This window comes from Paludibaculum fermentans (assembly GCF_015277775.1).
Taxonomy (GTDB): Bacteria; Acidobacteriota; Terriglobia; order Bryobacterales; family Bryobacteraceae; genus Paludibaculum; species Paludibaculum fermentans.
Genome location: NZ_CP063849.1, coordinates 8,781,749 through 9,012,434 on the forward strand (window position 1 = coordinate 8,781,749; position 230,686 = coordinate 9,012,434).

At 63.5% G+C, this 230,686-nt stretch carries 159 protein-coding genes and 1 tRNA gene (2 of these 160 cut by a window edge); 83 read left to right on the top strand and 77 right to left on the bottom strand.

The genetic code is table 11. The features are described 5' to 3' along the window. Together IRI77_RS34945 and IRI77_RS34950 are read left to right on the top strand one after the other, a co-directional pair. Positions 1-813 carry the 3' portion of an ImmA/IrrE family metallo-endopeptidase gene (locus IRI77_RS34945; protein WP_194449545.1) on the top strand. 486 nt of this gene lie to the left of the window's left edge, so the window shows 813 of its 1,299 coding nt (coding positions 487-1,299); its start codon lies off the left edge, out of view; it ends in the stop codon at positions 811-813. Positions 814-1,145: 332 nt separating this feature from the next. Next, positions 1,146-2,570, top strand: a complete 1,425-nt coding sequence (locus IRI77_RS34950; RefSeq protein WP_194449546.1) for a Gfo/Idh/MocA family oxidoreductase — start codon at positions 1,146-1,148, stop codon at positions 2,568-2,570. Between the two features lie 375 nt (positions 2,571-2,945). Here IRI77_RS34950 and IRI77_RS34955 read toward each other — a convergent pair whose 3' ends face one another. Beyond that, complete coding sequence (locus tag IRI77_RS34955) at positions 2,946-4,118, bottom strand: ROK family transcriptional regulator (RefSeq protein WP_194449547.1); 1,173 nt, start codon at positions 4,116-4,118, stop codon at positions 2,946-2,948. A 280-nt stretch (positions 4,119-4,398) separates the two neighbouring features. On the opposite strand from IRI77_RS34955, the gene IRI77_RS34960 reads away from it, so the two are divergent. The 3 genes from IRI77_RS34960 to IRI77_RS34970 all read left to right on the top strand — a co-directional run bounded on the left by IRI77_RS34960 (position 4,399) and on the right by IRI77_RS34970 (position 12,629). Continuing rightward, on the top strand, positions 4,399-7,872 hold the full coding sequence (locus tag IRI77_RS34960; RefSeq protein WP_194449548.1) for a TonB-dependent receptor: 3,474 nt from the start codon (positions 4,399-4,401) through the stop codon (positions 7,870-7,872). Between the two features lie 94 nt (positions 7,873-7,966). Next, positions 7,967-11,155 (top strand): outer membrane protein assembly factor BamB family protein, encoded by a 3,189-nt coding sequence (locus tag IRI77_RS34965; protein WP_194449549.1) that lies wholly within the window; start codon positions 7,967-7,969, stop codon positions 11,153-11,155. 115 nt (positions 11,156-11,270) lie between these two features. After that, entirely contained in the window at positions 11,271-12,629 is a 1,359-nt protein-coding gene (locus IRI77_RS34970) for a Gfo/Idh/MocA family protein (RefSeq protein ID WP_194449550.1), read from the top strand. A 164-nt stretch (positions 12,630-12,793) separates the two neighbouring features. Here the strand turns inward: IRI77_RS34970 and IRI77_RS34975 are convergent, their stop codons facing one another. Beyond that, entirely contained in the window at positions 12,794-16,135 is a 3,342-nt protein-coding gene (locus IRI77_RS34975) for a class I tRNA ligase family protein (RefSeq protein WP_194449551.1), read from the bottom strand. A 116-nt stretch (positions 16,136-16,251) separates the two neighbouring features. Between IRI77_RS34975 and IRI77_RS34980 the strand changes: the two genes are divergently transcribed. Beyond that, complete coding sequence (locus IRI77_RS34980; RefSeq protein WP_194449552.1) at positions 16,252-17,571, top strand: Gfo/Idh/MocA family protein; 1,320 nt, start codon at positions 16,252-16,254, stop codon at positions 17,569-17,571. On the opposite strand, the gene IRI77_RS34985 is transcribed toward IRI77_RS34980, so the two are convergent. Genes IRI77_RS34985 through IRI77_RS35000 form a run of 4 tightly spaced genes read right to left on the bottom strand, consistent with a single transcriptional unit; the run spans position 17,561 to position 21,552 of the window. Then, a complete protein-coding gene (locus IRI77_RS34985) occupies positions 17,561-19,480 on the bottom strand; it encodes a prolyl oligopeptidase family serine peptidase (RefSeq protein ID WP_194449553.1) in 1,920 nt (639 codons plus the stop codon). The genes IRI77_RS34980 and IRI77_RS34985 overlap by 11 nt on opposite strands. Positions 19,481-19,495: 15 nt before the next feature. Next, positions 19,496-20,467 carry a riboflavin biosynthesis protein RibF gene (gene ribF, locus IRI77_RS34990; RefSeq protein ID WP_228486483.1) on the bottom strand — a complete coding sequence of 324 codons (972 nt, stop codon included), beginning with the start codon at positions 20,465-20,467 and terminating at the stop codon, positions 19,496-19,498. A gap of 10 nt (positions 20,468-20,477) precedes the next feature. Next, a complete protein-coding gene (locus IRI77_RS34995; RefSeq protein WP_194449554.1) occupies positions 20,478-21,266 on the bottom strand; it encodes an MBL fold metallo-hydrolase in 789 nt (262 codons plus the stop codon). Then, positions 21,259-21,552, bottom strand: a complete 294-nt coding sequence (locus tag IRI77_RS35000; RefSeq protein WP_194449555.1) for a DUF1844 domain-containing protein — start codon at positions 21,550-21,552, stop codon at positions 21,259-21,261. Before IRI77_RS35000 ends, IRI77_RS34995 begins: the two co-directional genes overlap by 8 nt. Positions 21,553-21,654: 102 nt before the next feature. Here IRI77_RS35000 and IRI77_RS35005 point away from each other — a divergent pair, with 102 nt between their 5' ends. Both IRI77_RS35005 and IRI77_RS35010 read left to right on the top strand, forming a co-directional pair. Then, on the top strand, positions 21,655-22,014 hold the full coding sequence (locus IRI77_RS35005; protein ID WP_194449556.1) for a PadR family transcriptional regulator: 360 nt from the start codon (positions 21,655-21,657) through the stop codon (positions 22,012-22,014). Further along, positions 22,015-24,651, top strand: a complete 2,637-nt coding sequence (locus IRI77_RS35010; protein WP_194449557.1) for an ABC transporter permease — start codon at positions 22,015-22,017, stop codon at positions 24,649-24,651. It begins immediately after the preceding gene. A 4-nt stretch (positions 24,652-24,655) separates the two neighbouring features. Here IRI77_RS35010 and IRI77_RS35015 read toward each other — a convergent pair whose 3' ends face one another. Continuing rightward, the gene (locus IRI77_RS35015; RefSeq protein ID WP_194449558.1) at positions 24,656-25,348 is read right to left on the bottom strand and encodes a PIG-L deacetylase family protein; all 693 of its coding nucleotides are present in this window, start codon (positions 25,346-25,348) and stop codon (positions 24,656-24,658) included. 240 nt (positions 25,349-25,588) lie between these two features. On the opposite strand from IRI77_RS35015, the gene IRI77_RS35020 reads away from it, so the two are divergent. After that, on the top strand, positions 25,589-26,011 hold the full coding sequence (locus tag IRI77_RS35020; protein WP_194449559.1) for a hypothetical protein: 423 nt from the start codon (positions 25,589-25,591) through the stop codon (positions 26,009-26,011). A 74-nt stretch (positions 26,012-26,085) separates the two neighbouring features. On the opposite strand, the gene IRI77_RS35025 is transcribed toward IRI77_RS35020, so the two are convergent. The 10 genes from IRI77_RS35025 to IRI77_RS35070 all read right to left on the bottom strand — a co-directional run bounded on the left by IRI77_RS35025 (position 26,086) and on the right by IRI77_RS35070 (position 42,462). Next, complete coding sequence (locus tag IRI77_RS35025) at positions 26,086-27,486, bottom strand: sulfite oxidase (RefSeq protein ID WP_194449560.1); 1,401 nt, start codon at positions 27,484-27,486, stop codon at positions 26,086-26,088. A gap of 91 nt (positions 27,487-27,577) precedes the next feature. Continuing rightward, a complete protein-coding gene (locus tag IRI77_RS35030) occupies positions 27,578-28,237 on the bottom strand; it encodes a peroxiredoxin (protein ID WP_194449561.1) in 660 nt (219 codons plus the stop codon). 42 nt (positions 28,238-28,279) lie between these two features. Next, a complete protein-coding gene (locus IRI77_RS35035) occupies positions 28,280-29,683 on the bottom strand; it encodes an MBL fold metallo-hydrolase (protein ID WP_194449562.1) in 1,404 nt (467 codons plus the stop codon). 144 nt (positions 29,684-29,827) lie between these two features. Beyond that, positions 29,828-30,895, bottom strand: coding sequence for a hypothetical protein (locus IRI77_RS35040; RefSeq protein ID WP_194449563.1), 1,068 nt, complete (start codon positions 30,893-30,895; stop codon positions 29,828-29,830). 259 nt (positions 30,896-31,154) lie between these two features. Beyond that, complete coding sequence (locus IRI77_RS35045) at positions 31,155-35,426, bottom strand: serine/threonine-protein kinase (protein ID WP_194449564.1); 4,272 nt, start codon at positions 35,424-35,426, stop codon at positions 31,155-31,157. 43 nt (positions 35,427-35,469) lie between these two features. Beyond that, positions 35,470-36,096, bottom strand: a complete 627-nt coding sequence (locus IRI77_RS35050) for an RNA polymerase sigma factor (RefSeq protein ID WP_267239359.1) — start codon at positions 36,094-36,096, stop codon at positions 35,470-35,472. Between the two features lie 214 nt (positions 36,097-36,310). Further along, the gene (locus IRI77_RS35055; protein ID WP_194449566.1) at positions 36,311-37,276 is read right to left on the bottom strand and encodes an AraC family transcriptional regulator; all 966 of its coding nucleotides are present in this window, start codon (positions 37,274-37,276) and stop codon (positions 36,311-36,313) included. Between the two features lie 245 nt (positions 37,277-37,521). Continuing rightward, positions 37,522-40,065 (bottom strand): VWA domain-containing protein, encoded by a 2,544-nt coding sequence (locus tag IRI77_RS35060; protein WP_194449567.1) that lies wholly within the window; start codon positions 40,063-40,065, stop codon positions 37,522-37,524. A gap of 7 nt (positions 40,066-40,072) precedes the next feature. Continuing rightward, the gene (locus IRI77_RS35065) at positions 40,073-41,359 is read right to left on the bottom strand and encodes a hypothetical protein (RefSeq protein ID WP_194449568.1); all 1,287 of its coding nucleotides are present in this window, start codon (positions 41,357-41,359) and stop codon (positions 40,073-40,075) included. 65 nt (positions 41,360-41,424) lie between these two features. Next, positions 41,425-42,462 (bottom strand): YncE family protein, encoded by a 1,038-nt coding sequence (locus IRI77_RS35070; RefSeq protein ID WP_194449569.1) that lies wholly within the window; start codon positions 42,460-42,462, stop codon positions 41,425-41,427. Positions 42,463-42,608: 146 nt separating this feature from the next. On the opposite strand from IRI77_RS35070, the gene IRI77_RS35075 reads away from it, so the two are divergent. The 7 genes from IRI77_RS35075 (at position 42,609) to IRI77_RS35105 (ending at position 56,487) form a co-directional block, all read left to right on the top strand. Continuing rightward, positions 42,609-43,415 (top strand): hypothetical protein, encoded by an 807-nt coding sequence (locus IRI77_RS35075; protein WP_194449570.1) that lies wholly within the window; start codon positions 42,609-42,611, stop codon positions 43,413-43,415. 62 nt (positions 43,416-43,477) lie between these two features. Then, entirely contained in the window at positions 43,478-44,668 is a 1,191-nt protein-coding gene (locus IRI77_RS35080) for an aldo/keto reductase (RefSeq protein WP_194449571.1), read from the top strand. Positions 44,669-45,090: 422 nt separating this feature from the next. Beyond that, positions 45,091-47,883, top strand: a complete 2,793-nt coding sequence (locus IRI77_RS35085; RefSeq protein WP_194449572.1) for a CHAT domain-containing protein — start codon at positions 45,091-45,093, stop codon at positions 47,881-47,883. A 3-nt stretch (positions 47,884-47,886) separates the two neighbouring features. Continuing rightward, complete coding sequence (locus tag IRI77_RS35090) at positions 47,887-48,846, top strand: sigma factor (protein ID WP_194449573.1); 960 nt, start codon at positions 47,887-47,889, stop codon at positions 48,844-48,846. A 74-nt stretch (positions 48,847-48,920) separates the two neighbouring features. Then, the gene (locus tag IRI77_RS35095; RefSeq protein ID WP_194449574.1) at positions 48,921-49,829 is read left to right on the top strand and encodes a hypothetical protein; all 909 of its coding nucleotides are present in this window, start codon (positions 48,921-48,923) and stop codon (positions 49,827-49,829) included. Between the two features lie 63 nt (positions 49,830-49,892). After that, positions 49,893-55,973 (top strand): Kelch repeat-containing protein, encoded by a 6,081-nt coding sequence (locus IRI77_RS35100; protein WP_194449575.1) that lies wholly within the window; start codon positions 49,893-49,895, stop codon positions 55,971-55,973. A gap of 16 nt (positions 55,974-55,989) precedes the next feature. After that, complete coding sequence (locus tag IRI77_RS35105) at positions 55,990-56,487, top strand: PEP-CTERM sorting domain-containing protein (RefSeq protein WP_194449576.1); 498 nt, start codon at positions 55,990-55,992, stop codon at positions 56,485-56,487. A 224-nt stretch (positions 56,488-56,711) separates the two neighbouring features. Here the strand turns inward: IRI77_RS35105 and IRI77_RS35110 are convergent. From IRI77_RS35110 to IRI77_RS35130, 5 genes are all read right to left on the bottom strand, one after another. Further along, a tRNA-Phe gene (locus IRI77_RS35110) sits at positions 56,712-56,787 on the bottom strand. A 56-nt stretch (positions 56,788-56,843) separates the two neighbouring features. Then, on the bottom strand, positions 56,844-59,441 hold the full coding sequence (locus tag IRI77_RS35115; RefSeq protein ID WP_194449577.1) for an ABC transporter permease: 2,598 nt from the start codon (positions 59,439-59,441) through the stop codon (positions 56,844-56,846). 11 nt (positions 59,442-59,452) lie between these two features. Beyond that, on the bottom strand, positions 59,453-59,806 hold the full coding sequence (locus IRI77_RS35120) for a PadR family transcriptional regulator (RefSeq protein WP_194449578.1): 354 nt from the start codon (positions 59,804-59,806) through the stop codon (positions 59,453-59,455). After that, positions 59,769-60,134, bottom strand: coding sequence for a YybH family protein (locus IRI77_RS35125; protein WP_194449579.1), 366 nt, complete (start codon positions 60,132-60,134; stop codon positions 59,769-59,771). Before IRI77_RS35125 ends, IRI77_RS35120 begins: the two co-directional genes overlap by 38 nt. Positions 60,135-60,197: 63 nt before the next feature. Then, entirely contained in the window at positions 60,198-61,712 is a 1,515-nt protein-coding gene (locus tag IRI77_RS35130; protein ID WP_194449580.1) for a FumA C-terminus/TtdB family hydratase beta subunit, read from the bottom strand. Between the two features lie 57 nt (positions 61,713-61,769). Here IRI77_RS35130 and IRI77_RS35135 point away from each other — a divergent pair, with 57 nt between their 5' ends. Beyond that, complete coding sequence (locus tag IRI77_RS35135; RefSeq protein WP_228486484.1) at positions 61,770-63,155, top strand: DUF2252 domain-containing protein; 1,386 nt, start codon at positions 61,770-61,772, stop codon at positions 63,153-63,155. 90 nt (positions 63,156-63,245) lie between these two features. Here IRI77_RS35135 and IRI77_RS35140 read toward each other — a convergent pair whose 3' ends face one another. From IRI77_RS35140 to IRI77_RS35170, 7 genes are all read right to left on the bottom strand, one after another. Then, entirely contained in the window at positions 63,246-65,009 is a 1,764-nt protein-coding gene (locus IRI77_RS35140) for a M56 family metallopeptidase (protein ID WP_194449581.1), read from the bottom strand. Beyond that, positions 65,006-65,401 carry a BlaI/MecI/CopY family transcriptional regulator gene (locus IRI77_RS35145; RefSeq protein WP_194449582.1) on the bottom strand — a complete coding sequence of 132 codons (396 nt, stop codon included), beginning with the start codon at positions 65,399-65,401 and terminating at the stop codon, positions 65,006-65,008. The genes IRI77_RS35140 and IRI77_RS35145 overlap by 4 nt, the downstream gene beginning before the upstream one ends. 179 nt (positions 65,402-65,580) lie before the next feature. Beyond that, positions 65,581-68,484 (bottom strand): hypothetical protein, encoded by a 2,904-nt coding sequence (locus IRI77_RS35150; RefSeq protein ID WP_194449583.1) that lies wholly within the window; start codon positions 68,482-68,484, stop codon positions 65,581-65,583. Positions 68,485-68,938: 454 nt separating this feature from the next. Then, a complete protein-coding gene (locus IRI77_RS35155) occupies positions 68,939-69,499 on the bottom strand; it encodes a hypothetical protein (RefSeq protein WP_194449584.1) in 561 nt (186 codons plus the stop codon). Positions 69,500-69,832: 333 nt separating this feature from the next. Continuing rightward, positions 69,833-71,494 carry a carboxylesterase/lipase family protein gene (locus IRI77_RS35160; protein WP_194449585.1) on the bottom strand — a complete coding sequence of 554 codons (1,662 nt, stop codon included), beginning with the start codon at positions 71,492-71,494 and terminating at the stop codon, positions 69,833-69,835. A gap of 108 nt (positions 71,495-71,602) precedes the next feature. Then, positions 71,603-72,460, bottom strand: coding sequence for a sigma-70 family RNA polymerase sigma factor (locus tag IRI77_RS35165; RefSeq protein ID WP_194449586.1), 858 nt, complete (start codon positions 72,458-72,460; stop codon positions 71,603-71,605). Further along, the gene (locus IRI77_RS35170) at positions 72,460-72,954 is read right to left on the bottom strand and encodes a carboxymuconolactone decarboxylase family protein (protein WP_194449587.1); all 495 of its coding nucleotides are present in this window, start codon (positions 72,952-72,954) and stop codon (positions 72,460-72,462) included. The genes IRI77_RS35165 and IRI77_RS35170 overlap by 1 nt, the downstream gene beginning before the upstream one ends. Positions 72,955-73,672: 718 nt before the next feature. Here IRI77_RS35170 and IRI77_RS35175 point away from each other — a divergent pair. The 3 genes from IRI77_RS35175 (at position 73,673) to IRI77_RS35185 (ending at position 76,595) form a co-directional block, all read left to right on the top strand. Continuing rightward, positions 73,673-74,653 (top strand): hypothetical protein, encoded by a 981-nt coding sequence (locus IRI77_RS35175; RefSeq protein WP_194449588.1) that lies wholly within the window; start codon positions 73,673-73,675, stop codon positions 74,651-74,653. Positions 74,654-74,863: 210 nt separating this feature from the next. Further along, entirely contained in the window at positions 74,864-76,222 is a 1,359-nt protein-coding gene (locus IRI77_RS35180; protein ID WP_194449589.1) for an RHS repeat-associated core domain-containing protein, read from the top strand. Positions 76,223-76,238: 16 nt separating this feature from the next. Beyond that, positions 76,239-76,595, top strand: a complete 357-nt coding sequence (locus tag IRI77_RS35185; protein WP_194449590.1) for a hypothetical protein — start codon at positions 76,239-76,241, stop codon at positions 76,593-76,595. 1,020 nt (positions 76,596-77,615) lie between these two features. Here the strand turns inward: IRI77_RS35185 and IRI77_RS35190 are convergent. After that, entirely contained in the window at positions 77,616-77,978 is a 363-nt protein-coding gene (locus IRI77_RS35190; RefSeq protein WP_407674022.1) for a helix-turn-helix domain-containing protein, read from the bottom strand. 130 nt (positions 77,979-78,108) lie between these two features. On the opposite strand from IRI77_RS35190, the gene IRI77_RS35195 reads away from it, so the two are divergent. The 4 genes from IRI77_RS35195 (at position 78,109) to IRI77_RS35210 (ending at position 83,207) form a co-directional block, all read left to right on the top strand. Continuing rightward, positions 78,109-80,775, top strand: coding sequence for a CHC2 zinc finger domain-containing protein (locus IRI77_RS35195; protein WP_194449592.1), 2,667 nt, complete (start codon positions 78,109-78,111; stop codon positions 80,773-80,775). A 1-nt stretch (position 80,776) separates the two neighbouring features. Beyond that, positions 80,777-81,811, top strand: a complete 1,035-nt coding sequence (gene xerC / locus IRI77_RS35200; RefSeq protein ID WP_194449593.1) for a site-specific tyrosine recombinase XerC — start codon at positions 80,777-80,779, stop codon at positions 81,809-81,811. 225 nt (positions 81,812-82,036) lie between these two features. Beyond that, complete coding sequence (locus IRI77_RS35205; protein ID WP_228486485.1) at positions 82,037-82,834, top strand: RHS repeat-associated core domain-containing protein; 798 nt, start codon at positions 82,037-82,039, stop codon at positions 82,832-82,834. 16 nt (positions 82,835-82,850) lie between these two features. Next, positions 82,851-83,207 carry a hypothetical protein gene (locus tag IRI77_RS35210; protein WP_194449590.1) on the top strand — a complete coding sequence of 119 codons (357 nt, stop codon included), beginning with the start codon at positions 82,851-82,853 and terminating at the stop codon, positions 83,205-83,207. A 1,020-nt stretch (positions 83,208-84,227) separates the two neighbouring features. Here the strand turns inward: IRI77_RS35210 and IRI77_RS35215 are convergent. Then, complete coding sequence (locus IRI77_RS35215) at positions 84,228-84,590, bottom strand: helix-turn-helix domain-containing protein (RefSeq protein WP_407674022.1); 363 nt, start codon at positions 84,588-84,590, stop codon at positions 84,228-84,230. 130 nt (positions 84,591-84,720) lie between these two features. Here IRI77_RS35215 and IRI77_RS35220 point away from each other — a divergent pair, with 130 nt between their 5' ends. The 3 genes from IRI77_RS35220 (at position 84,721) to IRI77_RS35230 (ending at position 89,551) form a co-directional block, all read left to right on the top strand. Next, on the top strand, positions 84,721-87,387 hold the full coding sequence (locus IRI77_RS35220) for a CHC2 zinc finger domain-containing protein (protein WP_194449595.1): 2,667 nt from the start codon (positions 84,721-84,723) through the stop codon (positions 87,385-87,387). A gap of 1 nt (position 87,388) precedes the next feature. Further along, entirely contained in the window at positions 87,389-88,423 is a 1,035-nt protein-coding gene (gene xerC / locus IRI77_RS35225) for a site-specific tyrosine recombinase XerC (RefSeq protein ID WP_194449593.1), read from the top strand. A 237-nt stretch (positions 88,424-88,660) separates the two neighbouring features. Further along, complete coding sequence (locus tag IRI77_RS35230) at positions 88,661-89,551, top strand: RHS repeat-associated core domain-containing protein (RefSeq protein WP_228486486.1); 891 nt, start codon at positions 88,661-88,663, stop codon at positions 89,549-89,551. Between the two features lie 1,610 nt (positions 89,552-91,161). On the opposite strand, the gene IRI77_RS38795 is transcribed toward IRI77_RS35230, so the two are convergent. The 3 genes from IRI77_RS38795 to IRI77_RS35245 form a co-directional block, all read right to left on the bottom strand. After that, entirely contained in the window at positions 91,162-91,320 is a 159-nt protein-coding gene (locus IRI77_RS38795; protein ID WP_407674023.1) for a transposase, read from the bottom strand. 34 nt (positions 91,321-91,354) lie between these two features. Next, positions 91,355-92,800 carry a group II intron reverse transcriptase/maturase gene (gene ltrA, locus IRI77_RS35240; RefSeq protein ID WP_228486824.1) on the bottom strand — a complete coding sequence of 482 codons (1,446 nt, stop codon included), beginning with the start codon at positions 92,798-92,800 and terminating at the stop codon, positions 91,355-91,357. Positions 92,801-94,139: 1,339 nt separating this feature from the next. Beyond that, positions 94,140-94,502 carry a helix-turn-helix domain-containing protein gene (locus IRI77_RS35245; protein WP_407674022.1) on the bottom strand — a complete coding sequence of 121 codons (363 nt, stop codon included), beginning with the start codon at positions 94,500-94,502 and terminating at the stop codon, positions 94,140-94,142. Between the two features lie 130 nt (positions 94,503-94,632). Between IRI77_RS35245 and IRI77_RS35250 the strand changes: the two genes are divergently transcribed. From IRI77_RS35250 to IRI77_RS35270, 5 genes are all read left to right on the top strand, one after another. Continuing rightward, entirely contained in the window at positions 94,633-97,470 is a 2,838-nt protein-coding gene (locus IRI77_RS35250; RefSeq protein ID WP_194449599.1) for a CHC2 zinc finger domain-containing protein, read from the top strand. Between the two features lies 1 nt (position 97,471). Then, a complete protein-coding gene (gene xerC, locus IRI77_RS35255; RefSeq protein ID WP_194449600.1) occupies positions 97,472-98,506 on the top strand; it encodes a site-specific tyrosine recombinase XerC in 1,035 nt (344 codons plus the stop codon). A gap of 237 nt (positions 98,507-98,743) precedes the next feature. Beyond that, entirely contained in the window at positions 98,744-99,574 is an 831-nt protein-coding gene (locus IRI77_RS35260; protein ID WP_228486487.1) for an RHS repeat-associated core domain-containing protein, read from the top strand. Between the two features lie 11 nt (positions 99,575-99,585). Further along, positions 99,586-100,077 (top strand): hypothetical protein, encoded by a 492-nt coding sequence (locus IRI77_RS35265; protein WP_194449602.1) that lies wholly within the window; start codon positions 99,586-99,588, stop codon positions 100,075-100,077. A gap of 1,218 nt (positions 100,078-101,295) precedes the next feature. Further along, positions 101,296-102,003 (top strand): hypothetical protein, encoded by a 708-nt coding sequence (locus IRI77_RS35270; RefSeq protein ID WP_194449603.1) that lies wholly within the window; start codon positions 101,296-101,298, stop codon positions 102,001-102,003. A gap of 1,290 nt (positions 102,004-103,293) precedes the next feature. On the opposite strand, the gene IRI77_RS35275 is transcribed toward IRI77_RS35270, so the two are convergent. Next, positions 103,294-103,869 carry a pyridoxamine 5'-phosphate oxidase family protein gene (locus IRI77_RS35275; protein WP_194449604.1) on the bottom strand — a complete coding sequence of 192 codons (576 nt, stop codon included), beginning with the start codon at positions 103,867-103,869 and terminating at the stop codon, positions 103,294-103,296. 121 nt (positions 103,870-103,990) lie between these two features. Here IRI77_RS35275 and pdxR point away from each other — a divergent pair, with 121 nt between their 5' ends. From pdxR to IRI77_RS35310, 7 genes are all read left to right on the top strand, one after another. Next, positions 103,991-105,481 (top strand): MocR-like pyridoxine biosynthesis transcription factor PdxR, encoded by a 1,491-nt coding sequence (gene pdxR / locus IRI77_RS35280; protein WP_194449605.1) that lies wholly within the window; start codon positions 103,991-103,993, stop codon positions 105,479-105,481. Between the two features lie 75 nt (positions 105,482-105,556). Beyond that, on the top strand, positions 105,557-106,453 hold the full coding sequence (locus IRI77_RS35285) for a ThuA domain-containing protein (protein ID WP_194449606.1): 897 nt from the start codon (positions 105,557-105,559) through the stop codon (positions 106,451-106,453). A gap of 85 nt (positions 106,454-106,538) precedes the next feature. Continuing rightward, positions 106,539-109,004: a PP2C family protein-serine/threonine phosphatase gene (locus tag IRI77_RS35290; RefSeq protein WP_194449607.1), complete on the top strand. Its 2,466-nt coding sequence runs from the start codon at positions 106,539-106,541 to the stop codon at positions 109,002-109,004. Next, positions 109,001-111,436 carry a PP2C family protein-serine/threonine phosphatase gene (locus IRI77_RS35295; protein WP_194449608.1) on the top strand — a complete coding sequence of 812 codons (2,436 nt, stop codon included), beginning with the start codon at positions 109,001-109,003 and terminating at the stop codon, positions 111,434-111,436. The genes IRI77_RS35290 and IRI77_RS35295 overlap by 4 nt, the downstream gene beginning before the upstream one ends. Positions 111,437-111,514: 78 nt before the next feature. Further along, a complete protein-coding gene (locus tag IRI77_RS35300) occupies positions 111,515-114,481 on the top strand; it encodes a PSD1 and planctomycete cytochrome C domain-containing protein (RefSeq protein WP_228486488.1) in 2,967 nt (988 codons plus the stop codon). A 9-nt stretch (positions 114,482-114,490) separates the two neighbouring features. Further along, entirely contained in the window at positions 114,491-115,891 is a 1,401-nt protein-coding gene (locus IRI77_RS35305) for a DUF1501 domain-containing protein (RefSeq protein ID WP_194449610.1), read from the top strand. A gap of 11 nt (positions 115,892-115,902) precedes the next feature. Next, positions 115,903-116,667 carry a class I SAM-dependent methyltransferase gene (locus IRI77_RS35310; protein ID WP_194449611.1) on the top strand — a complete coding sequence of 255 codons (765 nt, stop codon included), beginning with the start codon at positions 115,903-115,905 and terminating at the stop codon, positions 116,665-116,667. 4 nt (positions 116,668-116,671) lie between these two features. Here IRI77_RS35310 and IRI77_RS35315 read toward each other — a convergent pair whose 3' ends face one another. Next, positions 116,672-117,409 carry a hypothetical protein gene (locus IRI77_RS35315; RefSeq protein ID WP_194449612.1) on the bottom strand — a complete coding sequence of 246 codons (738 nt, stop codon included), beginning with the start codon at positions 117,407-117,409 and terminating at the stop codon, positions 116,672-116,674. 159 nt (positions 117,410-117,568) lie between these two features. Here IRI77_RS35315 and IRI77_RS35320 point away from each other — a divergent pair, with 159 nt between their 5' ends. Further along, positions 117,569-118,240, top strand: a complete 672-nt coding sequence (locus IRI77_RS35320) for a GntR family transcriptional regulator (RefSeq protein ID WP_194449613.1) — start codon at positions 117,569-117,571, stop codon at positions 118,238-118,240. Positions 118,241-118,263: 23 nt separating this feature from the next. Here IRI77_RS35320 and xrtE read toward each other — a convergent pair whose 3' ends face one another. Beyond that, on the bottom strand, positions 118,264-119,913 hold the full coding sequence (gene xrtE / locus IRI77_RS35325; protein ID WP_194449614.1) for an exosortase E/protease, VPEID-CTERM system: 1,650 nt from the start codon (positions 119,911-119,913) through the stop codon (positions 118,264-118,266). A 468-nt stretch (positions 119,914-120,381) separates the two neighbouring features. After that, entirely contained in the window at positions 120,382-121,050 is a 669-nt protein-coding gene (locus tag IRI77_RS35330) for a nitroreductase family protein (RefSeq protein ID WP_194449615.1), read from the bottom strand. A 232-nt stretch (positions 121,051-121,282) separates the two neighbouring features. Between IRI77_RS35330 and IRI77_RS35335 the strand changes: the two genes are divergently transcribed. Beyond that, positions 121,283-122,479, top strand: coding sequence for an aminotransferase class I/II-fold pyridoxal phosphate-dependent enzyme (locus IRI77_RS35335; RefSeq protein ID WP_194449616.1), 1,197 nt, complete (start codon positions 121,283-121,285; stop codon positions 122,477-122,479). Positions 122,480-122,524: 45 nt separating this feature from the next. Beyond that, positions 122,525-123,469: a GNAT family N-acetyltransferase gene (locus tag IRI77_RS35340; RefSeq protein WP_194449617.1), complete on the top strand. Its 945-nt coding sequence runs from the start codon at positions 122,525-122,527 to the stop codon at positions 123,467-123,469. 1 nt (position 123,470) lies between these two features. Here the strand turns inward: IRI77_RS35340 and IRI77_RS35345 are convergent, their stop codons facing one another. From IRI77_RS35345 to cpaB, 3 genes are read right to left on the bottom strand one after another with little or no spacing between them, the layout of a single operon-like run. Then, positions 123,471-124,385, bottom strand: a complete 915-nt coding sequence (locus IRI77_RS35345) for a type II secretion system F family protein (protein WP_194449618.1) — start codon at positions 124,383-124,385, stop codon at positions 123,471-123,473. A gap of 7 nt (positions 124,386-124,392) precedes the next feature. Then, positions 124,393-125,358 (bottom strand): type II secretion system F family protein, encoded by a 966-nt coding sequence (locus IRI77_RS35350; protein WP_194449619.1) that lies wholly within the window; start codon positions 125,356-125,358, stop codon positions 124,393-124,395. 3 nt (positions 125,359-125,361) lie between these two features. Next, positions 125,362-126,060, bottom strand: a complete 699-nt coding sequence (gene cpaB / locus IRI77_RS35355; protein WP_194449620.1) for a Flp pilus assembly protein CpaB — start codon at positions 126,058-126,060, stop codon at positions 125,362-125,364. A gap of 172 nt (positions 126,061-126,232) precedes the next feature. Between cpaB and IRI77_RS35360 the strand changes: the two genes are divergently transcribed. Together IRI77_RS35360 and IRI77_RS35365 are read left to right on the top strand one after the other, a co-directional pair. Beyond that, positions 126,233-127,033 carry a rhomboid family intramembrane serine protease gene (locus tag IRI77_RS35360; RefSeq protein ID WP_194449621.1) on the top strand — a complete coding sequence of 267 codons (801 nt, stop codon included), beginning with the start codon at positions 126,233-126,235 and terminating at the stop codon, positions 127,031-127,033. Between the two features lie 22 nt (positions 127,034-127,055). After that, complete coding sequence (locus tag IRI77_RS35365; RefSeq protein WP_194449622.1) at positions 127,056-128,042, top strand: quinone oxidoreductase family protein; 987 nt, start codon at positions 127,056-127,058, stop codon at positions 128,040-128,042. A 9-nt stretch (positions 128,043-128,051) separates the two neighbouring features. Here IRI77_RS35365 and IRI77_RS35370 read toward each other — a convergent pair whose 3' ends face one another. After that, on the bottom strand, positions 128,052-129,038 hold the full coding sequence (locus tag IRI77_RS35370; protein WP_194449623.1) for a radical SAM protein: 987 nt from the start codon (positions 129,036-129,038) through the stop codon (positions 128,052-128,054). 122 nt (positions 129,039-129,160) lie between these two features. Between IRI77_RS35370 and IRI77_RS35375 the strand changes: the two genes are divergently transcribed. Next, complete coding sequence (locus tag IRI77_RS35375; RefSeq protein WP_194449624.1) at positions 129,161-130,225, top strand: acetate/propionate family kinase; 1,065 nt, start codon at positions 129,161-129,163, stop codon at positions 130,223-130,225. Here the strand turns inward: IRI77_RS35375 and IRI77_RS35380 are convergent. Then, a complete protein-coding gene (locus IRI77_RS35380; protein WP_194449625.1) occupies positions 130,203-130,931 on the bottom strand; it encodes a sulfite exporter TauE/SafE family protein in 729 nt (242 codons plus the stop codon). The two genes, IRI77_RS35375 and IRI77_RS35380, sit on opposite strands and share 23 nt — an antisense overlap. A 42-nt stretch (positions 130,932-130,973) precedes the next feature. After that, on the bottom strand, positions 130,974-132,236 hold the full coding sequence (locus IRI77_RS35385) for a uroporphyrinogen decarboxylase family protein (protein ID WP_194449626.1): 1,263 nt from the start codon (positions 132,234-132,236) through the stop codon (positions 130,974-130,976). A 95-nt stretch (positions 132,237-132,331) separates the two neighbouring features. On the opposite strand from IRI77_RS35385, the gene IRI77_RS35390 reads away from it, so the two are divergent. The 3 genes from IRI77_RS35390 (at position 132,332) to IRI77_RS35400 (ending at position 134,960) form a co-directional block, all read left to right on the top strand. Continuing rightward, positions 132,332-133,753, top strand: a complete 1,422-nt coding sequence (locus IRI77_RS35390; RefSeq protein ID WP_194449627.1) for a sulfatase — start codon at positions 132,332-132,334, stop codon at positions 133,751-133,753. A gap of 77 nt (positions 133,754-133,830) precedes the next feature. Then, on the top strand, positions 133,831-134,184 hold the full coding sequence (gene queD / locus IRI77_RS35395) for a 6-carboxytetrahydropterin synthase QueD (RefSeq protein ID WP_194449628.1): 354 nt from the start codon (positions 133,831-133,833) through the stop codon (positions 134,182-134,184). A 140-nt stretch (positions 134,185-134,324) separates the two neighbouring features. Further along, a complete protein-coding gene (locus tag IRI77_RS35400; RefSeq protein ID WP_194449629.1) occupies positions 134,325-134,960 on the top strand; it encodes a SagB/ThcOx family dehydrogenase in 636 nt (211 codons plus the stop codon). A gap of 10 nt (positions 134,961-134,970) precedes the next feature. Here the strand turns inward: IRI77_RS35400 and IRI77_RS35405 are convergent, their stop codons facing one another. Beyond that, a complete protein-coding gene (locus tag IRI77_RS35405; RefSeq protein ID WP_194449630.1) occupies positions 134,971-136,506 on the bottom strand; it encodes an AAA family ATPase in 1,536 nt (511 codons plus the stop codon). Between the two features lie 122 nt (positions 136,507-136,628). Between IRI77_RS35405 and IRI77_RS35410 the strand changes: the two genes are divergently transcribed. Further along, positions 136,629-137,798 carry a glycoside hydrolase family 99-like domain-containing protein gene (locus tag IRI77_RS35410; RefSeq protein ID WP_194449631.1) on the top strand — a complete coding sequence of 390 codons (1,170 nt, stop codon included), beginning with the start codon at positions 136,629-136,631 and terminating at the stop codon, positions 137,796-137,798. Here the strand turns inward: IRI77_RS35410 and IRI77_RS35415 are convergent. Beyond that, positions 137,762-140,857 (bottom strand): efflux RND transporter permease subunit, encoded by a 3,096-nt coding sequence (locus tag IRI77_RS35415; RefSeq protein ID WP_194449632.1) that lies wholly within the window; start codon positions 140,855-140,857, stop codon positions 137,762-137,764. The two genes, IRI77_RS35410 and IRI77_RS35415, sit on opposite strands and share 37 nt — an antisense overlap. A gap of 2 nt (positions 140,858-140,859) precedes the next feature. Continuing rightward, the gene (locus IRI77_RS35420) at positions 140,860-142,017 is read right to left on the bottom strand and encodes an efflux RND transporter periplasmic adaptor subunit (protein WP_228486490.1); all 1,158 of its coding nucleotides are present in this window, start codon (positions 142,015-142,017) and stop codon (positions 140,860-140,862) included. Between the two features lie 310 nt (positions 142,018-142,327). On the opposite strand from IRI77_RS35420, the gene IRI77_RS35425 reads away from it, so the two are divergent. After that, positions 142,328-142,747, top strand: a complete 420-nt coding sequence (locus IRI77_RS35425) for a hypothetical protein (protein ID WP_194449634.1) — start codon at positions 142,328-142,330, stop codon at positions 142,745-142,747. Positions 142,748-142,822: 75 nt separating this feature from the next. Beyond that, positions 142,823-144,241, top strand: coding sequence for a Gfo/Idh/MocA family protein (locus tag IRI77_RS35430; protein ID WP_194449635.1), 1,419 nt, complete (start codon positions 142,823-142,825; stop codon positions 144,239-144,241). A 3-nt stretch (positions 144,242-144,244) separates the two neighbouring features. Here IRI77_RS35430 and IRI77_RS35435 read toward each other — a convergent pair whose 3' ends face one another. Beyond that, positions 144,245-145,477 carry a hypothetical protein gene (locus tag IRI77_RS35435; protein ID WP_194449636.1) on the bottom strand — a complete coding sequence of 411 codons (1,233 nt, stop codon included), beginning with the start codon at positions 145,475-145,477 and terminating at the stop codon, positions 144,245-144,247. Positions 145,478-145,685: 208 nt separating this feature from the next. Here IRI77_RS35435 and IRI77_RS35440 point away from each other — a divergent pair, with 208 nt between their 5' ends. The 3 genes from IRI77_RS35440 to IRI77_RS35450 are packed head-to-tail and all read left to right on the top strand — an operon-like array spanning position 145,686 to position 149,262. Then, positions 145,686-146,603: an FAD:protein FMN transferase gene (locus IRI77_RS35440; RefSeq protein ID WP_194449637.1), complete on the top strand. Its 918-nt coding sequence runs from the start codon at positions 145,686-145,688 to the stop codon at positions 146,601-146,603. After that, positions 146,600-147,832 (top strand): DoxX family protein, encoded by a 1,233-nt coding sequence (locus IRI77_RS35445; RefSeq protein ID WP_194449638.1) that lies wholly within the window; start codon positions 146,600-146,602, stop codon positions 147,830-147,832. Before IRI77_RS35440 ends, IRI77_RS35445 begins: the two co-directional genes overlap by 4 nt. Continuing rightward, positions 147,829-149,262 (top strand): Gfo/Idh/MocA family protein, encoded by a 1,434-nt coding sequence (locus tag IRI77_RS35450; protein ID WP_194449639.1) that lies wholly within the window; start codon positions 147,829-147,831, stop codon positions 149,260-149,262. The genes IRI77_RS35445 and IRI77_RS35450 overlap by 4 nt, the downstream gene beginning before the upstream one ends. A 5-nt stretch (positions 149,263-149,267) precedes the next feature. Here the strand turns inward: IRI77_RS35450 and IRI77_RS35455 are convergent, their stop codons facing one another. Continuing rightward, positions 149,268-151,001 (bottom strand): ankyrin repeat domain-containing protein, encoded by a 1,734-nt coding sequence (locus tag IRI77_RS35455; RefSeq protein ID WP_194449640.1) that lies wholly within the window; start codon positions 150,999-151,001, stop codon positions 149,268-149,270. 161 nt (positions 151,002-151,162) lie between these two features. Here IRI77_RS35455 and IRI77_RS35460 point away from each other — a divergent pair, with 161 nt between their 5' ends. After that, a complete protein-coding gene (locus tag IRI77_RS35460; protein WP_228486491.1) occupies positions 151,163-151,669 on the top strand; it encodes a CcdC family protein in 507 nt (168 codons plus the stop codon). Positions 151,670-151,671: 2 nt separating this feature from the next. On the opposite strand, the gene IRI77_RS35465 is transcribed toward IRI77_RS35460, so the two are convergent. Further along, positions 151,672-152,562 (bottom strand): ThuA domain-containing protein, encoded by an 891-nt coding sequence (locus IRI77_RS35465; protein ID WP_194449641.1) that lies wholly within the window; start codon positions 152,560-152,562, stop codon positions 151,672-151,674. Between the two features lie 126 nt (positions 152,563-152,688). On the opposite strand from IRI77_RS35465, the gene IRI77_RS35470 reads away from it, so the two are divergent. From IRI77_RS35470 to melA, 3 genes are read left to right on the top strand one after another with little or no spacing between them, the layout of a single operon-like run. Then, positions 152,689-153,768 (top strand): mannonate dehydratase, encoded by a 1,080-nt coding sequence (locus tag IRI77_RS35470; protein WP_194449642.1) that lies wholly within the window; start codon positions 152,689-152,691, stop codon positions 153,766-153,768. A 36-nt stretch (positions 153,769-153,804) separates the two neighbouring features. Then, the gene (locus tag IRI77_RS35475) at positions 153,805-156,198 is read left to right on the top strand and encodes a glycoside hydrolase family 95 protein (protein ID WP_194449643.1); all 2,394 of its coding nucleotides are present in this window, start codon (positions 153,805-153,807) and stop codon (positions 156,196-156,198) included. Between the two features lie 48 nt (positions 156,199-156,246). Further along, complete coding sequence (gene melA / locus IRI77_RS35480; RefSeq protein WP_194449644.1) at positions 156,247-157,674, top strand: alpha-galactosidase; 1,428 nt, start codon at positions 156,247-156,249, stop codon at positions 157,672-157,674. Here melA and IRI77_RS35485 read toward each other — a convergent pair. Then, entirely contained in the window at positions 157,671-159,254 is a 1,584-nt protein-coding gene (locus IRI77_RS35485; protein ID WP_194449645.1) for a mechanosensitive ion channel family protein, read from the bottom strand. The two genes, melA and IRI77_RS35485, sit on opposite strands and share 4 nt — an antisense overlap. Before the next feature lie 48 nt (positions 159,255-159,302). Beyond that, on the bottom strand, positions 159,303-160,700 hold the full coding sequence (locus IRI77_RS35490) for an LssY C-terminal domain-containing protein (RefSeq protein WP_194449646.1): 1,398 nt from the start codon (positions 160,698-160,700) through the stop codon (positions 159,303-159,305). 205 nt (positions 160,701-160,905) lie between these two features. On the opposite strand from IRI77_RS35490, the gene IRI77_RS35495 reads away from it, so the two are divergent. Further along, a complete protein-coding gene (locus IRI77_RS35495) occupies positions 160,906-163,017 on the top strand; it encodes an alpha-amylase family protein (RefSeq protein WP_194449647.1) in 2,112 nt (703 codons plus the stop codon). Here the strand turns inward: IRI77_RS35495 and IRI77_RS35500 are convergent. From IRI77_RS35500 to IRI77_RS35510, 3 genes are all read right to left on the bottom strand, one after another. Further along, positions 163,014-164,099: a DUF481 domain-containing protein gene (locus IRI77_RS35500; RefSeq protein WP_194449648.1), complete on the bottom strand. Its 1,086-nt coding sequence runs from the start codon at positions 164,097-164,099 to the stop codon at positions 163,014-163,016. The two genes, IRI77_RS35495 and IRI77_RS35500, sit on opposite strands and share 4 nt — an antisense overlap. A gap of 140 nt (positions 164,100-164,239) precedes the next feature. Next, positions 164,240-165,112 (bottom strand): DUF6807 family protein, encoded by an 873-nt coding sequence (locus IRI77_RS35505; protein ID WP_194449649.1) that lies wholly within the window; start codon positions 165,110-165,112, stop codon positions 164,240-164,242. Further along, entirely contained in the window at positions 165,105-166,271 is a 1,167-nt protein-coding gene (locus IRI77_RS35510; RefSeq protein ID WP_194449650.1) for a mandelate racemase/muconate lactonizing enzyme family protein, read from the bottom strand. The genes IRI77_RS35505 and IRI77_RS35510 overlap by 8 nt, the downstream gene beginning before the upstream one ends. A 70-nt stretch (positions 166,272-166,341) precedes the next feature. Between IRI77_RS35510 and IRI77_RS35515 the strand changes: the two genes are divergently transcribed. Further along, complete coding sequence (locus tag IRI77_RS35515; protein WP_194449651.1) at positions 166,342-167,529, top strand: alkaline phosphatase family protein; 1,188 nt, start codon at positions 166,342-166,344, stop codon at positions 167,527-167,529. A 15-nt stretch (positions 167,530-167,544) separates the two neighbouring features. Here the strand turns inward: IRI77_RS35515 and IRI77_RS35520 are convergent, their stop codons facing one another. The 6 genes from IRI77_RS35520 to glpK all read right to left on the bottom strand — a co-directional run bounded on the left by IRI77_RS35520 (position 167,545) and on the right by glpK (position 176,395). Next, a complete protein-coding gene (locus IRI77_RS35520; RefSeq protein ID WP_194449652.1) occupies positions 167,545-168,750 on the bottom strand; it encodes a deoxyhypusine synthase family protein in 1,206 nt (401 codons plus the stop codon). Between the two features lie 172 nt (positions 168,751-168,922). Next, a complete protein-coding gene (locus IRI77_RS35525; RefSeq protein ID WP_194449653.1) occupies positions 168,923-169,243 on the bottom strand; it encodes a DMT family transporter in 321 nt (106 codons plus the stop codon). A gap of 202 nt (positions 169,244-169,445) precedes the next feature. Further along, positions 169,446-171,320, bottom strand: coding sequence for an outer membrane beta-barrel protein (locus IRI77_RS35530; RefSeq protein WP_194449654.1), 1,875 nt, complete (start codon positions 171,318-171,320; stop codon positions 169,446-169,448). A 32-nt stretch (positions 171,321-171,352) separates the two neighbouring features. Next, positions 171,353-173,317 carry a WD40/YVTN/BNR-like repeat-containing protein gene (locus IRI77_RS35535; protein WP_194449655.1) on the bottom strand — a complete coding sequence of 655 codons (1,965 nt, stop codon included), beginning with the start codon at positions 173,315-173,317 and terminating at the stop codon, positions 171,353-171,355. A gap of 28 nt (positions 173,318-173,345) precedes the next feature. Next, on the bottom strand, positions 173,346-174,908 hold the full coding sequence (locus IRI77_RS35540; protein ID WP_194449656.1) for a glycerol-3-phosphate dehydrogenase/oxidase: 1,563 nt from the start codon (positions 174,906-174,908) through the stop codon (positions 173,346-173,348). Continuing rightward, a complete protein-coding gene (glpK, locus tag IRI77_RS35545; protein WP_194449657.1) occupies positions 174,905-176,395 on the bottom strand; it encodes a glycerol kinase GlpK in 1,491 nt (496 codons plus the stop codon). The genes IRI77_RS35540 and glpK overlap by 4 nt, the downstream gene beginning before the upstream one ends. 95 nt (positions 176,396-176,490) lie before the next feature. Between glpK and IRI77_RS35550 the strand changes: the two genes are divergently transcribed. After that, a complete protein-coding gene (locus IRI77_RS35550; RefSeq protein WP_194449658.1) occupies positions 176,491-177,075 on the top strand; it encodes a histidine phosphatase family protein in 585 nt (194 codons plus the stop codon). A 113-nt stretch (positions 177,076-177,188) separates the two neighbouring features. On the opposite strand, the gene IRI77_RS35555 is transcribed toward IRI77_RS35550, so the two are convergent. Together IRI77_RS35555 and IRI77_RS35560 are read right to left on the bottom strand one after the other, a co-directional pair. Beyond that, complete coding sequence (locus tag IRI77_RS35555; protein WP_194449659.1) at positions 177,189-178,085, bottom strand: aldo/keto reductase; 897 nt, start codon at positions 178,083-178,085, stop codon at positions 177,189-177,191. Positions 178,086-178,314: 229 nt separating this feature from the next. Beyond that, positions 178,315-179,025: a hypothetical protein gene (locus tag IRI77_RS35560; protein WP_194449660.1), complete on the bottom strand. Its 711-nt coding sequence runs from the start codon at positions 179,023-179,025 to the stop codon at positions 178,315-178,317. An 813-nt stretch (positions 179,026-179,838) separates the two neighbouring features. Between IRI77_RS35560 and IRI77_RS35565 the strand changes: the two genes are divergently transcribed. Together IRI77_RS35565 and IRI77_RS35570 are read left to right on the top strand one after the other, a co-directional pair. Beyond that, the gene (locus tag IRI77_RS35565; RefSeq protein WP_194449661.1) at positions 179,839-181,260 is read left to right on the top strand and encodes a lipase family alpha/beta hydrolase; all 1,422 of its coding nucleotides are present in this window, start codon (positions 179,839-179,841) and stop codon (positions 181,258-181,260) included. 812 nt (positions 181,261-182,072) lie between these two features. After that, positions 182,073-182,855: a hypothetical protein gene (locus IRI77_RS35570; protein ID WP_194449662.1), complete on the top strand. Its 783-nt coding sequence runs from the start codon at positions 182,073-182,075 to the stop codon at positions 182,853-182,855. A gap of 116 nt (positions 182,856-182,971) precedes the next feature. Here IRI77_RS35570 and IRI77_RS35575 read toward each other — a convergent pair whose 3' ends face one another. After that, the gene (locus IRI77_RS35575; RefSeq protein WP_194449663.1) at positions 182,972-183,886 is read right to left on the bottom strand and encodes a hypothetical protein; all 915 of its coding nucleotides are present in this window, start codon (positions 183,884-183,886) and stop codon (positions 182,972-182,974) included. A gap of 241 nt (positions 183,887-184,127) precedes the next feature. Continuing rightward, on the bottom strand, positions 184,128-185,549 hold the full coding sequence (locus IRI77_RS35580; RefSeq protein ID WP_194449664.1) for a Gfo/Idh/MocA family protein: 1,422 nt from the start codon (positions 185,547-185,549) through the stop codon (positions 184,128-184,130). 1,165 nt (positions 185,550-186,714) lie between these two features. On the opposite strand from IRI77_RS35580, the gene IRI77_RS35585 reads away from it, so the two are divergent. Continuing rightward, a complete protein-coding gene (locus tag IRI77_RS35585) occupies positions 186,715-187,764 on the top strand; it encodes a sugar phosphate isomerase/epimerase family protein (protein WP_194449665.1) in 1,050 nt (349 codons plus the stop codon). An 83-nt stretch (positions 187,765-187,847) separates the two neighbouring features. Further along, positions 187,848-188,312: a DinB family protein gene (locus tag IRI77_RS35590; protein ID WP_194449666.1), complete on the top strand. Its 465-nt coding sequence runs from the start codon at positions 187,848-187,850 to the stop codon at positions 188,310-188,312. A 57-nt stretch (positions 188,313-188,369) separates the two neighbouring features. Here the strand turns inward: IRI77_RS35590 and IRI77_RS35595 are convergent, their stop codons facing one another. Continuing rightward, entirely contained in the window at positions 188,370-189,269 is a 900-nt protein-coding gene (locus IRI77_RS35595; RefSeq protein ID WP_194449667.1) for a sugar phosphate isomerase/epimerase family protein, read from the bottom strand. Positions 189,270-189,475: 206 nt separating this feature from the next. Between IRI77_RS35595 and IRI77_RS35600 the strand changes: the two genes are divergently transcribed. Both IRI77_RS35600 and IRI77_RS35605 read left to right on the top strand, forming a co-directional pair. Beyond that, the gene (locus tag IRI77_RS35600) at positions 189,476-189,997 is read left to right on the top strand and encodes an RNA polymerase sigma factor (protein ID WP_194449668.1); all 522 of its coding nucleotides are present in this window, start codon (positions 189,476-189,478) and stop codon (positions 189,995-189,997) included. A gap of 71 nt (positions 189,998-190,068) precedes the next feature. Next, on the top strand, positions 190,069-190,593 hold the full coding sequence (locus IRI77_RS35605; protein WP_194449669.1) for a hypothetical protein: 525 nt from the start codon (positions 190,069-190,071) through the stop codon (positions 190,591-190,593). 126 nt (positions 190,594-190,719) lie between these two features. Here the strand turns inward: IRI77_RS35605 and IRI77_RS35610 are convergent, their stop codons facing one another. After that, positions 190,720-191,151, bottom strand: a complete 432-nt coding sequence (locus IRI77_RS35610) for a hypothetical protein (protein ID WP_194449670.1) — start codon at positions 191,149-191,151, stop codon at positions 190,720-190,722. Positions 191,152-191,331: 180 nt separating this feature from the next. Then, complete coding sequence (locus IRI77_RS35615; RefSeq protein ID WP_194449671.1) at positions 191,332-192,504, bottom strand: L-type lectin-domain containing protein; 1,173 nt, start codon at positions 192,502-192,504, stop codon at positions 191,332-191,334. 224 nt (positions 192,505-192,728) lie between these two features. Between IRI77_RS35615 and IRI77_RS35620 the strand changes: the two genes are divergently transcribed. Together IRI77_RS35620 and IRI77_RS35625 are read left to right on the top strand one after the other, a co-directional pair. Further along, positions 192,729-194,285, top strand: coding sequence for a sodium:solute symporter family transporter (locus IRI77_RS35620; protein WP_194449672.1), 1,557 nt, complete (start codon positions 192,729-192,731; stop codon positions 194,283-194,285). A gap of 119 nt (positions 194,286-194,404) precedes the next feature. Then, positions 194,405-195,094, top strand: coding sequence for a suppressor of fused domain protein (locus IRI77_RS35625; protein WP_194449673.1), 690 nt, complete (start codon positions 194,405-194,407; stop codon positions 195,092-195,094). 144 nt (positions 195,095-195,238) lie between these two features. Here the strand turns inward: IRI77_RS35625 and IRI77_RS35630 are convergent, their stop codons facing one another. After that, positions 195,239-196,768, bottom strand: a complete 1,530-nt coding sequence (locus IRI77_RS35630) for a glycoside hydrolase family 10 protein (RefSeq protein WP_194449674.1) — start codon at positions 196,766-196,768, stop codon at positions 195,239-195,241. Between the two features lie 186 nt (positions 196,769-196,954). Here IRI77_RS35630 and IRI77_RS35635 point away from each other — a divergent pair, with 186 nt between their 5' ends. Further along, complete coding sequence (locus tag IRI77_RS35635; protein WP_194449675.1) at positions 196,955-198,658, top strand: M61 metallopeptidase family protein; 1,704 nt, start codon at positions 196,955-196,957, stop codon at positions 198,656-198,658. A 160-nt stretch (positions 198,659-198,818) separates the two neighbouring features. Next, positions 198,819-200,207, top strand: coding sequence for a glycoside hydrolase family 140 protein (locus IRI77_RS35640; RefSeq protein ID WP_228486492.1), 1,389 nt, complete (start codon positions 198,819-198,821; stop codon positions 200,205-200,207). A gap of 161 nt (positions 200,208-200,368) precedes the next feature. On the opposite strand, the gene IRI77_RS35645 is transcribed toward IRI77_RS35640, so the two are convergent. Then, positions 200,369-201,427, bottom strand: coding sequence for a carbon-nitrogen hydrolase family protein (locus IRI77_RS35645; protein WP_194449677.1), 1,059 nt, complete (start codon positions 201,425-201,427; stop codon positions 200,369-200,371). 216 nt (positions 201,428-201,643) lie between these two features. Between IRI77_RS35645 and IRI77_RS35650 the strand changes: the two genes are divergently transcribed. Continuing rightward, on the top strand, positions 201,644-202,447 hold the full coding sequence (locus IRI77_RS35650; protein WP_194449678.1) for a pyrroline-5-carboxylate reductase: 804 nt from the start codon (positions 201,644-201,646) through the stop codon (positions 202,445-202,447). On the opposite strand, the gene IRI77_RS35655 is transcribed toward IRI77_RS35650, so the two are convergent. Next, positions 202,425-204,647, bottom strand: coding sequence for a GH92 family glycosyl hydrolase (locus IRI77_RS35655; protein ID WP_194449679.1), 2,223 nt, complete (start codon positions 204,645-204,647; stop codon positions 202,425-202,427). The two genes, IRI77_RS35650 and IRI77_RS35655, sit on opposite strands and share 23 nt — an antisense overlap. A gap of 243 nt (positions 204,648-204,890) precedes the next feature. Here IRI77_RS35655 and IRI77_RS35660 point away from each other — a divergent pair, with 243 nt between their 5' ends. Beyond that, positions 204,891-208,562, top strand: a complete 3,672-nt coding sequence (locus IRI77_RS35660; protein WP_228486493.1) for a family 78 glycoside hydrolase catalytic domain — start codon at positions 204,891-204,893, stop codon at positions 208,560-208,562. 15 nt (positions 208,563-208,577) lie between these two features. On the opposite strand, the gene IRI77_RS35665 is transcribed toward IRI77_RS35660, so the two are convergent. The 4 genes from IRI77_RS35665 to IRI77_RS35680 all read right to left on the bottom strand — a co-directional run bounded on the left by IRI77_RS35665 (position 208,578) and on the right by IRI77_RS35680 (position 216,617). Then, positions 208,578-209,987 (bottom strand): efflux transporter outer membrane subunit, encoded by a 1,410-nt coding sequence (locus IRI77_RS35665; RefSeq protein ID WP_194449680.1) that lies wholly within the window; start codon positions 209,985-209,987, stop codon positions 208,578-208,580. Position 209,988: 1 nt separating this feature from the next. Continuing rightward, positions 209,989-213,156 carry an efflux RND transporter permease subunit gene (locus tag IRI77_RS35670; RefSeq protein ID WP_194449681.1) on the bottom strand — a complete coding sequence of 1,056 codons (3,168 nt, stop codon included), beginning with the start codon at positions 213,154-213,156 and terminating at the stop codon, positions 209,989-209,991. Beyond that, entirely contained in the window at positions 213,149-214,468 is a 1,320-nt protein-coding gene (locus IRI77_RS35675) for an efflux RND transporter periplasmic adaptor subunit (protein WP_194449682.1), read from the bottom strand. Before IRI77_RS35675 ends, IRI77_RS35670 begins: the two co-directional genes overlap by 8 nt. 118 nt (positions 214,469-214,586) lie before the next feature. After that, positions 214,587-216,617, bottom strand: coding sequence for a sigma 54-interacting transcriptional regulator (locus tag IRI77_RS35680; RefSeq protein WP_194449683.1), 2,031 nt, complete (start codon positions 216,615-216,617; stop codon positions 214,587-214,589). 181 nt (positions 216,618-216,798) lie between these two features. Here IRI77_RS35680 and IRI77_RS35685 point away from each other — a divergent pair, with 181 nt between their 5' ends. Both IRI77_RS35685 and IRI77_RS35690 read left to right on the top strand, forming a co-directional pair. Further along, positions 216,799-217,071: a hypothetical protein gene (locus IRI77_RS35685; RefSeq protein WP_194449684.1), complete on the top strand. Its 273-nt coding sequence runs from the start codon at positions 216,799-216,801 to the stop codon at positions 217,069-217,071. A gap of 14 nt (positions 217,072-217,085) precedes the next feature. Continuing rightward, the gene (locus tag IRI77_RS35690) at positions 217,086-217,727 is read left to right on the top strand and encodes a TetR/AcrR family transcriptional regulator (RefSeq protein WP_194449685.1); all 642 of its coding nucleotides are present in this window, start codon (positions 217,086-217,088) and stop codon (positions 217,725-217,727) included. Here IRI77_RS35690 and IRI77_RS38450 read toward each other — a convergent pair whose 3' ends face one another. After that, positions 217,728-217,850 carry a hypothetical protein gene (locus tag IRI77_RS38450; RefSeq protein WP_267239360.1) on the bottom strand — a complete coding sequence of 41 codons (123 nt, stop codon included), beginning with the start codon at positions 217,848-217,850 and terminating at the stop codon, positions 217,728-217,730. It lies immediately after the preceding gene. Positions 217,851-218,290: 440 nt separating this feature from the next. Here IRI77_RS38450 and IRI77_RS35695 point away from each other — a divergent pair, with 440 nt between their 5' ends. The 8 genes from IRI77_RS35695 (at position 218,291) to IRI77_RS35730 (ending at position 228,708) form a co-directional block, all read left to right on the top strand. Next, a complete protein-coding gene (locus tag IRI77_RS35695) occupies positions 218,291-219,877 on the top strand; it encodes a DUF5597 domain-containing protein (RefSeq protein ID WP_194449686.1) in 1,587 nt (528 codons plus the stop codon). A gap of 520 nt (positions 219,878-220,397) precedes the next feature. Beyond that, entirely contained in the window at positions 220,398-221,423 is a 1,026-nt protein-coding gene (locus IRI77_RS35700) for a DNA cytosine methyltransferase (protein WP_228486494.1), read from the top strand. A 34-nt stretch (positions 221,424-221,457) separates the two neighbouring features. After that, on the top strand, positions 221,458-223,512 hold the full coding sequence (locus IRI77_RS35705; protein ID WP_194449688.1) for an ATP-binding protein: 2,055 nt from the start codon (positions 221,458-221,460) through the stop codon (positions 223,510-223,512). Positions 223,513-223,523: 11 nt separating this feature from the next. Then, positions 223,524-224,834, top strand: a complete 1,311-nt coding sequence (locus IRI77_RS35710; RefSeq protein ID WP_194449689.1) for a hypothetical protein — start codon at positions 223,524-223,526, stop codon at positions 224,832-224,834. Between the two features lie 19 nt (positions 224,835-224,853). Continuing rightward, the gene (locus tag IRI77_RS38800) at positions 224,854-225,294 is read left to right on the top strand and encodes a very short patch repair endonuclease (protein WP_194449690.1); all 441 of its coding nucleotides are present in this window, start codon (positions 224,854-224,856) and stop codon (positions 225,292-225,294) included. Positions 225,295-225,627: 333 nt separating this feature from the next. Further along, a complete protein-coding gene (locus tag IRI77_RS35720) occupies positions 225,628-226,332 on the top strand; it encodes a hypothetical protein (RefSeq protein WP_194449691.1) in 705 nt (234 codons plus the stop codon). A gap of 460 nt (positions 226,333-226,792) precedes the next feature. Next, positions 226,793-227,179, top strand: a complete 387-nt coding sequence (locus tag IRI77_RS35725) for a BlaI/MecI/CopY family transcriptional regulator (RefSeq protein WP_194449692.1) — start codon at positions 226,793-226,795, stop codon at positions 227,177-227,179. Next, the gene (locus IRI77_RS35730; RefSeq protein ID WP_194449693.1) at positions 227,176-228,708 is read left to right on the top strand and encodes a M56 family metallopeptidase; all 1,533 of its coding nucleotides are present in this window, start codon (positions 227,176-227,178) and stop codon (positions 228,706-228,708) included. The genes IRI77_RS35725 and IRI77_RS35730 overlap by 4 nt, the downstream gene beginning before the upstream one ends. Before the next feature lie 1,468 nt (positions 228,709-230,176). On the opposite strand, the gene IRI77_RS35735 is transcribed toward IRI77_RS35730, so the two are convergent. Continuing rightward, positions 230,177-230,686, bottom strand: partial view of an InlB B-repeat-containing protein gene (locus IRI77_RS35735; RefSeq protein WP_194449694.1) — the end only. The gene runs 3,882 nt beyond the window's last position; only the last 510 of its 4,392 coding nucleotides appear in the window; the start codon falls outside the window, past its right edge; the stop codon is at positions 230,177-230,179.

Here is a 230,686-nt window from a genome sequence, read left to right on the forward strand (position 1 = left end):
ATGGGGACAGAGCTCGAAGCAATCTGGAAGGAAGTCCGCGAGGAGCGGCAGGATCCCGAACTTGCACGGCTACGCCAGTTGGAAGCGTGCCTCGGCTTCGAACCAGACGGAGCCCCGGAGGACGTCCTGTCCAGGCTGACCCTATTGGACAGTGCCGCCGGCCCCGGTGCGATCAACGAGATCGCCCCGATCTGCTCCGGGCCGGATCCTGCCCAGGCCTTGGCCGAAATCGAAGCGTTTGCCTCTTTGCCCGGGGTTCACGCCAAAGTCCAAATCGCCGCCAATCCCAGTTGGGAGGGAGCTGAGGTTGCTCCTTGGGTGATGGGGCGCGAGCTCGCCCGACACGTTCGTAGAGAAAGCGGCTTAGGCACCGGTGCCATGTCGGATGGGGCTCTTGCGGACTTGATTGGCATGAGCAGCGAAGTATTTGGGCAAGTACCCGAATATCGCTCTCCTCTTGGGTTGGCGGTTAGGGCCGATCAGGACACTGGCCTGAAGCTTCTGTTCCGGAAGCGAAACCGTCCCGGACGCCGATTTGAGGCGGCGCGATTTCTTGGGGAACAAATCAGGTCGAATGCTGAAGAGATCTGGCTGCCTTCGACCGACACAAGCACCGTGCGGCAGAAAGTCCAAAGAGCTTTCGCCGCTGAGCTTCTGTGCCCCATTGATGCGCTTTCCGAGTTCCTCCGGGACGACTACTCGCCAGCGGCGTTCGAGGCGGCGTCCGAGACCTTCGGCGTCTCCGAGCGGGCTGTAGAGAGCCATTTGGCGAACAACCACCTGATCCCCTCCGATTGGGTCTCCGCTGGTTAATTGTGCGAGTGGACTAAGAACACCCATGCCTTCTCCTTCCGGCTGTTTCTGACGGATCGCCTATCTGGGGCGAGTAGACCTTGGCTGTCCTACGGCCCCGCGTATCTTTGGATGTGCGGTGCTGGGTGTCATGGAATCGGGAAACAAGCCATGCACCATCCCGCAGTTCGCGCTCCGATGAGTCATTGCCATCTCTCGACACTACACGCTGACCAATGCGTGGCATGTCTGAAGACACGGACTAACTCTGAGTTGTGCTTGCCCCAGCGAGCGCCATCCCGCCAAACTCCGGCCCGTCGGTTGATACAATGAGCGCGCAAAGGAGACTCACGATGTCAGATTCAAAAACTCGCAGGTTCTTCCTCGGTGCGCTGAGTGCTGCGTCGGCTGTTCGCGTCTGGGGCGCCAATGACAAGGTGAACGTCGGCATCGTGGGCCTGGGCGGCCGCGGCAGCAGCCACCTCAACACCTATTCCGGCTTGGCCGAGGCTCAGGTAGTCGCCATCTGCGACGTCAACCAGGCCGCACGCGAGAAAGGCCAGGCCGCCCTGGCGAGAAAGAGCCTGGAAAAGGCCACTGAATTCGAGGACATGCGGCAGATGTTCGCCGACCCGAAGGTCGAGGCGGTCTCCATCGCAACTCCCAACCACTGGCACGCGCTTTCCGCCATCTGGGCCATGAAAGCGGGCAAGGACGTCTACGGGGAAAAGCCGGCCTGCTACAACATCCACGAAGGAATGCGGATGATCCAGGTGCAGCGCGAGACGAAACGCATCATGCAGGTGGGTTCGCAGCATCGGAGCCTGCCGTTCAAGATCAAGGCGATCGAGGCCCTCCAGCAGGGTCTGATCGGAAAGCTCTACATGAGCAAGGCGCTGTGTTACAAGCTGCGCCCCTCCATCGGGCACACGCCGGACACGCCCACGCCCCCCGGCGTGAATTGGGATCTGTTCCTGGGGCCCGCCCCCATGCGGCCCTTCAACCAGAAGCGCTTCGCGTATTTCTGGCACTGGTTCTGGGATACCGGCAACGGCGATATCGGCAATCAGGGCGTGCACGAGACCGGCATCGCCCGTTGGGCACTGGGCGATCCCGTGTGGCCGAAGACGGCCATGGCGTTCGGCGGCAAGTTCGGCCTCGATGACGACACGGAGACCCCGAATACGCTGACGGCCGGCTTCAGCTATGTTAGCGAGCAACTCGTCATCGAGGTGCGCGGCAAAATGACCAACGGCGAAGGCGTGCGGCAGGCCCGCGTAGTCACGGCCGGACCCGCGCCCGGTGCGCGCGGCGGACAGCGGCCCGCGGCCGGTGCGGCGCCCGCCGAGGCTCCTCCCGCCGCTCCAGCGCCTACTCAAGTGGGACCGGCGAGCAATCCGCTCAACGTCGGGGTCGGCAATCTCTTCTACGGCAGCGACGGTTGGGCCGCGATGAGCGATCAGGGGTTCCAGGCGTACAAGGGCGATTCCAGCGAACTCATCATGGAAGAGCGGCCCGAGCGCGGCAGGGGCGGCGATTCCACGGGGCTCCACATGCAGAACTTCCTGGCTTGCGTGAAGTCGCGCCAAGAGAAGGACCTTCATGACCCCATCGCCAACGCGGTGCCCAGCGCCAATCTGTGCCATCTGGCGAACATCAGCTACCGCGTGGGTCGTGGGTTGAAAATAGAGCCGGGTCCGATTCCGAAGTTCACGGGCGACTCCGAAGCAGCCAAAATGATCACGCGCCCGGCGTATCGCAAACCGTACGAAGTGTAATGCCGGCCTGAGTCGGCGTCCGGGTGGAATCTCAATGTCGGGCTGTCGATGCGGCCGGTAGCGGCCGCCAGGCAACTCGGTCGAGTTCCACCCGGTCCTCCTCAGGTCGAGCCGCTGTGCCGTGGTTCTTCAGCAGCCCACTGTGGCTAGTTTCTGTGCCAGGTCACAGGAGCCAACCATCCCAACGCTCGGCTGTCCACCGGACCTGCTACCGTCCAGGGCAGTTCCCGTTCCGGCCAGAACGCTCGCCGCCACGGCCTCAACGCCCGTTCTTTCCCAATCTCGGAAGAGGAACGCACCCAGTTGGACGTTCGGGCTCTTCCGCCGGATCGACATCGCCGGGACGGACGCGGCCCGCCCTCGGGCTCGGCCCGCTCACCCCAACTGCGGAGCGGCGAACAGCCCGCTCAAGGCATGCCGGATCGCGCCATGCAGGAACAACTCCTCCGCCGACATCCTCGCCGGACGGATCTGCGGTTTCCCGGGCAGCGTGCCCACCGCGTTCGCCATGGATGGGTAAATCAGGTCCCAAACCTCCGTCACGCGCCCGGCTAGAACGACTACCTCCGGATTCAGCACCATCACAATGTTGGAAATGCCCAGCGATAACTGCGCGGCAGTTTTCTGGAATGCGCGCACCGCCTTCCTGTCGCCGGCCTTCGCCGCCTGAATCACCTCTGCAAAGCGGCTGGCGGAAAACTCGCGGGTTGCATCGTAGTAACCCCAGGTGGCGCGATCGCAGATGAATAACTCCCAGCAGCCTTTGCGGCCGCAGTTGCACCTGGGCCCCGACGGGTCCACCACCATATGGCCGAACTCCGCCGCGAACGTGGAATTGTGACCCGTGCAGAGCTCGCCATTCACGATCATCCCCGCACCCACACCCACATCGCCGACCTCGAGGAAGACGAAGTTCTTCAGGTCGCCCGCCGTATTGTCCAGCCAACGTTCGCAGGTCGTGGCCAGGTGGCAGTCGTTGGCCACGCTGGTCGCAATCCCGGTCGCCGCCTCCGCCGCATCCCGCAGTTTGTAGCCGGAGTAATTCGGCAGCGCATTCATCCAGAGGATCTCGCCGCTCGCCTGGTTCACCATCCCCGGTACGCTGACACACAGGTGATGAAAGGTGCCCGGCCCTGGCCCCGCCGCGGAGCGCAGCCGCGCCAGGGCAGTGCGGAAATGCTCCAGCCAGGCGGAAGGCGACTTTGGTGTCCGGAAGGACGTCGACTGCCGGATGCGTCCCGTCAGGTCAGCCACCGCAGAGACCGTCTCGCCCGCCCGGATGCTGACGCCCACTACCTGGAACCCGTCCGGGTTCAGCGAAAGAAACATGGGCACGCGCCCGCGGCCCTCCGGCTTGCCGCGCTTCTCGCACACCAACCCTTCCTGAATCAGTTCTTCCACGATGAATGACACATTGCTGCGGTAGATCCCGGTTAGCGCCGAGAGCTGGATCCGCGAAACGGGCTGGTGGGTCCGGATGAGATTCAGCAGGATGGCGCGGTTCACCTGCCGCACTGTGGCTGGTGTCGCAGTGTTTGGGCTGACCATTGGCTGGGCCTCCTTTGATGCTTTAATCTAGTGCCGCCAACGCTGTTCGCCCGGCCTAACCCTTTGGCGGTCCCCGAATCCGAGGCCGCCAAGGTGCCGGACGAGCTGCCATGCGCCCCACCGCACTGGCCGCAATGATAGCGTATCAGCCGTTCTTGCCGGCTGTCACACTTTTGTATTGACTCAAGACAAACTCGCTAATACTATTTAGATGCGAGTCGCACCTTAAATGTCTCGCCACGACTGAAGAAATCCACGACGCGACTTCGGGAGGTAAGTAATGAGTGCTACAGGTCACACACTCCATCAGAGTGGGCGATCGCCGCAAAGGCTGAAGGCCGCCTTGGCCGGCCTGCTGATTCTGTTCGCGGCCGCCCCCGCCTTTGCGCAAGGCTATCGCGCCAGCATCACAGGCAAAGTCACTGACCCCAGCGGAGCGGCCGTGCCCGGCGCTACCGTCCGAGCCACCGACACCGCCACCAATATCGAAACCAAAGCGGCCACCAACCCGGAAGGCCTCTATGTCATCACCTTCCTGCTGCCCGGCAGCTACAGGCTCACCGTCGAAGCTACCGGCTTCAAGTCCTCCGTCCGCCAGGGCATCAGCCTGCAGGTGAACGACCGTATGACCATTGATGTCTCCCTGCAGGTCGGCGAGGTCAAGGACAGTGTGACCGTTACCGGAGAAGGCCCCCTCCTGACGCCCGAGTCAGCCTCCATGGGCCAGGTCATCAGCAACAAGACGATCGTCGAACTACCCCTCAACGGCCGCAATCCGCTGGCCCTTCAGCAACTGGTCAGCGGCGTGATCCCCACCGGCCAGAGCGGCAACGTGAACCTGACCCGCCCCTGGGATACCAACGGCGTCTCCGACGTCTCAGTCAGTGGAGCCCCGAATCGCGGCAACATGGTCACCCTCAACGGCGTCTACGCCAAGGGCGGCAACCAGGTCTCCTTCACGCCTTCGATTGACGCAGTAGAGGAATTTAAGGTCCAGAAAAACTCCTATGACGCCGAGTATGGCCACGCCGCCGGCGGCACCATCAACGTCGCCACCAAGTCCGGCACCAACGAACTGCATGGCGCGCTCTACGAATTCCTGCGCAATGAGAAGTTCGACGCCAACAGCTTCTTCGCCAACCGCACCGGCGCCACCAAAGCCAAGTTCCACATGAACCAGTTCGGCGCCACGGCCGGTGCGCCCGTCTACCTGCCCAAGGTATATGACGGCCGCAACAAGAGCTTCTGGTTCTTCAACTGGGAGTCGGTCCGCCAGAACACGCCGCCCTCCACGACATCCACCACGGTGCCCACCGAGGCCCAGCGCGCGGGCGATTTCTCGTCCGTAAGGACCGGCGCCGGTGCGCCAATCCTGATCTACGATCCGACCACGGTGGCCCCGGTCGAGGGCAAGCCGAACACCTATATCCGCACCCCATTCCCGAATAACAAGATCCCCACTGACCGGCAGAGCAGCATCGCCCGGAACGTACTCGGCTACATCCCCATGCCCAACCGCGGGGGCGACCCGATCAGTGGCGCCATGAACTATGTCTCCACCGGCGGCGGCGTCCTCAACTACGATCAGTACGGCACCCGCATCGATCACAACTTCGGCGAGAAGAGCCGCATTTTCGGCTACGTCGGTATCGCCAACTACGGCGCCGACAACCTGAACCTCTTCAACAACCTCACCACGGCCAGCACATCCTTCCAGAAGACGCGCCTCGCGTCCATCGACTACGTGCGCAACCTCCAGCCGGACTTCATCCTCAATGCCCGTCTTGGCTACTCCCGCAAGTACGAAGGCACCTTCGCCGGCAGCCAGGGCTTCAATGTCGCCTCGCTCGGCTTCCCGCAATCGCTGGTCACCCAGCTACCGTTCCAGGTCTTTCCGCAGTTCAGCATCGGCGACGCCACCGGACTCGGCTCCGGCGGCCCGTCCTACAACGCTTCCGACGGGTGGAACGGCTACATCGGCTTCACCAAGGTGAAGTCCAAGCACACGATGAAGTTCGGCATGTACGCCCTCGTCCTGCGCGAGTACGACGACCGCGGCGCCAGCTCCGGCAGTTCCGGCAGCTACAGCTTCGGCCGCAACTGGACCCAGTCCGACCCGTTCACCGCCAATGCCACCTCCGGCTGGGGCGCGGCGTCTTTCCTGCTGGGCCTGCCCGCTAGCGGCACAGTGGGCGTGGGCGGCTACCAGGCCACCCAGACCACTTACTACGAATGGTATTTCCAGGATGACTACAAGTTGAGCAGCCGCCTCACCCTGAACCTCGGCCTGCGCTGGGAGTTCCAGGGACCCACGACCGATCGCTTCGACCGCGTCATCCGCTCCTACGACTTCGGCTACGTGCCCACCATCGCCTCCGCGGCCCAGGCCGCTTACCTCAAGAGCCCCTACCCCGGCCTCGCCAATATCGACGTCAAGGGCGCTCCCCTCTTCGCCGGCGTCAACGGCCAGAGCCGCAGCTATCTCGATCCCGAGTACGATAGCTGGGGGCCCCGCATCGGCCTCGCCTACAAACTGAACCAGCGCGTGGTGCTGCGTTCCGGCTTCGGGACCTTCTTCAATCCGCGGCTCACCGGCGTCGACCTCGGCGGCTTCAACACCAGCACGCCGATGGTCACCACCATCGACAGCCTGACGCCCGCCAGCACCCTGGCCAATCCGTTCCCGTCGGGCCTCAACCTGGTGCCCTGCGCCACCCGCAACCCCGAGTGCCTGCTCGGCACGGGCATCACCTTCCGCAATCCGAAGGTCAAGACACCTGCGGTACTGAACTACTCCACCGGCCTGCAGTTCGAACTGCCCGGCCGCTGGCTGCTGGACGCCGCCTATGTCGGCTCCACTACACGGCGCTTCAATCCGAACTGGGCGCCGAACGCCCTGCCCGCGTCCTACCTCTCGCTGGGGAACGCCCTGCTGTCCGCCGTGGCCAATCCCTTCTACGGTCTCATTCCAGCCTCGGCCGGCACGCTTGGCTCCAAGACCTTCCCCTTGTACCAACTGCTGGCGAAGAATCCGAACTACCCCGTGACCACGAACATGGCCGTGGCCGGCGTGGGCCACAACACCTACCACAGCGCCCAGTTCTCGCTGGAACGCCGCTTCGCCAACGACTTCAGCATCCTGAGCTCGTACACCTGGTCGAAGCTCATGGCCCACTCCAACTACATGAACCCCGGCTTCTCCGATGCCTTCGAGAACATGGTGGCCGACATCGACCGCACCCAGCGCCTCGTCATCAACGGCATCTACAACCTGCCCGTCGGCAAGGGCAAGCGCTTTGCCATCAACTCCACCATCCTCGATCACGTCATCGGCGGCTGGCAGTTGAGCGGCGTCGGAGCCTTCCAGTCGGGGGCGCCCATCAAGACCAACAGCAATACCGTCGCCACCGGCCAGTCGATCTTCACCTCCGACCGCAATGTCGACAAGTGGTTCAACCCCGGAGCCTTCGCCGTCCAGCAGGGCATCGCCCAGCCCTTCGGGCAGCGCACGCTCACCCAGTACCTGAGCCAGTTCCGCAACCAGGGCATTGCCAACTACGACATCTCGGTCAACAAGTCCTTCCAGCTGGCCGAACGCTTCCGGCTGCAGTTCCGGTCTGAATTCTTCAACGTGTTCAACCGCACGCAGTTCGCCTCACCCAACGTCAACGTCACCAGCGCCACTTACGGCAAGGTGACGTCACAAGCCAACATCCCTCGCCAGATTCAGTTTGGTCTGAAGCTGGTCTACTAACCAACCCACCCAGGGGAACCGGCTCGCGGCAACGCGGTCGGCTCCCCTGGCATTTTTGAATTCACCCTGCTGCCTTCCGTCCGCACTCCACCGCATGACGCTTAGAACGACACTCCTCGTCCTTTCCGGACTCCCGCTCCTGGTGGCCCAGACTCGCCCCGCGGCGCCGCAGGTGCTCTACCTGGAGAAAGTGCGGACCTTCGCCGACACCCTGTTGGCAAACGGCCTGGACCGCTACGGCAGCAAGTCCACGCCGGCCTGGGTTTCGATGCTCGACATCAAAACTCGCCGCATTCCCGAGTCAAAGGACCCCAACTGGCAGCGCTCCTACGACGCCGAAGACTACATGCGCAACGCGCGCGGCAGCAACCTCTATCGCGACATCGCCACCATCCAGACCTTCCTGGAACTCTCGACCCTCACTGGAGATCCGCGCTATCAGCAGGCCGCCGACGCCTACATGTCCTGGTTTATGCAGACCTGCGCGAGCCCCACCACCGGCCTCTTCGCCTGGGGCGAGCACATGTTCTACAACGTCGTCCGGGAAGACATCGAGGCCAACCGCCATGAACTCGAGCGCCAGCTCCCCCCGTGGGAAGAGCTCTGGCGCCTGAATCCCGAGGCTGTCCGCCGCGAGATCGAAGGTCTCTACACCTACCACATCCACGACAAGGAGACCTTCAACTTCGACCGGCACGGCAACTTCTATACCGGCAAGTTCGACGACCCGCAGGTGCGCGGGCCCTACACCAAGCACTCCGGGCTCTACGCCTACTCGTTCCTCTTCCTTTACACAAAGACCGGAGAGCAGAAGCACCTCGACTGGGCGCTCAAGGCCGGGCAGATGTTCTGGAAGGTCCGCAACCCTCAGACGAACCTGATCGGCGGGGCCTGGGCGCCGGTGCAGAGCGGCCCCACCAACCTGCCGGGCCACCTCTCCTGGTATCTCCTTCATGCTTACCGCCTGGACCGCCGGCAGACCGTGCTGCGCGATGTCGCCGCGGGCCTCGCCAAGGCCTATATGCAGGCCTCCTGGGATCCAGTGGCCCGCCGCTACCATCGCGACGTGAATGTCTCTGACGCCAAGCCGCTGCCCGGCTACCTCTCCCCGTGGAGCGACGGACAGGGTGAGTCCGGCATGTTCGGCCAGGCGGCCCTCATGGCTTTCCAGGAGACCGGTGATCCGCAATTCATGGAGTTCGCCCGCCGCTACGCGCAGGCCGCCTTCGAGGATCCCATATCGTCCGGCATCCATCCCGAAACCTACGGCAAGAGCCTCGAGTTCCTCCTCGATATGTTCGAGGCAACCCATGAGACGGCCTACCTCAAGGCGGTCCGCCGCTTCGCCGCCAAAGCCTGCGACACCCTGTTCGAGAACGGTCTCATCAAGGAGACCCCGGACGGCTACATCTACAATGCCTCCTCCGGAGCCGGCGACCTGGCCCACGCGCTGCTGCGCGCCGCGAAAGTCGAATCCGCAGCCGGCGTTCCGGCCTCCGCTGACGACCGTTTCCCCGTCCTCGACTCCTGGTCCTTCCCGAAGCTCGTCAAGGCCGGCCAGCCCGTGTCCATCTCCCTGAAACCGGGCCCGCTGCCGCAAGGCGCGCGGATGGTGCTCATCGCCGATGCCAGCCAGGAGATCCAGCCGTCGATCTCCGCCCCGGGCGTCTACCGGTTCGAACTACCGGCCTCCACAACGGGTGGCGCCCGCCACTTTGCCGCGCGCGTCCGTGTCACGGGCAGCCTCTCCTGGCAGGCCTGGTCCGGTCAGCAGACGGTCTGGACTAGCGAGATCGCCGCCTTTCCCAATATCCTGCTGGGAGGCCAGCCCGCCCCCGGTGTCGAGAGACTCGCCGCGGCGGCAATCAACGGCAGGCCACCAGCCAACGCCCTGCCGTGGTTGTTCCGCCTGCCCGCCGCCGCCACGCGTTCCACCCTCAGCGTGCATCTGACACCGGAGGAGATGGATCCTTACCTGCCCAACTCGCTGAAGCTCTATCGCCAGGTCAACCACACCTGGGTGCCTGTAGCGTCGAAAGTGGACCCCGCGGCCCGCTCGCTCACCACCCAGGCCGCCCCCGGCCTCTACGCCATCGGCGGCGAACCTCGCTTGAACTGGCGCCTGCCCACCGATGGAGCCTTGCTGGTCTCGCCTGTCGTGGCTGACTTCCAGCACGACGGCAAAACCCTCCAGATCGCCCTCGCCACTAACGACATCGACCGGTCGCTCCACTTGCTGCGCCCGGATGGCACCTCCCTTTGGCGCTTCCCGGCCAAGGGCGCCCTCACCACGCCCGTCCTCGTTCAGACCGGCAGCCAGCCGGCCATCGCCTTTGCATCCCTGGACACGCTCTACCTCGTCAACGCCCAGGGCCGGGAACAGTGGAGCCGCAAATTCAATAGCCGCGTCCTGCCGCCTGCCTTCACGCAGGGGCGGCTCTATGCCGCCACCGCCGGCGGTGAACTGCTGGTGCTCGATCCCACCGGCGCCGTCCTATGGAGGTACGCGCTCGGCGCCGCCGCCGTGACTTCGCCCGTGGTCACAGATCTCCTGGGCGACGGCAGCCGAGTCATCCTGCTGGGCGGCGCCGATGCCAAGCTCCACGCCATTGTCGAAAACAAAGGGGAACTCTGGGCGGCGGAGGCCCGCGGACCGCGCTTCCTGCCGCCTGCTGTCGGCGACATCGACGGTGACGGCAAACTGGAAGTCGTCTTCGCCGCCAAGTCCGTCTCCACCGCGCACGAGGTGGTTGCCCTCAACGCGAAGGGCGTCCGCCTCTGGGCCCACGAAGCGCACCGCGAGGGCGAGTGGGCTCCGGTCCTGGCCGACATGCAGGGCCTGGGCTACAAGCAGGTCATCGTCGAGACCGAACTCTCGCCCTGGCCCAAGTGCGAGTTGACGATCCTCGATCGCGACGGCCGCCGTCTGCGCGGCATCCCCATCCAGAGCCGGGTCACACTCATCCCGGTAGCCACTGACCTCGACGCCGATGGCAAGCTCGACCTCGTCTTCCCGTGCAACGAAGACCGCCGCATGCATGCCGTCGCCAACTCCGGAGCCGACCTCTGGAGCTTCGCGCCGAAGAGCCTCAACTACACCGGAGCCAAGATGAAAGGCGGCGGCTCACCGGCCATTGCCGACATCGACGGCGACGGCCGCCTCGAACTCGTGGTCGGCGATGACGAGACCGTGTTGAACTGCATCCGTACCGAAACCCGGCAGCCGCCGCGCACCATTGTCATCGGCGAGTTCCGGCATTCGGGCGCACACACGGGCAATTGATGTTAATCTCGGCGCGCGTGAGGCCCAGGGCCGGGGCCGCCGTGGGGCAGGAGGTGCTGGGACCCTCCTGCCGGCAGTCTCCCACGCGCGAAGGATTCCAGGAAAGGAACAGACTATGAATCAATCAGAAACATGGAGCCGCCGGAAGTTCATCGGCACCTCGTCGGCAGCCTGGATGACAGCCGCCGGCGCGCAGCGCGTCCTCGGCGCCAACGACAAGGTACGCGTCGCCGTGTGCGGCGTGAGGAAGCGCGGCTGGGATCACGTCCGGCAGTTCGCGAAACTGCCTAACGTCGAAGTGGCCGCCATCTGCGAAGTCGACGAGAACGTGCTGAACGGCCGCCTCAAGGATATGGAGAAGCTGGGGCTGCCCAAGCCGAAGACCTACTTTGACGTGCGCCGGCTGCTCGAAGACAAATCGATCGATGCGGTCTCTGTGGCCACGCCTACCAGTTGGCATGCGCTGATCGGCATCTGGGCCTGCCAGGCCGGCAAGGACGCCTATGTCGAGAAGCCCTGTTCCCACAACTGGTGGGAAGGTCGGCAACTGGTCGCCGCGGCGAAGAAGTACAACCGCATCGTGCAGCACGGCACGCAGGGCCGCTCCCGCAAGTCCGGCATGGAGGCCATGACCAAGCTCCACGAAGGACTCATCGGCGACATCTACATGGCGCGCGGCCTCTGCTACAAACGCCGCGACACCATCGGCAAGACTCCGGCCGAGCCCACGCCCGCCGGTGTCCACTACGATCTATGGACCGGACCAGCGCCGCTGCGCCCTTTCACAAAGAATCACTTCCACTACAACTGGCACTGGTTCTGGGACTACGGCAACGGCGACCTTGGCAACCAGGGCATCCACCAGGTCGACATGGCGCGCCACGGCATGCAGCTCAAGTTCCCCAACAAGATCACGGCCATGGGCGGACACTTCGTCTTCGACGACGACCAGGAGACCCCCAACACGTTGTCCTGCGCCTTCCAGTACGACCTGCCCGGAGGCAAACGCAAGATGATCGAGTTTGAGGTCCGCCACTGGATCACCAACCGCGAAGCCGAGATCGGCACGGACTTCATGTACAGCCAGGGCCAGGGTCCCAACACCATCGGCACGATCTTCTATGGCGCGAACGGCTATCTCGCCGTGGGCGACGAGGACACCCTGAACGGCTACCGCTCCTACATCGGCAAGGACATGATCCCGGGGCCGACCCATCATGAGGGCGGCGACCACTTTGCCAACTTCATCGATGTCGTCCGCAGCCGCAAACAGGAGGACCTGCACGCGCCCATCGAGGAAGGTCACATCTCGTGCACCCTGGTCCACCTCGCTAACGCATCTTACCGCCTGGGCCGCACCTTGAACTTCGATCCCGTGGCGGAGAAAGTGATCGGCGACGACGCCGCCAATCGCCTGCTGCGCGACGCCGACCGCGGCTACCGCGCGCCGTTCGTGATTCCGGACAAGGTCTGACCCAGCCAATCGTCTGGAGGGCTGCACTGTACGGACACGCGGGGCTCCGGTGACTTGTGGCTGACTCCCGCAGCCTGCTCCGCGAATCTCAGTGTGTTCCGTGCGGGTGGGCCGGACTGACAGGGCGGCAGTCCGGCCCCTGCGGGGATGAGGAAACAGGATCCTTAGACTTTGCTCAACGCCACCGTCAGCGGTTCCCCGCCCAGCGTCAGCGCAGCGCCGTCCTGAACTTCAGGTTCCAGCACGATGCTCTCCGCCAGCAGTTCCCCTTTCAGGTACTCAGTGTGCGTCTCCACCGCCTCGACGATTCGCGCCGAAGCCTGGTACCGCACCGTGATCCTGTCGGAGATCAGCAGGTTCTGCGCCTTGCGCTGATCCTGCACCAGCCGGTTGAAGTCGCGCGCAATGCCTTCCTGGAGCAGTGCCGGCGTCAGCGTCGTGTCGAGCGCCAGGAACGTGCCGCCCTCCTCCGTGCACTGCAGCGTCGCCGGGCCTTCCCAGAACACGAAGTACTCGTCCTGCGCCACCTCGATCACTTCGTCCCCAACTTTCACTGGGAAGGTCGGGTTCGCACGAACTTCACGCAACGTCGCGGCTTCGAACGCCGCGCTGATCGCCTTCAGGTGCTTGCCGGCGCGCGGCCCCAGCTTCTTGAGATCGGGCTTCAGCCGCGCCTTCACCAGCGCGCCCTCGTCTTCAATCAGCGCCAGTCGCTGGATGTTGCCCTCTTCCAGGATCTGCGCCGCGTACTTCTCGTTCTCCAGGACCTTGCGCTCCTGTTCATCTTTCGGCCGGATGGTGAGAACGCTCAGAGGCTGCCGCACTTTCACCTTGCTCTGCGTCCGCAGGTGCAGCGCCAGGTTCTTGAGGCGGATCACGGCCGCGATCGAGGTTTCCAGCTCCTCGTCCATCAGGCTCTCGTCGGCCACCGGATACGAGGTCAGGTGCACCGACTCTGGAGCGGAGGGATCCACCGCCCGCACCAGGTTCTGGTACACGTGCTCCGTCAGGAACGGCAGCACCGGCGCCATCAGACGGATCACCGTCGTCAGCACCGTGTACAGCGTCTGGTAGGCGTCGTTGTCGCTCTGCCAGAACCGGCGCCGGGAACGCCGCAGGTACCAGTTCGAGAAGTCCTCGTCGAACTCCTGGAAGCGCTCAATCAGCTTGTAATGCTCAAAACTCTGGAACGAACCATGAGCGTCGGCGACCAGGCGTTGCAGGCGGCTCAGCACCCAGCGGTCCAGTTCGTTTGTGCTTGGCTTGGCCTCGGCGGAGGGCTTCCATCCGTCGGCCGAAGCGTACATCACGAAGAAGCTGTAGCAGTTCCAGAAGGTCAGCAGCTTGCGCCGCGCTTCGCCGTCGATCGTCTGGCCCGCCGTCGGCTTCAGGTCAGGGAAGTTCAGGTGCTGCGACGTCTTCTGCTCGGCGTAGATGTAGCGCATCACTTCGGCGCCCAGCACCTCCGCCGCTTCGTCGAACGCAATGGAGTTGCCCTTCGACTTGTGCATCTCCTCGCCGCGCGCGTCGCGCACCAGGCCGTGGCCCAGCAGCGCCTTGAACGGAGCCTTGTTCACCAGCATGGCCGACATGGCCAGCATCGAGTAGAACCAGTTCCGGAACTGGCCGGGGAACGACTCGAGTACGAGATCGGCCGGGAACCACTTCTGCCAGTATTCGTTGTCCGAGGTGAAGCGCATCGTCGAGAACGGCACGATGCCCGCGTCCAGCCAGGGATTGCCCACGTCTTCCACGCGTGTCGCCGTGCCGCCGCAATGCTCGCAGCGCAGCTTCACCTTGTCGATGAACGGCCTGTGCGGCGTGTGGCCTTCGAACTCGTCCCAACCTTCCACCGCCTTCGACTTCAGCTCGTCGTAGCCGCCGATCACCTGGAACGAATGGCACGCGCCGCAGACCCAGATGGGCAGCGCCAGGCCCCAGAAGCGCTTCTTCGAGATCATCCAGTCGCCCATGTTCTTGAGCCAATCCTGCTCACGGGCTTCGCCGTCCGACGGGATCCACTTGATGGTCGGCACGGAGTTCTGGATGCGGTCGCGCCAGTCCATGCGGATGAACCATTCATCCACGGGGCGGAAGATCAGCTCTTCCTTGCAGCGCCAGCAGTGCGGGTAGACGTGCGGGTACTTTTCCTTCGAGACCAGCAGGCCCTTCTCGCGCAGCTCGGTCACGATGTCGTCGGCGATCTCGCTGGCGTGGCGCCCGGTGTAGGCGCCGAAGCCGTCGAGGAAGCGCGCGTTCTCGCCCAGCGGAGCAATCACCGCCAGGTCTTCCTTGCGGCCCAGCGCCTGATCTTCCGCGCCGCAGCCCGGCGCGATGTGGACGATGCCCGTGCCTTCCGCGTCGCTGACGTCCGTCCACGCCACCACGCGATGCGCGTGCCGCGACTGGTTCTGCGCCGGCAGTTCGTCGAACGGGCCGCTGTATTTCAGACCCACCAGGGACGCACCGGAAACCTCACCCAGCACATCCAGCGTGCCGCTGCCCTTCAGGATGGTGCGGATCGAAGGCAGCTTGTGCGTCTCGTGCTTGCCCTCCACCTGGAGATCCTGGATGCGGTCGCGTTCGAAATTGCCCTTGCCGATGTAGTAGGTCCATTCGCCGTGGCGCACCTTCAGGTACGTCATCCCGGGATTCACGGCCGCCGCCACGTTGGAGGTGAGCGTCCACGGAGTGGTCGTCCACACCAGCAGCGCCGTCTTCTCCTCGCCCAGGATGGGGAACCGCACGAACACCGACGTGTGCTGCGTGATCTTGCGCCCTTCGGCCACTTCCATCTGCGAGAGACCGGTGCCGCAGCGTCCGCACCACGGCATGACGTCATGGCCGCGGTAGATGAAGCCCTCGGAATTGCACTTCTTCAGGAACGACCAGATGGTGTAGTTGTTCTCATTGGCGAACGTGAAGTAGCTGCCGCCGTACTCCGCGCTGCCCAGCTTGCCGATGATCTCGCTGGCGCGGGCCGTCACTTCCTTGCCGCTGGGCATGGTGAAGGTCACCACGCGGTCGCCGTCGGCCAGCGCGTCGCGCAGGCCTAACAGCACTTCCGGCTTGTCCCAGTCGCACCAATAGCCCAGGCGGATCGACTGCTCGGTCTGCCGCGTGGCGAAGGTCAGCACGCGCTCCTTGCAGGCGCGCACAAACTTGTCCATGCCATAGTCGGCGATGTCGCGCTTCGTGCCCAGGCCCAGGCTCTTTTCCACTTCCACTTCCACCCACAGGCCCTGGCAGTCGAAGCCGTTCTGGTAGCGCAGTTCCTTGCCGTTCATGGCATGGTAGCGCTGGTACATGTCTTTCAATGTGCGGCCCCAGGCGTGATGTACGCCCATGGGGTTGTTGGCGGTAATCGGCCCGTCCAGAAACGACCACTTCTCCTTGCCGGCATTCTGCGCGCGCAGCTTGGCGAACGTCTGGTTCTGCTCCCAGAAACGGAGCACATCCCGCTCGAGAGCGGGGAAATCGGGCACCTTGGGTACGGGCTGATACATGGTGTTGATGACGGGCCTGAACTTTGGCCCTTCTTCTATTTCAGCACGCCTTGCGGGAATCCGGCCCGGTTGGCTCCAGGCGATACAATATTTGTGGTCGCAAGGAGACCCCCATCATGGACTTCAGTCGTCGTGGATTTCTCGAAATGAACGCTGCTCTGGCCACGTCCATGAGCGCGCAGGTCGCCCCGAACGACCGCATTCAACTGGCCTGCATCGGCTGCGGAGCCCGCGCCCACGAGTTGATGGCCGGCGCCATGGCCCACCCCCAGTTCGAGATCACCCAGGTGGTGGACGCCTACACCGGCCGCACGGAACGCGCGCTCGACCGCATCAAGGAGACCCGCGGCAACACCGCCAAGATCCGCCGCGACTACCGCGAAGTCATCGCCGACAAGTCGGTCGACGCCATCATCTGCGCCACTCCGGACCACTGGCACAAGCAGATCGTCGTCGAGGCCATGAAGGCTGGCAAGGACGTCTATTGCGAGAAGCCTCTCACCTATAAGTCCGCGGAGGGACTGGAGATCATCGCCACGGCCAGGGACACGGGCCGCATGCTGCAGGTGGGCTCCCAGGGCATGAGTACGATGTCGCAGGTCCGGGCTAAGCAGATGATCAAGGAAGGCAAGCTGGGCAAGGTGACGATGATCCGCGCGGCCTACAACCGCAACTCCGCCTCCGGAGCCTGGATCTACCCCATCCCGCCCGACGCCAATCCGCAGACCGTGAACTGGGACATGTTCCTGGGGTCGGCTCCCAAGCACGGCTTCGATCTGGAACGGTTCTTCCGCTGGCGCTGCTATCGCGACTACTCCGGCGGCATTGCCACGGACCTGTTCGTGCATCTCTGCACCACCATCCACTTCCTGATGGACGCCAAAGTGCCGTCCAAGGTGATGGGCATGGGCGGGCTATATCGTTGGAAAGAATCGCGCGACGTGCCCGATACGCTCAATGCCGTACTCGAGTATCCGGAAGGATTCACCGTGAACCTCAGCTCGACGTTCAACAACCAGTCGAGCTCTGAGGCGAGCTTCATGTTCCTGGGTACCGAAGGCACTTTGTCCGTCGGCTGGGGCGAGCTGAAGTACTGGCCGGAGCACATCGGCGAAGACAACCGCTGGATCGTCGAGTCGTGGCCGAAGAAGCTGGAAGAGGCTTATTACAAAGACCCGAAGGTCCAGAAGGAAGAGATGCCGTCGCTCGCCAAGGCCCATCTGGTGGAAGGCGGCACCGAGTGGCGCGAACAGGGGCAGGACGCCACCATCATCCACTTCTGGCACTTTCTGAACTCAATCAAGACCCGCAAATCCTACTGGGAAGACGCGGTGGCGGGCCATCATGCGGCGGCTTGCGCCCACATGGTCAACCAGAGCGCCCGCGAGGGCCGCATGGTGCAATGGGACTTCGCCCGGGACGACGTTAAGGCGTAAGTCCCCAGTTTTCATTGAAGAAGCCGGCCGTGACCACCTTGCCCGGAGTGTGTTCTTCCGGCGGTTGGGTGGTGTCCAGGATCGCCCAGTCGGGCAGCTTGGGCACCTGGCGGGCGTTGTTCAGGTTGTCGAACTCGCGGAACGTCACGCCGCTATTCAGCACCACGTACTTCTTTGGATTCAAAGGATTCGGAAAGATCAGGACGGGTACGTGGGTGGCTGCCGGGTAGCGCCGGCCCTGGAAGACCACGGCCTCGGCGGTCCACTGGACGGGCAGCTTGTCGAGGATGCGGGCCAGGATCCGGTTGCTGTGCGGGTCGCCCCACAACACCAGGTTGCTGGACGCGATCACGTCGTCGGTCACGGCGGAGTCGTCCAGGACCTGGGCGTCGCCCCGGAACTGACGCCGCCACTCGCGGATGGCCCGGCTGAGCTCACTGGCCGTCCACTCGCCCGTCTTTTCCGACAGCGGCGTCCCGCTCGGTTTAACAAATACGAACGAGTCAAGAAAGGCGTCGTCGATAGGACCCTGGAGTCCATGGACTTTGTGGAGTCCGGGCTCCTCACCACCGGCCACCGTCCACCGCCCGGCGGTTTTGCGCAGTTTCACCGTCCAACTGCGGTCGGTTTGCGGTGAATTCACCGTCAGTTTCTGACCGTCCACGGTGACGGTCCGAAAATCGGGCTTCGCGCCGCCCGGCCCGAACTCGAAATTGAGTAAAACAACACCTGTCGTTTTGGCCTCGACGCCGGTTTCCGTTTGCTGGGCGTCGACACGGGCGCGCTGCCAGTGCTTTTCAAGCCCTTCGACCACCACCCACTTCATGCGGTTGTACGAAAGAGTCCAGGTTGTAAAGCGGATCCTGGACGGATAGGGATCGCGGGTCGAGTTGGCGTCCACGATCGCGTTGATTTGTGGTTTCGAATCAGGATGATAGCGGTGGCCAGTGTTGGGACCGTAGACCCGGCTCAACTGCATCCCTTCCAGCTTGAGCTCGCGTTCCATGACGTCCGCCGCCTGTTTCTGCGGATCGATGTCGCCGTTGTAGGCGACCACCGGTAAGTTATAGAAATTAGAGGCGTAATCGGTGGCGTTGTACATGTGCCAGAGCGCCTTCTCCCACTCCGGTGTGGCGGCGATCTGCTCCGGCGTCAGCTTGAGGAATTCCGGTGTTTCGCTAAACCCGGCGCCAGGCGCGGCGGCGGCCCACAATCCGGCATGGTGGGCGGCAATGTGCCAGGCCGCGGCTCCGCCCATGCTAAAGCCGCGAACCACGATCCGGTTGTCGTCGATGGGGTAATGGCGCTTGACGTCCGCCAGCGCCTCGAAGAGATCGACTTCCCCCGCTAACTTATTGGCATTGCAGTATCTTCCATACAGGAACAGGACGATGGAATCGGGCGGTGTGAACTCGCCCACGCTGTGCTCGCGCTCCCACAGGAAGTTCACTTCGCTCAGGACTTCGCTCCGCCCATGGAACCAGGCATCCAGCCGCCAGCGCCGGGGTCCGTTGGGCGGGATGTAGAGCCCATACGGCTGGACACTTTTGTCGATCTTCGAGACGTAGCCGCGCACGACCAGGCCGGTCGCGGTGGTCCAGGGGGCTTCGCCTTTGAGGAGTTGATCAGCCCGGACCTGGCCTTCGCGCAGCAGTTCCTTGGCCTTGAAGATCTCCTCGGATTTGAAGAACTCGTTGTACTGCAAGGCGTAGCGGGCCGCCTCGTGGTAGATCTGCACGTCCGGCAGCAGCGGATTGCCCTTTAGTTTTTCGAGGGACGAGTGCAGGCGTTGGAGGCCGGCCTCGAGGTCCTTGCGGTCGGCGGCGGGAACGTCCACGCCCGGCGGCGGGACGGGGCGGACGGGCTCGGCTTGGAGAGCGGCGGCGAGGATCAGCAGTAGACGGAACATGGGCGTTCCGCCATCTTAACCCGCATGTACGAATTGATGCACACGACGGAAGTACTTCTGGGCGCGGGTGACATCCCTGATGATCTGGGTACGCAAGGCATCGGCGGAGTCGAACTTGCGCTCGGCGCGGAGGCGGAAGAGGAATTCGAGCCTGATGCGGGCGGGGGCAAGGTCGACGAACGGGCCGAACAGAAACGTCTCGATGGTCAGGTGCTGGCCGTCGAAGGTGGGGCGGAAGCCGATGTTGGTGACGGAGTCCCAGCGGCGGCCGGAATCCGGGTCGGTCGTCCGGGTGATGTAGACTCCGTCGGCGGGCAGGGCGGAGGTCGAGTCTTCCAGCGAGCTGGTTTGGAGGTTCAGGGTGGGCACGGTCTGCTTCGAGCCGCGGCCGTCGCCGGGCACCACAGAGCCGGTGATGGAATAGGGGCGTTCCAGCAGGCGATTGGCCTTGTTGATGTTGCCTGCGGCGAGCAGGCCTCGGATTTCGCTGGACGAGACCGGGATGCCGCGCCGGATGAGCAGCGGGACGATTTCGGTCCGGAGGCCAGGGCAGCGGCGCAGGTCCCCGATGGTGCCGGATTGCTTGCGTCCGAAATGGAAGTTGTTGCCGACGATGACGGCGCGGGCGCCCAGGATGTCGAGCAGGACGCGATGCAGGAACTCGTCCGGGGTGAGGTTGGCCAGTTCGCGGTCGAAGGGCAGGATGAGCACCTGCTGGATGCCGTCGGCGGCCATGAGGGCGCACCGTTCATCGGGGGTGGTGAGCAGGCGCGGCGCGCGTTCCGGAGCGACGATCGTGGTGGGGTGTGGATGGAACGTGATGGCCGAGGGCTTCACTCCGAGCTCGGCGGCGGTGGTCAGCGTGCGGCGCATCAGTTCACGATGGCCGGCATGCACGCCGTCGAAGTTGCCGATGGTGACGGCGGAAGGCGCAAAGCCGTGGCGCGCTTCATCGAGGCCGCGAAAGATGCGGATGGGCGTCGTCATGAGTGTGGGTTCAGGCTTCTATCGCGATCTGCAGGCCGTCGTAGGCGAGGTAGACGTGTTCGGGCAGCAGTTCCTGGGCCCGGGCATGGAGCAGGTCGTGCGAGATGTGCGTAAAGTAGGTCGCTTTCGGCTTCAGGCGGGCCACGGTTTTGAGGCTCTGATCCACGGTGGAATGCGTGGGGTGCGGCTTATAGCGGAGGGCATCCAGGAAAAGCACATCAAGGCCTTCCAGCAGGGCCATTGATTCCTCGGGGATCTCGCTGTGATCAGTGAGGTAGGCGGCGCGGCCGAAGCGGTAGCCGTGGCATTCACCGCTGCCGTGCTTCACCGGGATGGGCTTGAACTCGATGCCGTCCACCAGGATGGGCGTGCCGTCGAAGACGTGGGCCTCGATCTTGGGCCGCGACGATTCGGTGGGGCCATCGTGGAAGATGTAGCTGAAGATGCGGCGGATGACCTCCATGGTGAACGCCGAGGCGTAGATGGGGATGGGCTCCTTCTGGCGGTAGTTGAAGGGGCGCAGGTCGTCGAGGCCGAGGATGTGGTCAGCGTGCGGGTGGGTGTAGAGGACGGCGTCGAGCCGGTCCAACTGATGAGTGAGCGCCTGCTGGCGAAAGTCGGGGCCGGTATCGATCATGACGACCCGCTGGTCCCAGCGGACGCACACGGAGGGCCGCAGGCGCGTATCGCGCGGATCATTGGACGTACAGACTTTGCAGTGGCACCCGATGGTGGGCACGCCCACACTGGTGCCGGAGCCGAGGACGGTGAGGGTGAGACTGCGAGGGGCCTCAGCCATTGGCCGGGGCTTCCGCCGTCTTGGAGGCTTCCGCCGCCTTTTTCCCTTCCGCTTCAAATGCCTGCAGATAGCGGAACCTGAGTTCCGTGACCGTATTGTCGAGGTTGCGCTGCTCTTCCAGCAACAGGTTGCCCTTGGTCTTCTCCTGGAGCATGGCGAGCAGGTCGATCATCTTGCGTGCCATGGGGAGTTGGACTTCGGCCGGCTGGTCGCCGCGCGGGTAGAGGCCGAGCTGCATTTCCGCGTCGGCACGGAGAGACAGAACGAGAAAGTCGAAATCGCTCATCGCTCTCCATTGTACGGAGAAGGAGCAAGAAAAATGAAGCACGGTAAGGTTTACATCCGCTTGGGTTGACATCCGACCCAAGTCAGCCAATACTGATGTCGGATGCCTACCCAAAAGCCTGACGATGATCGCATCGCCCTGTTGCAGGGCACGCTCGACCTGCTGATTCTGAGAATGCTCGTTTTGGGCCCGCGGCACGGGCAGGGCATTGCGCGGCATATCCAGCAGACCTCGGAAGACACCTTCCTGGTGGATCATGGGTCGTTGTACCTGGCACTGCAGAGGCTGGAGGATAAAGGCTGGATCAGTGCGGAGTGGGGCGTATCGGACAACAACCGCAAGGCGCGGTTCTATTCGCTTACGGACGAGGGCCGGGCTCAATTGGCTGTGAAGGCCAGCCAGTGGCGGCGGCTGGCCCGGGCGATCGGGCTGATTCTGGGACCGGAAGAGCAGGAGGCATAGATGGCCATGTTCTGGCGGCGCAAACGGAGTGTGAACGACTTTCAGGAAGAGATCCGGGCGCACCTGGAACTCGAGGCGGAGGCCTTGAAGCAGGAGGGGCTGTCCGAAAGGGAGGCGCGGCTGGCGGCCAAGAAGGCGTTCGGCAATGTGCTGGGCGCCGAGGAACGGTTCTATGAGAAGAACCGCCTGCGCTGGCTGGACGAGTTTTCACAGGATTTGCGGCACGGGCTGCGGATGATGCGGAAGGCTCCCGGATTCACGGCCGCTGTCGTGGCGACACTGGCGTTGGGCATGGGTGCGAATACGGCGATCTTCAGCCTGATCGACGCGGTGCTGCTGCGGTCGCTGCCCGTGCAGGCGCCGGAGCAACTGGTGTTCCTGGCGGCTGCGGGCCCAAAGGGCCGGGGGCCGGCTCCGCCCTATCCCTGTTTCGAGCGCTTCCGGACGCAGACGGCGTCGTATTCGGGCATGGCCGCGTTCACGAACACCGATGTGGGGATCCGTTTCGACGGGCCCATTGAGCAGGTGGATGCGGCGCGGGTCTCTGGCGATTACTTCCGGCTGTTGGGCATCAAGCCGGCGGCGGGCCGGCTGTTGACCCCGGAGGACGCAAGACTGGATCCACCTGTGGCGGTGATCAGCTACGACTTCTGGCAGCGCCGATTTGGCGGTAGCCCGAGTGCGATCGGGCACACCTTCAAGTGGGACGGGGTGATGGGTGGCCAGTTGTTCACGATTGTCGGCGTGACCGCCGCGGAGTTCCGTGGCTTGCTGCCGGGCCGTACCGACGATCTCACCATTCCCATGTCATTGACCGACGAGATGCTGAAGGACACAGGTTCCTGGTGGTTCAGTGCGGTGGCTCGGCTGAAACCGGGGGTGAATCCGGAGGTGGCGCGCCAGGAGACAGACCGCATCTTCCAAACCTTCATGGATGAGTTCCCCGTTCCGGCCGAAGTAAGGCGCAACAATTTTCACCACTTGGAACTGGCGCCTGCCTCGCAAGGCCTGGACCAATTGCGGCGGCGATTCTCGAAGCCGCTGTGGGCCCTCATGGTCGTGGTAGGCCTGGTGTTGTTGATTGCGTGCGCCAACATCACGAACCTGCTGCTGGCGCGATCGGCGCAGCGGGCGCGCGAGTTCGCGCTGCGGGTGGCGATTGGGGCCGGACGGGGGCGGCTGTTCCGGCAGTTGTTGACGGAGACCGGGCTGCTGTTCGCGGCGGGTGCGGTGACCGGCCTGCTGGTCGCCTTGTGGGCCGTGCGCGGGCTGACCTCGTTTTTCGCCGGCGGCGCAAGACCGATTCAATTGGAGGTTCATTGGGATTGGCGCGTGCTGGGCTTCACGGTGGGCGCCTCGCTGCTGGCCTCGCTGCTGTTTGGTGCGGCTCCGATGCTGCGTGCGCTGCGATCGGATCCGAACGGCGCGATGAAGGATGGCGGACGATCGACCATGTCGCGCGGCGGCGGGCGCCTGGGGCAGTTGCTGGTGGCCTTCCAGGTGGCGCTTTCGCTGATCCTGCTGGTGGGCGCGACCCTCTTTCTGCGGACCTTGCAGAATCTCCATCGGCAGGACATGGGGTTCAACGTGAGCCGGGTGGCGCTGGTGGGCGTGCATCTGCCGCATGATTCCTATCCGGAGGCGGAGAACCGTACCGCTTTGTGGGACCGGCTGCTGCCGGAGGTGCGGTCGTTGCCAGGCGTGGAAGCGGCGGCCTTGTCGTCCATGACCCCGTTGGATGGGAACGGGCGGGGTGTTGCGTTCGACGCTCCAGGCTTCCAGTCGGAGTCGCGTGAGGCGCACAGCATAGGCCTGATCACCGCCAGTGACGGCTACTTTCGGACCTTGGGAATCCCGCTGTTGCGCGGGCGTGACTTCACGGACCGCGACCGGGCGGGGACGCCGTACGTCGGCCTGATCAACGAGAGTGCGCGCAAGCACTTCTTTGGCGACAAGGATCCGATCGGGACGGATGTTGTCATGAACAAGAGGACGGTGCGGATTATCGGCGTGGTGTCCGACGTGATGCAGGAGGATCTGCGGAAGGCGCCGCGGCGCTTCCTGTACATCTCGATCCGCCAGCCGATGGACATGGGCGCGCGGCAGACCTTAAGCGTGAAGACCGCCGGAGATCCCGAGCTGGTGCTGCCGGCGGTATTGGCCCGTTTGCGAGGCCTGGGTCCGGATGTCCACATCCTGCGCAGTGGGACACTGGCCCGGCAGATGGATGAGTGGCTGATCCAGGAGCGCCTGATCTCCACCCTGGCGACGGCGTTCGGCCTGCTGGCGCTGGTGCTCTCGGCCGTGGGCCTGTATGGAGTGCTGTCGTACTCCGTGGCCCGGAAAACCTCCGAGATCGGGGTGCGGATGGCACTGGGCGCGATGCCGGGCCAGGTGGCGTGGTCGATCCTTCGCAGGACCATGGGCGTGATCGCGCTGGGCCTGGCAGTGGGGATCCCGGTCTCCGTGCTGGTGTCGCATGCCGCGGAATCGATGTTGTTCGGCGTCACGCCGGCGGACGGAGTATCGCAGTTGATTGCGGCGGCGCTGCTGGGCTTGGTGGCCATGGCCGCAGGTTATCTGCCGGCCCGGCGGGCTGGACGGGTGGATCCGCTCACGGCGCTGCGGCACGAGTAGCGTGCTAGCCGAAGAGTTTCACGGGCCGCTGATCGTAGGCCTTGAGCGCTTCGGCGTAGCGGACGCCGCAGGTGGCTCCGCGATAGGCCGCAATGGCGGTCTTCAGGTCGACGGCGGAGTCGCGCTGGGCCGGGTCGTAGGCCTGGTTGCGCATCAGCGCCATGAGCTTGGCCAGCCATTCGCTGGCTGCGGCCCACTCCGCCGTCACGTCGACAAAGGTGTCCGGTTCAAAGCCTCGGGTGTGGCGCGGGCCGTTGTCGTAGTAATAGATCTGGCGGGGCGCGACCGCATCGGTGCGGCCCAGGATCTGGTTCGCGTTCTTCACGGCGATCTCGCAGAGCGGGGAGGCGACACGGTGGTCGTCGTGGGTATCGCTATGCCAGAGGATGATCGCCATGTCAGGCTTCACGTCGGCGACAAGCTCCGCCACCTTCTGCTTCGCGGGGGTGGTGACGTCGAACATGTGCGAGGAGAAATCGAGGAAGCGCATCTCGGCGCCGTAGTGGTGCGCGAGCTCCTTTGAGCCGTCGACGAGGGCCTTTTCACGGCCCTTCACCGGAGCCCAGTTGGTGTAGTCGCCGATGAGGGCCGCGATCACCACACGCCAGCCTTGCTGAATGGCCTGGAGCATGGTGCCGGGCACTCCAAAGACACAGTCGTCGTAGTGGGCCCCCATGGCCAGGAGAGTCTTTGGCATTGGAGACAATGCTAACTCAGAAAGGCGGACTGGCGCGCCGGCCGTGGTGAGGTTTGATTTTCTTCGCTCAAGGCATGCGCCACGAAAGGAGTAGGATGTGGGCAGGCTAAACATGCGATGAATCAGCAAGCGAAAACTTCGGAAATTGTACGCATTCTCGGATTTGCGGGCGGATTGGTGGCCTGCGGGGTGATATCAGGCAATGTGTTATTCAAATCGAAGGAGGTGGGTACATTTCTGGTGCCGATTCCTTTCGCCGTGCTCTGCGGAGTGGTATGCGTGCGGCCTTGGCAGCGGCTGCTGCCGGCCGTGCTGCTGGTCTGCCTGGCTTGGCACCTGGCGTTTTCCGTCGCAATTCGGGGCGATCAAAACAGCCACGCAGCCATCGGAATGTATCTGGCCGGTTTGGTGGGTGGGCTGGTTGTGGGCCTGGGCATGGCTGTGGGGTGGGGCAAGGGCGGCTGGGTGCGCATCAGCGCGATGACCGGCGCCGTGGGCCTGGTGTCGGCCTGGCCGTTTACCCTGCGGTGGCCGGAGTATGGCATGAGCCTCTGCTTCGTGGTGTGGCAGGTGTCGGTGGGCATGTGCGTGTACGCCTTGGCGAGGCTGGCGAGGTGGCGTGGAGAGACTGGTCTCCAAAGCGCGGAGAAACTGTCGCAATAGCCTCTGAATCTCGATCTCCGCGCCCACGCCGCTTCGACGGTGAAGCGGAGTGGATCATCCGTGGCGTCACCCGCTCAGCGCACGACGACGTGGACCGGCCGGAGTGCGTTGTTGCAGTAGCCGAAGTGGTTCCATTCCGGCGATTCCGGCTGGACGCGGCCGTCGAGGTCGGCGGCCCGGGCTCGGATGACGCAATTGCCGGGCACTTCCACGCGGGTCAGTAATTCCCACCACTGCCAGCTATGCCGCTTTCTGTCGCCCAGCAGGCGGGCCTCCAGCCACGGGCCTTCGTTCAGTTTCACTTTGACTCCGGCGATGGGGGCCGCACCGGACCACGCTACCCCGCGCACTACGAGTTCGCCGCGCTCGACGGACGAGTGCGGCGCCGGCTCAGTGATCAGGCTGCGCACTCGTTGCAGCCGGACCGGTTCCCGCTCCACCCGTCCGTCGACTTGGTGGTCGATGTAGTAGCGTTCGGTTTGATAGAAGGCCTCGAAGGGCCGGTCGATGACTTCAATTTCCGTCAGCCATTTGACCGAGGCGACGGCGTACCAACTGGGCACGATCACGCGCAAGGGAAAGCCGTGCTGCAGGGGCAGCGCCTCGCCGTTCATGGCATAGGCGAGCAGGGTTTCCGAGAAGCGAGCCTCGTCGATGCTCAGGCTGCGCTCGAAAAGGACCGGGCTGGAGTGGCCATCGACGAGGCCGCTATCGGCGCCCCGGAAGACGATGTGCTGCGCGCTGGGCTGGACGCCTGCGCGCTGGAGCACCTCCAGCAAAGGCACGCCGGTCCATTCCGCGGTGCTGACGGCGCCGAGGTTCCATTGCTCGCCGCTGGTTTTGGGCTCCATGGTGGAACGGCCGTTGCCGGCGCATTCCAGGGTCACCAGCCTTGACTGCGCGGGCAGGTTCGCGATGTCCCGCCAGGAGAGGCTGAGGGGGTTGTCGACCAGGCCGTGCACGCGGAGCCGCCATGTTTCGCGGTCGAGTTTCGGAATCTGAAAGTGGTTGCGGATATAGAACCGGGCGTTCGGCATGACGATGCCGCCGATGAGATCGGGGATGGAGATCTCGCCGTTCAGCGGGTGAGCACGATGGACCACCAGGCCGTCTTCGATTGCCTGCTGGCAGGCCTCTTCGGGATCGAGCGCCGGCATAGCGTCATCCTCGGGGGCATCCGAGGCCCCGCATCCGCCTCTTGAAACGACACCGGCGCAAGTGGAAGCAGGGTAGACGTCCAGGCTGCCGGCGAGGGCGAAGGGCGCCATGAAGTCGAGAACCTGATCCTGGCCGGCCGCTTCGACGATTAGGTAAACGGTGTGTTCCCCACGCACCACCGCTTCAGCCCGCATGGTGACGCCGTGTTTGCGCACATTGGGGCGGCTGAGGTGGTTGAGGAGATCGGCGCCATGATCCGGGTCCGCCGCAGGGCAGGTTTCGGGAGCGTGCTGATGTCGAACGATGAAGAGAGGCATAGGGATTGGCGGCGGCCAGGCGCCACGGGCCGCTGCGTTGCCTCCACCGGTCTTTCGGGCGGCGGAAGCGGCAGCGGCCCCCGTGTCGAGATTATTCCGGCTGGGGCACGATCCTCAGATACGGTTTGAGCGTCTTCCAGCCGTTGGGGTACTTCTGTTTGGCTTCCTCGTCGGACACCGCGGGGACGATGATGACGTCCTCCCCCTGCTTCCAGTTCACCGGAGTGGCTACTTTGTGAGCGGCGGTGAGCTGCATGGAGTCGAGAACCCGCAGCACCTCGTCGAAGTTCCGGCCGGTGGTCATGGGGTAGATCAGCATCAGCTTGATCTTCTTGTCGGGGCCGACAATGAAGACGGTGCGGACAGTGGCATTGTTGGCGGCGGTACGGCCCTCCGATGTGGTTCCGGCCTCGGCGGGCAGCATGTCGTAAAGCTTCGCGACATTGAGTTCCGGGTCGCCGATCATCGGGTAATTCACGGCGTAGCCCTGGGTCTCCTCAATGTCGGCGGCCCACTTGCCGTGGTTGGTAACGGGATCCACGCTCAACCCGATGACCTTGCAGTTTCTCTTCTCGAATTCAGGCTGCAGGCGAGCCACATAGCCGAGTTCGGTGGTGCAGACGGGGGTGAAGTCCTTGGGATGGGAGAACAGGATCGCCCATCCATCTCCGATCCATTCGTGGAAGTGGATGGGTCCCTGCGTGGTTTCAGCGGAAAAATCGGGGGCTACATCGTTGATGCGCAAGCTCATGGCTAGTCTCCTATTTCGGTTGGATATTCGTGGTGCAAGGCGTCAAAGCACGGCGGGTGCGAGTTTCAGGCTGGCCGCTTCCCAGGCGGCGAGACCGCCGGCCATTTCTATTAAGAGCGTAATTCCATTCTGATGCAGGATGCTGGCGGCGATGGACGACCGGTAACCGCCGGCGCAATGGACCGCGATGCGGCAGTCTCGGGGGATCTCCGAGAGGCGCTCCTGGAGATGGTTGAGAGGCACGTTCAGGCTGCCGGCAATGTGTTTGGCCGCCCACTCGCGCGGGTTCCTGACATCGAGAAGAAGAGGCGGATTGTTGCCGGCCAGTTCTTCGGCGACGACGGGGGCGCTGACGCGTTCCGTGGGCCAGACTAGGTCTGGTCGACCAGCCAGGGCTTCCATTCCACTGCCGAGGTAGCCTTTGACATGATCGAAGCCGATGCGGCCCAGGCGGAGGGCTGCCTCCTGCTCCCGGCCGGGCTCTGAGATGATCACGATTGGTTTGGAGCGGTCGAGCACCGTGCCGGCCCAGGTGGCGTACTGCCCGCCCAATCCGATGTTGATGCTGCCGGCGAGGTGGCCTTTGGCATACTCGGCCGGATCGCGGACATCGAGAATCTGGGCTCCGGCATCGCCCATGGCAAGGACCTCGTTGAGATCGACGGGCTGCAGGACTCGTTGGAGGTTGCGGTCCAAGGTGGCGTGCTCGCGGGTGTTCAGGATGGCGTCGTAAGTGAAGTAGGGAGGGGCGTCGGGCTGGTCTGCCGTGACAAGGCGAATGAACTCTTCCCTGGACATGGGCTGCAGCGCATAGTTCATGCGGCGCTGCGCGCCGAGCGGAGAGACGGTGTCAGCGGAGAGCGATTTGCCGCACAGCGAGCCGGCGCCATGGGCGGGGTAGACTAGCGTTTCGTCGGGCAGCGTGAGGAGTTTGCCGTGCAGGGAGTCGTAGAGGTGGGAACCCAGGTCGTTGGCGGTCCAACCGAGAGAAGCCCGCAGGTCGGGGCGCCCGACGTCTCCAATGAAGAGCGTGTCGCCTGTGAGGACGGCGTGGGGCTGCGTCGCGTCCTTTTGGAGATCAAAGACCAGGATCGAAATCGACTCGATGGTATGGCCGGGTGTTTCCAGCACCTGCAGGCGTAGGCCAGGGAAGTCGAGCGTGTCACCATCGTGCATTGGCTGGAAGGCGTACTCCGCCTGTCCGCGGGCACCGAGATGGATGGTAGCTCCGCATTGGTCGCGCAATTCCAGGTGGCCGGCGAGGAAGTCCGCGTGGAAGTGCGTCAGGAAAACGTGGCGGATCTGCAGTCCGAAGGCCTCAGCGTCGGCCAGATATTTTTGGATGTCGCGCTGCGGGTCGACAATGATAGCGGTGGTGCTGGCCTCGTCTCCCAGCAGGTAGGAGGCGTGCGCGAGGCAGCCCAGGTAGTACTGTTTCAGGATCATAGGGTTCCCAAGAAAGTGTGTGCCGACCGCCTGCCGCGCGATCCCCTCCCCTTTCCCAGAGAGGCAGGGGATCGCAGCGCTCGCCCCAGGCGCTGAGCACCTCCGCGCCCGTCACTCGAAGGCGCGGCAGCTCGCGCCGCGGAGCTAAGTGGTTTGAACCAGTTGGTCATTTACAAGGCGAAATCCCTCCGGTAGCTTGCCTACGATGGAGGAGAGTTGCGCGAGTACCTGGCAGAAGGCCTTGTAGTCCTGCTGCTGAAACATGTTCCGGATGTAGACGGTGCTGTCACCCAATGCGCCGGTGCCGGCGAAGCCATAAACATCCTTCCAGTCCAGCGGCCCCAGGTGTGCGATCTCCGCTTCCTGCTTCGTGATTCCGCCTTTGCCGGACTTGATCAGGAAACCGGATTCGATCCTGAGCGCGTAAACCCAATAGCCCAATGTGACTTCGCGGGCATACTCCATGAAGTCCTGATTTCTTGGCTTAGCGTGAGCGCCTCCGGCGGTCCCGTCGGCAGCTTCCCTCGCCTTTTTGATTTCGCGGGTTGTGGAGATGTAGCCCTTGAGAAACGAGTCGTCTGTCATGCCCTGAAGATGCATTCGCTCATTCGAAAGCACCTGGCGCCAGAAGTGGTATTCGGTGAGGAGCCGGCGGTCGGCTGGGGAAACCTGATTAATCAGGTACCCGGCCATATCATCCTCGGTGGGAATAGTAATGCCCGGAATTGCCCGGCGCTTCAGGTATGCGACAAACTCGGTGGCGATCGCCTTCATGTAGGTGGCATCGGTCCTGGCGGCGGGCGGCTGGAAGCCCCGGGATGCCCGGATCTGTTCCGGTTTCCGGCGGTCCCCGCGGAAGGCGTAGGCACCCACCTGCTCAAAGAGTTGCATGTGATCCCAGGCACTCAACATGCCCGCCGGGCGTTTGAAGCCGGTCCTTAGGGTGCACGGCACTTCCTTGCCGCCGCGGCCCGCCCCGATGGTAACCGCCCTGGGTTGTAAAGACGGAGTGGCCGGACGGGCGGGCGCCGCGGATCTCCAACCATAGTCGATCAGCTTCTGCAGTTCCGCCGAATAGTTGAACTGCTTGACGAACATGCCGGTGATGCCGATGTAACCGTTGTTGCCATCGTGGTGATCCAGCCGCTCGCCCCAGGGTTCCCAAGCGGTGAACTCCCGCAAGTCTTTGTAGAACTTGTTTCTGATCTGCATCGGCTGGGCGGGCGATTGCGTTCGTTGACCGAACCGCGACCTGAGCCCACTGAATGCGGAAGCTACCGTTGCCATGAAATTCCTCCTGCGGTCCGCGCCTGCTCTGAGCGCCCGCCTGGCGCCCCCATCGGCCTGCGCGAACGCTTACTGGTTGGCAATAAGAAGAACGCCGACGAAGGTTACACGCTGCGTGAGAATTGCAGACGGGTTTAGGGGCAACGCAGGTTTGCCGGAGAGCTGATTGATTGGCGTGGCCGGGCTAACGGCTTGAACTCGTCCGCTGTTCGCCCGCGGCGCGGAGCCGTTCGTTGGCGTCGGCCAGATTGTTGACGCAGAGGATCAGGTCGGCTTGGACAGGGCCGGGCAACTGGCCGGACTGCTGGAGTGCGGTCAGAATGGACTGCGCCTCCAGGAAGCAGTTGCGGCTGCGCTGGTAGGCGGAAACGGACTCAGCGCCCCTGGATCCGCGTGCCGCCGCCCGGTAGGCGTCTCCCTGGGATCGCAGGCATTGCGCCAGGCCAAGGCGGTTTGCCGGTGAAGCCTGCGAGGCCGCGACCTGGCGTCCGAACTCCACCGCCTTTGCGGCCGCCTCCAGTCGCCCTGGCACCGGAGCGGCGAAGGCCGCGATGGCCTCCGCCTGGTTTCTCCAACCTCGCGCCAGGGCTGCCGCCATTTGCCCGGCCGCTGGCTTCCCGCCTGGGAAGAACGGGCTGTAGTCGCCTCGATCGCCGGCGAGTTTCCAGAGGACTAGTACGGCATCCGCTGCCGATCCGCTGCCGCGCGCCGCGGTCTCGTGCCGGTAGCAGGATTCCAGGAGGCGAAATGCCTGCCGCGCGTCGCCCAGGCTTTCCCAGAGGAAGGCCGACCCGCGCTCAGCGAGCAGCAGGGTTTCCAGGGCAGTCAGATTTACCTTGTCCTCCGACCATTGCCGCTCACTCTCTCGCGCCGCCTGCTGAAACCCTGCCAGCGCTTCGCGCCAAGCGCTCTGCGCGGCCTGCTGGGATCCCAGGCGGAGGTGCAGGGCGCCGGATTGCGCCAGGTGGAGAGCGCGATGGTAGACTTCCGCCGGGGAGGCCGGAGACTGCTCCCGCCGCAGGCTCTTTCGATTGAAATCAAGGGATTTGGGCATATCGCCCAGACTGAGGAAGACGGCCGCCGCACGGTGGTAGGCGCGTACGAGCGTATCACGATAAAGATTGTTGCCCGGATTGTCGCGTACCATCGCTTCCAGGACGGGCAGAATCCGGTCCAAAATGGCGGCGGCCTCTTCCTCGCGCCGGGCGTTGGTGAAGGCGGCAACTAGGGTGAGAAAACTGGATGCCAGCTCGTTCCGGTAATAGGGCGAGGGCTCCTGCTCAATCGGATAGGAACGCCCGGCGCCCGGAGCGGCCGTGTTCTCATCCAGGATCGGGAGCGCGAGGCGGAAGGCGGCCAGGGCCTCCTCGCGGCGGCCGGACAGCAGCAGAGTGTCCCCCAGGTCCCGGTTCGCCGCCACCCGGCTGATCACACCGGTACGCTGGGTCATTGCGAGTACCTGGCGCGCGGCGGCCAGGGCGCGTTCATGATCGGCCGTTCTCAAATATTCCGTCCGCAGGCACAACAGCGCATTCCGGAGCTCGGTCAGCGCGGACTCATCATCAGGATGGGCGGCTAAGTCGGCTTCGAGAAACGGGCGGGCTTTTTCTGCTGCGGCCACGGCGGCCGGGTAGTTGCCGCTGCCGTCGTAGAGCCGCGCAAGATCCTCCTGGCTGCGGGCGAGCGCACGTTGCAGTCCAGGGCTGCCGGGCTTAGCCGCGACGCGCTGCTCCCAGATGGCCACTGCCGCGCGCTGCTCCTGAATCGCCTCGCTCCACCGTGACATGGCACGGAAGCCGTTAGCCAGCCCCTGGTGCGCCGTCGCCACGGTGACGAGAGACTCTGGCGTATGGCGCGCGGGGCCTCCTGATTGCGCCACCGCGAGTGCCTCACGATAGGTGCGCAAGGCCGCCGGTCCGTCGCCGAGCTCCAGCAAGACGCCGCCAATCGAATCCAGGTCGCCGCGCAACGCCTCCTTGAGTTCAGAACGATCAGGGTACCGTGCCTGCAGTTTGCGGTCGATTGCTTCGGCCTTGCGATACTGCTCCAAAGCGCCAGGGAAGTCCCGCATATAGGTCTTGAACCGGGCAGCGTTGCGATACTGATAGGCGGCCTGGCGCGGGAAGTCGGGGTTATCCGGATGGCGCGCGGCCTGCTCCTCCTGGACCGCTGCGGCGAGCGCGACATTCTCCAGCGCCTGTCCGGCCTGCCCGCTGTCGTAGTAAGCGTTCGAGAGTGCGGCGCGCGCCGCGCTCAGGTCCAGGCGGAAGCTGGCATTGAGGCTGTCCGACGCGGTGAGTTGTTCGAGAATCGAGACGGACTCCCGGGCACAGGCGACCGCTTCCCCCAGCCGGCTCAGGTTCAACAGAACCCGGGTCATCGTGCCCAGAGCGACAGCGCGGTCCCGCCGGTATTTGACGCTGGCGGGTTCCTCCCGGCTCAATGCCTGGCAGGAATCCGCACCTTTCTGGAGCCAGCGCAGGGCCTCACGGCGGTTCTTCAGCACGAGCGAGGAGCCCAGCGCCAGTTCGGCCTGCGCCAATTCCCACCGCAGGACTGGATCGCCCGGGTTGGCGGCCAAAATGCGGCCACGCAGCATGACGGCCTCGGCAAAATCCCCTTTTCCCTGCAGTACTTCACACTCATCGCGCAGCCCTTGCCTGTCATTTGGCCACTGCGCGGTATAGATGCCGGCCGATTTGGCGGCCTGCTCCAGGATCGTTTTCGCCGGTGATTCCGCATCGTCGAGTTGCGCCCAGGAGGAAGCGAATGTGTGCACGACGGAGCCGAAGGTTCGCGCCGCTAACGCCGACTCTTCCAATTGCGCCTGGCGCACGTAAGCGAGCGTCAGTAGATGACGCAGGTGCGCCTGCCGCGGATAGACGGCCACCTCCCTTTCAAGAATCCCGACGCTGCGCCCATAGCTTTGCCGGGCGCCTGAGACATCGCGCAGATTCGATTCGCCCGGCGCACCCTGCAGGTCGCCCACTTTGAGGAATGCCTCGGCCAGCGCCTGCCGCCGGCGCGGGTCGGAGTGTGCCAGTGACGCCTCCTTGTTGAGGTACCGCTGGCCCAGCCGGACCAGCGCTTCACGCGCCTTGGTGCCTCCGGCCAAGTCTTTTACATCGTCATTGATCTCGAACAGCATCGCCTCTGCGAGAGCGTGCACGTCGTTCAGGCGGGTTTCCGCCAGTGTGCGCGCGGCGAAGGCCTCGGTTCGTTCCCGGCGGGCGATGGCCGCTTGCCAGGACGTTGCGACGATGCCGGCCACCAGTGCCACCACGACAGCCGCCGCCGCGATCACCGATCGCTTGTACCGGAGTACGAACTTCCGCGCGTGGTAGATCGCGCCCGGCGGACTGGCCAGCACCGGCTGGTCGTCCAGATGCCGGCGGATGTCGGCGGCCAGTTCGGACGCGGCGGGATAGCGGCGCGCACGGTCCTTCTCCATCGCCTTGGCGACCACCCAGTTCAGATCGCCGCGGACCAGGCGGCGGAGCGTGGCGGGGTCCGTCCGCCGCCGCCGGGCGATCTCAATGACGGTCTCCCTCATCCCCGTAAGCTTCGCGGTCATGGGGATGGCGTCTTCTTCGCGAATGATCCTCAGCAGTTCGGACAGGTTCGCCTTGCGCAGCCGCGCCGCATCGAATGGCACGGCCCCAACCAGGAGCTCATACAGCAGGACCCCGAGCGAGTAAACGTCAGATCGGGTGTCGATGTCGCCAGTGACGAGATCGGCCTGCTCCGGGCTCATGTATTCGGGGGTGCCCATGAACTGGCCCAGTTGTGTGACCCCGTCCGCACCGGCCTGCTGCTGTTCGATGGCCCGGGCGATGCCGAAGTCGATCACCTTGGGTGAGGCTTGCCCGTCGACCTGCGTCACCATCACGTTTGAGGGCTTGATGTCGCGGTGGACGACGCCTTTCTGGTGGGCATGCTGCAGGGCCTGGCAGACGGGGATGAAGAGTTCCAGGCGTTCTCTCGTGTTCAGGCGGTGCTGGTCGCAGTACTGTGTGATGGGCAGGCCGTCGACATACTCCATGACGAAGTACGGCCGCCCCTTCGCGCTGGCGCCGGCTTCGAGGACGTGCGCGATGTTGGGGTGATCCATCAGCGCAAGCGCCTGCCGCTCGTAGTTGAAGCGCGAGAGGATCTGGGCGGAGTTGACACCCGGCTTCACCACTTTCAGAGCAACCAGCCGCTGCAGCGGTTGGATCTGCTCGGCCAGATAGACCCCACCCATTCCGCCTTCGCCGAGGATGCGCAGGATGCGATAGGCCCCAAAGTGATCATCATCCAGCGCGTCCGCCGGATCACTCCCGACGCCGGATCCGGGCTCGTTTCCGCCGCTGTCGGCGCCCAATTCGGGGCCGGTGTCGAAGGCGCCCGCGAGCATGCAGGCCGCACACGTCCCGTCAGGGTCGAGTTCAATGCAGCATTTTCGACAGAGCGCCACTCTCTTCTCCATTACGGCAACGCGGGATGCGCAGTCTTCGAACTCAGGACTTGCCTGCCAGTGCGGCAATCAGGTGGCGCAACTCGGCATCGATGTCGGCGGGATCGGCCACGATGTTGGCGATCTCTGAGCGCAACAGATCGCGGTAGCGTTTTCGAAGCCTGTGAATGCCGACCTTCAAGGCCGCCTCCGTGGTTTCAAGCCGCCGCGCCAGTTCGGCATACGGTACATCGAACTCACCTTGCAGGCAGGGCTTCAAATTGTTGAAATGCTCCAGGCGACCGAGCAGGATGAACTCCTCGCGCAGCCGGTCGACGACCCGGTCCAAGAGAGTCCGCGCCCAGCGGCGTTCATAGATCCGCTCGGGCGTCTCGTTGTGGACCGGCTCGCGCACATACATCTCTTCGCCTTTCGAGAACTCGAAGGGCAGGGTAGCCATCCCGCCGCCGCGCTTCTGGGCGCGGGCCCGTCCGGCTTCGTCGCACAGGTAGTATTTGAAGGAAGAGAGAAGAAACGAGCGAAAGCGGCCGCGGTCCGGATCGGCTCGGTCGAAGTAGTCGCGTTCCAGGAAGCGAGCGAAAAACTCCTGCGTATGGTCCTGCGCCGCCTCCGGCGAATCGCCCCGCCGCCTGGCGTAGGCATAGAGCGGAAACCAGTAAGCCTCGCACAAGGAGGCGAGAGCCTGACGGCTGTCAGGCCCTGCGTGGGCACCCGCAGCCGCAACCAGAGTCCAATGGGTAGTCGGGAAATCAGCTGGACCGGAGCTGAATTGCATCGTTTGGCTTCTAATTGTAGCGTGATCGCCATCCGCCAACCTTCGAGTTCGCCGGGGCAGTTGTGGTTAGCCCACAAGCAGCTGACTCTTTAGTTCCTGCGTGCTGGCGCTACTGTTGGCCGGCCCGCTCCATCGGCGGCGAGTTGGGAGCACGCAGCGTGCGAATGTCCCGCATCGGCGGCTGGCCGAAGAACCGGCTGTACTCGCGGCTGAACTGGCTGGCGCTCTCATAGCCCACCGCAAAGGCCGCGCTGGCGGCGTCCAGACCGTCGGTGAGCATCTGGGTCCGGGCCGCCTGCAGGCGGAGCTGCTTCTGGTATTGCAGCGGGCTCATTGCGGTCAAGGCCCGGAAATGGTGATGCAGGGTTGACACGCCCATGCCCGCCATCTGGGCCAGATCCTCCACACGCAATGGCTTCGCGAAGTTCACGCGCATCCACGCGATCGCCTTCGCCGTGCGATGGCTCTGGTCGCCCAGTGTCGCGATGGCGCGCAGGCGGGCCCCCTCGGGCCCGCGCAGGATCCGGTAAATGATCTCGCGCTGAATCAGCCCGCTGAGAAAGGGGATGTCCGCCGGCGTATTTAACAGTTCCACCAGGCGGCAACACGCACCCAGTAGTTCCGCCGTGGTTGCGCCAGTGGCCATGGCCGGCGTGTCCGGGGGTGTGTCCGGAGGCGGAATCTCATCCCGGCTGAGCATCTCGCGGACCATCGTCATCTCAAATTTCAGGGACAACGCCAGGAAAGGAGCCGCCGCGCTGGCTTCCACCACCTGGCTGGTGATGGGCAGATCGACCGACGTCAGCAGGAATCGCGATTCATCATAAATAAAGGTCGTCAGTCCGAGTTCGACCCGCTTTCGGCCCTGGGCGATTATGGCCACACTCGGCTCGTATGTCATGCAGGCCGGTGCGGTCAACTCCGTCCGCCGGACAAGGGTCAGGCCAGGGATATCGGTCTCCCGTCTCACCTGGGTGCCCACGTAGGCGTCAATCTTCCGGGCCAGTTCGGCCCGCGCCTGGCGCACCGGATCCTCCGGGCCGGATCTACGCACGCTCTGCTTCGACACTGTCATGCGTCGCGCTCCCTCAGCCCCAGAATACATTCCGCAGCCCGGGAAGACGTACTGAATTGCGGCCGGTCGAGAGAAATAGGCAATAAATCGGAAGGATCGGGATACCGCCCGCGCGGCGCCGGCCATAGGCTGGAACCAGGACCTTCGGTTCGTTCTCGGGAGAGCCGGTCTTGGCTGGGGCGGAAGCGAAAGTGGTCCGCCCCGGCGGCCGGCTTCAGGTGTTCCGTCCAGCCTGCCCCGCGCCTCTACTGCTCCATGGCCCAGTAGCCCTTCTTGGCTTGGACCTTCACCCTCTGGCCGCGAACCTGCACCTGGATCGCGCGAAATGTCCCGTCCAGCTTCTCGTTGCTGGAAATGTATCCCAACATGTAATACTCCCGCCCGTCCGCCAAGGCGCGCGTAAGCCCGGCCTGCAGATCGTTGTTGTTGCTGAAGGCGAGGCCGCCCGTTGCCGCCGCGACCTCCAAGAGCGCGGCCCGCAGGTCAGAGGCGCTCTGATTCATGGCACCGAGTACCGCCGGCATCATGGCGGCGCCGCTGCCGCCATTCGAAGCCTGGAAGTAGCCCTGGGTGTACACTCCGCGCGTGTCCACTGTGTCGATCGTGATGTTGCTTCTGGCCGCCAGCCGCACCACCTGATCGAACTCGGCCTGCATTCGATCCACGGTGCCCAGCGCAGCGAACCGGAACTCCGGAAAGTAGGCGTTCAGCAGCGTGCGGGCGGCCTTGCCCGGCACCAGTTCGAATCCATCCGAGATCAGCACCAGAGTCCGCCGGTCGTTGCCGTGAGACAACTGCTCCACAAGGTTGTGCAGTTGCCTGAGAAACAACAGGTTATAGACCCGTTCCTGCGTAGAGATCCGCTCCGCCTCCATCGGCAGGCTTCGTTTGCGCCCCTGGCACGAGGCCGAGCCCGTATCGCAGGCACTGCGGGCCTCGTCGAGCGAGCGGATAAACTGGCTCAACTCGACATCGATGGATCCGCGCCGGCTGTCCATCAAGCGTGCCCGGAACTTGCGCTCGTCCAGTGCCTGCGACACCAGCACCGGATCCCGTGTTGCATTCGCGAGGATCTCCGTGGTGCTCCCCACCGCGGCCAGAATGTACTGCGCATCCCCCGGGCGTTCGGCTCGCAGCACCTTCTCCACCGCGGCCCTGGCATTCGCCAGCCCCTCCATCGATGTATGGAGCGTATCGATGCAAAGGACATAGGTGCGCCGGATTGGGTTGCGCTCCACGGCAGATGCGTTCGAGCTCGGGGCCTCCGTCTTCCCTCCTGACTCCATTTCCGCCCCCACGCTCTCCGAACTGAACGACGTGATCTTCTGTTCCACTCCGTCCTCGAAGACGTGGAAGTCAGCCTGCTTCAACCCGGTCACGTGATGGCCTTCCCGATTAGTGGCGATCACCGGCACCAGCACCTGCCGGACTTCCACCCGCAGCGTATCCTGGCCGCCCGCGCCGGTTCTACGTTCGAGGCGCTCCTGGTGCGTCCTGTACTCGGCGTTGCCCGGTTCCAGCGCCGAAGCGGCCCGGTAGGCAGCCGCTGCCTCCTCGGCCTTGCCCACTTTCTCCAGCACCTGCCCGAGGTTGAACTGCACCACCGCGCTCCGCGGCTGGAGCCGTGCGCTAATCCTCAGTTCTTCGCTGGCGGCCTTCAGGTCACCCTGCTTCATCAGGACCACTGCCAGGAAGTTGTGGGCCGGCCCATCCTCGGGCCGTCTCTTGAGTCCCTCCCGGATCTCCGCCTCCGCTCCGCGCAGATCGCCAGTGGAATTCAACGCCACCGCAAGATGGAACCGTGCCAGGGCTGACTCCGGCTCAAGCCGCACGCTGGCGCGCATCGCCGGCACCGCCTCGGCGGGCTTGTGGGCCTGTTCGAGGCCGATGCCTCGCGCCAGCAGCTCAAAAGCGTCTTCCGTCGCATCCGCAGGCGGCCCAGTTCCCGCCGCTCCATCCTGATCCAGGATCCCGTAATCGCGGAAGCGGTGGATCGAATGCACCTCCCCGCCGGCAAACTGACCGTGCACGGTCGCCCGCGCCGGCAGCCAGGCGGAGCCGCTTGCTCCTGACAGCCCCACTGCCCGGAAGACAACATCAGTGCTCAGCGTTTCAAACGGGAACCCCTCGATCTGATCGGCGAGTTCCGCGTGGATGCGCAGAATCCGGCCGCTCGCCGCATCCAGCCACACCAAGCCGTGAATGCGGGCCGTCTGTCCGGCCGCCCCTGTCACCACATGGCTGCGCAGACTCGATCCCGCATGCTGCGCAAACGCGATCACGGCCACATCCGCTCCCGCCTCCGTCAAGCGCCCGGCATAGCGGAAATCGGACTGGCCGCGGTTTTCCGGCAGCAGGTAGCTGAGCAGAGCCTCGAAGTGTCCCAACAGCAGGAAGCTGCTTTCCGCGGGCGGTGCGGCGCGCGCTCTCGTCGCCGGCACCACTCGGAACTCCTCCAGTACCAGTTCCGCACCACGCGAGGCATCGCGAACAATGTAGCGGTAATCCTCCATCCGTCCCTCCACGCCTCCTGCCCGCTCGAAGCGCAGTTCGTGAATCTCTTCGCCGGCCGAGACCGCCGGCAGGCCCGCCAGCATTCGCTCCAGGCCCTGACCCGCGAGACGAAGCAGGCCCGCCAACTCACCCTCGCCGGACGCAAATTGAATGCCGGCCAGTTCGGGGAACCGGTGTACCAGTTCCGCCCCGTCATATTGCGGGAACGGCTTCACGGGTGTCTGCGCCTGCGCGCCCGCCAGCATCAGCCAGACGGTGAGGATTGCGAGCCGCATGGCCGTCCTAGTGCTCCTTCGCCTTACTCTCCAACTTCAGCGCGAAGCCGCGCGCCAAGACCAGCCTCCGTCCGGAAGCCCGGATCATTGACTCGGGAGTCGCCTCCACGGTCGGAAGGGTTGGCGACCAATTGCCCGGCCCGCTGTTCTGCGAGCCGGAGATGCGCCGCGTTGTCACGATCATCCGGTTCTCCCGGCCGGAGATCTCCAGCCGCTTGCCGTCCCATTCGAAATAGCGGAACCCGAACTCGGCGCAGCGGTGTCCGCCCAGAACACTCAGCAGCTTGATCCGGCCGTGCAGGACGGCGCCCTTCGGAACCACAACACCGGACTTCCCGGTAATGCTCCGCGTCAGCCGCAGCGTCACGGCATCGCCGATCGCCGCCACATCGGAGTCCACTGGTGTCTCCAGTTCGCAACTGGCCTCAAACTGTTCCGGCAAGCCCCCCGCAGCCTCGTTCACGGCCGGTTTCGCCGGCTCCGGTTCCGCTTCTTCAAAGCGCAGGACGCTCTCAGCGGTGTACTCGCGGCACCCCGTGAAGCTGGCCTCGTTGCGAGTCTCCTCGCCGTTGCGGTCGAGGGTCAGGAACTCGGCGCGCGAGGGCAGCATCACCTCGTTCGACCCGATCCGGACCGGTTGGAACTCCAGGTGCCTGGTGACTCTCCGGTAACCGAATTCGCGCGGGATGTAATCGGCCGACATGCCGATGGAGATCAGCCGCAGCGAATCCGGATCCGCCTGCAGCGACCCGGAATAGGCAACCGGCTCTTCCCGCTGCTCCAGCGTGAGCACCCACTCGCTCCCCTCGCGCGGAGAGGAAAAGTCGAGGTTCCACACCGGGCGGCCGCCCAGATCCTTGCGGATGGCTGTCTTGAAGGTGACACTGGGCCCGGCAAACAAGGCCCGCGTCAGCAGCGCAAAATCGCCGTTCGTAATGCTGCCGCCCACGAACCGCCGCAGGTCCTGCTCGCCAATGCGCTCTCCGGCGGGCCAGCCAAACAGTTCGCTCCCTCCGATGTAGGCGATCTCCAAATGGATCCGGTCCACGTTCTCAAAACGGTGCGAGACCGATCGCCGCGCTGACCGTTCAATCACGGAAGTGCAGGTGTAGTTCGGTAGCGTCCGCACATTCTCCAGGGCGCGTTCCCGGATGCTGTCGAGTACCGCGTGGGCGCCGGCGTCTGGCTGCGCAGTCAACCGGGCCTGGGAGCAGAGGAGGAGAATCGCGGCTGTCGCGATTCGGGTACGCCGCGCCGGAACAACGCGTGCGGCGTCACTATCGGAAGGGTCCATACGATCCGTGTACAACTCCGGCTACATTCTATGCCTCCGGATGCTCCGGGAGAACCTGGCTCACCCTACCTGGCAGCAGCGACCGCAATTCCGTTCGCGTCGGGAATGCCGTCAACCGGAGTCGCGGCCATCGTCCGCAGGTCCAGCAGGGCAAGGCCCCCGTTGCGCGGCGCCGCGCCCCGAGGCATCATCTGCGGAGGCACCAGCACATTCGAGATCCACGTGTGGTCACCATCGGGCACGGCCAGCAGCGGGCTGCCCGTCTGGATGCGCTGCGCCACCTCGCCGGTCTTGGCGTCGATCACCAGCAGGAACCCATCCAGCACGGCCGGCGCCAGGATCCAGCGGCCGTCCCCACTCGCCGAGGGATAGAAGATCTGCCCGGTGCCGAGATTGCCGAAGCGCGACTCCACCGAAAGATCGCCCGGATTCAGCAGAACCAGCTCGTTCCTGCCGCCCACGATGAGGCGGCGGCGATCCGCGGTCCAGCCCAATCCTCTTGGCGCTGCGATCTCGGTTTGGGCCAGGATGGCGCCATCTTCCGGGTCCACCTTCAGCACACGGCCAGTCGTTGTGAAGGCAAATAGCGACCGTCCTTCCGCCTGGAAGATGAAGTTGTGGACGCTGGGCGGAAGATCAAACGTGCGCAGCACCATGCCCGACGCCGCATCGAAGACCACCATCGCTTCGCGGCCCACTTCCGTGTTCGTGAACAGTTCCCGGTGCTTCGGCGGACGCAGCTTCAGCCCATGGGGAGCGGTGCAACCCGTGGGCAGCTGAAACCGGGCGTGCTCGAGACCTGCCCGTACGTCCAATACGGAAATGGTGGTGCCCGGAGTCCCAATCTGGTGGTTGACCTCCAGCAGACCGAAATTCGAGACAAAGGCCGTTCTGCCATCCGGAGTCACCTCGATCTCATGCGGCTTCTCGCCGACGCGCACGGCCTTCTTGCGCTCCGGATGGTCCGGCGGAAACAGGATCACTTGCCCCAGGCCCTCCTGCACCACCAGCACTGTCTTCCGCGACGCATTCCCAGACAGCAAAGCGCTAGAAGCGAAAGGCGCCGCCAGCAACCCCAGGCGCAGCATGTCATATCTGGTCATCAATCCGGCTCCAGCCCCCGTGTGTCTAGAATAGCGGCAGGGCGGGCCCCTTTGAATCCACGCCTCTCCTGGATCTCCACCGTCCCACTATAATCATGGTGGCCCACGGAAGGCGGTATTCCTCCGGTGACCGGCAGCAAAGCATCATGCCTCACTCGGCTTTCGGGAATAGAGCGGCGCGCATCTATTACGGTTTCGGTCTGCTCCTGCTCGCGCTTGTTCCGCTTCAATACCTCTACCTCCCCCTGGGGACGAATGTTTCAGACGCCATCGTGACGCTCTGCCTGGCGGCCCTGGCTCTCCCTTTCGCCTCACTCCAAAGCAATCTGGCCGGTCCCATGCAGCTGAGGACGCTCGCGCCGTGGCTCTATGGAGCCGGGACGATTCTGACCATGATTAGCGCGCCCTGGCTGCAGGAGTCCATCACGAAGTTAGGTCGCGATGCCCAGGGGACCTTCCTCATCGGGTTGGTGGATCTTCTCTTTCCCGGCATGATCCTGCTGCCCGTCGCTGCTCTGATCGTGGGGACTCTCCGCCGCAACCGGCAGAGGCCGGGAAGTGGGTACTTGCTGGGAGGGCTCTGCCTGCTGGCGGTGTGCACAGGCAGGATCTGGCTCAACCTATTCAACAATCATTTCGAACTGGCTCCCAGTGCGGACTCGATCATGTCCGGACTGATGTGGACGCCCGCCAGCTTCGTCGTGGCGACTGCGGGCGTGACTCTTGGCAGCCTGCCCCCGGAGTTGCACCTGGCCTCACGCTCTGCTTCCGCCATGCTCCTCTGCTACCTGCTGGCGATTCTTCTGATCCCGCTGGGCGCAAGCACAAGCCTCGCGGATCACGAAACCCAGGCGTACGTAACGCTGCTCCTGATCACGATGCTTGTTTGCGTGCCGGCTTCTCAGCTGACGAGGGTTTGGATCATGTCGAAACCGGTCGGCCGACCTAACTGACGGGTCGATTCACACGCTCCACAACCCCAAAGACGATATACTCCCCCTAAAAGGAATTTCAGATGAAACACTCCGCTTCCCGCCGGGGCTTTCTCGCCACGCCTCTCGCTCTGGCTGCCCCCTTGCCCGCACCTGCTGCCGAGCCCAAACTCACCTACCGCACTCTCGGCAAGACCGGCCTCAAGGTGACAGCCCTCTCCTTTGGCTGCATGACCACCACCGACGCCAGTGTCATCGAACGCGCCGCCGACACAGGCATCGTCCACTTCGACACCGCTCGCAGCTACCAGAACGGCAACAACGAACGCATGGTCGGCGCGGCCCTCAAGAGCCGGCGCGCCAAGGTCGTCATCTCCAGCAAAAGTGGCGGCAAGACGGCCCAGGCCGCGCTAGCAGACCTCGACACCAGCCTCCGCGAGCTGGGCACCGACTACCTCGACATCTGGTACCTCCACATGAAGAACGACCCGGCCGAGGTGACCGGGGAACTACTCGAAGCGCAGCGTGCCGCCAAAAAGGCCGGCAAGATCCGCTTCGCCGGAGTCAGCACGCACTTCAACATGGACCGCATGCTGCCCTACCTGGCCAAACTCGGCCAGACCGATGTAGTCCTCACCACTTACAACTTCGCCATGCGCTCCGTTGCGGCCGGAGCCAACACCGACACCACCGCGGCGAAGACCGACATGACCTCCGCCATTCGCGACGCCCGCCAATCCGGCCTGGGCATCGTCGTGATGAAGACGCTCGCCGGCGGAACCACCCGCGTGCAGCGCGGCGACCGCCTCTACGGAGCCAATCCCCAGGCCCTCTCCCAGCGCCTGGGCCAGCCCGGCGTTCCTCTGGCGGCCATCAAGTGGGCGCTGCGCAACCAGTCGGTCGACACGGCCATCGTCTGCATGACGGACCACGACCAGTTCCAGGAGAACGTCCGCGCCATGGCCGAGCCCTATACGCCCAAGGACGAAGCCCTGCTCGCCGAGCACCTCGCCCGCATCAGCCCCCTCTACTGCCGCATGTGCGGCGCATGCAACGGAGTCTGCGCGAACGGCGTGCCGGTCCCCGACGTCCTCCGGATCCTGACCTACGCCGAAGGCTACGGCCAGTTCGCCATGGCCCGCGAACGCTATCTGGAACTGCCCGCGACAGCCCGGGCCATCCGTTGCTCCGACTGCATCAGTTGTTCGGTGGACTGCCCCAACGGCGTCCGAATCCAGCAGCGTGTCAGCCGAGCTCAGGAACTGCTGGCGTAACTCCACGCCTGGCCCGAACTGTTCACTCAGCTGCTGCGGTCGGCGGGCTGAAAGCGCAACTCGACGCCACTTCCGCGCAAGGCATCCGCTGTTCGCTCGGAAGTAGGCGGCTTTTATCTGCCGGATAGATCAAACGAGAGCCTCTCCTTCGTTGGTACGGCGATCCCGGACTCGGATGCCGTTGGCCGTATGCATTGCGGCGCACCCACTGTCCGGCCCCTGGCCGGTCCCTGTCTTTTGGCCCATTCAGCGAAGATTCGCCCCGGGGACGGCATTGGGTACTCTCCGATTCTGACTTCCGCCGGGTCTCCAGTGATCTCTGCCAGCTCACTCTGACGCGCCCGGTTCACAGGCTGTTTCCAAAGCAGCCCACGTTACAATCGGCTGTGGTCAGATTGTCTCGCCTGCTGCCACGGACAGCATTGCTTCTTAGCCTCACTCTGCCTGCTGCCGCCCAATCAGTTTCAGTCGCCGAGCTTCTCGCCCAGGGCGTGCGCGCGAAGGCCGAGGAGAAGTGGGAACAGGCCCGGGCGATCTACAGCCGCGCCCGCACCGCCGCTCAATCGGCGTCGGACGCAAGCTCTGAGGCAGTGGCTCTCATCGGCATGTCCGAGGCGGAGTTGTCCCTGCTGCACGATCAGGCCGCCGAACAACTGGCCCGGCAGGGCCTGGTCCTCTCCGAACGACTCAACGATCCTGCGCTGATCGTGGCCGCTCTTCGCGCCGTCAGCTCCGTCCTCTATCAGCGCGGCGCGCACCTGGCCAATCAGCCGCTGCTGGAACGCCTGCTTCTCTTGCAGCAACAGCGGGGCGATCGCGAAGGAATTGCCGTGGCGTTCAACAACCTCGGCAACATGTGGCGCATCCTGGGCGACCAATTGAAAGCCATAGACTACCTTTCCCGGGCGGAGAAGACCTTTGCGGAACTGGGAAACCAGGGCTCCCGGGCGGTGGTCCTCAATAACATCGGCTTCGCTTACAGCAGCCTCGGCGATGATGAGCGCAGCCTCGAATTCAGCCGCAAGAGCCTGGCGCTGGCTGAAGGCGTCAAGGACGACATTCGCATCGGGTCGGCCTACAATAGCATCGGCATCACCGAGACTTACCGCGGGAACTACCGGGAATCCTTGCTCGCCTTGCAGAAGTCCCTGGACGCCCAGCGGCGTGCCAAAAACATCTGGAGCCAGGCGGAGGTTGTCAACAATATCGGGCTGCTCTACCATGCGCAGCAGAATCACGAGCAGGCGATCGCCTACTTCAAGGAGGCACTTCGCCTGAATCGCACAGTGGGGGACGGCAGTATTATCGCGGACGCCGAGAAGAACCTGGGCGACGAGATGCTGGGCCTCAATCGCCTCCCGGAAGCCGCCGGCTACTATCGGGCCTGCCTGGCGATCTGCCGCAAGACGGGCCTGGTGTCGTTGGAATCGGAGGTCCTCCGTGGGTTGGCCGTCGTGTTGTCGCGCCAGAACGCCTTCGCTGAAGCCGATCGGGAGCTCCAGCGGGCCGTCGAGATTCAGCGCAGCCTCGTCGACCCGCCGAACCTCTCGGAGACCTATCTCGAACTCGCCCGGTTGCGTCTGCGGCAAACCCGCCCGGAGGAGGCCCTCGCCTTTGCACGGCAGTCCATCGAAATCCTGGCGTCCATTGAAAGGCCTGAAGTCCTCTGGCAGGCACGCCTCGCTGCCGGACTCGCCTTGGAGCGCCTGCACCGTAACGCCGAGGCCGCTCACGAGTTCGAGGCGTCCATTGCCGCCATCGAATCCCTCCGGACCCGGGTGACCGGACCGCCCACCGCCTTGCCCATCTACCTCGCCGACAAGCTGGCGCCTTATCAGGAGCGGGTCGCGCTCGCACTGGCCGGGGGCCGCACCGGTGAGGCGCTCCGGTTCGCTGAACAATCCAAGTCCAGGGCGCTTTCCGACATCCTTCGCTCCGGCCACAAGGTCCTCGATAAATCGCTGACGCCCGGGGAACGCCAATCCGAGCGGGCGATCGAGAAGCGCCTGGCCGCCCTGGACCTGCGCCTCGCTGCCCAGCCTGGCGATAGCAGCCTCAAGTCGGAACGCGACCACGCGCGCCGCGAGCTGGAAGCGCTGCAGACCGGGCTCTATACTGCGCATCCGGAGATGGCCATCCAGCGCGGCCAGTCGCCCGCCTTCGACGATGCGGAACTCGAGCTTTTGGCGCGGGACACAGACGCCGTCCTCCTCGACTACTTCGTAACGCCGCAGAACTCTTACGTCTTTGTCATCAGGCAGGGCGCGCGGCCGCGTGTCGTCGCGCTAGGCGCCGGCCAGGCCGCGCTGCGCCTCAAAGCGGCGGAATTCCACCGCCAGTTGTCCTCCAACGATCTGGCCTACACGGCGTCCGCACAGGATCTCTACCGCCTCCTGATCGCCCCTTTGGAGGCAGACCTAGCCGGAGCGCACTCCTTATTGGTACTGCCCGATGGCCCCCTGTGGGAAGTGGCCTTCCAGGCGTTGCAGCCCACCGGCCGCAAGTTTCTGATCGAACGCATGAACGTCTCTTACGCGCCCTCCCTGGCGGTTCTCCGGGAGACGCTGAGGCTGGCACGCAGCCGCCGCGCCGAGCCGGCAAAGCGCGAGTTGCTCGCCCTCGGCAATCCCGCCGGGCAGCCCCCTCTACCCGATGCGGAGCGGCAGGTTCGAGAAATCGAGAAACTCTACGGAGCCGGCCGGAGCCGCGTTCTCGTCGGCGCTGAGGCCACCCAGGCACGGCTGCGGTCGGACGCCGGAGATTATCGCGTCCTCCACCTCGCCTCTCATGCCGTGCTCGATCCCGTCAATCCCATGTACTCCCGAGCCCTGCTGGCGCGCTCCGGCACGGATCCCGGCATCCTCGAGGCCCGCGAGTTCATGCAGTACAACCTGAAGGCCGAACTGCTCGTCCTTTCCGCCTGCGAAACCGCGCGCGGCCAGGCTCCAGGAGGGGAAGGCATCAATGGCCTGCTTTGGGCCGCCTTCGTGGCCGGCGCGCCCACGACAGTGGCGAGCCTGTGGCGTGTCGAATCCGCCAGCACGTCGGAACTCATGATCTCGTTCCATCGGAATTGGCTGGAAGCGCGCCGGACCGCGCAGCCGTTCGGGAAAGCCGCCTCCCTGCGCAAGGCCGCCCTCCGCCTGATCGCCGGCGGAAAATATGCACACCCCTTCTATTGGGCGGGCATGATCGTGATCGGCAGCCCCCTCTAACGAATGGACGAACTCCTCCATCCTTACCTGAGCGCCAGCGGCCAAGCCTCGGAAGACGAGCATTTGAAGGAGCTGGTCAGCACCTGGGCCGCTCCCATCATTCGCCGCACGGTCTCGTCGAGGCTGTCCGGCCTTTGGGAGGACCTGGAGGACGTCTGCTCGGAAGCCCATCTCGAACTTCTGCTGCATCTGCGGCGCATCAAGGCCAGGCCCGGCGCCCTCGAAATTGACGACTTCAGCGCATACGTGGGCACGCTCGCCCGCAACGCCTGCCACCACTACTTCCGGCGCCGCCGGCCAGGCCGCGCCCGCCTCATTGCCCAGATTCGCTGCCTTCTGCGGGAACCGGAGTTCCGCACCTGGCCGGGGCAGGGAACCACGCTATGTGCTCTCTCCACCTGGTCCCAGGATCTGCCGCCGGCCTCGACCGGCGCCCATTTCCGCGGCGTCGAGGGGCACGCCGATCTGGGCCGCCTGCTCACCGGTATTCTGGAGACCGCCGGCGGTCCCATCCCATTTCAAGTGCTTGTGGATTCCGTGGCCTCCGTCTGGAAGGTCACCGGTGATCAGGAGACCGTCCAGGCCGGAGAAGAACTCGACCTCTATCCTGCGGCTTCGCAGGCGGCTGAGATCACCATCGATCGCCGCCGTTATACCGAAAACCTCTGGCGCGAGATCCGCCAGTTGCCACGCCTGCAGCGCGTGGCCCTCCTCATGAATCTGCGCGACGGCCGGGGTAATTCCGTTCTTTCGATGTTTCCCCTCTCGGGCGTCGCTACTTTCGCCGAAATGGCTTCGGTGCTCGAAATGAGCGAACTCCAACTCGCTGAGCTATGGATCGAACTGCCCTGGAACGACAACACCATCGCGGCGTTCCTCTGCTGCAGCCGGCAGCAGGTAATCAACCTGCGGATGGCCGCGAAGAAGAGACTGTCCAACCGGCTCGGGGCATTGCCGGCATAGGGCCCGCACCTGGAAGGTAATATATTCGTGACAGTCGACTCCAGCTATATAGAAGCCGAACTCCCGAGACCTGCGTGAATCCGAACGACCATCTGAGGCCCGAGTCCATCTTCGGATTTCAGCACCAAATGCTGGAGGCGGAAGAACTGCGTGCCGTCTTCGCCCACATCGCCGCCTGTGATCAGTGCCGCCGCCTCCTCTCGCAGCGCATGGACACGAACGCGATGATCGACGATGCAAAGTCCGCTCTCCTGCCCCCGGCCCGTCCCGGCATGACCTTCCTGCCCAGGTATCTCGCCGCGGCGGCCGCCGTCGTCCTGGTCTCCAGTGGAGCCCTTTGGCTGATCAACCGCGCGCCTGTCGTCTCTCGGGGAACCCCGGATCAGCAGCCGGCCGCCGTGGCCCTGGCGTTGCGCACTGGACGCCTCGATTTCCCTCCCTTTCTCAAGGAGCTTGCCTCCACCCCGCGCACACTCATGGGTGAGGCCGCTTCGTCCGGCTCGCCACTCCTTTCTCCGAAAGCGACGGCCGTTCTAGCCGCACCCGTGGAATTCCACTGGCAGCCCCTGCAGGGATCCTGGAACTACCAGGTCCGCGTCTTTACCCTCTCCGGAGAACAAGCGGCCTACAGTCAGCCCGTCGTCGAAGCCCGCTGGATCTGCGAGACAGGGCTCACTCCCGGCTCCACCTATCAATGGCAGGTTACGGCCAGCCGTGGCGCCGAGCGTGTCACCTTGCCCGGCCCGGCCGAAGCCCCGCCCCGGTTCCGCGTCCTGGAGACCGCCCCCTCAGACCGATTGCGCGATCTCGTCCGCCGTCTGCCGGACGACCACCTGCAACTCGGAGTGGAATACGCGCGCGCCGGCCTTCTCGACGAGGCCCGTCATCACTTGACGGAAGCAGCCCGCCTCGCCCCCCAGCGCCAGGACCTCCGCCTCCTGCTGCAAGCCCTGCCTGAAAAGAATCCCGAACTGGTAAGGTAATAATCCGCTCCACCCGATCCTCCAGTCCCATAGTTTGCGGATTTGACCTGGAGGGACCCCCGGATGCCTGCCCACTCGCCACTCGCGCCATGGATGCGCACCGTGCTGCTGGTCTCGGCGTTGCTTGCCTCAAAGCCGGTGTCGGCCCAGCAGAACTGGTCGCAAAGCGTTACCTCGGCGGCGCCAACCGGCCGCTACGGCTTCGGCATGGCCTACGATCCGGTCCGTCGGCAGACTGTCGTTTTTGGTGGGGAAACCGGCTCTACTGACTTCACGGGGGTCGCCGATACCTGGGTCTTCGATGGCAGCAACTGGGCCCAGAAGTCTCCGGCCACCAGCCCGCCCGCTCGCGGCGAAACCGCAATGGTGTGGGACTCGGCCCGCCAGCAGATCGTCCTCTTCGGCGGCATCGCCCCCAACGGCACGAAACTCAACGACACCTGGGTTTGGGACGGCACGGCCTGGACCCAGAAGGCGCCGGCCACGCTGCCGCCCGTTCGCGGCTATCACGCCCTTGCTTACGACGCCGCACACCAGCAGGTGGTCCTCTACGCGGGTAGCGGCACCAACACCATCCTCAACGACACTTGGGTCTGGGATGGCGTCAACTGGGCCCAGAAGTCGCCGGCCACCTCGCCCACCCAGCGCCTCTATCCCAACATTGTTTACGACGCCGCCCGCCAAAAAGTACTCCTGTTCGGCGGTATGGCTTCCGGCGCCCTGGCCTCCGATACCTGGTTGTGGGATGGCTCCAACTGGACTCAGGCCGCTCCCGCCAATCAGCCCATACCCTCCGATACGACGAGCCTGTCCTACGACCCCATCAGTCAGCGCGTGTTGCTCTTCGGTGGAATCGCCCTGGTCAACGGCACTGTGTCCTTCCTGACAAACACCTGGTCCTGGGACGGAACCAATTGGACTCAACTTGCCCCCGCCGCGCAACCGCCGGGCCGTTCCCAGGCCGGGTTGGTCTACGATACCGCCCGCCAGCAGTTCGTCCTGTTTGGCGGAGCCAATACCGCTTACCTCAACGACACTTGGGCCTTCGGCGGCACCTCGCTCAATTGGGTCCAGCAGGCCCCACCGCTGTCGCCCCCTGCCCGTGGCTTCAGCGCCATGGCCTACGACGCCAAACGCCAGCAGGCCGTGATGTTCGGCGGCGCTTCCAATGTCCAGGCCCACCTCTATCTCGGCGACACCTGGGTCTGGGATGGCGCCGCCTGGACCCAGAAGAGCCCTGCCAATCAGCCCGGAGTCCGCGAACTCCACGCCATGGCGTACGATGCGTCCCGTCAGCAGGTCGTCCTGTTCGGCGGGGTGGATAGCCTCGGCTATCTCTCCGACACTTGGGTCTGGGACGGCATCAACTGGATCCAGAAATTCCCGGCCACCGTGCCCCCTGTGCGCGCCTTTCATTCGCTGGCCTACGACGAAGCCCACCAGCAGGTGGTCCTCTCGGGCGGCAGCGCTTTCGGCTCCTTCCTCAATGACACATGGGTCTGGGATGGCTCCAACTGGACACAGAAGAACCCGGCCACCAGCCCGCCCTACTTCAGCACCTACCTGGCGATGGCCTTCGATTCTGCCCGGCAGAAGACGGTTCGCTACCTCACCACCTACTCCGGATCGCTGGGTTGGAATTCGCAAACGTGGACCTGGAATGGCGTCAACTGGGCCCAATCCGCGCCGCCCAACTCGCCGGAAGCCCGCATCCTGGATGCCTCCATCGTTTATATGAACGGCCTCCAGCAGACGCTCCTCTTCGGCGGGAGCAATGCGACCACCAACACCCTCATCGCCGATACCTGGCTGTGGGGCGGCACGGATTGGACCCAACTCTACCCGCTCGTCAGTCCGTCCCCGCGCCTCGGCTACGCCATGGCGTTCGACACCCTGAACCAGCGCGCCGTCCTGTTCGGCGGGCAAGGGCCCAACAACGTCTACTACTCCGATACCTGGCTCTTTGGCGGCGCCTCCACCTTCCCTGTGAACATCACCGTTCCGGCTGGTGTGCAGTTCACCTTCAACGGTGTCACCTACACCGGTTCGCAGTCGATCAACGCCGCGCCGGGCACCTACACGCTCTCCGCCACCTCACCGCAGCAGTCTGCCGGCTCACAGTTCCTGTTTACCTCCTGGTCCGACGCCGGTGCTATCTCCCACCCCGTCACCGTCTCTTCCGCGCCAGTCAACATCACCGGTGCCTTCAAGACCCAGTTCCTGCTGACAGCGGTCGCCAGTCCCTCCAACGGTGGCACTGTCTCCCAGACCGCGGCCTCCTCCAATGGTCCCTACTACGATCCGGGCACGCTTGTTTCCGTCTTCCAGACCCCGTCCCCCGGCTTCACCTTCACCGGGTGGAGCGGCGCCTGTAGCGGCACCGGAGTCTGCTTTGTCACCATGAACGCCCCTGCCACAGTGACCGCGAACTTCACTCGCCCCACTTACTCCGTCGCCATCCACCTCCCAGCGGGCGTCCAGTACTCCTTCGGCGGCTTGCCCCTCACGGGACCGGCGTCCCTGACCCTGCCCGCCGGCAACTACGACATCGTCATGACGTCGCCCCAGGCTGCCGGCGCCGGAACCCAACTGGCCTTTGTCTCGTGGTCCGACCTCGGCGCAGTCTCCCACACCCTGACCGTCAGTGGCCCCACCACCCTCACCGGCACCTTTAAAACGCAGTACCTGCTCACGACAGCCGCCAGTCCGGCGAACGAAGGCGCTGTGACGCCCGGCGGATACCTCGACGCAGGTTCCTCCATCATCCTCACCGCGACACCCAAAGCGAACTACGCCTTCGCTTACTGGAGCGGCGCCTGCAGCGGGGCCAATCCGCTCTGCTTCCTCGTCATGAGCGCGCCCCTCTCGGCCACCGCCAATTTCACCACTCCTTACCACTGGACCCCCGTCTTCCCGGCCACGCAGCCCGCCGCCGTCGGCTCCGCCCCCGCCGTCTTCGATGCCGCCCGCCAGCAGGTGGTCCTCTTCGGCGGACAGTCCGGCAACGAAACCTGGATCTGGAACGGCGCCCTCTGGACCCGCAAGCTGCCCGCCACCGTGCCCGGCTCCCAGATCAACTCGATGGCCTACGACGCCAAACGCGGCAAGGTCGTGCTGCTCGGCATCTCCGGGACTTATCCCAACGATAAATCCACCATCTGGGAGTGGGATGGCGCGAACTGGACGCTGATCCCGGCCGCTGCGCCGCCTGAGCCGCGCGCCTGGCCCAATCTGTTCTACGACGAGACCCTGCAGAAGGTCGTCCTGTTCGGAGGTGAGGGGCACTTCGGCGCGCCCGTCTATCAGAAGGGTCTCAACGATGCCTGGACCTGGGATGGCGCAGTCTGGACTCCTCTCGCCACGCCCGTCGCTCCCGGACCGCGTGCCGGGGCCTGCGGCGCGTACGACTCGGCCAACCATCAGCTCGTCCTCTTCGGCGGCTTCGATGCGGTAACCGCGGTCAACTACTCGGACACTTGGGTTTGGAATGGAGCCTCGTGGACACAGAAATCGCCGGTCACCAGCCCGCCGAGCTTCTCCTGCGACTCGAATGTGGCCTATCACTCGCAATTGCGCCAAATCATGATCGTGGGTTGGAACAACACCGCCTCCTGGTTCTGGGATGGGACCAACTGGTCTTCGCACCAGTTCCCGGTCCAGCCGCCCGGCGCTCTCTCTGTCTCCTACGATCCGGCCCGGCAGCAGTTGGTCGCTCTCGGCCAGTCCAGCCTGCCGCTCAAACCGGTTTTGTCCGAAACCTGGTTGTTCAACAACACCCTCAATCCGCCTCTCTATCAGTTGACGGCCTCCGTCACTCCCCCAGGTTCCGGCACGCTCGCCGTGAAGGCCTCCGGCCAGCCCGGACCCTCCTACGTGGCGGGCAGCCCTCTCCTCGTTACACCCACCCCTGCCGCCGGCTATGGTTTGAAAAGTTGGAGCGGTGACTGCTCGGGCAGCGGACTCTGCCTGGTCACCCTCGACACCAATCGCAGCGTCACCGCTAACTTCAGCAATGCGCCCGTAAACGTCACTGTCAACGTTCCGCCCGGCATCCAGTTCACTCTCAACGGAGTCACCTACACGGGCACCCAAACCGTCGTCCTGGCGCCCGGCAGCTACTCGCTTTCCACCGCCACAGTGCAGACTCTTTCTCCAGGATCCAGGGCGGTCTTCCTCTCCTGGTCCGACGGCCTGCCCTCGACGCATCCCCTGATAGTCGGCGGAAATCCGGTGTCCATTACCGCCTCCTTCCAGCAGATGTATCAGCTCACCCTGGCCGCCGCGCCGTCCGCCGGAGGCGCCATCACCGCCGCGGGTGGACCCTACTACAACGCGGGCTCGGTCGTCCCCGTCACCGCCACGCCCGCTGCCGGCTACGTCTTCAGCAACTGGAGCGGCGCCTGCAGCGGCCCCGCCGCCTGCAGCGTCACGATGAACGCCCCCGCCACGGTCACCGCCAACTTCGCCGCCGGAGCCCATCCGCTTACCATCAATGTCCCGGCAGGCGTCCCCTACACCCTCTTCGGTTTCCCCTTCGTCGGTCCGCAAACCATCTCCCTGCCGCCCGGCAGCTACCCGCTTTCGGTGAACCCGGCGCAGTCCACCGGGCCCGGCGCCCGGCTCGCCTTCCTCTCGTGGTCCGATGGCGGAGCGGCCTCCCACAACGTTGCGCTCGGCGCCGCCCCGCTCACCGTCACCGGCGTCTTCTCGACGCAGTACCTGCTCAGCTCCAGTGCGGCGCCCGCCAATCAGGGCTCCGTAGGCACGGCCGGCGGACCCTGGTTCGACGCAGGCACTACGGTTACGGCTTCGGCCCTGGCCAGCCCGGGCTATGAGTTTGAATACTGGTCCGGCGCGTGCACCGGGTCGGCCGTCTTCTGCTTCGTGAAAATGAACGCGCCCGCCACGCTCGTCGGGCACTTCAGCGTGCCGGTCGTCGCCAGCCAGCTTCACCCGGCCGCCCACCCCTCGGCGCGCAACGGTTACGGTTTGGCCTACGATGCCGCCAATCAGCAGGTCGTCCTCTTTGGAGGCACGGAGCAGGGCACCAATAAGCTCCTCAACGACACCTGGTTGTGGGATGGCTCCTCCTGGACCCTGCAGTCGCCCGCCCTCAGCCCGCCGCCCCGCTCGCTCATGGGCATGGCCTACCACGCCGGCACCGGCACCGTCGTCATGTTCGGCGGCGAAACCCCCGGTCCCCTGGCCACCCCCAATCACTTCGGCGATACCTGGGTCTGGAACGGCAAGACGAAAACCTGGACTCAGAAGGGCGCCGGTCCCAGCCCGCGCTTCGACTCGGCCATGAGCTCCTTCGGCTCCGATGTGATCCTCTTTGGCGGAGTCTTCGCCCAAACCGCGGCGTTCGTGGTCGTGGACGGCACGGCCTATGGAGACACCTGGCTCTGGGACGGCAATGCGTGGCACCAGAAAGCGCCGGTCCACTCGCCGTCTCCCCGCTTCGCCTCTTCCATCGCCTACGACTCGGTTCGAAACCAGGCTGTTCTCATCGCGGGCATCCTGCCCCTCTCGAAGAGCAATTCGGGCTACACGGACACCTGGGGTTGGAACGGCGCGGACTGGCAGGCCCTGAACACCACCACCCCCTCCGGCTTCGCCGCCGCCTTCGATCCCACCATCCAGCAGGTGATCCTCCTCGGCGTCTCCGGCAACTACCTCTGGGCGTGGGACGGAGCGGCCTGGTATCAGCGCGAAACGCACGACCCCACTCTCAACAACATCGCCTTCGACGCGGCACGCCAGGAACTCGTGGCGTTCGGCAACGCGGGCGCCACCTGGATTCGAGTGGCGCCCAAGGTGAGCCTGGCCGCGGGCGGTCCCCCCTCCGTGGCCATAGCCTCCAACGGCGACTACCTCGTCACGGTCAACATGAAGAACCAGGGCAACATCCCGGAGACCGGCATTCTTGCCACGGCAGCCACAGCGTCGGGGATCTCCGCCAGCGGCTTCACCTCCGCCCAACTCTTCACTCTCGATCCGGGCCAGGGCGCGCCCGTCACCGCACGCTTCCCCAAATCCGCCGGCCCTGGCTTCAAGGTCCTGACCCTGAGCGGCCTCTACAGCGCGCCGCCCGTGGCCAACTCAGCTTCATGGAGCACCTCGCTCCTGGTCAATTTCCCTTAACTCGGAGGAATGAACAATGAGAACAATCAAACTCGCATTTCTGCTGCTGGCCGCCTGCTGGAGTACGCTCTCCGCCAGCAGCATCCAGGTGAACCTGGCGAACCCGTCGCAGACCGGGGCCCCGGGCTCCGTGCTCCAGTTCTTCGGCACCATCACGAACCTGTCCGGAGTGGATCCTGTCTACCTGAACGGCATCAGTGCCAACTCCGTATCACCCGATCTCACCATCGATGTGATCCCCTTCTTCTTCAACCGCCCCGCGTCCCTGGCGCCCGGCGCGACCTCGGCCCTATTCGAGATCTTCGAAGTCACGATTCTGCCCGGCGCTCTGCCCGGCCCGCATGTCGGCAACACCGTGTCTTTCCAGGGCGGCCTCGCCGGGGGGGCGTTCGAAGCTCTGGCGGACGCCAACGTCGATGTGTCGATAGGAGTGTCCTCAATACCGGAGCCATCCACCGCACTGCTGTTGTGCAGTGGGTGCCTCCTGCTGGGGCTCTTGAGAAGGAAGCGCTAATTCAGCAACGGCGACAACCGCCATGCCGCGAACCGCATCGGTCAGGGACTCATTTGGGGGAAAGGGCGCGCCGCACACCGGGCTCGCTCCACCCCGGAATTACCGGCAGAACCCGAAGGTTCTGTCCAGCGATGAGGCGGTAACATACAGCCAATCGCACGGGATTTTGGGATGGAAGCGGTGGACGGGCAGGCCGAAGGCGGGATCGTAACAAACAGAAAAAATGGTGGCCAGGGACGGACTTGAACCGCCGACGCCGGCCTTTTCAGGGCCGCGCTCTACCAACTGAGCTACCTGGCCATCGGCTAAACAGTAGTCTAGCAAACCACGGCCCCCATCCGCATCTTTCGCGCCTGTTATTCGTTCCTCAACGATGTCGCCGGATCGATCCGCACCGCCCGCCGCGCCGGCACCCAGCACGCCAGCAGGCTCACCACCAGCAGCGTCGCTCCGATCGTCGAGAAAGTCACCGGATCGTTAGGCTGTACCTGGTACAGCAGGCTAGACAGGAACCGCCCCAGTCCGAGCGCCGCAGCCAGCCCCACCGCCAGGCCCAGCATGGCCAGCAAAGCCCCGCTGCTCATGACGTTACCCTGCACTTGGCCCGGAGTCGCACCCAACGCCATCCGCAGGGCCAACTCCCGCGTCCGCCGCGCCACGCCATACGCCACTACGCCCGAGACCCCCAGCGCGCCCAGGATCAGCGCCAGCACCGCGAACGCCGCCATCAAGCCTGTCCGCAGCCTCGGCTGCGCGGCATCGGCGGCCACGAGGTCCGACATCGTCCGGATCGCGAACAGCGGCTGATCCGGGTCGATCTTGCGCACGGCCGCTCGCAGCGGGCCTGCCATGGCCAGCGGATCGCCAGAAGTGCGCACCATCAGCACCATCGTCGGCCACAGGCTCCACGCCGAGTGCATATACATGGTTGGCGGCGGATCCTCGCCCCGCCCCTTGTGCCGCACATCCGCCACGACTCCGACAATATTGAACATCTGCCCGTTCCCGAGGTGAACCTGTTGCTGCAATGGATCTGTGCCCTCTGGCCACAGGCGCCGGGCCAACCCTTCGCTAATCACCATGGGCCTCTGCTCGAAGCGATCCGATTCCGAGAAGAACCGGCCGCGCAGCAGTTTCACGCCCATCGTCTCCATGGTGCCGGGCGAAATGATCCGCCACGACGCCTGCCTTCCTTTTTCCTGGGGCTGGGCTGGGCCAGGGCCCTCCGCCACCGACATACTCGTGTCGTCGCCGCTCATTGGGGTCATGCTGGTCATCCCCGTGGATGTGACTCCCGGCAGCGCCTGCACCTCAGGCAGCAGCCGCCGGTAAAACGCCGCGGCGTGGTCCAGCGTCGGATACTTCGACTCCGGCAGGCTGACGGAGGCCACCAGCACGTGATCCGGCCGGAAACCAAGCTCTGAATCCTGCAATCGCGCCAGGCTCTGCAGCAGCAACGCGGTGCCAATCACCAGCACCGTCGCCATCGCCATCTGGACCACCACCAGCGACTGCCGCAGCGGATTGCGCCCCGAGTGCGTCCGCCCCGTCTGCCGGAGCGTCGAATTCAAGGCAGAACGGCTCACCAGCCATGCCGGAGCGAACCCAAACAGCACCGAGGTGGCCAGCGTTACCGCCGACACGAATAACAGCACCGGCGATTCCAGGGTCAGAGTCTCCACACGTGGAGTACCCGCCGGCAACAGCTTCTGCAACCCGGCCAATCCCACCGCCGCCAGCACTAACCCTGCGCCTCCTCCGCACACGGCCAGCACGATATTCTCCGTCAATAGTTGCCTCAGCAACCTGACCCGGCTCGCGCCCAGTGCCAGGCGCACGCTCATCTCTTCCTGCCGGGCGCTGGCCCGGGTGAGCAGCAGATTCGCAATGTTCGCGCAGGCCACCAGCAGCAGCAGCCCTACGGCCGAAATCAGTACCCACAGGCTGGTCTTCAGCTTCGACCCGACAATCCAATCCAGCACGGGCACCATGCGCGCGGCCCAACCGTCGTTCGATCCCGGAAACTCCCGCCCTAACTCCGCACAGACCCGGTTCAGGTCCGCCTGCGCCTCACTCAGGCCGACGCCTGGCTTCAATCTCGCCAGCACCGTCAAATAGTGGTTGGACCGATTCTCCTTCGCCAGATCCGGAGCCAGCGGCAGCCACAACTCCGGCTTGGACGAGAACCCCATCTGTTGGGGCAGGACGCCCACCACGGTGCGCGCCTGTCCATCCACTCGAATGGTCCGGCCCACAATCGAAGCATCCCCACCGTAGCGCCGGTCCAGCAACCCTTTGCTGATCATCGCCACCTGGGTATGGCGCGGTTTGTCTTCTTCCGGCAGGAACGCGCGTCCCAGCAGCGGCTGGATCCCCAACATGGGCACCAGGTTGGCCGAGATCGCCGCCGCTTCCGCATGTTCCGGCTGGCCGTCGCCCGTCAATATCACGGCCCGCGACGTAAATCCACCCACTTGCGTGAAGCCGCGGGTTCGCTGCTGCCACGAAACGAAGTCCGGAACCGAGGCGGTGAAACTGGTAATCCCCAACTTCTCGTACGTACTTAAGATCCGCACAATCTGTTCCGGATTCTGGAACGGCAGCGGTCTCAACAACATCGCGTGCAGCAGCGAGAAGATCACCGTGGTCGCGCCAATCGCCAGGGCCAGCGTCAAAACGGCCGTCAGGCTGAAACTGGGTGTCTTGCGCAAGGTACGCAGCGCATACCGTACATCCTGGTTCAGCGCGGCGAGTTGCTCCCGCGGAGCCTCCATCAACACGCCCGTCAGCGCCTCAAACCAGACCCGCAGCCGCTCGCCCGCCGTCGAGGCTGAGCAGTACCGGTCAGAAAACACCATCGACATCTCCCGGCCATATTCGTCCCGAAACTCAGCGGGGTACAGCCACAACAGGCCGCGGAACAGCGCGTTGCCCGGTTTCTGATTCGTCGGCATCGTGGTCCTCCTTATGCCTCCTGCGGCAGCAACCCGCAGGCCCGTGCATCCGCCAGCAGTTGTTCCATCCGGCGCGCCTCGGCCAGCGCCACCTCGCGCCCCAGTGGCGTCAGGTGGTAGTACCGCCGCCGCTCGTCGTCGTGATCCGGATCCGGCCGCTCGGCCAGTTCCTCGATCAACCCCTGCTCCAGCAACCGTTTAATCGCGGCATACAGCGTACTCGGGCTCAGCCGCAGCTTGCCCGCCGTGCGCTGCTGCACGTCCTGCATGATCGAGTATCCATGCCGGTCGCGATCCGCCAGCGAAACCAGGATGTGAAAGGTGTCCTTATGTAGCGGTAGGAACGCGTCTGCTCGATATTCCATGACTCACTATAGCCGAACCTGCTATAGCCAGAAACCGCACCGTATCCACGCCGATCAGCCGCTTGCCGGTCTCCTTCTTGGAACTGCTCATCGCCCCCTTCACCAGCGCCGCCCGCCCCTGACGCCACTCGCCTGAGGACACAAGTTGGTCCGCATCCGGCGTGAACAACGCCTCCGTGGCCTTGGCGTCGGCGTGGTCGCGCGCCTCCGCATACTGGCGGATCGTGTCGCGAATCGCGGCTTCGTCGGTGGGACTCTGGGCGGAGAGCACCGCCGCAGACATCACGGCGGCGGAAAGGAGAGAAAGAGTGAGGTGGTGCGCCCGCATGGCTCGATTATGGCGCGAAAGGAGGCCAGCGGCGCCGCCGGCCTCCTCTCCGAACAAAACGGACTAGGCTTTCATGGTTTCCAGCACGTCGCCCGTGGCCTGCTCCACCTCGGCATGCAGCGAATTGCCGTGGGCATCCATGGTCACAATCGCCATGAAGTCTTCCACCTTCAGGTGCCACATCGCCTCGGGCACGCCGAAGTCGAACAGGTGGACCCCCAGCACCTTCTTCACGGTGCGGGCATAGAACTGAGCCGCCCCGCCGACCCCGTGCAGGTAAACCGCGCCGCACTCCTTCAAGCCGGCCAGGGTCTTCTTGCCCATGCCGCCCTTGCCGATGACGGCTTTCACGCCGTAGTTCCGCAGCACGTCGGCCTGGTAGGGCTCCTCGCGGCTGGAGGTCGTCGGCCCGGCCGCCTTCACAAACCACTCTTCACCCTGCTTCAACATCACCGGACCGCAGTGATACAGTACAGCGCCGTTCAGATCCACCGGCGGCGGATTCTTCATCAGGTACGCGTGCACAGCGTCGCGGCCCGTGAACATCTCGCCGCGGATCAACACCACGTCGCCCACCTTCAGCTGCCGCATCATCTCCGCGGTCAGCGGCGGCGTCAGGATCACCTCGCGCCCCGTCAGAGGGAACCCGGTCTCCTTCGCCATGCGTTCCACCGGCCGCTCCGGATCCCGGTACAGCCACTGTGTAATCACGCCCGAGGTGGCATCCATCCGGATACCCAGCCGCCGGAACGCCCAGCAATCATAGGCCACCGAGACAAAGAACGACGCGGGCAGCCGGTTGGCCGCCGCTATCTTGCATCCGATCAGCGCCACACCACCGCCCAGGCCCATCGCGCCGATGCCCAGCCGGTTGGCCTCGGCCACAATCTCGGCTTCCAGGGCTGCCAGTTCCGGATTCGGGTTCACGTCGTCCAAGGTGCGGAAGAGCTGCATCTTGGCCAAGTCGTACCCATGCGCGCGGTCACTGCCAATACACACGCCCAGCGCGCCCGGAGCGCACCCCTGGCCCTGTGCCTGCCACACCGCATGCAGAATGCACTTGCGGACACCCGCCAGGTCGCGGCCGGCCTTGCCCAGGTGGTCGAGATCGCAGGGCAGGGAATACTGGATGTTTTTGTTCTCGCAGCCGCCGCCCTTCAGCACCAGCTTCACTTCGATCTCATCGTGCTCCCACTGCTCAAAGTGGATCACCGGAGTCTCTTCGCCCAGGTTGTTGCCCGAGTTCTTGCCGGTCAGCGAATCGACCGAATTCGGCCGCAGCTTGCCCAGCCGCGTAGCCTCCGCCACAGCTTCCTTGATCTTCTTCTTGATCACCAACTGGTTTACGCCCACCGGAGTATGCACGATGAACGTCGGCATGCCCGTGTCCTGGCAGATCGGACCCTGGTCTTCATGGGCCATGTCGATATTAGTGGCCATGATCGAAAGCGCCTGGTGCGACTGTGTGCCCGGGGTCTCCTGTTTCAGGGCGATGCCCATCGCTGCGCGTACGTCGGGGGGAAGATTCGTGGATGTTTGAGTTATTAATTCCAGCAGGCTATTGAAGAGGAATTCCATGACGGTGAGCTCCTAAATGACCAAACAACCATGGTACCCCCCTGGAATGGCCTCCGGGTGTCTGCTACAACGGTGAACATGGCGAAAGCGATCACTGGGGGCTGGCAGGACCGTCGCGCCGAAGGCAAGTCGATTCGCGGGAAAGTGCCGCGCGAGTCTCTGGGCGACTGGGCTCCTTCCGCGCACCGGCCGGATCCGGTCCAACTCATTCTCAAGACCAACTCAGGCCGCCAGGACCGCTACGTCCCCCTCCGCATGGGCCGTATGGCGGAATCTCCCTTCGGCTTCCTGCGCGGCGCCGCCGCCATGATGACCTTCGACCTCGCCGCCGCCGTCAACAGCGGCATCTGCGGTGGCATCTGCGGCGACGCCCACTTCGCTAACTTCGGCCTCTTCGGCACCGCCCAGCGCGACGTCACGCTCGATCTGAACGACTTCGACGAAGCGCGCGTCGGGCCCTGGGAGTGGGACCTGAAGCGACTCTGCGCCAGCATCAACGTCTTCGGCCGCCAGGCCGGACTCCCCCGCAAACAGCGCGCCGCCATCGTCGAACGATGCGCCCGCGGCTACCGCCAGCAGGCGATCCTCCTCCAGGACAAAGGCGCCCTGCACATCTGGTATCTGAATCTCTTCCCCGGGGAAGGCGAACCCCTCGACCGCGTCGATCCCAGCTACCAGGACCTTTTGCGCCGCGCCCTCGACAAAGCGCGCACCCAGAACAGCGACGCGGCCCTCGGCAAACTGGCTGAGCAGGATGCCAAGGGCGCCTGGCATCTGAAGCTGGCGCCGCCGGTACTCAGCCGGGTCGACGGCAAAACCCGGAAAGCCGTCGAGGAGGCCCTGGGCGCTTACGTCGAGTCCCTGCCGCGCGAACGCCGTGGCCTGATGCGGCACTACCGCATCGCGGACGTGGGCCACCGCGTCGGCGGAGTCGGCAGCGCCGGAGTCCGCAACTATGTCGTCCTGATGTTCGGAGCCTGTGCGAACGACGCCCTGGTCCTGCAGGTCAAGGAAGCGACCCCGCCCGTCCAGGTCGACCATCTCCCCGCGTTGCCGCCCGACCTGGCAACTCACGACGGCCGCCGCGTAGTCTACTACCAGCGCCTGATGCAGGCCTCGGGCGACATCCTCTTGGGGTGGACCTCAGTGGGCGACCGGCCCTTCTACGTGCGCCAGCAGCGCAATCTGAAAGGCCAGATCCCGGTGGAGCGTTTCGACGCCGGCAACTGGCAGCGCTACGCCTACACCCTGGGCGGCCTCCTGGCCCGGGCCCACGCCCGAAGCGGCGACATCGCCCTCATCGCCGGCTACTGCGGCAGTTCCTCGATTCTGGACGAAGCCATGGTCCGTTGGGCCGAAGCGTATGGGGACCAGACCGTGATGGATCATGCATTGTTGGTGGAGGCGATCCAGAAGAAGAAGGTAAAGGCGCTGGCGGGGTAGCCCCGCGTCCGCAAGAGGACCCGTTTCCCTCGGATGATCCTGGAAGTCCCTTTGCTTGTGCCGTCCGTGAAGGGCAGCCAGCCGCCCCCGTCACCGCCCCGTCTTCGTCAACCCCCGCCGGATCGCCGAATCGAAGATCTCCTGGATCCGCGCGTTGAACTCCGCGGAAACCCTGGCCTGCATCACGTTCACCTTCCCCTGCTCGGCATTCACCTTGTGTTGTTCCTCATTCACATGGCCCTGCTCCGCGTTGACCTTGCCTTGCAGTTCGTTCACTCGCCCCTGCTCCTCATTCACCTTCGCCTGCTGCCGGTTCACCTCTTCCTGGCTGGACGCGCCTGGCGTGGCCCGCAACTCCTTCAGCAGCGCTTCCACCTTCTTCACCGCAGCTTCGTTGCTCTCCCGCGAACCCGCATCGTGAATGCGGTTGAGCAGATCCTGCCGCCGGTTCACCGTCGCTTGCGCGGCATTGACCACGGCCTGCTGCGCATTCACCTTGTCCTGAACCGCGTTGACCTCATTCTGCCGGCCATTCATCTTTCCCTGTAGCTCGTTCACCGCCGACTGCAGCCGGTTCACTTTCTCCTGCTCCGCATTCACCTTCTTCTGCGGCTCCATCGCCTGTTCAATTTCGTGCAGAACACCTTCATCCGTGATCACATACTCGCCGCCGCTCTGGCGGAACCAGGCGAACCGGTTGCCAAACCGCGACCGCAGATTCTCCGGACTGGCCGGCTCGCTCGAGTCCCAGGATCCGCTCTGCGTGTCGCCCAGGACAATCACATAGCGCCGCAACGCGCCTTCGGATCGCCCGTGCCCAACACGGGAAGACGACGCGGTCGCTTGTTCCGGCGCCACCGCGGCCATCGCACCAGCCGCAATCGAGGTGTTCGAAACAGCACGAACCGTGCGCGAAGGCATCGCCGCCGCCGCCACATAGGCCAGCGGCACCGCCAGCAGGCAGATCAACGCCGCCGCGCCGCGCGGAACCCCCGTCGACAGCAATGTGCTGTTCAGAACCCGGTGGATCCGCGCGTCCGCACTCCCATAGCGCGCCATCGCCGCTCCATGCCAGTTCACTCTCACTCCGCTCTGCATGAACTCCAGCAGCATCTCGGCATAGGAAGTCCGGTCGCGCGTCACCGCCACGGCCGCGTCGTCGCTCACATCCTCGGCCAGACGGACGACGTTCCGGTGCAGCACCCAGCTCAGCGGACTGTGCCAGAGCAGCGCGCGATGCAGCGCCGACAGGAACTGCACCGCCGGATCCCTACGGCGCACATGCGAGCGCTCATGCGCGAGCACGGCATCCAGCTTCGCCGGACCCCACTCGCGCCAGTCCGCCGGCAGCAGGATCACCGGCCGGGCCAGCCCGACCGTGACCGGCGACGCGACTTGCGGTGATTCGCGGACTTCGGTGCCCCCGGCCGTCAGCTCCGTGGCTCGGCTGCGGAGCCTCAACCGGCGCGCCAGCAGCAGACCCATGCCCAGCCGGAAAAGCAGCAGGCTCGCAACCACGACGTACAATCCCGCCAGGGCGCCGCTCCAGTCAATCCTCTGCGCCGCTACGCCGCTGGCGGGCGCGGGCTTGGTCGTTACTCTGGAAACAAAGGCCTCTCTCTGTGGAATGCGATCCAACCTCGCAGCGACAGGAGCCTGCGGGATCGCCACCGGCAGCTTCGGAAGCGCCGCCGTGAACAGCGGCATGGCCAGTGAGCCGCAGACCACGGCAATGCAGGCCGCCAGCCGGATCGAAGGATCCTTCACCCGCAGCAGCCACAGCAGGACGGCTCCGGAGCCGATAAGAACGGAGGAGCGAATCGCCCACTCGATCAGGAAACTTCCGGTGATCATGCTTTCATCTCCTTGCGCGATGCAATCTTTTCCGCAAGCCGCTTCAACTCATCCGGACGCAGCACCCGGTTGTCCACCAGGCCCACCAGTAGCTCCTCGACAGAACCGCCGCAGAAACGGTCGATGAGCTGCCGCGCCGCGTCTACGGCCACGTTGCGCGGAGTGTCGACGGCGCGATACACGAACGTCCGCCCCTCCACCGTGTGCTCGATGTACCCCTTCTCTTCCAGGTTGCGCAGGATCGTCCGGATGGTCGAGTCCTTCAGCACCCGCTGGTCCGCGACACCCTCGCGGCACACTTCCGCCGTACAATCCGGATGCGCCCAGACGTAGTCCATGAGGAACTGCTCAAGAGGAGTAAGCGCGTTGCGCCGTCCGCGAGTGTTAAACATTCTAGTGTTAGAATTTATAACACTTGCGAGAAGCTGTCAAGCCCCGATTCCGGCTGTTCTCCAAAGTTTCTTGGGAAGCCTCCGCTGACCCGTGCGGCAGCTCCACTGATAACGGAAATGCGGCCCGGGGAGTTGTTCCTCCGCCGGGCCGCACACTCCGTCAGGACTTTGATGTGTTCTTACGGGACAAACTTGGTCCCGCCGATGTTGTAGCAGGCGGATGCCACATTGCTGTAGACCGGTCCTGCCTGATTCTTCAACAGGCTGCTGGAGGACAGTAGCGAATCCAGGGAAAGGTTGAAATCGCCCGGGCCGCTGCCGGTCAGCAGGGTCATGAGCGCATCGCTGGGATAGACCTGGCTGACGTAGTCGCTGCCTTGGCTCTTGATGGGCTGCGACAGGACATACAGGTCGTGGATCGTGTTGTCCCCGGTCGTCGAATCATTCAACGTCCCGTAAGTGCGCGTGACGTTCGCCGGGATGCTGCGGGTCGCGTAGTACGACGTGCACTTGTACTCGCATTTTCCGGTCTTGTTATTGCATTCCATCAGCTTCCACGAGCCGACCTGGGAAGGACTCGTGGCCTGCTGGTACAGCCACGCATCCTTGTAGATGAGGGTAGGAAGCGCCTGTAGGTAGGTGCTCTTCTTGGCTGCTGTGTCGAAGGCCGCGACCAGGTTTGGCGAGATGGTCTTCGATGTCTGATACCAGGGACTCGATGTGTCGGCCACCTGCTGCCCGATATAGGACAGCTTGCCCCAGTCGCAGTAGATCGCCTGGACCATCATGTTGTACCCATTTTCCACGTTCACCGCGAACGTCTCCGCCTTGCCGGCCAGGGCGGTCGCCTCGGCGATCGCGGCATATTCCGCGCCAGGCAAACTCTGCGAATCGTCGCCGAACGCGCTGGTCTGCGACGCCAGCGTGAGCGCATCCCCCAGGACGCTGGCCGGATCGTAGAAGTCGCCTAACAGTTCCAATCCCGAGATGGCCAGGTTTAGAATTGCCGACGTGTCGACACGCACCTGCGCCTGGCTGGCACTCAGTTCGGTTTCCGCCAGATCGCCGGCCGCCTGAAACATGCTCAACACCATCGGCGTGGTGCCAGCCGACATGATGCCGCCCACCCAGTCCGGACCCAGGAAACTCTGCACCTGTCCCAGATAGCCCAGTTCCGTACCAATCTGCCCGAGCGCATCCGTCCATTCGGCTTGCGAAAAGCCGTTCGCATTGGCCGGATAAGGGTATTCGTTCTTGTCCAGCTTGTATTCACCAAACTTGGTGGCCTGGCTGCCAAAGTAGTAATACCGGACATCGTACAGATGATCGCCGCTGGGATTGGTCAGCACATTGTTGATCACCTGGTAGCTAAGCTGCTGATAGGCCGCGATGTGACCGGGCGTATCCGTGAGCGGCCATGCTACCGGCTGACTCCAAAGCAGAGGTTCCAGCTCGAACACCCGCCCCTTGCCCTGGGCGACTTGTTCCGCCGATTCATGGGCATACGTCCCGGGGCTGAAGAGGCTCTTCCGGTCGCGCCGCAGAAGCCCTCGGACATACCCGGTCTGCTTCTGCTGCGAATAGACGCTGGTGGAGAAGATGGCCTTTCCGGTCAGTCCCTGCGAGAAATCATCGTCGGAACTCGAGATCAGGGTGTAGGTGTTCTGGACTGATTCCGAAATAACCTTCTGCAGTACGTATTCCGACGCGCCCAACTGTGCCACTGCCTGCCCGAGTTCCTTGTTGGGCAGATAGACGAGTGGCGTGCCGACCGTCGTCAGTACCAACAGATTCCGCGGGCTCTGGTTGGCGCCGGTCAACGCCGTGGCCAGGGCCGTCATCGCCGGATACGCCACGCTGGTATCGTTCGATCCGGTGGGGTAGAACTGCCCACATGTGCCGTCGTTTAGCTTACCGCCATACACGCAAACGCTGCCTCCGCTCCAATTGGAGTCGATGGGCTGGAGACCGAACCGGTCGAGAGTGAGCAGCCAGAAGCCGCCGGCGCCATAGCTCTGATGCGGATTCGTGTAGACCTGATCGTTGATCTGCACCACCGATTTGGAGCGGGACGGATCGTTGGGGGAAACCGTGAACGTGGCCATTTCGCTCGGGTGGAAGGCGTAGTAGTTGTTGTTGTCGTGCAGCAGTATGCCTGTGAGGTATGGCGCGTACTGAAACGGCGCCGCTGCCGTCGTTTCCACGTAATAGTTCTCCGTCGCCTGCCCGGCTTTGGTTTGGCCGGCTCCGATGATCATGTAACCGGAAGGCGAGAGCGTCGCGGGCGTGGCCGAGTAGTCGTTGCCGCCGATGGCGGAGGTGTTCAGACCCGCGGGCGCGGTGCGGCCCTCCATCGTAGTGACGACCACGAGCTCAGCGTTGGAGCGGGCCGCCAGATAGGTCTTCAGGCTGGCGGATTCGTCGAAGCACTGATAGTCCTTCTGCGTGAGTTCGCTGCGATCCAGCACCAGCACCTGCAGCGCGCTATCGCAGTTCGAAGTCTGGATTCCGTCGGCGCCGATTTTGACCACCGGCCCCCCCTTGGTCGGACCCGGCACGACGAAACCCACGGCCGGCGGATATTGCACGGCACTGACGGAAGTGGCGCCCAGCAGCGGCTGCTGCGACCATTCGAAATAGAGCTGTTCCCTTTTCGGCGCCTTGCCGGCCATCAACACCCGCGCTGTCAGCAGATTGCGGCCGGTACGCATTCCGTCGTGGGCGGTCAGCGCATCGCTCTGCACCGTCCGGGTGCGGCCGTTCGGCGCCGAGGACTTGCGCCGCTTCAGCGTGAAGGCATCCGAGATGTCCTTCCCGTTCAGCTTCACCTCAAACCGGGTGCTCTGGTCGTCCGGGATATTGATCCAGACGTGCATCTTGCCGCTCAGCCGCTGGCCCGCGGTAGGAGCTGCAATCACGCTGTCCTTCGACTTCTTGGCGGCTAACTGGCTGTCCGCCGCAAATCCAACAGTGGAGCTCATGGCCAGGCAGAATGACGCCAAAGCGTACATCCGCAGCCGTGAGCGGTTCCCGGGCGCCGCAGTCATGCGGCTCCAAATGTCGTCAGTGAGTTTCTCTCTCATGCCCCTCCAAGTGGCGACCACCTGGAGAAATGTGATCAAAGATCCCGGAGATCGCGGCAACGTGCCGGGCAGCCGTTGAATCATTGAAATTGCGAGGCTTGGGCTTAGATGCATTGAGGGCGGAAAGGACGGGAGGGAGCCATGGGGAGATCAAGACCAACCGGCGTCCGGCCTTCCTCCGAAACGCGGAAAAGGGGAGCCCCGATGGCTCCCCCTCAACCTGGCACGTCAAATTCGATCTTCCGGAATCAGCCGCCGGAGTTCTGTCGTGTCTCTTCCGTCTTCAGATGATCTGTGCAATCAGCTCGCCCGCCGCAAGCGTCTATTCCCAGATTACGTTCCTAAGGATGCACGCGAAGACATTGCCACGCAGCGAGCACCCAGGCGGAGGAACGCCGAAGGGCGCCTGCCCAAGGCCTGCGGATCCCTTCGCCAGGATCCCGTCGCCAACCGTTCACTCCGCCGCGACGGCCGCCTGCTCCCGCATGCGCTTCGGATAGGACGACGTGAAGCGAACCGCCCCATAGATCGCCCCAATCGTCGCAATCGTGCCGACCCCCTTGGGTACGGCTGGAAAGTAGATCCAGAGCACTTCCGCGCAGATACACACCAGGACCGCGCCCGCCCAGGCAGCCGAGATGATCCGATTCGTCTGCAGGAAGCTCGGATTGTTCCACAACTCGGGGCGTACCTCCTCCCGCGCATACTGCAAGGTGAAGGGCTGGCCGATCGCCAGCGAGGCCACGATGATCGCCAGCAGTCCGGCGTCCACCCGCAGGCGAACTTCAGTCACGGTCCAGTTTGCATCGGTGGAATAGGCGGCCGCCGCCAGGCCTGCAAACAGCAGCACGCTGCTCAGCTCCAGAAGTTTGACGGATTGCTTGCCGCTGAGAGCCCTGGCCGCTGTCAGGATAACCGCCGCGATCGCCGCACAGACCAACCCCATCACCGAACCGCCCAGGTTTGAGACGGCAAAAAACACCACAAAGGGCGCGTAGCCCAGAAGAATACCCATAATTGTTGCCTCCAGTGCGCAGCCCCTCCAGAATTCCATCGCTTAGAAGCTGCGCACCGGAATAGTGGTGGCCGGACCCGAGAAAGTGATCATCGCCGCCCTCTGTCGGAGGTAAGGATGGCGTTTCAGTCACTCTGAACTCGAGCGGCCGCTGCTTCACGGGGACAGGCGAATCCACGACACGCCCCGCTTCCAGGATGCTCTGGCCCACATTGCCTCGTCGGGCTCCTGTCGGCGGTCACTTCAGTTGCAGGCCGCATCCGCCAACTTCAGCAACAGAATCCACGGGAAACGCGGCAGCGAAAGTCTTCAGGCCCACAGCGCGTCTCCCTGTCACTCCGCCAACACACCCAGCTCCTCTCGATCCAGATCGTGCACCACCGCACAGGAGTTATCGAAAACCATCGTCGCCCCCTTCTCCAGGGCAAACGCCGGCCACTCCGGCAACCCGCCATGATTCGGATTCCCGCTCCGGGCAAATCGCACCCAGGCGTCGCTCACCTTCTCAGCCAGCGCCCGAGCCGCCGCGCCCCCACCCGTCGCCGGATCGCACCGGTCGGTATTCGCGAACACAAACGGCAGCTCGGCACAGTGGTACGACCGGATCCGCCCGTCCAGCACCGGAGTGTTCCACGCGAACACGTACACATACACCGGAGCCGCCCCCTGCGCCGCTTTGGCGGAAGCCTGCTGGAGAACGCACTGCCGCATGCCCGAAGACTGCCAGAGCGCGAACAGGTCGCAAGGCTTCGCTAATGGATGCCCGCGCCGCAGCGCCTCCAGCACACGCGCCCCTTTCACCGCCCCATGCCCCTTCGTGATCGCTTTCGCCAAATCATCCATCGTGTAATCTTCGAACTCCGGCCAGAGCCAGCCGATCCCAAACTCGGTTCGCGTGGAGCCCACCAACAGCGGGACTTTCGCAGAAACAGCCGGTGCGCCTCGCACAAACGGGGATTCCGGCAGAATCACGCCATCCACCGTCGGGGCCCAAGGCATCAGCTCCGCATGTCTTCCGAACTCGAGCGGCTTCGAATAGTCCGGCGGCGGATACACGGCCTTTGCCGCAGCCAGGCCGGCCTGGATGATCTGTTCGACGGGCAACGTCTGAATGCGAGCCACGTCTGCCGCGCGCAATCCCAACTCCTTCAGCACCGCCTCGGCCAGTTTCGTCGTTTTCTCAGGGCCCGGCATGTAGAGCATTGAGCCGCTCTGCACAATCGCCTTGTGGAACAGGCCCGCGGCGCGCGGCATGGCCATCAGCGCCGTCACCTTGCCGCCTCCGCCGGACTGTCCGAACACCGTCACGTTGCCCGGATCCCCACCAAAGTTCCGGATGTTGGCCCGCACCCACTCCAGCGCCGCGACAATATCCAGTAGCCCCACATTGCCGGACTCGGCGTACGGGGCGCCGCCCAACGCCGCGAGATTCAGAAACCCCAGGGCGCCCACCCGGTGATTCAACGAGACCACCACCACATCGCCCCGGCGCGCCAGGTTCTCCCCGTCGTACGTCTTCATGTCCTGGGCTGACCCGGTCGAAAAGCCCCCGCCGTGCAGCCACACCATCACCGGCCGCTTGCGCCCGTCCAACCCCGGCGTCCATATGTTGACTCGCAGGCAGTCCTCGTTCGGAAATCCGTCGTCCCACTGGTAAACGAAAGCGACTTCATCCTTATCCCAGTGCGGCCTCGGCTCCTGCGGACAGACATAGCCGTAGGTGAGCGAGCTGCGGACGCCCTTCCAGGGCTCGGGTTCGGCCGGAGGCCGGAAACGCCGGGCTCCGCCGGTGGCGGCGCCATAGGGGATCCCTCGAAAAGTCGACACCCCGCGCCGCACAAATCCGCGAACCTTACCCGCCTCGGTCTCCGCCACCGCGGCTCCCTTGGTAGCGACAATCGAATCGCCCTCCGGAACCCGGGAAGCCACCGGGACCGCCGAACCCATCGCCAATCCGCCGGCCGTCTTCAGCCACGAGCGCCTGCCCGACAACATCAGCCACCCCCTTCGGAAAGTCGGAATGGCCGCAGTTTAACACTGCGAAGTCTGAAAATCTTGCCAGCTTTTTGCCTGGCACAGGGCATTCGTCCGCCACCACGCCCCCTAATGCAAATGTCGCAGCTTGTCCGGATTCCGCACCACGTACACCGCGGCGATCTTCCCGTCCTCAATGGCCAGCGCGGTCGTCTGCAGTTCTCCATCAGCCTCCCAGCTAATGAAACCAGGCAGTCCATTGACGAAACAAACGCGGACCAGCTTCGAGTCATTCTTCTGGAACCATCCCGCCAGATACCGGTGTAAATTCATCACGGCCTCATACCCCACCACGGGTTCCATCGCTGCCGGGCGCTTGCCCCCGCCATCCGCATGAACCCTCACATCCTCCGCCAGCAGCGCACCCAACGCCTGCATATCCCCGCCGCGGGAAGCCGTGAAGAACGCCTCCGCCAGGGCGAGACTCTTCTTCTTCTCCACCTCAAACCGCGGCCTCGCCTCACGAACATGGACCCGGGCCCGCGCGGCTAGCTGCCGGCACGCCGCCGGCTCTCTGTCGATCGTCGCCGCGACCTCTTCGAAGCCCAGCCCGAACACATCGTGGAGCAGGAAAGCCGCCCGTTCCAACGGCGAAAGCCGCTCCAACGCCAGCATCAACGGCAAGGTGACATCTTCCACCTCGTCCTCCTCGACGACCGGATCCGGCAGCCACGGGCCAATATAGGTTTCCCGCTGGCGTCGCGCTGACTTGAGCTGATCCAGGCAAACGCGGGTCACCGTGCGTCGCAGGAACGCCTCGGGCTCCCGCACGCTGCCGCGCTCGACCCCCATCCACCGCAGGAAGGTCTCCTGCACCGCATCCTCGGCATCCGCGACGGAGCCGAGCATGCGGTACGCAACGCGCACGAGCTTCGGGCGCAGCGGACCAAAGACCGCCGCCGCGTCCTCTGTACCCGTGCCGCTCATCAGGCGACGGCCTCCTGGGCAGCGAACTGCTGGGCCATGGCCTTGACCTCCGCCGGCTCCGCCCACAATCCGAAGCCGACAACGATCCGGTTCCACCCGTTGATGATATTGATCGTCAACGTGAGCTTCACCTGTTCTTCCTCCGTGAAATGAGCCCTCAGGGCTTCGTAGGCACTCTCGTGCCCCCGGCCCTCCGAGAGCCGCGTCAGCGCCTCGGTCCAGCCCAGCGCGGCCCGTTCCCGCTCGGTGTAGCAGGGAGCCTCGCGCCACCCTGGCAGCACATAGATGCGCTGCTCGGTCTCGCCCCGCTCGCGTGCCTCCGCGGCATGGAGGTTCAGGCAGTTGGCGCAGCCGTTGATCTGTGAGGCGCGCAGCCGCACCAGTTCCGTCAGGCTGGGCTCCAGGCTGGACGAGGCAGAGAGCGAGAGCATGGCTTGTTGCCACTCCTTCACCAGGGAAGGGGCAGCAGCGAAGATGTTCAGTTTGCTTCTCATAGCGGGTCTCCTTTTTGCAACTTCTACCTTCATGACGAACGAGCCTCCGCCGTTGTGACATCAAGCCGCCGGGCCGCGGGCGTCCCCTTCCGGAAGCAAGCTTCTCTCGAAGCAATCCACTCCCCCCCTCCAGCATTCCCCTGGGCATCGCCCAGGACCCGCCGCAGCAAGGAAGACGCCCGCACCACCAGCGACGAACACAGAACCTAACCACCGACGACAATCGCGGCCACCCGCACGACGAAAGGAGGAAGCCCGGCGAACCCTGACAGGCTCCCTCCGCCCACTGTCTGTCACCAAGTCGGGTCCGCCCCGAACGGCCATCCCGTTGCACCGCCCTCGCCCGCCCACTCGCGCGACACCGCGCCAGCGCGGGCGCCCGCACGAACACCCGGGTGTATACTACCCCGTAGCTGGGACGCCGGGAAGAACAACCCCGCCGGACAATCGGAGAAAAGAAAGCAAAGAACTGCCGTCAATTGACCCCGCTGCGCCCCTTCCAGGGTGCGCCCCTGGTGCCGGTTGCACGGTCATGGTGGCAGCCCGTCTCGTAGACGGCGCGGGAGCTGCCCGCATTGCGTGGAACCGCTGATCGCGCGCGGCTCGCGGAGGAGTCTTTGAGAATCCGTATCCCTGCCCTGGCGGCTCGGAGGCCGCGCGAATCCTTCCTCTCATCCCGGTCCCCTGGGTGGATGCTTGCTGTCGAAAGGACAAAGCTGTGTCACTACAATTCACAAGAAGGGCGCTGACGTTTCAGTTAAACAGCGGCGATGCCTTCAAACAGAGCGAATCCCGCACCACACTGAGAATGATCAATGCCTGGTGGGCTGCATACAAGAGTTGGGAGGAGCGCGACACGTTTGAGGCAGCCTTCCGCGGCGGGCGCATGACGGTCCGCCAGGGCACCGAGTCGCAGACTTACGGCGATTACGGAGGAAAAACCGCCGACATCGCTTTCGGCGCGCGCCACGGCGATATCGAGAAGCAACTCTATCCGGCGGAACGCTACCGGACCGGCACCGACAGCCTGAAAGAACGCATGAATCCCGCCAACTTCGGTATGCACGAAGGAGAGCGGTTGAAATACAGACACGGTCTGCACGACCTCAGCGGATCCTTGTGCAGCCCCATGGTGCCGCTCATCACAAAACAGGTCCGTTGGAAATGGGGCGAACTCGCCGTGCGCACCACCATCTTCATGCCCCTCGCCGAGCCCGAAGACATGGCGCTCTTTCACCTCTTGAACAGCATGGCGAAAGCCGAGCGCCTCGCGCGGCCCGAGATCTACACCCGCGTGGTCGAACTGCGCCGCCGCATGACCCGCCTGAAACTGGCCGACTCGGCCGACATCGGAGCCGGCCTCCACAACATTGCGCCCACCGACGATCACGTGAAATTCCGCTACGGGATCAAGCAAATCCCCGGCAAGGATGGACAACTCACCGGCAAGGACAAGGAGCGCTTCAACAAGGCGCTCGATTACCGGTCGATCCTGCCCACCGTGCCCAAGGCGAGCCTGATGAACGAAATCGTGATCTGCTATCGCGAGCACGCCGGACCCCGTTTCCCCCTCTTCACGAAGTGGATCAGCGAGCAGGAAGCTTTCGTCTGCTTCGACAACGAACCCAGTTCCCACTGGATCGTAGGCGGCAAGATCCCCAACAAATGGTCGGATGCCAAAGACCGGCTGCCCATCTAGCCCACCCAACCAAATCAGAGTCTCTCCGCCCCCGGGCCCCTGCCGCTTCACAGTGGGAGGGGCCCTTCCCTCTTCGGGCAGCAAAGCGGGGCAGTCCGTGAGACCCGGCCGTCCGGTCAGCATCCTGCGGCCGCAGGCATAGCAACTGCCCAGCCCCACTCGGGCGGAGCCGGGCCCAAATGAGCTCACCATGCAGGCAATAATGGGACCGTGGCGACCCACACCCTGACCACCGGGGAGAAACCCTGCCTGCAGCCGTTCTGCGATGGCTTGGCGAATCGCTTGACGCGTGCCGCGGAAACCCTGACCGGAACGACGGCCTGGATCGAAGTCTTCGGCTATGACTGGTTCGGAAACCAGCGGGTTAGCTCGGTGTGTCCCTCCGGCCTGACAGAGTCGTCGATCCTGCAGGCGAAGGGCAACTTCGGCACGATCAAACGGCTCCAGGGGAATAGCGCGGTTTACGATCCCGAAGACTCTGGCAATCAGACGGCGGTGGTCAGGTGTGCCTCCTCGTACAACATCGGACAGCGGTGGAAGTCGGCAACGTTCAGAGGCAATACGACGACCTACAGCTACGATGACGGTGACCGGCGTAAGACGAAGGCCTGGCGGGCAGTAGCGTCCGTCTACGTGTACGACCGGGAGAGCGCGTTGGCTGGGAAGTACAACAGCGTGGCTGGTTCGCAGCACCGCACCCCGGCCTCGATCATACCCCGCCAAGACCATCTGCCCAGCGAATCTGAGCTCGCGCCGGCAATCGCGGCGCGCCCGCATTCTTGCCCGGGAGCGGATGCGGTGAGCCACCGGTTCACCGGCAAAGAACGGGATGCCGAAACCGGCCTCGATTACTTCGGGGCGCGGTACTTCTCGGGGGCGCAGGGGAGGTTTACGAGCCCGGACTTGCCCTTCGCTGATCAGAATTCGGCAGATCCTCAAAGTTGGAACCTATATAGTTACGCTCGCAACAATCCGTTGCGATACATGGATCCTACCGGGCGAGCTGTTTGTTTTAACAAGGATCTCGCGTCTTGCTCCGACAGCTCCAATCCGGACGAAGTGCTTAGAGATGAGCCGAAGATTGGACCCTTGCCAATTAGCCGCGGCAATCCCCAGCGTGAAAGGGCAGTTGGCGTAGTGAAGGGATTTCTGACGGATATATTCGAGCTTATGCGATTAGGAGGAGCCCCGGACGCAAATGTTGACCAAGCTGAACATGCTCTAGGGTTGTCACCTTCCTCCAAAAACGAAGAGTTCGGAGTAGACTTGGGCGGCATTCTGGGATTGCTGACTCCAGGCGGAGGCGAACGACAACTGGTTAAAACGTGGGAATTAACTGCGACCCATGAGCTGACCAAGAGTAAGAGGGCATTCAGTGCACTCAAGGAATCGATTAGCAAAGAGGGTATCAAAGAAACCGTCAAGTATGTTGAATATGAAGGAAAGAAGTTCATCGTTGACGGACATCATCGAGTTGAGGCAGCGAAGCAACTGGGCATTCGCGAAGTGCCAGCCCAGCAAGTGACGCTGCCCTACAAAGGCTATCTTTCACCCACAGATTTACATTGATGGAGACGAGTGATTTATGGATACCACGCTTGATCTAGCAATAGTAAGGAATCGGCTCCTCGCAACAAAGTGTGATGCGCGAGATCAGAAATTACTTGTTGAGATTCGACAATCTGCGGCAGAGTCTGTAAACCAAAATGTCTACGCGCGAATACTGATTTGGGCCATCTCAAACGCGCTGGCCGACATAGGGGCTGGGGCCTATGAATTAGCTGCACGTGAACTTGACCTTGCTCACAACATTAGGCTCCAGGGAAATATGTGGGCGCCCCCAGACGAAGCATACTTCATTAGAGGCGTAATGGCGACCTACATGGAGTACGCATCTGTGGACCGAATCAAAGAGCTATTTTCACTTTTCAAAACCGCGTGATAGTCTTCGCCATGGGCAGCTTGTGCTGTATTTACTCAGAACTCACTGCCCCGAGCGGCAGCGGTTCATCTGCCATGCGTGGAAAGGCGACAGCCTGACCCGTCCCACTTCGTAAGTAATTGAACGAACAGAGGTTATGGGAGCTCCGAGCGCTTCGCCTGGGTTTTGGCCTCTACTGCCGGGATCCGTCCAGCAGCCTCGCCAGACGCATAAGTGACACAGCATCAACAGCATCCGGCTCACGCTGCGGCTCAATGAGCAAGTAATTCGACCCAGGCTATCCTGATTCCAGCCATCACAATTGCCGCTGGGACGCATCAGTTCGAACGAAACGCCGGCCACCACAAACCCCTTGATCTGATCCTCTCCGAAGCAGAAACAAACTGACGGGCAGGAGCTGCGCGCCCCCGCCCGGACCCACTCCGCGGCTGACTGGGGGCAACAAGGACCCGCACGTCCTTCGCCGCCCTACGGGCGTCTCGTCCGTGCAAATGGAGCGTCTCTTGATCTCTTCCCCCCGACCCCCTCCTCGGCCTGCGGCCGAAGCGGGGGCGCCCTCCTGCGACAGTACCCTGCGGCCGCCCTCGTGCAGCCGCCCGAATTGACGGCGAGGGCACGCCGGCGGCCGCCTGGACGTCTTCATCTGGGTAGGAGCCAGCCTGCGGCGCAAGGTGGGGAAGATTTACATAATCGGCCGTTATCGTCGGCCGGTTCCTATTTCGGTGGCCTCCGCTTCCGGCTGCGCCTCCAGCTCCGGCACTCCTTCGGCGGCGGCCGATAACGCGCGTTTATGCAAACTTCCCGTCTTTGGTCGCCCCCAGTCCTCGGCCCCCCAGGGGCCTGCGGACAAAATCGATGGCGCCTGCGGCGCCGTCGTTACGCCCCACTGGCGCGGCCCCCCAAGGGGGCCTTGCCCGCGCCGCTATGTCGCAGCCGGCGCCGGGCGGGTGTTCGTTGGTTGGTCAGGAATTGTGGCGGCGCCGGCAGCTCCGCACGGCTGCTCGGAAAGCTGTTTTCTCCTCAGCCGCTACCCGACGACCAGCGGCGGGCCTCGTGCGTCAGAATCATGCTGTCGAGCAGCGACTTGATGACTTTCTTCTCCTCGGCGGAAAACCGCGAGACGGCTTCGAACTGCAAACGCAGGTCGTCATCGGGGCCGCGTTCATCCTTGCCAAACAACAACTGATCGGCCGTAGCGCCCAGAGCGACGGCCAGGTTTCGAATCACGTCCAGGGTGGGCTGAGAAGAGCCCGCTTCGTAGCGTTTTAGCTGCTGTACGTGGACACCTACACGTTCCGATAGTTGCTGCTGCGTCAAGCTCTTCTCTTTGCGGAGAGCCGCTAAACGCTGGGCAAAGCCGTTCTCTGTGTGGCGCGGGGGCACAACCGCAGCATAAGAAACCGGTGAGATCGGATTGACCGCTAAGGATTCCATATGTTACGACAATAGTATCATATGTGTGACTTGACAAGTTTCGGCGTAAAAGGCCGCCAAGCCACAAAAAGGAGATCCGATGGCACGCATCCCGGACTCAGAGCTTGAGCGGCTAAAAAGAGAAATCCCCATCGAGCGGCTGGTGCTGGGCTTCGGAGTGGAACTGCAACGGCATGGCGCGGAACTGATCGGACGGTGTCCGTTTCACGACGACAAGACGCCTTCGCTCGTTGTTTCGCCGAAGACAAACCTGTGGCACTGCCTGGGCGCCTGCAACGTGGGCGGATCGACGCTTGATTGGGTGATGCGGACCAAGGGCGTCAGCTTCCGGCATGCGGCGGAACTGCTGCGCGCCGATCATCCCTCTTTAGCCGCCGGAGACGGCCACGTCGTTCGCAAAGGAACCGCGGTAAAGCTCGAAGCCCCGGTGGCGCTGGACGCCGACGATCGGCAGACGTTGCGCGATGTCGTCAGCTTCTATCACAAGACCCTGGGCGAGTCGCCGGAAGCACTGCGGTATCTGGAGAGCCGCGGCCTCACGCACCCGGAGATGATGGACCGCTTCCAACTGGGCTTCGCCAATCGCACGCTCGGGCTGACGCTGCCGGACAGGAACCGGAAGGCCGGCGCCGATCTGCGCGGACGCCTGCAGCGGTTAGGCATCCTGCGCGAGAGCGGGCATGAGCACTTCATGGGGTCGGTCGTGTTTCCTGTGATCGATCTGGCCGGCAAGGTGACGCAGACCTACGCGAAGGAGATCATCCTGTGCGAGTCGATCATCGACGCGCTGACGTTCTGGTGCGCGGGGTTCCGCAATGTGACGGCCAGCTACGGCGTCAACGGCTTCACGGACGATCACCGGACCGCGTTTCAGAAGCACGGCGTTCAGCAAGTCTGGATCGCGTATGACCGCGATGAGGCCGGCGACGTGGCGGCCGAGCGGCTAAAAGAAGAACTGCTCGCCCTCGGCATTGGTTCGCATCGCGTGCTGTTCCCGAAGGGGCTGGACGCCAACGAATACGCGCGGACCGGCGAGAGCCTGGCTGTGTTGCTGAACCGCGCCACGTGGTGGGAAGGTCCAAAGCCGGCGGCTCAAGAGAAAAGCGCCGAGCCGGAAGTGGAGGCCACGCCGGCAGAAGCACCACCGCCCGTGATTCCTTTCGCCGCTGAGCCGGAAGTCCTCGTCAACGGGGACGAAGTCCTGATTCCACGCGGCGACCGCCGCTATCGCATTCGAGGCCTGGCCAAAAACCTCAGCCCCGAGGTCATGAAGGTGAACGTGCTGGTGTCGAGGCAGGAGGACTTTCACGTCGATACGCTCGACCTGCAGACCGACCGCCAACGTGCCGCCTTCATCAAGCGCGCCGCCGAAGAGCTGGGCCTGAAGGAAGACATCCTCCGCAAGGACGTGGGGCAAGTCTTCCTGGCGCTGGAACGCTTGCAATCGGAGCAGATCCGCAAGGCACTGGAACCAGCGAAACCGGAAGTGGAACTCAGCGAGGAAGAACGCGCCGAAGCGCTCACGCTGTTGAAGGACCCGCGCCTGCTGGAGCGCATCGTCGAAGACTTCGACCGCTGCGGTCTGGTGGGCGAGAAGAGCAACAAGCTTATCGGTTATCTGGCCGCGGTTTCGCGTCATCTGGAATCGCCGCTGGCGGTGCTGGTGCAGTCGTCGTCGGCCGCGGGCAAGAGCACGCTCATGGATGCGGTGCTGGCCTTCGTGCCGGCCGAGGAGTGCATCCGGTTTTCGGCGATGACGGAGCAGTCGCTCTACTACATGGGCAGCATGGACCTGAGACACAAGGTGCTGGCCATTGCCGAAGAGGAAGGCGCGAGCCGCGCCGCTTACGCGCTGAAGCTGCTGCAAAGCGAAGGTGTGCTCTCCATCGCGTCCACCGGCAAGGACCCGGCGACGGGCAAGCTCGTCACGCATCAGTACCGAGTCGAAGGTCCGGTGATGATGTTCCTGACCACGACCGCCATCGACATCGACGAGGAACTGCTGAACCGCTGCCTCGTGCTGGCGGTGAACGAGGATCGCGAGCAGACACAGGCGATCCACCGGCTGCAGCGCGAACAGCAGACGCTGGAAGGCCTGGTCCGCCGGCAGCAGCGGGCCACGCTGATCAAGATGCACCAGAACGCGCAACGCCTACTGAAGCCGTTGTTCGTGGTGAACCCGTTCGTCGACGAGCTGACGTTTCCCGATGCGCTGACACGCATGCGGCGCGACCACATGAAGTACCTGACTCTGATCCGCGCGATCGCACTGCTGCACCAGCACCAGCGCCCGGTGAGGACGAGCCAGGGGCTTTCCTTTATCGAGGTGACGCGGGCAGACATCGCCAAGGCGCAGGAACTCATGGACGAACTGATGCGGCGCTCGCTGGATGAGCTGCCGGCGCAGACGCGCCGTTTGCTGGGCCGCGATGTGCGCGCCCACACCGGCTGGGGCCACACGCAGTTGAAGACGCACCTGCACCGGCTGGAAGAGCTGGAGTACCTGATCGTCCATCACGGCGGACGGGGCCAAACCTTCGTCTATGAATTGAACTGGTCGGGGCTGGAAGAGGAGAAGTCGGGGGCAAGTCGGCCCCAGGTCGGGGTGTTGTCGGGGGCTGGTCGGGCCACGGAAACCCGCATGAATACAGGGGCAAACGGCATTCTGGCGCGAGAACCGCAAAACACCACAGATACCGGGCTGGGAGTCAACGGCGTCGTAACCCTAGCCATAGGAGCCCGGTGAGATGGCCCGCGTGCCCCGGCGCCGGAAGCCGCCAGTTGTGCCGGCGACTCCACTGGCGTCACTGCTGGAGAAGCACTTGGAAGACCTGCGAGTACGGAACTACTCCGAGTACACGGTGAAGAACCGCCGCGTGCACATCGGCTTCTTCCTCGATTGGTGTAACGAGCGCGGCCTGACCGAGCCTGTGGAAGTGACGCGCACGGTGCTGGAGAGCTACCAGCGCCACGTGTTCCACTACCGCAAGAAGAACGGCGAACCGCTGAGCTTCACGGGCCAGCATGACCGCCTGGTGCCGTTGCGGGTGTGGTTCAAGTGGATGGCGCGGCAGCATCACATCCTGCACAATCCGGCCTCGGAGCTGGAACTGCCCCGGCTGGGCATGCGGCTGCCGAAGGCTGTTCTGACGGCCTCGGAAGCGGAGCAGGTGATCGAGCAGACCAACGTACACGACCCGCTGGGCCTGCGCGATCGAGCGATTCTCGAGACGTTGTACTCGACCGGAATGCGGCGGCTGGAGCTGGTGAATCTGAAGCTATGGGATTTGGACCTGGAGCGCGGCACGATAGCCATCCGCCAGGGCAAGGGCAAGAAAGACCGCATGATTCCGCTGGGCGACCGTGCCGCGGCCTGGGTGCGCAAGTACTTGGAGGAAGCCCGCCCGCAATTGGCCACGGAGCCCGATGACAGGATCGTGTTTCTGTCCAACGCCGGCGAGCCATTCTCGCTCGACTATCTCACCGAAGTGGTGCGAGGCTACGTGGAAGCGGCCAATGTCGGAAAACACGGAGCCTGCCATTTGTTTCGGCACACGATGGCGACGCTGATGCTGGAGGGTGGCGCCGACACAAGATTCATTCAGGCGATGCTGGGCCATGCGGACCTGAAGACGACGCAGATCTACACGCACGTGGCGATCCGGCAGCTTCAGGAGATCCACCGGGCGACGCACCCGGCCCGTCTTCCGGAAGTGGTGGAAACGGACCGTCAGGAGCTTCTGAAGGCGATAGAAGCCGAAGACGACGAACCTACCGAATAGGCCCGCCACAGGGCCACCAGAGGGTACACTGGTGGGTACCCGATGCTGGCAGAAAGACAGCGCGCCGCGTCCTTTGTCTTGCCCGTAGCGACCCCTCTGCCCAGGCCCATCCACACATCAACGACAGCGATTCACTTAGCCGGAAACCCGCATCAGGGGGTCTGGAGTTTAGGCACCACAGCCTATAGATGGCAGCCGGCCAGTAACCCGCAGGGCACAAAGGGGATGCCGGTTTGCTTGTACGATTCCGGCAGAGGATCCCATAGTACCGGCAAAGAACGGGATGCCGAAACCGGCCTCGATTACTTCGGGGCGCGGTACTTCTCGGGGGCGCAGGGGAGGTTTACGAGCCCGGACTTGCCCTTCGCTGATCAGAATTCGGCAGATCCTCAAAGTTGGAACCTATATAGTTACGCTCGCAACAATCCGTTGCGATACATGGATCCTACCGGGCGAGCTGTTTGTTTTAACAAGGATCTCGCGTCTTGCTCCGACAGCTCCAATCCGGACGAAGTGCTTAGAGATGAGCCGAAGATTGGACCCTTGCCAATTAGCCGCGGCAATCCCCAGCGTGAAAGGGCAGTTGGCGTAGTGAAGGGATTTCTGACGGATATATTCGAGCTTATGCGATTAGGAGGAGCCCCGGACGCAAATGTTGACCAAGCTGAACATGCTCTAGGGTTGTCACCTTCCTCCAAAAACGAAGAGTTCGGAGTAGACTTGGGCGGCATTCTGGGATTGCTGACTCCAGGCGGAGGCGAACGACAACTGGTTAAAACGTGGGAATTAACTGCGACCCATGAGCTGACCAAGAGTAAGAGGGCATTCAGTGCACTCAAGGAATCGATTAGCAAAGAGGGTATCAAAGAAACCGTCAAGTATGTTGAATATGAAGGAAAGAAGTTCATCGTTGACGGACATCATCGAGTTGAGGCAGCGAAGCAACTGGGCATTCGCGAAGTGCCAGCCCAGCAAGTGACGCTGCCCTACAAAGGCTATCTTTCACCCACAGATTTACATTGATGGAGACGAGTGATTTATGGATACCACGCTTGATCTAGCAATAGTAAGGAATCGGCTCCTCGCAACAAAGTGTGATGCGCGAGATCAGAAATTACTTGTTGAGATTCGACAATCTGCGGCAGAGTCTGTAAACCAAAATGTCTACGCGCGAATACTGATTTGGGCCATCTCAAACGCGCTGGCCGACATAGGGGCTGGGGCCTATGAATTAGCTGCACGTGAACTTGACCTTGCTCACAACATTAGGCTCCAGGGAAATATGTGGGCGCCCCCAGACGAAGCATACTTCATTAGAGGCGTAATGGCGACCTACATGGAGTACGCATCTGTGGACCGAATCAAAGAGCTATTTTCACTTTTCAAAACCGCGTGATAGTCTTCGCCATGGGCAGCTTGTGCTGTATTTACTCAGAACTCACTGCCCCGAGCGGCAGCGGTTCATCTGCCATGCGTGGAAAGGCGACAGCCTGACCCGTCCCACTTCGTAAGTAATTGAACGAACAGAGGTTATGGGAGCTCCGAGCGCTTCGCCTGGGTTTTGGCCTCTACTGCCGGGATCCGTCCAGCAGCCTCGCCAGACGCATAAGTGACACAGCATCAACAGCATCCGGCTCACGCTGCGGCTCAATGAGCAAGTAATTCGACCCAGGCTATCCTGATTCCAGCCATCACAATTGCCGCTGGGACGCATCAGTTCGAACGAAACGCCGGCCACCACAAACCCCTTGATCTGATCCTCTCCGAAGCAGAAACAAACTGACGGGCAGGAGCTGCGCGCCCCCGCCCGGACCCACTCCGCGGCTGACTGGGGGCAACAAGGACCCGCACGTCCTTCGCCGCCCTACGGGCGTCTCGTCCGTGCAAATGGAGCGTCTCTTGATCTCTTCCCCCCGACCCCCTCCTCGGCCTGCGGCCGAAGCGGGGGCGCCCTCCTGCGACAGTACCCTGCGGCCGCCCTCGTGCAGCCGCCCGAATTGACGGCGAGGGCACGCCGGCGGCCGCCTGGACGTCTTCATCTGGGTAGGAGCCAGCCTGCGGCGCAAGGTGGGGAAGATTTACATAATCGGCCGTTATCGTCGGCCGGTTCCTATTTCGGTGGCCTCCGCTTCCGGCTGCGCCTCCAGCTCCGGCACTCCTTCGGCGGCGGCCGATAACGCGCGTTTATGCAAACTTCCCGTCTTTGGTCGCCCCCAGTCCTCGGCCCCCCAGGGGCCTGCGGACAAAATCGATGGCGCCTGCGGCGCCGTCGTTACGCCCCACTGGCGCGGCCCCCCAAGGGGGCCTTGCCCGCGCCGCTATGTCGCAGCCGGCGCCGGGCGGGTGTTCGTTGGTTGGTCAGGAATTGTGGCGGCGCCGGCAGCTCCGCACGGCTGCTCGGAAAGCTGTTTTCTCCTCAGCCGCTACCCGACGACCAGCGGCGGGCCTCGTGCGTCAGAATCATGCTGTCGAGCAGCGACTTGATGACTTTCTTCTCCTCGGCGGAAAACCGCGAGACGGCTTCGAACTGCAAACGCAGGTCGTCATCGGGGCCGCGTTCATCCTTGCCAAACAACAACTGATCGGCCGTAGCGCCCAGAGCGACGGCCAGGTTTCGAATCACGTCCAGGGTGGGCTGAGAAGAGCCCGCTTCGTAGCGTTTTAGCTGCTGTACGTGGACACCTACACGTTCCGATAGTTGCTGCTGCGTCAAGCTCTTCTCTTTGCGGAGAGCCGCTAAACGCTGGGCAAAGCCGTTCTCTGTGTGGCGCGGGGGCACAACCGCAGCATAAGAAACCGGTGAGATCGGATTGACCGCTAAGGATTCCATATGTTACGACAATAGTATCATATGTGTGACTTGACAAGTTTCGGCGTAAAAGGCCGCCAAGCCACAAAAAGGAGATCCGATGGCACGCATCCCGGACTCAGAGCTTGAGCGGCTAAAAAGAGAAATCCCCATCGAGCGGCTGGTGCTGGGCTTCGGAGTGGAACTGCAACGGCATGGCGCGGAACTGATCGGACGGTGTCCGTTTCACGACGACAAGACGCCTTCGCTCGTTGTTTCGCCGAAGACAAACCTGTGGCACTGCCTGGGCGCCTGCAACGTGGGCGGATCGACGCTTGATTGGGTGATGCGGACCAAGGGCGTCAGCTTCCGGCATGCGGCGGAACTGCTGCGCGCCGATCATCCCTCTTTAGCCGCCGGAGACGGCCACGTCGTTCGCAAAGGAACCGCGGTAAAGCTCGAAGCCCCGGTGGCGCTGGACGCCGACGATCGGCAGACGTTGCGCGATGTCGTCAGCTTCTATCACAAGACCCTGGGCGAGTCGCCGGAAGCACTGCGGTATCTGGAGAGCCGCGGCCTCACGCACCCGGAGATGATGGACCGCTTCCAACTGGGCTTCGCCAATCGCACGCTCGGGCTGACGCTGCCGGACAGGAACCGGAAGGCCGGCGCCGATCTGCGCGGACGCCTGCAGCGGTTAGGCATCCTGCGCGAGAGCGGGCATGAGCACTTCATGGGGTCGGTCGTGTTTCCTGTGATCGATCTGGCCGGCAACGTGACGGAGATCTACGCGAAGGAGATCATCCTGTGCGAGTCGATCATCGACGCGCTGACGTTCTGGTGCGCGGGGTTCCGCAATGTGACGGCCAGCTACGGCGTCAACGGCTTCACGGACGATCACCGGACCGCGTTTCAGAAGCACGGCGTTCAGCAAGTCTGGATCGCGTATGACCGCGATGAGGCCGGCGACGTGGCGGCCGAGCGGCTAAAAGAAGAACTGCTCGCCCTCGGCATTGGTTCGCATCGCGTGCTGTTCCCGAAGGGGCTGGACGCCAACGAATACGCGCGGACCGGCGAGAGCCTGGCTGTGTTGCTGAACCGCGCCACGTGGTGGGAAGGTCCAAAGCCGGCGGCTCAAGAGAAAAGCGCCGAGCCGGAAGTGGAGGCCACGCCGGCAGAAGCACCACCGCCCGTGATTCCTTTCGCCGCTGAGCCGGAAGTCCTCGTCAACGGGGACGAAGTCCTGATTCCACGCGGCGACCGCCGCTATCGCATTCGAGGCCTGGCCAAAAACCTCAGCCCCGAGGTCATGAAGGTGAACGTGCTGGTGTCGAGGCAGGAGGACTTTCACGTCGATACGCTCGACCTGCAGACCGACCGCCAACGTGCCGCCTTCATCAAGCGCGCCGCCGAAGAGCTGGGCCTGAAGGAAGACATCCTCCGCAAGGACGTGGGGCAAGTCTTCCTGGCGCTGGAACGCTTGCAATCGGAGCAGATCCGCAAGGCACTGGAACCAGCGAAACCGGAAGTGGAACTCAGCGAGGAAGAACGCGCCGAAGCGCTCACGCTGTTGAAGGACCCGCGCCTGCTGGAGCGCATCGTCGAAGACTTCGACCGCTGCGGTCTGGTGGGCGAGAAGAGCAACAAGCTTATCGGTTATCTGGCCGCGGTTTCGCGTCATCTGGAATCGCCGCTGGCGGTGCTGGTGCAGTCGTCGTCGGCCGCGGGCAAGAGCACGCTCATGGATGCGGTGCTGGCCTTCGTGCCGGCCGAGGAGTGCATCCGGTTTTCGGCGATGACGGAGCAGTCGCTCTACTACATGGGCAGCATGGACCTGAGACACAAGGTGCTGGCCATTGCCGAAGAGGAAGGCGCGAGCCGCGCCGCTTACGCGCTGAAGCTGCTGCAAAGCGAAGGTGTGCTCTCCATCGCGTCCACCGGCAAGGACCCGGCGACGGGCAAGCTCGTCACGCATCAGTACCGAGTCGAAGGTCCGGTGATGATGTTCCTGACCACGACCGCCATCGACATCGACGAGGAACTGCTGAACCGCTGCCTCGTGCTGGCGGTGAACGAGGATCGCGAGCAGACACAGGCGATCCACCGGCTGCAGCGCGAACAGCAGACGCTGGAAGGCCTGGTCCGCCGGCAGCAGCGGGCCACGCTGATCAAGATGCACCAGAACGCGCAACGCCTACTGAAGCCGTTGTTCGTGGTGAACCCGTTCGTCGACGAGCTGACGTTTCCCGATGCGCTGACACGCATGCGGCGCGACCACATGAAGTACCTGACTCTGATCCGCGCGATCGCACTGCTGCACCAGCACCAGCGCCCGGTGAGGACGAGCCAGGGGCTTTCCTTTATCGAGGTGACGCGGGCAGACATCGCCAAGGCGCAGGAACTCATGGACGAACTGATGCGGCGCTCGCTGGATGAGCTGCCGGCGCAGACGCGCCGTTTGCTGGGCCGCGATGTGCGCGCCCACACCGGCTGGGGCCACACGCAGTTGAAGACGCACCTGCACCGGCTGGAAGAGCTGGAGTACCTGATCGTCCATCACGGCGGACGGGGCCAAACCTTCGTCTATGAATTGAACTGGTCGGGGCTGGAAGAGGAGAAGTCGGGGGCAAGTCGGCCCCAGGTCGGGGTGTTGTCGGGGGCTGGTCGGGCCACGGAAACCCGCATGAATACAGGGGCAAACGGCATTCTGGCGCGAGAACCGCAAAACACCACAGATACCGGGCTGGGAGTCAACGGCGTCGTAACCCTAGCCATAGGAGCCCGGTGAGATGGCCCGCGTGCCCCGGCGCCGGAAGCCGCCAGTTGTGCCGGCGACTCCACTGGCGTCACTGCTGGAGAAGCACTTGGAAGACCTGCGAGTACGGAACTACTCCGAGTACACGGTGAAGAACCGCCGCGTGCACATCGGCTTCTTCCTCGATTGGTGTAACGAGCGCGGCCTGACCGAGCCTGTGGAAGTGACGCGCACGGTGCTGGAGAGCTACCAGCGCCACGTGTTCCACTACCGCAAGAAGAACGGCGAACCGCTGAGCTTCACGGGCCAGCATGACCGCCTGGTGCCGTTGCGGGTGTGGTTCAAGTGGATGGCGCGGCAGCATCACATCCTGCACAATCCGGCCTCGGAGCTGGAACTGCCCCGGCTGGGCATGCGGCTGCCGAAGGCTGTTCTGACGGCCTCGGAAGCGGAGCAGGTGATCGAGCAGACCAACGTACACGACCCGCTGGGCCTGCGCGATCGAGCGATTCTCGAGACGTTGTACTCGACCGGAATGCGGCGGCTGGAGCTGGTGAATCTGAAGCTATGGGATTTGGACCTGGAGCGCGGCACGATAGCCATCCGCCAGGGCAAGGGCAAGAAAGACCGCATGATTCCGCTGGGCGACCGTGCCGCGGCCTGGGTGCGCAAGTACTTGGAGGAAGCCCGCCCGCAATTGGCCACGGAGCCCGATGACAGGATCGTGTTTCTGTCCAACGCCGGCGAGCCATTCTCGCTCGACTATCTCACCGAAGTGGTGCGAGGCTACGTGGAAGCGGCCAATGTCGGAAAACACGGAGCCTGCCATTTGTTTCGGCACACGATGGCGACGCTGATGCTGGAGGGTGGCGCCGACACAAGATTCATTCAGGCGATGCTGGGCCATGCGGACCTGAAGACGACGCAGATCTACACGCACGTGGCGATCCGGCAGCTTCAGGAGATCCACCGGGCGACGCACCCGGCCCGTCTTCCGGAAGTGGTGGAAACGGACCGTCAGGAGCTTCTGAAGGCGATAGAAGCCGAAGACGACGAACCTACCGAATAGGCCCGCCACAGGGCCACCAGAGGGTACACTGGTGGGTACCCGATGCTGGCAGAAAGACAGCGCGCCGCGTCCTTTGTCTTGCCCGTAGCGACCCCTCTGCCCAGGCCCATCCACACATCAACGACAGCGATTCACTTAGCCGGAAACCCGCATCAGGGGGTCTGGAGTTTAGGCACCACAGCCTATAGATGGCAGCCGGCCAGTAACCCGCAGGGCACAAAGGGGATGCCGGTTTGCTTGTACGATTCCGGCAGAGGATCCCATAGTACCGGCAAAGAACGCGATGCCGAGACTGGGCTGGACTATTTTGGTGCCCGGTATTTCTCAGGAGCGCAGGGGCGGTTTACGAGCCCGGATGCACCGTTTGCTGATCAGGACCCTGCTGATCCGCAGAGCTGGAACCTCTACACGTACGCTCGAAACAACCCACTGGTCTTTGTAGATCCTAGCGGACAGTACGTTTGTGGTTCATCAATGTCGGAGCAGCAGTGCAAGGACTTTGAAACGTCCCGCCAGAGCGCGCAAGCTAGCGCCAACGCCGTAAAGGACAAGTACGGCGCGGGTTCTAGTCAGTATAAGAACGCACAAGCTGCAATCGATGCGTATGGCGGTGCCGGAAAGGCCAATGGCGTAACGATTGAGATCGGGAAAACGAAGGGTGGAGGGTCAGTAGCACTTGGAGCTCCGGGGGCCAAAACCGGAGACAATCCGACTGGCCAGAACATAACGGTAACGTTCGCCTCGGGTGGTGCTGCTTCGAGCTCAGGACTGATTGCTCACGAGGGTGTTCACGTTGGCGATGCGTCTGCCTGGACTGCTGCGGGTTTTGCGGAGGCGAAACACCCGTTACTCTACCAGAGCGAATTCAATGCCTATCGTGTCCAAGCTTCGATCGTCGAAGGCGACTACTTGCTCGCAGCAGGGCGAGGGGAGGCGAGCGGTTACATGTACCGGCCAATCACGATGGGAGGCACTCCGTATCTGAACTGGTTTCCGGGCTGGCCCGAAGCCAATGTAACGAACTCGATTAACCGGATGCTCGCTGTGCCGCCTGCTGCTGGCGGGCTTTATGGGTTGACTCCCGCTAGCCGGACACGGATGTACTCCGATCCGCGCCGTCGGAGGTGACAATGAACGCCTTGACCAGCTTGTGGATGTTTTTAGCAATCAGCGGCTTGGGTCTATCGGCTGAGCGTTATCCAATCGAACAGACCAGCGATCCGAGAATCATGTTGAGTGTGGTTGCTGTCAGAAGCCACGAGCCCCCGTTTACCGGAGAAGCGCCGCTGCGCGTATTCCTTCGCCTGGCGAATCGTGGTAGCGAGGAGATCTTCGTAGAAGCATTCGATCTCAGCTCGCGACGGAATGACAGTGCTTTGCTTCATGATGTCTTTGAGGACGGCGTGTGTCCGCACAGCCTGACTCCCGCCTCGGCGAAATCGGCCTCAGAGCCGCTGATTGGCTACTCACGGCTCCATACATATTCCGTCGTTCCGATAGCACCAGCCGGTTCGATGCAGTTCAGTGTTCCTGTTGATCACTTGCAGCGTGGTCGTTGCGTGCGGATCAGGTACTGGATAGGTGGCGGCGGAAGCCCCCCGAGTAATGCGTCGGAGTACAGATACTCGTACGTCAAGGCTGCTGGCCACTGGCTTCGCAATGGGGGCCGGGTCGGAAAGTAACGAGAGGTCTTGGCAGAGCCCGCCGCCGAGCAACGAGGCGGCGGCGCTTCGCTGACCGCCAGTCTTCGCGGGTTGGGATAGTGGCGGTAGCGGAAGCCCGAAGCAGAAGAACGATGCTACGCATCGTCTGAAGGCGTGACAAGCCACCCCAGAATGGGTATTGCGTGGCGGATGCAAACAGTAAGCGGCCGTGCGGAGTTGCCGGCGCCGCCACTACACCTGATGAAATTGATGGAGACCCGCCCGGCGCCGGCTGCGACATAACGGCCGCAGGCAAGGCACCCTCTGGGGGCCGCGCCAGTGGGGGCTCAATGACGGCGCCGCAGGCGCCCTCAACTCAATCCGCAGGCCCCTGACAGAAAGGCGACAGCCTGACCCGTCCCGCTTCGTAAGTAATTGAAAGAACGGACTTTATAGATGACTCCGAGCACTTCGCCTGGGTTTTGGCATGTACTTCCGAGATCCGTCTGGTCGCCTCGCAAGGCGCATAAGCCACGCAGCGTCAATAGTATGCGGCTCACCCTGCGCCTCAACAAGTAAGTAATTCGCACCACGCCATCCTGATTCCAGCCCTGACAATTGCCACTGGGACGCATCAGTTCGAACGCAACGCCGGCCACCGCAAGCCCCTTGATCCGATCCTCTCCGAAGCAGAAACAAACTGACGGGCAGGAGCTACGCGCCCCCGCCCGGACCCACTCCGCGGCTGACTGGGGGAGACAAGGACCCGCACGTCCTTCGCCGCCCTACGGGCGTCTCGTCCGTGCAAATGGAGCGTCTCTTGACCTCCTCCCCCCGACCCCCTCCTCGGCCTGCGGCCGAAGCGGGGGCGCCGTCCTGCGACAGTACCCTGCGGCCGCCGTCGTGCAGCCGCCCGGGAAATGCGACAGCCTGAGAGCCTGTCGGAATGAAATCCACCGCGAAACCTGGCCCAGGCGGCGTCCGGGGCGCCTCCCGGCGATCGTTCCTTCCGACAACCGATCCAACTGCGCCTCCCGATGCGATTGAGCGCTAAATTAGGCCGGTGTTTTCAAGAATTCGGGCCCTATCTCAGCCTCACGCAAGCACCACTTGCGGTTGGTGGCGGTGCAGCTTCCACACGTTCATCGCCATGCAGATCATTTGCCACTCCGCTCTCACTTTTTCCAACCCTCGGAACAGAAATCTACGGAAAGGGTCGCGGTAGGGACGGCCATCACTGGCTGCCCCCCGCACAGATCCGTACGGGCGGTATTACCGCATACGGCTCCTACCTCGGATGCCTGTCGTCAAAGCGAACCTCGGGATAGGGATGGTACAACCGGGGCCGGGGCAACCAGCGTTGGAAGAGTCGAGTCATCCGGTCTGCGCCCAGTCGGCCTTTTTGGCTGCGCCGTTTCAGAACGTGCCACCACAGGCGCCCGATTCGTTCGCGAAACCGGTGCAGGCTCGCCCAGTTGCCCGGGACCGCGTGGTATTGGTTGAACCCTTCGACTACACGCTCCAGCCACTCGCCGACGTGCGGCACCGGCTCGTGCATCCGCGCTCGAAGCGTCTGCTTGATTTGCTGCAGCTTCGCTTCCAGCCGCTTCCTCACCGTCTGCCGCCAGATCGTATAGTGGCCGCGACTGGACCGCCCGCAGCGATGCGTGAAGCCCAGGAACGCGAAGCTCTCTGGTTCGCCCTCCCCCCGTTGTCGCCGGTTCGCCTGAGCAAACCTGCCAAACTCGATCAGCCTCGTTTTCTCCTTATGGAGTTCCAGCCCAAACTTTGCCAGCCGCTCCTCAAACTGCCTGAGAAATTGCTCGGCTTCCGTCCGATGCTCAAACCCCACCACGAGATCGTCGGCGTAGCGGACCACGATCATCTCGCCGGTCGCTGCCTTCTTCCGCCAGGCCTCTACCCACAAGTCAAAGACATAGTGCAGATACACGTTCGCCAGCAGCGGTGAAATCACCGAACCTTGCGGAGTACCCACTGCCGTCTCCGACCACTCGCCGTCCTCGCTTACTCCCGCCTTCAACCATTTCTGGATCAGGCGCAGAATGCGCTTATCGGCGACCCGGTGTTGCACAAACTTCATCGTCCATTCGTGGCTCATCCGGTCGAAAAAGCCCTGAATGTCGGCGTCCAAAATCCAGTTCACCTTCTTCCGCAGAATCCCCACACTCAGCGCATCCAGCGCCATGTGTGGGCTCCGCCCTGGCCGGAACCCGTAGCTGAATCCCCGAAAGTCCTCCTCGTAAATCTCGTTGAGGATGATCACCACCGCCTGTTGGACGACTTTGTCCTCCACGGCTGCGATGCCGATTGGACGCTGCCGCCCGTCGGCCTTCGGAATGTAGATCCGTCTTGAGGGTTGTGCCCGGTACGTTCCACGATGGATCCGGTCCTTCAGATCGGCGAGCCGCTCCTCCAGTCCCTCTCCGTACTGCTGCCACGTCGTCCCATCCACGCCCGGTGCCGCTTTCTTCTGCAGTTGCAGATAGCTTTGCCTCAGCAGATCGATGGTCAGATGGTGCAGCAGCGTGGTGAACTGTTCCTGTTTCCTCCCCTTCGCCACTTTGCGCACACCAGCCAGGCCCTGTGACACACCGTACCCGTCCTGTGCCGGTGGTATGTGGTCCTGCCCGGTGTTCTCCTTGGTTGGCGTCCTTCCCTCCACCCTCTCCGCCGCTTCAGCCTGTTGCTCCGTCGCTTTGTTCGAAGGTTTCATCGGTACTACGACACCATCCGACTCCTCACCGCCGTTCACGCCGGTCTCGTGGCTATCGCCTTTCCCGGCCGGACTGCTCCGATGCCGTGCAGCCGGCGATGAGGTCTCCCGGTTCTCGTGCATGCAGTTTCTCAGCGTGCCTGGGGTCTGCGACTACGTGGGATCCGGAGACGGACTCGCGATTTGCGCCCGCTCCGGCATGGCCTTCCCCTTCTGTCCACAGGGTCGGCATCCCAGAGGGTCATTCTCGAAGCTCAATACCCAGCCCACTGATCCCTCTGTCTACGCTTCGGTCCGCGCCTCGCGACGCGCCCCGCAAGACTCGAGGCCAGGTGGTTCGCTACTCCCTTCCTGTAGGACTCTTGCATTCCCTACTGCATGCCGGTTTATCCCGGCGCTCCGACAGCCTGACCCGTCCCACTTCGTAAGTAATTGAGCGAACAGAGGTTATTAGGAGCTCCGAGCGCTTCGCCTGGGTTTTGGCATCTATTGACGGGATCCGTCCAGCAGCCTCGCCAGACGCATAAGTGACACATCCTCAACGCCATGCAGTACACGCCGCGCCTCAATGAGCGGGCAATGCGACCCAGGCTATCCTGATTCCAGCCATCACAATTGCCACTGGGACGCATCAGTTCGAACGCAACGCCGGCAACCGTAAGCCCCTTGATCTGATCTTCTTCGAGGCCAAGACAGACTGACCGGCAGGAGCTGCGCGCCCCCGCCCGGACCCACTCCGCGGCCGACTGGGCGCAACAAGGACCCGCACGTCCTTCGCCGCCCTACGGGCGTCTCGTCCGTGCAAATGGGGCGTCTCTTGACCTCCTCCCCCCGACCCCCTCCTCGGCCTGCGGCCGAAGCGGGGGCGCCGTCCTGCGACAGTACACTGCGGCCGCCGCCGTGCAGCCGCCCGAATTGACGGCGAGGGCACGCCGGCGGCCGCCTGGACGTCTTCCTCAGGGTAGGAGCCGGCCTGCGGCGCAAGGTGGGGAAGATTTACATAATCGGACGTTATCGTCGGCCGGTTCACTTTTTGGTGGCCTCCGCTTCCGGCTTCGCCTCCAGCTCCGGCACTCCTTCGGCGGCGGCCGATAACGCGCGTTTATGCAAACTTCCCGTCGTTGATCGCCCCCAGTCCTCGGCCCCCCCAGGGGCCTGCGGATAAAATCGATGGCGCCTGCGGCGCCGTCGTCACGCCCCCCACTGGCGCGGCCCCCCAAGGGGGCCTTACCCGCGGCCGCTATGTCGCAGCCGGCGCCGGGCGGGTGTTCGTTGGTTGGTCAGGAATAGTGGCGGCGCCGGCAGCTCCGCACGGCTGCTCGGAAAGCTGTTTTTCTTCTCAGCCGCTACCCGACGACCAGCGGCGGGCCTCGTGCGTCAGAATCATGCTGTCGAGCAGCGACTTGATGACTTTCTTCTCCTCGGCGGAAAACCGTGAGACGGCTTCGAACTGCAAACGTAGGTCGTCATCGGGGCCGCGTTCATCCTTGCCAAACAACAACTGATCGGCCGTAGCGCCCAGAGCGACGGCCAGATTGCGAATCACGTCCAGGGTGGGCTGAGAAGAGCCCGCTTCGTAGCGTTTTAGCTGCTGTACGTGGACACCGACACGTTCCGATAGTTGCTGCTGCGTCAAGCTCTTCTCTTTGCGGAGAGCCGCTAAACGCTGGGCAAAGCCGTTCTCTGTGTGGCGCGGGGGCACAACCGCAGCATAAGAAACCGGTGAGATCGGATTGACCGCTAAGGATTCCATATGTTACGACAATAGTATCATATGTGTGACTTGACAAGTTTCGGCGTAAAGGCCCGCCAAGCCACAAAAAGGAGCTCCGATGGCACGCATCCCGGACTCAGAGCTTGAGCGGCTAAAAAGAGAAATCCCCATCGAGCGGCTGGTGACCGGCTTCGGGGTGGAGCTGCAGCGGCACGGCGCGGAGCTGATCGGCACCTGTCCCTTTCATGACGACAAGACGCCTTCGCTCGTTGTTTCGCCGAAGACAAATCTGTGGCACTGCCTGGGCGCCTGCAATGTGGGCGGATCGACGCTTGATTGGGTGATGCGGACGAAGGGCGTCAGCTTCCGGCATGCGGCGGAACTGCTGCGCGCCGATCATCCCTCTTTAGCCGCCGGAGACGGCCACGTCGTTCGCAAAGGAACCGCGGTAAAGCTCGAAGCCCCGGTGGCGCTGGACGCCGACGATCGGCAGACGTTGCGCGATGTCGTCAGCTTCTATCACAAGACCCTGGGCGAGTCGCCGGAAGCACTGCGGTATCTGGAGAGCCGCGGCCTCACGCACCCGGAGATGATGGACCGCTTCCAACTGGGCTTCGCCAATCGCACGCTCGGGCTGACGCTGCCGGACAGGAACCGGAAGGCCGGCGCCGATCTGCGCGGACGCCTGCAGCGGTTAGGCATCCTGCGCGAGAGCGGGCATGAGCACTTCATGGGGTCGGTCGTGTTTCCGGTGATCGATCTGGCCAGCAACGTGACGGAGATCTACGGGCGCAAGATCACGGCCGGACTGCGCGCCGGCACGCCGCTGCATACGTATCTGCCGGGGCCGCATTGCGGGGTGTGGAACGAAGAGGCGCTCACGGCCTCGAAGGAGATCATCCTGTGCGAGTCGATCATCGACGCGCTGACGTTCTGGTGCGCGGGGTTCCGCAATGTGACGGCCAGCTACGGCGTCAACGGCTTCACGGACGATCACCGGACCGCGTTTCAGAAGCACGGCGTTCAGCAAGTCTGGATCGCGTATGACCGCGATGAGGCCGGCGACGTGGCGGCCGAGCGGCTAAAAGAAGAACTGCTCGCCCTCGGCATTGGTTCGCATCGCGTGCTGTTCCCGAAGGGGCTGGACGCCAACGAATACGCGCGGACCGGCGAGAGCCTGGCTGTGTTGCTGAACCGCGCCACGTGGTGGGAAGGTCCAAAGCCGGCGGCTCAAGAGAAAAGCGCCGAGCCGGAAGTGGAGGCCACGCCGGCAGAAGCACCACCGCCCGTGATTCCTTTCGCCGCTGAGCCGGAAGTCCTCGTCAACGGGGACGAAGTCCTGATTCCACGCGGCGACCGCCGCTATCGCATTCGAGGCCTGGCCAAAAACCTCAGCCCCGAGGTCATGAAGGTGAACGTGCTGGTGTCGAGGCAGGAGGACTTTCACGTCGATACGCTCGACCTGCAGACCGACCGCCAACGTGCCGCCTTCATCAAGCGCGCCGCCGAAGAGCTGGGCCTGAAGGAAGACATCCTCCGCAAGGACGTGGGGCAAGTCTTCCTGGCGCTGGAACGCTTGCAATCGGAGCAGATCCGCAAGGCACTGGAACCAGCGAAACCGGAAGTGGAACTCAGCGAGGAAGAACGCGCCGAAGCGCTCACGCTGTTGAAGGACCCGCGCCTGCTGGAGCGCATCGTCGAAGACTTCGACCGCTGCGGTCTGGTGGGCGAGAAGAGCAACAAGCTTATCGGTTATCTGGCCGCGGTTTCGCGTCATCTGGAATCGCCGCTGGCGGTGCTGGTGCAGTCGTCGTCGGCCGCGGGCAAGAGCACGCTCATGGATGCGGTGCTGGCCTTCGTGCCGGCCGAGGAGTGCATCCGGTTTTCGGCGATGACGGAGCAGTCGCTCTACTACATGGGCAGCATGGACCTGAGACACAAGGTGCTGGCCATTGCCGAAGAGGAAGGCGCGAGCCGCGCCGCTTACGCGCTGAAGCTGCTGCAAAGCGAAGGTGTGCTCTCCATCGCGTCCACCGGCAAGGACCCGGCGACGGGCAAGCTCGTCACGCATCAGTACCGAGTCGAAGGTCCGGTGATGATGTTCCTGACCACGACCGCCATCGACATCGACGAGGAACTGCTGAACCGCTGCCTCGTGCTGGCGGTGAACGAGGATCGCGAGCAGACACAGGCGATCCACCGGCTGCAGCGCGAACAGCAGACGCTGGAAGGCCTGGTCCGCCGGCAGCAGCGGGCCACGCTGATCAAGATGCACCAGAACGCGCAACGCCTACTGAAGCCGTTGTTCGTGGTGAACCCGTTCGTCGACGAGCTGACGTTTCCCGATGCGCTGACACGCATGCGGCGCGACCACATGAAGTACCTGACTCTGATCCGCGCGATCGCACTGCTGCACCAGCACCAGCGCCCGGTGAGGACGAGCCAGGGGCTTTCCTTTATCGAGGTGACGCGGGCAGACATCGCCAAGGCGCAGGAACTCATGGACGAACTGATGCGGCGCTCGCTGGATGAGCTGCCGGCGCAGACGCGCCGTTTGCTGGGCCTAGTGGAAGAGATGGTGAGTGGCGAATGCGGGCGGCTCCGGGTGGACCGGAGAGACTTTCGTTTTAGCCGCCGCGATGTGCGCGCCCACACCGGCTGGGGCCACACGCAGTTGAAGACGCACCTGCACCGGCTGGAAGAGCTGGAGTACCTGATCGTACACCACGGCGGACGGGGCCAAACCTTCGTCTATGAATTGAACTGGTCGGGGCTGGAAGAGGAGAAGTCGGGGGCAAGTCGGCCCCAGGTCGGGGTGTTGTCGGGGGCTGGTCGGGCCACGGAAACCCGCATGAATACAGGGGCAAACGGCATTCTGGCGCGAAAACCGCAAAACACCACAGATACCGGGCTGGGAGTCAACGGCGTCGTAACCCTAGCCATAGGAGCCCGGTGAGATGGCCCGCGTGCCCCGGCGCCGGAAGCCGCCAGTTGTGCCGGCGACTCCACTGGCGTCACTGCTGGAGAAGCACTTGGAAGACCTGCGAGTACGGAACTACTCCGAGTACACGGTGAAGAACCGCCGCGTGCACATCGGCTTCTTCCTCGATTGGTGTAACGAGCGCGGCCTGACCGAGCCTGTGGAAGTGACGCGCACGGTGCTGGAGAGCTACCAGCGCCACGTGTTCCACTACCGCAAGAAGAACGGCGAACCGCTGAGCTTCACGGGCCAGCATGACCGCCTGGTGCCGTTGCGGGTGTGGTTCAAGTGGATGGCGCGGCAGCATCACATCCTGCACAATCCGGCCTCGGAGCTGGAACTGCCCCGGCTGGGCATGCGGCTGCCGAAGGCTGTTCTGACGGCCTCGGAAGCGGAGCAGGTGATCGAGCAGACCAACATTCACGATCCGCTGGGCCTGCGCGACCGAGCGATCCTCGAGACGTTGTACTCGACCGGAATGCGGCGGCTGGAACTGGTGAATCTGAAGCTATGGGACTTGGACCTGGAGCGCGGCACGGTAGCCATCCGCCAGGGCAAGGGCAAGAAGGACCGCATGATTCCGCTGGGCGACCGTGCCGCGGCCTGGGTGCGCAAGTACTTGGAGGAAGCCCGCCCGCAATTGGCCACGGAGCCCGATGACAGGATCGTGTTTCTGTCCAACGCCGGCGAGCCATTCTCGCTCGACTATCTCACCGAAGTGGTGCGAGGCTACGTGGAAGCGGCCAATGTCGGAAAACACGGAGCCTGCCATTTGTTTCGGCACACGATGGCGACGCTGATGCTGGAGGGTGGCGCCGACACAAGATTCATTCAGGCGATGCTGGGCCATGCGGACCTGAAGACGACGCAGATCTACACGCACGTGGCGATCCGGCAGCTTCAGGAGATCCACCGGGCGACGCACCCGGCCCGTCTTCCGGAAGTGGTGGAAACGGACCGTCAGGAGCTTCTGAAGGCGATAGAAGCCGAAGACGACGAACCTACCGAATAGGCCCGCCACAGGGCCACCAGAGGGTACACTGGTGGGTACCCGATGCTGGCAGAAAGACAGCGCGCCGCGTCCTTTGTCTTGCCCGTAGCGACCCCTCTGCCCAGGCCCATCCACACATCAACGACAGCGATTCACTTAGCCGGAAACCCGCATCAGGGGGTCTGGAGTTTAGGCACCACAGCCTATAGATGGCAGCCGGCCAGTAACCCGCAGGGCACAAAGGGGATGCCGGTTTGCTTGTACGATTCCGGCAGAGGATCCCATAGTACCGGCAAAGAACGAGATGCCGAGACGGGGTTGGATTATTTTGGTGCCAGATACTTCAGTGGGGCGCAAGGCAGGTTTACCAGCCCGGACCCGATCATGGCTAGTGCCAAGGTGAGCAATCCGCAGAGTTGGAACCGATATTCCTATGCGTTCAATAATCCCCTGCGGTTCACCGACCCGACCGGGATGTACGTATGCGAAGGGACCGCAGACCAGTGCAAGCAGTTTGAGAAGAGTCGTGCGGCGATCCTGAAATCGAAAGATGGCGACGCAGTTCGAGCAGCAAAGGCGTATGGAAAAGCTGGCGAAAAGAACGGTGTCAGTGTCGGGTTCGCTGACAAGCTCAACGACCGGGGCGGGACCGTTTCGCGCGTTGGCGGTGGCCTTGAAGTCGATCCAAACAACGAGGGTCACTTCCGGGCGACGCTCAACGTCATGATCCAAAGCGACAATATCGGAAACCAAGAGACGATCGCTCACGAGGGTAGCCACGTCGCTGACTATCAGGATTTCGTGAAGAGTATCGACTTCGCTGGCAACATGGATCAATCCCTCAACATCACGCACATGGCAACCGAAGTGCGTGCGTATGAGTTGTCTGTTCGCTATGCGCTTTCAGGCAACAGCAGCCTCAACTTCGGTCCATGCGGCGGCGTAGGAGGGGAATGCAAATTCTCGCCAGGCATGATGCCAGCGGTTCGGGATCAGAAGATCATCGACTTGTTGACCGACCCCCGAAACAAGTACACCGGATTGAACACGGTGCTTTACCCCGAATTGCTTAAACCGCAGCAGAAGTGAGGTTAGGGCGCATGAGACGTTTGGTCATTCTCGGCGTAGTCGGTTTCGGATTTGTCGCTGGAGTCTGCTGGAGCCAATCGCAGCCTTCCGGGGCAGTCGATCTGTGCACGGTCGCGACAAACATCCAGGTCTACAGCGGCAAGCCAGTTCGGCTGACAGCGTTTCTTGGGGCAGGAGCAGAGCAGGACGTACTCTATGATCCGAAGTGTCGCAACGGTGAGCCGCTGGTGTACGTTTCCTTCAGCCCCAAGGTAACGGGGCAGATGAAAGCACTCCATCGAATCATCAAGAAAAAGCGTTATGCGCTGGTGACTATCGAAGGTACGATGCGTGGACCTGAACCAGTGAAACTTGATCCCAAGTTACCGGACTGGCTCAAGGATCGCTTCAAAAATGCGCCGAAGCGATACGGCCATCTTGATTCGCTAGAAATGATGATCGAGGTTGGAAGGCTCGTGGATGCTAAAGACGTGGACGACGGCATGAAAGCGGCGGCAAAATAGGGCGCTGCGCTGGTCGCCGACTCGTTCACGAGTCCTGCGGCCCCTGCAACTGCGCTTCGGCTTGTTCGACGGAAAGGCGACAGCCTGACCCGTCCCACTTCGCAAGTGATTGAACGAGCAGAGCTTATTGGGAACTCCGAACGCTTCGCCTGGGATTTGGCATCTATTGACGGGATCTGTCTGGCCGCCTCGCCAGACGCATAAATGCCACAGCATCAACAGCATGCGGTTCACGCTGCGGCTCAATGCGCGAGGAATGCGAACCAGGCTATCCTGATTCCAGCCATCACAATTGCCACTGGGACGCATCAGTTCGAACGCAACGCCGGCCACCGCAAGCCCCTTGATCTGACCCTCTCCGAAGCAGAAACGGTCTGACGGGCAGGAGTTACGCGCCCCCGCCCGGACCCACTCCGCGGCTGACTGGGGGCAACAAGGACCCGCACGTCCTTCGCCGCCCTGCGGCCGTCTCGTCCGTGCAAATGGGGCATCTCTTGATCTCTTCCCCCCGACCCCCTCCTCGGCCTGGGAAAGGCAAACGGCCTGACCCGTCCCACTTCGTAAATCATTGAACGACCAGAGCTTACAAGCCGTTGCGCGCATTTCGCGTGAGTTTTGGCATGTAATGCCGGGAACGGCGACGGAGCGGCGACAGCCTGACCCGTCCCACCGCGAATCACCAAAATTTGGTCTCTGGCTGGGGGAAGTCACCCTGAAACTGGCCGAGAGGCGCCGGTTCCCCTCTGCCGTTCGGTCTTGCCGCCAGACACCGAGCCCAGAAAGTCGGCCCCAGACCGCCCGGAAGTTCCAACTCTGCGCCATATCCCACAAACAGTACCTGAAGGTCTGCAATTAGCAGGGAGAAAACTGCGTTGAGACGGGTGCAACTGTCCCCTGTTCCAAGTCATAGCGCCAGCCGCACTCCGCGGAGCACGGCTGCCGGACATCTCCACACGAAACGCCCGGAAGCGCTCCGCGAAGATCAGTCCCGATCCTCACGAGAAAGCCCTCAGCCGCGCCAAGCCACTCGCCTCAACCCCACCTCTCCCCCAAATCCCACATCGAGGTTTGCTTCATCACCGCATCTGAAACTCTTTTTTGCGTTTATTTTCAACACGCCCCTCCCCAAATCAGCCATTTTCCCTTGACCCCACCAGCTAACCTGGAATCGCGCCGGCACCCACGCCGGCCATTTTCATTTACAAGGAGATTCTCATCATGGCTACCGCAGCTCAGATCAACGCCAACCAGGCTAACGCCAGGAAGTCCACCGGACCCGTCACCATCGAGGGCAAATCGCGTACATCCCAGAACGCCCGCCGCCACGGCTTCACCGCCCAGCACCTCACCATCACGCCCGAAGACCGCGCCGCCTTCACCGCCCTCGAAGCCGCTCTGCGCCTCGACACCCGGCCCGCGAACTGCATCGAGGAAGAGATCTTCCATCGCATCCTCACCCACACCTGGAACCTGCGCCGTATCGAATCCTTCGAATGCATCATCCTTGCCGAAACGGACCCATTGGCCGAAACCAACACCCACGACGGCCAGCTCGAACGCTACGCCCGCTACCGCCGAGACCTGGAACGCGGCCTCTACCGTGCCCTTAAGGAGCTCAGCAAACTCCAAACCGAACGCGCTGCCCTAGCTCAACAACACCCCGATGTCGTCAAAGCTGTCCGCGAAAACGTACCCCTGGCCGAAGTCACCCGCCTGACCAGCAACACCGACGAACTCTTCTTCTATGAAGGTTACGGCCGGCCCCGCCGCGCTCTCGAACACCTCACCACGGGCATCGACACGAACCACCCCGACAACCAGGACCTGATCGCCGATCTCCAGTCGCTCCGCATTCCGCGAAACGAAACCAACCCGATGCGCGAAGACGGTCTGCCCAACCTGAACTACAACTTCTCGGGCGTCTAGTCACCACAGCCAGGGCAATCCCGCCGCGTCGTGACGAAACGAAGCCGCTGACAATCCCTGCCGCCGTTCGCGCCACAAGCCGGAGACGCCTCCGCCACTGTTCCTTGAAATCTGAAACTGTACCCCGCCCGAAGTGTGTCTGCCCTCACGGGGCGGCGCCCTCCTGGCTCGCGAGGCCGCCAGCGACGACGGCCTGAGCACCTCGAACCATCACGTCCAAGGCGGCAGCCCCCCGTTGACCGGCCAATCGGGGGGAGTGCGCCGTGTGCCAACCCCACGATCCACAGAGTCAACCATGGCCCGCCGGCCCGCCAAAGCGCCCGAAGCCGCAACGAACCACGACCGTTAGGGAGTCCCCATGGCCGTGCCGGCCGCCAAAGGCGATGAAGACGCGCCCGGGCAGCCCCTTAGAATCAATAACTTTAATTGCGTCTTCAACGGAGTGGTCCCCACCGCGCTGCGAACCGCGACTGGGAAGGAGTCTCAATATGGCCCTGCAGGCCGCCAAAGCGAAGGAAGCCGCAAACGGAGCCGCGAACGTGAGTGAGCGGATAGGCCGCTGAAGAGCTGCAACGACCCCATCCGGGCGACCCTTTGCCAGCGCGTCTTCAATGGAGCCCCCATTGCCCTCACGGGCCGCCAAAGCCGAGGAAGCCGCAAATTGAGCCGCGAACGTGAGGGACTGTGAAATAATCCCCCTTCTCGAAAATGGGCAAAATTGAGCGCGAGAATGGCCTTGCCAGAGGCCCGAGGAGCGATCGCAGCGGGCCGCCCAATGGTTTGCGTACCATCCTGCGGGGGACTTGATTGCGCGTTTTTGATTTTTCCACAGTCCCGTGAGTGAGCGGATAGCCCGCTGAAGAGCTGCAATGACCTCATCCGGGGGACCCTTTGCCCGCGTCTCTTCAATGGAGTCCCCCATGGCCCTGCGGGCCGCCAAAGCGAGGGAAGTCGCTTTCGGAGCCGCGACTGAAAGGAGCGGGGAGGCAATGGCAAGCCTCCAACCAACCAGCAAAAGGGCCGTACCCCAAGTCGCGCGTCTTCAATGGACTTGTCCCCACCGCGCTTCAAATCACGGCCCAACGCCGCCCCGGACTCCGGCGGCACGCTCACCGACTCCTCCTGCAAGCATCATTCGGAGGCATAACAGCCATCTCACGAACCAAACCCAATTCCCGCACGCCATCCGCTCGGGTCTACCCGAAAGGCCGACCCAAAACTGCCAGAGCAGCGGGGAAAGGCGGCCTGCCGCCCGCGCCCCCCCGTCCTCACCGTCACCTGCCAGCTCACCTAAAGCGGCACAACACCGCAGGTCCCCAACGCCTCGGGTTCGCCATCCAGTGGCCCCGTCGGCGCACCGCGCCGGGCCTTCGCGGTCATGCTCTCGATCGTGACGGCCAGCAGCGCCGTGGCCCGCAGTTGGGCTTCCGTCGCCGGAGCATAATGCTCGCCCGCCGTCCGTCCCGGAAAGTACCGCTCAATCATCCGCGCAAATACCGCCTGTTTCTGCTCGGGATCCTCGATCGGCTGGGCCCGGCCGAAGCAGACGACGCTACGGTAGTTCATGGAATGATTGAGCGCCGTGCGCGAATAGACCAGGCCATCCACCATGGTGACGGTGACACACACGGCCGCCCCCGCCGCGAGCGCACGCAACGTGTGGCTGCTGTGACCCCCGTGAAGATACAGGCGGTCCGGCGCGCTGCTGTCATATTGATACGAGAAGGGAATCACGTAAGGTTGCCCGTCGACCTGGAAGCCCACATGGGCAACCGTGCCGGCAGCCAGGAAGTCGCCTGCCTCGGCGCTGGCGGCGCGCTCGGGATGCTGGCGGATGGTCGCGTTGACAGGGGTAGCGGTGTCCATGGGGAAACCCTATGATGCACCGCTAGGGCAGGGGCGAAAAGATCCAGAATAGACGCCGGGCAGGGGTCCACTTCCCGCACCAGGCACGCAGCATCGGACAATGGGAAGACCGGCACCCGGCATGGGTAGAAAATCTTCCACCTTCCTGTCTCCCCTCTTCGCTCTCGACCCCGCGAGCGCCGAGCCGCTCTATCACCAGCTCTATCAGGGGATCCGCGATGCGATCCTCGACGGGCGTATCGCCAAAGGAACCCAATTGCCGTCGTCACGGCTGCTTTCGGCGGAACTGTCCGTTTCCCGCAATACGGTCGTGAACGCCTACGCGCAACTGCTGGCGGAAGGTTACCTGGAAGGGGAAGCCGGCTCGGGTACCTATGTGACGCTACGCCTGCCCGACGAAAGCTTGCGGGCTGTCCGCGGGAGCACCGGAGCGCCGACCGCGACGCCGGATCCGCCCCGCCTGTCACGGCAAGGCCAGGCGTTGCAGCGCTATGCGACCACCCATACGCTCTCCCGAAACGAACCCAGACCCTTCCGGCCCGGCGTGCCGGCCGTGGACGAGTTCCCCTTCCGGCTGTGGGAACGAATGGTGGCGCAACAGTGGCGAAAGCACCCCTGGCCCATGCTCACCTACGGACCCGCCGAGGGCTACCATCCCTTGCGTGTGGCCATCGCCGACTACCTGCGCATGGCTCGAGCCGTGCGCTGCGACTGGCGGCAGGTGATCCTCGTGTCGGGCTCGCAGCAGGCGATCGACCTGACGGCCCGTGTGTTGCTCGATCCTGGCGATGGGGTCTGGATGGAAGAGCCCGGCTATCGCGGCGCCCGCGACTCGTTGGTGGCCGCCGGGCTCGCACTGGCCCCGGTCCCGGTCGATGCCGAAGGGATCAGCGTCAGCGCCGGCCGCGCCATGGCCCCCGCCGCCCGGCTGGCCTACGTGACGCCCTCGCACCAGTTCCCCTCGGGCGTGACGATGAGCGTGGCGAGACGGATGGAACTCCTGCGTTGGGCCTCGGAGTCGGGCGCGTGGATTCTGGAAGACGACTACGACAGCGAGTTCCGCTTTGTCAGCCGGCCCCTATCCGCCCTGCAGGGGCTCGATGAGAGCGGACGCGTCGTCTACACGGGGACCTTCAGCAAAGTTCTGTTCCCGTCGATGCGGCTAGGCTATCTCGTGGTTCCGCCGGCACTGGTCGAGGTGTTCACGGCCGCCCGCTCGATTGCGGACCGCCACTCGCCGATGGTGGATCAGGCAGTCCTCGCCGAATTCATGCGGGAAGGCCACTTCGGCCGCCACATCCGCCGCATGCGCACGCTCTATCAGGAGCGGCGGGATGTCGTGGTCGAGGCCTTGACCCGCGAGTTGGGCGGCTTTCTGGAGCTCTCTCCGGCGGCGGCCGGAATGCATCTGGTGGGCTGGCTGCCGGAAGGGGTGGATGACCGGGCCGCGAGCCAGCGCGCGCTGGAGGCCGGCCTCGAAGCCCAGGCGATTTCGGCTTACTGCCTGGGACAACCCGCTCGGCGCGGTCTGATGCTTGGCTACGCCGGCTATTCGCCCGCCGCCCTGAAGCACGCCTCCGGTCAGTTGGCCCGGGCGCTGGCAGGGCTTTAGGTCTGGAGAGGCCTGATCGCCCGTTGGCCCGGCCTGGAGGCGTAAGATAGCGGATGGAACGCAACGATTACCTCGATGGCTCTTATCTCACCTCTTTCCTCCTGCCGAATCCTGGCCATCTTCGTTCTGGCCCTCGGAGTGCAGCCATTGTTCTCAGCTTCACCCCGGCTCAAGGTCCTGATCATCGACGGTCAGAATAATCACGCCTGGAAAGAGACCACTCCGGTGCTGCAGGAGATCCTCGAGATGTCCGGCCGCTTCGAGGTGGACGTCGCCACCACCCCGCCGCAAGGCGGTGACATGAGCACGTTCAAGCCGGACTTCTCGAAGTACGCCGTGGTGGTGTCCAACTACAATGGCGATCCCTGGTCCAAAGAGACCAGCGAAGCCTTTGAGAAGTTTGTCCATGAGGGCGGCGGGTTTGTCTCCTACCATGCGGCGGACAACGCCTTTCCCGAGTGGCATCAGTACAACCAGATGATCGCCGTCGGCGGCTGGGGCAACAGGAAGGCTCCGGAAGCCGGTGCCATGATCCGCCTCAGGGGCGAGGAAGTACGAGTGGAGCCGACACCCGGCCGGTGTGGAAATCATGGCGCCCGCCTGCCATTTGTCGTCACCATGCGCGAACGGCGGCACCCCATCGTCAAGGGCCTGCCCAGGATGTGGAAGCACGCGCCCGACGAACTGTACGACTCACTCTGCGGTCCCGCGGCGGATTTCGACCTGCTGGGCACGGCCCATTCCACCTCCCAGAATCGCGGAACCAATGAAGATGAGCCGATGCTGCTGGCGATTCGTTACGCCCGGGGCCGGGTCTTCCACACCACCTTGGGGCACGACGTGGCGGCCATGCACTGCGTGGGTTTCATCGCCACTCTCATGCGCGGGACGGAGTGGGCGGCCACCGGCAAGGTGACCATCCCGGTGCCGGCCGATTTCCCCTCCGCTGACCGGATGTCCATCCGGAAATAGCGCTCCCATCCGGCGCCCCTGACTCCGGTACTTGGATCAGGCTCTCCTTGCAGGTACAATCGGGAATTCCCAGCGCCGGGCTGCCATGTATCCAGGATTCATCCAGTCGCTCGCGTCCACGGCACTGTTCGCCCGTCTGCCGCGCCCCGCGGCATTGCTGGTCGTTGCCCTGGCCCCGCTCGCTCTGGTCGCGGGCCTGACGCTCCGCTATGCCTCCAAAGTGCCCGCTTCCGTGCGCAGTGACGCCAGCCGCACGCAGTTGCAGGAGACGGCCAGGCGGCTAGGGACAGCCCAGGGACTCTCCCTCGACGCGGCCGGCGCGCTGCTCAAAATCAAGCCGCAAACGACCCACCAGGTGTTCGCCCTGCGCGCCTCAGCCCGGTCAGTCGACGCAGCCGGCCGTCTGGCCGCGCCTTACCACTTCGTTCTCAACCTGGCCGAGCCGGACGGGGAACACAGCATCAGCGTCACCATGAACGGACGCGGCGACATCCTGCAGTTCGAGACGGAGCGGCCCAGGAACATCGGGCCCGCCCTGGGTCCGGAAGCAGCGGAGCAACTGGCAAAGCAGTATATGAAGGAGTGGCTCACCTTCATCCCTAACCCCCAGATCGATCGGGTCCGCGAAGCCTCGTCCCACCGCAAGGATGCTGAGGAAGAGGCCATCGCTCGCCGCTTTGACTTTGAAGGCCACCTCGGTGACCTGCCCAGGCTGCAGTTCAGCGGCCGGGTCGAGATTACGGGGTCCAAGGTGACCGCCGCCCGGGTCGAGCCCGAATTCGTCAGGGTCATGCGCACCTGGTCCGACGACGAATCCGGCTTCCGCGGGACCATCGGGGGGCTGGCCTTCTTCCTGGCCCTTTTTGCCTCCATCTATTCCATCCGCCTGTACCGCAAGCGCAGCCGAGAGAAAGAGGTGCCCCGCAAGCGGGCCATCATTCTCATCCTGGTTTTCGGGCTGTGCGGCGCGGGCTACCTCGCCCTCAATGCAGAGTCGTTTGCCAACTCCGACGGCGCCTCCACCTTGCCCTGGTATGTCACGCTGGGCATTGGCGCGCTGGGTGGCATCTTCCTTGCCATGGGCGGGGTGCTGGTCGGTGCTGCCTATGCCAGCGGGGAAGGGGAGCTCCGGGAAGGCTATCCCGACAAGCTCACTTCGTTTGATGCTCTGCTGGCCGGCCGCTACCGCGTGAACAACGTCGCGGTCTCCCTGGGCACCGGCGCGGTCTTCACCGCCTGGGCCTTCCTGGTCACGTCTCTCGCCTGCCGGCTCCTGTCCTCCAGCGATGCGCTGCTGCTTTCCGACGAAGCCATGGCCGCGGCCTACGGGAACCTCCCGTGGTTGAGCGGACTGCTGATGCTGCCGCCCCAAATCGCCTGGACGGTCGTCTCCGGCCTCTTTGTGCCGCTCACATTCGTTCTGCGCAATGTGCGCCGGCCGGCCTGGAAGTGGACGATTCTGCTGCTGTGCCCGTTCCTCATCTCGGCCGGATTCACCGACAACAGCCTGGCCTCGCCAACCCGCGTGCTCGACATGGTGGTGGGCGTCGCCGTCGTTCTGACGCCCTTCTTCCTCCAGGATGTACTGGCGGCGCTCGTCTCCTCGCTCCTCTTTTCCCTGGCGATCCAGACTTCCACCATGGCTGCCCTGGCGCCGTTTTCGCTGCCCAGCGGCCTGCTGCAGATTGGAATTGTCACCTTGGGGCTGGCCGCCCTCACCGCCATCTCCTGGCGCGGCGAGTCCGTCACGGAAGACGAGGTCAAGCCTGAGTACGCGCGCAATCTGGACCAGCGCCTTTCTATGCAGGCCGAGGTCCATGCCGCTCGCGAAGCGCAACTCCGTCTGCTGCCGGATAAGCCGCCTCAGATTCCGGGACTTTCCATCGCTGCCTCGTGCCGCCCCACCGGCGATGTCGGAGCCGACTTCTACGACTTCTTCCCGCTGCCGGGCGGCGGGCTGGCCGTCTTCGTCGCCAGCGGCGGCGGACTCGGCGTCGCCTCGGCCCTCACCATCGCGCTGGCCAAGGGCTTCCTCATGTCGGATCTGCGCCGCGGCGATTCGCCCGCCCGCACCCTGGCCCGCCTGCGCGCCCTTCTCACCGGCCGGTTGGGCGAAGTGGCCCAACGTGCTCGCTTTGCCGTGGCCACCATCGATCCGCAACGGCGCACCTTCCAGGCGGCGCGCTGGGGGGAAGTGCCCGCCGTTTGGATCCTGCGCGACCTGATGGCGCATCCCCTGGTCTTCACCGACAGTCCGGATGGCCTGCCGGAAGCGGCCGTGCCGCTGGAAGTGGGCGATACGGTGTTGTTTCACACGGAAGGCCTCATCTCGGCCCTGGAGGATCAGTCGCCCACCGGCATGCGCGACTGGTTCCGCAATCTGGCCCGCATCACCCGCGCCTGCGGCGCGCTGGACTTCCACAACTTCCTGCTGCAGCGGCTGGCCGGCGGCAGCGAGAAACGCCTGACGCGCCGATTGACCAGCGACCTTACCGCTGTGGTGTTGCGCCTGGAAAAGGTCCAGGTGGTGGAACAGGAACACGTGGCATGAAACGCTACCTGATCGCCGCCGGAGTCGCTCTCATCGTCCTGGCCGCCCTCGCCATGCGCCCGCAGGCCGGCCATGCCGGCGGCGCGGCGCCCTGGACCCGTGAACACGCCATTGCCTCCACCGTCGCGCTGGCCCGCGACCTGGGCATCGACATCGCCAATTGGGAGTTCCTCATCTCCGTCGAGCCCCAGGAGGATTGGGTGGACATGCAGGGCCGCCATCCCGAGTCCTCGCTACTGAAGGCATTCTCCGGCACCCGCTACCGTGTGCTGGCCCGCGCCCCCGCCAGTAAGTCCACCGTGACGGCTGACTTTGACGGCACCGGCCGCCCGTTGCGCTGGCGGCCCCGGTTGGCAGGTGAGCTGCCCGCCGCCGCGCAGATGTCCAAGGACGCCGTATTGGCCCGCTTTGGCCAAGCGGATGCCGCGCAGTTTCAGCCCATGACCGAGCGTTCAGCCGATGCCGGGCAGCGCGGCCGGCGGTCCCGCCGCGACGAAGACGAGAAACCCAGCGTCGAAACAATCAAGTGGGAGTGGCGGGATCCCAAAATCGATGGCTTGCGGGCCGAGCTCATCGCTTCCTACGAGAAAGGCAAGCTGGACGAAGTAGTCCTCCACCACGATGTGCCCCGCTCTGTCCGGCGCAACTCGTCGGTGCCCGGCTCCAAATGGAAAGAGATTCTGTCCGGAATCGGCACGTTCTTCCAGGTTTGTATCGTTGGCGGTGCGGTGATGTTCCTGCTCATCAGCCTCACCGATCGGCGCGACCACTTGCGCCTGGCCCTCTGGGTGTTTGGCGCTGTCGCCGTCTTTTACCTGTGCTGCCTGCTCGTAGGAGGGCGGCAGGGATACCTCTCCGCGAATTGGGACCAAAACGACTTTGACAGCGCCAGCAACAAGGCCGGTTTCCTGTTCGGCCTGTTCGTCACGCGCCCTCTGGCCCTGGCGTTCCCCCTGGCTGCCGGATTCCTGCTCATCCGCGAAGGGCAGTTGCAATCCTGGCTCTCCATCCTCTGGCTCACGCTCCGCCGGAAGCTGATCCCCTCGGCCGGGCGTGAACTCGCGGGTGGAGTGCTCCTCTCGGCTCCGCTGGCGGTGCTCCCCTATCTGGTTTGCGCGGTGCTCCCCATGACAGGGGTCCGCCTGGATGCGGCCCGCGCGGGCGTTTTGATGGATACTTCACCAGCCATGGGCACGCTGGTTCAGTTTCCGGTGCTCTGCTATCACCTGCTTTGCATCTTCGCCGTCATGCTGCCGCTGCTCTGGAGGCCCTCTCCCCGGCTGAAATGGCGGCTGGGCCTGCTCTTTCTGGCTGGACCCCTGATCTGCCTGGCCCGCTTCTCGCCCTTGTCCGGCAACAGCTATGTGGCCATCGCCTTTGCCTTCCTGATGTTCGCCGCCTGGCTCTGGGTCTACCGGCAGTTTGGCCTGCTGGGCCTGATGGCATGTCTGCTGGGCCTCTATACGCTGTACGACTTCTCCGCCGTGCTCGCCTTCCCGGCCGGCCGCCTGTGGCCCCTCACGCAGTTGCTGCTGGTCTGGGCGGTGCCTCTGGTGGGCGGCCTCGTGATCGCCGCCCGTCCCTCTCCAGTGAACGTGCAGGAGTTGGCGGGCGAGATCTCGCGCCGCAACGATCCGCCGCCCGGCTCCGCTCCCCGGTCGGAGCGGGAGCGCCTGCTCACGGAATTCGCCGTGGCGCGCGAGGCACAGATGGGCATGCTGCCCGATAAGCCTCCGTCGATTCCCGGATTCTCGCTCTTCGCCAGTTGCGTGCCCGCTCGCGAGGTGGGTGGCGACCTCTTCGATTTCCTCGAAATGCCGCGCGGATGCTGGGCCATGTGTGTCGCCGACGTCTCCGGCAAGGGCGTCCCCGCCGCGTTGTATATGACCCTGACCAAGGGCATGCTGGCCGCCGAACAGGCCATGGCGACCGGGATCCTCGACCTCGCCTGCGCCATCAACCGCCAACTGTTGCTGGCCGGCAAACGGCGCACCTTCGTCACTCTGGCCATGGGGTTGCTCGATCCTGAACGCCGCGCGCTCGAGGTGCTGCGCGCCGGCCACAATCCCATCCTGTGGTGGCGCGCCGCGCTGGGCGAGTCGCTCTACGTGCAGCCCAAGGGCATTGGGCTCGGGTTGGCCGGAGACCGCATCTTTTCGAAGAGCATCGAATGCCAGGAACTCCTGCTCGCCGATGGCGACCTGATCGTGTTCTACTCCGACGGGTTGACCGAGGCGATGAACCCCAGGCAGGAGCAATACGGAGAAGACCGCCTGCAATCGATCGTCGCGCGGGCCGCCGGCCTGGACGCGCCGGAACTGGCCCAGGCCATCCTCGACGACGTCGAGGTCTTCAAGGCGGGCGCCGATCCGCACGACGATCTCACCCTCGTGGTCCTGCGCTGCCTGCCGAACGGCGAAGTCCCGGCGTAACCCTCTTTTTCGCTATCACCGTCCCGACTTGATAAGCTATGGCCCATGCGGAGCGGCTTGCTGGGAACACTGGGCGTATTGCTGTCTACAACGGTCTGGGCGGACAATCCGGACTTCGTGCGCGACGTCCAACCCGTGCTGAGCCGGTCATGTGAGAAGTGCCACGGCGGCAAGATGCAGATGGGCGGCCTCCGCCTGGACGCCAAGGCCGCTGCGCTCAAAGTCATCCGTCCTGGTGATGCTGCAGCCAGCGAACTCTACAAGCGTGTCGCGGGACTCGGTGATCAGGCCCGCATGCCGATGGGTGGGAAACCTCTGCCGGAGACGGAGATCGCCCTGCTGAAGCGATGGATCGACGCAGGTGCGGCCTGGCCGGATGGGGTCGGCTCCGCCGTGCGCGACGGCGGCGCCCACTGGGCGTATGTCCCGCCCAGGAAATCTCCGCTGCCGGCTCTCGGCGGCGGCAACCCGATCGATGCCTTCGTCCTGGCCCGTCTCCAGAAGGAAGGACTGAAACCGTCCCCTACGGCGGCAAAGACGACGCTGCTGCGCCGGTTGAGCCTGGACCTTACCGGCCTGCCTCCGACGCCCGGGGAACTCGACGCTTTCCTGGCCGACAACTCCGCCGGTGCCTATCAAGCCCAGGTGGAGCGGTTGCTGGCCTCGCCGCACTACGGGGAGAAGTGGGGCCGCTGGTGGCTCGATGCCGCGCGCTATGCCGATTCCGACGGCTATGAGAAAGACAAGCAGCGCCAGGTCTGGTTCTACCGTGACTGGGTGATCCGCGCCCTGAATCTCGACCTGCCGTACAACCGCTTCATCGTCGAGCAGGTGGCCGGCGACCTGCTGCCCAACGCCACCCAGGATCAGCGCGTGGCGACGGGCTTCCTGCGCAACTCGATGATCAACGAGGAAGGCGGCATCGACCCCGAGCAGTTCCGCATGGAGGCGATGTTCGATCGCATGGACGCCCTCGGCAAAGGCGTCCTGGGCGTCACCATCCAATGCGCCCAGTGCCACACGCACAAGTACGATCCCATCAAGCACGAGGATTACTACCGGCTGTTCGCGTTCCTGAACAATACCTACGAGTCGAACATCGCCGTCTACACGCCGGCTGAGCAGGCCCGGCGCGACGCGATCCTGAAGCAGACCGCGGCCATCGAACAGAACCTGCAATCGGGCATGCCGGACTGGACCGCCCGCATGGCGGCCTGGGAACGGGATGCCCGCCAGCAGAACGAGAAGGTGAAGTGGCAGGTTCTGCGGCCCGAGGTCGACGACATCTCCACCGGCGGGCAGAAGTACCTGCCGTTGGAGGATGGGTCGTTCCTGGAGGCCGGCTACGCGCCGACGAAACACACGGTCAAGCTGACGGCAAAGGTCGGGCTGCCTCGCATCACCGGCTTCCGGCTCGAACTCATGCTGGACCCCAATCTGCCGCTGGGCGGGCCCGGACGGGCGATCGACGGTACCGGCGCCCTGACTGAGTTTACGGTGGAGCGGCTGGGCGAGGATGCCAAGCCGGAGAAGATCGCCCTAGCCTCGGCCTCCGCCGACATCGGCCTGCCCGAGACGCCGCTGGCCGCCACGTTCTACGACAAGTCGGATAAGCGCCGTGTCACTGGGCCCATCTCGTTCGCCATCGACGGCAAGGATGAGACGGCCTGGGGCATCAACGCTGGACCCGGTCTCAGCAACGTGCCCCGCAAGGCTGTCTTCGTTGCTGCAAAGCCCATCGAGGCAAGTGGCGAAACCACGCTGGTCTTCCTGGTGAAGCAGAACCACGGCGGCTGGAACAGCGACGATAACCAGAACAACAACCTGGGGCGCTTCCGGATTTCGATCACGGGCGACGATGCTCCTGTCGCCGATCCGCTGCCGGCCGAAGTCCGGGCGATCCTCGAGAAGCCCACGGTCGAACGCACCCTCGATGATCAGGGGAAAGTGTTCTCCTATTGGCGCACCACGGTGCCCGAGTGGGGCCCGGAGAACGAGAAGATTGCAGCCCTCTGGAAGCAGCATCCCCAGGGCTCGACCCAGTTGGTCCTGGCCGAACGTCCCACCCGGCGCGAGACGCACATCCTGGAGCGTGGCGACTTCCTCAAGCCGGCCAAACTGGTCACGCCCGGCACGCCGGGCTTCCTGAACCCGATGGCCGTCGAGAATCCCACCCGCCTGGACTTCGCCAACTGGCTGGTCGACAGGCAGTCACCCACCACGGCACGGGCAGTCGTGAACCGCGTCTGGCAATCCTACTTCGGCACCGGCCTCTCGGCCACCAGCGAGGATCTGGGCAAGCAGGGGGAGCCTCCCTCGCACCCCGAACTGCTCGACTGGCTGGCGGTCGAGTTCATGGACCACGGCTGGAGCCTCAAGCACCTGCACCGCACGATTGTGGAATCGGCCACCTATCAGCAGACTTCCCGGGTGACTCCGGAGTTACTCGAGCGCGACCCCGCCAACCGGCTGCTGGCACGCGGCGCGCGCTTCCGCGTCGATGCGGAGATCGTCCACGACATCGCCCTGGCAGCCAGCGGGTTGCTCAATGAGCAGGTGGGCGGCACCAGCGTCTATCCGCCGGCGCCCGACTTCCTCTTCCAGCCGCCGGTCAGCTACGGCCCCAAGATCTGGAAGGAGGAGAAAGACGCGCAACGCTACCGCCGCGCGCTCTACACCTTCCGCTATCGCAGCGTGCCTTACCCCATGCTGCAGACGTTCGACTCGCCCAATGGCGATGCCGCCTGTGTCCGCCGCTCGCGGTCTAATACGCCCCTGCAGGCGCTCACCACGTTGAACGAGCCCCTCTTCATGGAGGCCGCCCACGCCCTGGCCGACCTGACGCTGAAGCAGGGCGGCGCCTCCGACACCGAGCGCATCCGCTTCGCCTTCCGCCGCTGCGTGGCCCGGACGCCGGCCGATGCCGAAGTCACGGAGTTGCTGGCGCTGCTGAAGAAGCAGGAGGCGCGCATGGAGCCGGCCCAGGCCTGGACCATGCTCGCCCGCGTCCTGCTCAACCTCGACGAAACGATCACGCGCGAATAGGAGAACACCATGGATCCCCATCAGGTTAAATCGGAACGGACGCGGCGCTGGTTCTTCGAGCAGTGCGGCGTCGGGCTGGGCTCCATCGCCCTGGGCGATCTCCTGCGCGCGTCTGCGCCGTCGGACCCGCTGGCACCCAAGCAGCCCCACTTCGCGCCCAAGGCCAAACGCGTCGTCTTCCTCTTCATGGCCGGAGCCCCCAGCCACCTGGAGCTGTTCGACTTCAAGCCGGAATTGAAGAAATTCGACGGGACGCTGCCGCCGGCCGACCTGCTGAAGGGCTATCGCGCCGCCTTCATCAACCCCAATTCCAAACTGCTGGGGCCGAAGTTCCAGTTCGCCCAATATGGCAGCAACGGCGCCTGGATCTCTGAGTTGCTGCCGCATACCGCGGCCATCGTCGACGATCTCGCCATCGTGAAGTCCATGTCGACCGATGCCTTCAACCATGCCCCGGGCCAGTTGCTGATGAACACCGGCACCATGCAGTTCGGGCGGCCGAGTTTCGGCTCGTGGGCGACCTACGGCCTGGGCAGCGAATCGAGGGATCTGCCGGCGTTTGTCGTCTTCTCCAGCGGAGCGAAGGGGCCCAGCGGCGGCAACTCCTGTTGGGGCAGCGGCTTCCTGCCCACTGTGTATCAGGGTGTCCAGTTGCGCGGCAGCGGCGACCCCGTCCTCTATCTCTCCAACCCGCCCGGCGTCGACAAGCAGACCCAGCGCGAGTCGCTCGACTCCCTAAGAAGCCTGAACGAGATGCACCTGGCGACCGAAGGCGATCCCGAGATCTCGACCCGCATCAACTCCTTCGAGATGGCGTTCCGCATGCAGGACAGCGGCCCGGAATTGATGGACCTCACCAAGGAGCCGGCCCACATCCTGGAGATGTACGGCGCCCAGCCCGGCAAGCCCTCGTTCGCCAACAACTGCCTCTATGCGCGCCGCCTGCTGGAGCGTGGAGTGCGCTTTGTCCAGCTCTATCACGAGGCCTGGGATCAGCACGGCAACCTGGTGAAGGACCTCAAGAAGAACTGCCTGGACACAGACAAAGCCGCCGCGGCCCTGGTGAAGGATCTCAAGCAGCGCGGCCTGCTCGACGACACGCTCGTGATCTGGGGCGGGGAATTCGGCCGCACGCCCATGGTGCAGGGCGGCAGCGACGGGCGCGATCATCACCCCAACGCCTTCACCATGTGGATGGCCGGCGGCGGCATCAAACCGGGCCTGGTGATGGGCGAGACCGATGAACTCGGCTTCAACGTCACAAAAGACCGCGTCCATGTCCACGACCTGCACGCCACGCTGCTGCACCTGCTGGGCTTCGACCACACCAAGCTCACTTACAAGTTCCAGGGCCGCCCGTTCCGGCTGACAGATGTCCACGGCGAAGTCGTGCGGAAGATGCTGGCTTAAACTGGGGATTCATGGCGAATCCTTTCGAGACAGACAAGATGGCCGCCGGCTATGCCACTGCGCGGCCGCCCGTGCATGCGCGAGTAATTGAGCGGGCTCACCGCGCCCTGGGCCGCCCAGTTCCCTTCCGGCGGGCTTTGGATGTCGGCTGTGGAGCCGGGCTGTCCACCCGCGCCCTGGACGGCTTTGCCGAGCACTCCATCGGGATGGAGCCGGCCGAGCCCATGCTCAAATGGCATTCGACTCTGGCGCCGGGCGCCGACTTCCTGGTCGGCCGGGCCGAGGCGCTGCCGGTCCAGTCTGGCTGTGTCGACCTCATCACCGCGGCCGGAGCGCTGAACTATACGAATCTGGACCAGTTCTTCCCGGAGGCGCTACGCACGCTGACGCCCGATGGCACGCTGCTGGTCTACGACTTCTCGCCGGGCCGCTCCTTCCGTGAGAACGACCGGCTGGACGACTGGTTCACGGCCTTTGCCACGCGCTATCCCTGGCCGCACAATGAGGCACGCGAGCTGAATCCGCAGATCCTCGGGTCGCTCGACTCCGGCTGCCGCCTCGGCCAGCACGAGTACTTCGAGATCGGCCTCACGCTTTCGCCTGATTTCTACCTGGAGTACATGCTCACCGAAACCAACGTCGCTTCCGCCATGCGCAACGGCGGGTCCTACGACGAGATCCGGCATTGGTGCAGCGAGACGCTGGCCCCAGTCTGGGACGGCCGCGAGCGTGAGGTTCTCTTCCGCGGCTACTTCGCCTGCCTGAGCCGCCAGTAGCCGGTTAGAGCTCGAGGTGGTTCTGGTAGACCATCTGGCTCAACCGGAACTTCTCGTGGATGGCGAAGATCTGCAGGTCGCTGACGCACTCCACTTCCTCGTCCTTCAGTTCGATGGGCGCGGTATTGGGGAAGTGGATCTGGATGGCGATCGTCAGGCCCTGGGGCACGACCTCCACTTTGGTGGGTTTGATGATGCGGCCGGAACGCGTCCTCAGGAAGGAGGTCCGCTCTGTCTCGATCTCGACGACTCCGGCGCCCAGGTGGGCCACTTCGGCCGGAACGCCGTAGATCTCCAGGATGTAGTCCTGCGGCGGAGCGCCGATCAGGGAGTTGATCTTCGCCTCGCCCTGCTTCTGCTGCCGGGCTTTGTAGAGCGCCGTGGCATGGCGGATGGGCAGGGCGGTGGCCCAGCGTACGATGATGTCCGCCTTGGCGGGCAGGCTGGTCCTCGGCACGCCGATGCCGCCCACCGGGCTACCGCCCTTGATGGTGCCGTTCGGTGTATTGCCGGGGACGTCCTTGTAGCTGAAGGGCCGGTCGCCCGGCTTCACCCACATCAGGTTGACCGACTTCACGTGGGCCCAAGGCGAATCCGACACCATGCGGACCACGGCGTCGTCATTCCAGTTAGGGAACGGCTTGTCCTTCCAGTCGGCACCATAGGCCAGAACCGCGGACGCAAGCAGTGCTCCGCAACCGAGAACACATCGAACTCGACCAGTGATCAAAATGGAGCCCATCTCTTTCCAGGATACCGCCCGTGCTAGATCGGACGCGCCGCGCGGCCGGGCGGTTCCTCGATCCAACGGCTGGTGCGAGTTTCTGAAATTCCACATTCTTGCCATCTGAAATACAAAGATCTAAACTCAGCCTTTCTGGTAGCGTTTTCAGGAGAACCTATGGAGTTCGTCAAGATACGCCGGGAACGGGCCGTGGACGCGGTCTATGACGCCCTGCGGCAGGCGATTGTGAGCTGCTCCATGAAGCCCGGCGAGCGCCTCAATGTGGAGGAACTGGCCGGGAAGATGGGCGTCAGCCTGACGCCGGTGCGCGGCGCCATCCAGCAGTTGGCTACGGAGGGTTTGGTCGAGGTCCGGCCCCGGAGCGGCACCTTCGTGGCCAGCCTCACGCCCCAGGATCTGGACGAAACCTTCAAGCTGCGCAGCGCGCTGGAGTGCCTGGCGGCGGAGGAGGCCATTGAACGCATCCAGCCTGAACAACTGGCGCGCCTGCATGAACTCCTGAAGTCCCTCAAGCGCAAAGTCACCAACGAAGCCGAACGGCGCGCGCATGAGCAGGGCAACTCGGAGTTTCACCAGATCTTCATCGATGCCTCAGGGAATCAACGGCTTGCGGACATGTATCATGCCCTGAACGCGCACATCAAGATTGTCCGGATCCACGCGGGTGAGTCCGGCTGGCCGCTGCGTTTGCAGGAAGAGCAGGCCGAACACGAGGCCATCGTAGCCGCCCTGGAAGCCAGGGATGCCGCGGCCCTGACCGCCGCGCTGCGCAAGCACATCTACCGCGCCAAGGATGCCATGATCGCCGTCATACGGGCTGCGGAGTAGCCGCGGTCCGAAGCGGTTCCCCCTTACCAGTAGCGCCAGTCGCCTGTGTACCAGACCAGTGCAGCCAGGGCCGCGTTGGTGACGGCGTGCGCCAGGACCGCGTCGCCCAGCCGCCCGCGATGAATCTGGACCAGGGCGTAGGCCGCACCCGCGACGATGCCGGCCAGCCATCTTGATTCGTGCATAGCCCCAAAGGCGATGGACGAGACCAGGAAGGGCAGCCAGGCGAACTTGCGCCAATCCACCGACTCAAAGTCGGCATCGGCCACCCGGCGCATGAGGTATCCGCGAAAGGCCAGTTCCTCGGCGATCGGGACTGTCACGACGGCGGCCAGCAGCCGGCACACCACCCAGAAGACCTGCAGCGGTCCCGGCATCGAAACGAAACCAGGGGGCAGGCCGGCCCGGGCTTCCGCGCCGCTGGGCGTGGTCCAGACCCAGAGGGCGGCTACCGCCAGCCCCACCAGGGCCGCCACGGGGCCGAAGCGCCAGTCCACGCGGGCATACTCCTTGCGGAAGTACCAAAGCGTCACCACCGCGGCCAGCAGGCGCAGGGGGTAGAGCCACTCAAAGTCAGCCGAACCGGCGCGCGAGATGATGGACGCGGCCAGGATCGCCAGGAACGGCATCAGGTAAGCCGCCACCGGATTGGATCCGTCCGCGATCTCCTCCAGCGGCTCGGCTGCACGTGCGGAGGCGTGCTGGAACATCTCGATCCGGCGGGAGAGGACGCAGAACAGGATGGCGGTGGAGATGAACGCAATCCACCCCGCCTCGGAATGGAAGCCGCCCAGGGCGATCCGGTCCGCGCCGGCGTGCCCGATGAGGATCAGCGCCGCGATGCGGAGCGCGTTCAGCGTCCAGATCAACAAGGCGCCCGCGGGAATCAGGACCAGCGCCGCCGGAACGCGGTATTCCTTGCGGAAGAAGAACAGCCAGGCCACGCTGAACGCCAGGAACAGTCCTACTCCTTCATAGCCGGAGCAGGCCGGGTCGATCGTGACGTTAAAGCGCTCGGTTCCGATCACCGCTTTTGCCGGATTCGAGGTCAGGCCGGGCAGAATCGGCTGAAGAATAAAGCGAACGACCTGAAAGGTGATCGCACTGGACCCCTTCCAGAGGGACGCGGCTGCCGGCCGGGCCGCCGCGGCCACGAAGGCCACCGCCAGGCCCCAACCCCAGCCCCAGCCTACCGAGCGGAGCAGGGCGAGCCAGAAGGCCTTGGGGAGCACCGCCAGCACGAGGCAGGCGACCCCCACCAGTCCGCTGGCCAGCCAGGCTACCGGAAGCCAGATCGGGACACTGCGGGTTGAACCGGCAAAGAGCAGAGGGGAAAGCGCGGCAAATGTGGCCATGCAGACGGCGTGCGCTGCCAGCAGCGGAACCAGCACCGGGCCGGTCTTTGCACGGAACACGGCCAGCAGGCCGCTCGCTCCGCCCTGGCTCAACATGAGAGCCGTAGCGAAGAAGGCGGCTGAAGCCCGCACCAGGATCGCACCCGCATTGCGAATCCACGTGGCCAGCCCACCCTGCGCCGAAAGATCTTCCGTGTCGAGCAGGACGCTCGCAATCAGTAGCTCTGCGAGTAATAGCGCTATAAGAATTGCAAATCGGAGGGCGGACTGAGGCAGAGATCCGAAATGTACATCATTTCGGCGAACGGGAGACGACATGAGAGGGTGTCAGGCGGAAGGGGCGGACGCAGGACTCAGGCGAGTCCCTTGCACCGGCGCAGGCGCCAGTGCAAGGAGACTAGCAGGAAAAACTACCGGCGGCGGCTACGCAGAACCAACACCGCACCCGTCAGAAGGGTGAGGGCGCTGGTGGCGGTCGCACCGCTGATTTCAGGAACGGACTGAGCGGATGCCACAACCCCAAGGCCAACCATGAGGCAGAGCAACCCGAAGGACTTTTGAACCAAACGCGTCATAGCTTGAACTCCTCTGTAAGAATCGGACCGTTCCGAAATGCTATTAGGTACGGGCCCTCCCCGTCAAGGGAAAACTGGCACTTTCTAACGCTGAGGGATCTTTGGTTAGCCCGAACTGGTACTTTCTCTCAAAAATAGTACTTTTGGCGAGGCCAGCAGCTGCCAAGTGGAGCCAAGGTACCGGTAGCACTAGATCTATGTGCCAAGCTTCTCAAGGCTTTATCACCAGTACTTCCGATAGCTGCTTCTTTTCGATGGCAGGCACTTTTGCGTCTCTGGCCGGGTAGCCGACGGGGATCAGCAGGCAGGCGCGTTCGTTCTTCGGCCGCCCCAGGATTGCGGCCAGAAAGCCCATGGGACTCGGCGTATGCGTCAGGGTGGCGAGACCGGCGATGTGGAGCGCGGCAATGAGAAGCCCCGCGGCGATGCCTACCGATTCCTGGACATAGTAATGCTTTACCTTTTGCGCCCCGGCTAGTCCGTAATCCTGCCGAAACACGACGATCAGGTATGGCGCCGTCTCCAGGAACGGCTTCCGCCAGTCGGTGCCGAGGGGGCGCAGCGCGTCCAGCCACTCTCCGGGCATCCGGTGGGCGTAGCTTTCGCGCTCCTCGGCCTCGGCGGCCACGCGGATTTGCCGCTTGGTCTCCACATCGCCGACAACGACGAAGGTCCACGGTTGCTGGTTCGCGCCCGAGGGGGCAGAGGCGGCGCACCGGATCGCCGTCTCGATCAAATGGAACGGGACCGGTTCGTCGCTGAAGTCGCGCACGGAGCGCCGCCGTTGCATCCGGGCATGGAATTCCTCCAGCCGCCTCGTCTGCTCCTCCGGGGACAGGCGCTGAAAGTCCAGGGATAAGAAGGCGGGCTCTGAATCCATAGCTGATGGAAAGGAAGGCGGGAAGCCGGTACGGCGCGGAAAAGCCGAAGTCACTTCCGCTTCAGCCGCGAGCGGCTGAAACTGTGGTCTAAATTACCACGACGGCGTGGCTTTGCTGGATGGCCCGGACGGGTTCAGCCCGCGAGCCGCACAGAATGCCAAACGCGAGGACGGAGGCCAAAACACAGGCCCAGCAATAGTTCCTCATGTCCGGCAGTGTAGCATAGACCTTATGGGTTCATTGCCAGACGAGTTTTACCGCATATCCAAATTGCCACCCTACGTCTTTGCCGTCGTGAACGAAATGAAGGCAAAACTGCGTGCGGCGCAGTATGACGTAGTTGATTTCGGGATGGGCAATCCCGACGGCGCAACCCCGCGCCCCATCGTGAGCAAACTGGCAGAGGCAGCACGGAACCCCAAGAATCATCGCTACTCCGTGTCGAGGGGCATACCTAACCTGCGGCACGAGGTCTGTAAGCGCTACGCCCGGAACTACGGCGTCGAGCTTGATCCGGAAGACGAAGCGATCGTGACCATCGGCTCCAAGGACGCGCTGGCCCACCTGCTGTTCGCCGTCGTTGGACCGGGGGATCACGTCATCACGCCGGCCCCCTGCTACCCCATCCATCAATGGGGTGTCATCATGGCCGAGGGTGAGGCCGTGCCTCTGCCCGTCTCCAATCCAGCCGACTTCCTGAACGGCCTGGAAGATCACTACCGGAAGGCCACCAAGCCGCCGCAGATCATCCTGATGAACTTCCCGCACAATCCCACCACGGCTTGTGTGGATCTCGATTTCTTCAAGGAAGTGATCCGCATGGCCCACCAGCACGGCACCATGGTGGTCCACGACTTCGCCTACGCCGACCTGGGCTTCGACGGCTATCGCGCACCCAGCATCCTGCAGGTGGAGGGGGCCAAGGACGTCGCTGTCGAGATCTTCACCATGTCGAAGAGCTACAACATGGCAGGCTGGCGAGTCGGCTTCTGCGTCGGCAACAAGAAGATGATCAAGGCGCTGGCCCGCATCAAGAGCTATCTGGACTACGGCAACTTCCAGCCTATCCAGATTGCCTCCATCATCGGGCTGCGCGAGTGCGAGGGTGAAGTCGAGAAGATCCGCCACCTTTACGAGAAGCGGCGCGACCTGCTGGTCGACGGACTCAATGCGGCAGGCTGGCCGGTGGAGAAGCCGAAGGGCTCGATGTTCGTTTGGGCTCCGATCCCGGAGGCATTCAAGTCCGCGGGCTCCCTCGAGTTCTCCAAGCTTCTGCTGGAGAAGGCACTGGTCGCCGTCTCGCCCGGTATCGGCTTCGGACCGGCCGGCGACAGCCACGTCCGTTTCGCACTCATCGAGAACCACCACCGGTCGCGCCAGGCAATTCGTTGTATCAAGCAGTTCCTGAAGGACTGCAAGGTAGCCTGACGCTGATATGATCGCGCTATGGCCGCGCGTGAGCAGACCAGGCCTTTGAGGCTCCTCGAACTCCGGGCTCTACCTGCGTCTTCCCTCAGCCGCCTGCTGGGGGAGGAGAAGGCGCGCTGGCTATCGCTGTTGCACTGGGACTTTACGCCGTCCGCGGACCTGGTGACACGCTATGTGTCCATGCAGGCCCTGGACGGCTATGTCCTGGTGGATGACGGGGAGCCGGTCGGCTATGTGTATTGGGTGATGGAGGACCACAAGGGCCTCATCGGCGACCTGTATGTTCGCGACGCCTGGCGCTCGCCCGCCAACGAAAACATGCTGATGGGCGCCGCGCTGGGCCAGTTGCGCCGCTACCCTTGGATCCGCCGTGTGGAAGCCCAGCTTATGCAGCTTTCCATGCGCGGCTCGCAAGTGGCGCCCGCCGGGCTCCATCCGCGCATTTACCCGCGGCATTTCATGCTTGCGTCCGTGGCTGGGGTAGACTCGGCCCGGCCCATCCGCGTGGATCCGGGTATCCAGTTGGAGAACTGGAGCATGCGTTGGCTGGATGCCTCTGCCCAGTTGATTGGGTCCGTCTATGCCGGGCACGTGGATAGCGCCATCAACGACCAGTACAATTCCGACCAGGGCGCCCGCCGCTTCCTTCAGAACATCGTGCAGTATCCCGGCTGCGGGTACTTCTCCAACGCTGCGTCGTGGGTGGCCCTCAACCGCCGAGGACAGGTTGTCGGCATGTCGCTGGCCAGCAAAGTGGCGTCGCAAATAGGGCACATTGCCCAGCTCTGCCTGTCTCGCGAACTGCAGGGCGGCGGGGCAGGTTACGAAATGCTGCGGCGCAGCATGCTGGCTCTGGCCGCGGATGGATGCCGGGAGGTTTCCCTCACCGTCACCGCCTCCAATGAGCGCGCCATCCGGCTGTATGAGCGTTTCGGCTTCCGCGCCATCTACCACTTCGAGGCGTTGGTTTGGGAGACCTTCTGGACCTGACCTACATTCCGAGCGTCGGTCCGATGGCTTCGTAGAACGTCAGCACCGCCGGCCCCAGGGTGATGACGAACACCGCCGGCATGATGAGGAAGAACACCGGAAACACCAGTTTCACGCTCAACTTGCGGGCCGATTCCTGTGCCTTGTGGCGGCGGCGGGTGCGGAGATACCGCGCATGATTGCGCAACGCCGGACCCAGGCTGGTGCCAAAACGGTCGCTGTCGATCAGCACGGTGGAGAGCTTGCGCAGCTCCATCGAGTTGGTCCGTTGTCCGAGTGAGTACAATACCTCAGTTCTCGACCGTCCGGCGCGCAACTCCACCTGAACCTGCCCGAATTCGCTGGAGAGTTCGGGATACAGCCCGCGCAGTTCCCGGCTGGTTTCAATCAGGGCGCTGTCCAGGGACTGGCCTGCTTCGATGCCGAGCACCATCAGATCCAAGGCATTGGGCAGGGCCCGTTCCAGTTGGTAGCAGCGCTGGTTTACCTTTGCGTCCAGCACCCGGTCCGGCAGCAGGAATCCGAAGCCCATGCCGCAAATGGACAGCACAAAGCCCATGGACAGGCTCTCGTGATCCAGCAGTCCAATCCAGCCCAACACGACACCGCAGAACAGTGCGACCGCGACTTTGGTGCCGTAGAAGATCGTACCGGCCGCGGGAGACCGGTAGCCCGCGGCGATCAGCGAGTTCCGGGTGTGATCCTTGCGCGGCTTCTGGCCCGCGGCCAGTTCGCCGATGACGAACATCGATTCCTGGAGGCTCGCCGAGAGGCCCTTCTGGCCGGAGGACTGGGGCGTCTGCAAGCCGCCGTCCTGGATGGTGGCGGCGGTCCGCCATCGCACCAGCAGCAGCGCCGCCCCGACCGTGGCCATCACGAACAGGAAGAAACAGACCGCCATCATTGTTTCTGACATGTCTGCCTCAAATCCTCACCTGCGCCACTCGTTTGATCACGAAATGGGCCACGACGTTAGCGAGAGCGGCGGCGCCCAGCATGGCGCGGCCTTCGGCTCTCCGCAGCATGATCGACATATATTCCGGATTCACCAGGAACATCAGAACCCCAATCATGATCGGCACGATCGTCAGCACCATGCCTGTGATGCGGCTGTGCGCCGACACCGCGCGCACTTCGCTTTCCAGCGCTCCGTTGTCCCGCATCGTCTCACCCAGGCGTCCCAGGACGTCATTGAGCCGTCCGCCGACCCGATTCTGCAACTTGACCGCGGCGACGAAGAGCCGCACTTCGGGCACTGGAATCCGGTCCGCCAGATTGTCCAGGGCCTGATCCCAGCCCACGCCCAGATTCCACTCTTCCCGCGTGCGGCGCATTTCGGACGACAGCGGTTCGGGTTGTTCCAAAGCCAGGAGTTCGACCGCGGCGGAAAGCGGATAACCTGCTTTCAGGGCCCGCGTCATGGAATCCAAGGCTTCGGGGAACTGAGCCGCGAAGGTCTCAAAGCGTTTGCGGCGGAGCCTGCGGATGTAAAGGTAGGGGCTTGCCACCACGGCCGCCACAATCAGCACCGAGGGCACCAAAGGGATGAATTCGATCTGCCACAGCAGCGCGGCCGTAGCCGTGCCGCCCAGCAGCATCATCAAGGTCACACGGCCGACCGACCAGCGCAGGTTCGCCTCGGAGATCATCGCCCTCAGCTCTTCGACGTGGCTGAACTTTTCCAGCAGCATCGACCAGACCTTGATAGTGCTGAGGTCTTCTCCCTTAATGACTTGCGGTTCGCCGCTCTGCTCGCCTGTCTCAAAAACCAGTTCCGTTCCGGCGCGCCGGGCGCGCACGTGCATCGACGCCCAGTAGAACGACACTGCCAGCAGTGCCGTCAGGAAGGCGGTGCCGAACATCATCAGGAAGATGACAAGGCCTAGCATGGCTTAGGGGTGCACGGCTGCCGCGGCATTCAGGAGGGCAGCGGGCGCGACGCTCTTCGCGCCTTCCACTGAGCGGTCGTTGGGATTGCGCAGCACCAGGCGCAGTTGAAGAGTGGCATCGGCCAGGCTCAACCGGTCGGCGTCGTTCGGCGAAACCAGCAACGTGATCACCGGACGCCCGTTTCCAGGTTCGTTTCCGGTCACACTGAGCACCTCCACGTCTTCCAGCATTCGACGCAGTTGCTGCGCACCCCGGGTGTCCAGCACCTGGATGTCCACGCGGCTGCCGGAGCGGATCATCGCCACCACTCCGCTGGAATCGATTGGATGGATGCTCACGGCCCGGCGGCCGGCCGGGATGGCCAATGACGGACCGCCGGCGGCGCCGCGGCGCGCAACATGCGAACTGGTGATGGGCTGGTTGGGCGAGACGGGCTCGAGGAGGGTCAATCCCACTGCCTGCTCCGGGGCCGGGATCGCATTCGGGGGCAGCGCTTTCTGGTCGAAATCGACGACCTTCACGTCTTCCTGACGCAGAACAGCGCCACGGTCCAAAGCATGCACCGCCAATACAGCCGTGCGCGGGTTGTCGGCCGAAGCGGAGCCTCGCAGCCGGGGAATCAACAGCCCGTAGAAAATTCCGGTCGCCACGACAGCCGCCACAAAGGCGACTCCCAACAGCGGCATTAGATTCCGTTTCATCGCGTACCTCGAGGCGGACTGGTACGGTTCTCCTACTGATACCAGTCCTGCCCCAGTACACCATGCGCCCATATCGGCTCATATCAGTTGAAGACCCTAGTACCTCCGAGTTTGAACCTGAGACGGTTCGTACCCCCGGACCGCTACAATGAAAGCAGTGGAAACTCGCCGTATGTGCCCGCATTGCCGGGCGTTTATCACCACCAGCGACAAGGTCTGTCCCTATTGCGACACCCCCGTTGGTCCTACCGCCGCTGAACGCATGGGCGGAGCCGACCTGTTCGGCGGCCTAATCCCATCGGCTCAGTTCCTCACCATCCTGCTGCTCACGATGAACATCGGGATGTACCTGGTGACCATGCTGGCCTCGGCCAAGGTCGGGGAATCCAACGCGCTGATCCGTTACGGCGCCGCGCTGCCCGAAGGGGTCTTCGGCGGCCAGTGGTGGCGTATCATCACCGCGGGCTTCCTGCATGGCGGCCTGATGCACATCGGTTTCAACATGTGGGCGTTAATGGACGTCGGGCGGCACGCCGAAGAGACCTACGGCGCCAAGCGGATGGCCGTGATCTACCTGCTTTCGACGATGGGCGGCTTCGCGCTGAGCATGGTGCGCGGCACGCAGTTGACGGTGGGCGCCTCGGCCGGCCTGTTTGGCCTGATCGGCGCCATGATCGCCATCGGCGTCATCCACCGCACTTCGCAGCAGGCGGCCGCGATCAAGGCTTTCTATATCCGCTGGGCGATCTACGGCCTGCTCTGGGGGCTGCTACCCGGATTTCACGTCGATAACGCAGCGCACCTGGGCGGTATCGCCACCGGCTTCGTCGTTGCCTGGGCCGCGGGCACGCCCCGCGAGTTTGACGTCACGCGCGAGCGCATCTGGAGCATTCTGGCCGGACTCTCGGCGGCCGTCACCGCCTATGCGTTCGTCCGCCTCTTCCTCTGGCTGCAGAGCATAGCATCCGTCTAGAGACACAGGCGATAATGAGGCCATGCGCGCATGGCTCATGGAATCCTACGAAGGTGTCGACAAGCTCCGCCTGACTGAGGTGCCCGATCCGCAACCCGGGCCCGGCGAGGTTCAGCTCGAAATGCACCTGGCCGGCCTGAATCCTGCCGACGCCTTCCTGGCGCTGGCCCAATACCCCGCCAAACCGGCGCTGCCGCACATCCTGGGCCGCGACGGCGTGGGCACCGTGCGCGTGGTGGGGGCAGGCGTCACGAACGTCCAGCCGGGCGATGCCGTTGGCATCCTGCGCTGTGACGCGGGCGTTGAAATCTGGGGCACGCTGGCCGGTAAGACGGTGGTGCCCGCCGCCAGCCTGGCGCCCGTCCCGGCCGGCTGGACCCAGGAGCAGATGGCCGGCGCGCCGCTGGTTTTCCTCACCGCCTGGCAGGCCCTCGCGCAATGGGGCGAACTGCCGCGGGAAGGGCAGGTTGTGCTCGTCACCGGAGCCTCCGGCGGCGTCGGCGTTGCCAGCGTCCTGCTGGCGAAGTCACTGGGCGCCACGGTTGTGGGCCTCTCCCGCAATCCCGAGAAGAGTGAAACCGTCCGCCAGTTGGGCGCCGACTTCGTCTTCGATCCCGCCGATCCCGCCCTGCGCAAGAAGGTCATGGCCGCCATCGCCCCGCGCAAAGTCGATTTCGTCGTCGATAGCGTGGCCGGGCCGCTCTTTTCGCAGATCATCGCCATGCTTGGTTACGGTGGACGGATCAGTGTCGTGGGCCGCAGCGCCGGCACCGTGCCCGACTTCAACACCGCCACTCTCTTCTTCCGCCGCAACCGGATTGGCGGCGTCTCGGTCGGGGATTACACGCCCGAAGGGGCCCAGAGCGCCTGGACGGAGATCGTCCGCCGGCTGGACGCCATGGACCGGCGACCCGTGGTGGATCAGGTGTTCCCGTTTGAAGATGTGAAACAGGCCTTCGCCCGCCTGGCTGAAGGGCCGATGGGCAAGGTTCTGGTGAAGGTCTCGTAGCTGGCCGGGCTAGCAGCCCGCGCCGGTGCCCGCAGGCTTCGCTTTCGTGCCCCGGCTGAAGCTGAGGTAGTTGGTGACGTTCTCGCGCAGGAGTTGCGGGAAGTTTTTGTCCAGATTCGACCGGATGGCTACGTAGCACTCATCGCACTGATTGTGCATGGTGAACTCGTTGACCATCTTCTCCTGGTCTTCCAGCTTGTAGCGCTTGAACTGCATCGAGCATGGCTGCAACATGCCATCCGCCGTGACGACCAGGAACCGCAGGCCGGCCTTGCAGCCGGGTGCGCCGCCGGTTTCGAAGTAGTGCCGCGTTGCGTTGACGGTTGTCGGGGCGCTGACGATCCAGTTCGATTCATCGCGCCGCTTTTCGATACGGTCCAGTTGGGAGTTCAGGACCGCCAACTGCTCCGGAGCGCCGGGGAACAGTTCCCGGCAGCCGGTCCGGCGCGCCGAGTACGCGCTGTAGCAGATGTTTACGCCCCACTTGTGGGCCTGGTCCGCCGCGCCGTTGATTTCGCCGACGTTGGCCGCCGTGATGCACGTATTCAGCACGATGTCGTCGTAACCGTAGGCCGCGCACGCCGGGATGACATCGTTCAGATGGGAGTAGAGGCCCGGATACATGCGGAACTCATCATGCCGGTTATCGGGGAAGTCCAAGGACACCGAGAACTGGTCCACGCCCGCATCCCGCAACTCGAGATACCGCTGCGGCGTCATCAGCGACCAGCTCGACACCAGGATGATGTACGGCAGGCCGTTCGCCAGCTTGATGCTGCGCACCACGTCGCTGAGGTCTTCGCGCATCAGCGGTTCTCCACCGGATACCTGCACCACACACGGCTTCAAAGTCTCCGTGTAGTGCCGGTAATCCGCCGGCCGCATGTTCTTCGAATCATCCTTCGGACCGCCGTGATCGCAGTGCCGGCAGTAGCAGGTGCAGGAATCGGTGACTTCGAAGGATACAACGATAGGGCGTTGCGCGAGCCAATTCATCGATCCCTGTCCGATGATCCTCAGTGACTGACCAATGGGAACCTTGCGCATGAACCTAAATCATACCAAGAGGCCCGAATAACGTGCAAGAAGGTAATGATTTACAGTACAGAGGTAGCCACATGCGGATCCTAGTTCTGAACGCGGGCAGCTCGTCCCTCAAATACCAGCTCATCGAGACCGGTGTGCGCGATGAACACGTCATCGTGAAAGGCGCCGTGGAACGGATCGGCGCGGCCGGCAGCCCGGTCCACAATCACACCGAGGCCGTCGAGGAGATCCTGCCCAATCTAGGGCCCATCGATGGGGTAGGGCATCGCGTGGTCCATGGCGGCGAACGCTTCAAGGCCTCGGCGCTCATCGACCTCGAAGTCGAGCACGCCATCGCCGACTGCTGCTCCCTCGCACCGCTCCACAATCCTCATCACCTGGCCTGCTACCGCGCGGCCCACGCGCTGCTACCCAATGTGCCGCACGTGGCCGTCTTCGATACAGCCTTCTTCCACACCATCCCGCGGCGGGCGTTCCTCTACGCGGTGCCCTACGAGCTCTACGAGTCGGACCATATCCGGCGCTACGGTTTCCATGGCACGTCGCACCGCTATGTCAGCGGCAAGGCGGCCGAGCAGTTAGGGATTCCGCCGGATGAGGTCAAGTTAATCACCTGCCACTTGGGTAACGGCTGTTCCGTTGCGGCGATCGAGGGCGGCAAGGCCGTCGACATCTCGATGGGCCTGACCCCCCAGGAGGGCCTGGTGATGGGGACGCGCTCCGGTGACATCGACATCGGGGTGATCTTCCACCTGGCGCGCCAGAAGGGCATGACCCTCGACGAGATCGAGAAGCTCCTGATTCACCGCAGCGGTCTGCTGGGTCTCTCCGGCCGCTCCAACGACATGCGCGACCTGGTCCACGCGGCGCAGGAGGGCGACGCGCGTGCCCGCATCGCTGTCGAAGTCTTCTGCTACCGAGTGAAGAAGTATATCGGAGCCTTCTGGGCCATCCTGGGCGGCGCCGATGCGATTGTCTTCACCGGCGGCATCGGAGAAAACCGGCCGGAGATCCGGGACGAGATCATGGCGGGGCTGGAGAACCTCGGGGCCGTCGAAGTGCTGGTCATCCCGACCAATGAGGAGCTTGTCATCGCCCGCGACACCGCCCGGCTCATCGGAAGAGGAAGAGCGTAGAGGCGGCAGTGAGGATCACGACGAGGGCTTCAAAGACCTTCTCTGGAATGTGGGGCACCAGTTTCCGGCCGCCGATTGCCCCCACCATCACGGCGGGGATCATCAGGACGTCGAAGGTGAGCGACTGCCGGCTGAACAGGCCGTGCCAGGCGTAGATGGGCACCTTGGTCAGGTTGATGATGAAGAAGAACCAGGCGCCGGTGGCGATGAACTCCTCCTTGGGGAGTTTCTTGCTGAGCAGGTACAGGCTCATCACCGGACCGGCCGCGTTGGCCACCGTGGTCGCAAAGCCCGCTGTCGCTCCGTATAGCACCGGGTGCGGCGACACGGCCATGCCGTTCCTGGCGTACTTCCGCCACAGGTAGGCGAGCAGCATTACCAGGACGATGCCGCCCACCACCGGCCGCAGTACGCCTTCCTTGAGATTCAGGGCCAGCGCTCCGCCGGTCATACCGAGCAGGACCCAGGGCACCAGGGAAAACAGCCGTCCGGCCGCCGCATGGCGCCGCCAATAGATCACCGCGAACAGGTCCGCCGTGCAGAGCATCGGCAGCAGCCAGGCCGCCGAGACGCGTGCGTCGCCCACGGTGAGAATGATCAGCGGGACGACGAGGATGCCGAGCCCGGGCAGGCCGGTCTTGGCCACGCCGACACACATCGCGCACAGCGCGCCAACCAGCCATTGCCAGATTTCCAGATGGGGCATGAGGACTAAACGCGGGACCTAGTCCTCCAGCATAACCTCTACTCAGCGGCCGTTGAATTCCTTCACCGCGTCCAGCATGGCCACCAGGTTCTTCACTGGGGTACCCGCCTGCACGTTGTGGATCGAATCGAACACGAACCCGCCGCCGGTGGAGAAGATCTCGCAGCGCCGCAGCACTTCGGCGCGCACCTGATCCGGCGTCCCGAAGGGCAGCGTCTTCTGCGTATCCACGCCACCGCCCCAGAACACCAGGCGGTCGCCATACTTCGCCTTCAGCGTCTCCGGATCCATCCCCACGGCCGAGCACTGCACCGGGTTGATGATGTCGAAGCCCGCGTCGATGAAGGAATCGAAGAACTTCTCCACGCTGCCGCAGGAGTGCTTGAAGCACTTCCAGCCGGTGTTCTTGTGCACCCAGTCGTTCACGGCCTTGTAGTAGGGGAACCAGAGTTCGCGGAGGGTCCGGACGGAGCAGAACTGCGACGTTTGCGTGCCGAAATCGGTCCCGCACAGGAACACGGCATCCACCGAGTCGCCGATGCGGGCATGCACCCGCTCCAGGTTCCGGATGCCGTTCTCGCACTGGTACGCGAAGATTTTGTGGACGTAGTCCTTGCGGCTGCTGGTGGACATGTACCACTCGGCCACGTCGCGGATCCCCTTTGGATTCTTCAGGAACGGAGCCGGCACCAGCGCGATGTCGCCGAACGCCGTCCCGCCGAAGGTCGCCAGGATGCCCTTGCCGGTCTGCTGCGCCGCCGTGACGCTGGCGCTGACGTGATCCAGGTCCGCTTCCGATAGCGGAGTGAACTCCTCCAGGTTGTCCTGGATATTCAGCAAGTCCTCATCGAACGGTGGCTGCCGCACGATGGTGTCGAAGAACGCGCTGCCCAGCGGCATGCGCCCGCTGGGGGCGGCGGTCTCATCGCCTTCCGGATACACCAGGATGTCGCCGTTCGCCTCGGTGCGCCAACGGAACTCAGTGGAGACCAGCACCGGCAGGCCGCGGAAGTCCCACTCTTTCCATTCGCTGTTCGCGAACCCGAACATTGTGTTGCGGGGAAACACTCCGGTGACGTCCAGGCCCATCGCCTCGCTCAGGTCCGGTTCCACCAATCCGAGCATCTGGTAGGGCTCATGCACCTTCACCGGACGCTTCTCCAGGCCGTAGAAATCCCGCAACGCAGCCACGCACGAGACGTGGACCCCGGTCACCGCGCTCCCGCCAAAGTCGATCGGGATCCGGTCCGGCTGGCGGTGCGCCAACGCGTCCCGGAGCCTCTGGCGGCTGGTAGTGGGTGCCATGCTTACGATTCCTTCCCTGGAGCCTGTCTATTCATACTTCAGGATCAATCTATCTGAATGGGTCAGGCCAGTCAATGAAATGCATAATGGATCCTATGCAAAGGCGTTCGTTCCTTGCCGCGGCGGCTGCCGGTCTGCTGCCTGCCGCCGGCAAACCTAAACCCAATATTGTCCTGATCCTGGCCGACGATCTCGGCTGGTCGGACATCGGCTGTTACGGCAACAAGGACATCGCCACCCCCCATCTCGACCGGTTGGCCACGCAGGGCGCGCGGTTTACGCAGGCCTACGCCGCCTGCCCGGTTTGCTCGCCGACCCGCGCCAGCATCATGACGGGCCGATACCCGGTCCGTACCGGAGTCACCGACTGGATTCCCGGCCGCAAACCCGATCCGAAAAGCCCAATCACCACGCCGCTCACCGCCAGGCAGCTGAGTCTGAATGAGCGCACCATCGCCGAATGCCTCAAGCCCGCCGGCTACCGCAGTGCCAGCATCGGCAAGTGGCATCTCGGCGGCGAGGGCTTCCTGCCGACGGACCAGGGCTTCGACATCAATATCGGCGGCAGTCACATCGGCAGCCCGCCGCCTTCCGGCAAGCTCGGGTCCAGTTACTTTGGTCCCTTCGAACTGCCCAATCTCAAAGCCGGCCCGGGCGAATCCCTCACGGAAAAGCTCACCGACGCGGCCACCTCTTTCATCGCCCAGCAGAAGTCGAATCCTTACTTCGTTTATCTGTCCCACTACACGGTGCACATCCCGCTGCAGGCCCGCGAGGAGGACATTGACCGCTACCGCGCCCGCGCCAACGGCCGCTACAACCCGGTCTATGCCGCCATGCGCGAGAGCATGGACCAGAGCGTCGGCCGCGTCATGGAAGCCGTCGAGAAGAGCGGAGCCGCTGACAATACGCTGCTCATGTTCTTCGCCGACAACGGCGGGCTGCGGTATGAGGGGAAGAGCCCGTCCGCGGTCACCGACAACGCACCGCTGCGGGCAGGGAAGGGGCATCTGTATGAAGGCGGAATTCGGGAACCGCTGATCATCCGCTATCCCGGAGTGGTGAAGGCCGGCACGGTGATCGACACGCCGGTCTGCAGCGTCGACTTCCTGCCCACCTTCGCCGAAATGGCGGGGCAGAAAGCCGCCGACGTGGACGGAGTCAGCCTCCTGCCCCTGCTGCACGGCGGGCAACTGAGACCGCGGCCCCTGTTCTGGCACTACCCGCACTACTCCAACCAGGGCGGGGCGCCCGGCAGCGCGATCAGGGAAGGGGACTGGAAACTCATTGAGTTCCATGCCGATGGCCGCCGCGAGCTCTTCAACCTGGCCGAGGATCCAGGTGAACACAGGAATCTGATCCGCAGCCAGGCGAAGGTGGCGGATCGACTGCAGGCCAAGCTGAACCGGTGGCGTGAATCGACGAATGCCGTTATGCCGGCCAGGAACCCCAATGCCGACCCGGCGTGGCCCGGATTCCAACTGTCGGGCGAGGAGAAGCCCACGCCGCCGCAATAGCCTCTCGTTTCCAACCGGGGCCCAAGCGGGGCCGCCCCGATGCCCGGGTGTTATCCTGGTACTTGGTACCCGCCCGCATGGAAATCTTCAAGGATTTCACCTTCGAAGCAGCTCACCGACTGCCCAACCTGCCGCCCGAGCACAAATGTTCGCGCTTGCATGGGCATTCTTTTCACGTCCGCATCTGTGTCCAGGGCGCGCCAGACCCCATCCTGGGCTGGGTGATGGACTTCTCCGACATCAAAGCCATCTTCAAGCCCATCCTCCTGCAACTCGATCACTACTATCTCAACGACATCCCCGGCCTCGAAAATCCCACCAGCGAGGTCATTTCCATGTGGATTTGGAACAAATTAAAGCCGCTATTGCCCGCCCTCTGCCGTGTCGAAGTTCGAGAGACATGCACCGCCGGCTGCTCCTACGCGGGCTGATGGATTCCTCCACAATCTGTAGATAGTTTGTATTTTCTTTGTAAACGAGACAAAAGACTCTTGAAGTATTTTTTCCCGCTTGCTAGCATGAGTAAAAATTCATGAAGCGGCCTCCCCTGATTGCAAACGATTCGCAAGTGATGCCACCCCCGACAGCTCCCGTGCGTGAGCCCACGGCGGACTCCATCGTGCTGCCGGTGCCGCCGGCTCTGCCCGACGGGCCGACGCTGGATCACTGCCTCCGCAATCGGCGTTCTTCGCGCAGCTTCCTGCCGGATTCGCTCACGCTTGCTGAAACCAGCCGGCTCCTGTGGGCCGCGCAGGGCTACACCGGGCTGGGCGGGCTCCGCACCGCACCCTCCGCCGGAGCCTTCTACCCCGTCCGCTCTTATCTCCTGGCCGCCTCCGTGAAGGGGCTCGCGGCCGGCTTCTACGGTTTCGACACCGATGCCGGCAGCCTTCGCCTGCTTCGCAAGGGAGAACGGCGCAAGTCCCTGGCCCGCGCCGTCGCCGGCCAGACCTGTGTCGAGGAGTGCGCTGTCGCCCTGCTGCTCACCGGTTGGTACAAGCGGGCCGCCAGGGAGTTCGGTGACGCTGCCCCCCGCCTGGCTGCCATGGAGTGCGGACACATCGGCCAGAACTTCTGCCTGCAGGCGACGGCCCTCGGCTTGGGGGCGATCGGCCTGGGCCGCCTGGATCCCGAAGCCGTACGCCTGCTGCTCCGTCTACCCGAGGACGAGGAGCCGCTATATCTCCTACTCGCGGGCCGTGTCTAGCGGCTCGCCCTCAGCGTTCCGCGCCCTTCGCCGGCGTTGCCTTGATGGCGCGCTCAAAGGCCCATGCCCGGATGTGGTTGATCTGTTCGCGCATGGTGCGGGACAGGGGCACTGAGCGGGCCGCCAGCGTGAGCAGGTCCTTCGGATTCACGGTCGTGTCCGAGAGCTTCGCTTTCGTGATGGCGCTGATGACGCACTGCTCCACTTCGGCGCCCGTCCAGCCCTTGGTGAATTCCATGAGCTGCGGAAGGTTCAGCGTGTCGGGATCATAGCCGCGGCGTGACAGGTGAATGCGGAAGATCTCGGTGCGCTCCTCTTCGGTGGGCAGGTCGACGAAGAACACCTCGTCAAAGCGGCCTTTGCGGATCATCTCGGCGGGCAGCAGGTCGATCCGGTTGGCGGTGGCGGCCACGAACAGGCCGGGCGTCTTTTCCTGCATCCAGGTGAGGAAGAAAGCGAAGATGCGGCCCTGTTCGCCGCTGGATTCGTTGGCGGTGACGGCCATCTCGATCTCGTCGAACCAGAGCACCGCCGGCGCGATGTCCTCCATTTGATGGCACGCATCGGCGAACGCAGTTTCGGGTTTGCCATGACGGCCGGAGAAGACCTCGACCATATCCATGCGGTACAGGGGCAGTTGGAAATGGGCCGAGATCGCCTTGACGCAGAGGCTCTTGCCGCAGCCCGGAATGCCCATCATGAGCACGCCTTTGGGCACGATCTCCTTGCTGAGCGAATCACGCAGATCGAAGAGCTTGCGGCGTTCGAGCAGCCATTTCTTCATGTTCTCAAGTCCGCCGACCGCATCCATGGTGGTCGGGGTGGAGATGAACTCGAGTACACCGCCGCGGCTGACGAGCAGGCGCTTTTCTTCCAGAAGGGCGGGCCGGGATTCCTCCGATAGCGGCGTTCCGCCCGCTGTCGCGCGGCGCAGGGTGTAGCGGATCTCTTCGAGAGTGAGGCCGAGGAGGGCGGGCGCGAGCCCTGCGATCACTTCGCTGGATGGCGGCTGGGCGTGCCCGCTCGTTTCATCGCGGACGAAGGCGGTGATTTCCGCGATGTCGGGTGTGCGGAGTTCGACGTAAGCGAGCGAGCGCTCGAGCTCCTCCGGGACGTCGTGGATGGGGGAGGTGATGACGATGAATTTATTGCGGTCGGTGCAGGTGGCGTACAGGTCGCGCAGGTGGCGCCGCACGAGCGCCGACTCGCGCATGGCCTCGTGGAAATCCTTGAGGTGGTAGAGGCCGGGCTCGGGGGTGGCGGCGATGAAGGCGAGGACGCCCGTTGCGGACTCCGTACCTGGCTGCGCGGTGGCGTCTCCGGCGCGCCTGAGGCCATCGGTGAGGCTCCACGACCAGACCGGGATAGCGCTGTCGCGGCCCTCCACGGGTATCGCCGGCGAGAGCTCCGCCAGGATTCTGGCGACCCGTTCTTCCTCCGTCGTGCGGACGTAAGTGAGGGGCCGGCCGGAGAGGAAAAGCTCGCGGAGGGTTCTGACGGCGCGGCTGGCCTGTGCCGCGGCCGAGGAGGCTTCTGGAACGTTCACGAGTATTAGACGCGCGAGGCGGTCAAAAGGACGGGCCGGCGGTTCGGGAATGGTGGTTTCGGACAGGGCGGTACTCAGAAAGACGCCGTCCCCGCGTCCGGTTATGATCCAATACAAACGAGATGACTCGACGCGAGCTCCTAGCCACGCCAGCCCTCCTGGTCCAGAATCCGCCCGCAGTGCCCGAATACCAGATCGGCGCCTACTACTTCCCTAATTATCACGTCGACCCTCGCAACGAACGCACTCACGGCCGGGGCTGGACCGAATGGGAGCTCGTGAAACACGCTTTGCCCCGCTATGAGGGCCATCGCCAGCCGCGCAAGCCGCTGTGGGGCTATGAGGACGAATCCAACCCCCGCGTCTTCGAGAAGAAGATCGACGCGGCCGCCAGCCACGGTTTGAACCACTTCATCTTCGACTACTACTGGTACAACGACGGACCCTACCTGAACCGCTGTCTCGATCGCGGCTACCTGGGCTCCGCCAACCATCAGAAGGTGAAGTTCGCGCTGATGTGGGCCAATCACGACTGGCTCGACATCCACCCGGCCCGGGCCGGTGTTCGCGCTCCGCTGCTCTACCCCGGAGCCCTCACCCGTGACGCCTGGGATTGGATGACCGACAACATCGTCACCCGCTACTTTGCCCATCCCTCTTACTGGCGTCCCGGCGGCCTGCCCTATTTCTCGATCTACGAGCTCTACAAGTTCGTCGACTCCATGGGCGGCACGGAAGAGGCCGCGGCGGCGCTGCAGCAGTTGCGCAACAAGGCCGGCCGCATCCACATCAATGCGGTGGTCTGGGGCGTGAAGCTGCTGCCCAGCGAGACCACCATCACCAACCCCAATCAGATGCTCAAGCTGCTGGGCATTGACAGCGTGACCAGTTATGTCTGGATCCACCACTTCCCGCTGACCACCTTCCCGTCAGAGCCCTATGAACGCGCCGCCCAGTTCATGTACTCCTACTGGCGCAAGGCCGCGGCCGACTTCAACATTCCCTATCACCCCAACGTCACCATGGGGTGGGACGCCTCGCCGCGCACCTGCCAGTCCGACACGTTTGAGGATCGCGGCTACCCGTTCATGCCGATGCTCAGCGGCAATACGCCGGAAGCGTTCCGCCGCGCGCTGCAGGAGTGCAAACGCTTCCTCGACAGTCAGCGGAACATGCTCAAGATTTTCAACATCAATGCGTGGAATGAATGGACCGAAGGCAGCTACCTCGAGCCTGATACCGAAAACGGCCTGGGTTATCTCGAAGCCATCCGCGACACATTCTCGAGCTGAAGCGGCGTCTCGGGCCGCAGCCAGCGCTGGAACCGCTCCATGTAGAGGTAGATCACCGGAGTGATGTACAGCGTCAGGAATTGCGACACAATCAGGCCGCCCACCACGGCCAGCCCCAGCGGCTGGCGGGCGTCGGCGCCTTCACCGTACTTCAACGCGATCGGCAACGTGCCGAACAGGGCCGCCACCGTGGTCATCATGATGGGCCGGAAGCGCAGCTTGCAGCCCTCATAGATCGCCTCGTGCGCGGGCTTGCCTTCCACCCGCTGCGCCTCCAGGGCAAAGTCGATCATCATGATGGCGTTCTTCTTGACGACGCCGAACAACATGATCAAACCCACGAAGGCATACAGGTCGAGCTCTTTGTGGAAGAGCCGCAAGGTCACCAGCGCGCCAAAGACCGCCGAAGGCAGGCCCGACAGAATCGTGATGGGGTGGATGAAGCTCTCATACAGGATCCCCAGTACGATGTAGATCACCAGGATCGCCACGATCAGCAGCACTGAGAGCCCCTGGAACGACTCCTGGAACTCCTTCACCGTGCCCTGGAAGTTCACGCCGATCGTGGCCGGCATGCGCAGTTCGCGCACCGCAGACATCACCGCATCGGCCGCCTCACCCAGCGAGTAGCCGGGCTTCAGGTTGAAGGCCACGGTCACGGCAGGCAACTGCCCGAAGTGATTCACGCTGAGCGGACCCACGGTCCTGTGCCGCTTCACCAGCGAGTCCAGCGGGACCAGCTTGCTCTGCGACGAGCGCACGTAGAGCTTCTCCAGCGACTCCGGATTCTTCTGGAAGTTCTGGTCCACCTCCAGGATCACCGAGTACTCGTTGGCCGGCGTGTAGATGGTCGAGATCTGCCGGTTGCCATAGGCGCTGTAGAGCGCGTCCTGGATCTGCTGCGGCGTGACGCCCATCGACACCGCGCGGTCGCGGTCGATCTCCACCATTACCTGCGGGCTGGCGATCTGCAGGTCGGTATTGATGTCGACAAAGCCGGGCAGCGTCCGCATTTTCGTCATTAGCGGCTCCACCCAGTCGTACATCTCCTTCAGATTGGAGCTCTGCATGGTCATCTGGTAGGCGCTGGTCGAAAACTGCCCGCTCACCGTAATGGGCGGCGGATTCTGCAGGAAGGTCATGATGCCCGGCACCTCCGCCAATTGCGGCCGCAGCGAGGCCATTACGTCGTCCACGCTGCGATTCCGCTGGTCGCGGTCCTTCATCCGGACGAAGACGAAGCCCTGGTTGCCCGGCATCGCCACGGCGATGGCGCCTTCCACCGCCGGATCCTTCTGGATGATGCTCGCCACGGCCAGTTGGTGGTTCGCCATCGACTCGTACGAGATGTCCTGTCCGGCGCGGGTCACGCCAAACATGAAGCCGCTGTCCTGGCTGGGGATGAAACCGGTGGGCATGGTGATGAACAGGTAGACTGTTCCGCCCAACAGCGCAAACGACATCAGGATCGTGATGAACTGGTGCCGCAGCACGCCGCGCAGGGTCACATCGTACGCCCAGGCCAGCCCGTTGAAGCCGCGCTCCAGCGCCATGTAGGTGCGGCCGTGTTTCGCGCCGTGGTCGAACTTCAGGAACCGGCTGCCCAGCATCGGCGTGAAGCTCAGCGAGACGAAGCCGGAGATGAGAATCGCCACCGTGATGGTCACCGCAAACTCGTGCAGCAGCCGGCCCACAATGCCGCCCATGAACAGCACTGGGATGAACACCGCTACCAGCGAGACGGTCATCGAGACGATGGTGAACCCGATCTCCTTCGAGGCCAGCAGCGCCGCCTCCATGCGCGGATGGCCCATCTCCATGTAGCGCACGATGTTCTCGAGCATCACGATGGCGTCGTCCACCACAAAGCCCACTGAGAGCGTCAAGGCCATCAGCGAAAGGTTATTCAGGCTGTAGCCCAGCAGGTACATCACGGCGAACGTGCCCACAATCGACAGCGGCACCGCCACGCCGGGAATCATCGTCGCCGAGAGATTCCTCAGGAACAGCGAGATCACCAGGATCACCAGGCACACCGTCAGGACCAGCGTGAACTCCACATCCCGGATCGAGCCCCGGATCGACTGCGACGCGTCGAAGGCGATCTGCAACTCCACTGAGGCCGGCAGCTCGCGGCGGAACTGCGGCAGCAGCGCCAGGATGTTGTCCACCACCTCTACCGTGTTCGTGCCCGGCTGCCGCTGCACGGCCAGGGTCAAGCCGCGCTTGCCCTTGAACCACGCCGCCGCCTTGTCGTTCTCCACTGTATCCAGGACGTTGCCGAGCTCCGACAAGCGCACCGGCTGCCCATTGCGCCAGGCCACCACCAGCGGCCGGAACTGGTCGGCGCTGGTCAACTGGCCGTTCGACTGCACCGTGAACGCCTGCCGGGAACCGTACAACTTGCCCGTCGGCAGGTTCACGTTATTCTTCTGGATCGCGCTGGCCACCTCATCGATCCCGATGCCGCGCGCCGACATCGCATCCGGATTCACCTGCACGCGCACGGCATACTTCTGCGAGCCGTAAACCGTCACGCGTGACACGCCGCTCGCCATCGAAATGCGCTGCGCCAGCAGCGTCTCGGCATACTCGTCCACCGTGTACAGCGGCAAGGTGTCCGAAGTGAGCGACAGGAACAGCACCGGCTGCTCCGCCGGATTCACCTTCTGATAGGAAGGCGGCCGCGGCATGTTGGGCGGCAACTGCCCGCCCGCTTTCGCGATAGCCGACTGGATGTCCTGCGCGGCGGAATCGATGTCCCGCTTCAGTTCGAACTGTACGGTGATCGACGTCGAGCTCTGGCTGTTGGTCGAGTTCATCGACTTCACGCCGGCAATGGTCGAGAACTCCCGCTCCAGCGGAGTGGCCACCGCGGAGGCCATGGTCTCCGGATCGGCGCCTGGCAGCGCGGCTTGGACCTGAATCGTCGGGTAGTCCACACTCGGCAGTGCCGCCACCGGCAGGGCCCGGAAGCCCACGACGCCAAACAGGATAATGGCGAAGGTGACCAGCGCGGTCATCACCGGCCGGTCGATGAAGATCTTGGATACGTGCATGGCTACGACCCCTGCTCGCCGGACTGCACGCCGTGCACGGCTTTCACTGCCGCGCCCGGCCTCAGCAGCAACTGGCCGTCCGTCACCACGGTCTCGCCGTTGGCGACTCCGCTCTCAATGACGAGTTTCCCGCTGACGGCCGGACCCGTCTTCACCATGCGCAGGTCCACCGTCTGGTCGGCCTTCACGACGTACACGAAGGGGCCCTTCTGGCCCGATTGCACGGCTTCCGACGGCACCACCACGGCATTTTCGAGCGTGCCCAGCGTCAGGGAGACATCCACAAACCGGCCCGGCCACAAGGCGTGATTGCCGTTGTCGAAGACGGCCTTCAACCGGATGGTGCCCGTGGTGGCGTCGATCGCGTTGTCGATCACCGCCAGCCGGCCCTGCACCGGTTGGAATCCGCCGTCCTGCACGGAAGCGGTCACCGCCAACTGCCGGCCCTGGCTACTGCGCCGCACCGCATCCAATTGCTGCTGCGGTACACCAAAGGAAACGAAGATCGGGGCCACCTGGTTGATCACCACCAGCGCCGTGTCTCCATTGGCCTTCACCAGGTTGCCGATGTTCACCAGCAGGTTGCCCGTGCGGCCCGCGAGCGGCGAACGAATTTCGCAGTAGCTCAAGTCGAGCCGGGCCCGCTCCACCGTCGCCTTGTCCGTCTCCACATTGGCCCTGGCTGTCTCAATGGCGGCCTCATCGGCGCGAGCCGATTCGCGCAGCGCATCCGCGGTGGTCTTGTACTGGTCGTATTGCGAACGGGAAACGACGCCTTCCTTGACGAGTTGCTCATACCTCGCCGCATCCGCCTCGGCATTGCGCAGTTGCGCCCGGTCGCGCGCCAGGTTCGCTTCGGCCTGCCGCATCATGGATTCGTCGCGCGCCGCCGCACCCTGCGCCTGCCGCAGAGCTTCCCGGTACGGCCGCGGATCGATCTCGAATAACAGGTCGCCGGCCTTCACATCGCTGCCTTCGGAGAAGTGAACCTTCATCAGCGGACCGGCCACCAGTGATTTCACCTGAACCGTGGAGTACGCTTCTACGGTGCCCACCGCGCGCACGCCGGTCGGAACCGATTGGATCGCTGCTTTCGCCACCGTGACCGGCACCGCCGGAGGCGGACCACCGGCCCGAACCTCCTCCTTCTTGCACGCCATGAACGACATCAGGCACACTGCGGCCCCAGCTGTCAGCGCGACTCGGGAAAATCGCCGGTCTGTGGCGGAACCCGCCGGAAGTCGGAGGGGGGTGGATACACGAACTGCGGGAAGTATGGATAGTTGCATGCGCGGCAACCCGAGACACTCAAAAGGGAGGTTGATCCCACCAGATTAGCACCACCAACCGGAGGTGAAGCCGGAATTCAGACAGCAAACACCGCTTTTTGTAAACTTTGCAGCCCACTCGGTCATTGACTTCGCTGCGTGACTACAGCACCTTGGAGCTGTCTACATACTGGAGCAATTCATGCAGATCCACGCAATCTCCCTGCATTCCAAGCCCGCCGCGGTTCTGGCCATCGCAGCCGCGCTCGCCTTCGGCTTCCCGGCGCTAACCCAGGAGCAGAAGGCCCCGCCAGCGAAAGCGGCCAAGACCTCACCCTCGGACCAGTCCATGCAGGACCGCATCCTCACCCTGCAGCTCTCGGTGCGCGAGTTGGAATCCCGCGTAGCCGAACTGCAGATGACGGCCAGGACATCAGACTCTTCGGGCCGCAACTACCAGTCCGTCATCAGCTCGCTGCAATCCACTGTGGCGAGCCAGCAGAGTTCCCTCCAGTCGCTGCAGATGTCTGTCCAAAGCCTGCAGAATGCGGTCGCCAGCCTGCAGTCGCGTGTTCACGCCTCCACACCGGCTCCCACCGATCCGCAGGCGGCGCCCGAGTGAGCCAGGCCGGCGCTGGGGTATATAGTATGGTTTGAGATCCGCCGGTCTGAATCCCGGCGAGAAGGGACTCATCCCATGCGCCAGCCACCTGCCCCGTCACGCCGCGAGTTTCTCAGCCGGACGGCGGCCGTGGGTGCGCTCGGCTTCCCCACCATCGTCCCGGCGCGCGTGTTTGGCGCTGCCGCGCCCAGCAACCTGATCCAAGTCGCCCAGATCGGCTGCGGCCGCATCGCCCGCGGGTCCGAGTTTCCCGGCGTCTTCCGCCGCTCCGATCTCGCCCGCTTCACCGCCGTCTGCGATCTGGACACGGTCCGCCTGGAGGACGCGAAGAGCCTCGTCGAATCCACCTATGGCCGGAAGGTGGGCAAGGACCAGTTCACCGGCGTGAAAACGTACCGTGATTACCGCGAAGTGCTGGCCGACAAGAGCATCGACGCCGTCTGCATCAGTACGCCCGACCACTGGCATGCTCAACCCGCCATGGAAGCCGCCCTGGCCGGCAAGGATATCTACCTGCAGAAGCCCGCCTCGCTGACCATCGCCGAAGGCCGTCAGATGGCCGATGTCGTGAAGAGGTCCGGCCGTATCTTCCAGCAGGGCAGCCAGCAGCGCTCGGAGTTCCAGTTCCGCTACGCCTGCGAACTCATCCGCAACGGCCGGCTGGGCAGGATCACCGAGATCTACATCGGGCTGCCGGAAGACCCGGGCGGCGACGATGAGCCAGAGATGCCCGTCCCCGGCAATCTTAACTACGACATGTGGTTGGGTAGTACGCCCAAGGTCTACTACACCGAGAAGCGGGTCCATCCGCAGGCTGCCGAGCCGAGAGCCCGCTACAACCGGCCGGGCTGGCTGCGCTGCGAACAGTTCGGCGCCGGCATGATCACCGGTTGGGGCGCGCACCACATCGACACCGCCCACGTCGCCATGGGCACTGAACATTCCGGCCCCATCGAGGCCTTGGCCACGGCCGAGTTCCCCAAAAAGGGACTGTGGGACGTGCACGGCCCCTATCACGTACGGATGCAGTACGCCAACGGGGTCACGATGTATCTCAGCGAGAAGTACCCCACCGGCCTGAAGTTCATCGGCGAAGAAGGCTGGTTGTGGGTGACGCGCGGCAAGTACCAGCTCAGCGACTCAGCCGCCGGCAAACCGCGCAGCACCGTGCTGGATGCCAGCAACCTGAACATCCTGCGCAACGGCATCAAGGATAACGAACCGCACCTCCACGCCAGCCCGGAGAACGACCACCATCTCGATTGGCTGACGGCGATCAGGAACCGGACCCAGCCGGTCGCGCCGGTCGAGGACGGCCACCGGTCGTGTTCGGCCTGCCTGGTCGCGCATGCGTCCATGAAACTGGGCCGTGCCGTGAAGTGGGATCCCGGGAAAGAGCAGTTTGGCGATGCCGAGGCGAACCGGATGCTGGCCCGCGAACAGCGCGCACCCTACGGCACCGCTCACGTCCTGGCCAAGCTCTCGAAAGGCTGACCGTTACCAGACGTGCGTGGCGGCCACGGTCGGCCGGGCCGGAGTGCCCTTGTAGACCGTGGTATGCAGCAGGACCTGGATATTCCTCTTCGGCCAGTCCGCCGGAGCCTTCTCCAGCGCCTGGTTCATCCGTTCACTGTCCGTCAGGAACTCGCCTGCCGCCCGCGTCCCATACTGGGTGATCCCCGCCGCCGAAACCAGCGTCTGCCCGGTGGCCGAATCGAACAAGCGGGAGACGATCGCGTAGTCCTCGGGCGTCTTTCCATCCGGAGCCAGGTCCTTCAATGACCACGACTGCTTGTTGGTCGTGTCCATAATGCGCCGCTGTCCCTGGTCCTGCTCGAAAACGAACCGCAGCTTGCCCGTCATTTCCAGCGTCCAAAGGTTCGAAAACGCACCGATAAGTACGGCTGGGGAGCTGCGCAGGTCGCTGAACGAGAGGTCGTTCGCGTACCGCAACTCCACCGGCTTGCCCCGGCCGGCAAACATCGTAGAAAGCAGGACGGCCGCGTGCGCATTCCCGATGCCCACAAACTGCTCCGTCACGGGAATAATGTCCCGGCCGTGCAGCACAGTGTCAGGATTCAGCAGCACCGGCGTCGACCCTCGCTGATGGCTGGGATTCGTCGCCTTATACGCCTCGTGCACGTCCCTCGACAGGAAATACACCACCGGCTGCCCGCAGTAGATCAACACCGGTTTCGTGTTCGTCATCACGGGAGCCCAGAACTGCTCCAACACTCCCGCCGGCCGCAGCATCCGGGTCGCCCAGATGCCGCCCACGATGAGACACAGCAGCACCGCAATTCCGATCGCCATGGTTGGCAATTTGCCGGCTCGCACTGGAAGGATCTCCGCCGGCGGAGGAGCAAAATGGAACTCCGCCCGGTAAGAACCGGAACGCAGCTCGATGCGGACCGCGCCTGAATCTGTACCCTCCTGGTAATACTGAGCCAGCCGCTTTCGGATCTCCGTCGCTCGCACCCGTACGATCGGATCTTCGCCGGTGTCGTAATCCGGAACCCGCTCAAACACCTCGATCCCTATGTTGCGTTCTTTGAGTTGGTCGTCCTTGCCGTGCAGGCTGTGCTCGACGACATAGCGCAGGAAGCGCTGCGATTGTTTGCTGTTCCGGAACGCCGGGCTCGACAGCAACTGTTCCAGCGCCGCGCGGATCGCTGTCCGCTGTTCGTCGCTAATCGGGATGTCGCTTGTTTCCGGCGCGTTGGGGCGCATGGTAACGGTGCTTTACGGTCCTTTTCTCTGCACAGAGCATACCGCAAACCCGGCCGCAAATCGGACTTTTTTTGGGAATCCAGAGGAGCCGATCCGTAGCGCACCTTCCCCTGTCTTCCTCATCGCGCCCACACTGCGTTTGCTGGTGAACGCGATGCTGCTTCCACAATCTGCCCGGCAAGGCTTCCTGAACGTAGGGCGAAGGGCCATGGCCTGCGAATTCTCCACCCTGTTTCCAGGGCGCACCACCCACGCTGTCGACGCGGGCTGCGCCGCCCTCGACGAAGTCGACCGGCTGGAGGACCTCCTGTCCATCTACCGCGACGACAGCGAGATGTCCCGTTTGAACCGGTGCCGTTCCAATGAGTACACGACCGTCCCAGAAGTGTACGAAGTCATCCGGTTGGCGGCGGGTCTATGGGCGGAAACGGGCGGGGGCTTCGACATGGCGGTCGCGCCGCTGGTCCGCATCTGGGGCTTCTTCCGCGGACCGCGCCGCGTTCCCTCCGACGCTGAGATCGAGCAAGCCCTCGCCCTCTGCGGCAGCCGTCATCTTTACTTCCCAAAGACGGAATGGACCCTCGGCTTCCGCCGGCCGGGCATCGAATTCAATCCCGGGGCCATCGGCAAGGGCTACGCCATCGACAGGGCTATCCGCCTGATGTGGAACCACTTCGGGATCCGCTGCGCCCTGATGCAGGCTGGCCAGAGCAGTCTCTACGGGCTGGGTGCACCGGCCGGTGCACCGCGCGGCTGGAACGTCGACATCGGCGATCCGTTCGGTTCGACGCGCCCCTTGGCCAGGGTGTATCTGCGCAATCGAGGACTCGGGACCTCCGGAGCCGCGAACCAATACTTCGAGGTGAATGGCCTAAGGTACGGCCACATCCTCGACCCCCGGACCGGCCGCCCCGCCGGGCAACTGGCCAGTGCGACGGCCGTTGCACGCAGCTCGGCCGAGGCGGATGCCCTGTCCACCGCCTTCTTTGTGATGGGTACGGAATGGGTTCGGTCGTTCTGCGAGACCCATCGGGCTATCGGCGCCGTGCTGGTGCCGCTGAAAACAGACAAGCCTGCGCGCGGGCCCATCGTCCTGGGCGCGGCGGATGTGGAGGTAAGTGCATGAATAGAGGGAGCAAATGGATGCTCGTCGCCTTGCGGATCGCCATCGGCTGGCACTTTCTGTACGAAGGCGTCTACAAGATTGACTCCGACCGCGGCACTGCTCAGTATGCAGCCGCGCGCTACCCCTTGCAGGCGGCTACGGGCCGTCTTCACAACGACTTGACGAAGAACCTGCCGCTGCCCGAGGTTTCGGCCAGGGTCGATGCCTGGAACGACGAGATCGTGAAGGTGTTCAAGGCCCGGCAGCCGCTTTCCGAGGACCAGAAGGCCAAACTGACCGATCTCGGCGACAAGATCAAGCTGGCTGCCGCCACAGGCGTCCAAGGTGCTGATTTGATGCAGTTTGACTGGACGCTCGTGCACGAGGAAGTGCTCAAACTGGCCACGGAGCAGGAGGGCGAGCGGTTCTCCTCCCTGCCGTTCTTACAGGCTTCGGCCGGACCGTTCCGGTCGCTTTTCCGAGGCCTGGTCCCGGACATGGACGGACTGGAACGCCTCACCGCTGCGTCGTTGAAACAGCGCATGGACGATCGCTATGGCGAGATCCTGAGCCACTTTTCGGACGCCGGGAAGCCGTTCACTCCGGAGCAACAGAAGCGCCTGGCCGCCGCGCGCGACACTGTCAAAACCGCCGCGGTGGAGACCGTGAGCGCACCGTGGTTCCAGACCCGGCTCGCCGACTACCGCGTGCTGCGGCAGCGAGTGGCGGAGACGGAGCTGCACGCCCCGTTCACCCGCGAACGCCTGGATGCCGACCGCAAGAAACTCGATGTCATCGCCGGTGAGCTACTCAGCTACCTGAACGAGCCGCTCTCCGAGTTGGCCGTCCAGACGCAGACCATCGCCACCGTCGAGCAGTTGGGTGCGGGTCCGCTGCCGCGCCCGGGCGACGGCGCAGCCTGGGTCGACCGCGCCATCAAGACCAGCCTGACGGTGATCGGCATCCTGTTGATGCTCGGCCTGTTCACGCCCGTAGCCGCATGCGCCGCCGCCGCGCAACTGGCCGTCTTCTACCTGGCCTCGCCGCCCTGGCCAGGACTGCCGGCGATGTCGGTGGCCGGTCATTACCTCTTTGTCGATCGGAATCTGATCGAGGCCTTTGCGGCGCTCGTGATCGCCACCACGGCCACCGGCCGCTGGGCCGGCCTCGATTTCTACCTGGCGCGGGCTTTCCGCGCCGTAAAAACCCAACATCCAGAAGCAGTTATGGTCACCAGGAGCCTGTCATGATCCTCAACGAACAACAACGCCAAGTGGGCAAGGATAACTTCTCCGGCGCCTTGAAGATGACGCGCCGCGACCTGATTCCGGCGCTGGTGACGGTCCCCTCCGTCACGGCTTTTTACTGGGGCTACAGCAGCTTACGCGGCAATCCCGTGCGCGCGGCGCTGATCGGCGCCGGCGGCCAGGGCCGGTCGCACATCGATTCGATCAATCCGGACTACATCAAGCTGGTGGCCTTCTCCGACATCCGGCCCAGCATGCAGAAGAAGGCGCGGGTCTCGCTGGAAGGCAAGTTCGGTTCCGATGCCCGCCACATCGAGCTGATCGAGGACTACCACAAGCTGTTGGATCGCGACGACATCGAGATGGTGATCATCGCGCTGCCGCTGCACCTGCACGCTCCCTGCGCGATCGAAGCCATGCAGAAGGGCAAGCACGTCCTGTGCGAAAAGCTCATGGCCAAGACCGTCACCGACTGCAAACGCATGGGTAGGGAGGCGAGGAAGACCGGGCGTCTGTTGTCCATCGGCCACCAGCGCCACTACAGCTATCTCTACGCCAATGCATTGGAAGTGGCGAAGCAGAAGGACATCCTGGGCGACGTCCGGCACATCCGCGCCTTCTGGCACCGCAACCAGACCGGTGGCGGCAAGCCCGGCGGGGAGAAGGGCGATTTCGACACCTGGTTCGCCAAAGTCCCGGCCGAAGACAAGCAGGTGGATTTTGCCCGTTACGGCTACAAGAGCCTGGATGAACTCGTCCGCTGGCGCCTGCAGAAACGGACCGGCGAAGGGCTGATGGCCGAACTCGGCAGCCACCAGTTGGACGCGTGCAGCATTCTGCTCAAGGCAGTTCTGAATGAGAAGGACACCCACGGCGGCAAGACGATGGTCCATCCCAAGGCGGTCTCCGGAGTAGGCGTGAACTCCTACTTCAGCGACGGCCGCGAGGTGGAGGACCACATCTTCCTTACTTATGAATACCCCGGCGATACGGTTGTGACCTACTCCAGCATCACGACCAACGAAGCAGACGGTTACGGCGAGCAGGTGATGGGCTCGAAGGGCACGCTGGCGATCCTGTCGGAACGCGATGTCTACCTGTTGAAAGAGAAGTCGTTGCGGGACACCCGAATCTCGTGGGCGGAACGCCGCATCAGCCAGCCCTCGGCGGTCTCGACTTCCACTGCCCAGTGGACCTCCGGCGGCGGCCTGCAGGATACGCTCACCAGCCGCGGCTACCGGGAAGAGCAGGAACACCTGGCTTGGCTGATCCGCCATCCGGGCGAGGGGCAACCTCGTTGCGGAGCCGAGGTCGGGCTCTCCGACGCTGTGGTCACCCTGGTCTCCAACATGTCGGCCCGGCAGCGCCGGCGCATCGAGTTCAAGCCTTCCTGGTTTGACCTGAACTCGGACGACGCCCCGGAGACGGCCTGAGCGGTCTACTTCCTGGCCAACGGCTTGAGCAGATCGGCGGTCTCACTGGAGAAGCCGGAGATGCCGCCGGTGTGACGCAAGGGCGTGAATCCAAACTTATCCACGTGATTCGGATTCGCGCCCAGCTCCAGCAGCAGCTTCACACTGTCGTTGCGATGAGAAAGCGCAGCCCAGGAGAGGTTGGTCATCTTGTCGTCATCGGTCTCGTCGACGCTCACGCCACTCTTAATCAGGTATCGAACCAGATCATACTGGCCCAAGGCCACGGCAACCCCAAGTGGCGTCATGGCAGCCAGGCCGGTCAGCATGGAGAACTGTTTTGGATCCGCGCCGTGAGCGATCAACTCCTCGGCCATGCCGACGTCGCCCGTATAGGCAACGCGCATCAGGGGCGTCATTCTGAACTTCACATTCGCCCTGGTTTTGGGGCTGGCGCCTTTCGCGATCAGTGCTTTGAGCACGGGCCTGTTGCCCTTGACCAGCGAGGCGACCAGCAGGGCGTCGTAGCCCGATTTGGACTGGGCGTTGACGTTGGCGCCGCGGTCGAGCAGCAGCCGTACTTTGGCTTCGTCGTCGACGGCCATCATGAGCAGTGAAGTCCCCTCCGGTGTGGCCGTGTTCACGTCGAGCCCCTTGTCGAGCAGTGCGGTCAGCTCGCTGAGGGAGCCGAACAGCGCTGTCTTCATCCAGGGCTGCTCTGCGCGAGGGGTCGCGCTGGTGACGGGCGCCGCCACGGTTGGACTGGCAGCAGCCGGCAGCATCTCGGCCAGCGCCATGACTGCCCAACTGGTGGCGGCACAGGAGAGGTACTGGTCGTGACCGCCCGGGAATCCGCTCTCGAAGTAGGGCGGACTGACCTGCGCCGGCGTGCGGAGGCGCGTTTTGACCAGCCAGGCTCCATCGGGCCGCTGGTTCTTCACCAGCCAGGCAACTCCATTCTCGATTTCGGCTTGGCCGGCACTGACGTGGCCCGCCTGGCGAAGGGCTGTGATCGCTTGAGCGGTCGAATAGGCGTCGCTTGCCAGGCCGGGAACCTGTGGCCAGCCGCCATCGCTGTTGTGGCGGGCGAGCAACTCCTGGGCGGCCGCTTTGCGGTCGGCTTCCGGGGCGCCCGCCCACTTCAGGCCCAGCAGTCGGAAGGTGGAGCCCTCGGTGTCAGCCGGCTTCGTGCCGTTCAGCCACAGGCGCGCCTTGGCCAGCGTGGCTGCCCGCTGCCTGCTCAACTCCTCCGGCAGGTAGTAAGCCACGGCGGCGGCCGCCAGGCTTGTCGAAGTGAACACGCTTTGGCTGTGCGGCGGACGGTTGTCGAAATTGGACCAGTGACCATCCTCCAATTGAAGATTGGCGAGGCGTCGCGCGTACACCGCAAGCGTCAGGCTGGGCGCAATCCCCGACGCCTGGGCGCCCCATAGGAAGTATCCCTCACTCAGCGCGGGATCGATCAGCCTGCGATCTTCCACCGCGGCGTCGATGGACGACAGGAACTCGAGCGAGGTGCCGGCGACAGCCTGGGCCACTTTCTCATCGACCGCCAAACCGTGCGCCCGAGCCGTCTCCAACGCCACCGCCGGCATCGTCTGGTGGTGGCAGGAGTAGCACGGGACCTTCCAGTTCGAACCTACCTTCTGGATCAAGGCGATCGACCGCTGGGCGGCCGCGCGGACCTGTTGCTGCGATGGGGCCGCACAGAACACGGGCGCCGAAAGACAAAGCGTGGCACAGGCAAGAGACCGGATCATCGTATGCTCTCCTCCGCACTCGGACCCGACTAGTATCAGTACAGAACAGTACAGAGTCAATCGAAAGTTAGGAGGCGCCGCGCCGCCCTTGTTGCGCCGCGGACAGGCGATCCTGCACCATCTGAGTGTGGGTCGGCAAGACCCCGCCAATTGCATATCGCATGCTGAGCCTCTCCGTCATGTCGATTCCATTCCCCAGTGGGACGAGGCTAGTGGGGCCGATCCTCGGCCTGCTGGCCGTGCTGTTGTGGCGTGTGCGCGAGGCGAAAGGGCCCGTCTCCATCAAGAAGATCGTGATCCCGCCGCTAGGCATGGCCACCGGCATGTCGATGTTCGTGCTGCCCGCGTTCCGGATTCCCTGGCTGTGGGCGCTGGGCGCCGTGCTCATTGGAGCGCTGCTGCTTGCCTACCCCCTGCTGCGGACCACTCGCCTGGAACGGGATGGCGAGGCGATCATGATGCGGCGCTCGAATGCCTTCTTTGCCGTATTGCTGGGCTTGTTCGCGATCCGCTTCGCGGCGCGCGGCTATCTCGACACGATCCTCTCCGGGCAGCAGACCGCGGCTCTCGCTTATCTGCTCGCCTTCGGAATGATCGTACGCTGGAGATCGCAGATGTTCCTGGAGTATCGGGCTCTGACCAGCACCTTGGCGCTCCCATCGGCCTGAGCTTACCCGGCCCAACCGATCGCCGGCCTGGCGCTGACGCGGCCGGTAGCCGCCCACTCTGTTCCATTCACAAGTAGTGTCTGGAAGTGCGGATCGAGCAGGTTCGGGTTGGGTTCATCCTTCCACGTATGCCCGAGCATGGTGGTGTAGATACGCCCCTTGCCCCAGGACCGAACCCAATCCAGCGGCTCGCGCCGGCGCGAGTCCTTCGACAGCGCGTAGGTGAGGATCCGCAGTTCCTTCTCGATTGCCCCATGCTTCGGCTGCGCGGCCCCGTGCTGGCCGTGCGTCAATTGCTCAGAGGGATGGACCCAGGTCTTCGGTAGCCCGCGCGTGACGGGGTGGCGTGGATCCCGGACCGACATCTCGAAATCGTGTCGCGGGCCATGGCCCGGGCCGAGCCCCTCGCCAGCGGGCACGACAACCACTCGCTCGTGTTCATCCAGGATCAGCCCGGGTCCAAAGGTCTTGTCGCGCCAGCCCAGGCCGATCATCTCGTTGTAGTCGGTCCATTCGAGGAACGCGTTGTTGGCGGCGTGAAAGACGACCAGGCCGCCGCCCTTCGACACGTACTGTTCGAGGCTCTGTTCCACGGGGGTGGGCCAGCGGACTCCATCGCTCTTGTGGCCGCCGTTGAAGTTGTTGATCACAACGGAATAGCGGTGGAACTCAGGCCGCCAGCGCGCCCATCCTTCCTGGTCTACGGCAGTGGAGGGCGTCGTGGAGACTTCGACCTGGAAGCGCCCGGAGGCTTCCAGGATGCCGCGCAGGGCACGGGTGCCGGCCTTCCAGTCGTGGTTGTTCATGCCGTCGACAATGAGGACGGGCAACCGGGCCGCCGGTGCGGCCGCGAAGGCGGAGAGAACAACCTGGCGTCGAGAGAGGGTTGGCATAGAGAATTACCCGTGCACACGCCGCATTGTATAGTGTCCGCGAGGCCCGGCTCCACCGCCCACCGGCCAGATCGCTCCCGCTGCGCCAGGCTGGCTCTGATAGCATGTCGGGCGAAGGAGTACTCGATGGCCCGCATCACTCGTCGAACTTATGTGAAGGCGCCGCTGGCGGCGTTCGCTTTGAGCGCGGCGGAGGCGGCTCCCGCCGGCCGGACAACCGGCCAGGGCGGCATCCAGTTTTCCGAGATCCTCAACCCGGGCGAAGTCTCGCGCATGCGGCTGGCCAGGCAGATTGGGATCAATCACGCGATCGTCAATGTGAACTCGACTTTGGCCAAGGTGCCGCGTACGGAGTACGTCCAGGCGCTGACGAAGATCAAAGAAGAATTCACCGCCGCTGGTTTGAAGATTGCGGGTGTCGAGAGCCACCCTGTACCAGCGGAGAAGATCAAGCTCGGCTTGCCGGGACGCGATGAGGAGCTCGAGAACTACCAGGCGGCCATCGCGGCGCTAGCCCAGGTGGGCGTGCCGATGGTCTGCTACAACTTCATGGCGGGCCTGGGCTGGTACCGTACACGCGTCGACCTGAAGGAACGCGGCGGCGCGCTGACCTCCGAGTTCAACAACGCCGACGCGAAGAAGTTGGGCCTGACGAAGTTCGGCGAAGTGACGGAAGCGCAGATGTGGTCGAACATCGAGTACTTCCAGAAGGCGGTCATCCCGGTAGCTGAGAAGCACAACATCCTGATGGCGCTGCATCCGGACGATCCGCCGCTGTCGCCGCTGCGCGGCCTCGCCCGCATCGTCATCAGTGCGAAGAACTACCGGCGCATCATGAACATTGTCCCGAGCCCGGTGAACGGCATCACATACTGCCAGGCGAACTTCGTGGCCATGGGCGAAGACGTCTATTCGCTGGCCCAGGAGTGGCTGAAGGAGAAGAAGATCTTCTTCGTGCACTTCCGCGACATCGAAGGCAAGGGCGAACGGTTCCGCGAGACCTTCCACGACAACGGCCCGACGGACATGGCTCGGATGCTGAAGATCTACGGCGAAGGCGGTTTCAACGGCCCCATGCGGCCCGACCACGCTCCAACGCTGGAAGGCGAAGAGAACGACCGGCCGGGCTACGCGATGGGCGGCAAGGTGTTCGCGATTGGGTATATGCGGGGCATCCTCGATGCCTACAAGCTGCCGCACTCCTAAGGGGCGGCCGAATCGAAGGGGACATTGGGAGTGAATATGCGATCAGTGCGTTTGGGGTTGGCTTCGGCATTGCTGGTGTGTCCGGTGCTGTGGGGTGAGGCTCCGGGAGCGAACACGCTCTGGTACCGCCAGCCGGCGGCGAAGTGGGTGGAGGCGCTGCCGGTAGGCAACGGCCGCCTGGGCGGGATGGTCTTCGGCGGCGTACCCGTGGAAAAGATCCAGCTCAACGAAGACAGCATCTGGGCCGGCGAAAAGCGCGATCGCAACAACCCCGAGGGGGCCAAGGCCTTGCCCGAGGTGCGCCGCCTGTTGAAGGAAGGCCGCATCAAGGAGGCCGAGGCGCTGGCCGAGAAGTCGATCATCTCGAAGCCGAAGCGGCTGCCGCCCTATCAGACTATGGGTGACCTGGTGCTGAAGTTCAGCAACCAGGCAGAGGTCACCGGATACCGCAGGATGTTGGACCTGGATCGCGGAGTGGTGCGGGTAGAGTACCAATCGGGGGGAGCGACCTATACCCGCGAGGTCTTTGCGTCCGCCGTGGCGCACGTCCTGGTAGTTCGTCTGACCTGCGACAAGCCGGGAAGGCTGTCGTTCTCGGCCACGCTGACGAGGGAAGCGGACAGCAAGACCACTGCGACGAACGCAGGAGTTTCCATGAAGGGGCAGGCGCTGGTCCACGACAGATTCCATGCCGACGAGCGGCCCGAGGGCGTAAAGTTCGCGGCGAAATTACTGATGCTGGAAACGGGCGGCCGGAAGCGTGTGGAGGGGCAGGAGTTGATCGTAGATGGGGCGAATGCCGTCACACTGTTGCTGGCTGCAGCGACGGACATGACGGTGAAGGAGCCGGCTCCGGTGCTCGGGCCGGCGGCGGTGGCTGAGAACGCCTTGAAGGTTGCGACCACCGCATCACGCAAGCCCTACACTGCCCTACTGGCCGACCACATTGCCGATCACCAGCGCCTCTTCCGCCGCATGGAGTTTCACCTCGATGGCCCAGTCTCTGACCTGCCTACCGATGAGCGGCTAAAGCGCGTCCAGGCTGGCGAGCCCGATCTGGCGCTCGAGACCCTCTACTTCCAATATGGGCGCTACCTGCTGATTGCCAGCAGCCGGCCCGGCGGTTACCCCGCCAACCTGCAGGGCATCTGGAACGACAGCCTGGCTCCGGCGTGGGACAGCAAGTTCACCATCAACATCAACACCGAGATGAACTACTGGCCCGTGGAGACGTGCAATCTGTCGGAACTGCACCTGCCGCTCTTTGACCTCATCGACAAGGCCAAGCCGGACGGACGGCGTATCGCGAAAGAACTGTACGGAGCGCGCGGCTTCGTCCTGCACCACAATACGGACGGCTGGGGCCACGCGGTGCCCATCGATGGCGCAATCTACGGCATCTGGCCGATGGGCGCGGCCTGGCTGAGCCTGCATGCCTGGGATCACTACGAGTTCACCGGCGACCGTAAATTCCTGGCAGAACGCGCCTATCCCGATCTCAAGGAAGCTTCGGAGTTCTTCCTCGACTACCTGCAGGATGACGGGAAAGGCCATCTGATCACGGGCCCGTCCATCAGTCCCGAGAACCGCTACCGCACCGCGGGCGGCGCAGTCGGCGTGCTCTGCATGGCGCCTACGATGGACACGGAAATCACGCGGGCGCTGTTCAATCGCCTCATTCAGGCGAGTGAGGTGCTGGGCATCGATCCCGAGTTCCGGACGAAGGTCGCCGCGGCCCGCGCGAAACTCGTGCCGTTCCAGGTGGGCAAGCGCGGCCAGTTGCAGGAATGGGCCGAAGACTACGACGAGCCGGATCCAGGCCACCGCCACATCTCCCCGCTGTTCGCGCTGCATCCGGACAACCAGATCACGCTGCGCGGGACTCCGGAGCTGGCGCGCGCGGCGCGCAACACGCTCGAAGGCCGGTTGAAGGCCGGCAGCGGCCACACCGGCTGGAGCCGGGCCTGGATCATCAACTTTTGGGCTCGCCTGGAAGAGGGTGACACGGCCCATGAAAACATCGTCGCGCTGCTGGCGAAGTCCACCCTGCCGAACCTGTTCGACAACCATCCCCCCTTTCAGATCGACGGCAACTTCGGCGGCACGGCCGGCATGGCGGAACTGCTGCTACAGAGCCACGCGGGCGAGATCAGCCTGCTGCCGGCGCTGCCCAAGGCTTGGGCCGGCGGATCCGTCAAGGGCCTGAAGGCACGGGGCAATGTGGAAGTGTCGATTCAGTGGACCGCGGGCAAGGCCGCTTCCGCGGTGCTCAAACCGGCTACGGCCGCGACGCACAAAGTCCGGCCGCCCAAGGGGCAGCAGATCGCATCCATCACCTCGGCGGGCAAGCCGCTGGCGTTGCGTGCGGAGTCCGATGGAACGGTCAGCGTCCGCCTCCCGGCGGGTGAGAACAAAGTCACGTTCCGGTAGAACGAGCGCGCGCTGTGGTAGAACATCAGGCAGCAGGAGGGATTGGGCATGGCACATAAAATCGCAATGATCGGTGCGGGCAGCATCGTGTTCTGCAAGACGCTGATGAGCGATATCATGGCGACTCCGGCGCTGGCCGGTAGTGAATTCGCGTTGATGAGCCGCACGGAGCCGAAGCTGCGGGCAATGGAAGCCTTCGGGCAGCGTATGCTGCGTGACAACGGATTGCCCGGCAGCGTGTGGGCGACCCTCGATCGCGCGGAAGCGATCCGCGACGCTGACTTCGTCGTGGTGATGGTTCAGGTGGGCGGAGTCGAGGCGTTCGGGCTCGACTACAAGATTCCGTTGAAGTACGGCGTCGACCAGTGCATCGCCGATTCCCTCGGGCCCGGCGGCATCTTCCGTGGGATGCGCACGATTCCCCTGCTGGTCGACATCGCCAAGGACATGGAGCGGCTGGCGAAGCCCGGCGCGATCCTGCTGCAATATGCGAATCCCATGGCGGCCAACTGCCTGGCGCTGGGCAAGGCGTCCAAAGTCTCGTTTGTCGGCCTGTGCCACGGTGTCCAGACGACGCTCGATCTCATCTCGCGCTACTGCGACGTGCCCAAGGACGAGATCACCTACACCTGCGGCGGCATCAATCACATGGACTGGTTCCTTCGCCTGGAGCACAAGGGCGAGGATCTTTATCCCGACCTGCGGGCGGTCTTCGAGCGGCCCGAGTTCTACAAGAACGAAAAGGTGCGCGGCGAGGTGTTCCGCCACTTCGGTTACTTCATGACCGAGAGCACCGGCCATCTCAGCGAATACGTCCCGTGGTTCCGCAAGAACGCCAAGGCGATGGAGCTCTACTGCGACGAGCCGAGCTTCGGCGGAGAAAGCGGAGCCTACTACTCCTGGTGCAAGGCGATTGCGGACATCTACGCCGAGCACGATCCGCTGGAGACCGAGTCGACCAAAATCAGTCACCGCAGTGTGGAGTATTGCTCCTACATCATGGAGGCCGTGGCAACGGGCAAGCCGTTCCGCTTCATGGGCAACGTGCGGAATGACGGCTACATCACGAACCTGCCGCGCGGCTGCTGTGTCGAGGTGCCAACGTTCGCCGACGATACAGGCTTGCGGCCGACTGTGGTGGGTGATCTTCCCCCGCAGTGTGCGGCGCTCTGCATGACCAATGTGAACGTGCAGTTGCTGGCGGCCGAGGCAGCGCTCAACGCGGATCCCGAAAGGCTGGTGCAGGCGGTCGCCATGGACCCGCTCACCAGTGCCGTGTGCACACTGGGAGAGATTCGCGAGATGTGCACCGAGATGTTGGAAGCCCAGCGCGAATGGCTGCCCGGCTTCCACGGCCGCTACATCAAGCAGAAGCCCGTGATCAGCATCCCGGCCGATTGCGAGCCGGTGGATGTGCCGCTGGATCCTGCACTGGCGATCGGGAAGAGGTTCTCGACGCTGTTGGAGCGGAGTTAAGGATTTACCCGGAACGACGGCGGCTGGTAGTGCGGAGGCCGGTCCGCCTCCGGCGTCGTCACCGTATTCCCATCCCGTAACGCCAGATAGTTGGGCGACATGATCTCCACGCCCGCCTTGTTGAACGAGTCCTGAATGTTCTGGTGTAGCCTCGAGTAGATGAACTCGAACTCGTTCGGCCGGTCCGTAAATGCGTTCAACTGATAACTGATGTTGAAGTCGTTCAGCGCGGTTTGCAGGACGAAGGGGACCGGTTCCAGCAGGATCCCTTCCGTGTTCTGCGCCGCGCGGATCAACAGCTCATGCACCTGCCGCCACGGCACGTCATAGCCAATCGTCGCCGTGGTGTGCAGGATCAGGCCCCGGTTCCTGGCCATGGCGCTGAAGTTCTGGATCATGCCGCCCAGGATGGTGGAGTTCGGGATCACCACTTCCACGTTCTTGATCGTGCGCAGGCGCGTGACCAGCAGCGACTTCTCCAGTACGTCGCCGATGGTGTCGCCGAATTGGACACGGTCGCCCACCCGGTAAGGCCGCATGTACGTCAGCGTGATGCCCGCCAGCACATTGCCCACCGATGAGCCGGAACCGATCGAGATCAGCACGCCCAGGAAGATCGACACACCTTTGAAGGCCTCTGACTGCCCGCCCGGCAGATAAGGAAACGAGACCACCAGCGCGAAGACGACCACCAGGATCCGCACCAGTTGATAGGTGGGGAGGGCCATCTCCGGATGCAGTCCCGGCACGGTGATGTCGCTATGCTCGATGGCGCGGGCGACTACCATGAGCAGACGCAGCAGGTAGTAGCTGATCACGCAGACGATGACGACGAAGCCGCCCTTGGGCAGATAGTCCACCACGGAACGGCCGATGCCGCCGAACGTGGATTTCAGGTAGTCGATCAGTGTCGTCGAGATGCCGGCAGTCTGCGGGAATTGACTGAACGAGAACGAGATCAGCAGCGAGAACTGCGACAGCAGAAAGAGCACCACGAGCAGCTTCAACAGCGAGAGGGCCAGCAGCGAAGCACGCTGCCACAGGATCAGTCCGAACCCGCGCACCTGCCGGGCCTTCGTCTCCCGCTGGAACCAGTTCGCGATGTGCCGGCTCAGCCAGTCCAGGCCGCGCTTGATCAGCCAGCAGAGCAGGAAGAAGGCTGCCCAGGCGAGCAGCGTCTTGGCCGAAGCGATCAGGTAGCTCACCACGGTGTGCTGGTTGTGATACGACTCGAGCGCCGTCTGAATGGCCAGCGAGTAGCGGGCCGCCAACTCATCGCGCGGCACTCCGGCCGCCTCCGCATCCGCGTTGGTGACCAGCATGATGTAGACCGATCCGGCGGCGACGGCCGTGACATTCTGCGACGGCAGGTTCTTGATGCTGACGGCCGGCCGGGCGAACTTGTCTCCAATCTTTTCGATCCGGCTCCGGATGTCGGCAGCCCGTTCCTCAGCCGAGAACGGAGCGGCTCCGGTGTAGACCCGCAGCACTTCCGTGCCATCAATGACGACGGGTGAACCTGCCTGCTGTGCCCATAGGCAGCAGAACAGGATCACTGGTAAGGCTGGGATGCTTCGCATGGTTCTGATTCAATCCAGGGTAAACCGGGCGCAGGCCCGATGCTACGCCTAATCGGGCAGCGTGGCCGCCGGCGGCGCGGCGATGTCCGTCGGCCGCGGGCTGCGCTGCAGCAGGCCCGTACGCGCCGGCTGCGTGCGATCCTCCCGGCCCCGCATGCGGCGGAAGAGAAACTGGAGGCCCTTGCCTGCCTGGTACACAGGATTGTTGAAGGTGAAATCATTGCCCGCCGTCAGCATCACCTGGCGGCCCATCCGTTGCATGCGGCCGCCGCTCACGCGCATCGGAGCGCCGGGATCCAAGCTGCGCAGCGGCGTGCGGCAGGGGTTGATCTCGAGCACCGCCACCGCCCCGTCCGTCTCCAGGATCTCCCCCGTGTAGTTCTTCGTCGTCTGCGGCACCCACGGGCGCTCAATCAACTCGGCGGAGTCCACGCAACCTGTGAATGCCAGGTCATTCACAATCTTGGCGCGCTCGTTGTCGATATTGCGGTCCACCACGTGGATCAGGCGGTTGTTGCTGAAGGAGAACGTAACAGCGATGTCCTGCGTCGAGCTGGCCGCCAGGACAGGCCGCCGGCTCCACGCTTCCGGCTGCTCGAAGACACGCAGGTGATGGCGCTTCGAGTAGCTGTTCAGCGCCTTGGAAAATTGGAAGACAGCCGGCTTCTCGTCCAGCAGCATGCCGCTCATCGGGGCGCGCGGATAGGGCTTCGCTTCGGCTACGGCCCGGAACGACATCCAGCCGGATGACTTGGTCAGCCTGTCGGCGTGGATCCAGCCCGCCGCCGTGAAGGCGCGTTCCACCGACTCCGGCTCGCCCAGGAAGACGAGGTTGACGAAGTCACCAGGCTTGCCATTCTTCTCGCGATAGGTCCGGAAGGTCATGCTTCGAACGAGATTCAGCAGCCGCTCGCGATCCTCGGGATTCGCCGTCAGTCTTGGCATTGGCGTCGACCAGGTTGTATCGACCTCCAGCGGCTCAGTGAGGGCCAGGAACATCTCCGTGCCGGCGGGAAAGTAGATCTCGGCTTCGGGGAAGCGCAGCACCGCGGCCGTGCTGCCGGTCAGCACCATCTGCAGCAGCGGATCCCAGATGAAGATGTTCCTCGTAATGCCGGCCAGGCGGTGGCCCATCGGCGCCGTGGCGCGGATGCCGACGATCTTGCCCGATGGATCCACCGTCTCGCGCGCGTTGTCCACCGACGCGATTCGCGTCTTCAATGGCCGCGTCGTCCCATCGGGTAGGGCAATGGTGTCGAACGTGAGCTTCATCGATGCGCGCAGGTTCCTGGCGCCCCAGCCGATGCGCTTCACCTCCGTCAGCGTGCCCGAGAGCAGCGAGCCCTGCGGCAGCAGCGTGTGGCCGTCCACTCGCACCGGCGCGATCAGGTCCGCGCGGATCGTCTCACCCTGCTTGCTGGAGTACGACGACAGATTCTGCCGCAAGCGCAATTCAAGCAATGTGCCGGCGGACACTGTGGCCGCCTGGCTCGCCATTGCACACAAGGGGAATACCCAGAGAAATCGACGAAAAGGCTTCATGTTTGCGTGAAGTCAGGTTCTTTCATTCTAGCTGTTCAGGTCCGGGCGGATGATAGAATGCGGGCGGACCGGAGGCCTGGTTCCAGGCCGCATCCGGTGGGAGAACTGCATGAAACGACGCGAGTTCATGGCTACGCTGGCGGCCGCGGGATTGCTGCCCGGGGCCGTTTCGGCACCCTGGTTTTTACGAATGCGGCGGCTGGGCCAATTGAACATCAATGAGGCGGATGCGGCCACGCTCGATGTCCGGTATTGGGTCGAATACTGGTCGAAGATGCGCGTGGACGGGCTCATCGTGAGTTGCGGCGGCATCATGGCGTTCTATCCTTCCAACCTGACGTTGCACCACCGCGCGCGGTTCCTCGGGAATCGCGACCTGTTCGGTGAATACGCTTCGGCGGCGAAAAAGGCCGGCATCCGCGTCATCGCCCGGCTCGATCCCTCCTATGCTTTCGAAGAAGTCCAGGCGGCCAGGCCGGAATGGTTCGCCCGCCGCAGGGACGGGACGCCCGCTCGTCACAACGAGGCGCCTGAGCTCTATCGCACCTGCGAATTCAGCGCCTACTACGACACGCACATGACGGCCATCATTCAGGAGCTGTGCGATCGCTACGATCCCGACGCGTTCTATACCAACGCCTGGCCTTCGACGGGCCTCGGGACCATCTGCTACTGCGATACCTGTAAACGGCTCTTCGGAACCCTGCCGGAGAAGGACGATCGCAACGACCCCGTCTTCCGCAAATGGACCGAAAAGCGCCTGGAGCGTGTCCTCGAAATCTGGAAACTGTGGGATCAGACCGCCAGTGCGGGCCGCGCCGATCGCGTCTACGTCGGCAATCTCGGCGGCAGCATCCGAGCCGAGACCGACGTCCAGCGCATCGCGGCCGTGGCGCGCTGGATGAATGCCGATCACCAGGACCGCTCCGGCAACGTCCCCCTGTGGGACTGCGCCCAGCAGGGACGCATCGGCTACGCTGTGATGCGCGGCCGGCCGGTGACCAACGTGACCAGCGGCTACAACCTCAGCGACGCGGTCTGGCGTCATACGTCGAAAGCGCCCGTCGAGACCCATATGTGGCTGAAGCAGAGCGCGGCCAGCGGCATGGTGCCCTGGCTGACGTGGCTGGGTGGCAATCCTCTGGATAAGCGCTGGATGCAGACCGGGCTCGATGTCTTCCCCTGGCTGAAGCAGAACGAGCAGCACTTCTTCAATAAGCGGTCACTATCGCGCATTGGGTTGGTGTGGCCGCAGCGCACCCAGGTCTGGCATCCGAAGCTCAACGGGAATACCGAAGCGTTGCAGGGCTTCTACTTCGCCCTGCTCGAGAACCGCATCCCCTTCGACTTGATCCACGACGGGGACCTGACCCTGGAGCGCCTGCGCGAGTACAGCTGCATCGTCCTGCCGAACGCCGCCCTTCTCGCTGATGCCAGCGTGCAGGCGCTCAAAAAGTACGCCGTCGGCGGAGGCGGGCTGGTGGCGACCTTCGAGACTTCGCTCTACGACGAGAACGGCCATCGCCGCGCGGAGTTTGGACTTGCCGGCGCATTCGGAGCCTCCTTCGCCGGCCGCGTGGAAGGTCCGCTACGGAACTCCTACTTCCGGGTGGAAAAGCGTCACGATGTGCTGAATGGCTTCGAGGAGACTGGTCTCCTGCCCGGTGCCCAGAACCGTGTGGCGGTGAAGGAATCCGCAGCCGCTCCGCTAGTCCGGATCGCGCCCTTCCCCGCCTTCCCGCCGGAGATGGTCTATCCGCGCGACTCGAAGTCGTCGGGACCCGAGATGTTCGTACACGACGCGCCCGGCCGCATGGTCTACTTCCCCTCCGACATCGACCGCACCCTCTGGCGGAGCTGGAATCCCGATCTCTCCAGACTACTCGCCAACGCCGTACGCTGGGCCTCCAAGAACGCCTTGGGCACCAGGGTGGAAGGCTCCGGGCTGATCGACATCTTCTATTGGGAGACGGAAGCCGGCCTGGCGCTGCACCTGCTGAACTACACAAATCCGGCGCTGATGCACGGGCCTGTGCGCGAGGTCTATCCGCTCGGCCGGCAAAAGGTCCGCCTGGCAATGCCCAAGGGATTCCAGCCGCGTGGGGCACAGGCGCTGGCGGCACAGACAAAACTGGCCTTCCGGGTGGTGGAAGGCCAGTTGGAGTTTGAGGTTCCTTCGATCGGTGAGTACGAGGTGATCGCCATCACCGGTCGCGGCTAGCGCTTGTTCTGGTCGAAACTCACGCGGATGCCTGTCGTGAAGATGGTGTCATTGCCTTTGTTGCCGAACACCGGGTTGGAGATGTAGCGGTCACTGAAGCCGAAGTTCAGCTCCAGCCACTTCATCACGGGGACACTGGCCGTGGCGTCGAAGTTCATGCGGTACTCGCCCGTATCGCTCATGTTCGGGAACAGGGTGAGCTTCTCGAAGAGCTTCAGCTTGCTCAGGGCCTGATACCCCATCTCCTGGCCGACCACGACTTCGCCAATCTGACGGACAATGTTCGTGTTGTCGACCTTGGAGTACTTTTCACGGTTCCAGTTGCCGCCGCCAAACACATCCAGGTAGCCTTTCTTACTGGCCCAGGCGTGGTAACCGAAACCGCCGCCGACCACGACCCGCAGGTCGAGATCCTGGAACTTGTCGTAGTCATAGCCGTTGTTGCCGTAGACGAAGAGCCTCTTGCTGATATCCCGGTCGATGCGGAAGCCGCCGCTCACCTTGTTCGCCGTCTGGCCATGCGGCGGCGTGGTGCTCTGCGTCGCATAGAGTTGGGCGAAATTGAGGCTCAGCTTGTTCTTACCCGCAATGCGCGTGGCCGACGCCGCCGTGCTGACCGTCGTCGTGATCGAGTTGCCGCTGGAATTGGCGATGCCCAGCGAAACGAAGCCGGCCCAGAAGTCGTTCAGCCTGGGATGGTGGAGCCGTTCTTCCTCGCGGTCGAAGGCCTTCTGCGAGGCGTCGTCACGAAGGTTCGTGACCACCTCAGGCTTGACGGTCACCGCCGTGCCATCGGCCTTCTTGACCTGTACGCCATCTGCTGACGTCTCGACCTTGCCCTGTACCTTGCCCGTGTCCTTCAGCGTCACGTTGAGCACCTGGTCGGTCGTCAGGTTGGTGATGGAGCTGCGGTCGATCTTGACATCGCCGGCGTATTCGGTCTTGATGACGACCGTCTTGTCATCGGCGGTGACGATCTTGCCAGACACACGATCGCCATTCTTGAGCGTGATTTGGTCTCCGAAGAGTGTAGCGGCCAGGCCGCACACCAGGAAAAATGAGAGGGATGCTGCTTTCTTCATAGTTAAGTCAAAGGATTGCCCGCGTCATGGCCGGGCGCCCCACGCACTCCGGCCGATCATCAGTATTCTCCCATGACAGGCTGGAGGGATGCCCGTCGCAGGGCGGGCCGGGAAGTTCCTCAATGCTTGACTAATTGGTGCTAATTTGCGTCCGAAGCCGTGACCCGGAATTTCAATGTGAGCGGCTTGCCCGGCTCCAACGTATACCCGGTGACCGTCTCGGTCCGCCCCGGGAACGATGCCCCCACGAACCCGTAGGGACGCAGGCACCACTGATAGGGCGTACCGGTGTTCTTTGGATCCGGGGTGATCCGCAACCCCGCCCGCTTGCCTTCATACAGCGCCGAGAGTTCGGCCCAGGCGTGCGGAACCAGATCCTCGTCACTCGTCACGGCGCCGGTGTCGGCCAGGACGGCGGTTTGCTCCCGCGGGGCGAAGCGGGCGCTGAGGCCGCCGTAGCTCTTGCCCTTCTCCGCAGACCCTCTCAAGGTCACCGCCTCCCCTGTCGCCTCCAGCTTCAATTCGACCTCGAACTCGCGCTTGGCGCCCTTGGACGGATAAGCCGTCAGCTTCACCGTCTCCCTGACGATCTTGTGGTCACCGGCATACCAACCGTTCTCTACAGACAAGGTGGCGGTCTTCTTCGCCGCCGGCGGCGTGACCCACTTTTCGAAGCGGTTCTGCAGATTGGGGAACATCCAGCCGTCCAGCTTCTGGCCGCCCGTTTCCACCATCGGCCACGCCCAGAAGACGCCCCGGTGATGGTAGTGGTCCTTCGGGAAATCGTCCAGCATCGACACGCCGGCCGGAGTCAGCACGGGAAAGATGTAGCAGCAGCGGCGGCGGTTCTCCGGCGCGCCCTCCTTCAGTTGCGGACCGTAGTTGTACACCAGCGCGGTCTTGCCGTTCTCCAGCAGTTCCACCCGCCCATCCTTGTGGTCCTTCCACTCCAGCGGGCCCGCCGCCATCAGCGGTAGCGCGGCGCATAGCGCCAACAGGGCGGTCCTAGTCATGAGCAGCCTTCCTCACTTTTTCCTCATCCACCTCGACACCCAGGCCCGGCCCCGTTGGCGTCCGCAAGGCTCCGCCTTTGAGCTGGAACGGCGATTTCAGGAACGATCCGGCGAGATACTGAAGCCCGTTCAGCGCCGCAGGGTACTTCAGGCCATAGGCGGCATAGAGCGCCAGGGCTGCGGCCAGGGCGACATCGGGGTCGGTCAGCCCGCTGCCCAGGAACATCAGCTTGTTCTGTTCGAGGTACTCCACCTGGCGCCGGGCATCGAATAGCCCTGCCGTGCGCGCCGGTTTCATGGCGACACCGTCCAGCAGGCCCAGCTTGTGGAACTCTTCGAGATCCGTCACCGACACGACGCCTTCATCCAGGATGATCGGCAGCGCACCCTGGCGCTTCGCAGCCGCAAACCCGCTCAACCGGTTGGCGGCCACCGGCTGCTCCAGCACGTTCACCCCTGCATCCTTCAGTTTCGGAATGACGGTAAGCGCGGTGTCGGTATCGTAGCCGCCATTGGCATCTGCCCAAAGGAAGCAGTGTGGCGCAAACCGCCGCACCGCGCGGGCGAGTTCCACGTCGAATTTCGGATCCGGAGCCACCTTGATATTGAAGTGCTGGTAGCCGCGCTGCCGGCCCTCGGCCAGGACGGTTTCGGCCTCGGCGATCGACTTGGTGTTGACGGTCCAGCTCAGCACCACCTTGGGCAGCGGCTTCCGCCCCCAAAGTTCGGGCAGGCTCTTGCCCGCCAGCTTGCCCGCGATGTCATGTAGGGCGAGGTCGATGCCCGCCTTGGCGATGGGCATGCCGGTGGAGAACGACGGCGCAATGGCTTTGTTCATCACGGCGTGCGCCCCCGCCAGGTCAGTGGGGTTCTTTCCGATCAGGGCTGGTGCCAGGTATCCGCGCAGCGCCGTGGTCACCGATTCCAGCGTCTCGTAGCTCCAGGTGGGCAGGGGTACGCTCTGCCCCCAGCCGAACGTGCCGTCCTCGCAGGTGACCTTGACGAATGCCGTCTGCCGCTCGGGCTTGGTGAAGAACTTGAAGTACCCATTGACCGGGTACCGTACCGGGAAAACTTCGATCGACCGGATGCCGGGCGCCGATGCTGCAGCGAGGCTGGCCAGGGGCAGGGAACCAGCGAAGACGCGTCTGGTCATCATGGGCATTTCTATCATATCCAGGACTAGTAGATCTTTTTTGGATTCCCGAGAAGGGCGGGATAATGGGGCGATGCCTCGCTTCGCGCTCTGTACGCTGCTGCTGTTTGGGAGTCTGCTGAAGGCTGCACCGCCGGTGCTGGTGATCGCCTTGGATGGGTTCCGCTGGGACTACGCCGAGCGGGAGAAGGCTCCGAATCTACTGGAGTTGAAGAGGCAGGGCGCGGCCGTCGAAAGCCTCATCCCCGCTTTCCCGTCCACCACCTTTCCGAACTTCTATGCCATGGCGACGGGCCTCTATCCGGAGCACCACAACGTGGTCGGGATGATGTTCCGCGACCGGGCTCAGCAGAAGAACTTCCAGTATTGGCGGAACTCCAGTGAGGGCGCCTGGTACGGCGGCACGCCCATCTGGCTGCTGGCCGAGCAGCAGGGCGTTAAGACAGCCACCTTCTTCTGGCCTGGCACGGACGCTGGGATCCAGGGCCGGAATCCAAGCTACTTCATGAAGTATGACGGGCGGATCCCGAACGAAGCCCGCGTGAAGCAGGTGCTGGAATGGCTGCGGCTGCCGGAGGCCCAGCGGCCCGGCTTGGTCATGGCCTACTTCTCCGATGTGGACGGCAAGGGCCACGCCACCGGACCGGACTCTCCGGAGACGAAGGCCGCCATCGGGGCACTCGACAAACTCACCGGCGACCTGGTGCGGGCTGCTCGGGCCATCCATCCCGGCATAAACATCGTGGTGCTATCGGACCACGGCATGACCGCCGTGCTGGACCACTTAAACCTGACCAGCCGGGCCGATTTCAAAGGCTGCATCGCGGCCAATGAGGCCCCGATGACCATGCTCTATTGCGACGATCCGGAGCGGGTCCGCGCTGAGCTGGTGAAGAACGCGCCGGAGGTGGACGTCTATCGACGGTCAGAGGTCCCGGCCCATCTGCACTACCGTGACAATCCGCGGATCGGCGATCTTGTGATCATTCCCAGGACGCCCATCATTATCGAGATCGTGCCGCCAGGGGACACGGACTCCAAAGTGATTCCGCAGTTGAAGGGCATGCACGGCTACGATCCCGAGAAGAATCGCGACATGCGCGGCATCCTCATCGGGTTAGGCCCGGCGTTCCAGGTTGGCAAGACGGCTCCGGCCGCCCGGACAGTGGATGTCTTCCCGCTGTTGTGCGAGTTGCTGGGGCTGAAGCCGCCCTCCCCTTTGGATGGCGACCTCAGCCGGGTGCAGCCTCTGTTCCGTTAGGCGGCGCGCCCGCCCCTACGCCAGCGGGTAGTCCAGCGTCTCAGCCAGCCACTCACGGTTCTCTTTGACGGCACTCACCAGCTTCTTCAGTAGTTCAGAGCGCTTCTCGAACAGCCGGTAGCCGTCGCGCGGCCGCAGGTACCCTTTCGCCTTGGGATGCTTCTCGAACAGCGTCTCCTCTCCGAGTTCATCCCTCAACCGCTCGTAGCGTGCCCGGTTGTCCAGCAGCGCCTTGACCAGGAACGGCAGCAGCATGGAGTAGTCGGCCTGCATGCTCTCGGTCGTCTGCTGGTAGACGTTGCGGTCGACCTTGCCCCACGTCACCGCTTCGGCCGGGAAGCAGGACGACAGCGACCCGTCCGTCACCGGCGAGCTGACAATCTGGACGTCGAAGTGATACCCGCGGACATCGGGCAGGCCCAGCACCTGGCCCAAGGCCGGTTCGGGTTGGAGATTGAAGTTCTTGGGGACCCCGCCGCCCAGTACGAAAGTCGCCAGCGCCTTCGTGTCGCTCTCAAACAGGCCCCAGTAGTGGTAGGCGCAGCTCTCGAACACTTCAGCGTGGATATCCAGCTCGAAATCGTAGTTGTCGAGCAGGCCCGCCTGCTTCATGGCCCACAGCTTCATTGAGTTGAGGAAGACACTGCCGTCGCCGGGGGCGCCCACGAAAAACGGGATCGCCATCTTGTGGCAGACGGCCAGCATGCCCGGTTCGACGCCATTCCGCTGTTCCAGGCTGGCAAAGCGCCGGCCCAGCAGGTAGCGCAGCTCCGTGCCGGTCATCTTCTTCTGGAACTCGGGCTCGCGCAGCAGGGCGGTCAGATAGCGGTCCTGGTCCAGCAGCACGTCCTCGTCGAAGGCCATGTCGGTGACGCGGATCGTATGCTCGTCGCGCAGGGCGCCGTCGTCTCCAAAGATTGGCACCTCATGCACGGGATCGCGGCGGCCGTCCAGGCTGCGGTGGCCGTCGTGATAACACATCGCGTCCGTGCCGCTCAGATAGGCAATCCAGCCGGTCTCGAGCAGCGGGATCAGCCAGGTCTGGTGCTGGCCGGAGACGGTGATGGGGCCCGCAATCGCCATGGTGAGCGGGCAGCCCATGCCGATGGCGGTATCCAGGATGGAGTAAATTCGGCGGAAGTAGGCGCCGCCGAAGGCGGGCAGGCAATGCTGGATCAACTCATGCAGGCTCTGGACTTCGTCCACGCGCTTGGTGCGCACGACACGCCGGTTCTGCTGACAGGGGGACTCGGTGGAATGGGACATTTCGATGGGTACAATTTGACGCTAACACGCCGGGCAGGCCCCGGCGCAATGCGAAACTGGTGCTCTTTCCGGGGATTGGAGTGAAGGGGGCGGCCCTGTCGGAAGCCGCCCCCGCCATGGACTGTGATCAGTCCGGGCTCGATACTTTCATGAGGATCAGGCCCGCCACGATCAGCAGGGCCGCCGCGGCGCGCAGCGCGCTCAACTGTTCGCCCAGCAGGACGATGCCGGCCACGAATGCGCCGGCTGTGCCGATTCCGGCCCAAACCGCGTAAGCCGTGCTCAGCGGCAGGGTCTTCATGGAAACCGCCAGCAGCCCGAAGCTGGCCAGCATGGTGACGAAGGTGGCGATGGTGGGAGTGAGTCTGGTGAAGCCCTGGGACTGCTTCATGAATGAGGCCCAGGCGATCTCGAGCAGACCAGCGAGGAAGAGTGTAATCCAGGCCATGGCGGCCCTCCTTTTCAAGGGCCGGGCCGTCCCGGACATGATCTCCCCCACTCGTGGGGGCGGAGGACGTTGCCTCGCTACTCCTATCTTGACCGCTCCCCCGGCTGCCCGGCAAGTCCCGGGCTGGAACGGCGCGCCAAAAACAAAACCCGGCCCCCTTGCGGGGGCCGGGCTTGTTGTTTTGAGGGAGAGACGGACCAGCTTATTTCGGGCAGCCGAGCCGCTTCAATTCCTTCGGAGTCACCGTCTTGGCGCCCTTGAAGGAGCTGGGCAGCTTGGTTCCCTTGGGCACCAGCCAGACTTCCACTCGGCGATTCTGATCGGCGGTGGAGGCCATCGAACCCGGACGCTCTTTCGAGGCCGAGCGGGCGGAAGTGCCGCACAGGGCGGGCTGCATATCGGCGACCTGCTCGGTGCCGACCCAATCGACCTTCACCCGGCTGGGATCCACATTGGCGCAGGTGCCGGTGCCGCCGGTGAGGACGGCGAGGGCGTTCAGCGCGCGCTGCTGATCGAGCTTGGAAGGTACCTTGGTCTTGGAGGCTTCGTCGTTGTCGATGTGGCCGACGAGGACGATTTCGTAGTCCGGATCTGCCGCCTTCGGAGCGAGCTCTTCCAGCAGGACGCGCTTGCCGCAGTTGTTCACGCGGCTGCCGCCCTTGGAGAAGATCACGTCGGAGAAGCGGATGGACTGAGGCGTGTAGTCCACCTTCAGCGTGCCCGTCGAAGTGGCGGACATGCCGCGATCGTCGGTCACCTTGCCGGTGATGGTGACGGTCTTGGACTGGAACTTGCCACCCTGGTCGAAACGGACCGACTTCGAGTCAAACGAGGTGGTCGCCGACGTCGGATTCGCGACGGTGCCTTCCGTGACGGTCCACTGGAAGCTCACGGTCGAGCAGGCGGAGCCTGTGGCGGTAGCGGCCAGTGCGGCGGACTGCCCATACTCGATGGCGGCCGGATTGACCGAGATGCTGCTGATGGTCGGAGCCGTGTACTCCTGAACGTTCAACGAAAGAGTGTTGGCCTTGGAGGTTCTGGCGGCGAGACCCTCGGAATTCGGGGCATCGGCCTGGAGTTCCACCATGTAGCTGCCCGGCTTGTCCGGGGTGAAGGTCAGCTCGGCGCTGTTGCTGCCGGCGGGCTGCCCGTTGACGGTCCACTTGTAGGTGATGGCGCGACCCGCGGGATCGCTCACATTCGAGCGGACCGTGATGGCTCGGCCCTGGCACAAGGTGCCGGAACCGGCGGAGAGCGTACCTGCATTCAGAGCTGCCAGGGGCTGCGGCGGGGCCGGCGGGGCCGGCGGCGGGGGCGGCGCAGACTTCTTGCCAATGTAATACGTGATGCCGGCGGTGGTCTGCACGCCATTCAGCATGCTGCCACGAGGAATGTAGACGCCGGTGGGGGAGGAGTCGGGCAGCTTGAAGGTCGGGTTCTTGGTGTACAAACCACGAACGTCAAACCGCAGACCAATCCGGTCTGTCAGGTGGAACTTCAGTCCGCCGCCATAGTTCATGGCCGGCTGAATGTTGTTGCCGGTGTTCTGTGCGCCGAAGGCCTGGTTCGATACGAAGTTGCCCTGCGCCTTGCCGGTATCGGTGGGCGTGATGTTCAGGGCGGAGAGTCCGACTGTCAGGAACGGACGGAACCTGGAGCCGCGGGGCGTCCAATAAACAACAGGGTTCAAAGAGTACTGATAGATGCGGTTACCGAAGCCATAATTGGGCAAGCCCGGCTGATTCGGCTTCAAAAACGTGAAGTTGTTCGTGCTGTATGTGAAAGCCTGCTCCAGGCCCACATACCGCCAAAAGTTCTCGGTTACTCTGGCGCCAGCTGCGCCTCCGTTGACCAGCTTTGTTCCAAGGCCCTTGTCGACCTGCTGGAAAAAGCTGCCTCCAAGGAACCCATTGAGTTCCACAAAATCAGGGCGCTCATCGCCCTCAGCGGCCGCTTTCTTCTTGTCCGCCGTGGCCTGCTGGGCGCCGGCCGACGTACAAAGTGCCATCGCCAAACCGGCCGCGACCAGAGCCCGCGACCATGATCGATTGCTGGGACTGAGTGTCGTAAGTTTCATATTCAGGGCTTCACCTGCCTTTAATTATTATGCTACCGATCGACTGAAAGGTCTAGATAAAACATTCCCAGATCGGGAGTTAGCCCCAACAGCCGGTCCTTTTGACCCCATGCGAAAGTGAGCTTTTGGATGCTCGCTTCCACGATTTCCGCCTGCGCCAAAGACTGCCAAAGCCGGCCTCCGTTCACCGATCGGAAGACCCGGCCAAACTGTGATGCATAGACCTCATCGGCGTGATCCGGCCTCACCGCCAGCGAACTTACCGTCCCTGGCTGCAGCCCGTTCTCGCGCCGCTGCCAGGTCTTGCCGCCATCCTCGGAAACGTATAACCCCTGGGCCGTAGCCACCAGCGCGGCTCCTCTGGGGCCGCCGGCCAGGGCTATGTCGTAGATGAGGCTCACGGGGAAAAGGATGTTCATAACTTTCCATGAACTACCTGAATCTTCAGACAGATACATGGCAAACGTGGTCCGCGCGGCAATGCGCCTCGGTGCGGCCGGCGACGTGTAGAGGGCCTGGACGTTGTGCGTGATGTTGACGGTGGTGAGGCGCACCGGTTGCCAGGTCTGCCCGGCGTCGGCGCTGCGCAGCAGGCCGCGGTCCGTGCCCGCGTAGACCAGCGCCTTTTCGGGTTTGTCTCCCGGGACGCAGGCCAGTGCGAACAACCGGGCCTCGTCGGACCCCAGCCGCAATTCCGTCCACGTCTTGCCGCCGTCTCGCGACCGCAGAGCCCGGCTCTCGTTGCCGGCGAACAACAGCTTTTCCTCTCCGGGGCAGCCCGCCAACCGCGTAATGTGGTTATCCCGCAGTACCGTAGAATTGGCCGAAAGATTCCAGGATTCCCCGCCATTCCTGCTGGAGAATATCCCGCCGCCGTCGCCATCCTGGATGACATTGGTATAGAGCGACCCATCCGCCGCGGCCACGCTGATGAGCCGGCGGCTGACAAACCCGTGGTTGATCGATTTGACGGTCTGTCCGCCATCCTCGCTCAGCCACAGGCCCGTCCCCTCGGCGGCGATGTAGAGGCGGTCCGGATCGCGCGGATCGAACGTCATGGCCAGGATGTGCAATTGATTCAATTGCTTGAAACTGGTTCCGCCGTTCACTGACTTCAGCAGTCCCAGCGTCGTGCCGGCATAGATGACCCGGCTGTCGCCCGGACGAATGCGGATCACGTGGGTGCGGCGGTGGCTCGAGGGGATGCCCGGGAACTTGGTCCAGTCGGTCCCGGCGGCTTCACTGCGATAGATGCCGCTGCAGGCGCTGGCCAGAATCTGCTTCGGGTCCGCTGGATCTATCACAATCGAAAAGACATCGGAGTCGTCGATCATGCCCTCGTGGATCGAATTCCAGCTCTTGCCGCCGTCGGTCGACTTCCAGGGCAGGTGAGTCGTCCCGGCGTAAATAATGTCGCCGTCGACCGGATCGATCGCGACGGCGGTGACACCGCGCATTTCGTGGTTGTAGGGCGCCGAGAGCCGCTTCCAGGTCCGGCCCGAATCCGTACTTCCCCAGACGCCATCGCGGGTGCCGGCGACTACCCGCCTTGGATCCTTGGCCCAGATAGCCATGGACTGCACGGAATTGCCTTCCAAGCCCCGGCCCATCTTCCAGGTGGAGCCCGCGTCCTCGCTATACCAGACTCCGGCGTACGGAGACTGCTCTACATACAGCCCGGCAATGTAGAGTTTCGGGTCGGCCGGGCTGATCGCCAAGGTGGTGACCGTGCCCAGGAAATGGCGTGGGAAGCCGAGGCGCGACCAGTGGGCGCCGCCGTCTTTGGATCGAAAAATCAGTGAGTTGCGCGCTCCGGCGAGCAGAGTGCCGGGCGCATTGGAATCCACCGTAATGGCTGTGGCGCTGCCGCCCCAAGGACCGGTTGGCTGCCATCCCGGCAACGACTGGGCCGCGGGCGGAACCGGGTCCACCAGGGGCGCACTTTGGGCTTCCAGCGGAGCCAACGCCGCCAGGATTAAACCGAACAGAATGATCATTGAGCCTGTAAGTTCAGGGTAACAAAGATCACTCCGGCAGATACCGTTTCGCCATCCGTGTGAATTCGTCCAGTTGAGCAGCCTGCCAGACTCCATCGAACCCAAACTCGCCGGCCATAAGTTCCGCCACGCGGGGCGCCATCTCCAGCGCGGCCCGGGCGTTCAGCAGAAGCGCGCGCGTCCGGCGAGCCAGGATATCCTCAACTGTGCGGGCCATCTCCCACCGGGCGGCCCAGATGACCTCGGATTCCAGGTAGGGCAGATCTGCGTGCAGGCGAGCGCCACGGTCCGGGTGGTTCCGCGCCATCTCCTGGATCGGGATCGCGTCCGAACCATAGACCTGGAGGTGCCCGAACTTCGACGCGTAGTGGTGGTAGCCGTGGATGCGCAGCCGCCGCGTGACGCAGGGCCGGTCGTCCAAGCCGGCCAGGACGATGGCCTGATCCACGCAATCCTCGGCCATGTGGCGGTAGGTGGTCCACTTGCCCCCGGCGATGGTGAGCAGACCGCTGGGATCGATATGGATGGAGTGATCGCGCGACAGCGATGCCGTGGAGCCGCCCCCGGCTGCTTTCACGAGCGGCCGGATGCCTGCCCAAGAGCTCAGGATGTCCGAGCGCGACGGCGGTTTGTCCAGATACAGGGCCGAGGTTTCCAGGATGAACTGGATCTCCTGCTCCATCGGCACAGGCTCCAGGGATACCTGGCTGATGGCCGTATCTGTCGTGCCCACCAGGGTGTGGCCATGCCACGGAATCGCGAACATCACGCGCCCGTCGCTGGTGTGCGGCACCATGATGGCGCTGTCGCCCTTGAGGAACGAGGCATCGAACACCAGGTGGATCCCCTGGCTGGGCGCGACCATCGGGGCCACGGATTCGTCGGCCATGCGGCGTACTCCGTCACTGAAGCAGCCCGTGGCGTTGATTACCACCCGCGCCTCGATTTCGAAGCCGGCTCCCGTCTCCTCGTCCCGGACGAGCGCCCCGCGGACCATGCCGTCGGCGGTCTTCAGCAGCCCCTGGGCGGAACAGTAGTTCACCATGGCGGCGCCCTGCTCGGTCGCGGTCATGGCCAGGTGGATGAGCAGGCGCGAGTCGTCGAACTGGCCGTCAAAGTAGACCACGCCGCCGCGCAGGCCATCCTGTTTCAGGGTAGGCAGCCGCTGCAGCGTCTCCTCCTTGGAGAGGTTCTTCGAGGCGCCGAAGCCGTACTTGCCTGCGAGGAGGTCGTAGAGCCGCAGGCCCACGCCGTAGAAGGGCGACTCCCACCATTCGTAGTTGGGGACGACAAACGCCAGGTCGCCCACGAGGTGCGGGGCGTTCTCCCTGAGGATGCCGCGCTCCTTGAGCGCCTCCATCACCAGGGCTACGTTGCCCTGTTCCAGGTAGCGGACGCCGCCGTGGACCAGCTTGGTGGACCGGCTGGACGTGCCCTTGCCGAAGTCGTGCTGCTCGATGAGGGCCACCTGGAAACCGCGGGCGGCCGCATCCAACGCACAGCCGACGCCGGTGGCGCCGCCACCGATCACCAGTAGATCCCAGGGGCCGGAATGCGCCCTTAGCCGTTCGAGTTGCTCCGCTCTGTTCATGCTTCCTCCCAATGCCGGGCGCGGGCCACGGCCCTGGTCCATTTCGCCCGCATTTCCGCCGCCTGCTCCTTCGCCATGGACGGCACGAAGCGGCGGTCTTCCTTCCACTGGCTGGCAATGACGCCGCGGCTGCCGTAGACACCGGTCGCGAGCCCGGCCAGGTAGGCCGCGCCCAGAGCGGTGGTCTCGGTCACCTGGGGCCGGATGACCGGCACACCCAGCAGATCGGCCTGGAACTGCAGCAGCAGGTTGTTCTTGGAAGCGCCGCCGTCGACGCGCAGCTCTTCGAGCCTGATTCCGGAATCAGCTTCCATGGCGGAGACCAGGTCGGCCACCTGGAAGGCGATGGACTCCAGCGCGGCGCGCGCGATGTGGGCGCTGGTGACGCCGCGGGTCAGGCCGAGCATGGCTCCGCGGGCATAGGCATCCCAGTGCGGCGCACCCAGGCCGGCGAAGGCCGGCACCAGGTAGACCCCACCGTTATCCGGAACGCTGGCGGCCAGTTCCTCGATCTCGGGCGCGGTGCGAATGATCTTCAGCCCGTCGCGCAGCCACTGCACCACGGCTCCGCCGATGAAGACGCTGCCTTCCAGGGCGTACTCCGTGGCTCCGCCGGTGTTCCAGGCGACGGTTGTCAGCAGCCGGTTTGTGGAAGCGACCGGAGTCGTGCCGGTCTGCATCAGCATGAAGCAACCGGTGCCGTAGGTGTTCTTCGTCACGCCGGGCGTGAAGCACGCCTGTCCGAAGAGCGCCGCCTGTTGATCGCCGGCGACACCCGCCACCATGATGTGGCCGGGCATGTTCTCGTGCGACGTGGCTCCGAAGCTGCCGCTGGACGGCCGAACCACCGGCAATACAGCCCTCGGCACACCCAGGATTCGCAGGAGTTCGTCGTCCCATTCGCCGGTGCGGATGTTGTAGAGCATCGTGCGCGAGGCGTTGCTGGGATCGGTGGCGTGCACGGCGCCGCGCGTCAGGTTCCAGATGAGCCAGGTGTCGACGGTGCCGAAGGCGAGTTCGCCTGCTTCGGCCCGCTGCCGGGCGCCTGGCACGTTGTCGAGAATCCAGCGGAGCTTGGTGCCTGAGAAGTAAGGGTCGAGCAGCAGGCCGCTGCGGGCCTGGACTTCCGGTTCCACGCCATCGCGCCGGAGTTGATCGCAGAAGCCGGCCGTCCGCCGGTCCTGCCAGACGATGGCGTTGTAGACCGGTTCGCCGGTCTTGCGGTCCCACACCAGCGTGGTCTCGCGCTGATTCGTGATGCCGATGGCGGCGACGGCGTCGGGGGCGATGCGGGCCGAAGCCAGTGCCTCGACCGTGACGCTGAGCTGCGACGACCAGATCTCGCCGGGGTCGTGCTCGACCCAGCCCGCTTGCGGGTAGATCTGGGTGAATTCCTTCTGGGCGACGTTCACGATGCCGCCTTGTTCGTCGAAGATGATTGCGCGGCTCGACGTGGTGCCTTGGTCCAGTGCCAGCAGGTATGCCATGGTTGCTTGTTCTCTCCGAAACAGGATGCCCAGCGTGGTGGTTGCGGGCCTCGAGTCTGACGGCCTGCCCACGGCCATGAGAATATCAGAAGTCTATGTCCAAACCCCTTGAGATCTGGCTCATTCGCCACGGTGAAACCGCGTGGTCGCTCACGGGCCAACACAGCGGCCGTTACGATCTGCCCCTCACGCCGCATGGCGAAGACGAAGCCCGCGCCACGGCCGCCGCCTTACAGGGCGTGGTGTTCGACCAGGTGATCTGCAGCCCGCTGCAGCGCGCCACGCGCACCTGTGAACTCACGGGCTACCTGGCCCAGGCGCGCATCGAGCCCGACGCCGCCGAGTGGGACTACGGGGACTGCACCGGCTTCACGCAGGATCAACTGGCGGAGAAGTATCCCGGCTGGACGATCTGGCGCGGACCCGTGCCGAATGGCGAATCCATCGAGCAGATCTCGGCCCGGGCGCGGCGGGTGATCGATGGAATCAAGGCCGAAGGCGGACGCGTGGCGGTGTTCGCGCACGGGCACTTCCTGCGGATCTTTACGACGCAGTATCTGGGGCTGGAGCCGGAACGCGGGCGGCACTTTGCCCTGGCCACAGCGGCGGTGTGCATTTTGGGGGCGGAACAGGGAGAGCCCGCGATTGTTGCCTGGAACCGGAAAGGGCGGGTGGGGTAGGGCGGGCGCTACAACAACGGCGCGGTTTGCGGGGTTTCCACGGGCGGGGCTTAAGCCCCGCGCAAGATAAATCTCGCCCCACAACGAGAAGCTCGCCCCACAAAAAGGGGCTGTCAGGCGTTCAGCGCCCGGTTCATGCGGGCAATGGCTTCGTCGATCTCCGCTGGAGACTTGAAGCCGATTGTCATGGCGTCGACCGCCCCGCTCCGGATCACCTTCTGCATGGCGGCTTCGCGGTCGTCCGGATTGGTAAACCGGCCTTCGCCGATGAGCTTCATGCCCAGGACACCGGTGCCCTGGTTGTGGACTTCGGCAACGTGGGTGAAGACTTCATCCACGTCGCCCAGGTCGTCGGTGTCGCGCGTCTGGAGCGAGTCCATCTTTACGCCGTTGTGGTTGACACGCATCAGCGCGACATCCAGCCACTTGTTGCCGGGGAAGGCGCGCAGGGGCAGCAGGCCGTGGCACGACGCACCGTGCGCCACGATGACCTTCTTCTGCTTGACCTCGGAGAAGGCGTCGCGCAACCGCTCGTGATCCGCGCTCCAGGTGGCCGAGCGGACACAGTGTAGAAGCAGGATGTCGACGTACTCCGACTTGAGCTCACGGCGGAAGCGGTCGATGGTCTCCTTGGGATCTTCGGGCGTGTTCAGGCGGAACTTGGTCATCAGCCGGTAGGAGTCGCGCGGGATCCCTTGCAGGGCGATGCCGAGCATCTCGGGCATGCCTCGATAGGCGTCGGCTGTCTCAAAGAAGCGGATGCCGCTGTCATAGGCGTACCGGACGAGCCTGGTGAACTGCTCCTGGCCCAGTTCGCGCTGGACGCGTCCGCTGAACGTGCCAGTGCCGAAGGCGAGCCGGGAGACCTTGACGCCTGAGTTGCCGAGCGTCACGAGGTCGGACGCGGCGCGCCTGGTGGGGGCAGCGGTCAGGTTCAGGCCGCCGACGGCGGCAGTGCCTGCGGCGATCACCGCGGTTTTCAGAAAGTTGCGACGGTTGCAGAGCGCCATAGGATCAGCCTCCTCGTGGATTACTGGAAACAGTATCACAACTGTACGGTAAAAACCGCCCCCTGGACGTTCTCCTGGCCGCGCAGGCGGGGCTCCCCTGTCGTTATAAGGAGTTAGGATTTCAAGGATCTGGTCCGGGCGAGTTGTCCGGAAAGGCGCGGCCGGGTGGGGCGCCGGAGTAGTTGGCTTCGTTTCGCGCAGTGCCGGTGATGGGCCGGCGGTGCTGTCTCTATTGCCGGGACTCCATGTACCTCAGGATGGGCATGCCGTCTTCTGCCGCAGCCAGATCGGCTTCGTTTTGTTCGGCCTCATGGGTCTCGAACTCGGCGAGTGCGTCCTGATTGATTTCAATGACATGATCGATGCCTTTGGTGAGGCGCGCCTGCACCAGTCGCGCTTCGCTGTAGTTGTCGACGTTGAAGAAGTCCCCTGTGTTTTTGGTGAGGCGCGTGATTTCGGCGAGGGGGGCGCCTTCGGTGATGCCCTGGACGACGGCGGCGTGCTGCTGGAGGAGGGCGACGCGCTCGGTCTGAAGTTTGCTGAGTTCTTTCATGGCGCGATAGAGACCGCGCTCCAGGTCGCGGCGGTAGCGAGCGTAGCGTTCGAGTTTGGCGGCGTAGGGGTCGGATTCGGCCAATGGGTTCGTTTCGGCGAGGATGAGGCTCTCGAAGGTTTCGATGCGGCGGAGGTTCCAGGTGTGGGTGAGGATGCGATGGAAGATCTCTTCTTCGAAGCAGTCGGCGGGGCGGGTTCTGAGGCGTAGGGCGGCTTCGAGCTCAGTGAACTCGGCGCGGTCTTCGAATGTGATGTTGAGGTGCCGGGCGGTGAGGCCATGGCGGCGGGCGTTCTGGGCTGAGCGGGCTTTGCCGTCGAAGGAGACGGGGCCGGTGGACAACTGGGCATTGGCCTGGTTGGCGAGGACCTGAGCAGCGGATGACATTTTTGAAAAACTCCTTTGTAAATAGAAATGGCCGGCATGGAAGCCGGCGCGATTCCAGGGTAAAGGGTGGGTCAAGGGGTAAGGCGGGCTTCGGAGGATGGGTTTGTTGAATCCAAAGGAAATAAAGGTCTGATTCCGCGGTGACTGAAGAAAGCTTCATGCGGGAATTGGGGGAGAAGTGGGGTGAGGCGGGTGTAGGTGTGAGGAGTCGCTGCCGCTTTTGCGGCTTCTGACTGGCACGGAGGGCTTAGTTTTGGAGCCTGATCGTTCCCAGAGCAGCCAGTTTAGGGGAAACTGACGTCTCAGTATGGGTTGCTCCTGCTTATTGTGGACGGGTTTGTGTCTTTATGAGATGTCCTGAGGGATTCGGATTCGTGCGCGGGTGGCGCAGCACGAGGGAGTGCATTGGGGGGAGTGGTGAGAGGTGCCGCCCTTTCTCCCCGCCTTTGCCAAGGCGGAGCAAGGCGCATCGTTCATGTTTCTCCCGAATGGGATATCAATTTGTTAAGACGTGACCAGGCAGGACGGAAAAGCAAGATGCGCGCCGAGCAATCGTGGACTGTGGCGCATTGGATGCGGAAAAAAACACGCATAGACGTCGTAAGTAAGGTGATATTTTGCTTCCAATGCGCGTGCAACAGTCGTACATTGGATGCTGTATGAAGAGGAATTCGTGTTCTCTGCGTGCTGTCTTTCTTGCGGCTGCCTGGCTGCTGGCTGCGCCGATGCTTCGAGCGGATCCGCCATGGTATGACGTGAGTATTGGTTTTGATTTCATTGGGCGGATCTGGCGATAGATGCGACGGTTGGTGCATGGCCCGCTGCTCCACATTCACCATGGACGGCTACAACGGTCGTGTCCTCACCAATGTGCCGAACTTCGTTGATTCGAATGGGTTCATCCGGACAGACAAGAAGGCAGCCTTGGTGAGTGCTGGCGTAGTGCCCGCCGTGGCGAGTTTGAAGATCATAGCGTCAATTCCAGCGGCGCCTGCCTTGAATGCCACCCAGACATCGTTCACCATATCCCTGAACGGCAAGGCGACTAAGACGATCACTTTTCCTTACCTTCCTTTGCATATCACGTGGGGACTCGATCTGGACTTCCCCATCGAAGCCGTCAAGTTTCCGGAGTTCAAACAGCCACAGGGTGCCAATGGTACGTTACAGCCGCCTGACCCGGTACTCAACGTGATCACTGTCACTCATCAAGGTGGTCCAGATGACGTCCCCGCAGAATGCGGCGATCATGATTCGTGCGGTGTCTGGGCCACGCTAAAGTTCGACGTAGTGGCTCCTACCGTGCTGATTCATGGAATGACCAGCAGTCGGAAGTGGTACTACCAGAGGAACTTCACGCAGTCTTTCCAGGCGGCCGGTAAGCCGTTTGTGGTGTTGCCACTAGGCCGGAAGGAGTCGCTCGGCGATGCCCGGATCAATACAATGGCCACAGCAATTGCACCCACACTTCGCACAGTGGCGGATGCATTTGGCGCCGATAGCGTGAATTTGGTGGGCCACAGCAAGGGTGGGTTATACGGACGGCGACTCGCCGCGATGGCGGCTGCATCCGACAGCGGGTTGCCGTCGATTTTCTCCCTGACTTCCATCGATAGCCCTCACGAGGGCTCTCCGATGGCCGATTGCGTGGTCGCTTTTGATGCAGACCTGCCAAATCAGCTCTGGGCGGCTGGCGTATGGCTGGATGTGTTCGTATACAAACTGACCCACTTGCGGCAGAAGCAGGAAGCGTATAGCGATCTCTCAGTGAACGAACAGCTACTATATAACGCAGCTCACGGTCTTCCTGGGGATGTCTTACGCTACAACGATGATTCCGGACAGGAGGTCGTCAGGAACGTTATCGCCTATGAAGCGATCGCTTCCGATGCGATGAACCCGCAGACCAATACCATAGAGTGGACTGGCTATGTGAATGCGATGGTAGCTGCGAGGATGGATAGGATTTTCCAGCGGGTCAAGAAGATCAATTTTCAATCCACAGGCTCGACGATTACTGGTGCCAATGTTGAGCGGCCCACAGTTCGAGTGAAGAATGATCTAGCCGTCCCCGTCTCAAGCCAACAGCTGTCGTCAGGAATTCCCTCTGGCTTCCTGCCACTGCCTTTGGATCAGATTCTCTTTCATAACCACAGCACTGTGAACAGCAGCGATGTTGGCTCCATCGTTTCACAACGCCTGACAGTCGAAAGGCAGGCGAAGCTAAAGCGATGATCGACCGAGTGCGGGCGCTTAAACTAATTCTCCTTGTGCAGGTCCTTGCCTCCGCCAAGGACCCGAAGTTGTACAAGTTGCGGTTTCGCGAAGGTGCGGAGAACTGTGCTGTTGTACGAATCCCGGATTTGTGGGTCTACAGCCCACAGCGATGGCCCCGCCCGCTCTCTCCCGGGCAACGGGAACTGCGCAAGAACCCATCGGCGCCAGAACCCGGCTTTCTTGTTCGCTGGAATGGGGAATATGGAGGTGCTCCAGATAACTACAGCGAAAATGTCTTTCGATTTGAGTGGAGCGGACCTGAGCCCACATTCTTCTCCACTTCGGCAGACCACTGGCTGACGGCGTCGCGAGTTGAGACAACTTGGTGGGGCAACACTCGTGCCCCATCCTTCGGTGGTGACCCTCCAGAGGTAGTCATTGAGGGCAAGTCCTTCGAGCGGACCGGAAAGCACTGGACAGGAACTCCGAGCGACGCAATCCTGGCGCCCGACAAGCGATGGCTTGTGCTACAGAGTAGCGACGGGAGGATTGTTCGCCGAACGCTTTTCGGCGAGGGCCCGGACCGTCCATTAGACGGGCGAGTTCATATCGATGTCTATCACGTGCCGACCGGCAAGAGAAAGATTCGACTCGAGATAAACCAAACCGGAGGCCAAGGCCTGATTACGTTTTTAGCAGATACTGCAATTTATGAAGGTCGATACTTGTTCCTCCGTGTTGACCCTCGGCCGCAGCAGACGCATTTTCTAGTCTGTAAACTACCGACCGAGCCATAGCTCAGAGACGCTTCAACTGGCAGGATTCAAGGGATGTGCTACCAAATAACAGTCCTCAGCCTAGGGATGATGATGTGCGGCAATGCCTTCGCCAAAGAGCCGAAGCTGTATAAGCTGCGATTTCGGGAAGGCGCGGAGAATTGTGCGGTGGTGCGAATCCCCGATCCATGGCAGTACAGGCCTGAACGAATACCCAAAGAACCCTTGGAGGGCCGATGGGAGTTGCGCAAGGACGCAACAGCGCCCTCGCCCGGCTACCTTCTTCGTTGGAATGGGGAGCTTGGGTATGTGCCGGACAACTACAGCGACAATGTTTTTCGATTCGAGTGGACTAGCGACAAGCCTGTGTTCTTCCCCGTCGCGCCGGAGAGGTGGGCCGCGGCATCGAAGATGAAGATGTCATGGTGGGGTAACAAGGGCACCCACGTCATAGGTGGCGACGATCCTACGGTGACCGTGGAAGGGCGATCGTTCGAACGAACGGGCAAGCACTGGAACCAGAGCTATAGTGATGCAATCCTGACCTCCGACAAGAAGTGGCTTGTTTTGCAGAGTACTGACGGAAAAATCGTAAACCGAACCCTCTTCGGAGAAGGACCAGGCCTGCCTTTGGATGGACCGATCCACGTCGACGTTTATCGGATGCGGACGGGCAAGCGGTATATCCGATTGGAAATGGATCAATCGGAGCGCCAGGACCTATCGTATTTTTTGAACAACACCCACATCTACGAAGATCGGTATTTATTTCTTCGCGTCGATCCGCGCGGAAAGCAAATGTACTACCTTGTCTGTAAACTACCGGCCGAGCCATAGTCCGGAAAGATCGTCGGGCTGTGCAGGATTCCAAGCGGCTGGCGGATGATGAAGTCTGAGGGCCGGAGATTGCATGCTCAACGATGTCTGCCGGCCAGGGGTAACTTCAGTGGCCTTCAGCAGATGTCAATCGGTTGACGGCCTGCGATCGCGCATTGAATCTTGTCTCTCAGTATTCCCGGCCAGCACCCCTCAAACTCGGATTTCACTAAAGACTGGTGGTCGGCCTCAATCCATGCGAATTCCTTGGCGAATTGCTTGAAGGCGAAAGTGAACGAGACCAGGCAGGGTGTTCGGTGGTTGAGTTCTTCCATGCAACTGAGTAGGATGTTGTTCAGCCAAGCGAGCCCGGATTGGCCGACGCCACCTGGCTGCTCGTAGCAATTGTGAGTCATCAATACTTCAAGATGGATGATTCGCGCCCTCAGGAGCGGACGAAGATCTGCCGTGGCGGGGAAAAGAACTTCCTGGTTCTCCCGGCAGTAGAGAAAGATTAGGCCATATTGGAGGATCTCCATGGCGGCAAAGAGTGGGGTCTGATTTCCGCCGCACCTTCTGCCTGGGCTGAGCGCCTTCAGCTCGATGAAGTCGTACTCGGTGTCGGAATGCCGGTGTACGAGGTCAATGCTTCGTTTGGCCTCGTGTCCATCCGTGAGCCCAGATGAAAGGGGAACCTGATTTACCCAGTCGCTGTCCATCAGGCGTGCAATCGCCCGCTCGATCCGAACTTCAAGACTGCCGTTGCCTGGGTCCAGCTTCAGGTTCTTTTTGAAGCGCCACATCTGGCCTCCCCGCACAGGCGTGCCCGCTTGGGTCAGGGCCGATCGATTCTCGCTGATCCTCGACAGAAGCCGGCGAACCAGTTCTGCCCCGTCAAGCTGAGGCTTCTCCCTGCACAACTTTCCGTAGGCACTCCTATTGGCGTACGAAAGGTTGATCGGGCTGAGGCCGAAGAAATCGTCAATTACCTGGTCGAGGGCGGTGACAATCCCTTTGTTGACTGGAGTGGTCAGTGGTATGGGCGTGTTCATTCCTGAGTTCCGAAGTGCGACCCTGATCGTTGCGTGGGCGCATGATTCCCGCAGTCGGCCCGCTTCTGGAGGAGGTTTGCCGGCTGCAGTACGCAGTATCCCGCGCGAAGCGATGAACGTGTACTTCGGTCGATACCTACGGCGAGGACAACGCCGTCAGTCCTCCCGGTAGGTGAAAGGCGCCACTCGATATTGAGCTCGTTCCGGAAGCCTATTCTGGAGTGGCGCCTCGCGAACCCGCTTACCCGAACTTCACCAGATCCCAGGGCTTCCTGTATGGCCGGAAGAGGTACTTCCCGGCTTCCGGGGCTCCCGGGAAACTGAACGTCTTCGCATCCCAGTTCAGCTTGCGTCCGGTCCAGTAGGCGACGTTGCCCATACACGCCACGGCCGTGGCTCGGACGCCCACTTCGATGTTCGCCGCCGGCTCTTTCCTGGCGCGCACGCAGTCCACAAAGTTCTTGGTGTGGAGCGGGGTCGGCTCGTCTTCGTTCATCTTGAACTTCTCGATGCGGGGTTTCCATTCCGCTCCGCGGGCAAAGCGCTTGCCGGGTTCCGGCGGAACGGGCTCGGGGTAGAGCTCCATGCCCAGGCGGTCGACGAACAACGCGGCCTCCGTGCCGTAGAACGCCATGCCGTGCGGACGGTCTTCCGGGCCGCGCATGCCGTAGTACTTCATCCCCGGTGTGCGGCCGCCCAGGCCATGCCCGTTGTAGTTGCAGCACTCATAGGACAGGATAAACGACGGGTATTCATAGGTCGCCGTCTGCATGTCCAGGATGTCGCCGGCCAGCTTCTGGTTGAAGCGCAGGGCGGAAGAGACTACATTCTTCGGAGTGTCGACGCCCATGATCTGGTGGACGGAATCGAAGCGGTGATTGCCGTAGTCGCTGATGATGCCGTTCGTGTAGTCCATGTACGACCGGTAGTTCAGGCGGTTCTGGTTGTAGGCGACCTTGGGGGCCGGTCCCAGCCACATATCCCAGTTCAGATCCGAGGGCGGGTCGCTGTCCGGTACGGGGGGATTGCCCCAGAACGTGCTCATGTAGTTCCACACGCGCACGAAGTGGACCTCGCCGATTTTTCCGCTGGCGATGATCTTCGCGGCTTCGGCGATGTGATCGGCCGAACGGTGCTGCGTGCCGATCTGCACAATGCGTTTCGTGCGGCGCACGGTGTCCACCATCGTCTTCGCTTCGGCGAGCCGGTACATGACCGGCTTCTCGAGGTAGACGTCCTTGCCGGCCTCGCAGGCCAGCATCATCATCGGGGCATGCCACGGATCCGGGGTGCCGATGATGACGGCGTCGATCTCCTTGTCGGCCAGCATGGCGCGGAAGTCGCTGTACGTCTTTGCCTGCGGGGCCCACTGTTTGGCGCGGTCCACGCGGCTGCCGTAGACATCGCAGAGGCCGGCGATGTCGACATTGCGCGGTTCCTTCAGGCGCGGATCGAGATTTCCGTCGTGATAGTTGTCCGGAGCCACCGCCTGGATGTCGACCGGTGTTCCGCGCATCAGCCGGGCATCGAATGTGCCGCGGCCTCCACAGCCGATCAGCCCGACGCGGAGCCGGTCGTTGGCGCCCAGTACGGCCTGGCGCGATACGGCGGTCCAGGCGGCGGCGCCCGCTCCCACGCGGTTCAGGAAGTCTCTTCTTTGCATGCGCGGAATCTCACTTTCTGACTGGCTGCGCGGAATCATTCCGCCCAGCGCCCACTCAGACGGGTGGGAGTAGTGAGGACTTGTCGACGAAAAGAGCGAACCACTCCAACCCGGCTGCCTGCCTGTTTACTGCAAATCGGCTGCAGCATGGGGACCCTCTCCGCCCAGGCAGTGTGGTGGAGGGCTGCGTCCCACGCTGCCGGAATCGTATATTCCCAGGGGAGGGAAGTCAACCTGTGGGGGGGGAGTTGTCAACGTAAAGTCGAAATGTCCTATTCTCCGTAAAGTAGAAATGTCCGGTTTTGGCCGGGCGGGAGAAGGGTGCGTGGTTGGCCGGGCGGGCCGGTGCAGCGGGGATACGCGGTATGGGCGGAGCCTGCTTCCGGGATCCGGGATTGGCGGTTGGGTGGGTCTTGGCGGACGCTCAGGTGTCCGTGGCCGGCTCTCTTGAAGACGCGCGAGTAGCCCGTCGCTTGCGCTTCGGGAGTGGGTGGGCGGGCTGCCTCGCTTTGGCTGCCCGCTGGGGAAGGTGGGCTCCGTTGAAGAGGCTCGGACGGCCGGGGCCAGCTCTGTTGAGGCCGCGCGGGTGGAGGGTCGCGCTACAGCACTGAGTGGGGCCTTTCGGTGGCTCCTCCGCTCACTCACGTTCGCGGCTCAATTTGCGGCCGGCTGGGGCAGGGGGGGCAGTTGAAGACGTGGGCTTGTCCGTGGCCCGCTCGATTGAAAGTCACCCCTCCATTGAAGACGCGCTGGCGAAGGGTCGTGAGACTGCCGGTGTGGGGCATTTCGGTGGCTATCCGCTCATTTACATTCGCGGCTCCGTTTGCGGCCGGCTGGGGCAGGGGGCAGTTGAAGACGTGGGCTTGTCCGTGGCCCGCTCCTTGCCAGTCGCGGTTCGCAGCGCGGTGGGGAGGACTCCCTTCCGGTCGGCGTTGGTTGCGGTTTCCCGGGGCTTGGCGGGCTTCGATGATCGTCGGGCCAGTGAGGTTTGACGCGCTTCCGGGGGGCCGACCTTGGGGGGCGACCGCCGACCTGGGGGTCCGCCCTCCTGGAGTTTCAGAAGCAAGGATTTTTGTTTGATCTCGCGGGCTGGCGGGCAGGGGACTGCTCCAAAAATGCACACGGGGACTACCCACTCGTGGCCTAAGTGTGATTTGCTGTCGTCATGACACGCAGAGATGTTCTGGCCCTGGCCGGTTCGCTTCCCGGATTTCTCTCCTCCACCGCCGCGTCCGCGCAGACTTCTGCAGGCCGCCGCATGGGCGGAACGCCGACTGCTTTTCTTGCCCATGTCCGTGCGGCGCGCGAAGGCGGCGGTCCGTTCGACATCGTGGAGCACTGTCACCAAATGGGCCTGGCCGGCGTGCAGACGAATCCGCCCTCAATGGATCCGGAGGCGATCCGCAAGTTCCGTGAGCGGCTTGAGTCGTACCGGATGCACCTCGTTACGGATCCGCGCTTGCCCAAGGACGCCAGCGAGGTGGCTGCTTTCGACGCGCAGGTGAAAGCCCATAAGGAAGCCGGCGCGGTCGCCTTCCATGCCGCTCTCACCGGACGGCGCTACGACGACTTCACCGCTTTCGAGCCGTGGAAGGAGATGTTCCTCGACCGCCAGCGCCAGGTACAACTCGCCGAACCGGTGCTGCGCAAGTACAAGGTCCCGCTCGGCCTGGAGAACCACAAAGGCTACCGTTCCGCTGAGCAGGCCGCCTGGCTGAAGCGACTGGGCAGCGAGTGGGTGGGCGTCTGTCTCGACTTCGGCAACAACCTCTCGCTTTGCGAGGATCCCCTCGACACGGCCCGCACGCTCGCGCCATACACCGTCTACGCTCACATCAAGGACATGGCGATGGAGGAGTACGAAGACGGCTTCCTGCTCTCCGAGGTTCCGTTCGGAGAGGGCCTCGTTGATCTGCCGCAGATCATCGCGATCCTCCGCAAGAAGGATCCGAACATGATCTTCAACCTCGAAATGATCACCCGGGATCCGCTGAAGATTCCGGTCTTCACTCCAAAGTATTGGGCCACCTTCGACGATTCCTACAGCCCGCTGCCGGGCCGGGACCTGGCCAAGGTCCTCGATCTCGTTCACAAGCACAAGCCGAAGCAGCCGCTGCCGCGCACCGCCGGCCTGAGCGTGGCGCAGCAATTGAAGCTGGAAGACGAGCTCAACCAGAAGTGCGCGACGTACGCGCGCGAGCATCTGGCCCTGTAGCCCGGTTCCGGCGCCGACGCCGCTTCGGTTCAAAGCTGCTCATGCGGGCCGGCTGCGTCAGGTCTGGATGTTAACCTACGCCCATGCACCGCGACGAACTTCTGGCGAGCCCGCTCGCCTTCATGCCTCCGGCCCGCCTTCTCGACGGACTGACCGCTGAGGACGCCGCCCGGACGATCCCTGGAGTCCAACATTCCATCGTCGAGATCCTGGCGCACATGGTGTACTGGCAGGCCTGGTTCCTGAATCGCTGCCAGGGGGTGGCCGCGCCCATGGCCGCGCACGCGGCGGAGGGGTGGCCCGAGGTTACCGCGGCCGATTGGGATCCGTTGCGCGCGCAGTTCCTCAGCGGACTGCAGCGCGCCGTCGAACTACCGGAGGACGGCCGCGTTACGCCGCCGATCGAGTTTCCACCGCTGGCCGAGTACACCTTCAACGATGCGATCACACACATTGCCCAGCACAATGCCCATCATCTTGGACAAATTGTCATTCTGCGGCAGGTGATGAACCTCTGGCCGCCGCCCGAGGGCAGCTACACCTGGTAGAAGGAGCCGCTGCCGTCCCACGCTGACAGGCGAGACGAGGGGCGAGCCCCCAAGCCGCTACACCTGGGCAATTACCTTCAGCAGCCCGCCCAGCGAAATCTCCGTGGCCCGGGCCTTGCCCTCCGGAGTCCGCCAGTGCGTTTCCAGCGTGTAGGACCCCTGGTAGCGGTCTTTTCGTAGCGCCCGGATCTGGCCGAGGTTGTCGAACTCGCCTGTGCCCACCGCCGCCCACTCCACGGTCCCATCGGCCTTGTGGCGCCAGTCGCGCAGGTGCACATGGAAGATCCGTGCCGGATCCAGCTTCGGATACCCGTCCTTCAGTGGAGCTTCTCCGCACGAGGCGGCGTTGTTCGGATCCCAGGCGAGGCCCAGGTTGTCGTTCGAGACAGCCTTCAGCAGCCGGGCCGAGTCGGCGCCCGTCTGTACATAGCCACCCTTCAGGTTTTCGACGGCTAACCGGAACCCGCGTTTCTTCGCGTGCGTGGCGGCTTCTTTCAGCAGTTCGTAGCTGCGGGGATAGGCGGCGGTATCGCCGGTGCTGCCGTCTTTGGGGACGAAGGCGAAGATCCGCAGCAGTTTCGTGCCGAGGATGTCGGCGCGATCCATGGCCGAATCCAGCAGCGCCCATTCTTTGTCGAGCGCAGCTGCGGTGGGGATGTCGGCGCGGAAGAAGGCCGTGTCGACGATGGAGGTCCGCATCTTGGCGGCGTCAAAGATGCCGCGGATCTCGCGCACCTTTTCGACAGGCTGCGACGTGTTGTACTTGCCCCACACCGACCGTACTTCGGCCCAATGGAGATTGAACCGCGCCAGGAACTCGGCGGCGGTTTTCGGCTCTTCGTCGATCTCGTCGGTGGTGATGCCGAGCTTGATTTCGTCGAGAGGCAGGGCACGCAGCAAGCCGCCAAGGGCAGCGGTCAACGCGGCGCGCCGGGTGAGTGGGAGCAGGCCAGTCATGCCAAACAGTATGTCATCACTGGCTGCCAGGTCCCGGTGAGTTTGGTGCTCAACCAGGTGCTGACAGCGTTCAGGGATGCGGCGTCGCTGTAGCGAACAGCCTCCCTACGAAATGGACACATTTCCGATGTAAGCTTTTTGCGTCCCCCGAGACTACCTGTTTGAACGCGATGAACAGCATTGCCCAGACAGTCGGGACGGCAAGCATGGATGATCTCCAAAAAGTGACCTTCCTGCGATTGATGGAGGACTACTCCGCGGCGTTGGCGCGTCTTGCGGGTGCTTACCTGCCGCAGCCCGAAGACCGGGAAGACCTGCTCCAGGAGATTGCCGCCGCCGTCTGGACGGCCATTCCCCGGTTCAAAGGCGAGGCGAGTGAGCGCACCTGGCTGTACCGGATCGCGCACAATACCGCGATTACGGTTGCCGCCAAGGTCCGCCGCCGCGGCCGGGTCGAAACCGCCTTTGAGGTCGCCGGCGAACCGGTGGGCGCCGGTGCCGCGGGTGACGAGCGCCTGATCCGGCAGCAGCAGCAGGACTGGCTTACTGCGGCCATCCGCGAGTTGCCGGTGGTCGACCGGCAGGTCCTGGTCCTGCACCTCGAAGGCCTCCGCTACTCGGAGATCCACGAGGTGACCGGCCTAGGGGAAGGCGCGATTGGGGTCCGGCTGACGCGGATCCGGGAACGACTGGGCCATGCGATTCGCCGAAAGGAGAGTGAACTGTGAACCACGAACATGACCTGCTGAGTGACCTGTGGAACAGTTCGGCTCCGGTTCCGATGAAAAAAGGAGACGAAATGCTTCACCTGGCAATCGAACGAACCAGGGCGCTAGACCGGCAGATTGCCGGGCGCAACTCACTCGAATGCGCGGCTGCCCTGTTGATTACCGCATTCTTCGGCTGGGCCGCCCTGCGCGCGCCGAGCCCCCTGGAACAACTGGGCCTGGCCATTGTTTCGCTGAGCGGGCTTTGGATCATCTATTACGTCCGGCACCACGGCCGGGGGCCGAGCCCCGTGGATGCGGGGCTCGACCTGTCTGCTTATCGCAAGGTGCTGCTGGAGAACTATAGCCGGCAGATCCGCCTCCTCCAGACCGTGCAGTTCTGGTACCTGGGGCCGCTCTATGCCGGGCTGCTGATTGCCAATGCCGGCGCTGCGTTGCGGTTGACCAGGGAAGGCCGCGGCGTCCTTGGCCCCGTGCTCACCGTCACACTGGTAACCCTCGTCTTCGCCGCGATTCTGTTGCTGAACCAGCGTGTGGGCGTCGGGCGGCTGAGAAGTGCCAGGAAGGAACTGGTTGAACTCACCGGCGGAGAGTGAGACAACACGCGCGGGGCACGGCTTGCCGCTGGCCGCCGGATTCACCAGCGTGTGGAGGAATCAGCGAGAGAATTGCCCGGATCGCAGGGGGCGATTGTGAGATCCAGTCTCCCCCTGCAAGTGGCCTCAGTCCTCATCTTCCTCATCATCCTCCACGTCATCTTCGTCGTCCTCGTCTTTGTCGTCGTCATCCTCCTCCACTTCCAGATCTTCCTCGTCGTACACCTCTCGCTCCTCGTCGTCCTCCTCCTCCAGATCGGCCTCGGGAGGAGGCAGGAACGTGGGCGCCCATTTCTCGTCCCACTCCTGCTGCGTCACTCCTCGGGCTGCTTCGGGGAGATTCGCAGCCGCGCCCGCGGCACCGCCACCCGCCAGCGCCTCCGCGGCCTGCATCAGCCGGTCGCCTCGGGCGGCCTCGGAACAGGTTCCGGCGGAGCCTTTGAGTAGCTCGATGGCCGACGCGCGTCCCGGCGCATCCAGGGTGTTCACGACGGAGTTGAACGCAAACAGCAGCCCTTCCACGGACTCGTCAGGCAGCCGCGTCATGAGGTCGGCCAAGTTTTGAAGGATTCCGGCGGGGTTCACAGAAGGAGTTTATAGCATGATTCCGCCGGTTCAGCACTGGCTGCGCTTCGACCGGCGCCTTCACCGGCGGGCCGTCCTCCTCTCTCTCTGCCTAGTGTCCTGTTGCGACGCCCCACATACCGACCGATTGATTCGCTTCTCAGGACAAGCCCGCTACCGCAGCGTCACGTCGAACTCGTAGAATCCCTGATTGGAAGCGAACCGCTTTCCCTTGCGGCCGTTCACCGTGAACCAGACGCGCCCTTTCTCCGATTTGGAGATCAGCGCACCGGCCGGTTGGTCAGGCGACACCAGCGCGTCGTTGCGGGGGCCGGCGACACCATCCGGGCCTCCGCAGCCGGCTGAGGGATTGTCCAGGTCCCAACACGCATTGCCCCTGGTGTTCGTTATGACTGCCTGTAGCTTTTGGGGATTGGGGATGCCGGCACCCCACTCCAGGTGAGCTGGAAGGACGACGTGATACTGGCCCGGACCGTGTTCCTCCACCATCGCCTCGGGCGGAGTGCAGAGATTCCGTCCGCTGAGGCAAGTAGTGGGGCTGAAGGTGATCTCCGAATTGACGACGGTAATCTCGGACGACACTTGCGGTTCATCGGGTTTGAACTTCCAGCCGAGAATGTCGTGATTCTCCCAGCCTTCGCCGGTGGACGCGGTGAAACCGATAAACGCCCGCCCTTGCGCATCCACGACGGTGGACAGATCCACCGGTACGCGCAGTTCCGGCTCGCCGTCGTCCAGGTAGACCAGCAGCATCGGCGGTTTGTAGCGGATGCGGGCGAGGTGGGGGCGCCCGTCCTTGAGCCGGATCTTCAGCCTGGTGCCGGTCCCCAGGCGATTGGGCGGCCAGCGCATCTTGCCCACCTGGCCGTTGGTGCACACGGCGATGTAGTTGTCGGATGGGTCCAGCCCGTCCCTGTTCCGGTGCGTATCGAAGAAGACTGCGATGCTGTGTGGAATGCCGGGTTGCGAGCGGTCCTGCCGTCCGTCGCCCAGTGCGAAGCCGCGAGCCGAGCCTCGGCCCGCGAGCGCCTCCGGCCCGTTGTTTTGGAGCACGAAGGCGAAACCATCCGCGCCGTTGCCCAACCCGCCCTGCTGCGTCAGTTGAAACTGGAACACCATCTCGAAGCCGGCCGCGATTGGCTGGCGCTCAGCGAACCAGGCGGCGCCGGCCGTCTGCGGAAGGGCAGGTGTCAGGCGGATGCGGTTCTGCCACACTTCGGCGTCACCCACGAGTTGGAGCTTGAACCCCTCCTGCCCCCGCACCATGACCATGGCTGCAGCGGCCGCCAGTACTGCCGCGACACACCGCGAAGGAAACCGATCCATGAGGTTGAGCATATCGCGCGAGCAGCCCCTGACTCGTCGACGGCGCAATCCGTCATCGCGCCCCAGCAAGGGATCCCACAGGGAAATGCAGGCCGCTGCATGGTTCACGCCATGCTTGCAGCGAGGCCTGGATGATTTTCCTCTACGGCCACCCACAAACTCCCTGCTTCGCGAATACAATTGTAAGGACCCAGAACTAAAAAACGCAGAGGGGCGCTTCAATAGTGATTGGCATCATCGATACCGTAGTCATCGTTCTCAGCCTGGTCCTCGTAGTGGGCGCGGTGCTGCGGGCAGCCGGTAAGAAACAGACCGACGCCGAGTATTTCCTGGCTGGCCGCGATTTGCGCTGGCCGTTTGTCGGCATGTCGCTGCTGGCTTCAAACATCTCGGCGGAGCATGTCGTCGGCCTGGCAGGAGACGGCTACCGCGTCGGCCTGGTCACCGGCGGCTATGAGTGGATGGCCGCCTGGTGCCTCATCATCCTCGCGTCCCTGTTCACTCCGCTCTACCTGCGCCGCCGGATCTACACCATTCCCGAGTTCCTCGAGCACCGCTTCGGCTGGGGCCTACGCGCCTTCCTCTCGGGCAACCTGCTGCTGATGAACGTGCTCACCAAGAACGCCATCGACCTCTGGGCCGGCTCGCTCCTGCTCCATCTCCTCTTTGGCTGGAACCAGACCGGGGTGATGGTCGCCCTGTCCATCCTGACAGCCCTCTACACCATGAAAGGCGGCCTGCGCGCCGTGGTCTATGCGGACATGGTGCAGGGCACGTGGCTCATCATCAGCGGCATCGTCCTCACCATCGTCGGACTGGTGGCGGTGGGCGGTTGGAGCGGCCTGACGGCTCGCGTCGATCCCGCGCTGCTCCACATGGTGAAGCCGCTCGATTCTGAACTGCCCATCACGGGGTTCCTGATTGGGAACCTGTTCGGCGGCATGTTTTATTGGTGCATGGACCAGACGAACGTCCAGCGCGTCCTGGGGGCGCGCTCAGTGGACGACGGCCAGAAGGGCGCCATCTTCGCCGGCTTTCTCAAACTGCTCATCCCGTTCATTCTGGTGCTGCCCGGTGTCATCGCGCACGCCCTCTATCCGAACTTGGCCCGGGCTGACATGGCTTATCCCCGCATGGTCAGCGACCTCCTGCCCGTTGGCTTGCGCGGAGTCGTACTGGCCGGGCTCATCGCGATCCTGATGTCTTCCATGAGCGCCTGCTACAACGCCAGCGCCACCCTGGTGGTCCGCGACTTCTTCATGCGCTGGAAGCCGGGCCTCAGCGACGAGCAGCAGGTCGCCATCGGGCGGAAGATCACCGTGCTGATGGCCCTGTTGGGCGTGCTGGCGGCGCCCCTGGTGGGCCGCTCCGTCACGATCTGGAACTACCTCCAGATGCTCTCCGCTTATCTGGGTGTGCCGTTAGGCGCGGTCGTCTTCATGGGCCTGCTGTGGAAACGCGGGAACACCGCCGGAGCCATTGCCGGCGGAACGACCGGGTTTGCGCTGGGCCTGTTCCTGATGATGGACCAGACGCTCGGCTGGGGCCTGGTCGCGCACCCCTATCTCACCTCGTTCCTGCACCGGTCGATCCTGGTGTGGGTGCTGGCCGCGGTCACCATGGTGGTGGTCAGTCTCATGACCGCGCCGCCGGCCCAGAGCAAGGTGGAGGGCAATGTGTTTGGATCCGCCCCGGCACAGACAACGGCAGGGACGGGCTATCGCCTCTGGGCCGTAGGGCTCTTCATGTGCACGCTGGTCCTGTGGTGGGCGTTCCGGTAAGCTTGAAAGGCCGCGCTTCCGGTGGAGTTCGGACGGGAATCGGCGTTCGATGAGCAGGTAAATCCGCGGAATAAACGGCGCCTATTGCGCGAACGATATAATCCCGTGAGGAGAGAATATTGCCGGAAGAAAAATCGCCCGGAGGTTCCACCATTCGCCGATACTCCAGCGGTGAATGGGCTCACCCCCAGACTGGCCAGCCTGGGGATTCCTCGCTTCAATTTGCGGCGGCCCGCGACGAAGCCTATCAGGCCCTGCTCGGTGAACCGCGGCACATTGACCTCGAAGCCATCCCGCTGGTTCCTCGCATTGATGTCCACACGTATGTTCGCTCCAGCCCACAGGGAGAAGTGGTGGCTCTGGTGACCAGCGGCATGAGCGATCTGCCCATGCACGTTCCGCCGGCGGCCGGCGAGGACGCACCCCGCCGCGTCGAGTTGATCTTTTACTGCGCGGAGCCAAGTCAGGAGTACATCGACACGCTGCGTTGGGTCGGCCGCTTCCTTCACGACCGGAAGACCTGGCTGAGCTACGGCCACACGATGCCCAACGGCAACCCACCGGCTCCGTTTTGGGGCAGCCAAGTCCTGGACACGCTGCTGTTCATGCCCACGATCGTCCGCCGCGACCAGGCGCTTCCCGAAAAGTTGGTTCTGTCCGGCGACCCCGTGCACTTCCTTTGGGTGGTCCCGCTCTCCACCCCCGAATGCAATCTGAAGCTGGAGCACGGCTTCGGCGCCATCCTCGACTTATTCCAGGCGAACCGCCATCCCCACGTATTCAACCCCTCGCGCAAGAGCTACGTGTAGCGGACAGCCCGCCCGCCCGCGTGGTTCCTGGTTGTCGCTGCTCAGTCCTGCTGCCCCTCCGGGCCCCAAGGGGCGCACCGGAAGGCAACGGCAATCCCGGAATGTGACTAGTTCGGCCTCACTGGCCCGCTGCCCTACCCTCGCTCACGTGCCCGCAATTTCGACCCAGTGAATCGTCACGGCCGCCTGCGCCTGCACGTCGATCACGACCCGGCCCGCTACGCCGCCCGGCATCGTCCAGGTCATGAATCCGCGCTCCGGACCAGGCTTCACCCCCATCTCCGCACCTGCCGCACTGCACTCCTGCCCGTTGACCCGCACGGCGCCCAACCCGCCTCCCTCCAGTTCCATCCTGACCCGTGCGCGCTGCAAGGCCGGCCCACAGTGCACCCGGAACGCCGCCCACTGCCCGGCCGCCAGCTTCTGCGGCAGTTGCGTGGGCGAAGGCTCGCCCGGAGCCGACGTATCCGCATAGGTCACGACATGCCGCCGCGCCTTGCCCGCCAGCGTCTGCAGCCGCCCGCATTCGTGCAGCAGGGCGGGGTAGTTCTCCGCGTCCGGCATCTGCGTCTGCGAATCCATGTAGTTGAACAGGTACACCCTGTCTGCTCCGCGTTCCAAGAGGGAGGCCGCGGCGCCCCGCACCGTCTCGATTGAATTCATCGGAATCGGCCGGTAGGCAGGATAGGGGCGCAGCAGCAGTTCCAGCCCGGCCGCCAGGGTCACCCGGTCTCCAGCCAGGCGCCGCCACAACTCCACCGGCATGTCCGTTTCGGCGCTCGCCCAGAACGGCGTGAAGACCAGCAGATCGATCAGCCCTTCGCGGGCCCACAGGGCTCCATCCAGCCCCAGGTCGATCGCAGTCTGCGGACGCGATGGGACCCGCGCGCCTAACCCGATCTTGTGGCCCCTCCGCTTCGCCCAACTGTCCGCCAGCCGCCTCGTCTTTCGAACGAACTCCGTCAGCAGCCGGCCGCCCTCTGTCTCCCGCCCCGGGCTGAAGTGGAAGCCGAACCGCATCCAGTCGAGTTCCAGGCCATCCACGTCGTACCGTTCCAGATACTCCTCCACCAGCCGGAAATGGTACGCCCGAACCTCCTCGTGCGCGAAGTCGAACGCGCGGTCGCGCCAGTCTACGGCTCTCCAGGGCAGCCGCCGGAACTGCGGATTCTGCCGCCAGAAGGTGCTGTGCATGTAGCTGTCCGGGTCGTCGACGTTATGCAGGTCGTTCATGCGCATCGAAATCCAGGGCGACAGCCCCCGCCTCCGCGCGCGTTCAATCCACACGGCATAGGGATCGATGCCCTGCTGCGCCAGCGACCATGCCGTGTGCACCCACTTCCGTGCATTCACCCGCCCCTCGCCCGTAGTGGACCGGAACAGCGGTTGATCGTCAGGGCCGTCCGGATCATAGCCCTTCCAAATGGGGTCCCAAACCTTGCTCGCAAAACTGGTCCGCTGCGAGTTGCCGCTGAGCACGAGCTCACGGACCTGTGTCTCCGCATACTGATCGACGAACGCGGCCACTGACTCCTTCGTATGCGTCTGGCCCGCTCGTGTGAAGAACCAGTGGCTATTGTCTTCATTCAGGCACAACGCAGTGCCCCGAGCCGCGCTGAGCGGCTGGGCGCTCGCCACCGACCCCACCGTCTGCACAAACTGCCGTCGATTCATACCGACCAGCTTAGTCGATAGGCCCCTGCCCTCAGAATCGCTGCCGGCATGGAGGGCGTCGCCCACGGCGAGGCTCCAGCGGTGGCGGTGCCGCGACGTGTCACGTCCCCCACCACGCCCAACAGGGCAGGCAGTCCACCCATCTAAAATGAAGTACCCGGAGCCCCGGAGGTCCTCACCGGATCCATGCTGAAACGTCGTATCATTCTCCCGGCCGTCCTGATGGCGGCCTCCCTCCTGCCTGCCGCCCAAGACAATCCGCCGGGCGCGCCGCCCGCCCTGGAACTGACTCTACGGCCCGCCGCACCGGACACAGCGGGAATCATCCCCTCCGTTGACGTGACGCTGGTCTTTCCCGTGTTTGCCACGGTCGAACTGGCCTTCCTTCCGAACAACGTCGAGACGGTGGCGCGGACCATCACGCTCGTCACGGCCCGCGATGCAGCCGGACCCCTGCCGCTGCGGGTCACGGACGATCCGGAGTCCGCGGAGGGCCCCGCCAGGCACTGGTCGGCCGGACGCCCGGTCCAGGGTCCCGTGACCTTGCGCTACCGCGCGCCCATCTCGAACCGGCCGGCGCCTCGCGGAGCCGCTCCCCCTCTCGAATTACGCTCCGATACCGGAGCATTCTCCGGAGCCGGCGCGAGCTTTCTCCTTCTGCCGCGGAGCGCCGCGCCCGACCGTCTCCGCCTGCACTGGGATCTATCAGCAATGCCTGCCGGCGCGCGTGGTGTTTCGAGCCTGGGCTCCGGCGACCGGACCGTCCTCCTGGAAGATGCGATAGGCCGGCTGAAGTCGACCTTCTTCCTGGCCGGGCGGCTCCAACTCTTTCCCGAACAGCCACCCGAGCGCGGCTTCTTCTCCGCCTGGCACGGAACTCCGCCGATGGACCTCGCCCGCCTGATGGCCTCCGAACAGAAGCTGTATGCCTTCTACGAGAAATTCTTCAGCCGCCCGGCGGAGTCGCCGTACGGGGTCTTCCTGCGCGAAAACCCCGTGAATCCCGGCGGCGGGATGGGGCTCACCGACTCGTTTATTGCAACCTTCGGGCCGAAGGTCACCGCGGAGGATCTGACCATCACGCTGGCCCACGAGATGCTACACACCTTCGCCGGAGGACTGGATCAGCCGGCCGGGTTGGAAGGCTCCTGGTTCTCCGAGGGGCTGGCGGTGCACTACGCCCGGCTGTTGGCTTTGCGCGCCGGCCAGATCACGCCTGCCGAATTCCTGCACGACCTCAACTCGACTGCGGGCCGCTACTACACGAATGCGTTCCTGGGCACGCCGAACTCGGAGATCCCGAAGCGGTTCTGGGCGGATACAAGAATCCGGGTGTTGCCGTACGACCGCGGCTCGTTGTACTTTGCGGTGCTCGACACGCAGTTGCGGGCGGCGTCCCATGCGCAGACTGGTTTGGACGAACTGTTGATGCAATTCCTCGCACGGCGCAAGCGGGCGCTGCCGCTGGACGAAACCGCGTGGTGCTCGCTGCTGGAACAGGCATTGGGCACGCCGGGGCCCGAGTCCTACCGGGCGATGTTGGCGGGCGCGCTGCAGCTCCCGGAGTCCGGTGCCTTCGGGCCGCAGTTTGAACGCACCACCACGCGGCTGCGCCGCTACGAGTTGGGCTTCGCGCCCGAGGTGCTCATTGAGCCGCGGCGTGTGGTGCGCGGGCTCAAGGAGGATTCGGCGGCCGCGCGCGCCGGCCTGCGGAATGGGGATGAGATCACGAGGCCGGTCCCCCAGGATGTGGTGCAGGCGCAGCAGGAAGCCACCCTGACTCTGCACGTGAGCAGGGCGGGGCAGTCGCTCGTCATCACCTATCTGCCGCGCGGCGAGGAAGTGGACGCGTGGCAGTGGCGCATGGCCGGTGGCCCTCCGCGCCGGTGAACTCCGATATGCTGGCTCCGTGCTCTTGGCTGCGCACGCAGGCCGTGCGGCACAGCATGTTCTCCGTGAGATTGGGCATCATTTTATGTCGGCTGGAACTCGCACAACGGATGGAATCTTTCGCCGGTCTTCCCGTGGGTCGACGGGCCTCGCGTTCATATTGCTCACCCTGAGCCTGGCTGCGGCCTGCCCAGTCTGGGGCGCCGTGCGCGGCCGGTTGAAAGTCTCAGCGAACCACCACTACCTTCAGTACGAGGACGGCACGCCCTTCTTCTACCTGGGCGACACCGCGTGGGAACTGATGCACCGCCTGGATCGCGAAGCGGTCGACCGCTATCTCGAGAACCGCGCCCGCAAGGGGTTCACCGTGATCCAGGCCGTGGTCCTGGCCCAGATCGGCGGTTTGACTGAACCCAATGCCTACGGCGACCTGCCCCTCAACGGCAAGGATCCGGCCCAGCCCAACGAGGCTTATTTCCGGCACGTGGACTATATCGTCAGCAAGGCGGAATCTCTTGGCCTGTTCGTCGGCATGCTGCCCACCTGGGGTTCGTATTGGAATCTCACGCCAGGCAACACCGGCCACATTTTCAATGTCGAGAATGCCCGGACCTATGGCCGCTTCCTGGGCCGCCGTTATAAGGACAAACCGATCATCTGGATCCTTGGCGGCGACCGCACCATCACCAGTGAGGAGGAACGCGCCGTGATGAATGCGATGGCGGCCGGCCTGGAGGAGGGTGACGGGAAGACGCACCTCAAGACCTTCCATCCTTCGGGGCCGGGCCAGTCCTCCAACCACCTGCACAACGCGCCGTGGCTCGACTTCAACATGTACCAGTCCTCTCATGGCGCGCAGGATCACGACAACGGCCTGTACGCGGAACACGACTACGCCCTGCAGCCGCCCAAGCCGACCCTGGACGGGGAACCCCGTTATGAGCAGATGCCTGTCGGCTTCTACTTTCAGAACTACAGCCGCCACATTCGCTTCGACGACTACGATGCCCGCCAGGCGGCCTACTGGTCGCTGTTTGCAGGCGCCTGCGGCCACACTTACGGCAACAACAACATCTGGCCCATGTGGCAACCGGGCCGCGCTCCAGCCATCTTCTCCGACATCCCCTGGTATGAGGCTCTCGACCACCCCGGCGCCTTCCAGATGACCTTCGTGCGCCGCCTGTTCGATTCGCGGCCTTTCCAGACGCTGGAACCTTATCCCGCCATCGTCAAGTCCGGACCAGCGACAGGAGGAGCCAAGGTCCGTGCGCTGCGAGCCGCCAACGGATCGTTCGCCTTCATCTACTCCCCGCGCGGCGAAAGCTTCACAGTCGACAAGAACGCCATCCAGGCCAAGCGGGTGCGGGAGATCTGGTACGACCCCCGCTACGGAGTCGCCCGCCAAATTCACATCTCCGACAATTGGGGCTACCAGACCTACACGCCGCCCACGTCGGGGCGTGGGAACGATTGGATCCTGATCCTGGAAGACGAAGCCGCACAGTTTCCCCTTCCGGGCACCTCAGCGCCGGCTCCGGCCGCCAGGTGAATGGGAGCCGGCCGCCAGCAAACGTGGACGCCGGGAATAGTGCGGTGCCTCCGGTAGCCAATGGATTGGCCCCCGGGACGGGCTCATTTACAGCCACGAGCCCCGCAAGCGTATCCTCCATCAGTTTGCTCTTGACGTCCCGGACAGTATCCAGGAACCCGCTAAATCTGCGCTCGTCTCGGCGGCACCAGCGGCGCCGGCAGAGGCACCAGGTAGCCATCCAGCCGGGTTGTCGGCGTGCTCTTCCACCTCCAGTAGGCGTTATCCTGCGTGATATCCTCAGTGGCCCCGGCCAGCGTACGCCGCCACAGCGACGACTCCGCGTAATTCGTCGAAGCGTGCACGAAATAGCCGCCCGCGGACATCGCCATGTTCCCCACGCTGGAATCCACCCAATCCGAGACGACCAAGTGGAAATGAAGTGGTTGTACATTCCTCCGGGCCAGCATTGCGTTGGCGTGGTCGAAACAGATCTCCATGCCGAAGCGGTACCCGCCCACTTCAGGGCACTGCTTGTACGAACCAGGGATGAACGCGAGGTCCTCAGGGGAGCAGCCGATGGCCTCTCCGAAGTCGGTCTGCTTGTCGTACTTCGCAATACGCCGCCCGCCCAGCAGCATGTAGGCGGCATTCTTGGCAAGTCGCGGAGTTTTGGTGTTGTCTCCTAAGGTGGTTCTGATGTCCCGCAGCGAGGGCACTGGGTTGACGCCCGCATTGTATCCGGCTCCGTGCCAGTCCAGGAGATCCCAGTCTGCTGGTGTTCGCTGACCGGGTATTTTCACGATGTACGCGCGTGTCTTCTGTATCGCCCTGGCGCGCCGGTCATTGGGTGAAGTCTTCGCCAGCGTCCTTTGCCCGGTCGCCGGATCGAACTTGAGGTCAAAGCCCGGGGCTCGAACCAACTGCTTCCTGTAAAACACCGTGCCTGGCACCATCAGGATCTGGGGATACTTGCGGCTCAGTCCCAATAGTTTGCTCTCGACGTCGATCCTTTCGAGTTCCGACATGGGAAACCGTTCCGTATCCGGGGACGTGAAGAAGTACTCAGGAGCCAGGAAAATCCCCTTGAACGGCAATGCCGTTGTCAGTTCCGCGGCGCTGTCCCTGATCCACTTGTTGACGGTCGTCAGCTTTACATCGATGCCAAGCAGCCGCGATTCGAGCGACCTTTCCCAGCGATTGTCGTAAGACCAAAGCGCAATCACAATGTTCTCCGGCATGATGTTCCTTTCGAGCAGAGCCTCGCACGCGAGGTTACTATTATGCGCAGATAACCCAGCGGGGCTTTCACCGATCTGTGGGATTCCCTACAGTCCGGCCGCGCACGAAGGCGATCACTGGGTGCGCCACCACATTGCCCCAGCCCGCATCCGGCTGTCTCCCGGCCACAGCATCCTGCGGAACCACTCTCCCTCTGGGACAATGAACAACACCACATGACACTAGGATTCCTAGGAACAGGCGCCATCACGGAAGCCATCGTCACCGGCCTCAGCATGCCCGGAGGACCCGCCCAGCCCATCCGGCTATCGCCCCGCAACCCCTCCATTGCCGCCGGACTGGCCGCCCGCTTTGAGAACGTCACCGTCTGCGCGTCCAATCAGGCCGTACTCGATACCTGCGACACCATCATCCTCGCCGTGCGGCCCCAGATCACACCCAAAGTCCTCTCCGAGCTGCACTTCGCCCCTACCCACACCGTCATCAGTCTCGTGGCCGGCTTCTCCGCGGTCCGCATCGCCGGGCTCGTCGCGCCCTCTGCCGCCATCTCCCGGGCCATCCCGCTACCCTCGGTCGCCCAAAGGCGCAGCCCCATCGCCGTCTATCCGCCGCAGAGCGTGGCCGCCAGCCTGTTCGCCCCCTTGGGCCAGGTCTTCGGAATTGAAACCGAGGCGCACCTCAATGCCCTCAGTACGGCCACCTCCACCATGGCGGCGTACTTCGGTTTCATGGGGCAGATCTCATCGTGGGTCGCCGCGAAGGGCATTCCGGAACAACAGGCGCGGCAATACATTGCTCAACTGTTCGCCGGCCTGGCTGGCACGGGCCTGGAGGAGTCGGGTCAATCACCCGCGGATCTGGCCGCGGCTCACTCCACACCAGGCGGACTGAACGAGCAGCTCCTCCGCCATCTCACCGATCATGGAGTCTTCCAAACCCTCACTGATGCGCTGGACGCCGTGCATCGCAGGGCCTCCGGCATGCAACCTCTCCCGGCTACTTCGCCGAAATCGGAGTAGCCTGCCAGGCACTGCCCCAGCGCGACGGCTTCGGCCCCATCTCGAACGCCAGCGTGGCTCCCGCCTGGATCTGCTCCCATGTGATCAGCGGATCGTTCAACGGCTTCCCGTCGAGCATCGCCGACTGAATGTACATGTTCGCCGCCGACACATTCCTGGCGACCACGCGAAACGTCTTCCCGTTCTGCAGCCGGATGCTCATCTGGCTGTACATCGGACTGCCGATCATGAACTCGCCGCTCGCCGGATTCACCGGGTAGAAACCCATCGCCGAGAACAGCAGCCACGCCGACATCTGCCCGCAATCGTCATCCCCATCCAGGCCGCCCTCATCGAAGCCATACTCGGCGGCCGCAAGCTCACGCACCTTGGCCTGCGTCTTCCACGGCTGCCCGGCGAAATCGTATAGGTACGCATAATGATGGCTGGGCTCGTTGCTGTGCACATTGTGGCCGCCGCTGAAGTGCGCGTCGAGCTTCTTTCCATAGGCCTCCCGCCCGCCCATCAGTTGGACCAGGCCCGCCTGATCGTGCAGCGGCGACCACGTATACGCCCACGCATCGCCTTCCGTCCAACCCGCCTCCGAGCGGTTCCCCTGCGTATCCGCCGGTCCGCCGATCGGAGCCCACCGGCCATCCGAAGTCTTCCCGTTCATCAGCCCCAGCGCGGGGTTGAACAGGTTCCGGTCATTCAACGAGCGCCGCAGAAAGAAGCGGTAATCCTCTTCCTTCCCCAGCGCCTTCGCCACCTGCGCCACACACCAGTCGTCGTAGCTGTCCTCCAGCGTCCGCGACGCCGCCTCATCGGTCTTGTCGGTCGGAATATAGCCGAGCTGTTTGTAATAGGTCAGCCCCGCCCGCGCCTCATACGGAGTGCCCTCTTCCCGGTCCAGCCAGCGCCGCGTCGTATCTCCGTCCGGCGGTGTCATGGCGTCTTTGTAAACAGCCTTCCACGCCAGTTCCCGATCGAAGCCCTTGAACCCCTTGCGAAGCGCCTCCGCCACCAGCGAATCCGCATGCGTCCCGATCATGATGTTCGTATAGGAAGGGTTTGGCCACTTCGGCATCCAGCCGCCCTCCTGGAAGTTCTGCAGCAGGGCCGTGATCATTCCATCGATCCGCTCCGCCGCGAACAGCGTCAGCATCGGGCTCTCCGCGCGGAACGTGTCCCACATCGAGAAAGCGGTGTAGCTCTCACCCTGGTGCGCCTGGTCGTCGAACGCGCTGTAATAGCGGCCATACTCGGAAAACACCCGCGGGTACAGCAGCGTGTGATAGAGCGCGGTGTAGAGCCGCGTCTTCTCGCGATCAGTCGCACCCTCCACCTGCAGGCGGTTCAGCTTCTCCGCCCACGCGGCGTGCAGCCGCCCGCGCACCGCCTCGAAATTCCATTGCGGGATCTCGCGCCGCAGATTCTCCCGCGCCTGCTCGACGCTCAGGAACGACGTCCCCACGCGGACCTCCACCAGTTCCCCCGGACGAAACTCGGCGTACGCGCCCCGGCTCGCTGAGGCGTCCTGCTTGTCCAGCCCATATGTCTCCGCCTTCAACGGAGCCTGCCGGAATTGCACGGCAAAATACCCCTTGAAGTTCGGCAGTTTGTGCGGACCCAGGTGCGCATCCATCCGGTGCGGGTTGAAGCCCGTGATCTCATGTGTGGTGGGATCCACCGCGGCAAAACCGGCGACACCCGGCCTCGACGTCTCCACTAGCACGCGAGCCGTACCGCTCTCCGGAAACCGGAACCGGAAGATCGCGCAGCGCTCCGTAGCCGTCAGCTCGGCGCGAATCGTCTTGCCGTCCGCGGTACGTAGCGAGACGGCATAGTAATCCGGCTGAGCCGTTTCGTCGCTATGCGAGAATGGGAGCCCGCGCGCCTCCGCGGCAGTCTGTAGCGCCCCGGTCTGCGGCATCAACGTGATGTACCCGTAGTCGCCCATCCAGATGGCGGGCTGATGGGTGCCGATGAAGCCGGTGATCGTCGGATCGCCGTACTCATAGGACGTAATGCTGATCTTGTTCTGCCGCGTCTGGGGCGTCCAGTTCGTCATGGCGAACGGCGGCGAGACAAACGGCATCGTCCCGCCGTAGCCGATCTTGCTCTTCGCCGTGCCGATAAGGGGATTCACGAAAGTGAGCGGCTCGCGCTCAGCGCCAAAAAGAGCGGGCGCAACCAGGAGGCAGACCACAGGGAAACGCATGGATAACCATAAATACTCTATCCAACTGGGCTCCTCCGGTCCCGGCAAGGGCTACACGAGGAGTGGCTGCACCGGCCGCGGCATGATTCATAGATGCGGTCTGTAGCAGGATCGCCCGCATACGCTGCCGCGCGAAATCAAACGCCAGGCCCGCTCCTCAGCTTTCCCTTTCGGCCATTTCCTGATATGAATTGGTCCGTCGCTCCGTCGACCGCGGACCGGCGTTGGCGAGTGGAGGTTGCATTGATCAAGAAGTATCTATCCATGGTCTGCGGGCCGGCGAGACGCCTGGCCATCCTGACGAGCGTCCTGCTCTGCTGTGCCTGGGCCGCCAACGCGGCCTCCATCATCCAGAATCTGCAGGTGGAATACCGGCCCACGCCGCTGGGCATCGATGTGGCGCAGCCGCGCTTCAGTTGGCAGATGGCCACCACGGCCGGCGAGCGTGGCGCAGCCCAGGTGGCTTACCAGCTTGAGGTCAAGGATCCTAAGGGCCAACTCGTTTGGGACACGAAAAAGGTCGACGCCCCGGCTTCGCTGGGAATCCAGTATGGGGGCAGTCCGCTGAAGGCAGCGACCCGCTATTCCTGGACCATCACGGTCTGGAACCAGGCCGGCGCTAAACTTCTCGGAGCCTCCTGGTTCGAGACCGGCGTGATGGATCCGGCGCCGAACGCCCCCGCCTGGGGCGGCGCCCAATGGATCGGTGGCCGCAATGAGGATCTGGTGCTCTACGCGCCCTACCTCACGATCTTCGACCTGAAGTACGCACTGACCATCGCGCCGGGCAGCACGCGCGCCAGCTTCGTGTATGGAGCCAACGACTCGCGCCTGATGGATAAGAACAAGAACATCTATCAGCTCGCCAACGGGAAGGACGAGAGCTACATCAAACTGGAGCTCGACATCGCGGCCGTGGACGGCTCACCCGGCGGCAAGGCGAAGCTGAATGTCTACCGGGCGGGTTACAAGGACACCGATACCCCCTCGAAACCGCTGAAGACCTTCGAGTTGGCCGCCGACCTGATCAACAGCGCCAACAAGAACGCTGAGCACGCCATTGAGTTCCGCAGCGCCTTTGGGCAGATCACCATCTCGATCGATGGCCAGGGCAACATTACTGGAGCTTCGGCGCCGGCGGCCCCGGCCGGTCCCCCGCAGGGCGGGCCTGGCGGACGCGGCGGTCCCGCGAATGCCGTGAACCTCAACCCCATGGGCGTGGGCGGCAATTTCCTTCCCTTCGGCATGCTGTGCGACATCGGCTTCTCAGTGGAGCCCGGCCAGAACGCCACGTTCCGCGACGTGACGGTGCGCAACAACCGCGCACCCAACAACATCCTGTTCCACGAAGACCTGGCTGGTGCCACGTACCAGGGAATCTTCGCCGGACCCGGCTTCTCCGTGGCCAACGGCCGCTACGTGCTGGCCGGTGGGGCCAAGGGTGTCTTCCTGGTGAAAGATCCCAGCCGGAACTCGATGCCCATGCTGCGCACCACCTTCAAGACCCCGGCCAAGCCCATTGCCGGCGCCCGCCTCTACGTCACGGCGCGCGGCATCTATGAGGTCTTCCTGAACGGCAAACGCGTCGGCGACGACTACTACAATCCCGGCCTGACGCAATACAACATCACCCACCTCTACCAAGCCTACGACGTAACCAGCCTGGTCAAGGCCGGCGGCAACGCCCTGGGCGCGATGCTCGGTGAAGGCTGGTGGAGCGGCCTGTTGAGCTTCGGCAACATCTGGAACCACTTCGGCGACCGGCAGTCGCTGCTCGCCAAGCTCGTGGTGACATACAAGGACGGCACCTCCGATACCATCACCAGCAACGGAAAAACCTGGAAGTACTTCGGCGGCGGGCCGGTGGTCTACAGCAGCCTGGATTTCGGCGAGATCCTCGACTCCACGCGTGACGCGGCGGTCGATGGCTGGACCACCGCCGCCTACAACGACAGCAATTGGAAAGCCGCGGCCGTGGTTCCGCTAGAGGGCACCGCCTTCTCAGGCATGGAGCAGGGCCGGATGGGCGCGCCCGGCACTCCTTTTCAGTTCGACAAGCTCGCGCTGGTCGGCCAGATCGGCAACAACGCCGGCGTCTTCCGGACTCTCACGGCGAAGAGCGTGAAGGAGGTCCGGCCCGGCGTCTACGTCTACAACATGGGCCAGAACATGGTGGGTGTGCCGAAGATCACCATCGCCAATGGGCACGCGGGCGGCAGGCTCACGCTGCGCTACTCCGAAATGCTCTACCCGGATTTGAAAGAGTCTGGGCAGAACGTTGGCATGCTGATGACGGAGAACTACCGCGCCGCCCTCAACCAGGATGTCTACACGATGAAGGCCGGCAGCCAGGTCTTCCAGCCGAAGTTCACCTCGCACGGTTACCAGTACATCGAGATCACCGGCATCGGCAAGCCGCTGCCGCTGGAAGCGGTGCAGGGTGTGGCGATCAGTTCTGTCAGGGAGCTGACCGCCGACTACAAGACCTCCAGCGAGAAGGTGAACCGCCTGTGGTCGAACCTCGTCTGGTCGAATGTTGACAACTTCCTCACGATCCCCACAGACTGCCCGCAGCGCAACGAGCGCATGGGCTGGTCCGGCGACATCAACGTCTTCTCTCGCACGGCCACCTATGTTTCGAATGCTGACCAGTTCCTGACGCGCCACATGTACGCCATGCGCGACACGCAGTCGGCGGCGGGCCGCTTCACCGATGTCGCGCCTGTGGGCGGCGGCTTCGGCGGAGTGCTGTGGGGCAGCGCCGGCATCGTTGTGCCCTGGGAGTCCTACCTCCAGTACAAGGACACGGGCCTGCTGGCCCAGCACTACCCGGCCATGGCCGCGTATATCGATTACCTGGAAACCACCATCGATCCGAAGACTGGCATTAGCTCCGATGGCCAGTTGGGCGACTGGCTGGGCCCGCAGAACAACGCGCTGGGCGCTCCATTCCTGTCCACCGCTTATCATGCCTACGACCTCGGAATCATGGCGCAGATCGCCGAAATCCTCGGAAAGCCGGCCGATGCGGCGAAATACCGGGCCATGTACGAGAAGCGCAAGGCGTTCTTCAATGCCACGTTTGTGAACGCTGAGAAGAAGACGCTGGGTACGGTGGGCGGACGGGGCGCCTTCGGACCTCCTGGCCGGCCCCCTGCGCCCATGGAGTTCAAGGTCGCCGACACGCAGACCTCCTACGCAGTGGGCCTGGCGATGGGACTCTTCAACGCCGAAAACACCCCCCACATGGCGAAAAACCTCGCCGACAGCGTGGCCCGCGAGAACAGGGACGATGGCGGCGTGGTGCGTCCGCCTAATTCGCTGATGACCGGGTTCATCGGCACCTCGTGGATCAATAAGGCGCTCTCCGACAACGGCCTGGGCGAACTGTCCTATCGCCTGCTGCACAACAACCAGTACCCCTCGTGGCTCTACGCCATCGACCAGGGCGCCACCTCCATCTGGGAGCGGCTCAACGGCTATACGGTGGAGAACGGCTTCGGCGGCAACAATAGCATGAACTCGTTCAACCACTACTCGTTCGGCGCCGTGGGCCAGTGGATGATGGCCTACTCGCTGGGCATCCAGCGCGGCGAACCGGGCTTCCAGAAGTTCATCCTGCAGCCGGAGCCCGATCCGACAGGCATCATGACTTCGGCGGAAGGCTACTACGATTCGATGTACGGCCGCATCCGCAGCGCCTGGAAGGTGCAGGGCACAACCCTCACCTACAAGGCGACTGTTCCGGCCAACGCGACAGCGACGTTATACCTGCCGGCGAGCGACGCCTCGGCCGTGAAGGAAGGCGGGCAGCCGGCCGGTTCCTCCAAAGGGATCACCTTCCAGAAGTTCGAGAACGGCAAGGCCGTTTATCTGCTGCAGTCCGGCAGCTACGAATTCATGGCGAACCGTTGACGGGAAGAGGCGCGGTTAAGCGCCTCCACCCATCGCCTTGTACAAAGCCACCTGGTTGGCGAGCTGCGCCAGCCGCAGGCTCACCAGCCCCTGCTGGCCTTGATAGAGCGTGCGCTGCGCCACCAGCACCGTGAGGTAGCTGTCCATGCCCGCCTGGTAGCGGACGCCGGCGATGCGGTAAGTCTGCTCCAGGCTGGTCACCAGGATCTTCTGCGCCACCAGTTGCGACCGTAGGCTGTCGCGCTGGCTCAGCGCATCGCTCACTTCGCGGAACGCGGTCTGGATCGCCTTGTCATACTCCGCGACGGCAAGCGCCCGATCCGTCTCCGCCACCTTCACGGTCGATTTGCGTGCTCCGGAATCGAAGATCGGCAGCGAGATCTGCGGCGCAAAGTTCCACGTGCCGGCACCGGCATTGAACAGCTTCGTGAGGTCGCTGCTCATCGAGCCGCCGCCGGCGGTGAGCGAAATGCGCGGGAAGTAAGCAGCGCGCGCCGCCCCGATGCTGGCGTGGGCGGCTTTCAACTGGTGTTCGGCCATCAGGATGTCCGGACGTTGCAGCAGCACCTCGGAAGGCAGTTCCGCCGCAATCTCCTTCATGGCGCTGCCGGGACCCAGTTCCGACGGCTGCAGGCCGGGCGGGACAGGCGCGCCTACCAGAAGGGCGAGCGCATGCCCGTCCAACTCCACCTGGCCCGAATACCGGGCGATGTCGACCCGCGCGGCCTCCACCTGGCTTTGCGCCTGGAACAGATCGAGGTCCGAGCCCATGCCGCTGTCGCGGATCTGCCGGATCAGGTCGTAGCTGGCCTGCTGCGCCTCCAGCGTCGATCGCGCCAGCCGCAGGTTTTCCTGATCGGCGGCCAACGCCAGGTAGGTGCCCGCCACTCCGGCCACCAGCGCGATCTGTGTCGCCGAGCGCGCCTGCTGCGTGGCCAGGAACTGCTCCAGGGCGGCTGCTTTCAGGCTGCGGATCCGCCCGAAGAGATCCAGTTCCCACGACGCAGCGCCCAGGTTTAACGTGTACTGCTGGATGGTGACCGCCTGGCCGACGTTAATCCCCGCCACCGACATGTCTTTCGGAAGCCGGTAGAGGCTGCCGCTGGCCGAGGCCGCGACGGTCGGGCGCTGCTGCGCGCTCTGAATTCGGTAGAGCGCTTCGGCCCGCTCAATATTGAGCGCTGCCATCTTTAAATCGCGGTTGTTGGCGAGTGCGGTCTCGATGACGGTCTGAAGTCTCGAATCCGGGAAGAACGCCCGCCATGGAATATCCGCGGCCTGTGAAGCGCCGGCGGGCACCGGCTCCGCTGCCTGCGCGTGAGGCAAGGCAGCGGGCACCGGCGACGGCGGCCGTTCATACGGGCGGTTGTGCACGCAGCCGCCCAGCGCAACGGCCAGGGATACAAGAAGAATGCGGCGGTCCATGTTATTGGCCCTCCCCGGAAGGTGCCGTACCGGGCTCAACCGGAGCGGCTGTGCGCTTGCTGAAGAGCTGCACGATCATCACGAAGAACAGGGGGATGAAGAAGATCGCCAGGAAGGTGGCGGTGATCATGCCGCCCAGGACGCTGGTGCCGATGGCCTGCTGTGCGCCGGCGCCGGCGCCCTTGGCGATCGCCAGCGGCAGAACGCCGAAACCGAAGGCGAGCGAGGTCATGACAATCGGCCGCAGGCGGAGCTTGGCGGCCTGCAGTGTGGCCTCCAGCAGACCCTCACCCTCTTCCAGCCGGATCTTGGCGAATTGCACGATCAGGATCGCGTTCTTGGTAGTCAGTCCGAGGACCGTCAGCAGTCCGATCTGGAAGTAGACGTCGTTGGGCAGGTTGCGCCACGACGATGCGGCCACACCGCCAATGACGCCCAGCGGCAGGGCTAGCATGATGGCGATCGGGACCGACCAGCTTTCATAGAGTGCCGCCAGGACCAGGAAGATCACCAGGATCGAGAACGAATACAGCAGCCCGGTCTGCGCTTGGCCCATGCGCTCCTGGTAGGAGAGTCCGGTCCAGTCGTATCCGATGCCCTTGGGTAGCTTGGCGACGATCTCTTCCATCGCCTGCATGGCCTCGCCGGAGCTCCGGCCGGGCGCGGGCTCGCCCAGGAAGTTCAGGGCGGGGAAGCTGTTGTACCGCTCCAACCGCGGCGAACTGTAGGTCCAGCGGCCCGATGCCAAAGCGTTGACAGGCACCATGGTGCCTTTGCTGCCGCGCACATAGAGGCGCTCCAGGTCGCTGGGCAGCATGCGATAAGGCGCGTCCGATTGAACGTAAACGCGCTTCACGCGCCCGCCCTGGATGAAGTCGTTCACATAGGCGCTGCCGAACGCCGCCGAGATCGTGCTGTGGATGCTCGAGATGGGCACGCCCCACGTGCCGGCCTTCTCCCAGTCGATCTCGCTGCGGTACTCGGGCACATCGTCCAGGCCGTTGGGCCGTACGCGCACCAGGCGTGGATCCTGCGCCGCCAGTTGCAGCAGTTGCCTACGGGCGCCCATCAGGGCGTCGTGCCCCAGGCCGCCCCGATCCTGCAACATGAAGTCGAAACCGTTGGCCTGGCCAAGCTCGATCACCGCGGGGGGAGGAAATGCGAAGGCTACAGCCGTGCGCATGCCCGCGAAGGCCATCATCGCCTTGCCCGCGACCTCCTTCGCCCGCAGCCCGGGCTTGTCGCGCAGCTTCCAGTCTTTCAGCATGATGAACGCGAAGCCCTGGTTTTGCCCGCGCCCGGAAGCGCTGTACCCGGAGACCGTCATGCACGATTCGACGGCCTCCTTCTGGTCCTCCAGGAAGTGCCTCCGCAGTTTGTCCATCACCCCGTCGGTCTGTTCCCGCGTGGAGCCGGGCGGCAGTTGCACCATCGCCATCAGGATCCCCTGGTCCTCATCAGGCAGGTAGGCCGTCGGCATGCGCCGGAAGAGGAAGCCCATGGCCACGACAATCACCACGAAGGCGAGCAGCGAGATGGCGCGGGCGCCCAGGATGCGGCCCACCAGCGACTGGTACTTGTCCCGCAGGTAGTTGAAGGCCCGGTCGAACGCCAGGAAGAACGGGCGCAGCAGGCGGAAGCCGCTCTCCGCCGCCTCATGGCCTTTGGCGACAGGCTGCAGCAGCGAGGCGCACAGCACCGGCGTCAGCACCAGGGCGACGATCACTGAGAGCAGCATCGAGGCGATCACCGTGACGGAGAACTGGCGGTAGATGATTCCTGTCGCGCCGGGGAAGAACATCATCGGAGCGAAGACCGCCGAGAGCACAAAGCCGATGCCGACGAGAGCGCCGGTGATCTCCTCCATCGACTTCATGGTGGCTTCCCAGGGCGGCAGGCCTTCCTCACTCATCACACGCTCCACGTTCTCCACCACGACGATGGCGTCGTCCACCAGCAGGCCGATGGCCAGCACCATGGCGAACATCGTCAGCATGTTGATGGAGAAGCCCAGGGCGCCCAGGACTCCGAAGGTCCCCAGGATCACGACCGGCACGGCGATGGTGGGCACCAGCGTCGCGCGCATGTTGCCCAGGAAGAGATACATGATCAGGAACACCAGCACGATGGCTTCGATGAGGGTCCTCACCACTTCCCCAATGGCGACCCGGACGAACGGGGTCGTGTCGTAGGGATAGACGACCTTCATCCCGGGCGGGAAGTACTTCGAGAGCTCCTCCATCTTGGCCTTCACCCGGGCGGCTGTATCCAAGGCGTTCGCGCCGGGCTCCTGGCGGATGGGCAGGGCGGCCGAGGGCCGGCCGTTGAACGACGCCTTCACATCGTAAGACTCGGTCCCCAGTTCCGTCCGCGCGATGTCCCTCACCCGGACAATCGAGCCGTCCGGATTGTTCCGCAGGGGAATCGCTGCGAACTCCTCAGGCGTCTTCAGCAGGGACTGCACCAGGATCGACGCGTTCAGCCGCTGGCCCGGGATCGCCGGAATGCCGCCGAACTGGCCGGCGGACACCTGGACGTTGTAGGTGCGGATGCCCGCCACTACGTCGTCGGAGGTCATGTTGAACTGGGTGAGCTTGTCTGGATCCAGCCAGACGCGCATGGCGTATTGAGACCCGAAAGGCTCCACTTCGCCGACGCCCGGCACGCGGGCCAGCGACGGCTGGATCTGCGAAATCGCGTAGTCGTTCAGGTCGTTATAGTCCAGCGACGAGTTCTCTGAGATCAGGCCCACCAGCATCAGGTAGTTGCGCGTGGACTTGCTCACCGTGATGCCCTGGCGCTGCACCACTTCGGGCAGCATGGGCATGGCCAGTTGCAGCTTGTTCTGCACCTTCGACCAGGCCAGGTCGGGATCGGTACCCGGCGCGAAGGTCAGTTCCAGCGAGGCGCTGCCCGACGAGTCGCTGGTGGCGGAGATGTACAGCATCTTGTCGAGGCCGGTCATCTTCTGCTCGATGATCTGCACCACGCTGTCTTCCACGGTCTTGGCCGTGGCTCCGGGGTAGACGGCCCGCACGGAGATGGACGGCGGAGCGATGGGCGGGTATTGCGAGATGGGCAGGTTGTAGATCGCCAGGACGCCCGCCAGCATCATGGCGATGGCGATCACCCAGGCGAAGACGGGACGATGCAGGAAAAACCTAGACATGGCTTTTCCCTTTGGTCTCCGGTTGGGGCGCCGGAACCACGCGCACCCGGTCGCCCGGGCGCACTTTCTGGAGCCCCTCGACGATGATCCGGTCCCCGGCCTCCAGGCCGCTGGTGACCAGCCATTTGTCCCCGATGGCCCGGTCCAGCTCCAGGGTCCGTTGTTCCACCTTGTCGTCTTTCCCGACGATCCAGGCGTACGGCAGGCCTTTGGTGTCGCGCGCGACGCCCTGCTGCGGAGCAAGCAGCGCCTGCTGGTTGATGCCTTCCTGCACGAGGGCCCGCACAAACATGCCGGGCAGCAGCACATTGTTCGGATTCGGGAACACCAGGCGCAGCGTAATGGAGCCCGTGGTCGGGTCAACTGTCACGTCGCGGAACTGCAGCGTGCCGTCGTAGGGGTAGATCGACTTGTCCTCCAGGCTGAGCTTCACCTTGCGCTGAAACGAACTGTCCGGCTTGAGCTGTCCGCTCTTCAGCCGGCTGCGCAGCCGCAGCAGCTCCGCGTTGGACTGGACCACATCCACATAAATGGGGTCGAGCTGCTGGATCACCGCCAGCGGCGTGAGCTGATAGGCCGCCGCCAGCGCGCCGACAGTAATGTTCGAGATGCCGATGCGGCCGGAAATCGGCGCATGGATCGGGGTGTACGAGAGATTGATGCGGGCGCTGTCCAGCGCGGCGCGGTTGATCTCGACCGAAGCCTTGCGGGCGGCCAGGTTCGCCTCGGCCTGGCGCAGCGCGGCGCCGGCGTCGTCCGCATCCTGCTGGGCGGCGGCGCGCGTGGCGGCAAGCGTCTTGAGCCGTTCGGCCCGCGAGCGGAGCGCCGGCAGGTTGGCCTCCGCCGTCACCAGCTCGGCTTCCGCCGTGGTCAGGGCCGCCTTGGCCTGCGCCAGCGCGGCCTGGTAAGGGGCCGGATCAATCTGGTACAGCAGGTCGCCGGCCTTCACATTGGATCCCTCCTGGAACTGCCGGCTTTGAATCAGCCCATTTACCTGCGGCCGGATCTCCGCTACCAGGTAGGCGGAGGTGCGGCCCGGTAACTCGGTGGTCAGCGTCACCGGCTCCTGTTCGAGGGTCACGGTGGCCACTTCAGGCAGGCCGGGCGCGGGTGGTCCTTCCGCTTTGGTCTTGCAGCCGGAGAGAACAAGTGCCGTCAGAAGGAGCCCAATGCCGGCCAGCCGCTTCGGCACCGTGCCGAAGTGCCGGAGAGGTCCGGAAGGGAGGGGGAAGTGATTTCGTCGAAACCTGGCCTGGGAAATTCGTGTCTGATTCCCAACGCCGAAGACTGCCTGCGCATCTCGCGTTTCCATGTCACCCTCTCTCAAGGCAAACGAGCAGCCAGAGTCGGGGACCTGGATTGAGCGGCTTCCGGGCAGTGCGTCTGCCGGCCTTTCGGCACCTTCGGCACTTGCCCGGCATCTGCCGGAATCAGCTGTATTCGCGTTCGATACTTAACTTCTTCATGCGGGATTGCAAAGTGGTGCGCCGGAGACCCAGCAGCGCCGCGGCGCCATGCGGCCCGGCGACTTTCCCTCGAGCCTCGCGCAGGGCGCGCAGAATGCGGTCGCGCTCAGCGGTCTCTGCCAGCCGCGAAGTCCTGGGCGAGGGCGCGGTTTTCGAGAGCTCCGGTAGGGTGACAACGAGGACGCGGCCAGGGCTCAGGATAACAGAGCGTTCGATCACGTTCTGAAGCTCTCGAATGTTGCCGGGCCAGTCATAATTCGTCAGGGCATCGATGGTGGACGACGGGATGGAGTCGATAGGACGGTTCATGCGCGTCGCGTATTTCTGCGTGAAGTAGCGGATGAGCAAGGGGATATCTTCCCTGCGTTCCCGCAATGGGGGCACCGTCAGGGGGAAGACATGCAACCGGTAATAGAGGTCGCTACGAAACTTGCCTTCCTCGACCATTTTCTTCAGGCCGCGGTTGGTGGCGGCGATGAAGCGGACGTTTACCTGGATGGTGCGGTTGCCGCCCAGGCGCTCGAGCTCCTGCTCCTGGATGGCCCGCAGCAGTTTCGACTGCAACTCCAGGGGAATCTCTCCGACTTCGTCAAGAAACAGCGTGCCCTGGTGAGCCAGTTCAAAGCGGCCGATCTTCTGGGCGAACGCGCCGGTAAACGAGCCCTTTTCGTGTCCGAAGAGTTCGCTCTCCAGCAACGTCGCCGGAATCGCCGCACAATTCACCTTGATGAACGACCGTTTCGACCGGGCGCTGAGGTCGTGCAGCGCCCGGGCCACCAGCTCCTTGCCGGTGCCCGTCTCGCCTTCAATTAGTACCGTTGCGTCCGTGGGTGCGACCACCTGAATACCGCTCAACACGGCCTGAAACGCCGGCCCTTCGCCGATCATGCTGCCGACATTCTGGTCGAAGCGGATCTCGTCTTCCAGGTACAGCTTCTCGGTGGCCAGTTTGTCTTTCAATTCCGAGAGCTCCCGGTAAGCCAGGGCGTTTTCCGTCGCAATGGCAATCTGCCGAGCCACTTGGACGAGCAGGTCGACTTCGTCCGGAGTGAATGGCTGACCGCCGCGGCGCGCCAGGTCGAGCACCCCGGAGATGCCGTTGGTACCCACCAGCGGGATGGAGCAACTGGACCGGAAGCCCAGGTGACGGTATTTGCGGTACACCGGAGCGGTGTAGCGGTCGTGCTCGTCTCCGCTCAGCACGACGGGTTTGCCCGTGGCAATCGCTTCGCCGGCCGGCATGCCCTGCGGACTCACCGACATCTCCTCCGGCTCAAAGCGCATGCCCGCTGGAGAATGCAGCGCCGTGATGTGGATGTGGCCGGACGGCTTCTCAATCAGCGCCATCAGGACGAAATCGTGCGCGACGACGCTGCTGAGCTGGGTGGAGATCGCCGAAAACAGCTCCTCCATCGGCAGTTTCGAGACCAGGGAATTGGTGATTTCGAACAGGACACGCATGCGGTCGCGCTCGTGCAACAGAGCCTGGCGCGTGAGATAACCCTCTACGGAGACAGCGAGTTCCGCCGCGACACGCTGGAGAAACTGCAGTGCGCGCGGGTCCGGTTGAAACGGCGCATCGAAGCCGAAGCCGAGTATGCCCAGGCGGCGCTCGCCATTGGAGAGGGGCACCAGGACCATGGCGTGGATCCCCTCGTCCAGGGCCTCCTGGATGACGTCGTCCCAGCGCGTCTCCAGGTCCAGCAGCGAAAGCACCACGGGCTGCTGCTCGCGCCAGACATGGGCGCCGGGGTCGTCTCCGTTCGGGTCGAAGACGCGTGGGCGGTCCTTGTAAGGCCGGTTGGCGCTGATGGCGTGCAGCCGCAGTTGATCCTTGATGGGATCGTGCAGGACCAGGGCGAGGAAATCGAAGGAGACCACCCGGCGCAGCGAGGCCGCCAGGGAGTTGCAGACCGTCTCGAGATCGGCGTGCCCGGCGACGACTTGGGACAGGTCGAAGAGCGCTCGGTAGATTTCGGAATCCGGGATCTCCATATCCAGAATCGTAGCAGCAGGTGCCGAAATCGGCAATTGACGTTGGCATTTGTCTGGATTCGGCATTCTGGACCTGTTAGCCGTGGCGGCTGCTGCCGGGCAGTAGAGGTGGAGGCACTTCGGACTCCACTCGTCCTGCTGGTCCCCAACGTGCATCCACCCGGGGTGAGGCGCAAGGTCCATGTTCCGTATCAGCACGGTTAAAGCGTCATCGCACACCACCATCATGGTGGACGGCCAGCTCATGAGCGATAGCGTCGAGACAGTGGAAAGCTGCTGCGACGAGGAGATCTCCACGGGCAAGCCGGTCGAGCTGCTGCTGCGCGACCTGACGACCATCGACCAGGCCGGACGCGCGCTGCTGTGCCGGTTGTCGAGGAAGGGCGTGCGCCTGCTCGCGAATGGCGTGTACACCTCCTATCTCGTGGAGGCCTTGAATCCGGGCAAACACTAACCCTCTGAAGCGCTATGCCGGATACTCCCATCCCCTGCCAGTTCACAAGCTCAGTGCCGGAGCCACCACTGGCCCGGCGGCGCAGCCGGCGGTTGACGGGCGCGATCCGCCGGGAACAGGTGCTGCGGATTGCCGCCGGCCTCTTTACCAGCACCGGGCTGCATGGGACCACCACCCAGGCGCTGGCCGACGCGGCCGGCGTATCGGAGCCGGTGCTGTATCTCCACTTCCATAGCAAGGAGTCGCTGTTCCGCGAGGCGGTCGAGTTCAATATCCAGAAGAGGCTGCGGACCCTGGAGGACCGTCTGGCCGTGATCGATGCCGCTGACCGCAGGTCCGGAATCGAGCGCATGGCCGAGGCCACGGTGCTGGTTTGTGTCTGCGGGCCCGCTCACGCGGCCCTGCTGAACTGGGCGCTGCTGGAGTCGCCCAGCTACGCTATCAGCCTCTACCGAGGTGAGATGAGCGCGGTGGAGGAGATGTGGAGCCGCGGGCTGCGGCGCTGGCGAGGCGTCCGAATGGCGGGTGAGTTTGTGCCGCGTGCCGTGGAGATGTGCCTGGCCTACGGGCTCTGGCTGGCGGCCTGTGGGCATACCGCGGAGAGCGCCGCTCCGCTGGCCAGGAGGTTCACCATCGGATTGGCCGCCAGGCGCTGACTACTTCGAAGCCAGATAGGGCAACAGCGCGAAGATCAGCCAGGGGACGATGGTCAGCAGCAGAAAGATCACGTCGGGTAACTGACGCCTGTACCTGCCACGAAACTCAGTCCACGAAGTCATAGCCTGGTTCCTCGCTCTGCGGTTCGAATCGATCTTTCGAGAGCATGTTGCGGGCCGTCGCCTGCCGCCGCCAGCCGGCCCTTTTGGGAGGAGGAGGGCCTGTGTGGCTGGCGGCGGCGGATTCAAGCGGGACCCCTGATGCCCGCCTGCGGGAGACAATCCCCGTCTCGAACTGATCCCAATCCCGGAAGGGCTACCCCAGCCGTTCCGGTGGCGGTCTGCCTTCAGTAGAAGCAACTGGCGGGCCAAACTGCTTCGTTGCTCGCTGCCTCTGCTGTCTGGCCTGGCAGCGATTGCAGAAAGATGGCTGCCTGGTGGAAAGGCGGCTATTCCGGAGTCGCCGGTCCGCTGTATGCTGTCTGTGGGACGGAGCCGGGCCCGCGCTCCGGTGGGGTCCCGCGCCGGGGTATTGCCCGGCTCGACGCGTTCCTGGAGGCTTCATGGATTCGAAAGTGATGGTGGCTCTGTTGCTGGCCACGGTGAGTCTGGCCGCGGCGCCCATGCCTCGTCTGGCAAAGGACAAGGGCGGCTTCCAGTTCCTGGTGGACGACAAGCCGTTCCTGATTCTCGGCATCCAGACCGGGAATTCCAGCGGTTTCCCCAAGGAGTTGGAGAAGACCTGGCCGCTGGCCAAACGGATCCATGTGAATACGGTGGAGATCCCCATCCAGTGGCAGGCGGTGGAACCGGTGGAAGGCCGCTTCGATTTCGCCATCGTGGACGGACTGGTGGCCGGCGCGCGGGCGAACGGGTTGCGGCTCATCCTGGCCTGGTTCGGCGGTTTCAAGAACGGCGCGATGCACTTTGCTCCGGCGTGGGTGAAGGAGAACGTCCAGAAGTACCCCCGGATGATCGACCAGACCGGCAGCCCCATCCGTGCGCTGGCGACCCACGTAGAGGCCACGCAGGCGGCGGACGCTCGGGGCTTCGCGGCCTTCATGCGGCATTTGAAAGAGATCGACGGCGAGCAGCACACCGTGATCGCCGTGCAGGTGGAAAACGAAGCCGGTGTGTTGGGGACGGATCGCGATCACTCCGAGAGCGCGAACAAGCTCTTCGCGCAGGCTGCGCCGGCTGAGGCGATCAAGGCGTTAGGGAAGACGGGCAGCGGTACGTGGAATGAAGTGTTCGGGGCCTATGGCAGCGAAACCTTCGCCGCCTACTATCAGGCGAAGTATCTGCAGCGGGTGGCCGAGGCAGGCAAGCGCGAGTTCCCACTGCCGATGTTCCTGAACGTCTGGAGCGACATCCAGGACGGTTTCTACGAGCCGGGCTTCTCGCATCCCAGCGGAGGAGCCACGACGCGCATGCTGCCCCTCTACAAAGCGTTGGTGCCGTCGATCGACTGGATCTCGCCGGACATCTACAAGCAGAGCTATGTGCAGTACGTCGAGGAAGCGACGCCCTACAGCCGGCCGGACAATCCTCTGCTGATTCCCGAGACGGGCCGGGATCTGGGCTTCTGCCGGCGCATGTTCTACGCGTTGGGCGACCTGAAGGGCATCGGCGTCTCGGTGTTTGGTGTGGAAGGTTCGGCGGAAGGCGACACGGGGGCGGTCCCCGAAAACCTGCGCGATCTGTCGGCGACCTATCGTGTGGTGGCGGCAGCCACTCCGCTGCTGGCGGAGGCGAAGAAGTACGGACAATTGCGGTCGTTTGTGGAAGAGACAGGCATTGCCACGCTGGTGGGCGATTTCGGGGCCTATGAGTCGATGGCGCAGTTCGGACCGTCGCATTGGGGCTATGGCGGAGCGCGCGCGGCGGGCACGCCGAAGACGACCGGGCGGGTGCTGATCGGGCAGGTGGGTCCGGAAGAATTCGTGATCGCCGGCTTCGACACGACCGTGAACTTCCGGCCGAAGTTCGGGTCAGCCGCGCCGCGGGCCGATTTCGTGAGTGCCGAGGAAGGCGCCTATGAGAATGGCGTGTGGAAAGCGCGACGGCAGTTGAGCGGCGATGAGATCTTCTTCGGGTTGAGGCTGCCGGGAGCGGGGACCGTGGTGCGGGTGAAGCTGATGAAGTATTAAGAGTGGCGCGGTGAGCCGTCGCCAAACGTAGTTAACCTTCACGGACCGTGCTCTTTGGTCCTTGGTTCATTTGGTCGAGGCGTCGGGACCCGGCTCGCCTAGTCGGTGCTCCAATTTACGGATTGCCTGAACTTGCCGCGGGGTGAGCTTGCCTTCCTCCTCCAGGCGACGACCGATGGAGCACGCCCGCTAGTGCGCCTCGGGTGTTTGGATCCGAAGCAGCGAGGCCACCACGTCTCATACTTAGTCGGCCCGATCCGGCTCCTGGTCCGAGGTTGGGCCGTCCAGGATGTCCCCGGCCCTACGGCGGCCTCCCTTAGGGGACCTGTCCACTGCGAATCGTCGTCACCGACCTGGGGCGATCGTCGATTGCCAGAAAGATTTGACCAGGGCATAACTCCTGTGAAATGATGATTTTCCGAGCAGATATCCCTCGGCCGTTGTTGGTCGCTGGGCCGAAGGTATAGTTTGCGAGGCGTCGACAGCCTCGATGCCAATTCGGAGACCGCCGGAAATGCCTGTGAGTGACGCGAATGAAAGCACTGTAAGGGCGATCGACCTGTTCGCCGGGGTTGGCGGAAGCAGCTGCGGCGCGAAGGCGGCGGGCGTGTGCGTGGTCGCGGCCATCGACGCCTGGGAACTGGCTGGAAAAGCGTACAAGGACAACAACCCCGATACGGAGGTTTACACGTCATTCTGCGAGGATGTCGATCCAGCCAGCATCGAAAGGCAGTTCGGCCGGATCGAACTGCTCCTGGCCTCTCCCGAATGTACAAGTCATACTTGCGCCAAAGGGGCGGCCGAACGTTCCGAGAAGAGCCGTGGAACAGCATTCCAGGTAGTCCGCTTCGCAGAGGCGCTAACGCCCAGGTGGATTGTGATCGAAAACGTGATTCACATGAGGGCTTGGACACGGTATCAGCAACTCATCGATTCGCTGGAGGCGTTGGACTACCGGTGCTTGCCACAGGTGCTCAACTCCGCCGACTTCGGAGTCCCTCAATCGCGGCGACGGCTGTTCATCGTGTGTGAACGCGGTCAGAAGCCGCCGGAAATTCGCCTGCCCGACGGCATGGTGCATGTTCCCGTCCGTAGCGTCATTGACACGAACGGGACGTACAAGTACAATCCGCTTCGGGCTGATGGTAGAGCGGCGCCTACTTTGGAGAGGGCGGATCGTGCGATCGCGAACGTTGGCACGCGCGACCCCTTCTTGATCGTCTACTACGGCAGTGACGGTTCTGGAGGGTGGCAACCGGTCTCAGTCCCCCTTCGTACCATCACCACATTGGATCGCTTCGCCTACGTCCGGCGCCGCGATGGCATGCATGAGATGCGAATGTTGCAGGTTCCTGAGCTGCAGCTCGCGATGGGGTTTCCCAAGGACTATATTTTGGCGCGTGGGACGCGGCGGGACAGGATCAAGCTCCTGGGCAACGCCGTCTGCCCGCCCGTGATGGAACATGTCGTCCGGACGTTAGTCAAGTCATCGCCACGTCGCGAAATGGTGTCGGCGGCAGGAGGGGGATCGGATGCCGGACTATAGAGCGGTTCGCCAGGCATTCAAGCCTCGAGCACGCATGTTGCTGCTGCTGGGCGACCAGTTGATCCGCGACCCAGGCATCGCAGTCTTCGAGCTCGTAAAGAACGCTTACGACGCAGACTCTCCAGATTGCAGCATCAAGATGACGAAGGTGTCTGACAAGATTGCCGGGCGAATTGTGGTGGAGGACTCGGGCACCGGGATGGACCTCGACACAGTAACGAAGGTCTGGCTGGAGCCGGGAACTGACTATCGCATGAAACAGCGGGAGGACGGCTTCCGAACCCCCGGATTTCACAGAGCTCCTTTGGGCGAGAAGGGCATTGGTCGCTTCGCCGCGCACAAACTCGGTCTCAGGGTGCGGTTGACGACAAGGAAGAAAGGACAGCCCGAAGTTCACGCCGACATCGATTGGCAGCAATTCGAGCAAAAGACATATCTCTCCGACATCCCCGTATCAGTAACTGAAAGGAAGCCCGAGGTGTTCACCGGTGCCCGGACGGGAACGCGCATTGAGATCATGCGCCTTCGGAACGATTGGACGCGCGGGATGGTGCGGGATGTTAGCCGCGCGGTCACTTCGATATGTTCCCCTTTTCAGACATCAGACGAATTTAGACCACAGCTGATCATGACCACGCACGACGAGGCGGCTTGGCTCCACGGCCTTCTGACCATCGAAGATGTCCGCGACTACGCATTGTTTCACGCATCCGGACGCATTGACGCCGACACATTTTCCTACCAGTACGAGTTCACTCCTCTTCCAGCCATGGTCGAGCGAGTGCAGTCACGCACCCGCGATGACGGGAAAGCTAGACTACAATCGAGGCAGGGCCGCGAGACAAAGCTGCTGGATCTGCGCCAGCATTCCATCGGGCCCGTCGAAATCCAGCTATCTATTTTTGATCGCGAGCCACAGATACTTGCACTTGGGGTCACCGACAAGAAGGGGCTGAAAGACTTCCTGGACAACGTCGGTGGGGTCCGTGTCTATCGGGATGGCATTCGGGTTTACAACTATGGCGAGCCCGGGGATGATTGGCTGGGGCTTGGCGGACGGCGCGTCAATATCCCCACTGGTCGCATTAGCAACAACTTGGTGATCGGCGCGGTCTCTCTCGATCTTTCCCAGAGTCGTGATCTGGTGGAGAAGACAAATCGGGAGGGGTTTGTTGACACGCCAGCCTACTCTCTTTTCCGCGACGCCGTGTTGCGCTCCATCGAGCAGATCGAAGCGGAGCGTAACCAGGACAAGGCACGCATCAGGCAGGCGTATTCCAAGGGCAAGTTTCGGGAGCCCGTTCTCGCCGACCTCTCGGCGGTGCGGGAGGTGGTCGAGCGAAAGAACCTCAAGGAGATCACTCCCTATCTGGACCGAATTGAGAGTGATTTTACCGCCATTCGAGACCGATTTCTCACGTCGGCAAGCGCCGGGCTAAGCTTGACCATCGTTATCCATGAGGTCGAGAAGGGCATCGCGAACCTGGAAAAGGCGGCAAAGGAGTTCGGCGCGGCACCTCAAGTGACCTCAATGGCCCGTCATCTGGCCGAACTCGTGGAAGGGCTCGGAGCGCTGGCGCGCCGGTCGGGTGAATCGCGTGAGAAGGCCACGGCCCTAGTGAGGGCGGCGCTCTTCAACACGGAGTTGCGGCTTGAAGGCCACTCGATAGCGGTGACGCGCAATCTGCGGGAGGACTTTGAGGCCAAGTGCAGCAAACGATTACTCGTTGCAACGCTCATGAACTTAATTGACAACTCCATCTGGTGGCTCGACAACAAATGGGGGCCGCGCAGCAAGGCCGGCGTGAAGAAGATCTACATTGGCACGAGCGACGATTTCGGTGAGGGGCCGGCGATTGTGGTCGCGGACAACGGTCCGGGCTTCAGCGATCCTCCGGAGTTCCTAGTCGAGCCGTTCATGTCTCGCAAGCCTGACGGCATGGGTCTCGGTCTGCACTTGGCAGATCAGGTTATGAAGGTCCAAGGCGGGAAACTCTTGTTCCCAGATGCCGACGATGTGACCCTTCCCGCCGATTTCGACGGTGCCATCGTCGCTTTGGCCTTCGGAGGTGCGAAGTGGTCGGCCTGAATTCCGCACGAGTGCTGATCCTGGACGACGTCGAGGCGGAGGTGCTTGACCTCGTCAGGGTGCTATGGAAGATCGGAGTGGCTCCGCTCTACGTCGATCCTGCATCGTTGGAATCTGGGGTGCCTCGCGAACCCCTGTCCGGCATCCGCCTGGCTTTTCTGGACATGGATATCGTCGGCGCGGGCGCCGATCCGAAGTCCAAGGTGGCCGCGCTGGCGAACTGTATTCGTCGGGTCATTCATAAGGACAATGGGCCTTACGTTGCCGTCGCGTGGACTAAGCACCCCGAGCTTGTTGACGATCTCGACAGTTATATTTTCCCGATGGCTGACGTTGCGCGTCCGTCAGTCTTCCTTAGGATTGATAAAGAGGAATGCAAGGACATCGGCACGCTCTCCACAAGAATTGACGCTGAACTTCAGAATCGCGGCCCAGTCAGAATGCTGCAGGTTTGGGAAGAAGCCTCGGTCGCAGCTGGAAGCGAAGTAGTTGGCGAACTCGCGACCATCGCCTCGGGGAATGAGGACGCGCCTGAGAAATGGCGTGAGGGCTGGAACAACACAATGCTCCGGCTCATGTACGGCTGTGGGAAGGAGTTCGCCGGCGAGTCCGGCATGACGGACGGGCCGACAGCATTCAAAGCGTTCTGTCACTCGCTGATTCCACTCCACGGAGACAAACTGGAAGGCCGCGTAGCGGTTCCGGCCCCGGCTCTTGGAAACATCACGAACGAGATCCTCTCAAACGCCGCGAAAGCAGACTGCGAAACAGAGGCAAAGGCGCGGATCAACTCGATGCTGCACTGCTCGTTCGATGGTTTGGGCATCCCACAATCGGGAGGTGTCTACCTGATGAGTTCCGCTGCCTTGTCCCCGCTGTTTCCCGATATCGCGACGATGATTGCTCCACTGCTCTCCAAGGGTAAAACCAGCGAGGAAGAGTTCAAGAAGCAAGTGGAGTCGGTCGCGGCCGACGTGGTCCCGGTTGCAGTTGAGACAAGCCCCTCATGTGATCACGCACAGGGTAACTTGATCGTCGCTCGGCTCGTTGGCGGTTTCTTGGTGCCCATTGAAACTGTAAAGAAGTTCAAGAGTACACTGCCTCAATCCATTTGGAAGATTGCGCCGTTCTGGATCTCCGTCAATGGCGGCGAGAAGGCAACGTATTCGTTGCTGGTTAACTGTCTCCTTGTCAGCAGTTGTTCCCTTGAGGCGCTCAAGAAAGAGACGGCGATGTTCCGTATCCGAAGCCAGGCGTTCGCAACCCTGCAGGCCTGTTTTGGCAGTCACGCTTCGCGTCCGGGCATGCTGCTCTTGCGATAGCGGAAGTCTATGGAAGTCTATGGATGTTTTCTCCAAAGACAAGCGTTCGGAGGTGATGGCAAAGATCCGGGGAAGAGGAAATCGATCAACGGAGCGCCGAATGGCGGCGCTGTTGCGTGCGAAAAGGATATCCGGCTGGCAAATGCATCGGGAGGATCTCCCTGGCACGCCGGACTTCTACTTTCCTAATCTTCACTTGGCGCTGTTCATCGATGGATGCTTCTGGCACCAATGCCCAAGGTGCTCCAAGCTCCCCGCACAAAACGCCGTGTTTTGGGCCGAGAAGCTATCGAAGAACGTCCGACGGGACAGGCGGACACGTCGGGCATTGAACCGCGCCGGGATACGCGTCTGGCGTCTTTGGGAACATGACCTGGAGCGGAATACGCCTCGTTGCGAGACAGTTGTGTCTAGAATCGCATCGCTCGTTCTGTCGGCCAAACGAAGCCCATGCGGTTGAAGGTCGGAGCGGGGACATAGATGGGACGCTCCCGTTTCCGGAGCCACTGACGTCGGGACGTCCTGGATGTCCCCGGCCGAATGATGGTAGCGTCCGAGGAATCCCCGAGCTAACGACCCACCGCACGAGTCGCATGACGGAAGTAAGGCGAGATTTGCTCTCTTGTCAATGTGGAGCGGAGAGTCACTTTAGCCTCACCATCAACGCAGTCACCTGGCACTGCGGACTAAGCGGACCGTGCGGCGCGCCGGAAATTACGGCGACAGCTGACGTTTAATCCGAGAAAGCATTGCCGTGCCCTACCGCAAGAATCAATTCAGCCGATAGAACCTCATGGCCCGCCACCATTCCAATAAACTCTCCATTCCACGCGATTTCCCAGATGCATTCTATCGAAGCGTCCATGCAACTGTGACTCCAAAGCTTGGAAATCAGTCGGATCATCAGACCAATTTCCTAGGTGGGTGGAATGCTCTCCAATACAGGTTCCGCGCTTGCGCCGATTCTGACGCCAGTTTCCGCCGGCTCGTGAACAGGTATGGAGACGCCCCCCCGCAACCATACCGCTATCAGCAGGAACGAGATCTGTTTGCTTTCTTCGGAGCTGCCCTCTCAACCATAGAATCCTTCAGCTTCGCGTTGTTCAGCCTGGGGGCCAAGGTTAACCCGGGCCGCTTTCCGATCTCGACCGCGCAGGATCTAAAGAGGATCTCCCCCGAGAACACGTGCGGCGCCTTTCAGCATGCTTTCCCCCGCAGTAATTTGACTTTAGGGTTTGCCGCTGCCCTACAAGATGCGCAGTACCTTCAGTTGAAGGAGGTGCGCAACATTCTCATACATCGTTCTGCGCCGGGACGAATAATCTATTCCTCCTCCGCCATGGGTGATCGCCTTCCTCTGCCAGCTACATCGGACGCCACTTGGATCAGCGGAATTCCGATCAACGTTGACACCACAGCTGCTCCGCGTCGTTGGTTGGCGGCCAAGTTGAAGGATCTTCTGCGGGAGACTGCATTTTTCGTCGCCACCCAACTCTAGTGGAAGAGGACAGACGCGAGAAGCGGGACGAAGGGGAGCGCGAGCCGGACAGCCTGAGAGCGTGTCGGAAATAGAATGTGCGCCACCTAGGGGAGGCGGGACAGCCCGGGGAAAGGGGACGTCCTTGAGTACCTCATTTTACAAGCCATAGAAAATTAACGGCTTACGGTCGCGACCCCTTGCTGTCTCGCGTTTCACCGCCCGAACCCGCCAAAACGTCCACGACCCCGCTTCACTCCGCAATCCAGCCGAACCCCAAGACTGCGTTCGCCCCGGTCCACGGGACCGCGACCATGCAGCCGTACCCCATGAGCGCGCACCCCTGCTGGATCTCCACGCCGAGCGCCCATTCCTCATGCACACCCCCACGTTCAACCAGCCAAGTTCCCGGCACTCACCCTTCCTCCAAATTGACGAAAGTTTTCGTTGACAATGACGAAGCTCTTCGTCATCATGAGTTGTGAAAAACAGCCTGCCCAATCCGACCTCCGCCGAATTGGAAATCCTCCAGGTCCTCTGGGACCACGGACCCCACTCCGTCCGCGAGGTTCAGCACCTGCTCAATCGCGTCAAACCCACGGGTTACACCACCGCATTGAAAATGCTGCAAATCATGACCGGCAAAGGCTTGGTCACTCGCGACGACACGAGCCGCCCGCAGATCTATAGCCCGCGCTACCCACGCGAGCACACCCAGCGGCAATTGCTGCGCGACCTCGCGGAGCGCGCCTTCGGCGGCTCTGTCAAAGCCTTGGTCCTGCAGGCTGTCGCCGGCCGCAAATCGTCCCGGCGTGAACTGGAGGAGATGGAAAAACTGCTCGATCGGCTGGAAGGAGAAAACAAATGACAGAGCTCGCTCACGCAATCAGCATGGCCCTCCTCCACTTCGTATGGCAGGGCGTTGTCGTCGCATTCCTGTTGTGGGTCGCCCTGGCGATCCTGGGCCCCCGGCCAGTCCGGCTGCGTTACGCACTCAGTTGCGCCGCGATGCTTGCGATGAGCGCCGCCCCGGTTATCACCGTCTGCCTCCTCTATCGAGCTCCGCGGCCGGCTGCCGTCTACCAGGGGCCCCCAGCCCAAACTGCGGACGCTGCCAGCACGGCCGCCTTGGCCGTCACCGCGCTCCTGCCTCGCTGGCTCGCCGCCATTGAAGTCTGGACACTGCCCGTCTGGTCGGCGGGTGTTATCATCCTCGCGCTCCGCTTGCTCTGGAGCTCCCGCCATGTAGCCCGGCTGCGCCGCGAGGGCGAACCGGCCCCGCCCATTCTGTTGCAGACCGTGTCGCGGTTGGCCGCGCGAGTGGGCGTCTCCCGTTCTGTACACGTCCTTCTCTCCCGGTTGGCCGACAGTCCCAGTGTCGTCGGCTGGCTTCGGCCCGTAATCCTCATCCCGCCCGCTTCGTTTTTGAACCTCAGCGCCGCGCAAGTGGAAGCCGTGCTCGTGCACGAGTTGGCGCACATCCGGCGCCACGACTATCTCGTCAACCTGCTTCAGACCGTGGCCGAAACCGTGCTCTTCTACCAGCCCGCCGTCTGGTGGGTTTCCTCGCGCATCCGCGCCGAGCGGGAACTCTGCTGCGACGACGTGGCGGTCGAAATCTGCGGCGATTCGATTGGGTACGCGCGAGCCCTCACGCTGCTGGAGCGGGCTCGCCTGGCCCTACCCGAATTCGCGCAAAACAGCGCCACCGGGCCCTTGCTGCACCGGGTCCTCCGGCTCACCGGTGCCTCCCAGCCCGCTCCTCGTGTGCCGGCCGCCGTGGCCGTGGGTCTCGCCGCCGTTTGCCTCCTCACCACTGTTCGCTGGGCCCAGGCGCAGCCGCAAATGGCCGGTGAGGCGCGCGTCTCGAAAGAGGCCGTCTGGGTGGATACCGTGAAATTCGGCGAGTTCCCCGTGCTCGTCCGAGCCCTGGGCGCCATCACCGGCCCCGATACAGCCGAGCTGCAGGTGCCCTCTCCGGTTGTCAGCGAGGTTCAACTCGGCCAGAGTGCCTCCGTCGAGGTGGGCCGGGGCATCATCGCCGCGGGCACGGTCACCCGCATCGATTCACCACCCTCGAATGGGACGGTGCGCGTGGTAATTCAGTTCCAGGCCCCGGCAGGACAGCCCGCCGGCCACCCGGTGGATGGCGCCATTCGGATCAAAGTGCTCACGGACGTGGTCTACGTGGGTCGTCCCGCCGATCAGTCGGGCGGCACGGAAGCTTCGTTGTTCAAGTTCGAGGCGGACCGCAAGTCCGCAACTCGCGTGAAGGTCCGGTTCGGCGCCGCGTCCATAAATAGCATTCAGGTGCTCGAAGGCCTGCAACCCGGCGATCGCATCATCCTCTCCGACACGACGAAATTCAAGGGCTACGACCGCGTTCGCCTCGAATAGCTCGGCCGGCAAGGCAGGCGCTGATTCTCTCAACGTCTAGCGGTCGAAACAGGTCGAGACTGCACCGTACCAGCGGTCACGGCCAACTGGCGAGCGTGCTGTGTGACTACAAAGGGACCGATCCGCGAATCATCGCGGCGGTCCCTTCACCACTGGCGCTGACGGTGCTCTTCGCGAGTCGGTGCGCCGCGCCGAAAGCGGCGAGCATCTCTTGACGTTCGACTGCCCGGAGTCCTGCCGCCCCTCACTCTTCGCACCATCCCGCGAACTCCCGGAATGCCATAGCATAGGCACATGAGCTGTCGAGGCTTGCGGCCGCGATGTACTCCAAGGTTAGGACGTCCTGAAGAATGACCTTGACCTGACCGCCTCCGATTCGTGGCCAAACGGAGAATGCCCAATTTGACACCGGAGAAACTGGATGCGAACGCTGTCTAAGAACAAGCGAAAAGCGTTGATCGAGTACGAGATCCGGAGGGTCACCCAGATATTTGTGAAGCACATGCACGGCGCTGACAATCTCATTCGGGGTGTATCGGCTATCGAGGAGCACTGGCGGACCGTTCGGCATAGCCCTGTAGCAAGGTGGATTCGATTTTATGTCGTCGGTTGGAGTGCGCAGCTATTAGCCAGCGCAGGCCGACTGGAAGTGGCACTTGCGAAGTGCAATGAGTTGTGGAGCCTTCCAGCAAGCACTAACGCGCGCCTGAATGCTGTATGTACGCAGGCAAGCTTGCTGCGGAGACTTGGCCGGTTGTCCGACTCGCTCAAGTGCTGCATATCCGGACTCCGAATATGCAAACGAACAGGGGATTTGAAGGTAGCGTCCAGTCTGCTTGTGGAAGTGGCTCGGATGAACGATCCAGCCTCCCTTGAGAAGGTGGCATCCGAATTCGGTCCCCTGGTGAAACAGGCGCTGGCCGTTTACGGGACAGCCTCGAACCTTGACAGTGGAACGCCGCTATCGAGACTGATGTCACTTCAGCAGGCACTCGGTCAGGACGAGTCCACTGCCGAGAGCGCGCCGGACACCGGCACCGTTGGATCGATGGTTCTCGGATAGAGGACTGATAGCCACGGAGGCGGGACCATCGCAATGGCCACTTGGGACGGGTCGCCATCCCCAGGTGAGCAGAGCCCGGAGACCGGAAGTCGAAGTCGTTGGCGCTGGAGCTCCAGCTTCCGCTCTGAACCCCCAGCTCACCACTTCGCCCCCTGACACCCCAAACACCTCGAATCCAATCCAAGGCCCTCTTCCGTGGGGTATGCGTCCACGCACAATTCAGATCACAATCAGGCGGCCGGATGGCAGTCCCGCCTCGATTGTCTGTGTGGTCGTACGCCCCAGGCCGGTGTGCTCTGGGCGAAGCGACCTTCCGAGCCTCCGGCCAGAGCCCGTCCCCCGTGAGAGCAGCCCCTGCGGCAACCAGCCGCCGCCAATCCTCCTGGGGCCCCCTGCGAGCGGCCACTAGGGAATCGTCCAGCTACCCGCCGCCACCCAACCTGAGTCCCGCCGAAGCGGATCCTGCATCCGCATATACATTTGTTTGGCCCCCGACATCGGCGCCTTCAGGTGAACGGGAACGCTGACTCTCACCACCTCCCCTGGGCGCGCAATCGTCGTCAACGCCGGATCCACCGAACATGCACTGCTGTCCAGCGCCGCCGACGCGGCGCCCGGACTCACCGGGCCGAGGAAGAAGCCCACATCACTCGAGTACATCCACAGGCTGTTGCCCGCATGGTCATAGTGGACGAAACAGAAGGGCTGTCCGCCGCCGTCCGTCGCCGCGGCGATCAGGAACTGCGACCACGCGGCCGGTGCGCCTGCAAACCCGGCCGGATCCTGATAGGTCAGCGCGAACGCCTGCTGTGCACCCGACCCGGAGGCCGGCTGAACACCCATGTTGCCGATAGGAGTCGGCGCAGTGGTCCACGTTCCGCGCTGCACCCAACCCGTATCGATGTCCCCCGTCGT

What these genes read in the sequence shown, in the direction of transcription:
- IRI77_RS34950 (WP_194449546.1), top strand. Translation starts at nt 1,146, where the DNA reads ATGTCAGATTCAAAAACTCGCAGGTTCTTCCTCGGTGCGCTGAGTGCT.
- IRI77_RS34955 (WP_194449547.1), bottom strand. Translation starts at nt 4,118, where the DNA reads ATGGTCAGCCCAAACACTGCGACACCAGCCACAGTGCGGCAGGTGAAC.
- IRI77_RS34960 (WP_194449548.1), top strand. Translation starts at nt 4,399, where the DNA reads ATGAGTGCTACAGGTCACACACTCCATCAGAGTGGGCGATCGCCGCAA.
- IRI77_RS34965 (WP_194449549.1), top strand. Translation starts at nt 7,967, where the DNA reads ATGACGCTTAGAACGACACTCCTCGTCCTTTCCGGACTCCCGCTCCTG.
- IRI77_RS34970 (WP_194449550.1), top strand. Translation starts at nt 11,271, where the DNA reads ATGAATCAATCAGAAACATGGAGCCGCCGGAAGTTCATCGGCACCTCG.
- IRI77_RS34975 (WP_194449551.1), bottom strand. Translation starts at nt 16,135, where the DNA reads ATGTATCAGCCCGTACCCAAGGTGCCCGATTTCCCCGCTCTCGAGCGG.
- IRI77_RS34980 (WP_194449552.1), top strand. Translation starts at nt 16,252, where the DNA reads ATGGACTTCAGTCGTCGTGGATTTCTCGAAATGAACGCTGCTCTGGCC.
- IRI77_RS34985 (WP_194449553.1), bottom strand. Translation starts at nt 19,480, where the DNA reads ATGTTCCGTCTACTGCTGATCCTCGCCGCCGCTCTCCAAGCCGAGCCC.
- ribF (WP_228486483.1), bottom strand. Translation starts at nt 20,467, where the DNA reads ATGACGACGCCCATCCGCATCTTTCGCGGCCTCGATGAAGCGCGCCAC.
- IRI77_RS34995 (WP_194449554.1), bottom strand. Translation starts at nt 21,266, where the DNA reads ATGGCTGAGGCCCCTCGCAGTCTCACCCTCACCGTCCTCGGCTCCGGC.
- IRI77_RS35000 (WP_194449555.1), bottom strand. Translation starts at nt 21,552, where the DNA reads ATGAGCGATTTCGACTTTCTCGTTCTGTCTCTCCGTGCCGACGCGGAA.
- IRI77_RS35005 (WP_194449556.1), top strand. Translation starts at nt 21,655, where the DNA reads ATGCCTACCCAAAAGCCTGACGATGATCGCATCGCCCTGTTGCAGGGC.
- IRI77_RS35010 (WP_194449557.1), top strand. Translation starts at nt 22,015, where the DNA reads ATGGCCATGTTCTGGCGGCGCAAACGGAGTGTGAACGACTTTCAGGAA.
- IRI77_RS35015 (WP_194449558.1), bottom strand. Translation starts at nt 25,348, where the DNA reads ATGCCAAAGACTCTCCTGGCCATGGGGGCCCACTACGACGACTGTGTC.
- IRI77_RS35025 (WP_194449560.1), bottom strand. Translation starts at nt 27,486, where the DNA reads ATGCCTCTCTTCATCGTTCGACATCAGCACGCTCCCGAAACCTGCCCT.
- IRI77_RS35030 (WP_194449561.1), bottom strand. Translation starts at nt 28,237, where the DNA reads ATGAGCTTGCGCATCAACGATGTAGCCCCCGATTTTTCCGCTGAAACC.
- IRI77_RS35035 (WP_194449562.1), bottom strand. Translation starts at nt 29,683, where the DNA reads ATGATCCTGAAACAGTACTACCTGGGCTGCCTCGCGCACGCCTCCTAC.
- IRI77_RS35040 (WP_194449563.1), bottom strand. Translation starts at nt 30,895, where the DNA reads ATGCAGATCAGAAACAAGTTCTACAAAGACTTGCGGGAGTTCACCGCT.
- IRI77_RS35055 (WP_194449566.1), bottom strand. Translation starts at nt 37,276, where the DNA reads ATGACAGTGTCGAAGCAGAGCGTGCGTAGATCCGGCCCGGAGGATCCG.
- IRI77_RS35060 (WP_194449567.1), bottom strand. Translation starts at nt 40,065, where the DNA reads ATGCGGCTCGCAATCCTCACCGTCTGGCTGATGCTGGCGGGCGCGCAG.
- IRI77_RS35065 (WP_194449568.1), bottom strand. Translation starts at nt 41,359, where the DNA reads ATGGACCCTTCCGATAGTGACGCCGCACGCGTTGTTCCGGCGCGGCGT.
- IRI77_RS35070 (WP_194449569.1), bottom strand. Translation starts at nt 42,462, where the DNA reads ATGACCAGATATGACATGCTGCGCCTGGGGTTGCTGGCGGCGCCTTTC.
- IRI77_RS35075 (WP_194449570.1), top strand. Translation starts at nt 42,609, where the DNA reads ATGCCTCACTCGGCTTTCGGGAATAGAGCGGCGCGCATCTATTACGGT.
- IRI77_RS35080 (WP_194449571.1), top strand. Translation starts at nt 43,478, where the DNA reads ATGAAACACTCCGCTTCCCGCCGGGGCTTTCTCGCCACGCCTCTCGCT.
- IRI77_RS35090 (WP_194449573.1), top strand. Translation starts at nt 47,887, where the DNA reads ATGGACGAACTCCTCCATCCTTACCTGAGCGCCAGCGGCCAAGCCTCG.
- IRI77_RS35100 (WP_194449575.1), top strand. Translation starts at nt 49,893, where the DNA reads ATGCCTGCCCACTCGCCACTCGCGCCATGGATGCGCACCGTGCTGCTG.
- IRI77_RS35105 (WP_194449576.1), top strand. Translation starts at nt 55,990, where the DNA reads ATGAGAACAATCAAACTCGCATTTCTGCTGCTGGCCGCCTGCTGGAGT.
- IRI77_RS35115 (WP_194449577.1), bottom strand. Translation starts at nt 59,441, where the DNA reads ATGCCGACGAATCAGAAACCGGGCAACGCGCTGTTCCGCGGCCTGTTG.
- IRI77_RS35120 (WP_194449578.1), bottom strand. Translation starts at nt 59,806, where the DNA reads ATGGAATATCGAGCAGACGCGTTCCTACCGCTACATAAGGACACCTTT.
- IRI77_RS35125 (WP_194449579.1), bottom strand. Translation starts at nt 60,134, where the DNA reads ATGCGGGCGCACCACCTCACTCTTTCTCTCCTTTCCGCCGCCGTGATG.
- IRI77_RS35130 (WP_194449580.1), bottom strand. Translation starts at nt 61,712, where the DNA reads ATGGAATTCCTCTTCAATAGCCTGCTGGAATTAATAACTCAAACATCC.
- IRI77_RS35140 (WP_194449581.1), bottom strand. Translation starts at nt 65,009, where the DNA reads ATGATCACCGGAAGTTTCCTGATCGAGTGGGCGATTCGCTCCTCCGTT.
- IRI77_RS35145 (WP_194449582.1), bottom strand. Translation starts at nt 65,401, where the DNA reads ATGTTTAACACTCGCGGACGGCGCAACGCGCTTACTCCTCTTGAGCAG.
- IRI77_RS35150 (WP_194449583.1), bottom strand. Translation starts at nt 68,484, where the DNA reads ATGAGAGAGAAACTCACTGACGACATTTGGAGCCGCATGACTGCGGCG.
- IRI77_RS35155 (WP_194449584.1), bottom strand. Translation starts at nt 69,499, where the DNA reads ATGGGTATTCTTCTGGGCTACGCGCCCTTTGTGGTGTTTTTTGCCGTC.
- IRI77_RS35160 (WP_194449585.1), bottom strand. Translation starts at nt 71,494, where the DNA reads ATGTTGTCGGGCAGGCGCTCGTGGCTGAAGACGGCCGGCGGATTGGCG.
- IRI77_RS35165 (WP_194449586.1), bottom strand. Translation starts at nt 72,460, where the DNA reads ATGAGCGGCACGGGTACAGAGGACGCGGCGGCGGTCTTTGGTCCGCTG.
- IRI77_RS35170 (WP_194449587.1), bottom strand. Translation starts at nt 72,954, where the DNA reads ATGAGAAGCAAACTGAACATCTTCGCTGCTGCCCCTTCCCTGGTGAAG.
- IRI77_RS35185 (WP_194449590.1), top strand. Translation starts at nt 76,239, where the DNA reads ATGGATACCACGCTTGATCTAGCAATAGTAAGGAATCGGCTCCTCGCA.
- IRI77_RS35195 (WP_194449592.1), top strand. Translation starts at nt 78,109, where the DNA reads ATGGCACGCATCCCGGACTCAGAGCTTGAGCGGCTAAAAAGAGAAATC.
- xerC (WP_194449593.1), top strand. Translation starts at nt 80,777, where the DNA reads ATGGCCCGCGTGCCCCGGCGCCGGAAGCCGCCAGTTGTGCCGGCGACT.
- IRI77_RS35205 (WP_228486485.1), top strand. Translation starts at nt 82,037, where the DNA reads ATGCCGGTTTGCTTGTACGATTCCGGCAGAGGATCCCATAGTACCGGC.
- IRI77_RS35210 (WP_194449590.1), top strand. Translation starts at nt 82,851, where the DNA reads ATGGATACCACGCTTGATCTAGCAATAGTAAGGAATCGGCTCCTCGCA.
- IRI77_RS35220 (WP_194449595.1), top strand. Translation starts at nt 84,721, where the DNA reads ATGGCACGCATCCCGGACTCAGAGCTTGAGCGGCTAAAAAGAGAAATC.
- xerC (WP_194449593.1), top strand. Translation starts at nt 87,389, where the DNA reads ATGGCCCGCGTGCCCCGGCGCCGGAAGCCGCCAGTTGTGCCGGCGACT.
- ltrA (WP_228486824.1), bottom strand. Translation starts at nt 92,800, where the DNA reads ATGAAACCTTCGAACAAAGCGACGGAGCAACAGGCTGAAGCGGCGGAG.
- IRI77_RS35250 (WP_194449599.1), top strand. Translation starts at nt 94,633, where the DNA reads ATGGCACGCATCCCGGACTCAGAGCTTGAGCGGCTAAAAAGAGAAATC.
- xerC (WP_194449600.1), top strand. Translation starts at nt 97,472, where the DNA reads ATGGCCCGCGTGCCCCGGCGCCGGAAGCCGCCAGTTGTGCCGGCGACT.
- IRI77_RS35265 (WP_194449602.1), top strand. Translation starts at nt 99,586, where the DNA reads ATGAGACGTTTGGTCATTCTCGGCGTAGTCGGTTTCGGATTTGTCGCT.
- IRI77_RS35270 (WP_194449603.1), top strand. Translation starts at nt 101,296, where the DNA reads ATGGCTACCGCAGCTCAGATCAACGCCAACCAGGCTAACGCCAGGAAG.
- IRI77_RS35275 (WP_194449604.1), bottom strand. Translation starts at nt 103,869, where the DNA reads ATGGACACCGCTACCCCTGTCAACGCGACCATCCGCCAGCATCCCGAG.
- pdxR (WP_194449605.1), top strand. Translation starts at nt 103,991, where the DNA reads ATGGGTAGAAAATCTTCCACCTTCCTGTCTCCCCTCTTCGCTCTCGAC.
- IRI77_RS35285 (WP_194449606.1), top strand. Translation starts at nt 105,557, where the DNA reads ATGGCTCTTATCTCACCTCTTTCCTCCTGCCGAATCCTGGCCATCTTC.
- IRI77_RS35290 (WP_194449607.1), top strand. Translation starts at nt 106,539, where the DNA reads ATGTATCCAGGATTCATCCAGTCGCTCGCGTCCACGGCACTGTTCGCC.
- IRI77_RS35295 (WP_194449608.1), top strand. Translation starts at nt 109,001, where the DNA reads ATGAAACGCTACCTGATCGCCGCCGGAGTCGCTCTCATCGTCCTGGCC.
- IRI77_RS35305 (WP_194449610.1), top strand. Translation starts at nt 114,491, where the DNA reads ATGGATCCCCATCAGGTTAAATCGGAACGGACGCGGCGCTGGTTCTTC.
- IRI77_RS35310 (WP_194449611.1), top strand. Translation starts at nt 115,903, where the DNA reads ATGGCGAATCCTTTCGAGACAGACAAGATGGCCGCCGGCTATGCCACT.
- IRI77_RS35315 (WP_194449612.1), bottom strand. Translation starts at nt 117,409, where the DNA reads ATGGGCTCCATTTTGATCACTGGTCGAGTTCGATGTGTTCTCGGTTGC.
- IRI77_RS35320 (WP_194449613.1), top strand. Translation starts at nt 117,569, where the DNA reads ATGGAGTTCGTCAAGATACGCCGGGAACGGGCCGTGGACGCGGTCTAT.
- xrtE (WP_194449614.1), bottom strand. Translation starts at nt 119,913, where the DNA reads ATGTCGTCTCCCGTTCGCCGAAATGATGTACATTTCGGATCTCTGCCT.
- IRI77_RS35330 (WP_194449615.1), bottom strand. Translation starts at nt 121,050, where the DNA reads ATGGATTCAGAGCCCGCCTTCTTATCCCTGGACTTTCAGCGCCTGTCC.
- IRI77_RS35335 (WP_194449616.1), top strand. Translation starts at nt 121,283, where the DNA reads ATGGGTTCATTGCCAGACGAGTTTTACCGCATATCCAAATTGCCACCC.
- IRI77_RS35345 (WP_194449618.1), bottom strand. Translation starts at nt 124,385, where the DNA reads ATGTCAGAAACAATGATGGCGGTCTGTTTCTTCCTGTTCGTGATGGCC.
- IRI77_RS35350 (WP_194449619.1), bottom strand. Translation starts at nt 125,358, where the DNA reads ATGCTAGGCCTTGTCATCTTCCTGATGATGTTCGGCACCGCCTTCCTG.
- cpaB (WP_194449620.1), bottom strand. Translation starts at nt 126,060, where the DNA reads ATGAAACGGAATCTAATGCCGCTGTTGGGAGTCGCCTTTGTGGCGGCT.
- IRI77_RS35360 (WP_194449621.1), top strand. Translation starts at nt 126,233, where the DNA reads ATGTGCCCGCATTGCCGGGCGTTTATCACCACCAGCGACAAGGTCTGT.
- IRI77_RS35365 (WP_194449622.1), top strand. Translation starts at nt 127,056, where the DNA reads ATGCGCGCATGGCTCATGGAATCCTACGAAGGTGTCGACAAGCTCCGC.
- IRI77_RS35370 (WP_194449623.1), bottom strand. Translation starts at nt 129,038, where the DNA reads ATGAATTGGCTCGCGCAACGCCCTATCGTTGTATCCTTCGAAGTCACC.
- IRI77_RS35375 (WP_194449624.1), top strand. Translation starts at nt 129,161, where the DNA reads ATGCGGATCCTAGTTCTGAACGCGGGCAGCTCGTCCCTCAAATACCAG.
- IRI77_RS35380 (WP_194449625.1), bottom strand. Translation starts at nt 130,931, where the DNA reads ATGCCCCATCTGGAAATCTGGCAATGGCTGGTTGGCGCGCTGTGCGCG.
- IRI77_RS35385 (WP_194449626.1), bottom strand. Translation starts at nt 132,236, where the DNA reads ATGGCACCCACTACCAGCCGCCAGAGGCTCCGGGACGCGTTGGCGCAC.
- IRI77_RS35390 (WP_194449627.1), top strand. Translation starts at nt 132,332, where the DNA reads ATGCAAAGGCGTTCGTTCCTTGCCGCGGCGGCTGCCGGTCTGCTGCCT.
- queD (WP_194449628.1), top strand. Translation starts at nt 133,831, where the DNA reads ATGGAAATCTTCAAGGATTTCACCTTCGAAGCAGCTCACCGACTGCCC.
- IRI77_RS35400 (WP_194449629.1), top strand. Translation starts at nt 134,325, where the DNA reads ATGCCACCCCCGACAGCTCCCGTGCGTGAGCCCACGGCGGACTCCATC.
- IRI77_RS35410 (WP_194449631.1), top strand. Translation starts at nt 136,629, where the DNA reads ATGACTCGACGCGAGCTCCTAGCCACGCCAGCCCTCCTGGTCCAGAAT.
- IRI77_RS35415 (WP_194449632.1), bottom strand. Translation starts at nt 140,857, where the DNA reads ATGCACGTATCCAAGATCTTCATCGACCGGCCGGTGATGACCGCGCTG.
- IRI77_RS35420 (WP_228486490.1), bottom strand. Translation starts at nt 142,017, where the DNA reads ATGGCGTGCAAGAAGGAGGAGGTTCGGGCCGGTGGTCCGCCTCCGGCG.
- IRI77_RS35425 (WP_194449634.1), top strand. Translation starts at nt 142,328, where the DNA reads ATGCAGATCCACGCAATCTCCCTGCATTCCAAGCCCGCCGCGGTTCTG.
- IRI77_RS35430 (WP_194449635.1), top strand. Translation starts at nt 142,823, where the DNA reads ATGCGCCAGCCACCTGCCCCGTCACGCCGCGAGTTTCTCAGCCGGACG.
- IRI77_RS35435 (WP_194449636.1), bottom strand. Translation starts at nt 145,477, where the DNA reads ATGCGCCCCAACGCGCCGGAAACAAGCGACATCCCGATTAGCGACGAA.
- IRI77_RS35440 (WP_194449637.1), top strand. Translation starts at nt 145,686, where the DNA reads ATGGCCTGCGAATTCTCCACCCTGTTTCCAGGGCGCACCACCCACGCT.
- IRI77_RS35445 (WP_194449638.1), top strand. Translation starts at nt 146,600, where the DNA reads ATGAATAGAGGGAGCAAATGGATGCTCGTCGCCTTGCGGATCGCCATC.
- IRI77_RS35450 (WP_194449639.1), top strand. Translation starts at nt 147,829, where the DNA reads ATGATCCTCAACGAACAACAACGCCAAGTGGGCAAGGATAACTTCTCC.
- IRI77_RS35455 (WP_194449640.1), bottom strand. Translation starts at nt 151,001, where the DNA reads ATGATCCGGTCTCTTGCCTGTGCCACGCTTTGTCTTTCGGCGCCCGTG.
- IRI77_RS35460 (WP_228486491.1), top strand. Translation starts at nt 151,163, where the DNA reads ATGCTGAGCCTCTCCGTCATGTCGATTCCATTCCCCAGTGGGACGAGG.
- IRI77_RS35465 (WP_194449641.1), bottom strand. Translation starts at nt 152,562, where the DNA reads ATGCCAACCCTCTCTCGACGCCAGGTTGTTCTCTCCGCCTTCGCGGCC.
- IRI77_RS35470 (WP_194449642.1), top strand. Translation starts at nt 152,689, where the DNA reads ATGGCCCGCATCACTCGTCGAACTTATGTGAAGGCGCCGCTGGCGGCG.
- IRI77_RS35475 (WP_194449643.1), top strand. Translation starts at nt 153,805, where the DNA reads ATGCGATCAGTGCGTTTGGGGTTGGCTTCGGCATTGCTGGTGTGTCCG.
- melA (WP_194449644.1), top strand. Translation starts at nt 156,247, where the DNA reads ATGGCACATAAAATCGCAATGATCGGTGCGGGCAGCATCGTGTTCTGC.
- IRI77_RS35485 (WP_194449645.1), bottom strand. Translation starts at nt 159,254, where the DNA reads ATGCGAAGCATCCCAGCCTTACCAGTGATCCTGTTCTGCTGCCTATGG.
- IRI77_RS35495 (WP_194449647.1), top strand. Translation starts at nt 160,906, where the DNA reads ATGAAACGACGCGAGTTCATGGCTACGCTGGCGGCCGCGGGATTGCTG.
- IRI77_RS35500 (WP_194449648.1), bottom strand. Translation starts at nt 164,099, where the DNA reads ATGAAGAAAGCAGCATCCCTCTCATTTTTCCTGGTGTGCGGCCTGGCC.
- IRI77_RS35505 (WP_194449649.1), bottom strand. Translation starts at nt 165,112, where the DNA reads ATGACTAGGACCGCCCTGTTGGCGCTATGCGCCGCGCTACCGCTGATG.
- IRI77_RS35510 (WP_194449650.1), bottom strand. Translation starts at nt 166,271, where the DNA reads ATGATGACCAGACGCGTCTTCGCTGGTTCCCTGCCCCTGGCCAGCCTC.
- IRI77_RS35515 (WP_194449651.1), top strand. Translation starts at nt 166,342, where the DNA reads ATGCCTCGCTTCGCGCTCTGTACGCTGCTGCTGTTTGGGAGTCTGCTG.
- IRI77_RS35525 (WP_194449653.1), bottom strand. Translation starts at nt 169,243, where the DNA reads ATGGCCTGGATTACACTCTTCCTCGCTGGTCTGCTCGAGATCGCCTGG.
- IRI77_RS35530 (WP_194449654.1), bottom strand. Translation starts at nt 171,320, where the DNA reads ATGAAACTTACGACACTCAGTCCCAGCAATCGATCATGGTCGCGGGCT.
- IRI77_RS35535 (WP_194449655.1), bottom strand. Translation starts at nt 173,317, where the DNA reads ATGATCATTCTGTTCGGTTTAATCCTGGCGGCGTTGGCTCCGCTGGAA.
- IRI77_RS35540 (WP_194449656.1), bottom strand. Translation starts at nt 174,908, where the DNA reads ATGAACAGAGCGGAGCAACTCGAACGGCTAAGGGCGCATTCCGGCCCC.
- glpK (WP_194449657.1), bottom strand. Translation starts at nt 176,395, where the DNA reads ATGGCATACCTGCTGGCACTGGACCAAGGCACCACGTCGAGCCGCGCA.
- IRI77_RS35550 (WP_194449658.1), top strand. Translation starts at nt 176,491, where the DNA reads ATGTCCAAACCCCTTGAGATCTGGCTCATTCGCCACGGTGAAACCGCG.
- IRI77_RS35555 (WP_194449659.1), bottom strand. Translation starts at nt 178,085, where the DNA reads ATGGCGCTCTGCAACCGTCGCAACTTTCTGAAAACCGCGGTGATCGCC.
- IRI77_RS35560 (WP_194449660.1), bottom strand. Translation starts at nt 179,025, where the DNA reads ATGTCATCCGCTGCTCAGGTCCTCGCCAACCAGGCCAATGCCCAGTTG.
- IRI77_RS35565 (WP_194449661.1), top strand. Translation starts at nt 179,839, where the DNA reads ATGGCCCGCTGCTCCACATTCACCATGGACGGCTACAACGGTCGTGTC.
- IRI77_RS35570 (WP_194449662.1), top strand. Translation starts at nt 182,073, where the DNA reads ATGTGCTACCAAATAACAGTCCTCAGCCTAGGGATGATGATGTGCGGC.
- IRI77_RS35575 (WP_194449663.1), bottom strand. Translation starts at nt 183,886, where the DNA reads ATGAACACGCCCATACCACTGACCACTCCAGTCAACAAAGGGATTGTC.
- IRI77_RS35580 (WP_194449664.1), bottom strand. Translation starts at nt 185,549, where the DNA reads ATGCAAAGAAGAGACTTCCTGAACCGCGTGGGAGCGGGCGCCGCCGCC.
- IRI77_RS35585 (WP_194449665.1), top strand. Translation starts at nt 186,715, where the DNA reads ATGACACGCAGAGATGTTCTGGCCCTGGCCGGTTCGCTTCCCGGATTT.
- IRI77_RS35590 (WP_194449666.1), top strand. Translation starts at nt 187,848, where the DNA reads ATGCACCGCGACGAACTTCTGGCGAGCCCGCTCGCCTTCATGCCTCCG.
- IRI77_RS35595 (WP_194449667.1), bottom strand. Translation starts at nt 189,269, where the DNA reads ATGACTGGCCTGCTCCCACTCACCCGGCGCGCCGCGTTGACCGCTGCC.
- IRI77_RS35600 (WP_194449668.1), top strand. Translation starts at nt 189,476, where the DNA reads ATGGATGATCTCCAAAAAGTGACCTTCCTGCGATTGATGGAGGACTAC.
- IRI77_RS35605 (WP_194449669.1), top strand. Translation starts at nt 190,069, where the DNA reads ATGCTTCACCTGGCAATCGAACGAACCAGGGCGCTAGACCGGCAGATT.
- IRI77_RS35615 (WP_194449671.1), bottom strand. Translation starts at nt 192,504, where the DNA reads ATGGATCGGTTTCCTTCGCGGTGTGTCGCGGCAGTACTGGCGGCCGCT.
- IRI77_RS35630 (WP_194449674.1), bottom strand. Translation starts at nt 196,768, where the DNA reads ATGAATCGACGGCAGTTTGTGCAGACGGTGGGGTCGGTGGCGAGCGCC.
- IRI77_RS35635 (WP_194449675.1), top strand. Translation starts at nt 196,955, where the DNA reads ATGCTGAAACGTCGTATCATTCTCCCGGCCGTCCTGATGGCGGCCTCC.
- IRI77_RS35645 (WP_194449677.1), bottom strand. Translation starts at nt 201,427, where the DNA reads ATGCCGGAGAACATTGTGATTGCGCTTTGGTCTTACGACAATCGCTGG.
- IRI77_RS35650 (WP_194449678.1), top strand. Translation starts at nt 201,644, where the DNA reads ATGACACTAGGATTCCTAGGAACAGGCGCCATCACGGAAGCCATCGTC.
- IRI77_RS35655 (WP_194449679.1), bottom strand. Translation starts at nt 204,647, where the DNA reads ATGCGTTTCCCTGTGGTCTGCCTCCTGGTTGCGCCCGCTCTTTTTGGC.
- IRI77_RS35665 (WP_194449680.1), bottom strand. Translation starts at nt 209,987, where the DNA reads ATGGACCGCCGCATTCTTCTTGTATCCCTGGCCGTTGCGCTGGGCGGC.
- IRI77_RS35670 (WP_194449681.1), bottom strand. Translation starts at nt 213,156, where the DNA reads ATGTCTAGGTTTTTCCTGCATCGTCCCGTCTTCGCCTGGGTGATCGCC.
- IRI77_RS35675 (WP_194449682.1), bottom strand. Translation starts at nt 214,468, where the DNA reads ATGGAAACGCGAGATGCGCAGGCAGTCTTCGGCGTTGGGAATCAGACA.
- IRI77_RS35680 (WP_194449683.1), bottom strand. Translation starts at nt 216,617, where the DNA reads ATGGAGATCCCGGATTCCGAAATCTACCGAGCGCTCTTCGACCTGTCC.
- IRI77_RS35685 (WP_194449684.1), top strand. Translation starts at nt 216,799, where the DNA reads ATGTTCCGTATCAGCACGGTTAAAGCGTCATCGCACACCACCATCATG.
- IRI77_RS35690 (WP_194449685.1), top strand. Translation starts at nt 217,086, where the DNA reads ATGCCGGATACTCCCATCCCCTGCCAGTTCACAAGCTCAGTGCCGGAG.
- IRI77_RS38450 (WP_267239360.1), bottom strand. Translation starts at nt 217,850, where the DNA reads ATGACTTCGTGGACTGAGTTTCGTGGCAGGTACAGGCGTCAGTTACCC.
- IRI77_RS35695 (WP_194449686.1), top strand. Translation starts at nt 218,291, where the DNA reads ATGGATTCGAAAGTGATGGTGGCTCTGTTGCTGGCCACGGTGAGTCTG.
- IRI77_RS35705 (WP_194449688.1), top strand. Translation starts at nt 221,458, where the DNA reads ATGTTGCTGCTGCTGGGCGACCAGTTGATCCGCGACCCAGGCATCGCA.
- IRI77_RS38800 (WP_194449690.1), top strand. Translation starts at nt 224,854, where the DNA reads ATGGATGTTTTCTCCAAAGACAAGCGTTCGGAGGTGATGGCAAAGATC.
- IRI77_RS35720 (WP_194449691.1), top strand. Translation starts at nt 225,628, where the DNA reads ATGGCCCGCCACCATTCCAATAAACTCTCCATTCCACGCGATTTCCCA.
- IRI77_RS35730 (WP_194449693.1), top strand. Translation starts at nt 227,176, where the DNA reads ATGACAGAGCTCGCTCACGCAATCAGCATGGCCCTCCTCCACTTCGTA.